This window comes from Streptomyces fildesensis (genome assembly GCF_016107395.1).
GTDB lineage: Bacteria > Actinomycetota > Actinomycetes > Streptomycetales > Streptomycetaceae > Actinacidiphila > Actinacidiphila fildesensis.
This window is the reverse complement of sequence record NZ_JAAIKO010000003.1, coordinates 171,760-399,254: the sequence shown is the minus strand read 5'-3', so window position 1 is coordinate 399,254 and position 227,495 is coordinate 171,760. Positions and strand designations below refer to the sequence as shown.

Sequence of the window (227,495 nt, the reverse complement as noted above, 5' to 3'; positions counted from 1 at the left end):
GGCCGCCTCGGCCTCGGTGGCCTCGGCCAGCTCGGCCTCCAGCCGCGGCTTCTCGCCGTAGAGCAGCTTGGACGCGGCCTCGAAGTCACCGTCGCGCTGGGCGCGCTCGATGTCCGTGTTCACCTCGTCCAGGCTCTCCTTGATGGCGCCGACGCGGTTCAGGCCCTCCTTCTCCTTCTCCCAGCGGGCGGTCAGGCCGCGCAGCTCCTCCTCCTTGTCGGCGAGGTCCTTGCGCAGCTTCTCCAGCCGCTGGACGGAGGCGGGGTCCGTCTCGTTCTTGAGCGCCATCTCCTCCATGCGCAGCCGGTCGACGGCGCGCTGCAGCTCGTCGATCGCGACGGGTGAGGAGTCGATCTCCATCCGGAGCCGGGAGGCGGCCTCGTCCACCAGGTCGATGGCCTTGTCCGGCAGGAACCGGGAGGTGATGTAGCGGTTCGACAGGGTCGCGGCGGCCACCAGCGCCGAGTCCGCGATCTGCACCTTGTGGTGCGCCTCGTACCGGCCCTTGAGCCCGCGCAGGATCGCGATGGTGTCCTCGACGGACGGCTCGGCCACCATCACCTGCTGGAAGCGGCGCTCCAGCGCCGGGTCCTTCTCGATGCGCTCGCGGTACTCGTCGAGCGTGGTGGCGCCGACCATCCGCAGCTCACCGCGGGCCAGCATCGGCTTGAGCATGTTGCCCGCGTCCATGGCGGAGTCGCCGCCGGCGCCCGCGCCGACGACCGTGTGCAGCTCGTCGATGAAGGTGATGACCCGGCCGTCGCTCTCCTTGATCTCGGAGAGCACCGCCTTGAGCCGCTCCTCGAACTCACCGCGGTACTTGGCGCCCGCGACCATCGCGCCGAGGTCCAGCGAGACCAGCCGCTTGTTGCGCAGCGACTCGGGCACGTCACCCTTGACGATGCGCTGCGCGAGGCCCTCGACGACGGCGGTCTTGCCGACGCCGGGCTCGCCGATCAGCACCGGGTTGTTCTTGGTGCGGCGGGACAGCACCTGGACGACCCGGCGGATCTCCTGGTCCCGGCCGATCACCGGGTCGAGCTTGCCCTCGCGGGCGGCGGCGGTGAAGTCCGTGCCGTACTTCTCGAGCGCCTTGTAGGTGCCCTCGGGATCCTGGCTCGTCACGCGCTGCCCTCCCCGGGCGGACTCGAAGGCGTCCAGCAGCTTCTTGGCCGTGGCCCCCCGCTGGACGAGCAGCTCGCCGGCCTGGCCGCCCTTGACGGCGATACCGATGAGCAGGTGCTCGGTCGAGATGTAGTCGTCCCCGAGGTCCTTCGCGCGCTGCGACGCGTCCGCGACGACGGCCAGCAGGTCACGGTTGGCCTGCGGGGGCGCGACCGTGGCGCCCTGGACGACGGGCAGCGCGGCGATCAGCCGCTCGGTGCCCGCGCGCAGCTCCGCGGCGTCGGCGCCGACCGCTGCCATCAGGTCCACGATGTTCTCGTTGTCGGCTCCGCCCAGCAGGGCGAGCAGCAGATGTGCGGGGGTGAGGTCCGGGTTCCCGGCGGACACCGCGTGTGCGTTGGCGGTGTTCAGCGCTTCCCGGCTCTTGTTGGTCAGCTCCGCTTCCACGGCCACCTGCAATCTCCTGTCGGATCACTCATTCAAGTTGAGTCTATGCCACTCAACCCTGGAACGGTAGCGTGCATTCCCATGGCCCGAGACCTACGCAACCCCGAATCCGCGTACCTGTCCTTCTGGCGCGAATATCACCTGTGCACCCTCACGACACCACGCCCCGACGGCAGCCCGCATGTCGTCGCGGTCGGCGTGACGTACGACCCCGAGGCCGGCCTCGCCCGCGTGATCACCAACAAGGCGAGCCGCAAGGTCGCGAACATCCTGGCCGCGGGACCCGACGGCGCCCGGGTGGCCGCCTGCCAGGTCGACAAGGGCCGCTGGGCCACCCTCGAGGGCGTCGCGACCGTCAGCACCGATCCGGAACGCATCGCCGACGCCGTCCGGCGCTACGGCGAGCGCTACGCGCGGACGCCCGCCTTCAACCCCGACCGCGTCGTCATCGAGATCGCGCTGACCCGCGCGATGGGCAGCGCCTGACCCCACCCGCCCCAGGGCCGTCCGCTCCGATCCCAGCAGCACCACCAGCACCTCCCGTCCCGCGTCGATCTCCCAAGGGCCTGGCGGCACTTGTACGTGACACGGCATCATGTCCCGTGCGGTGGAACGGCCGACAACGGGGAGAGTGCTGTGGCGCGTGTCTTGGGGATCGATCTCGGAACGACCTATTCCGCGATGGCGGTGGCCGACGCGTCGGGTGCGGCCACCATCGTCAGGAACCGTGAGGGGGAGAACATCACCCCGTCCGTGGTGATGTTCCAGGGCGACACGGTCGTCGTCGGATCCCAGGCCAAACGCTCCGCGATGACCGCGCCCGACCACGTCATCCAGTTCGCGAAGCGCTACATGGGCGAGCCGAACGCCATCTACACCTCCGAGTCCGGTGTCGCCTACCGGCCCGAGGAGATCTCCGCCCTCGTCCTGAAGCGGCTGCGCGAAGACGCCGAGATGATGCTCGGCGAAGCCGTCGACCAGGTCGTCATCACCGTCCCCGCCTACTTCGACGACGCCAGGCGGCGCGCCACCCAGGACGCCGGCCAGATCGCCGGCTTCGAGGTGCTGCGCATCGTCAACGAGCCCACCGCCGCCGCGCTCGCCTACGGGCTCGACCGCGTGGACGACGGCGAGGAGATCGGCACCGTCCTGGTCTACGACCTCGGCGGCGGCACCTTCGACGTGACGGTGATGCGCGTCGTGGACGGCGACTACGACGTGATCGCCACCGACGGCGACCGCAACCTGGGCGGCTTCGACTGGGACGGCGTCCTCATGGAGCACCTCAACGGGGCGTTCACCGCCGCCGGCGGGCGCGACCTCACCGACGACGGCGCGCTGCTCGCCGAGCTCCGCGACAAGGCCGAGATCGCCAAGCGCACCCTCTCCAACGCCCCGCAGGCCGTCGTCATGCTCTCCGCCGACGGCCGGCACGAGCAGATCCGCATCACGCGCGAGAAGTACGAGGAGCTCAGCGCCGACCTGCTGGACCGCACCCGCATCATCACCGAGGGCGTCCTCACGGACGCCTCGCTCACCTGGGCCGGTATCGACCGGGTGCTGCTCGTCGGCGGCTCGACGCGGATGCCGATGGTCGCGGACCTGGTAAAGCGGCTGTCCGGCAAGGACCCCGAGCGCGGTATCAACCAGGACGAGGTCGTCGCCCTCGGGGCGGCGCTGGTCGGCCTCGACGCCCAGGTGCGCGGCGAGCAGGCCAAGGAGAAGAAGAAGTACATCGGCAGTGGTGCCGTCGTGGAGACCTCGCCCGGCGACGGGCTCGCCCGGCTCACCAAGGGCAAGATCAAGTCCATCAAGGACGTCACCTCGCAGTCCCTCGGCATGGTGGCCACCCATGACCACGACCACTCGCTGCAGTACAACTCGATCATCGTGCCCCGCAACACCTCGGTCCCCACCCGCCGCAGCGACACCTTCCACACGCTGGCCAACCAGCAGACGAAGCTGCGCGTCGCCGTGACCGAGGGCGACGGCGAGGACCTGGACTACGTCAAGGTCGTCGGCGAGAGCACCCTGCAGATCCCGCCGTACCCGGTGGGCGCCCCGTTCGAGGTCTTCTACTCCTACGACGTCGACGGGATCATCCACGTCGAGGTCAAGGACGGCACCAGCGGCAAGTGGCTCGGCGAGTTCGAGGTCGAGCGGCTGGACAACCTCACCTCCCAGGAACTGGACGCGCTCAGCGACCGGGTCGCGCGGATCTCCGCGCTCTGAACTCCGCACACGCCTGATCCTTCGCGCCGCCCTCTGACCGGAGTCTCAACCCCATGACCAGCACCGGCGAATTCCGGGACTACTACGCCGAGTTCGAGCTCGACCCCGCCGACAGCGCCGAGGAGCTCGGCAAGAAGCTCGACGTCCAGCAGCGCGCCTGGGCGGGCAAGGCCAGCCGCGCGCCCAGCGCGGACAAGCGCCGCGAGGCCGAGGACCGGGTCGCCCAGATCACCGAGGCCCGCAAGGAACTCCTCGACCCGGCCCGCCGCACCGCGTACGACACCCGGCGCACCCAGCGGCTGCGCGCCCCGGAGCCGAAGGCGAAGCCGCAGCAGCGCTCCGGCGGCAAGTCCCTCCCCGGCCAGCAGGGCGGGGACGCCCCGCGGACCCGCGACTGGCTGGAGGCCGCCCGCACAGAGGTCCGGCGCGGCAACCCCACCGCCGCCCTCTACGAGGCCCAGCAGGCCGTCCACTTCGACGACACGAACGCCGACGCCTGGCAGCTGCTCGGGGCGCTGCACCTGGACGCCGGGGACACCGCCGCCGCCATCCAGGAGTTCCGCCGCTCCATCACCCTCGCGCCGCGCAACGCGTACAGCCACTTCCTCATGGGCAGAGCCGGCCGCGCGGTCAACGACCTCCCGACCGCGATCACCTGGCACCTGAAGGCCTGCGCGCTGGAGCAGGACAACACCGAATACCGCATCTACCTCGGTGACGCCCTGTACGCCGCCGGCCAGTACGACGAGGCCCTGCAGCACTACGAGCGCGCACTGACCGACCAGCCGGAGCACGCGGGGCTGCGCAACCAGATCAGCTCCATCTGGTCGCTCCGCGCCGAGGGCGCCAAGACCTACCACCCCTTCACCCAGCAGCGGCTGATCACCTCGGCCGAGGCCGCCCGCCGCATCGACGGCATCGTGGACCAGGCGCTCGCCGTCCAGCCCACCGACCAGGAACTCGTGCAGAAGCTCCACACCGACCAGGCCGCCGCGCGCTACGCGACGGGAAAGACCTGGCGCGGGCGCAAGAGCATGTTCGGCGTCGTGCTGATCTTCGTCATCATCGCCTACGCCCTGCCCGATGGCGGCGTCGCGAACTGGATCAGCAACGTGCTGCTGCTCGCGACGATCGTGCTCCTGGTACGCCTCGGCTGGAAGCCCCGCTGGTGGCACGCCCGCAAATCGCTGCCCCCGAACGCCGTACAGCCGGACTGGAGCCAATCGTGAGCATTCCGCCGCCGCACCCGGAGGCGCCCCCCGGCATCCCGGCGCCCGCCGCACCGCCCGCGCCCGCTTCCCCGGGCCCCGACGTGCTCAACGTCGTCGCCGACGCCGTCGACGGGCTGCGCGACGAAGTCGCCGCGCTCGGCGACCAGTTCCGCCGCCGGCTGCTCAACGACCGCGAGACCCGCCGCTCCGTCGAGGAGCTCCACCAGGAGCTCGACCACACCCGCAAGCTCGCCGAGGGCCGCACGGTCCAGCCGCTCCTGTACGACCTGGTGCTGCTGCTCGACCGCGTCGAGCGCGAGACCGACCCGTTCGCCGACTCCGTCCGCGCCGAGCTCTCCACGGTCCTGGAGAAGTACGGCATGACGCGGATGCCGATCGAAGCGGGCGTCTTCAACCCCGCCACCCAGGAGGCGGTGGGCACCGTACCGGCCCTCAGCCCCGACCTCGTGGGCCACGTGGCACGCATCGTGCGCCACGGCTACGCGATGGGACCCCGCCTGATCCGCGCCCAACAGGTGCTGGTCCACGCGGCCGAGTAGTGGTTCTGTTGCGCGTCAGCGCGCGAGGTGATCGAAGGCGCCGGCCTTCGCGGCGCGGAGTAGCGCGCGGAGGGCGGCGGGGGTGGTGGTTATGACGGCCAGGGGGTCGTCACTCTCCCGGAGGTGGACGAGGCCTGTGTCGCCGGCCGCCACCTCGACGCAGTCGCCGTTGCCGCCACCGCTGAACGAGGACTTCCGCCACGCGAGCTCGGACATCTGACCCCTTTTCACATGCTGTACATGACGTGCTGGATGAGACTCAACGAGTCGCGGGACTCGTGCGACTCCGGCTCGGACTCCGGATCCACCGCGTCGAGCGCCAGCACGGACAGCCTTTCGAACATCTTCGCGTATTCGTCGAGGTGCTGGCCATCCCGCAAGAATACGGAGTTCAGCGGGTGCTCCAGGTGGACGGTGTCCAGTCCCGAGGTCGCCCCGCCGAAGATCCCGAAGGAACGGCTGAAGGCCGAGTATGCACCCGCCTCGTACGGGAAGACCTGCACGAAGACGTTGGGCTGCCTCGCAACCTCGATCAGTCGCAGCAGCTGTCGGCGCATGGTTTTCGCGCCGCCGACGCGGGTGTGCAGCGCGGCCTCGTGGATGATCGCCCGGTAGGTGACCGTCGAGGGCGCCGCCAGAACGCTCTGGCGGGCCATGCGGAAGTCCACATACCGCTCCACGCGCTTCGCGTCGTGTTCCGACTCCGAGATCACCGCCCGTGCGTAGTCGGCGGTCTGCAGCAGGCCGGGCACGATGAGCGACTCGTGGATCCGGATTCCGGCCGACCGTGACTCCAGTTCGGCAAGGTCGGCGGCCACCGGGGCAACCACGTCGCGGAACTCGTCCCACCAGCCTTTGCCCCGTTCCTGCGCCATCTCCATCAAGCCGTCGAAGAGCGGTCCTTCCTCGCAGCCGTAGGCGCGCAGCAGCTTGTACAGACCGTTCCGCGGTACATCGACCCGGCCTGCCTCGATGTGGCTGATGCGCGTCCGCTCCACACCCAGCACAGCACTCGCCGCGTCGCCGGCCAGCCCGGCGTGGCTCCGCAACTTCCGAAGCTCGACTCCCAGTCGACGCTGACGCTCGCTCGGGGTACTCCTCGGCGGCATGTGAACCCTCCTCGTGACCGAGGGCAGTCTGCACGTCCGGCCACCCTCGTTCCACCGATCAACTCGCACACCACTCTTGCGGGTTGAATTTCGCGGACACACTTGTAACTCTACGGAAGCTGTCCCTACCTTCGTAGCGACCCGCCCATCGCGACGGAACCGGAAGTGCATCTGCCCCAACGGTAGTTGGGGCAGGCAGAGCCACCATCCTCGCGTGGGCCCCCGCCCCACGGAAGCGCGAACCCCCATGACGAATGGAACCGACTTCTCGCTCGTCTTCCCGCCCGACCCCGTATGGGTCCGCTCCGCCCGCGAGGGCGTCCGTACGCTGCTCACCGCTACCGGCGGCGGAGCCGAACTCTCCGATGTGGCGTTACTGCTGACGTCCGAGGTCGTCACGAACGCCGTGCTCGCCTGTCGGCGAGCCGGCACTCAGGCGCGCCTGACGCTCTTCGCCGAGTGCGCAACGCCCGGCGCGTTGCGGGTGCTGGTCACCGATGACGCGCCGGGGCTGCCGCAGCCGCACGCACGGCCCGGGGGCGAGGAGGAGCACGGGCGCGGGCTGCCGTTGCTCAGTGCGTGTGCGACGGCGTGGGGGGTGTGCCGGCACGGGCCGGGGCCCGGGAAGGGCGTCTGGTTCGAACTGAGTTGATCGTCAGGCTCATAACCCAAGCCGCCCCGGCCGCGTGGGCTTACCGTGTGCCGTATGGGGGAGCAGAAGTCAGAGGGGACCGGCGTCGTGGTCGTGGACGGCCGGAACCGGGTGTGGGTCGAGAAGGGCGCGGTGCACTGGCAGCGCGGCCGTAGGACCACCGTCGTTCCGGGAGCACGGGTACGAGAGGTCCGCCGCCACGAAAAGGGGTTGAGCCTGCTTCTGGCCGATGACGCGAAGGAGCCGACCCCCCTGACACTGCGGCACAGGAATCCAGAGGTACTGGCCGCCCTCGCCGCGGACATCGACGCCATCATCGAGGACAGCGCCGAACGGCAGCCGGAGGTCCGCGAGGACACCGCACCGTCCCAGCTGCGGCGGGCGGTCCACGCAGCCGGCGGGTGGATCACACACGTTGTGCGGCACGGTCCGCCGTGGCAGCGGTGCGCGCTGGCCTACGTCGTGCTCGGGGCACCGATCATGCTGCTGATACCGGTTGAGCCTCGCACTTCGGGACTTGAGGCATGGGCCATGTCGCTGCCCGGACTCGCACTTCTGGGCTTCTGGGCGGACCTGTCCGAGTTCCGCACCCACCTGATCGTTGGGTGGCGTGGCGTAACGGCCCGTGCGGAGTCCACCCGTAGTGACACCGCCGAGGACGACGCCCCCGACTACACGCATCGCTTTCGGACTCTCGACGGTGACGCACGCGAGCATCAATCGCACACCGCTGCCCGGAGAGGCGAGATCCGCTACGACCCCCGCGATCCCCGTCGCGTGGTCGTTCCGACCCGGATCAAATGGCTGTCGGAAATCGCGCTGGGGTTCTTCCTCGCCGGCGCCTGGGGCGTCCTGCTCGTCACACCACTCATCGTGTGGCTTCTCGCGCTCCCCAGCAGGCTGTAACCGCCGTCACCGCAGCCGTCTCCCGCTGCGGTGACCGCTCTGCTAGGGCGTGGCGTCGGCGCCCGTGTCCGCGGTGACCTTGGCCAGGAAGACGTCGAGGTTCCGGATCGTCCGGGCGATCTGCTCGTCCAGGGTGAGGGTCTCCTCGAACCGCTGGGCCGTCGCGACCTTCTTCTTGCCCCGCACATACAGCGAACAGGCCAGGTCGGCGCAGATGTACGTGCCGATCGTGTTGCCGTTCCGGCCCTCCGGGCCGGCCTTCGGGGCGACGAGGAGGTCGACGCCGCCGCTCGCGTGGTTGGTGACGCACAGCGAGCAGAGGCTGGTGCGCAGCATGTTGCGGCGGGCTCCGCCCGAGCTGCGCAGCGCGATTCCGGTGAGGCCGCCCTCGTGGGCTGCCACCAGGTAGCCGCGGTCCGGGGCTCCGGGGTCGCGCCAGCCGAGGAAGTCGAGATCTGCCCAGGGCAGGTCGGCGAAGTCCCGGGGCAGGTTGAGGCGGCGTGCTTCTCCCTTGGAACAGTTCACGAAGGAGGCACGGATCTGCTGTTCGACGAGCGGTTCCATAGTGCCTCGACGCTAACAGCCGGGTCCGGACATGTCGTCCGGATATTCGGGGGGGGCGGCCCGGTGGCACGGCCTGTGACACGACGAAGCCCGGCACCCCCGAGGGGATGCCGGGCTCGTACACAAGAGCGACTAATCGTTCCGCTTGGGACGCCAGACGACCAGCGCGGTCGTCTGCTTCTCCTGGTACGGGACCAGGTCGCGGCGGTAGGAGGCATGCACGGCGGCCTCACGCTGCTGGATGGCGGCCGACATGCCTTCGGCGGCCGCCGCGAGCTCGGCGATGCGCGCCTGGAGCGCGGTCACCTGGTTCTCCAGCTCGATGATGCGCTTGATGCCGGCGAGGTTGATGCCCTCGTCCTGCGACAGCCGCTGCACCTCGCGGAGCAGCTCGATGTCGCGGGCCGAGTAACGGCGGCCACGGCCGGCGGTGCGGTCCGGGGAGACCAGGCCGAGCCGGTCGTACTGGCGCAACGTCTGCGGGTGCAGCCCGGAAAGCTGGGCCGCCACCGAGATGACGTAGACCGGTGACTCCTCGGTCAGCTGATACGGGTTACGCATCCGACCGCCCCGCATGCCGTCCATGTCATGCTCCCTTCGCGGCCTTGAAGAGTTCCGCCCGCGGGTCGAACTCCGCTGTGGCCTCCCGGTAGGACTCCAGCGCGTCGAGCGCCTTGCCCTCGGTCTTCTCCGGTACCGCGACCTCCACGGTGACCAGCAGGTCACCACGGCTGCCGTCCTTGCGGAGCGCGCCCTTACCGCGGGCCCGCAGAGTACGCCCGTTGGGCGTGCCCGGGGGCAGCTTCAGGGTGACCGGCGGACCGCCGAGGGTCGGTACCTTGATCTCGCCGCCGAGTGTCGCCTCCGGGTAGGAGACCGGCACGGTGACGGTGAGGTTGTCGTCCTTGCGTCCGAACACGGGGTGCTTGGCGACATGGACGACGACGTACAGATCGCCGGCCGGGCCGCCGCGCTCGCCCGGTGCGCCCTTGCCGCGCAGCCGGATCCGCTGGTTGTCGGTGACACCCGCGGGAATCCTGACCTGCATGGTGCGGGAGCTGCGGGCGCGCCCGCTGCCCTTGCAGACGTCGCAGGGGTCCTGGGCGATGAGGCCGCGGCCCTTGCAGTCCACACACGGGTCGGTGAGCGAGAAGCCGCCACCACCGCCGCGCGACACCTGGCCGGTGCCGACGCAGGTCGGGCAGACCCGGGGGGTGCCGTTCTTGTCGCCGGTGCCGGAGCAGACCTTGCAGGGGGCCTGGCTGGACATCCGGAGCGGGACCGTGGCCCCGTCCACCGCCTCGGTGAAGCTGAGCGTCACCTCGGACTCGATGTCCTGGCCGCGACGCGGCTGGACGCGGGTGCCGGTGCCGCCGGCGCCCCGGTTGAACAGACCGCCGAAGACATCGCCGAGACCGCCGCCGAACCCGCCGGCCTGGCCGGTCTGCGTGCCGCCGCCCTGGGCCCCTCCGAAGAGGTCGCCGAGGTCGAAGCCGAAACCGCCCTGGCCGCCGGCACCGCCGGGACCGCTGCGCAGTCCGCCGTTGCCGAACAGCGCGCGGCCGTCGTCGTACTCCTTGCGGCGCTTGGCGTCGGACAGGACGTCGTTGGCCTCGGAGATCTCCTTGAAGCGCTCCTCGGCCTTGGCGTCGCCCTTGTTGGCGTCCGGGTGGAACTCGCGGGCGAGCTTCCGGTACGCCTTCTTGATCTCCGCCTCGGTCGCGTCCTTCGGGACGCCGAGAACCTTGTAGAGGTCCTTCTCGTACAAGTCCCTGCTGATGCTCATCCTCGCCGTCCCTCCTTCCCGTGTGTCGCGTCAGCCCTCGTCCGGGCCACCGCTCTCCTCGTCAGCCTCGTCCTCACCCTTGCCCGCCGCGCCCGGCTGGGGCTCGGCGACGGCGACGCGGGCCGGGCGGATGGTCCGCTCACCGATCCGGTACCCGGGCTGCAGGATCTGCACGCAGGTGGTCTGCGTGACATCCGGCGAGTAGCTGTGCATGAGGGCCTCGTGCACCAGCGGGTCGAAGGGCTCGCCCTCCTTGCCGAACTGCTGCAGACCCAGCTTGGCCACCACGGTCTCCAGCGACTCGCCGACGGACTTGAAACCGCCGACCAGCTCGCCATGATCCCGCGCGCGGCCGATGTCGTCGAGTACCGGGAGCAGTTCGGTCAGCAGGTTCGCGACCGCGACCTCCTTGACCGCGATGCGGTCCCGGTCCACCCGGCGCCGGTAGTTCTGGTACTCGGCCTGGAGCCGCTGGAGGTCCGCGGTGCGCTCGGTGAGCGCGCTGCGGGACTGGTCCAGCTGGGCCTTCAGCGCTGTGATCTGATTCGCGTCCCCGGCCGGGGCCGCCGGCTCCGCCTCATCGGCGGAACCGGCGGCCTTCGCCGCTTCGTTGTCGGGCGTCGCGCTCTCGGACTCCGCGGCATCGGAGGGGACGTCGGGCTCCTTGTCGAAGCCCTTCGACTCCTCCGTCACGCGGCACCGTCCTTCGGCTTGTCCTCGTCCACGATCTCGGCGTCGACGACATCGTCGTCGGCCTGGGCCTGGCCGGCACCCGCGGCGTCCTCGGGACCGGCGGCGCCGGCACCTTCGGCCTGGGCGTTGGCGTAGAGCGCCGTGCCGAGCTTCTGGCTCGTGGCGGCGACCTTCTCGGTGGCCTCGCGGATCGCGGCGACGTCCTCGCCCTTGAGCTTCTCCTTGAGGTCCGCGACGGTCGTCTCGACCTCTTCCTTCACGTCCGCCGGGAGCTTGTCCGTGTTGTCGGCGATGAACTTCTCCGTCTGGTAGACGAGCTGTTCTGCCTGGTTACGGGTCTCGGCGGCCTCGCGGCGCTTGTGGTCCTCTTCGGCGTACTGCTCGGACTCGCGCATCATGCGGTCGATGTCGTCCTTCGGCAGCGCGGAGCCACCGGTGACGGTCATGCGCTGCTCCTTGCCGGTGCCGAGGTCCTTGGCGCCGACGTGCATGATGCCGTTCGCGTCGATGTCGAAGGTGACCTCGATCTGCGGCATCCCGCGCGGGGCCGGCGGCAGACCGGTCAGCTCGAACATCCCGAGCTTCTTGTTGTACGCCGCGATCTCGCGCTCGCCCTGGTAGACCTGGATCTGGACGGACGGCTGGTTGTCCTCGGCCGTCGTGAAGATCTCGGAGCGCTTGGTCGGGATCGTGGTGTTGCGCTCGATGAGCTTCGTCATGATCCCTCCCTTGGTCTCGATACCGAGGGACAGCGGGGTGACGTCGAGCAGCAGGACGTCCTTGACCTCGCCCTTCAGGACACCGGCCTGCAGTGCGGCGCCGATGGCGACGACCTCGTCCGGGTTCACGCCCTTGTTGGCGTCCTGACCGCCGGTCAGCTCCTTGACGAGCTCGGCGACGGCGGGCATACGGGTCGAGCCGCCGACCAGAACCACGTGGTCGATCTCGGACAGCTGGATGCCGGCGTCCTTGATGACGTTGTTGAACGGGTTCTTGCAGCGGTCCAGGAGGTCCGCGGTGAGCTGCTGGAACTGGGCGCGGGTGAGCTTCTCGTCCAGGTGCAGCGGGCCCTCGGCGGAGGCCGTGATGTAGGGCAGGTTGATCGAGGTCTCGGTGGACGAGGACAGCTCGATCTTCGCCTTCTCAGCGGCCTCACGGAGGCGCTGGAGGGCCATCTTGTCCTTGGACAGGTCCACGCCGTGACCGTTGGCGAACTGCTTCACCAGGTAGTCGACGACCCGCTGGTCCCAGTCGTCACCACCGAGGTGGTTGTCACCGTTGGTGGCCTTCACCTCGACGACGCCGTCGCCGATCTCCAGCAGCGAGACGTCGAAGGTGCCGCCACCGAGGTCGAAGACGAGGATGGTCTGGTCGTCCTTGTCGAGGCCGTAGGCCAGAGCGGCGGCCGTCGGCTCGTTGACGATGCGCAGGACGTTGAGGCCCGCGATCTCGCCGGCTTCCTTGGTCGCCTGGCGCTCGGAGTCGTTGAAGTACGCCGGGACGGTGATGACCGCGTCCTGGACCTTCTCGCCCAGGTAGGCCTCGGCGTCACGCTTCAGCTTCTGCAGGATGAAGGCGCTCATCTGCTGCGGGTTGAAGTCCTTGCCGTCGACGTTGATCTTCCAGTCGGTGCCCATGTGGCGCTTGACCGACCGGACGGTCCTGTCGACGTTCGTGACTGCCTGGCGCTTAGCGACCTCTCCGACGAGCACCTCGCCGTTCTTGGCGAAGGCGACGACGGACGGCGTGGTCCTGGCGCCTTCGGCGTTGGTGATGACGGTGGGCTCGCCGCCTTCGAGAACGCTGACGACGGAATTAGTCGTGCCCAGGTCGATGCCGACCGCACGTGCCATGGTAAATCCTCCAGCTGACCGACTTGAGTGGAACTGGCTCAAGGGTGCATCAGAGAGCGAAACCTGTCAACAGAGCTGAGTGGAGGCGACTCAACTCTTCGACTGTTCGATCGCTCACAGCTTCGGTTGCAGGGCTGTGACCTTTGGTTTCTTGCTGGTTTCGGCATCAGAACCGATCTTCACGCAGCGCCCGGAAGAGCGCACCCGCGGCCGGTCCGTGCGGCACCGTCACCGATCTGAGCCGGTGCCCGGGCCGCCCGCGGACCCCGTCCACGAGGGGGGAGAGCGGGTCGAGCGGGTACAGCTCGACGAGCGGATAGAGCTCGGGGATCGAGTCCAGTCCGGCGTCGGCGGTGACGGTCGCGGTCGCGAAGGTCCGCAACTGACCCCCGGTTCCCCTGCCGCCCTTGAGGTCGATCACCACGTGGTGATCGACCCGGATGCCGGTGAGCGCCTCGAAGGCGCGGATCGTGCACCCCGTACAGCCGGGGGTGCGCGCCATCAGGTCGCCGGGCAGGGTGACGGCGGCCGCCGTCCGCCGGGCGTCGGCGGACACATGGAGCAGGGTCACCGACGCCGACCGTTCGCCCATCACCAGGACGTTGCGCGCCTTGGGAACGAGCACCGGGGGACGTTCCTCCGGGTGCTCCGCGAGCACCCGGGCGGCGACCTCGTCGGTGCGGATGTTGCCGTTGAGCCTGCGGTAGGCCATCCAGCCGAGCGCCGCCGACACCCCCAGCAGCAGGGCCATCCCCAGGCCCAGGACCCGCAGCATCCTGCGGGTCCGCGGCGTCGTCACGGCACACTTCATGCCGTACTGCATTGCCGTATTGCTGAGCTTTCGTGCGCCTATAGTCGTATTTCCCACGAACGGATGCGGGCCCGTCGAACCGGACTCGTCGTTCGATCGGTCACACAGCGACACAGATCACCGGCTGGGCGGCTGTATGAGGCCGGGTATCCCGGGTAATCTCAGCGGGAGACCGGATAAGTTACCGCTTAGTAATCACCGCTCGCGCAGGCCCGAGGAGCCCTCCATGCAACTCGCCGCGATCATTGTGTCGCTGGTCCTCACCGCGGTCGGCGTTGCGCTCATCAGCCGCGCCGTCGCGCAGATCTACCGGTTCATCAAGCTCGGCCAGCCCACCCCTGAGGGCTCCCGCACGGGCAACCCGGTGCAGCGCTCCAAGACCCTGGGCGTGGAGTTCGTCGGCCACACCCGTATGAACAAGTGGGGCGTCGTCGGCGTCGCGCACTGGTTCGTGGCCGTCGGCTTCCTGACCCTCGGGCTGACGATCCTCACCGCGTACGGCCAGCTCTTCAAGGCCGACTGGACGCTGCCGGTGCTGGGCGGCTTCCTGCCGTACGAGATGTACACCGAGTTCATCGCGCTCGCGACGACCGTCGGCATCCTGGTCCTGATGGCGATCCGGCTGCTGAACCTGCCCTCGCGGGCCGGCCGCAAGTCGCGCTTCGCCGGCTCGACGTCCTGGCAGGCGTACTTCGTCGAGTACGTCATCCTCGTCATCGGCCTCGCGATCCTGACGCTGCGCGGACTGGAGGGCGCGCTGCACGGCGTGGACCACTACGAGGCCGCGTACTTCGCCTCGTACCCGATCGTCGCGGCCTTCAAGGGGCTCAGCACCGGGGCGCTGCAGAACGCGGTCTACCTCACGGCGATGATCAAGCTCGGCGTGACGATGACCTGGGCGATCACCGTCGGCCTCAACACCGACATGAGCGTCGCCTGGCACCGCTTCCTGGCCTTCCCCAACATCTGGTTCAAGCGCGAGGAGTCCGGCGCGGTCGCGCTCGGCGCGCTGCAGCCGATGGCCTCGGGCGGCGTGCCGATCAACTTCGAGGACCCGGGCGAGGACGACCAGTTCGGCGTCTCCCAGATCGAGCACTTCTCCTGGAAGGGCCTGCTCGACTTCTCCACCTGCACCGAGTGCGGCCGCTGCCAGTCGCAGTGCCCCGCCTGGAACACCGGCAAGCCGCTCTCCCCCAAGCTCCTGATCATGTCGCTGCGCGACCACGCGCACGCCAAGGCGCCGTACCTGCTCGCGGGTGGCGGCAAGGACGCCGAGGGCAACGAGAAGGCCACGCCCGAGCAGCTGGCGAACGTACCCGCCGCCGCCCTGGCCGAGGCCGAGCGTCCGCTCATCGGCACCGCCGAGGAGAACGGCGTCATCGACCCGGACGTCCTGTGGTCCTGCACCACCTGCGGCGCCTGCGTCGAGCAGTGCCCGGTCGACATCGAGCACATCGACCACATCGTCGACATGCGGCGCTACCAGGTGATGATCGAGTCCGCGTTCCCGAGCGAGGCCGGGACGATGCTCAAGAACCTGGAGAAGAAGGGCAACCCCTGGGGCCTGGCGAAGAAGCAGCGCCTGGCCTGGGTCAAGGAGGTCGACTTCGAGGTCCCGGTCGTGGGCCAGGACATCGAGGACCTCTCGGAGACCGAGTACCTGTACTGGGTCGGCTGCGCGGGCTCCCTGGAGGACCGCGCGAAGAAGACCACCAAGGCCTTCGCCGAGCTCCTGCACATCGCCGGGGTCTCCTTCGCCATCATGGGCGGTGAGGAGAACTGCACGGGCGACTCCGCCCGCCGCCTGGGCAACGAGTTCCTCTTCCAGCAGCTCGGCCAGCAGAACGTCGAGATGCTGAACATGGCCTTCGGTGAGGACGCCGAAGAGGGCATCGTCGTCGAGAAGACCAAGAAGAAGATCGTCGCGACCTGCCCGCACTGCTTCAACACCATCGCGAACGAGTACCCGCAGCTCGGCGGCGAGTACGAGGTCATCCACCACACCCAGCTGCTGCAGCACCTGGTGGACGAGGGCAAGCTCGTCCCGGTCACCCCGGTCGAGGGCCTGATCACGTACCACGACCCCTGCTACCTGGGCCGGCACAACAAGGTCTACACACCGCCGCGCGACATCATCAAGGCGGTGCCCGGTCTCCGCAACGAGGAGATGCACCGGCACAAGGAGCGCGGCTTCTGCTGCGGCGCCGGCGGCGCGCGCATGTGGATGGAGGAGCGCATCGGCAAGCGCATCAACAACGAGCGCGTGGACGAGGCGCTGTCCCTCAACCCGGACATCGTCTCCACCGCCTGCCCGTTCTGCCTGGTGATGCTCTCCGACTCGATCAACGGCAAGAAGAACGACGGCAAGGCGAAGGAGAACCTGCAGGTCGTGGACGTCTCGCAGCTGCTGCTGCAGTCGGTCAAGACGCCTGTGGAGCCTGATGTCGAGGGCCCGGACGACGAGGGCTCGGTGGAGGAGCCCGCGGAGGCGGCCAGCAACTCCTGACGTGACACGCAGCGGGGACGGCATGCCTTGAGGGGCGTGCCGTCCCCGCTCTGTTTCCCGTTCCCGTGCCCTAGCTGATGCCGAGCGCCTTGAGCGCTGTGGCGAACGCGGTGGCGTCGTAGACGGCCTTCTCCGGCGTGACCTTCTTGCCGTTCACCAGGACCGTCGGGGTGCCCTGGGAGCCGGAGGCCTCGAAGGCCTTCTCGGACGTCGCCACCCAGTCCTTGTGGGTCTGGTCCTTGACCGCCTTCTGGAAGGCCGTGGTATTCAGGCCCTTCACGGTGTCGGCGATCTTCAGCAGGACGGCGTCGGTGAAGCCGTCGGCGGGCTCCTCGGGCTGGTTCTCGAAGACCGCGGAGTGGAACTCGGGGAACTTCCCCGCGTCGACGGCCGCGCGCATCGCGTTGGCCGCCTTCTTCGAGCTGCTGCCGCCGAAGTTCGCGTCGAGGAAGGACGCGATCGTGTACTCGACCTTGACCTTGCCGTCCTTCACCAGCTTCGCGAGCGCCGAGCCGCCGCCCTGCTCGAAGTGCATGCAGTACGGGCAGCGCGGGTCCTCGTAGACCTTCACCGTGTTGGGCGCCTTCGGGTCGCCGACGACGATCGCCGTACCGTCCGCGGCCATCCGGGCGGGGAGTTGCGAGAGCGTGGCCGGGTCGACGGCGCCCTTGGCACCGCCGTCGTCGTTGGCTCCGGCCTGCGCCCCGGACTTCGCCCCGGACTTCGCGGATGCGGCGGAATCGGAGCCGGGTCCCTTCGCCGACCCGGATCCCGACCCTGATGACCCGCAGCCGGCCGCCGTCATCGCGAGCACCGCGGCGGCGACGGCCGCGATTCCCGCGGTTCCCGCGGTTCTGACGTTACGGGCGGTACGTACGGCCATGGAACGGCTCCTTCTGATGTGACTGCTGCGTCCCGGAAGTCCCGAGATGTCCTACCGTCTAACGAAGCTAAGTTCCCACCAGCCCCACCAGCCCCGACATAAGTCACATGAATCAGGGCCAAAGGTCCCCCAAAGCCCCTGTCGTGACGTGTCACAGGTTGGCAGCAAAGCCCCCCTGAGAACCGGCCTCCCGGCCCGGCGCCCAGCGGGAACCGGTACGTTCGATGACGTGGCTGGATTCAGGAATCGACGCGGACGGGACCACGGCGGGCAGCAGGCGCCCCAGCACGGTGGGCCTCAGAACTACGGACAACCGCAGGGTTATCCGCAGGGCTACGGAGGCGGGCACGCCGGCGCCCCGTCGGGCGAGCCCGAATACTTCGGCGAGCCCGCTCCGGGCCAGGCACCGGCACCGGCACCGGCACCGGCACCGGCGTACAACGACAACCCGGGCCACACCCGCGCCTTCACCCTCCCCGGCTCCCCCGACCAGTTCGCGCCGTACGCCGGCCCGGACCAGGGCGGCCCCGGCAACGACAACATCGCCACGTACCGCGCGGGTCAGACCACCGCACCGCCCTCCGGGCCCCGGCTGCGCTGGAAGCAGCTGATCAGCGGTATCGCGCTGCGCCCCGGCCACACCTTCTGGCAGATGCGGGACTACGCGGTCTGGGGCCCGGCCCTGACCGTCACGTTCCTCTACGGCCTGCTGGCGGTCTTCGGCTTCGACGCGGCCCGCGAGGACGTCCTCAACGCGACCGTGTCGTCCAGCGCCCCGTGGGTGATCAGCACCGCGGTCGCCGTCACGCTCAGCGGCCTGATGCTGGGCACCGTGACGCACGCGCTGGCCCGCCAGCTCGGCGGCGACGGCTCCTGGGCCCCCACCATCGGCCTGGCGATGCTCGTCACCTCGCTCACCGACGCGCCCCGCCTGCTCTTCGCGATGTTCCTCGGCAGCGCCAACGGACTCGTCCAGATCCTCGGCTGGGTCACCTGGCTGGCCTGCGCGGCCCTGCTCACCTCCATGGTGAGCAAGTCCCACGACCTGCCCTGGCCCAAGGCACTCGGCGCGGCCTCGATCCAACTGATCGCGCTGCTGGTCCTCTTCAAGCTCCCGGTGATCTAGCAGTAAGGGGCGGCTCCCCTGGGAGCCGCCCCTTACGTGCATCACATCGGCCAGGCCTCAGGCGTCCCGAACCTGCCCCGCCCGCTTCACCACGGGCTCATCGACGGACCAGGGAAAGTTGATCCAGTCGTCGGTGCGCTTCCACACGTACTCGCACTTCACGAGCGACTGCGTCTTCTCGTAGATCACCGCGCTGCGGACCTCGGCGACATGCCCGACGCAGAAGTCGTGCACCAGCTTCAGCGTCTTGCCGGTGTCGGCGACGTCGTCGGCGATCAGCACGCGCTTGTTGCCGAAGTCGATGGCGTCGGGCACCGGGGCGAGCATCACCGGCATCTCCAGCGTGGTGCCCACACCGGTGTAGAACTCGACGTTCACCAGGTGGATGTTCTTGCAGTCCAGCGCGTAGGCCAGACCGCCCGCCACGAAGACCCCGCCGCGCGCGATCGACAGCACGACGTCGGGCTCGTAGCCGTCGTCCGCGATCGTCTGCGCCAGCTGGCGCACGGCATGCCCGAAGCCCTCGTACGTCAGGTTCTCCCGCACGGCCGCCATGTCAGACCTGCGTCCGGTGGAAGTTCATGAACGACCGCGAGGCCGTCGGCCCCCGCTGCCCCTGGTAGCGCGATCCGTACCGCTCCGAGCCGTACGGGTGCTCGGCCGGTGAGGTCAGCCGGAAGAGGCACAGCTGACCGATCTTCATCCCCGGCCACAGCTTGATCGGCAGCGTCGCCAGATTCGACAGCTCCAGCGTCACGTGCCCGGAGAACCCGGGGTCGATGAAGCCGGCCGTCGAGTGCGTGACCAGCCCCAGCCGGCCCAGCGAGCTCTTCCCCTCCAGCCGCGACGCGAGGTCGTCGGGGAGCGAGATGACCTCGTAGGTCGACGCGAGCACGAACTCACCCGGATGCAGGATGAACGGCTCGTCGCCCTCCGGCTCGACCAGCCGGGTCAGATCGCTCTGCTCCACCGCCGGGTCGATATGCGGGTACCGGTGGTTCTCGAACACGCGGAAGAGCCGGTCCAGCCGCACATCGATACTCGACGGCTGCACCATCGACTCGTCGAAGGGGTCGACCCGCACCCGTCCGCTGTCGATCTCGGCCCTGATGTCCTTGTCTGAGAGAAGCACGTCCCGAAGGTTACGCGGACGACGCGGCCCCGGCCCAATCCTGACCGGAGCCGCGCGGCATCACTTGCGCTACTTTCCGTTCTCCACCGGCACCGCATGCCGCAACCGCGCACAGCGCGGACACCTCAACAACCGCCCGGGACCCAGCCGGCCGACACCCAGATTCTGCATCGGGAACGACGCGGTGCTGAACACGTGCCCCTCGGCACAACGAACGACGGTGCGATCCATCGCTTCCCTTCCCCAACTTCCGTGGACGACAAAAGCCACATTAGGGGATGAGACGGGCCATCTTCCACGCGCCGCTCCGACGCCCACGCTACGCCCCAACCCCCGCCCCCCGCAGCCACATCCCGACCCCCCACCCCGCCCCACGACAACACGAAGGCCCCGGACGAAAACACGCCCAGGGCCGACCATGCGGTACAGTGTGCGACGGTGCTACGCCCCAAACCGGCGTGCCGCGCGAGTGTAGTTTAATGGTAGAACATGAGCTTCCCAAGCTCAGAGCGCGGGTTCGATTCCCGTCACTCGCTCCACACAAAGCCCCAGGCCAACGGCCCGGGGCTTCTTTGTTGTCATCGGGCGCGGCTACGGAATCAGAACGCATAGCCCCGAGCCACCCAGTAACGCCAGTCTGCGACCCCTTGCCGCGTCAGGCCCTCGGCGTCCACGGGCTCCAGTTGGGAGAGCGGGATGCCGAGATCGTGGCCTTGCCATTGGACCCGCACGAAGATCTCACGCTCACACTCCTCCTCCGGCGCCATGCCCATCACCTCAACCTCCTCGTCGACACGCGTTGGCGAAATGATCCGCTTCGTCGTGCAGCGGGCAATGAAGGGGAAAGCAAGAGCCTCTTCCAGGTAGTAGTACCACCCCATGGCCTGCTCCTCAGGGCCATAGGCATCAACGATGACCTCATTCACGATGCGTTGCTCGCGTTCATCATCACGGGGCTGACCCGGCATTCACTGTCTCCGTCCTCTTCAGCTCGACACGCGATGACGTGACAGCATCCGGGTCTCCGGGCCTCGGGCAGAAGGGTTTCCCGCACGCTGCCGGTGTCACCGTGCGCGGGGGCAGGCCCAGCTCTGTGATCATCCGCATCAGATGGCGCATACTGCAGTATGCTTCCCCTATGTCTGCCACCACGCGCATCACGGTCACCCTGCCCACCGAGCAGGTGGCTGAACTCAGAAAGCTGACCGACAACGTCTCCGGCTACGTGGCCGAGGCAGTGGCTCGCCAGATCAGACATGAACTGCTCGGCCATGACCTGCGACGCCATCAAGAGGAACACGGCGCCTTCACAGACGAAGAGCTGGCCGAGGCTCGCGCCAAAATCCTCGGCTCAGACGCGTCCGCCAACCGCACGGACGCCGCGTGAGCACGCACTTCGAGACCGTTGTCCTGGACTCGGAAGGACTGTCAGCGTGGATCGCGCAGGATCGGAAGGTCCTCGCAATGCTGCAGGTGTTTCACGAGATGGGAGCCGACCTGGTCGTCGGCGCCAACACCATCGTGGAAGTCAGCCACTCCCGGGTGAACCTCCCACGTCTGAACTGGGCCCTGTCCCGGGTCAAGGTCGAGCCGGTCACCGAGCAGGCGGCCAAAGCGTCGGCAGAACTGCTCAAAGGAGCGGGATTGCACGGTCACAAGTACGCGATCGACGCCACCGTGGCGGAGGCTGCTCTGCGTCAGCCAAGTCCAGTAGCGGTGCTGACTTCCGACATCGACGACATGACGAAGTTCTGCGGCGGCAGTGTGCGACTCATCCGCCTCTGACACACCCACCGGCTCAGCCGAAGCGACTGCCGCGTATCCGGGGGCATGCCCTATCCGTGCCCCAACGGGCGGTACAACGGGGTCAGCGGCGGGCATAGATATCGACCCACAGCAGTGCTCAGAGGTGGCGTTTTTGCAGGTCAGTAGCCCTGTCGAGCTACCAAGATCCTTTGATTCCCAAGCTCAGAGCGCGGGTTCGATTCCCGTCACTCGCTCCATTCAAAGCCCCAGGCCGGCGGCCCGGGGCTTCTCTATTGTCTAGACCTCTTCACCCCACCTGATGTCGATCTTCCGGCACGAAAAGCGTTCTGGCGCCAGGTGTGGGTTGACCGCGTTGACCTGCAAGGTTCTCGGGGATCGGAGTTCGTGAACTCGCTGCTCGGCCTGTTGCTCACGAACGAGGTTCAGCCGACCCGGCAGGTCAGGTCCTTGCCCGGGAGCCTGCCCGTGGCCAGGTAGGCCATGGCACTCGTGTCCGCGCAGGGATTGCTGCCGTTGACGATGTGCCCCTCCCCGCCGGCGACGGTGACCATCCGGGAGCCGTGCAGTGCCCGGTGCATCGCCCGGCCTCCGGCCAGGGGCGTCAGGGGGTCCCACTCGCTCTGCACGATGAGCGCGGGGACCTTGTTGTTCACCGTCGTTCTGGGCTCGCTGCCCGGCTTCCAGAAGGCACACGGCTTGATGTTGGCGTCGAAATCGCCGGACAGCGGATACCGGGTCCTGTCGCGGATCGCGTCGTGGCGGTATTGCTGCGGATCGCTCGGCCATGACGCCCGGGTGTCGGCGCACAGCACGGCCCAGGCGCTCGCGTCATCGTTGTCCGGGGGAACGTCGCGAGTGGACACCGGAGGGACGGTGCCCGGTGCCTGCCCGGAGGTCCTGGGCTTCTTGCCGTCGGCCGTCTCCTTCAGTCCGGCGACCCAGGCGGCGGCCTGCTGGACGCGGGCGAACACGGCGCGCTGAGCGCGGATGCCGTCACCGGTCAACAGCGCCCCGCGATCCTCGATGGGGGTGCGGTCGGCCCTGTCGACGAGGTCCCAGAAGGTCTTGCGGACCTCGGCCGGTGTGCGGCCCAGGCCGTACGCCGTGTGCCGCCGGGCCGTCCACCGGGTCCACCGTGTGAACGCGGGCTCGGCCCTCTCGGCCATCGCGGTGAACATGCCGCGCCCGTAGCCCGCGGGGTCGGCCGCGCTGTCCAGCACGAACCGGTCGGTCCGCCGGGGGAACAACTGCGTGTAGACGGCGCCGAGATAGGTGCCGTAGGACATCCCCAGGTACGAGATCTTCTTCTCGCCCAGCGCGGCACGGATCGCGTCCATGTCGCGCGCGGTGTTGCGGGTGGTGAGGTGGCGCAGTGTGCCGCCCGCCGCAGCCTGGCACTTGGCGGCTACGGTACGGGCCCGCTCCACATCCCTCGCGAAGGTCCTGGCCTTGTACGGGCGTTCGGTGTCCCGGTCGTCGACGGTCAGCCCGCAGCTGACGGGAGAGCTGTGCCCGACACCCCTGGGGTCGAACCCGATGAGGTCGTACTGCCTCCTCACCTTCCGCGAGAGGCGCAGTGCCGGGTCCACGGGCATGCCCAGGCCGGGTCCGCCGGGTCCGCCGGGGTTGAGGAGCAGAACTCCGCGCCGCTCCTTCCCGCTGCCCGCCTTGATCCGGGATATCGCGATGTCGAGCGTCCTGCCGCCGGGATCGCTGTAATCCAGTGGCACTTGGAGAGTCGCGCACTGAAAGGAGGCGGGGCTGCCCGCATCGCACCACTGCCATCGGGGCTTGTGCTGCGCTGCGGTGGGCTCGGATGCGCTGAAGGCCGTTTCGGGAATCGACAGCGAAAGAAGAGCCGCCGCGGCACCGGAAGCCAGCACAGACGCTATTCGTGAGTTCCGCATCAGGATCAGTTCCCCGTGAGTTGCTGGCTGACGCACTGCTTGTACTGCTGGAAACTGCCGGGCTGGTAGCACTCCTGCGTCTCGTTCGCGTACCAGACCATGAAGAAAGCAACCAGGACGGCTACCACGATCGCGACGGCCGACGCCACCACGCCGGTGATGGCCTTGCCCCGGCCGCTCCGTGTCGGCCCGCTTCTCACCAGGGCGACGATGCCGAGGACCAGGCCGACAACACCGAGCAGGCCGCCGAAGATGAAGACCGAGGTGCCCAGGCCGGTGACGCCCAACACCATGGCGGCTCCGGCCGGCCGGTTCTTGGGGCCCTGAGGGTGGGGGCGGTATGGGACCGTCCCGCCGGTCCTGGCCGGTGCCGTGTCGTACGGCGACATCTGGGTCCCTTGTGTGTTCATCAGCCATCCTCCGGTCGAGTGCTCAGGGGGCCGATTCTGGTTTCGGGGGACGTGACCGCACATCGCGTAAAGGCGGGAGGATTTCCTCCCCCGATCGGGGGAGGGCCCGGGCCCTCCGGCCGGTCATACTGGTCGGATCATGATCTGGGGAATCCGGCCGCTGCTGCGCGGCTCCACGTATACGGGTATGTTCCTCGCCTATTGCGGTGCCCTGGCGAGCATTCCGCTGCTGCCTTTCGCCATGCTGCCGACCCTGGTGTGGCCGTCCGCTCCCTATGGCGTGAAAGCCGTTCTGACTCTCCTGGTCTGGGCGGCGCTGATCGGTACGATCGGTCTGGCCCGCACCACGCGGCGGGCGCTGATCGCGTTCGTCCGCAGGCTGCTGGGGGTGCCGTTGCCGGATCCTGCGGCATCGGGCGGCGACCGCTGGCGGACTCCGCTGTGGCTGCTGCTGCACGTGACGCTGGGGTGGACGGGGGCACTGGTCAGTGGGGTGCTGCTGATCATGGGGGTGAGCCTTCCGTTCGGCTGGCTCCGTGGTGAGGCGGAGCTGAGTCTGTTCGGCTGGTCACTGCGTGCGGAGGGCGGCCGGCAGAACTGGACGCGGGGGCTGTGCTGCCTGCTGCTGGCCGCGGTGGTGTGCGTGGTGGTGACAGGAGCCCTACGCCGGCTGGCGCCCAGGCTGCTGGGGCCCTCGGCGGCCGAGCGGCTCGCGCTGGCAGCCGAGCGGGAACAAGCGCTGGCCGAACGCAACCGGCTGGCTCACGAGTTGCACGACTCGATCGGTCACACACTGACGGCGACCACAATCCAGGCGGCGGTGGCGAGCCAGGTGCTCGCCACCGACCCGGCGACGGCGCGAGCCGCGCTGCGCAGCATCGAGGAGTCGTCCCGGGCCGCGCTGGAGGACCTGGACTACGTACTGGGTGTGCTGCGCGATCAGCGGGCGGAGACGGCACCGACCCGCACCCTGGCCAACCTGCCCGAGCTGGTCGACCGGCTGCGGCACGCGGGCGCGACGGTGGAGCCGGAACTGTCGGGCGACTGGGCGCAGGTGCAGGGGACGCTCTCCCGAGCGGCGTACCGGATCCTGCAGGAGGGCCTGACGAACGCGCTGCGGCACGGAGCGGGCGGTCCGATCGAGCTCCGCGTGGCGGCCACCCCGGACAGTCTTGAGCTGGGCGTGGTCAACAGGACCGGGCCGGGGACGGGCGCGGGCCCCTTCCCGACGTCCGGGCACGGCATGCCCGGTCTCGCCGAACGCGTGCGGCTGCTGCACGGCGAGATCGAGGCGGGCCCGCAGGGGACACGGCACTGGCGCCTGGTGGTCCGCCTGCCGATACCGGCATCGGCATGACCGGCCCCGACACGAGCACGGCCGCTGGTCCCGCCGACAACCCCATCACCCTCCTGATCGCGGACGACGACGAAGTGACCCGCATCGGTCTGCGCATGCTGCTCGCGGCGCAACCGGGAATCGCGGTGGTCGGAGAAGCCGCCGACGGCATCGACGCGGTCGAACAGGCACGGCGACTGCGTCCGGACGTGGTCCTGATGGACGTACGCATGCCGCGCTGCAACGGCATCGAGGCCACCCGGCAACTCCTCGCCGACCCGGCCACCGCACCGCCGAAGGTCGTGGTGATCACCACCTTCGAGAACGACGACTACGTCACCGCGGCACTCAGCGCGGGCGCCGCCGGGTTCGTGCTCAAGCGACTCCCGGTCCGCCAGATCGCGGAGACGGTACGGGTGGTGGCGTCGGGAGAAGCGATCCTCTTCCCCTCAGCACTGCGCCGCATGGTCACCGCCCGCCCCCTGGACTCCGCCGAGGCGCTACCGAAAGCGGCACTGACGGACCGGGAGGAAGAAGTGCTGCGGAGCATGGCCACGGGCCTGTCCAATCCGGAGATCGCGAGGGCGCTCACGGTGAGCCTGGAGACGGTGAAGACCCACGTGGGAAACGTGCTGACCAAGCTCGGCGCACAGAACAGGACACACGCGGTGGTCATCGCCTACGAGTCCGGCCTGGTAGTCCCCGGCCTCACCGACTGACAGCTCGCGGGCCACAGCTCCGCACTACCGATTTTCACTTCGCGACAGCTACGTGAGCGGAGGGGCCGACCCGGAGGCAGCTGCCAGAAGTCCGTCATCCGCTTCCACCAGAGTCGGCGCACACCATCTGACAGCGCGGCTGCCTCCAGCGGCACCACGGACCGGTAGCCGCACACGAAGGCCGCCACCCGAGCGAGGTCGAACACTCCATCCACGCCGAACTGCACCTGGGCGGTCCGAACGCCCTCTTCGGCGTACGGACGGACGCCGACGCGGTCCCAGTCGAGGACGGCGGCCAACTCCCCTTCCTTCCACAGCAGGTTCCGGTACTGGACATCACCGTGTGTCCACCCGTGCCGGCCCACAGGGACCGCGTCCTGAGGCCGACGATCGGCATGCTTGCCGATCAGCACCCGCCGCTGCTCCAGGGCGGCCGAGGCCGCCGCGCCGAACGCGCTGCCAGTGCCTTTGTTCTCTACCGCTGCGGACAGCCGCTCCGACTTCTCCACCGCCTGCTCCGGCGTCGTCACGTCGGCGGTCAGCATGTCGGGCACAGCAGGCCGTCACGACGACCAGCGTGGCAGGGCCGAACCATGCCACGAAGGAAAAGGCCCATTCCCGAGCGCCCTTGCTCCCACAACCTGGCTGTCCCGTCACACGGCGTGCACAGGCCACGGAGCAGATCCGACAGGCCGCCTCGGCCACCGCGTGCCCCAGCCGTGCCCTCCTGAGCGGAAAACCCCGGTCAACAACGGTGCAACCCGGACCGCCCCAGGAGCCATCCGAGCCCCCGTTTTCGCAGGTCAGACAGCACATCAGCCCCGCAGCACTCGTTGATTCCCAAGCTCAGAGCGCGGGTTCGATTCCCGTCACTCGCTCCATTCAAAGCCCCAGGCCTCACGGCCCGGGGCTTCTTTGTTGTCCAGACCATTTTGGGCCTGTTGTGCCCTCCGCGTGCCTCAACTCCGGGAAACGAGCGAATCGGCTGCTGCGGAGCATCCCGCATGGCTGGCGTGAGGTCTCAGGACTGATCCCACGCCCTCCGGACTGTCAGCCACCCCGCGTAAAGTGCTTGTTGAGCATCCAGTGCAGACCGAGCGAGGCAGCGTGGCCGAGTTTTCGAAGCACCCCTTGGTGGTCGATGGCAAGATCACCTCTCTGCCCTTCCATGAACTGACTTCGTGGAGTCAGTTCGAGAAGCTTGTGTGCGAATTCGTCCAAGTTCACGAACGGTTGTCGCCCTGCCACCGATACGGATCGCCTGGTCAAGCGCAGGGCGGTATCGACATCGCAGGGCTGTCGGAGGGCGGCCAATGGTCCGCATTCCAGGTCAAACACGTAGCCCAGTTCACTGAGGCGGATACAAAGAAGGCCCTGGATCTCTTCCTCAGCGGACCGCGGCCCTATGCAGCAACACGGCTCGTCATCGTCACGTCATGCAAGACAACCCGGGCTCAGGTGCGTGATCTGGTTCATCATTACCAAGCCCAACATCCAGATCTGTTGCTCGAGTTCTGGGACGGCGAGCACTTGACATCCCATTTGCGTATCCAGCCACGGATCGTGGCCCGGTACTTCGGGGATCATGTAGCACGACGCTTCTGCGACGCGGATTCCCTGGAGGCGTTCTCCAGAGCTGGGCGCAGGGGCGAGGTTGGCTGTCTTGTGCGCGACGCTGACCCGATCGGTCTGGAGGTTCACGAGGCTATCTCGGTCGATGAGGTCACAGACCCTGATCAGCCTGCTCTGCCTACATACTTTCGAAGGTCGTTCGACGACGAACTCGACGCTCTCGTCAACATGGCTCTCGCCGGGAACAGTGGCATGAAAGTCCTTCTCGCGGATTCCTCCACGGGAAAGACTCGTGCTGCCTGGGAAGCGATTCAGCGCCTCGGCAAGGAGTGGCGGCTGTGGCATCCGGCCGACCAGGAGGACCTACTCGCCTCGCTGGGGGCGGTGAGACCGCGCACGGTCGTGTGGCTCAACGAGATCAATCGCTATCTGCTCTGCGACGGCTCGGACAGAAATGAACACGTGGCTGCTCGACTCACGGAGCTGCTGCGCGATCCCCACCGGGCCCCCGTCCTGGTGCTGGGGACAACCTGGCATGTCCACTGGGCCACCATGACCACCGCGCCGGCAGACGAGCGCGCGAAGACTCGAGCCCTGTTGTTCAGGTGCGCCCTCCCAGTTCCGGAGAGGTTCAGCAACGACGAGGTGGCCGCTCTCCTCGACATGGATCGGCCCACCGATCGGAGAATGCTGAAGGCTGCTCGCGAGGCCGAGGGCGGCCACGTCATCCAGTACCTGGCAGGTGGGCCAGCGCAATTGGAACGGTACGCGAACGGATCCCCGACCTCACAGGCAATCCTGCATGCCGCCATGGACGCCCGGCGGCTTGGTCACGGCATGGATCTGCCTCCCGGTTTCCTCCGGTCTGCGGCTACTAGCTACCTGACCACGCTCCAGCGGGATCTGGCGGAACATGACTGGTTTTCTCGCGCCCTGCAGTACTTGTCAACTCCGTGCCGGGGGGTTCGCGGGCCGCTGGCACCGGTCCGGGGCTTCTCCACGAACGGGGCAGAGAATCCCAGCAGCTACCGCCTAGCCGACTACGTCGAATTGCATGGTCGCCGGAACAGACAATTTCTCTGCCCTGAAAACGATTTCTGGGAGGCAGCGACAGAGCAAGCCGCCAGCGCGCGCGACAAAGTTGCCCTTTCCCGGGCTGCTCTTGAACGAGGCAGGGAGACCCACGCGGAAGCACTGGCGCTAGCGGCAGCGCAAGACGGGGACGGTGCCGCCCTGACCCATCTGGCTGGATGGATCCGCGAAAATCGCAAGGGCGAGGATCCACACGTCTACTACGAGTTGGCAGCCGAACTCGGAGACGTCACCGCGCAGATCGCACTCGCTTCCCGCGCGGAGGAAGAGGGCCAACTTGAGAAATCAGAGCACTGGTATCGCAAAGCTGTGGATCGGGACGGGCGCCGATGGGACGCCGTCGTAGGATTGGCCTCCGTCACATCTCAACTCGGGGATACCGCACGCGCTGTCGAATTGTACAACCAGGCACTTGACGGCGGATTTTTCGGCGCCCGGGCAGTTGAGTACCAGGCACGCTGGCTGGCCGATCAAGGCCAGCACGAACTTGCACTGATCCTGACAAAATATTCCTTCAACGCTGGAAACACTGAGGCATTTGCAGGCTTGGCCTGGACCTACATGTACAAAGATACTTCTCGAGCTATTCAAGTGTTCAGGTTCGCCATGGACGCAGGAGACATAAATGCACCGCGAGAACTCGCCTGGGTTTTGGAGAGAGAAGGAGACTGCGACGGAGCAGATCGTTTCTGTGAGATCGCCGTCCGCCTCGGTGAGACGAACACCCTTCGCGGCCTGGGAATGATCCGTCGCAGTAAAGGTAACTACCAGTCTGCTTCGGCTCTCTTCTGGAGAGCTTACAATCTGGGTCTGACGTACGTGCTGCTCGAGCTGGCTCGCCTACGAGAAGAAGAGGGCAACCTGAGACGAGCCGAGAAGCTCTACTGGCGTGCCATTGAGGAGGGACAGCCCAGCGCAGCCCACGACCTAGTACGGATCTTGGAGATCAGGGGAAAGGTGCGGCTGGCCGAGCAACTGGCAGCCGACTCGAAGGAACTCGTCGAACCCTTGGCGCGGGCTCGGGCAGCCCGAGGCGAATATGAATCTGCCGAACAGTTACTACTCAAAGCCATTGCGCAAGGACGCTCGAACCTGCTTCTGCCCTTGGCGCGAATCCGTGAACAGCGGGGCGACGTTGCAGGAGCCGAAATCATGTTGAGGCGTGCGCAAGACGCCGGAATTCCCGATGCCGCGCAGCGACTAGCGGAACTACAAGGCGACAAACAGGAGTAAAATCAGCAACCGCGTCTTCCAATATCTGTCAGCATGCGACAAGCTACCCATCCCCCATTCTGTGGTCGGCTGGGGGCCGTCGGCAATGGATTCCGAAACGGCGTATTCAGTCGGCTCGGTCGTCAACCTAGCATCCCGAGCCGGAGGGCGAGGGAGCAAGTCCACGCAGATTTCGACGACTCGCTGTGAAGCGCGCCCGCGTCCAAATCGACTTCCCTGAGTCCCAGCACCCCCACCTCGTCGATCGCCACTTCTTCGCCCAACTGGCCTCAACCCGGCAGCGTCTGCGGAAACTGCTCTGAGCCGCATCACCGCCTCGCAGGCGCACCTCACTGTCCTGACCTGCAATACGGATCTGCCCGAGTCGCGATGTCAGAGCCGTGGTGCAAGGTGACGGGTGGCGGCACCGTCTCGGTCCGCCTGGGCACATGAGGAACCCCGGAGAGAGTGGCATGCCGAAGATCCCAAGAGGGCGGCGCGTGGGCCAAGCCGCAGTAAACGCCGTACGCACACTGCTCGAGGAACACGATCACATCGTTCAAGAAATATCCGGACGGAACGACTTCGGCGAGGACTTCTACGTCACCTTCACCGATGGCGGGGACGTCACCAGCGACACGGTTAAGGTCCAAGTCAAAGGTGGGGACAGCTGGCGCCGTGGGAACGGCTACGCGGTGCCCGTCAACCTACACGGCGACACCTGGGCGGACGGCAACATCCCCGTCTACTGTGTGGTGTACGACCCAAATACGAAGGAGCTGTACTGGGCGAACGCCACCCAACAGCTCCGCCGCTTCGGCCCTCACGATCCGCCCCGCTACATCGGCGTCAGCCCCAACGCGGTGCTTGACGACGCCACCATGGACTCCTTCGTCTCTCAGGCGCGGCGCTATGTCGGACGCTATCGAGGCCGCCAGGCCGTCCTCACCCACCTCGGGGAAATGTCCGGGACGGAATTCGACCCGTCAGATCACGTTCTGCACTTCGTCAACGGCGATGACGAGGACCTCATCTTCTGGAAGTCCCCGGGGGCTGCGGTGGCAACACTGCTGCTCAGTACCCAGGGCTGGAATACGGCTTGGGTCACCCTGGAGTCGCTGATGCGCTCCACACCTCCTCTCCTACAGGACGGCGATACCACCAAACCCACCGACCCCGATCTGTGGACCGCCGAGGAACTTGAGCTGAGCCAGTCCGAGATCATGTGGGTGGCCGCATGCTTCATGTCCACCCGGCAGGCTGATGAAGGCCCCGAGAGCGACCTCATCGAACCCGACGAGTGCGAGGGGTGCCCCAGCTGCACGGGTGAGGATTTCGTAGAGCACGGCAGGATCGAAGCAGACGTCATTCATGCCTACGTACTGGCATGCATGCTCAACCGCATCGAAGCCGAGCCGGACCTCGTGCAGCGCTCGATTCTGGCCATGCGCAAGGACATCACGTTGCAACCAGCCGTCATCGCCGAGCTTGGTTCCTTGGAAACCGAGCCACGCTTCGTCCGCCAGGTGAACAAGCTGAGCCGGGCAACAGTGCCCACGGAGGACGATATCGATCCAGGGGCATTCCGGCTTGCCGTCCTCTACCTGATCCACCGCATCTACGTCGGCGGACCCTCGCTACCCCTGGAGGAACAGGTCCGAATCGTTTGGCGCGTCCCGGAGCCGGGACGCGGACCTTCTGCATCCATGTCACAGGCCCGGTAGATGCGAGGCCAGGCGCCCTCGTAGACGTGCCCCAAAGCAAAGGACATGTGTCCAGACCGTCGCGAGGGCAGAACTGCCTGGCTTCGATGCTGTTGGCCGCACCGCTGGGGCCGTGCCAGAACGTCCCAGTAGGGCCGGTAAAGGGCGGTCAAGACAGGTGCCGAAACAGCACTCAGTTCAAGCGCGCACCAGTCTGCTCCCGCAGGTCAGCGAACATACTGATGTCCAAGTGTCGAGTGATTCCCAAGCTCAGAGCGCGGGTTCGATTCCCGTCACTCGCTCCATTCAAAGCCCCAGGCCTCACGGCCCGGGGCTTCTTTGTTGTACGGACACGTTGTCAGCGGACACGTTGTTATTGGATGCCTTGTTATGCGGCCGCGTGCGATCGTGCCCGGTCCTGAATTCCCTGTCATTCCCGACTGCCGTTAACGGGCGGGGCAGGGCGGTGCAGCCGCCAGACCACTTCTATCCCGCTGCCGGCGGGAGCTGCGGGCGGTGTTGCCTGTTCGCGGCGGACTTCGGTGAAGCCCAACCGGCGCGGGATGGCGGCGCTCGAGGTGTTGGCCAGGTCGTGGGTGATCTCCAGGTATTCGACGTCCGGCAGGGTGAACATCTCGGTGACCATGGCGGTGGCCGCTCTGGTGGCGATGCCCTGGCCGGTGGCCGCAGGGTGCAGCCAGTACCCGATGCGCCGGCCCTGGGGGTCGGCTCCGCGGTAGGTCTGGCACATGCCGATGAGGGTGCCGTCCTGGGCGATGGCGTAGTTGTACACGTCACCGCTCGCCCACTTCGACTCGGACTCCGCGAGGAAGTCGCGGGTGCTCTCCTCGCTGTGCCGGGTGACCCACGCCTCCCAGGGGCGCAGGTGGTCCACCGACTCCTCGATCAACGTGAACGCCGCAGCGAAGTCGCGCTGTCCCCGCCAGCTTCGCAGGACGAAGTCTCCGCACTCGATGATCTGCCTCGGTCGCTCCATGACGGCCATGGTTGTTCGCAGAACGGCTCCCTGCAATGGGATGGGGACCGGGATCGGGGTCGGGAACGGGAGCGACCGCCCGGGGCAGGACCTTCCGCAGAGGCGCAGTACTATCCGGCGAGCCTCTGTGCATCAGAGTTCTGGTGGGTCCTGGGTAAGCGGTGGGGGATTTATGCGCGTTATGCGCTATCGGCGTCAAATTGTCATATCCACGGCTGCGCTGCTGAGCAGCGGTGGTCTGTTCCCGCTGTCCGCGCTGGCGGATGAGCCGGTCGCCAATCTGTACGTGAGTCCCACGCATTGCAGCGACACCGGGGTGGGGACGCAGGCACTCCCGTTCTGCACCGTTCAGGCGGCGGCAGATGTCGTGAATCCCGGGCAGACCGTCACTATCGGCGTGGGTAGGTACACCGGCTCGGTCACCATCACCCGCTCGGGCACACCGACGGCGCCCATCACCTTCAAGAGCCCCGCCTTCACCAGTCACACCAGAACCACCAACCCCATTCTTTGGCGGCCTGACAACAGCACCGCGGCCGCGGTGACGGTGTCCGGAGCACACGACATCCGCATTGCCGGGATCATCGTCGAGCACGCACGCGGTGACGGCCTTGCCGTGGTGGGCTCCACCCGCATCGCCCTCGACACGAACGCTGTCGGGCAGGTGTGGGAGACCGCCCCCGAGACCCCGGACGGGATCTCCGTCGACCACACCTCGTCCGACGTGTCGATCACCAGGAACGAAACGCGGGGGAGCCTCGGACACGGCGTGTCCATCGCCTCCGGGGCAGAGCGCGTCACCGTCGCATCCAACCTGCTCAGCACCGACCAAGCCGGTGGGATAGGCGCGACCGATGTCTCCGGGCTCACGGTGACCGGTAACACCATCATCGCCGGCAGTTGCTCCCCCGGCCTGTCTATTACCGGGACGTCGTCCGGGACGGTGGAGAACAACGCGGTGAAGGCGATGGCACCGTCCGGAACACCGCCGTGCACAGCGGCCCCGCTGATCACGGTCGCGACCTCCTCGACGAACACCGTGAAGACGGCCTACAACGCGCTCGCCGCCGCGGCTCCCCGTTTCGACTACACCTGGGGCGGCACCGACTACACCAAGGCGGCGGACCTAGCGGCCGCCGTACCCGGCCAGGCCGGCCAGGACCTCGACGTACCCGCAACCGACATCTCCACCTCTGCGCAGCCGGAGGGGTCCCCGCTGATCGACTCGGGTGACTCCCACGCCCCGGGCGTGACCAGTACGGACTGCTCCGGGCACCCTCGGCCCGTCGACGACCCGAACACGGCGAACACGGGTACCGGGGCCGGGGCCATGGACCGGGGAGCCTTCGAGCGTCAGAGCACTCTGACCCTGGCTCCGTCGTACAGCCCCGCCTCGGCGGCCGGCACCGTACCGTTCACCCTCGCCGTCACCGCCGCCCCGACCGACAGCTGGGGCGAAACGGTCAGCACGGTCGTGGACTTCGGCGACGGCGGCGGCCCCGTGGCGGTCAGCGGCGGCGTGGCCTCGCACGTCTACCCCACCCCCGGCATCTACACGGCGCGCACGACGGCGACCAACACCGACGGCCTGGCCGTGACCAGAACGACGCAGGTGAAGGCAGCGACGGTTGACGCTCCGCAGGTGGTACTCACCGCTGCTCCGCTGATCTCCGCGCCCCCGCAGAATACGGTCACTCCCGGCATGGCCGCCTTCACCACCACCGCCGGAGCCGACACCTGGCAACTCCAGAGCGGGACGCTCACCTTCGGTGACGGCACGTCGGCCGAGCTGTCCACCTCTGCTCCCACGCACCACATCTACCCCCACGCAGGCACCTACACCGCGACGGTCACCGCCAACGACCTGCTCGGGCGGACGTCGACCGCCTCGGCCACGATCACTGTCGGCAACGAGATCCTTCCCCTGACCCCGAAGCGGATCTACGACAGTCGCTACGGGAGCAGGGTCCCGGCCCATGGGACCGTCCAGTTGTCGAGGGCCCAACTGCACGCCGACTCCACCGGTGTGCAAGCCGCCTGTCTCACGGTGACGGTCACCAACACGAAAGCCGGTGGCTTCCTCACCGTCTATCCGGACGGCACAGCCCGGCCGAGCGTCTCCCTGCTCAACTTCGGCCCCGGGCAGACCGTTCCGAACATCATGATGGCCGTCCCCGGCGAGGACGGCCTGGTCGACTTCTACAACGGCAGCAGCGCCCCGGTCGACCTGATCATCGACTCCTTCGGTGTTGAGGTCGGCGGCGACCCGGCCAGCCGGAGCTCCCAGATCGGCGTCACCTACTCCGCCGCCGGCCCCGCCCGGGTCCTGGACACCCGCGACGGCACCGGCGCGCCGAAAGCCCCTGTGGCACCGCACGGTGGGGTGGTCCTGACCGTCGCCGGGCGCAAGGGGGTGCCGTCGGACGCTTCGGCGGTACTGCTCAACGTGGCCACGACCGACACCAAGGCGGGGGGCTTTCTGACCGCCTACGGTCACGGTGACGACAACCCCGGGACCTCGAACTCCAACTGGACCCCGGGGCAGACCGTGTCCAACCTGGTCCTCGTCCCCGTCAAGGACGGCAAGGTCGTGCTCTACAACGGGAGCGGTGGAACCGTGAGTTTCGTCGCCGACGTGGTCGGTTACTACGACTACCCGGGCACCGCCTCGGTCGTCGTGCCGACCTCGCTGACCAGGGTCCTCGACACCCGCACCGGAACCGGTACCGGCGGCGGTGCCGCGAAGCTCGGTCCCCACCAGACCGTCCGACTGCAGATCGCCAATCGCAACGGGGTGCCGGCCACCGGTATGACGGCGGCGGAACTGAACATGACCGTCACGAACAACGTCGGCGGCGGCTTCATCACCGCCTATCCCGCCGGGACGGCTCGGCCCACCGCATCCAACATCAACTTCAGCGCCGGACAGACCGTGGCCAACGCCTCGGTCATGCCCACCGGCACGGACGGCGCGATCGAGTTCTACAACGGCAGCAGTTCCCCGGTCGATCTGGTCGTCGACCTCTCGGGCTACTACTACGGCTACACCCGGTAGCCGGAACCCGCCCGCCCTCGGGCCCGGCGCACCGCAGGAGCGGTGGCCGGGCCCGAGGGCTCGGTCCGTCCCCTGGTGGGGACTCCCTGGGAACGGTCAGCGGCGGCGTGGGGCCGTGGCGGTGGTCGCCACCAGGGCGTCGGTGACGAGGCGGACGCCGCGGGCGAGGCGGCTCAGCTGTTCCAGCTCGACGGCGTAGAGGCGGATCGTGTTCTCGATGACGGCCTCGACCATGCCCATGGTGGGCAGCTCGGCCCGGCTGGTGGTCATCGCCACCTGGACCGCGCGCATCTCGTACTGCAGCTGGAGCTGTGCGTGGCGGGCGAGGAGGGCCGGGTGGCGGGTGAGCGTGGAGTATCCGGCGTAGCGGGCCGGCAGCAGGTCACGCAGCCAGCGGGTGGCGGTGCGTTCCCAGTCGGGGTTCCCGGGGGATTTGACCTGGCAGGGCCAGTCCGGGCTGAGCGTGGTGAGGGTCGTCTGGGACATTCTCGTCGCTTCCGAAGAGTGCCGAACTCTGATCAAGAGGTTTGTTGGCTGCCTCGGCCCAGGGGTTGACCGAGGCTGCCGTGGGCGCTCCGCGGGATGCGAGCGCCCGGTGTGAACACCCCGGGCGCGCCACGAGGAGGGAGCGTCGGCCCGGGTGTTCCGTCGGGAGGGCGGGTCACGCTCTCCAATGGCGTCCGGTGGGCCCAGGCGCCGATTGCAGTAAACATATATACCGTCGAGTACGCAAGGGTATGAAAAAATTCATACATTCCGGGCAAGGCGGAGCCGGGCGGACGGTGAAAACGGTTTCCAGAGGGTTCTCAGAGGAAGAAACCGTGCTGATCGGCGACCTGCTCGTACCCCTCGAGCCGCGCCTGCGTCCGCTCCGGATCGGCGTCGGCCATGGCCTGCAGCAGGGCCGCGGACAGCATGCCCGGGGCCGCGTACGAGTCGAAGACCAGCCGCGAGCCGGTTCCTGCGGTCAGGACGACGTCCGCCTCGTCCACCAGCGGGCCCAGGGTGAGATCCGTGATCAGCGCGATGCGCAGTCCGGCGCTGCGGGCGGCCCGCAGCGCGGCCAGGGTCTCCTTGGCGTGCCGGGGCATGGCGAACGCCAGCACCCACGCCCCGCCGGCCGCCCGGGACTGCAGCAGCGCGTCGAAGGCGACGCTGCCGCCGCGGGTCACCACCCGCACATCGGGGTGGATCCGGCGGGCGGCATAGGCGAAGTACTCCACGAGCGGCGCCGAGATCCGCAGGCCGAGAACCGTCAGGGGCACGGAATGGGCCAGCTCACGGCCGATGTCCAGCACCTGGTCGGTGTCGGCGAGCAGCCGCCGCACGTTCTCCAGGTTCTCGATCTCCGCGTCGACCGCCGCCTGCAGCTCGTTGCGGCGGACCTGCTCCCGGCTCTCCGGCGACCCCGCGACCGCGCTCAGCGCGATCGGCTGCAGCACGTCCCGCAGGGCGGGATAGCCGCTGAAGCCGAGGGAGGCGGCGAAACGGGTCACGGACGGCTGGCTGACGCCCACCCGCTCGGCGAGCTCCGTGATCGAGAGGAAGGCGGCCTCGGTGAGGTGGTCGATCAGGTACTGGGCGATACGGCGCTGCCCGGGGGACAGGCGATGGCCGTTGAACAGGGCGTGGACGCGGTCCGCGGGGGCACGCTCCAGCTCCAGGGGCTGCCCACCCGGGGTGATCGCAGCCGCCTGTGCCCGTGCCTGCTGCCCCGATGGCACCGGTGCGCCTCCTTATTCATGCCGCTCCTGCTCAAGATAGCTCACGCCTTGTGGACGGCCGGGAAATCGCCCCAGGGCGGTGTTCCACTGTTCGGCGATGGCGTCCGAGCGGGCGAAGTGCGCGGTGGCCTCGTCGTCGCGGCCGAGGAGCCGCGCGAGTTCGCCGAGGGTGTACGCGACCGGCCGGATCGCCACGGTGGAGCCCGAGCTGGGCGGCGGTGCGTGGCGGTAGGGGAGCAGCGCCGCGTACAGCTCCTCGGCGCCCTCCTTCTCGCCGAGCGCGACCATGGTCATCGCACGGAAGGTCGCGAAGACCTTGAAGAAGTAGTCAGGGCGGATCGGCAGTGCCTGCGCCAGCACCTGCCGGGCCTCGGCCGGCTGCCCGGCGGCGGCCAGGGCCGCGGAGAGCAGATCGCAGGCGATCGGGCCGTAGGCGTCGAACGCCTGCCGGGCCGGCGGTACGAACTCGCCGAGCCGTCCCTGGCCCGCCCTGATCGTCGCGGTGGCGATCAGCAGATAGCCGGCGGCGTGCGGGGAGCCCTGGCGGCCCATTCGGGCGGCCGCTTCGGCGTAGAGCCGCTCGGCGTCCGCCACCCTGCCCTCGATGTGCGCGAACGTCGCGAGCATGCTCTCGCCGACCGCGGCGGGACCGGGCATCCGGTAGGCGCGGGCGAGCTCCAGGCACTCGGCGGTGAGCCGGTACACGCCGGTGACGTCGCCCTCGACGGCCAGGGCGGTCGACCGGATGAACAGCCCGTACCAGCGGTAGATCGGCAGGTCGTGCGCGCTGCCGAGGCGGTCGATCCGCTCCCCCAGCTCCGCCCGTTCACGCCATTCCAGCTCGGTGTCGAGCTCGCGGGCAAGCGTCGCGAGCGCCAGCGCCCGCAGCACGGGATCCCCCAGGCCTTCCGCGATCACGACGGCCTCCTCGGCCGCGGCCCGCGCCCGCGGGTCCTGACCGTCGGAGAGCTCGGCGGAGTACGCGTCCAACAGCCGGCAGCGCACGGCGGGCTCCAGATCCGGCAGCTCCAGCAGGCGGCCGAGTCCGGCGACGACGGGCTCGTCGACCATGCCGTACGGCCGGGTCTGCCAGGGCGTCGGCTCGGTCCAGGCGGTGAACGCGCGGATCAGCAGATCGTCCCGGGCCGCGGCGGTCGCGAGATCGATCGCCGTCTGCCGTGTCGCCCGCGCTTCCATGACGGCCCCGGCCCGTACCTGGGCCCGCAGCAGCCTCCCGAGCAGCTCGATCCGCTCGTCGTCCCGGTCTCCGGTACCGCCCGCGGGGACTCCGGTGCCGCCCGCGGGAACCCCGACACCGTCCGCGGGGACTCCGACACCGCCCGCGGGGGCGCGCAGGCGGTCGAAGCACTCCAGCGCCTGCGCGAGCAGAGCGGCGGCGACGTCGTGCGCGTAACGGCCCTCGGCGAGTGCGGCCGCTCGCACGCAGTAGTCCACGGCCTTGGCCGCGGTGGCCGAGGACGCAGCTCCGGCGTAGTGATGGGCCAGCGCGGAGACGTCGTACGGGGCGAGCCGCTCCAGGGCCGCCGCGATCCGGCCGTGCATACGGGTGGCGCGCAGCCGGCTCAGGTCGGCCAGCAGGGTGTCCCTGACCAGCGCGTGCACGAACCGGACGCGGCCCGGCGCGGGCTCGGTGAGCAGCCCCGCGACGAGCCCGGTCTCCAGCGCGCCCAGCACGCCGTCCTCGCCGGTGTCCGCGGCACCGACCAGTACCTCGACGTCCGCCTCGCGCCCCGCCACCGCGGCCAGCCGCAGCAGGGCCACGGCCGCGTCGGGAAGACGGCCGAGCCGGCGGCGCAGCACGTCGCGCACCCCTTCCGGCACATCGGACAGCGCCACCAGCGCGCCCTCGCTCCCCAGCAACAGGGCGCTCTCGCGGACGTAGAAGGGATTGCCTCCGGTGCGTTCGGCGAGCGCGGCCACCGTCCCGGCGTCCACCGGCGCCTCGCCCGCCGCACCGGTCACCGCTCCGATCACTTCCGCGACGGCCGACTCGGACAGTCCCCGCAGCGGCACGCGCAGCGGGGACCGCCGCGCCAGACCGGCGAGTCCGTCGGTGAGCGGGCCCCCGATCTCGTCCGGCCGGTACGCGGCCACGAACAGGACGGGGGTGCCCTGCGGCAGATCGACCAGGCCCGCCAGCATCGCGAGCGTCTCGGCGTCGGCCCAGTGCAGGTCGTCCAGCAGAACGGCCACCGGCCGCTCGCCCGCCGCCGCCTCCAGCCACTGCCGGACCGCCCGGTGCAGCCGGAACCGGCCGGCGGCCGCGTCCTCCTGAGGGACGGAGCCGGTGGCGGAGCCGGCGGAGTCCGTGGTCCCGTCGGACAACAGCGGCGCCAGCACGGCGGTCGACCCGGCCGGCGGCGGGAACTCCACGGCGACGGACCGCAGTGCCTCGACCCAGGCCCAGGCGGGCGGCGCGCCCTCGGCGTCGGTGGTGCGGCCCATCGCGACGAGCCAGCCGTCACGGCGCAGCCGGTGGCCGAACCGCTCCAGCAGCGCCGACTTGCCCAGCCCCGCCTCGCCGGTCACGAGCGCGACGCCCGGACCGGTGGCGCGCGCCCGGCCCGCGGCGGCCGCGAGGAGCTCCAGTTCGGCCTCACGGCCGACGAACAGGTCCGCTTCGGCGGGCTGTTGTACGGGAGCGGTCGTACGGAGCGGGCTCGTCGGACCCGTCGGGGCCGTCAGGCCTGTCGGACCCGGTATCGGACCCGGTATCGGACCCGTCGTCGGATCCGCCGGTGCGTCCGTCGCGGCCCGGAGGACCTCCGCGCGCTGGGCGAGGACCGCCTCTTCGAGTTCGGTCAGGGCGGGGCCTGGATCGAGGCCGACCTCGGCGGCGAGGACCGCGCGGGCCCGCCGGAGGGTGGCCAGGGCGTCGGCCTGCCGGCCCACCGCCCAGAGCGCCAGCGCGTGCAGGCGCCAGCCCTCCTCACGCAACGGCTCGTCGCGGGTGAGCAGTTCGGCCTCGGGAACGGTCCCGGAGACGTCGCCGGAGCGCAGCCCCACCGCGACGCGCAGTTCACGGGCGACCCTCCGGAGCTCCTCCAGGCGCGCGGTCTCGGCGCGGGCCCACGGTTCGTCGGCCGTCTCCGCGTACGCCGGGCCCTGCCACAGCGACAGCGCCTCCTCCAGCAGCCGGCCCGCGGCCTGCGGCCGGGTGGTGAGGAGTTCACGGGCGTCGTGCAGCAGCCGCTCGAAGCGCCAGGCGTCGACCGCGTCCTCCGGCAGCCGCAACGCATAGCCGGGCGGCGCGCTGACCAGCAGTTTCGCCGGGGTACGCGGAGCCCGGCCGGGCTCCAGGAGCCGGCGCAGGTTCGACACGTAGGCCTGCAGCGAGGTCACCGCCTGGGCGGGCGCCGCGTCCTGCCAGAGGTCCTCGACCATCCGGTCGACGGGGACGACCTGGCCGCGCGCCGCCACCAGCAGGGCGAGCACCGACCGCTGCCGACGGCCGCCGAGCGGAACGGGCTCCCCGTCCCGCTCGGCTCCGAAGGAACCGAGCACGCGTACGCACACCATGTCGCCGCACATCGTAAGCGGCCAAGGATCTTGTCGGGCCCGAATTTCCCAGCACCGGGCCACAGTTCCCGGGCGACAGTTCCCGGTCCGCATTCCAAGCCCTGATTCCAAGTCCGTTCCAAGTCCCTTCCAGGACCCGCCGACGAGGCTTCACACATGACGACGAAGAACGCAGCACCCCAGGCCGACGCCCGCCCCGACACCCACGAGATGGTGGTCATCCACCGCGGACTCCGCAGGGAGTCCCGGCTCCTCACGGAGCTGATCGCAGCCGTCGCCCCGGGCGACACCGCACGGGCCGGCGTGCTCGCCGCGCACTTCCGCGACTACCTTCTCGGGCTGACCAACCACCACCACGGCGAGGACGACCACCTCTGGCCGCCGCTCCTGGCCCGGGTCGACATCGAAGCCGATCTGGTGCTGCGGATGGAGGCACAGCACGAAGGGATCGCCGCGACGCTGGCCCGGGCCGAAGCGGCGCTGCCCGGCTGGGAGGCCACGGCCGGCGAGGCGGAACGCGACGTGCTGGTGGCCGCGCTCACCGAGCACCGCGCCGTCCTCGTGGAGCACCTGGACGACGAGGAGCAGAATCTGCTCCCGCTCGCCGAACGGCACCTGTCCGTAAAGGAGTGGAACGCGCTCGGCGATCACTTCATGGCGACCACGCCCAAGCCCAAACTGCTGTTCTTCCTCGGCATGGTCCTCGAAGAGGCCGACAGGACCGAGCGCGCGAAGATCCTCGGCGAGCTGCCGCTCCCGGCCCGGCTGCTCTGGTACGTCGTCGGCAGCCCCGCGTACCACCGCAGGGTCCGCCGCATCCGCAACGGGACCCGCTGAATCCCCGCTGAGAACCCCGCACACCTCACCGCCCTCCGAGCCCTACCCCTTCACGCACAGGAGACCTGTCATGACCTGGAAGAACGTCACCACCGCCCTCGCCGTCATCGGCGGCGCGTTCATCATCTACGTCGGCCTCAGCTATCTGTTCGCCCCCCGGACGACCGCGTCCGGATTCGGTCTCCCGAGCTGGCCGCAGCAGGACGGCAAGGCCTTCCTCGCCGTCAAGGGCGTGCGTGACATCGCGACCGGACTGGTCATCTTCGCGCTTCTCCTGACCGGACACCGGAAGGCGCTGGGCTGGGCGATGCTGGCGATCACCTTCGTCCCCGCCGGGGACATGGTGATCGTGCTGAGCAACGACGGTTCCGCCGGCACCGCGTACGGGGTGCACGGCTTCACCGCCGCGGCGGTCGCGGTGACCGCCGGGCTGCTCCTTCGCGAGCGCCCCGCCCCGTCGAGCGCCCCCACGACCGCGGGGCCGGCCACCCGGAAGGCTTCCCGGACGGCCGACCCCGCGCTGAACCGGTGAATTCCGCTCAGCACCCGCTCAGTTGGACGTCACCACGCGGACGGAGCCGGCGGTGCGACGACCGCCGGACGGTCGTCGCAGGTGATGGTGTTCGGCAGCTCCCAGGGCGCGAGCCAGGGACCGGTCGTACCGCCGCCGTCGTTGCCGCCGAGATCGGTCAGGGCGAACTCCGAGCCGGCGGGCGTGAAGTGGAACGAGCCGCAGTTGTTGACCCCGACCGCACCGACGTTGCGGGCGTCCACGTTCTCGAAGGACGAGGATCCCGCGGCCCGGCCGCTGACCACCGAGGTGCCCGTGCCGTCGACCCTGATGTCCTTGAAGTGGACGTTCGTGATCGAGTACAGGTCCTTCACCGGCCAGTCGGAGACCAGCATGATCGCGTTGTAGGTGTTGTCGAGGAAGTGGTCACCGGTCACCCGGATGTCCGCGTCGATGTTCTTCTCCAGCGCGAAGAACCAGATCGCCCCGAGCCCGATGTTCCAGTTCAGCTCGTACGTGCCGGCGCGGACCGTGGTGTTGTCGGTGATCCACAGATGTCCGGTGAACGCCTCCGAGCCGAAGCGGGAGCCGACCTGGATGGCGCTGCCCTCCCGGATCGGGTCCGCGATCAGGTTGTTCGAGACCGTGTTGTCGGTGCCGCCGTAGATCGCGATGCCGTTGGCGAGCACCGGCGTCTGCACGGTGTTGTGGTCGAAGGTGTTGCCCGCGTTCCCGGTCTTCTCCGACCACATGGCGAGACCGTCGTCACCCGAGTTGCGGACGAAGTTGTTCGACACGAGCGAGTGCGTGACACCCGTGTGGAAGTTGAGGCCGTCGGCGATCTGGTCGGTGATGACGTTGTTCGTGATCCGCAGGTTGGTCATCGGCCCGTCGAACCACAGGCCCACCTTGGTGTGGTGGAGGTAGAGGCCGTCGATCGTCGAGTTGTTGAGTGCCCCGCCGATCCCGTTCACCTGGTCGGTGTCGACCCGGTCGCGCACATCGCCCTCGACGGCGAACCCGGACAGGTGGACGTTGTTGCTGCCGCCGGCCGCCGCGTCCTTGCCGTAGAAGCCGACGCCCGTGTGCACCGAGCCGTCAGGCAGTGGAGTGGCGAGGGTGACCTGGTGACCCTTGATGATCGTGTACCAGCTGCCGGCGCCCTCCATCGTCACGTTGTCGACGACGATGTGCCGGTTGACCTGGTACGTGCCCGGCGGGATGTAGACCTTGAGGTGCGTCCGCTGCGCGAAGGCGATCGCCCGGTCGATCGCGTCGGCCGAGTCGCGCCGGCCCGACGGGTCGGCGCCGAACGCCAGGACGTTCGCCGCGACGACGGCGACGTGCGGCGCGCCCACGAGCTGGGAGTCGAGCAGGTCGATGGTGGTGGCCGAGGCCTTGCTCCCGGCGGGAACGGTGAGCCGCACCTTGTCGCCCGCGCGGTACTTCCTGCCGAGCGTCAGGCGCTGCTCGTCGTAGAAGTGGTTGGGGCGGAACGGCGTCGCGAACTGCGGGGCGGGCGTCGTGGCGGCGGGCACGCAGGCGCACTCGGTGACCCAGTAATCGGGGTGCAGCAACCCGGCGTTCGGGTCGTTCGAGAACGGATACTGGTTGTACAGCCAGGAGTACCGCGACGTCAGGGTCGCGGTGGTCCGGTTCTTTCCGTTCACGGTGACGTCGAGCGGTGCGGTGATCCCGCCGCCGCCAGGTGCGTCCGGAATGCTGTAGCGCACGGTGATCGCGTCGGCCGCGGCCGGCAGCGTGAACTCGACGTACTGACCCGGCGCCAGTGAGACCGCCCGGCGCCCGGACGCCTCCGCCGGCAGCGTGTACGCGGTGCGGCCCGGGCCGATGACCGTGCCGTTCGTCGCGGCGTTCTCCGCCTCCTGCTCGGCGAATCCCACGCTCGCGCCCCGGCCCGCTACGAGCGCCGGATCGAGCGCGGCGCGTGTCACCACCGGACCGGCACCGCCGACCGCGGCAGGTCCCGCCGACGCCGTCCCACCGGCCAGAACGCTGAGCCCGACGGCCGCCGCCGTCAGCGACGCGACAGCCATCGCGGCTCTTCGCCGCGGTCCGTCCGGCCATTTCGCCACAGCACCTGTGATGCTCCGTGACATCGCCTGCTCGTTTCTCTCGGGAGGACGAACGCCTGGGACCCGCACGGCGAAGCGGCCGCCATGGGGGTGAGGTGACAGTAGGACCCCACTCCCGGTTCCACAAGGTTCCTACCGAAGAATTCCGCCGACTTGCCTTCTAAATACGGCAGTCCATCAAAGTCTTGCGTCAACTTCCTTGATTCATTGCATCGGTGCCGTTCGGGCGGTGGCCCGTGGTGATGTGCAGGCCGTAGCGGTTCCACAGGAAGCGCTGGAGGAAGAGGGTGACGGTGCCGGCCAGGAGCATCCCGGCGAGGTTCACGCCGAGTTGCTGGAACGAGGCGGCGACCTCGTGCCAGTGGGCGAGGGCGACCGCCACGGCGATGTTGCCCGCCGCCGGGACGGTGGTGACCGAGATGAAGACGCCCACCAGGGCAGCGGACTTGCCCGCGGTCATCGACAGGATTCCCGCGACCCCGGCCAGCAGCGCCACGATGAACGACCACTTGTCCGGATGGATGATGAAGTCGGTGGTCGGCCTGTTGTCCAGCATCGATGGAGTGATCCAGCCCAGCAGCCGGCTGATGACCGCGCAGGCCGTCGTGATCGCGATCGCCACGGCGAAGCCGATGACGAGCGTGCGCACGGCCGCGCCGATCAGCCGCAGATCGCCCCGCAGCACCCCGAAGCAGGCCGCCGCCACCGGACCGAACTCGGGGCCCAGCACCATCGCGCCGACGATCAGGATCGGCTGGTCCAGCAGCGCGCCGATCGCCGCGATCTGTGTCGCGAGCGCGAGAAAGGCCAGGAACGCCCAGGTGAGGCGGGTCTCGGCGGCGGTGCGCGCGGCCAGTTCCTCCCAGACGACGGCGTCGTCCGGCTCCCCCGGTGCCAGCTCCTCGGCCTTCTCGGCGGCGGTGGAGATCGACAGGTACAGCTCCTCGACGGTGATCCCGCCGCTGTCCTTCAACCCCAGCGCGCGCAACTGCGCGAGCACGCCGTTGGCCGCTTCCCTGGCCACGTCGAACTCGACGAAGTCGCCCGGCGGCGCGTACGCGGCGCCGGGCAGTCTGATCACGTTGACCACCGCGGGGCAGTCGGTGGCGATCCTCAGCACCTCGTCGGTGCGTTCCACGGGACTGATCACTCGCACATGCAGCACAGTGTCATTGTGCCCGTGCCCGGGTTCGTCCCCGGACGGGCGCCGCTGTCACGCGGAGGCGTACCGGTCCGCCAGCGTCCGGGCGGTCCCGGCCAGCCGGGAGCGCAGTTCCGGGGGGCCGAGGACTTCGATGTCCGTGCCGAGGGCGAGGAACGCGCCGTGGGCGTGGTCGAGGGACTCGATGGGGAGCGTCGCGCGGGTCCAGCCGTCCGGTTCCGGGGTTCCGGTGGCGGCCAGGGCGCGGGCGGCGGCTCCGGTGAGCCGGGACGCGGCGCCCGGCGCGAGCCGGACCAGAGCCTCGCCCTGGTGGAGACGGGCGTGGAAGTCCGCCTGGTAGCGCTGCCAGTAGCCGACCAGGCCGAAGTCCTCGGGTGGCTGGAACTCCTCGTCGAGCACGGTGAGTTCGAGGATCTGGTCGACGCGGTAGGTGTACGGTCCCGGCCCGGCGACGAGGTACCAGCGGCCCGCCTTGAGGACCAGCCCGTACGGCTCCAGGCGCCGGTCGACATCGGTCGGCGCCTTCCAGCGGCGGTAGCGGACGTCGAGCACCCGGCTGTGCCACACCGCGTCCGCGACCTTCGGCAGATGCGGGACGTCATCGTCCTCCGCGTACCAGCCGGGCGCGTCGAGATGGAATCTGGACTGCATGCGTTCGGCCTGGGCGCGCAGTTCGGGCGGGAGCGCCGCGCGCAGTTTGAGCTGGGCGTTCGCGAGGGCGGAGCCGAGTCCCAGCTCGGCGGCGGGGCCCGGGATGCCGGACAGGAAGAGCGCCTCCGCCTCGCCCGCGCTCAGTCCGGTCAGCCGGGTGCGGTAGCCGGCGAGGAGCTGGTAGCCGCCGGAGTGCCCGGCGTCGCCGTACAGCGGGACGCCCGCCGCGTGCAGCGCGTCGACGTCCCGGTAGACGGTCCGCACCGACACCTCCAGCTCCTGCGCGAGCTGGGCGGCGGTCATCCGGCCCCGGGTCTGGAGCAGCAGCAGAACGGAGAGCAGACGGCTGGACTTCACTGACACAAGATGTCAGTGAAGGGCCTCTACGGTCCAGCCATGGCTTTCACGGAGAAACTGCTGCGGGTGCTGCCACCGGTCGAGGTGGGGGGCCGTTCCATCAAGCGCTACCACGTCACCGCCGACCCGGCGGGGATCGAGCCCGAGGTCGAGAAGGCCGCGTACGCGATCCTCCCGGAGCTGCTGCCCGAGCCGGACGGTACGCCGCAGGCCACCTTCATCGTCCTCCACAGGGGAGGGGACGACGGAGCGTATCTCAACGCGTACAGCTGGGCCTGGGACAACGCCCTGCACTTCGCCGGGGCGGCGGGCGGCCAGCCGGTGCTGGGCTGTCCCGACCAGGACCCCACGCACTTCGTCCGGCTGGAGCCGACGCTGATCGGCTGCGTCTGGGAGCTGCCGCCGATCCTCCATGAACGGGACGCATGGGTACGCCACATGCTCGCGCCCGACCGCCCCGACCTTGCCGCCTATCTCGCCGACTCGCTCGCCGAGGGCACTACAGGAGACCGCTCATGAACGACTTCGACTTCCTCACCGGCAGCTGGGACGTCGCCAACCGGTGGCGCACCGACTTCCTCGACGAGACCAGCGAGTGGGAGGAGTTCCCGGCCGTCAGCCACGCGTCGGGGCACTTCGAGGGGGGCGCGAACTTCGACGAGATCGTCTTCCCGACCAAGGAGTTCGCCGGGCTGACCCTGCGGCTGTTCGACACCGAGCGCAAGGAGTGGTCGCTGTACTGGGCCAGCAGGCGCACCGGGACGCTGTTCCCACCGGTCACCGGAACCTTCACCGACGGCGTCGGCGAGTTCTACGGGGACGACACGCATGCGGGGCAGCAGATCAGGGCCCGCTTCATCTGGTCGGGGATCACGGAGGACTCCGCGCGCTGGGAGCAGGCGTTCTCGGTGGACGGGGAGCAGACCTGGGTGACCAACTGGATCATGGAGTTCACCCGCCGCTGACCACTCACCGCTGAGCACTCACCGGCAGCCCGCCGCTGACCACGCGCGGGTGAGGGGGCCGGGTCGCCGGAGGAGATGGGCCGGCGACCCGGAGTGGTGCGTGGCGGGCGTCAGCCGTTGTGGGCGCCGTTGCCGGAGAGCACCGGGATCTGGTTCAGGATGTGCGACGCGGCCTCGTCGCCCTTGCCCTGGGTGGAGTTCTCGGCGCACTGCTGGTTCTGCGGCGACGCCAGGACGTTGATGTCCTGGGCCGTGACCGGCACCAGGATGCCGACGAGCGAGCCGACGTTGGCCTTGACCGGGACGCCCGCGCAGAGCTTGTTGAGCGAGCCCTGCACGAGGCCGATCTGCGGGCTCTGCATGCCGTCGGTGTGGGTGTTGCCGTAGGACTGCTCCGCCCCGTTGCCGTTCACGGTGTTGAGACCCGACTCATCACCGATGGCCATCGCGGGCGCGGCCGAGGCGGCACCGACGGCGACGACGGAGGCCGCCAGGGCAGCGCCGGCCAGGAACTTCTTGATCATGATCAGTCCTTTGTCTGCGGGGGGATGCCCTACGTCGGGGCGAAGAGATCAACCGTTCAGAACGGGTTTGGTTCCGGAGCTTCATTCCATTGGCGGAAATTGCCCCGCACAGTGAAGTCAGCCGCCGAGGGGCAGGCCGCCGAGCAGCGACGTGGCCTTCGCGGCGCCGGCCAGCGCCGGCGTCAGGTTCTTGGCGGCGTCGGTCGTCTGGCCCAGGAGCGAGTCCGTGGAGGTGTCCGACCGCAGCTTGTCGGTGGTCTTGGAGACCGCGCCCACCACGGGTCCGAGGCTGGCGTCGCCCGCCTGCTGCACCGGCTGCGCCGCGAAGGCCTGGTCGAGGCCGCCGTTGATGCTGGTCGGCATCGGGGCCCCGTCGGCGGCGAACGCCGGCGCGGCGGCACCCACGGCCATCACGGAACCGGCGACGACCACAGCAACCTTGGAGAACTTCACTGTCAACCCTTTCAGTAGCGGCGCCCGGGTCGGCCACAGAGGTGGTGGCCGGGTGAGCGGCTGGTGGCTCACGACGCCGTAGTCCCCCTGGCTAACGACCCCGCCGCGCAACGGAAACCATGAGGAAAGATCCTTCTTGGCAATCACTCGAAAGTGAAGAACTCATGCAATTCTAGTATCAATTGAGTTCTCCGGATTCCGGCCAGGAGTACCGGAAACAGCCGAACGCATGTGAAACAAGCGAAATGACATATTCTCGTTCGCGTGAAGTCGCGGTTCGGCCGGGGGGACCACGGCGTCCGGCCCGTACTATCGAAGACGCACGAGGAGTCCGCAGATTCCTGCGCACGGCCTGCCCGCGGTGGGCCCCCAGCCGCCGGCGAATTCGCCGATTCGGGCACCTCGCGAATCTCTCCTGTCGCGGGACACCGGGGCAGGCCGTTTCCCCATCGCGTCAACAGATCAATTCGATCAGACCCGTGCGGCGCGCGTTCGGCGGTAGAGCATTGCTCCACTCAGCAGCAGCCCCGCACTGACCGCTCCGGCCGTACCGAGATCCCCGGAACCCGTCTGAGCGAGCTGCGCGCGCACCGGAACGACGGGCCGGGTCGCGGCCGCGTGCTTCGGCGGCGTGACCTGCTCGACCGGCGGCGGGGTGACGTGCGTCGGCGGCGGGGTGTGCCGGACCGGCGGCGGCATGGGGTGCGTCGGCGGCGGGGTCCACTCGTCCCCACCGCAGTCCGTACCCATGGCCGGGTTCAGCAGCGCCACGACGTTCACCGAGTCGCCGCACACGGTGACCGGGGCCTGGACCGGCACCCGGATGCTGTTGCCCGAGCCCACACCGGGCGAGCCCGACGTGGTGTTCCCTTCGTCGTGCCGCATGCCGTGGTGGCCGCTGTGCTCCTTGTGGTGCCGGCCGCCGTGCTGGGCGCTCCCGTGCGAGGGTGCCCCGGTGTGCTGCGCGGGTACCGCCGCGTGCCGCTCGTGCGCCGGGGCCGACTCGTTGCCGCAGCCGTTGCCCATCGACGGGTTCAACAGCGCCACGACGTCCACCGAGTTGCCGCACAGGTTCACCGGCGCGTCCACCGGGACCTGGACGCTGTCGCCGGACAGCACGCCCGGCGAGTTCGAGGTGGTCGCCTGCGCCTCCGTATCGGCGTGTGCGTAGCCGCCGGTCATGGCGAGCACTCCGCTCGCCGCGGCGACGGTGATCAGACTCCTGCTCAAGGCCTGTCGCATCGACTCTCTTCCCTGCCATGGGTGTTTCACGAAGCGCGCGGGAAGGTCTCCCGCACGCCGCAACCGAAGCGGCCCCGGAGCACAGGCGAGCGCTCCGGGGCCGCAACGGGTCGCCCTCACGGGCTGGGGACCAACGTCACTTGTTGGTGCAGGCGTTGCCGAACGCCGGGTTGAGCAGGGCGATGACGTTGACCGTGTTGCCGCACACGTTGACCGGGATGTGGATCGGGACCTGAAGGCTGTTGCCCGACAGCACACCCGGGGAGTGCGAGACCTCGGCCTGGGCGCCGGCGTCGGCGAATGCGGGGGCAGCGCCACCCATGACCATCAGCGTTCCTGCGGCGATTGCGGCAACCTTCGAGTATTTCACGTTGAGCTCCCTTTCCGTAGGGGCGTCGATCACAGTCACGACCGTCGTGCTGCCCGGGGGAATTTCTTGCCGCCCGTGACGCCGCTACCATCCGGGGTAACGACTGCCGATGGCTGGAGAAACCCTTCACGTGCCGCTGCCGTGATCATCCACCCGAATGCCGTAACTTCGGCTTCCGCAATTCACGAATTGCCGTGCTGAATACGATTCCAGGTACGAATTGCGGTCAACGCAGAACAGCCCTGGCCGCCGGTGGTGATCACCGGCGGCCAGGGCCTTCAGGCAATGCGGATCAGTGGTTGCCCGCGCCGTTGCCGGAGAGGACCGGGATCTGGTCCAGGATGTGCGACAGCGGCTCGTCGCCCTTGATCTGCGAGGAGTTCTCGGTGCACTGCTGGTTCTGCGGCGACGACAGGACGTTGATGTCCTGGACCGTGATCGGAACCAGGCCGACCAGCGAACCGACGTTGGCCTTCGCCGGGAGGGCGATGCACGGCTTGTTCAGGGAACCCTGGACGAGCGCGAACGAGGGGCTCATGTAGCCGCTGGTGTAAGTGTTGCCGTACGACTGCTCGGAACCGTTGCCGTTGGTGGTGCTGGCACCGCTGTCGTCGCCGATCGCCATCGCGGGCGCGGCCATCGCGGCGGTGGCGCCGACGACGGAGACAGCCACCGCAGCCGTGGCGAGGAACTTCTTGATCACGATTATTCCTTCTTGTGCGAGATTGCCCCGGTACCGGGTCGGACTGATCAACTGTCCATCCCAGGTTTAGTTATGGCCCTTCACCCGAATGGTGACGACCCCGGCCCGGACAACGAGCCGTGCGGTCAGCGGTTCACGCAGACGTTGCCGAATACCGGGTTGAGCAGGCCGATCACGCTGACGGAGTTGCCGCACAGGTTGACGGGCACGTGCACCGGAACCTGGATCTGGTTGCCGGAACCGACACCGGGCGACTCCACAGCGGCACCCTGGGCACCGGAGTCCGCGAAAGCGATACCGGACGCACCGGCGACAGCGGCACCGGCGAAAGCGGTCAGAACGGTTGCCTTGGCGAAGCGTGACAAGGGAGCACCTTTTTCTACTGGAGAGCTGGAAAGCGGCGTTGGCCCGGATGGGCCAACGGAACTATCAACGCACCGGCACGCCCGGGGGTACCTCCCCCGGAAGGTGAAATCCCGCGCATGTGTACGGGTTACCGAATAGCCGCATCGTTTCTTTCGCGACCCCGTTCGACAAACGCCGGTACGTCAACACACCGCGCTGATTGATCAGTTGGTCGTAAGAATGTGCTAGGAGCCGTGGTCAGCGCGTCCTGCGTGATTTTCAATCCGCGCTCTGTCACGGTGCATTCCTGTTCTGATGGTTGACTGTGGAGAGCAACCAGCATTCCGCCGGCATTTGCGAGCGGACGAACAGGAGTTCGCCGATCGACCTGCGGGCGCCGGTCGGTGAACCAGGTTCCGCCGTCGGCCGGCGGCGGCACTGAGCTCCGATTTCGCGCCGGCGCGCCGAACAAGGATTACCTGCCCGGCAGACCCCTCGTTGTTAGCGGGACAGACCACTGATGTGGCGGGACAGGGCAGGCAGCACACATCCGATTCTTCATGTCGCGGAGAGAGAGAACGGCGCGCGATGCCGCAACACCAGCAGGACCCGGGCCGGCTGACGGTGCTCCACCTCGTTCAGCCGGTCGACGGCGGGGTCGCCCGCGTCGTCACCGACCTGGTGCGGGCCCAGGTCGGTGACGGGGTCCGCGCGGTCGTGGCCTGCCCTCCCGGCGGCGTCCTGGCCGCCGACGCGGCCGAGGCGGGCGCCGAGGTCGTGCCCTGGGCGGCCGGCCGTTCCCCCGGCCCAGGCCTTCCCGGCGAGACCGCCCGCGCCCGCCGGGTGGTCCGCGAGGTGCGTCCCGACCTGCTGCACGCCCACAGCGCCAAGGCCGGACTGGCCGGACGGCTGGCGGTACGCGGCCGGGTCCCGACGGTGTTCCAGCCGCACGCCTGGTCCTTCGAAGCGGTCGGCGGGGCGACCGCGTACGCCGCTCTGCGCTGGGAGCGGTGGGCCGCGCGCTGGGCCACCCGGGTGCTCTGTGTCAGCGAGAGCGAACGGCTGACAGGGGAACGTGCCGGGATCGACGCCCGCTGGGCGGTCGTTCCCAACGGCGTCGACCTCGAGCGATTCACTCCCGACGGCGGGCCGCCGGACGCGGCCCGCGGACTGCGCGCCTCGATGCCCGCCCTCACCGACCTGGGTCCCGCCGACCGCCTCGTGGTCTGCGTGGGCCGGCTGTGTCCGCAGAAGGGCCAGGACCTGCTCCTGCGGGCCTGGCCCGAGGTCACCGCCCGGCTGCCCGACGCCCGGCTGGTCCTGGTGGGCGAAGGACCCGACCGCGACCGGCTGCTCCGGGACGCCCCCGAAGGGGTGCTGTTCGCCGGGGCCACCCGCGACGCCGTCCCCTGGTACCGGGCCGCCGACGTGGTCGTCCAGCCGTCCCGGTGGGAGGGGATGGCGCTGGCCCCGCTGGAGGCGATGGCCTGCGGCCGCCCCGTGGTGATGACCGACGTCGACGGCGCGCGGGAGAGCCTGCCACCCGGCCAGGAGCGCTTCTGCCTGGTGCCGCCGGAGGATCCCGACGCCCTCGCCCAGGCGCTGCTCGGCCTGCTGACCAACCCCGGCGTGTGCGCAACCGCGGCCCGCCGGGCCCTCAACCACGTGCGCACGACATACGACGTGCGGCGGACGACGGCATCGGTCGCGGACCTCTACCGCGACATGCTCGATCCGTCGCGACCCGAGTGCAGGGAACGCATCACGCGATGACGACGGAGAGCGCAAGCGCGCCCCACCCAGCCCGGCACGTGCGGCAGACCAAGGTCGCGCCCGCCACCACCGCCCCGATCTCGCCACCCCGGGGACCGTCCGACGCCGCCGTGCAGCGGCGCCCCCACGCACGGGTCGCCGTCCGCCACCGCGCGGTCGTCCCGCTCGTCGCCACCGACTGCCTGGCCGCCGCCGGCGTGCTGGCCGTCCGCCCGGGTTCCCCGGTGCTGCTGCTCGGACCGCTCCTGGTGTGCCTGACGCTCCTGCACACCTACGCCGGGCTGTACCGAACCGGCCTCGACCCGGCGGCACTCGACGAGTTGCCCGCGCTGCTCGGCTGCTCGGCCCTCGCCTGGTGCGCGTCCGCCACCACCCTCGCCGCCGTCCGCCCGGCGCACTCCCCCGGCTGGCCGGTGCTGCTCACCACGATCGCCGCGACCAGCCTGCTGGCCTGCGCCGCACGCGCGGTCGTCTACCGGTTCCAGCGCTGGTCGGCGCGGCGCCATCCGCGCTCGACGCTGCTCGTCGGGGCCGGTCCCGTCGTCCAGCAGGTGGCCGACGTGCTGTACGCGCACCCCGAGTACGGCATGCGGCCGGTCGGCGTGGTGCACCCGTACAACACGCCGGGCACGGACTCACCGCTGCCCGTGCTCGGCTCCGTCGGCGACATCCACCGGGCGATCATCCAGAACTCGGTGCGCTACGCCGTGTTCGCCGGCCCCCCGGCGGGCAATCCGGCGGCCGCGAACCTGGTCCGGCTGCTCGCCGCCCGGGGCTGCTGTCTGTGGCAGGTCACGTCGGGGCCCGGCTCCAGGACCGCCGGCCGGCCGGCGGCCGGCCATCTGTGGGGCTTCGCCTGCGCCCGCCTCGACCCTTACCCGCGCCCCGGCGCCGGCCTGATCGCCAAGCGGGTGCTGGACGCCCTGCTCGCCTTCCTGGCGCTGCTGCCCGCGGCCCCGATCCTGGCACTCAGCGCGCTGGCCGTCCGGCTCTCCGACGGCCCCGGGGTGCTCTTCCGGCAGGAGCGCGTCGGCCTGGACGGCCGGCCGTTCGTCCTGCTGAAGTTCCGCACCCTGCGGCCGAGCGACGAGCGGGAGTCGGCCACCCGGTGGAACGTCTCCCACGACCGGCGGATGAGCGCCGTCGGCCACTTCCTGCGCCGTACCTCGCTGGACGAGCTGCCGCAGCTGTGGAACGTGCTGCGCGGTGACATGAGCCTGGTCGGCCCCCGGCCGGAACGGCCCTACTTCGTCCGCCAGTTCAGCCAGACGTACCCCGGATACCAGGAGCGGCACCGGATGCCCGTCGGCATCACGGGCCTCGCGCAGATCCACGGGCTGCGCGGCGACACCTCCATCGAGGACCGGGCCCGCTTCGACAACCACTACATCGAGAGCTGGTCGCTGTGGCAGGACATCCGCATCCTGCTGCGCACCGCGACGGCGCTCTTCCGGTTCGGGGGGAGCTGAGCGTGGCCGTCCTCCCGGACACCGCCCCCCGCCCCGTACGGCACGCGCCGGCCGCCCGTCCCCCGGCCCGCCACGCAGTCGACCGATGGGCCTGGCTGGGGCCGCTGCTGCCCGCGGTCGCGACCGTGCTGCTGCTCGCGGCCCCGGTCGGCGCCGGGGATGTGAGCGCCTCCGGGAAGATGACCCCCGCCGACGCGGCCTCGGGAGTGCTGGTCGCCTTCTGCGCCGTCCGGGCGCTGCGGGCGCGGACGCGTCCGCTGACCGCGGCGGCCGCCCTCGTCCTGGGCGCGCCCGTCGTCGCGATCGCGGTGGCCACCCTCGCCGCCGCCGATCCGGCCGCCGGTGTCGCCGGATTCGTGCGGTACCTACAGGTCTTCGTCCTCGTGCCGACCGCGCTGGTGCTGCTGCTGCGCACCACCCGCGACTTCCTGGTGGTGGCCGGCTCCGTCGTACTGCTCGCCCTGGTGCAGGGCGCGTTCGGGGTCTACCAGTACGCGACGGGAACCGGCGCCTCGTACGTCGGCGAGAACATCCGCGCCGTCGGCACGTTCGGGCCGTCGGACGTGATGGGCATGGCCACCGTGGTCGCCTACGGGCTGATGATCTCCGTCGGGCTGGCCCTCGCGCCGGCCGCGCCCGGCTCCCCCCGCCGGCTGCGGCCGGTCGCGCTGGGCTGCGCCGCGGCGCTCGTGGTCCCGCTGGTGCTGTCCTTCAGCCGCGGCACCTGGATCGCCACCGTGCTGGCGTGCTCGGTGATGACCGTGCTGGCCGGCTGGCGCCAGGCGGTACGGATCCTCGCGGTGACGGCCGCGGCGGGCGTGGTGCTGGTCGGCGGCGCCGGGGTGGGCTCCCAGCTGATCAGCGACCGGCTCGCCAGCATCACGCAGGTGACGGACGCGCCCGACTCGTCGGTCACCGACCGGTACAGCCTGTGGGCCGCCGCCACCGACATGTGGCGCGAGCGGCCGGCCACCGGCGTCGGCCTCAAGGGCTTCCCCGCCCACCGCGACGGGCACGCCGCGCTCGACCTGTCGTCCGGCAGCGACACCGACGGCGCGGGCCAGGGGTTCGCGCGCGAACCCCTGTTGTCCCCGCACAACATGTATCTGCTCATCCTCAGCGAGCAGGGGCTAATCGGGATCACCCTGATCGTCGGCAGCTGGGCGGCGCTGCTGGCCGTCGGGCTGAGCCGGCTGGCGGGAGCCCGGCGCGCGGGCCGCGGCACCGAGTGCGGGCTGATCGCGACCGGGCTGCTGCTCTGGCAGTGCGTCGACTTCCTGTACGCGGACATCGGCGGGCCCTCGACCGTGCTGACCGCCATGCTCTTCGGACTGGCCGCCGCCTGGGCACTGCGCCCGGAGGCCGTCCGATGACGGACACCACGGCGCCACCCGAACCTCCCGCGCAGCCACCGCGATCCGGCGTCCTCGAAGGCGTAGCCCCGGCTGTCGTCCCCGCTCCTTCCCCCGCGCCGGACGGCGGGGGAGCGGCGAGGGAACAGCCCCAACCGTCCGGCCTGGGACGGGTACTGGCGCGGGCCGCGGCCCTCACCGCCGCGCTCACCGCGCTCGGCTCGCTGCTGGGCCTGCTCCGCGACCAGACGATCGCCCACCTCTTCGGCGCGGGACCCGCCACCGACGCGTTCCTGGTCGCCTGGACCGTGCCGGAACTCTCCTCCACCGTCCTCATCGAGGACGCGATGGCCCTGCTGCTGATCCCGGCCTTCAGCCTCGCCCTGGCCCGGCGCCGCGGAGCGGGGCAAGGGCCGGACCCCGTACGGACGCTGCTGGCGGCCACGCTGCCCCGGCTGCTGCTCGCCCTGGGCGCGGCGATGGTGCTGCTCGAACTGGGCGCGCCCGTGCTCGTGGGGATCCTGGCGCCCGGTCTGAAGGACCCCGCCCTCGCGGTCGACTGCACCCGGCTCACCGCCGCCACCGTCCTGACGTTCGGCCTCACCGGCTACTTCAGCGCCGCGCTGCGCGCGCACCGCCGGTTCGTCCCGCCGGCGGCCATCTACGTCGTCTACAACGTCGGCATCATCGCCACCCTGCTGCTGCTCCACGCCCGCTGGGGAGTGCGCGCCGCCGCGGCCGGTGTCGCGGTCGGCGGCCTGCTGATGGTGCTCGTCCAACTCCCGTCGTTCCTGCGCCGGCTGCCGCCGCGCGGCCCGCGCCCGCGGCGCTCGGTGCGGGCCGCCGCACGGGCCGCCGGGGACGCGGGCGCCGCGCCCCTCGGGATCGCGCTGCTGGCTCCCGTCATCATCTTCAGCCTCTGCCGCCAGGCGCAGGTGCTGATCGAACGGTTCCTCGCCGCCTCGCTCCCCGCGGGCGCCATCTCGCATCTGAACTACGCGCAGAAGGTCGCCCAACTGCCGATGGTGCTCTCGTTGATGATCGTCACGGTCACCTTCCCGGTGGTCGCGCAGGCGCTGGCCGACGGTGAGCCGGACAAGGCGCGGCGCCGGGTGGAACGCGATCTCACGCTGGCCGGCATCGTGGTGCTGCTCGGCACCGCCTTCGTCATCGCCTGTGCGCCGCAGATCGTCCAACTGCTCTTCCAGCGCGGCGCCTTCGACGCGGCCGACACCGCCGCGACGGCGTCCGTCATGCGGGTCTACGCGCTGGGCCTGCTGGGCCAGAGCATGGTGGGAGCCCTGGTCCGGCCGTTCTTCTCGGCCGCCCGGCCCACCTGGTACCCGGCCGCCGCCATGGGTGCCGGACTGCTGATCACCATCACCGCGGGAGCCGTCACCGTCGGGTACTGGGGCATCTACGGCATCGCCGGCGCCAACGCCGCGGGCATCACGGCCACCGCCGTGCTGCTGCTGCGCGGCCTCGGCGCGCAGGTGATCGCCATCAGGGCCCGCACGGTCGCGGCGGGTCTCGGCCGGCTCGTGGTGGCCGCCGCGGCCGCCACTACGGCCGGCTGGGCGACCGCCCGCCTGCTGCCGGGACCACTCCTGTCCACCACCGTCTGCTGTCTCGTGGTACCGGCCATTTTCACCGCGGCCGCCGCCGCCGTACGGGTGCCGGAAGTCCCGCACCTGCTCGCCACCGTGAAACGGAAGCTGCCCCATGTCCGCTGAGATCTCCCCCGTCCACGTCCCTCCGCGCCGCTCCGCCGCCTCCGACACGCTGTCCGGACGAGGCCGCCGGACAGCGCCGTGGGTGCTGATGTACCACTCCGTCGGGGAGTGCGCCGACGATCCGTACCTGGTCACCGTCAGCCCCGACCGGCTGGAACGGCAGCTGCGGTGGCTGAACGGCCGCGGCCTGACCGGGGTGGGCGTGGCGGAGCTGCTGCGCGCCCGCGCGGACGGGCGCGGGAAGCGGCTCGTCGGGCTGACCTTCGACGACGGCTACGCCGACTTCGTGGAACACGCGGTACCGCTGCTGCGCCGGTACGAGCACTCCGCCACGGTCTTCGTCCTGCCCGGCAGGCTCGGCGGGAGCAACGACTGGGACGAACTGGGGCCGCGCAAACCACTGCTGACCGAGGACGGCATCCGCGCCGCGGCCGCCGCCGGTATGGAGGTCGGCTCCCACGGCCTCGTCCATCTGGACCTGACGGCCACCGCCGACGACGTGCTGGCCGCAGAGGTGCGCGGCAGCCGCGACCGGCTCCAGGAGATCACCGGGAAGGCCCCCGAGGGCTTCTGTTATCCGTACGGCAAGCTGGACGCCCGCGTCGTCAACGCCGTACGCGCGGCCGGCTACGCGTACGGCTGCGCCGTCGGAGCGGGGCCGCTGACCGGGACGCACGCGCTGCCCCGCGCCTATGTAGGGGAGCGGGACACCGCCGGGCACCTCCACCTCAAGCGGCTGCAACACCTGCTGCGCCGCCGCCCGCTGCCGTTCGAGGGCGGTTACGCCGCGCTGCCGTACGCCCGCACCGCCGGCCCTCGGGATTCCGCGGACGCCCCTGACGTGCCGGACGCCCCTGAAGTGCCGGACGCGCGTGTCGCCGAGGGCTCGCCGGTCCCCTCGGAACCCCGGGTCGAGCAGGACGGCCGATGAAGGTCCTGCACATCATCACCGGGCTCGGCATCGGCGGGGCCGAACAGCAGTTGCGGCTGCTGCTGCGGCATCTGCCGCTGTCCTGCGAGGTCATCACCCTCACCCACCCGGGTCCGGTCGCCGAGGGCATCCGCGCCGACGGCACACCCGTCACCCATCTGGGGATGACCGGGAACCGGGACCTCACCGCGCTGCCCCGGCTCACCCGGCTGATCCGCGCCGGGCGCTACGACCTCGTCCACACCCACCTCTACCGGGCCTGCGTCTACGGCCGGATCGCCGCCCGGCTGGCCGGGGTGCGCACCGTGGTCGCCACCGAGCACTCCCTGGGGACCACCACGATCGAGGGCCGCCCCCTCACCCGCGGCACCCGCGCCCTGTACCGGGGCACCGAGAAACTCGGCAGCGCGACCGTCGCGGTCTCGGACACCGTCGCCGAACGGCTGCGCGCCTGGGGCATCCCGGGGCCGCGGATCCATACGGTGCCCAACGGCATCGACGCCGGGGCGTTCCGCTTCGACGCCGCGGTCCGGGCGGCCACCAGGACCCGCCTCGGGCTCCCGCAGGACGCCTTCGTGGTGGGCGGCGTGGGGCGGCTGGTGGCCGGCAAGCGGTTCGACCTGCTGGTGCGCGCGGTCGCCGGCCGCCCCGGCGCCCAGCTGCTGCTGGCCGGCGCGGGACCCGAGCGCGACGCCCTGCTGAGGCTGGCCGCCGGGCTGGGCGCGGCCGACCGGATCCATCTGCTGGGCGAAACCGGCGGCGGGGACGGCCGCGACCCGGCGCCGGCCCTCCCCGCGCTGCTCGCCACCGTCGACCTCTTCGTCTCCGCCTCGCGCGAGGAGACCTTCGGGCTCGCCGTGCTGGAGGCCCTCGCGGCCGGGCTGCCCGTCCTGTACGTCACCTGCCCGGCCATCGACGACCTGCCCGCCGCGGACGCACCCGGCGCACGGCGTATCGGCGCCGGTGCCGACGCGCTCGCCGCCGCCCTGCGGCAGCACCAGGAGGCCGGACAACACCGCTTCCCGGTGCCGTCCGCCGTCGGCCACTACGACATCGCCGGCACCGCCGGCCGGCTGGCCGAGCTGTACGCGCTCGCCGCCGCCCGGCCCGCCCGGCCCTGACCAGAGCCCACAGAAAGAGCGATCCCATGGACGAGACCCCCACCCACGCCCCCGGCGCGCCGACCCGGCTGCGGGACGCGTCGCGGCGGCTGCCGCGCTGGTGGCCGCTGCCGCTGTGCATCGGCATCGGGCTGGCCGGCGGCCTGGGCTACGGCCTGGCCACCCCGCCGCAGTACTCCGCGACCAGCTACGTCATCGTCGTGCCGCAGCACTCCGACCCGGCCACCGCCCTCGGGTTCGCACAGGCCTACGGCCGCGTCATCACCGGTTCCACGGTGCTGGCCGACGCGCAGGAGGACGCGGGCGTACCTCTCGCGCGGCTGCGCGAGAACGTGCAGGTGGCCACCTCGCCCGACGCGCCGATGATCGCGATCACCGGCACCGGGTCCCGCGCCCGCGACGCCTCGGACATCGCGAACGCCGTGGCGAACTCCCTGACGGCCACCGGCAACCGGAACGCCGCCAACACCGGGGTGCGGTTGCTGATGTTCTCCCCGGCCGCCGTCCCCGCCGCGGCCGCGTCGCCCTCGACGGCGCTGTCCGGCGCCGTCGGCGCCAGCGCCGGCGGCCTGGTCGGCGCGCTGGTCCTACTGGTCCGGCCCGGCAACCGCGGCCGCCGGGCGGCCGCGCACGCCGCTGTTCCCGCCCCGGCCCACGGCAGCCGTCCGCCGGTCAAGGAAATGGCGTGATGACCGGGGGCGACACCGCAGCCGTCCGCTCGGTGACGATGTGCCGCGACCCGCTGCAGTTCGCCGCGCTGCGCGAGGAGTGGGGACGCCTGCACCGGCACTGCCGGACCGCCACCCCGTTCCAGAGCCACTCCTGGCTGCACTCCTGGTGGACGTCGTACGGGCGGCCCCGCCGGTTGCGGGTGCTGCTCGTCCGGCAGGACGGGGAGCTCATCGGCGCCGCCCCGCTGATGCTCACCCACCGGCCGCTGCCCGTCCTGGTGCCGCTGGGCGGCAGCATCACCGACTTCTCCGACGTGCTGCTCGACGACAACGCCACCGACGCCGCCGTCACCGCGATGGCCACCGGACTGCGCCGCGCGGCCCGCGGCGCGCTGATCGACCTGCGCGAGGTACGGCCGGGCGCCGCCGCCGAACGGCTCCACGAGTGCTGGCAGGGACCGAAGCGGCGGCTGGCGGACTCCGTCTGCATGGAGCTGCCCGGTGTCCCGCTGGCCGAGCTGATCACCCGGATGTCCACCTCCCGCGGCCAGCGCACCCGGGCCTACGTACGCAAACTCGACGCCCTGGGCATCGAGGAGCGCGTCGTCCCCGAGCACGAGGTGCCCACGGCCGTCGAGAACCTGCTGCGCCTCCACATCCTGCAGTGGGAGGGACGCGGGGTGACCCCGGAGCACGCCAGGCCGCGCTTCGCCGCGCACCTCAAGCGGGCCGGGCAGCACATGGTGGCCGGCGGCGACGCCGTCATCACCGAGTACCGGCTGGACGGCGAAGTGCTGGCGGCGGACCTCAAGATGCTCTCCCCGCAACTGGTCGGCGGCTATCTCTTCGGCGCCGACCCCCGGCTGCGCGCCACCAAGGCCGATCTCACCACCATGCTGATCAGGAACGGCGCCGGTCACGCCACCGCATCGGGCGGCGGCGGAGCGCTGAGCCTGCTGCGCGGCAACGAGGCGAACAAGCTGCCCTGGTGCCCCGACCTCGTGGCCAACCAGCGGCTGCTGATGACGTCGCCGCTGTTCGCGCCCGCCCTCCGGCTCCAGGTCGCACGGGCCGCACTCCGGGACCGGGCGGCCGCGGCGGTGCGCCGCTATCTGCCGGTGGTGCGCAGCTGGCGGTCGCGGCTGAACACCTGGCGGGCGAAGCGGGTCTGAGGCAACCTTCCGCCGGCACCCGCCCCGGAAAAGACCACGACCTGCGGCGCGCGTCCATCCGCGTGCCGCAGGTCGTCGGGGTCCTGAACGCGTCAGCCGGGGAGGTCGTTGAGCGGCAGCGGCGGGAGCGGGACCGGGAGGGTCGGCAGCGCCGGGAGCTTCGGCAGGCCGGGCAGGTCCGGCGCCGGCAGCGCACCGCCGAGGACCGTGGCGACCAGGAAGTTGACCAGGCCGGTGACGGTCGCGAGCGCGCTGGTCAGGACACCCGCCACGTCACCCGACGTGGCCGCCTTCAGCAGGTTGTCGACGGCCGTCTGCAGACCGGCCAGCGCGTCACCCGCGACGTCGGCCGCACGCGGTGCGGAGCGGTCCGCAGCACTGACGCCGTGCATCGACACACCGGGCAGCGCCGGAACTCCGGGCAGCGCGGGGGTGGCCGGCAGCGCGGGGGTGGCTGGCAGCGCGGGGGTGGCCGGCACGGCCGGCACGGCCGGCGCGGCGGGAACCGCAGGAACGGCCGGGGCGGCCGGAGCGGCGGGGACGGCGGGCGCTGCGGGCACGGCCGGGACAGCCGGCGCCGCGGGGACCTTGGCCGCGGCGATCGCGGCCTTGACCGCGTCGGCGTGCTTCGTGGCGTCCTCCGCCGACAGCTTGTTGCCGGGGGCCGCGAGCACGGCCTTGACCAGGTCCGTCACCGGCGTCAGGACGGCGCCGACATTGCCGAGGGCTGTGACCTGGGCGAGTAGTGCGGCGGGATCAGGAGCCGCCGGGGCGGTGCGACCGGTGAAGGTACCGGTGGGAGCGACGTCGGGGGACGCGAATGCCGTTCCGGCAGTGCCGAATGCGAGTGCGCCGACGAGGGCGGTGGAGACGATCACGCCGGTCGTCCGGTGGGTGCGCATGAAGATGTTTTCCCTTCGCTGAACAGACGGGTGTACTCCACAACCGTCGAAAGCGAACGGCGGCCCCGCAACCTGTCAACTACCGGCACCCGGCGTGTCGCGCTCCCCCTCCGGCCGGGACCGGCCGTGAACAGCCCCTGGACACAGTGCATTCGGCGTCCGGGGCCGCCGCGAAGGGATTGTCGGCGGCCACGTGAGCCAACCGGGTGCCCCGGGAAAATCGGAAGCGCCGGAGAACGCGACGGTGGCCGCGTACGGAGTACGCGGCCACCGCCATGCGATGAGGTGTCAGCTGTCAGCCGTTGCCGACGCCGTTGCCCGAGAGCACCGGGATCTGGCTCAGGATGTGCGACAGCGGCTCGTCGCCCTTGATCTGCGAGGAGTTCTCCGTGCACTGCTGGTTCTGCGGCGACGACAGAACGTTGATGTCCTGGGCCGTGATCGGCACGAGGCCGACGAGCGAGCCGATGTTCGCCTTGAGCGGCAGGCCGACACACGGCTTGTTGAGCGTGCCCTGGACGAGGCCGACCTGGGGGCTCATCACACCGTCGGTGTGGGTGTTGCCGTAGCTCTGCTCCGCCCCGTTACCGTTCGTGGTGGAGGCTCCCTCGTCGTTACCGATGGCCAGCGCCTGCGGGGCAGCCATGGCGGAGAGACCGACGATGGAAACGGCAACTGCTGCACTGGCCATGAACTTCTTCAGCACGGTTCGCCCTTCTTGAAACTATGTTCCTGTCATTGAAGCGAACTGATCAACTGCCCATCTCCGGTTTGGTTCCGCGATTTCACTCCACCAGCCCAACCGATTTTCCATGCGTGCGCCCGGCGGCAGGCCGCCGGGCGCGTCGCGTTACGGTCAGCTCTTCTTGGGGGTCTGCCATTCGACGCGGAAGCACAGCTTTCCGGTGCCGAACTGGCGCTTGAATTCGTCTCCCATGTCGAGTGGCAGGCACACCTCGGCGGGCGCCGGGGGTGAACTGAGCGTCGGAGCGGGCTTGAAGGGCCCCACCGGAACCGCCGTGCACACGGGTCCGGCCACCTGGACGACCGGCCCCGGCGTCGCGGGCGACGTCGGCGACGCAGTCGGCGCAGGAGCGGGAGACGTCGGAACAGGAGACGTCGGAACCGGTGCGGGCGACAGGCTGGGGGCGGGGCTGAAGCCGGGATCCGGCGTCGGTGTGCAGGGCGCACCGATCGTCGGGAGGGTCACCGGCACCGGAACCATGACGGTCGGAGCAGGCGCGGGTGCCGTGGCGCCGGTGGCGGCCGGATCGGGACCCGGAGCCGGCAGGGGGGTGAGCGTCGCGGCGGGACTCGGCGCGGGCGCCGGGCTCAGCCCGGGCGCGGGCTCCGGCGCCACCACCGGATCGGCGGTCGGCGGGGCCGCCGGAGCGACCACCGGCGCCGTCGCGTCGGCCGGAACCGGTGCGGCGGACGGGGTCTCCGCCACGGCCGGATCCGGAGTCGCGGCCGGGGTGACGGTCGGGGTCACGGTCGCGGGCGGCGTCACCGTCGCGGGTGGCGTCGTGGCGTCACCCGGCGCGGGGCTCACCGGAACGGTCGGGGACTCCGCCGGGGTCGCGCCGTCCGTCGGCGACGGCGACGGCACGTCCGCGGGCGTGGACGTCAGCGGCACACTCGTTGTCCCGCCCGGCGTCGTTGTCCCGCCCGGCGTCGGCGTCCCGCTCGGCGTAGGCGTGGTCGACGGCGTGGTCGACGGCGTGGGTGCAGGCGTTGTCGTCGGCGTCGGAACAGGGGTCGGTACCGGCGTCGGCGTCGGCTCGACGCGGGCGAAGTTCGTCGACCGGAAGACCTTCGACGACTTGGGGTTGTCCGTGCACTGCCACACGCCGTGCGGACAGTAGTCGGTGAGCGTCTGGTAGACCGGCCGGTGATCGTTGATCCACTGCAGCATCATCCGCATGTAGTCCGCGTTGTCGCCGTTGCGGAAGAGTCCCCACTCCGGATAGGAGATCGCCTTGTTGTGCGCGGCCGCGAAGTCCACCTGCGCCTGGAGACCGAACGGCTCCTCGACCTGGTCGTAGAAGGAGTCGCCCGGCGGCTGGTCGTAGGAGTCCATGCCGATGATGTCCACGGTGGAGTCACCCGGGTAGCACGACGTCCAGCCGATGGCGTCCTGGCCGCGGTTCGGCGTGAAGTCGAACCGGAACCGCTGGCCGGGAACGGCGCGCATCGCCGTCACGATGCGGTTCCAGTACGTCTTCCAGGACTCCGGATCCGGACCGCAGCGGTGGGTGTACGTGGTGCCGTTCATCTCCCAGCCCAGCACGACGACCGTGTCGGGCACACCCAGCGCGACCAGTCGCCGCGCCAGCTCCGTGAAGTGGCTGTCGAACCGGCCCGCCGCGCCGGAGCGCAGCAGCGACCGCACCTGGCTGTCGGAGATGTGCTGCTCGTTGCGCTCCTGCATCGGCACGTTGAGGACGAAGAGCCGGTCCGGCTCCGCCTTCCTCCACTGCGCCCACGGCTGCAGCAGCTCGGGCTCGCCCTCGATGTTGTCCCAGCTCTCGCCGGGGAGATAGGTGTGACCCACCGTGAGATGGGTACCGCCCAGCCACTGCTGCAGATCGGCGATCCGCTGCACACCGTCGGCACCGGAGGACGTGAACGCCCCCATCGGCGTGTATCCGGCGGTCGACGCGGGGCGCAGGGCCCCGGCCGGCCCGGGACCCGGCGGTCCGGCGGCCGGTGACGGCGGTGCCGGATCCGTGGCGTCCGCCGCGACGCGCATGTCGTCGACGGCGGTGTGGGTCATCCCGAGCATGAGCAGGCCGGCGGTGGCCGCTCCGACACATGCACCAGTCAGCCTCTGGCGTCGGTGGGCCATGTTTGCTCCTCCTGCGACGTTACCGACACGGAGCACTTTCTCCGGACGGTAATTCAGAAAGTATGAGCAGCCGGGCGAGCGGGCCTCTTCTGATAGTCCATTAGGAAACGTGCGCCGGTCAGAACCGCCGGTGAATCCGTCGGATCGTCAGATCGGGTGAATACCGGGTCCCTGGTTGACTTCCGCCGCCGTATATCGGATTTACGTTCGTCACGGGTCGGAGGCAAACGCCACCCGCACGAATGGAGTTCTGTACTCCGGCTGCCGGGATGAGCGAGCGCCTCACGCCGGGAGCAGGATGATGGTGCATAGCTGACGGACAGTCGGCGCCGCCCGTCCGGGCGAATGCGGCGCGATACCGCCGCTCCTCACAGGTCCGGCCCTGTCGGCCGATATCGAGGAGAGCTGAGCATGAGCGAAGCCAAGGAAAACGGCGGCGGGAAAGCGTCACCGTCCGCCCACACGCGCCGCCGGGTGCTCCGGGCGGCGTTCACCGCAGCCGTCGCCGTCACCGGCACGACGGCGGTACTGCACCCGATCATCACGGCCGGGGAGTCCGACGCGGGGAAGACCGGGTCCGGCCGGTCCGACGCCGGCAGCGACCGGGCGGGGTCCGCCCCGGCTGCGGCCGCCGGAGCCTTCGACGAGGTCTACCGGGGCCGCCGCATCCAGGGTGTGCCCACCGGCACGGCCGACGCCGCCACGACCGAGGGGTCCCCTGTCGTCATCCTCATCGACGGCCGGCAGCTCCATGTCATGCGGCGCGCGGACGGCACCTACCTGAGTGTGGCCAACCACTACCAGCCGTACGCCACCCCGCTCGACACGGCCCGCGGCGCGGTCGACGTGATCGGCGGAGCCAAGCTGTCGCTCGCCGGCGGCGCCTACCACCACTGACCGCAGAAGGGCCGACACGGTGTACACCCGCCAGAACCAGAAGAACATGACCAGCGCCCAGCGGGCGAAGTTCGTCCGCGCGGTCCTGAAACTCAAGAGCAAGGGCATCTACGACGACTTCGTCCGCATACACGGTCAGTACTACGTCTCCGACGGCGACACCGGGCTCCGGGTCGGCCACATGACGCCCTCGTTCTTCCCGTGGCACCGCCGGCTGATCCTGGAGTTCGAGCGCAAGCTGCAGTCCGTGGACTCCAGCGTCACCCTGCCCTACTGGGACTGGACGCGGGACAACGCGAAGACCTCCTCGATCTGGGCGTCCGACTTCCTGGGCGGTGACGGCCGGCGGTCCGACGGCCAGGTCATGACCGGCCCCTTCGCCTACGTCAACGGCAACTGGCCGATCACCGTCGCCGTCACGGACGAGAAGTATCTGACCCGGCAGTTCGGCCGCCCGGACCGTCCGATCGGGCTGCCCACCAAGGCGGACCTCGACAAGGCGATCGCGGAATCGGTCTACGACACCTCCCCGTGGAACTCCACCGCCACCACCAAGGGCTTCCGCAACAGGATCGAGGGGTGGACGGTCAGCGAGACGCAGGGCGGACTCCTCCACAACCGGGTCCACCAGTGGGTCGGCGGCCATATGACGGGCGCCACCTCGCCCAACGACCCGGTCTTCTGGCTGCACCACGCCTTCATCGACCTCATCTGGCTGCGCTGGCAGCGCAAGTACCCGAAGTCGGGCTATCTGCCGGCCCGGCCGCTGGCCGCCTCCGACCCGCAGCACGGCCGCGTCGTCAGTCTGAACGAGCCCATGCCGCCGTGGAACACGAAGCCGTCCGAGGTCATGAACCTGCAGAACATCTACCGGTACGAGGAGAACTGACCCGCACCCGGACCGGCGGGCGAACGCACGAGTGCGGCCCCCCGCGAAGGCATCGCGGGGGGCCGCACCAGTGGGATGGGGGTGTTCGCCCCGGGCCGCCGGACGGACAGGTGACGGGACGGTCGGTCTGCGTCCCGCCGGCCCGCTGTGCCGGGCCGGTCGTCGTCCGGTCCAGTGGCCCTACAACTGTTGAGAACCGGGACTACCAGCCGCCCGAGACGTTCTCGCAGTGGTTGCCGAACGCCGGGTTCAGGAGACCGATCACGTTGACGGAGTTACCGCAGACGTTGACGGGCACGTGAACGGGGATCTGGGCCTGGTTGCCGGACAGAACGCCGGGGGAACCGACCGCAGCACCCTGGGCACCGGCGTCGGCGGCAGCCATGCCGGCGCCCGCAGCCAGAACGGCACCGGCCGCGGCGGTGATGGCGGCTGCCTTGGCAATACGCGACATCGAAATCTCCTTGATGGTGAAACCCAAACCGCAGGACCTGCGGCATTGACGCCCTGCGCAACGCGTATGTATGCCGCATAGTCACGCAGGTTGAGCCGAACTGGTGAACGTCACCGCCGGTGAGGACGGCCCCGACACCAAAGGCTCCGAAGCTTGGACGCTCCGGAGCCTTCGCGCGGGGGTGATGCGCCCTGTCCAACGACCACGGGCCCCACCGGTCACGGCCGGGGGCGGTGCATCGCACCCCTTCCACGGACATACCGTCGTATCGCATGTGCGATCGACACGACCTCGTTCGGTGGGTTTAGCGGTCAGGACTCGCTCTCTCAGGTGACATGCGGGCCCGGTCGGGCGCGGCCCGCCGTTACAGTCCGTTGCCATGAGTCAGACCAGCACCGCTCCGGACATCACCCGGCAGAGCCAGATGGGCACCCTCGCGGTGATCCCCTGGGCCGGCGAGCACATCGAGGACGAACGGGACATCGCGTTCCTCCTGGCCTACTCCCTCGGCGATGTCGAGGGCGGCCCCGAGGCCGCGGAGGCGGCCATCACCGCGGCGATCGAGGAGGTCGGCCTGCCGATCGGCGGGACCATCCTGGACATCGCCCAGGTGCCCAAGGCCCCCGTGAAGCTCCTCGTCGAGGGCGGCCAGGCCGTCCTGACCATGCCGTACCTGCACGCTGCCTGCCCCGTTCCCGAGCAGTGGGTGGACGCGGCCCGCGACCGCGGCATGGTGTATTTCATGTTCGCCACCCGGCCGTGGCCGGAGGCGGCACCGGGGAAGCCGGTCAGCGAAGAGGTGCTCAAGTCCTTCGTGGGCGACGAGACCATGCTGGCCGGGTCCGCGCACTGCTTCGTCCCGATCGGCTCCCTCCAGGGCTGACCGCCCCGGCCGTCACAGCGCGAAGGTCCCCGCCGGACAGTGCCGGCGGGGACCTTCGTGCTGACGTTCCGACGTGTTACGCCTGGGTGAGCAGCCCGGTACGCAGCCGGGTGAGCGTCCGGGTCAGCAGCCGGGACACATGCATCTGGGAGACCCCGAGCTCGGCGCCGATCTCGGACTGCGTCATCTCCTGGCCGAAGCGCATCCGCAGGATCGCGCGGTCCCGCTCGCCGAGTTCCGCCATCAGCGGCTTGAGAGCCTGCAGGTTCTCCACCGCCTCCATGCCCGGGTCGTCCTCGCCGAGCCGGTCGACGAACGAACTGCCCGCGGCCTCCTCGTTGTTCTCCCCCGCGGGGAGGTCCAGGGAGCCGGCGGTGTAGCCGTTGCTGGCCACCAGCCCCTCGTTCACCTCGGCCGGGGTCAGGTCCAGGTATTCGGCCAGCTCCGCGGTGGTCGGGGAGCGGTCCATCCGCTGGGAGAGCGCGTCCTTGGCCTGCGCCAGCGCGATCCGGCGCTCCTGGAGGCTGCGCGGTACATGGACGGCCCAGCTGGTGTCCCGGAAGAAGCGCTTGATCTCGCCGGTGATGTACGGAATGGCGAACGTGGTGAACTCGACCTCGCGCGACAGGTCGAACCGGTCGATCGCCTTGATCAGGCCGATCGTCCCGACCTGGACGATGTCCTCCATGTCCTCCGACCGGTTGCGGAACCGGCCGGCGGCGAACCGGACCAGGGACAGGTTCAGCTCGATGAGGGTGTTCCGCGCGTACTGGTGGTCGCGCGTCCCCTCCTCCAGGCTCTGCAGGCGGTCGAAGAAGAGCTTCGACAGGGCCCGCGCATCCTTCGGCGCGACCTTGCCCGCCTCCTCGATCCACGGCAGTTCCGTCATCGACGAGGCACAGCCGCCCGTGGCCTGGACATCGACCACAGCTGTGTCGTCCGAGTTCACTAGCGCTGTCATGTTCCTCATCCTCCCAGGAGCAACCGGCAATGGCACCCGCCTACCCGGGTCCATCGGTCCCACACCCATGAATCCCGGAATCGCTGTTGCACGTCCGTGACACCGGTCACACACGTCACGGACGTTGAATCGCCACTCTTCTCCTATCAACGTCCCTGGGGGGAACCGCTCATGTCCGCTCGTACCCGTGGCAGCACCGCCGTCGCCGTCGCTCTCACCGCCACCCTCACCGCCGCCACCGCGGCACTGCTCACCGGCTGCGGCCCGACGTCGGGCGCGCGGGCGGTCACCACTCCGCCGGCCGCCACCAACACCCCGAGCAGTGGCAGTTCCGCCGCTCCGGCCGGCGGTGCGACCCCGTCGGCCGGCACCGCTCCGAGCGCCAGTGCCTCCACCACTCCGGCCGGCGGCTCCACCCCCACGGGCACGCCCACCACGGCGGGCAGCACGCGCGCGCCGGTCCTGAACGGCACGGCGAACAGCAAACTGACCATCAGCGACGGCACCCGGTACGTGGTCATGAACGGCACCAGGGTGGACTTCGGCACCGCCGTCAGGGACCTGGCCTGGTCGCCGGACGGCCGCAAGGCCGCGTTCATCGACGGCGCCGGCAACCTCGCCCTCGCCAACCCGAACGGCACCGGACGCGTCACCGTCGCCCGGAACCCGGGCGGGCAGAACTGGTCGCACCCGACGTGGCAGGTGACGGCGTACGACTCGATTCCGGAGCTGTCCGGGCGGAGCAACATCCTCTTCGCGGTCCGGAAGAGCGGCGTCTCCGAGCTGGACAGCGTCCCCTCCAGCGCCGTCAACGGGACGCCGAAGAAGCTCGGTCTGGGCTGGGAGGCCGGCGACGGGGTGAAGCCCGTCCCGCAGACCGGCAACGTCTGGCCGAGCGCGGGCGGCACCCACGGCAGCGCCGTGTACGCGAACTCCGGCACCGGCGAGGTCTTCATCCGTGACGACTACGTCCGCCAGCAGGGATCCGCGCTCACGCACGGCTCGCAGCCGGCGATGTCGCACTCCGAGCACGAGGAGGTCGTCTTCGTCCGCTCGGTCGGCGGTCACGACCACCTGTTCCTGGAGAACCCGACGGACGCCGGCCCGGTCTTCAAGGACCTGACGCCGTACGCCACCACGGACTACACCGAGCCCGCCTGGGCCCCGGACGGCAGCACCATCGCCGCCAGGACGCCGGCCGGCATCGTCACGCTCTCCACGAAGAGCTCCGCCGCGCCGAAGCTGGTGTCCACCTACACCGGGCTGCCGTCCTACCGCGGCTGATCCCCGGGTGCTCCGGGCCGGTCCCGGGCGGCGAGTTCGGCGCGCAGCTCTTCGAGGTGCGCGTCGGACGTGTCGTGCGGCAGGAACTCGACGATGTCGAGGAAGCGGAACAGCACCTGGGTGCCGGTGACGGCGAACTCGTAGTCGCCGAAGCCCACCACCGCGCCCGTCGCACCCCGTACCGCGCCCCGGACGACATGTCCGGTCAGCTCGTCCGGCCGCTGTGCCGACAACCCGCGGCGCGCGTTCGGACGGGCCAGGTAGGGGCAGACCATCGAGGCGTAGAGCATGCAGGCGCGGTGCCCCGGGCCCTCCAGGGTGGGGGCGAGATTGCGGTACGGGCGCCCGGCGGCCAGCGCGTCGGCGATCGCGGCGCTCTCCGCGGCACCCACCACACGCCACACCGGTCCTGGTGGCATCAGCGTGTCGCAGACCGAACACCGCCGCATGCGGGCGCAGTCGGCGCTGCGGCCGTAGTCCGTCAGCGCGAACTGCGGCTCGTCCCCGTCCCACGGGGTGATGGCCGGAACGGGATAGCCGCGGAGGTCACGCGGCCTGGCCCGGACGGTCGACGGCATCGGCACTGTCTCGAATCGCACGGGCCATGCCTACCAGGCACGCACCCTCGTCCGGAAGGCCGGGTGGGGCTGGGCTCGGAATATCAAGGTCCTGGGTTCTCCGTCGTGGAGATTCCCGCGCTCCGGAGAGGCGGTCTCGACACGACAAGTGGTGCGGTGGCTCAGGAGGGTCGGTTCGGACGTACGGGTGGAGACGGTCGAACGGTGTCGGTCCTGCGGTGGATCAGGCCGCGCAGGGGAGGCGGTCGAAGCGGTCGTCGTCCGCCGGGACCAGGGCGGGGGCGTCCGCGGCGGGCGTGAGGTGCGTGTCGCCGAGGCCCGCGGTGCGCGTCCGGGAGACGGGTGAGGCGCCGTGGGCCTCGGCACGGATGCGCTGCTTGATGGTGGGCGGCAGGGACCGTTCGCCGCGGGGCGCGCTCCCGGCGAAGGCCGCGAGGGGCGACAGCGGGACGGCCGGCGCGGTCCGCTCGGACGCCACGACCTCGCGACGGGCGGCACGGGCCGGGGCGGTGAGCCGCAGCGCGGTGAGGATCCCGGCGAGAACGCCGAGGAGGACGGTCCAGAACTGCGCGACCCTGGTGGTTGTGGCAGTTGCGGCGGTTGCGGTGCTTGCTGTGGTGGCCACGGCCCCTCGCTTTCGATCGGTTGGTCTGCGTATGTCCCTCATCATGTGGACGGGGCACGGCGATCTCGGGATCCGCGCCGCTTTTCGTATGAACACCACTCGGACGGGCCAACGGCCCCGCTCCGGGGCCCGCGCCCCGGGCTACCGTGGATCCGCGACGGACCGCCGTAGCGTGATGCCCGTCCGAGCAGATCCGCTCCGCCAGGAAAGAGCCCGCCATGTCGGACCGGCGTCCCCGGGCACTGCGCCCGCACAAGCGAGACCAGCGCAACCAGGCCGCGGACGCGGCCCCCGAGCGCTCCATGGAGCCCCGGCACCCGGCGGACGAGACGGCGGAGGCCGGTCCCGTGGAGAACAGCGTGATCGACGCGGCGCTCTACCGCGACGGCCACCGGATCGACACCCCTGCCACCCTCACCGAGGCCTACCGGAAGCTGCCCGACACCCCGGACGCCATGGCCTGGATCGGCCTCTACCGGCCGGCGGAGGACCAGCTGCTGGCCGCGGCGGCCGCGTTCGGACTGCACGAGCTGGCGGTCGAGGACGCCGTCGTCGCCCATCAGCGGCCGAAGCTGGAGCGCTACGGCGACACCCTCTTCGTCGTGCTGCGCGCCGCCCGCTACCTCGACGACGCCGAGGAGGTCGACTTCGGCGAGCTGCACCTCTTCGTCGGCCCGGACTTCGTCCTCACCGTCCGGCACAGCCAGTCGCCCGACCTGTCGACCGTGCGCGCCCGGCTGGAGGCCGATCCCGAGCTGCTGCGGCTGGGGCCCGAGGCGGTGCTCTACGCCGTGCTCGACTCCGTCGTCGACGGGTACGCGCCGGTCATCGCGGGCCTGCAGAACGACATCGACGAGATCGAGACCGAGGTCTTCGGCGGCGACCCGAAGGTCTCCCGCCGTATCTACGAGCTGTCCCGCGAGGTCGTCGAGTTCCAGCGCGCCACCCGCCCGCTGCTCAACATCCTCTCGGCGCTGACCGCCGGATTCGAGAAGTACGGCACCGACGAGGAGCTGCGGCGCTATCTGCGGGACGTCGACGACCACGCCACCACCGTCGTCGAGCGGGTGGACGGCTTCCGGCAGATGATCGCGGACATCCTCGCCGTCAACGCCACCCTGGTCACCCAGGCGCAGAACGAGGAGATGAAGCAGCTCGCCGAAGCCAGCAACGCCCAGAACGACGAGATCAAGAAGATCTCGTCCTGGGCGGCCATCCTCTTCGCCCCGACCCTGATCGGCACGGTCTACGGCATGAACTTCGAGACCATGCCCGAGCTGAAGTGGGTCTTCGGCTACCCGTTCGCCATCGGGCTGATGGGCGTGGTCTGCGTCGGGCTGTACATGGTCTTCAAGCGGCGCAACTGGCTGTGAGGGACGACGCCGCGCTTCATGCCCAGAGCGTCTGGGCGACGGCCACACCGGTGTAGACGGCGCCCAGCCCGGCGGTGATGCTCACCACCACGTTCGCGGCGGCGAAGAACCGGGCCCCGTCCTCGGCCAGCCGCAGCGTCTCGAAGGAGAACGTCGAGTACGTCGTCAGCGCCCCGCACAAGCCGGTGCCCAGCAGCAGCTGCACGGAGGACGAGGCGGCCCCGGCGGTCACCGCGCCGGCGACGATGCCGAGCACCAGGCAGCCGGCCACATTGACGGTGAACGTTCCCCAGGGAAAGGCCGTCTCGTGCCGGGCCTGGACGCAACGGTCGGTCAGATAGCGCAGCGGGGCGCCGACGGCGGCGCCGGCGATGACGAGCAGCCAGTTCACCGCGCCTCACCCCGGACCGCCAGGCGGCGGGTCAGCACGGCGGCGGTCCACACGGCCGCCAGGGCGGCGAGCGCCGTCCCCGCCAGATAGGCCAGACCGGTCCCGGCCTCGCCCTGCTCCAGCAGGTTTCGGATGTCCACGGCGTAGCTGGAGAAGGTGGTGAAGCCGCCCAGCACCCCGGTCCCGAAGAACGGCCGCACCAGCCGGTGCGCGGTCCACACCTCGCTGATCAGCACCATGAACACCCCGATCACGGCGCAGCCGACGGTGTTGACCAGCAGCGTCGTCCAGGGGAAGCCGCCGACGGGCGTGGGCCAGAGCAGCGCGGCGCCGTACCGGGCGCAGGCGCCAGCCGCACCGCCCAGCGAGATCACGCCGAGTACCGACACCTGGTGGCGCACCAGCTCGTCGCGCTGCGCCGGCACGCGCAGATCGACATCGGGGTCGATGGGCTCGTTCACCACTTCGCGACGGGACATCGCGCTCAACGATACCGGCCGGGCCCCGACGGCCTGCCGGTCAGCGGTTGAAGGTGTCGATGTTGCCGATCTTCCAGACACCGTCCTGGTGGACGGCGTCCACGGCGAACATGGCCGCCGCGTAGGTCGTCTCCTCCTTCGGCGCGGTACGGGTGTTCCGCTGGTCCGCGAAGATCAGCACCCGGGCCCGGTCGCCGTCGATCAGCTCCACCCCGCTGTCGGTGACCGTCGTCGTCAGGACGAGCTTCTGCACCGGCGCCTGCTTGCGCACCTGGGCGAGCATGTCCGCGTACTGCTGCACCGCCTTGCCGGTCAGCAGCTTCTTCGCCGCCTGGTCCGTCCGTGCGGTGTCGGCGTAGTTGTAGGAGAAGACCGAGTTCACCGCCTGCGTCACCATGCCCTTGACCTCGCTGGTGCGGGCGGTGTCGGTGAGGGCGGTGTTACGGGTGGCCGCGGTGTCGTGGAGCGTGGCCGCCTCCATAGCGGCCCAGCCGGCGAACCCGCCGAGCAGCACCGTCAGCAGGCCCAGGGCCGCCACGACCCGGTGGAGCACGCTGCCGCCGCGGCCCCGGCCGGGCTTCTTGACCGACGGTTTCTGCGCGGGCTTCCGATCCCGTTTCTGCTTCTGTTCCGGCTTCTGTCCGGGCTTGTCCTGCTCGGGCGCGGGCGGCGGTCCCGGGCGCGTCCGGTTCGCGGGCGGTGCGGCGGCCAGGCGGCGCTGCCGGTTGATGAGGTGGCGGGTCGTCGACATGTACGCGGGTCCTCTCGGGTCCTCTAACCGGCGGCGGACGGCTGCGAAGTGGGGGCGGTCTCCCCGACCGGCGCCTGGCCGAGGGCACTGAGCTTCCAGCCATCAGGCGTACGGGTCAGCTCGCCGAGCAGCCGGCTCTCCTTGGCCGACGGCTGGCTCTTGGGCGCGGTGACCGTGATCCGCAGCGCCACCATCACGCTCGCCTTTCCGGCCCGGACGTCCAGCTCGGTCACCGAGCCGGACAGCACCTTCGCCGTGGTCACCGTCTGCGCCTGCCGCACCTGCTTCTCGAACTCCGCCCTGCCCTGCACCAGTTGGGTGCGCAGGTCCCCGGTGGTCGAGTTCTGCCAGGTGTCGAGGCCCTGGGTCAGGTTCTTGTGGTCGAGGGTGTTCATGTTCTGCACGCCCTGTTGACCGGCGGCCAGCACCTGCTCACGGGTCTGCGCGTACCCGGCGGAGTCGTCGTGCGCCGCCCCGTACCAGGCCCAACCGCCCCAGCCGGCGGCGGCCGCCGCGAGGACGGCCAGCGCGACGGCTGCCACCAGCAGCGGGTTCCACGTCTTCGTACCTGCCATCTGCCTCTCCCCTACCGGGACGTGATGTCGGTGATCTGCCAGTGCCCGTCGTGGAACCGGGCGGTCACCGACAGCTGGGCCGCCGCGGTGGTGGCCTTCTTTCCCTTGCGCTCCGCCGTCTGGTCCAGGAAGACGAGGAGCTGCGCGCTGTCGCCGTCGAGCCGGGTGACCCCGGCCCGCACCACATGGGTGGTGAGTGTCAGCTTCTGCGCGGCCACCTGCTGCTTGACCTGCCCGAACAGCGCCTCGTACTGTCCGGCCGCCGTTCCGGCGAGCAGTTCCCTCGCCGCCAGCTCGGTGGCCTGGGTGTCCTCGGGCGTGTACGAGAAGACCTTGCCGAGGGTGTTGCTGACATCGCCGATGACCCGGCTGGTGGCTCCCGTGTCGGTGAGCGCCGTGTTGGACGTGGCCTCCGGGTCCGTCAGCTGGGAGGTCCGGATCAGCAGTCCGACACCCGTCAGCAGCAGTACGGCGAGCAGCCCGGCGACGATCGCGGCCGCCGGGGTGACGCGACGCCGCAGGCCCGGTGTGGGCGCGTCCTCGGGCTCCTCGACCGCATCCGCCCTCCCGACCGTCTCTTCCGCCTCGTCGGCGGGCTCGGTCCTGGTGTCTTCTGTGGTGCTCACGTTCGCCGCCCTCTCTCCGGATCAGCCCGCACCGACGGGTACCGCGTTGATCGCCGTGAGCCGCCAGCCCCCGGAGGTACGGGCGAGCCCGGCCTCGAAGCGCTTGCGGTCGGTGGTGGGCGCGCCGCCGCGTGGGGTCACCGCCACCTGCACCGTCGCGATGAGCCTGGCCGTGCCCGACCGGGTGTCGAGTTCGGTGACGGCGGCGTCGGTGACGGTGCAGCGGGCGCTGGTGCCGGCCTGTTGCAGCGAGGTGTCGCTCTTGGCGTTGGTGCGGGCCATCTCGTCGTGCAGCGGCCCTGTGGTGGCGTCGAGCCATTGCCGCAGACCGGCCTGGACGTGCTGGGCATCGGTGCCGTCGATGCTGTTGAGACGGACGATGTTCTGCCGCCCGTCGGCGAGGACGGCGTCGCGGGCCTTGGCGTAGGCGAGCGACTCGTCCGTCCGCGCCTGCCGGTACGACCAGCCGGCGAAGGCGCAGAACACCACGATCGCCGCCGCCACCGCCCAGGCGACGGCTCCTCTGACCGCCGCAGGAACCGTCGGCGGAGTGGGGAGGGTCATCCGTCGGCCGGTCATGGGCGCGGCTCCAGTCCGAGCAGTCCGCTCATGCCGGAGGGGCCGGCGGCCGGCAGGGACGGCAGGCCGAGGGCCGCGGGGAGGGTGCCGCCCGCGTCGGTGCCCAGCAGCAGCGCACCGGGCCGGGTCGCGGCCGGTACGCCGCCCTTCTGGGCGTTGGCGGAACCGCGGACGTTGATGCCGCTGCCCGGTGAAGCGGTGCAGCGCGCCCCGGTGTTGAGGGCCGGCGCGGTGCTGAGGTCGAGGCCGTTGCGGTACGTGGTCCCCCCGTATCCGGCGGTGCAGGGCAGCGGGGAGAAGAACGTCACCGACATCCCGAGGTTGGCGCCCTTGCCGTTGATGGCCGTGGCACCGGCCGCGGCCACCGCCGGGAGCCGGACCAGCAGCTCCTCGATGCCGTGCTGGCGGGTGACGGCCACGTCCGACGTGGTCAGCAGGTTCGCGAGCACCACGCTGAGGCTGGGGTCGAGGTCCCGCAGCAGCGCGCTGATCTGCGTCGCGGCTTCAGGCGCGGCCGTGATCAGCCGCCGCAGATCGGCGTCGGAGCCACTCAGCTGGGCGGCGAGGTCCTTGGCGCTGATGGCGAACGACCGGATCGCGTCGCCCTCCTGCGCCTGGGTGCCCAGCACGGTCGCCCCGTCGATCATGAGTTTGGTGGTGGTGGGCTCGGCCCGGTTCGCGGCCTGGATGAAGTCGGTGCTGTTGTCGACGAGGGACTGCAGGTTGTCCCCCTGGCCCTGGAACGCCTTGCCGAACTCGTCGACCACGGTCTTCAGCGATGTCAGCGGCACGGAGGAGGCGAGGGTGTCGACGCTGGTGAGCAGGTTCGTCACCGGCGCGGGGGTACGGGTGTCGGACACCGGGACGCGCGAGCCGTCCGCCAGATACGGCCCGCCGTCCGCCGTCGGGCGCAGGTCGATGTACTGCTCGCCGACCGCGGACAGATTGGCGACCACGGCCTGCAGCCGGGAGGGGATGGGCGGCGCCGAGTCGTTGATCCGCAGCTCGGCCTCCACACCGTCGTCGGTGAGCGTGATCGGTCCGACCCGGCCGACGGAGACTCCGCGGTAGGTGACGTTGGAGTGGGTGAACAGGCCGCCGGCCTCCGGAAGTTGGACCTTGACGACGTAGTAGCCGCGCATGCCGAAGTAGTGGCCGAGGTCGGCGTACCGGGCGCCGATGAAGCCGAGGACGAGGACGGCGATCACGAGGAAGGCGACGTTCTTCAGCCGGGTGCCGAGGGTGATCATGAGTGCCCCCCCGCCGAGGGCGACGGCACGGTCCTGACCGGTCCGACGGACGGCAGCGGGAAGAGCGACGACCTGGCGCCGTCCGTCCCGCCGACGTCGGCACCCGCGTCCGTACCGCCGGTATCGGTACCGGCGTCGGTGCCTGCGTCGGTGCCCGCATCCGTGCCCGCATCCGTTCCGGCGTCCGTTCCCGCATCCGTTCCGGCGTCCGTGCCCGCATCCGTTCCGGCGTCGGTCCCGGCGTCCGTACCCGCGTCCGTCCCCGCGTCCGTTCCCGCATCGGTCCCGGCGTCCGTACCCGCGTCCGTCCCCGCGTCCGTGCCTCCCACGTCCTCGCCCGGGTCGCTGGTCGGCGGCGGGTAGACATTGTCGGCGAAGTCGAGTTCCGGGACGATCTGCGTGCCCGGCGCGGCCGTCATGTCCAGGTAGACGTTGAGGTAGTCGCCCTTGACACCGCTGAGCACCTCGTCCGTGAACGGGTACGTGAGCAGCACCTGGAGCGAGTCCGGCAGCGCCTTCCCCGAGTCGGCGAGCCGCTGCAGGGTGGGCGCGAGCGCCTTGAGGTCGGCGACCATGTCGTCCTTGCTCCTGTTCACGGTGGTGACCGCGACATCGGACAGGGTGCCGAGCGAGCGGAGCATCGTCACGAGCGAACCGCGCTGCTCCTCCAGCACCTTCAGGCCGGGGCTGAGCCCGGTGAGCACCGTGCCGATCTGCCGATCGCGGGTGGCGAGGGTCGCGGAGAGGTGGTTGACGCCGTCGAGCGCCGCGGTGATGTCCTGCTTGTGGCCGTCCAGGTCCGTGACGAGGGCGTTGACGCGGGTCAGCATGGAACGCACCTGCGGTTCGTTGCCCTGCAGGGCCTTGTTGAGCTCCACGGTGATCGTCTTCAGCTGGTTGACGCCGCCGCCGTTCAGCAGCATCGACAGCGCGCCGAACACCTCCTCGACCTCCGGGTTGCGGTTGGTGTGGTCGAGCGGGATGCGGGCGCCGTCGCCGAGCCGGCCGGTGCCGGTCTCCCCGCCCGTCCGCCGGTCCGGGGCGGCGAGCTGGATGAACTTCTCGCCCAGCAGGCTGGACTGTTCGAGGTGGGCGTACGCGTTGGCCGGCAGCACGACCTTGCCGTTGACGCGCATCGTGACCTTCGCCGTCCAGCCGTTCGGCGCGAGGTCGATGGCGGTGACCCGGCCCACGGCCACGTCGTTGACCTTGACCGCCGACTGCGGGACGAGGCTCAGGACGTCGGCGAACTCGGCGGTGACGGTGTACGGATGGCTGCCCAGGTCGGCGCCGCCCGGCAGCGGCAGGCTGTCGATCCCGCCGAGCCCCGGCGCCGAGCAGCCGGCCAGGACGAGCGTGAGGGCCAGCGCGGCGGCGGCCCGGTCCGTACGTCTCACCGGGTCGCTCCCTGCGTGCCGTAGACGGTGCCGACGGTCGGCAGCGGGAAACTCAGCTCGTTGATGTCGGCCCGGCCGTCGATCGTCCGGTGCGCCGGGTCGTACGCGTTGAGGACGTTGTCGGCCGCGAGCGGCGCGGTGTCGAGCGCCTCCGCGATGGAGGCCCGCTGGTCGACGAGGGACTGGGTGAGCGGCGCGAGCTGGTCGACGACCGACTTGAGCCGGGTCCTGTTGTCGTGGATGAAGCCCTTCACCTCGCCCAGAGCGGTGGCGAGCTGTTTCAGCGCACCGGCGAGGTTCTCCTTGTCCTCGGCGAGGAAGCCGGTGACCTCGGAGAGCTGCTGCGCGGCCCGGTGGACGTTGCCGTCGTTGTTCTTCAGCATCGTCGTGAAGGACTGCAGATAGGTGATCGTGTCGAAGAAGGTGCCGCTGTTCAGCGAGAGCGTCTTGGTGACCTTGCCGAGCTGCTCGATGGTGTCGCCGAGCAGCTTGCCGTTGCCGCCGAGGTTCGCGGCGCCGGTGTCGAGCAGTGCGGAGAGCGAGCCCGTGGAGTTCGCGCCCTTGGGGCCGAGCGCGTCACTGATCCTGGTGATGCTCTCGTAGAGCTGGTCGACCTCCACCGGGCCGGCGGTGCGGCTCGACGGGATCGTCGCCCGGTCGCCGATCTGCGCGCCGCCGGTGTACGCGGGGCTCAGCTGGATGTAACGGTCGGAGACGATGCTGGGGGCCACGACGACGGCGCCCGCGTCGGCCGGCACCTTCACGCCCTTGTCCAGCGTGAGGTTCACCCGCACCTGGCGGCCTTCGGGGGTCACCGAGTCGATGCTGCCGACCTTCACGCCCAGGACCCGCAGATCGGAGCCGGGGTACACGCCGACGGCCTGGTCGAAGTAGGCGGTGATGCGCTTGCCGCCGCTGCCGCCGAACACGTACACGCCACCGGCGACCGCGACCAGGACGAGCAGCAGGACGGTGCCGAGCGCGATCCGGCGCCTTCTGGACAGGTGTGCCGTCATCAGCGACCGCCCTGGGACTTGGGTGGCATGCATCCGGTGGTGGGAGGCGTGCCGGCGGGCAGGTAGTTCCGCGGGACGAGCCCGCAGAGGTAGCTGTCGAACCAACGGCCGTTGCCGACCGTGTTGCCGACCAGCCGGTAGTAGGGCCCGATCGCGGCGAGGGCGGCGTCGAGGCTCTTCTGGTTCTTCAGCAGCACGGTGGTGACGCGGCTCAGCGCGCTGAGGGTGGGCTCCAGCTGCTTGTTGTTGTCCTCGACGAGGCCGGTCAGCTGGGTGCCGAGGTCCTGGGTGCCGGTCAGCAGCCCGTGGATGGCGTCCCGCCGCTTCTGCAACTCGCCCAGCAGCAGGTTCCCGTCCGTGATCAGCTTCTCGAACCTGCTCTGCTGTCCGGCCAGCGTCGCGGTGATCTGCTTGCTGCCCGCCAGCAGCTTGGCCAGCTGGCTGTCGCGGTCGGAGATCGTCTTCGACAGGGCGGAGAGCCCGGTGACGGCGGTGCGCACCTGGGGCGCGGTGTCCTTGAACGTGGCGGAGATGGTGTCGAAGCTCTTGGCGAGCTGCGCGGTGTCGATCTCCCCGAAGGTCTGCCCGAGCCCGTTGAACGCCTGCGTCACGTCGTAGGGGGAGGTGGTGCGGGTGGCCGGGATGCGCCGGCCGGGGTTCTGCGCGGCGGAGCCGAGCGGGTCCAGGGCCAGGTACTTCTCGCCGAGCAGCGTCTTGATGCCGATCGCGGCCCGGCTGGCGTCGCCGATCCAGGTGTCCTTGACCTTGAAGGTCACCTTCACCTTGCCGCCGTCGAGTCCCACGCCGGTGACCTTGCCGACCTTCACCCCGGCGACCCGCACCTCGTTGCCGGGGTCGAGCCCCGCCGCCTCGGTGAAGTCCGCCGTGTACGTGGTGCCGCCGCCGATGAACGGCAGCGCGTCGGCGTTGTAGACGACCACGCCCAGCAGGGCGAGGACGAGCAGCCCGACGATGCCGACGGTGACGGGGTTGCGCTCCGCCATCGGCTTCGGGCGCCGCCCCGCCGCCCGCCGGCGCAGCCGCGCCACCCGCCCGCTCATGACCTGCACCGCGCTTCGGTGATCGCGATACCGGTCGGCGCCTTGCTGCCGTCCGAAGTGGTCACGCCCGACACCTTGGCCTCGCAGAGGTAGAGGTTGAGCCAGGACCCGTACGACGCGAGGCGGGCGATCGTCCGCATCTTGACGGGCGTCTTCTGCAGGAAGTTCTCGATCTGCGGGGTGCTCGCGGCCAGGTTGGACGACAGCCGGCCGAGCTGGTGGATGTCCTCCTTCAACGGCGCCCGGCCGTCGTCCAGCAGCCCCGCCGTGCTGGTGGTGAGCTGGGAGATCGCGGTGATCGCGTCCCCGATCGGCTGCCGGTCGCCCGCGAAGCCGGTGACGAGGGTCTGGAGGGTGCCCACCAGCTCGTTGAAGCCCTGTTCACGGGTGTTGACGCTGGTCAGGACGGTGGTGAGGTTGTCGATCACCTCGCCGATGACCTTGTCCTTGGCGGCGAGGGTGGTGGTCAGCGAACCCACGTTCCTGATCAGGCTGTTGACGGTGCCGCCCTCGCCCTGGAGCACCTGGATGATCTCCCCGGCGAGCTGGTTGACGTCCTTGGGCGACAGCCCCTCGAAGAGCGGCTGGAACCCGTTGAACAACTGGGTGAGGTCGAGGGCGGGCGAGGTGCGGTCCAGCGGGATGGTGGAGCCGGGTGTGAAGGCCCGGTCCATCGGCCCGGTGCCCTGCTGCAGGTCGATGTAGCGCTGGCCGACCATGTTCAGGTACTTGATCGACGCGGTCACCGAGGCGGGCAGCGCCCGGCCCTTCTCGACCGAGAACGTCACCTGGGCGAGCCGCCGGTCCACCACCCGGATGTCCTCGACCTGGCCGACCTTCACCCCGGCGATCCGCACGCTGTCGCCGGTGATCAGCCCGGTGGTGTCGGTGAACCGCGCTTTGTAGCCGACGGTGTCCGCGATCCCGGTGTTGGCGATGCTGAAGGCCAGCACCGTGGTGGCCAGGGCCGTCACGAGGATGAAGACGATCGACTTGATGAGCGGGCCCGCGATGCTCCGGCGCCTCACTTGAGACTCACCTCCGCCCCGCGGAAGACCGGTCCGGCCAGCAGGCTGCTCCAGTCGGGAAGGGACTGCGGCGAGGCGTTCATCGCCGGTGCCAGCAGTTCGTTGACGAGTTCGTTCTCCTGCGGCGAGTTGGGCAGCCCCAGACCGCCGTTCCCGCTCCCCGCACCGGTGACGGTGAGGCCCGTCGTGGCTGTCGGGGGCGCCGTGGCCAACGGGCCCGTGAGCCCCGGCGCCACCGTGTCGTCCGTCCGGGTCGGCCGGCCGAGGTACGGCACCGGGTAGCAGTTGGGCCCGGTGCTCGCCGTGAACGACGGCTTGTCCTTGCCGGGCAGGTACTTGCCCCGGGAGGGCACGGTCCGCACGGTGACATGCAGTCCGGGCTCACTCGTGCCCTTGCCGAGCGCCTTGTCCATCGCCGGCACGAAGTTGGCCAGCGTGCGCAGGGTGCAGGGAAACGAGGGCGCGTACTCGCCGAGCAGCTGGAGCGTTCCCCTGCTGTCCGCCGACAGCCGGATGATGGTGTCCTGGTTCTGCCGCAGGAACGCTGTCAGGTCCTGGGAGGTGCTGGTCGTCGACCCGTACAGGGTGCTGAGGTTGGCGCGCTGCTCGGCGATGGTGCCGCTGGTCGTCGTGAAGTCGGTGAGCGCCTGCAGGATGTCGGGGGCGGCGTCGCCGTAGACGCGGCTGACCTTCACCAACTCCTGGATGTCCCGGTTGAGCGTCGGCAGGTTCGGGTTGAGCTTCGCCAGATAGGCGTCGAGGGTGACGAAGCTGTCGCCCAGCTTGGTACCGCGGCCCTGCAGGGCCTGCGAGACGGCACTGAGGGTGGCGGAGAGCTTCTCCGGCTGCACCGCGGTCAGCAGCGGCAGCACGTTGTCGAGCACCTGCTCCAGCTCGATGGCGTTGCTGGAGCGGTCCTGCGCGATGGTGCTGCCGGCCAGCAGCTTCGGGCCCGAGGTGGTCCGCGCCGGCGGTACGAGGGCCACGAACCGCTCCCCGAACAGCGTCGTCGGCAGCATCTGCACGGTGACGTCGGCCGGTATGCCCTTCAGCTTGTCCCGCTGGATGGCCAGCGTGACGCGGGCGCCGTCGCCGTCGGCGGTGATGCCGCGCACCTGGCCGACGACCACCCCGCGCAGCTTCACGTCCGCGTACAGGTGCATCGCGTTGCCGACGCTGCCGGTCCTGACGGTCACCGTCGCGTCGTCGGAGAACTCCTTGTCGTAGACCGCCACCGAGAGCCAGATGAGCAGCGCGGGGACCAGCAGGAAGACCACTCCCGCGAAGCGGCGTCGCACGGTGAGGGCGTTCATCCGGCCACCCGCACCGTCGTCGTGGTGCCCCAGATGGCCAGGCTCAGGAAGAAGTCGGTCACGCTGATCACCACGATCGCGTTCCGCACCGACCGGCCGACCGCCACCCCGACCCCGGCGGGGCCGCCCTCGGCGTGGAAGCCGTAGTAGCAGTGCGCGAGGATCACCGTCACGCTGAAGACGATCACCTTGAGGAACGACAGCAGGACGTCGTCGGGCGACAGGAACGTGTGGAAGTAGTGGTCGTAGGTGCCCGACGACTGGCCGCTCACGAAGACCGTGACCAGCCGTGAGGCGAGGTACGAGCTGACCAGGCCGATGCCGTAGAGCGGGATGATCGCGACGACGCCCGCGATGATCCGGGTCGTCACCAGGTACGGCATGCTGCGGATGCCCATCCCCTCCAGGGCGTCGACCTCCTCATTGATGCGCATCGCGCCGAGCTGCGCGGTGAAGCCGGCGCCCACGGTGGCCGAGAGGGCGAGGCCCGCCACCAGGGGTGCGATCTCCCGGGTGTTGAAGTACGCCGAGACGAAGCCGGTGAACGCGGCGGCGCCGACCTGGTTGAGCGCCGCGTGGCCCTGGAGTCCGACGACCGTGCCGGTGAAGAGCGTCATCGCGATCATCACGCCGACGGTGCCGCCGATGACCCCGAGCCCGCCGCTGCCGAACGCCACTTCGGCCAGCAGCCGCTGGATCTCCTTGAGGTAGCGGCGCAGGGTCTTGGGGATCCACAGCAGCGCGGTGATGTGGAAGATCAGATGGTCGCCGAGCCGGTCCAGCCAGCCGAACCAGCGGTCGGACCGGGCGCCGGGGCGGTACGCGGCCGGTCCGCTCCGGTCCGGCGGGACGGGGGCGTCCTGCGGCGCGTCCTTGTCGAGAAGGGCCATCGGTCAGGATCCCTTCGCGGGGACGATCTGCAGATAGATCCCCGTGAGCACCATGTTCACGAAGAACAGCAGCAGGAAGGTGATGACCACCGACTGGTTCACCGCGTCGCCGACGCCCTTCGGACCGCCGCGCGGATTGAGGCCCCGGTAGGCGGCGACGATGCCCGCGATGAAGCCGAAGATCAGCGCCTTCAGCTCGCTGATGTAGAGGTCGGGGAGCTGGGCGAGGGCCGAGAAGCTGGCGAGATACGCGCCCGGCGTGCCGTGCTGCATGATCACGTTGAAGAAGTAGCCGCCGAGCGTGCCGACGACCGAGACCAGTCCGTTGAGCAGCACCGCCACGAACATCGCGGCCAGCACCCGGGGGACGACGAGGCGCTGCACCGGCGAGACGCCCATGACCTCCATCGCGTCCAGTTCCTCGCGGATCTTGCGCGACCCGAGGTCCGCGCAGATCGCGGAACCGCCCGCGCCCGCGATCAGCAGGGCGACGATCAGCGGGCTCGCCTGCTGGATGATGGCCAGCACGCTGGCGCCGCCGGTGAACGACTGGGCGCCGAGCTGCTGGGTCAGCGATCCGACCTGGAGCGCGATCACCGCGCCGAACGGGATCGACACGAGGGCGGCGGGCAGGATCGTCACGCTCGCGATGAACCAGAACTGCTCGATCAGCTCCCGGACCTGGAACGGTCTGCGGAACATCGCGCCGACCGTCGTCACGGCGAGCGAGAAGAGCCGGCCGGTCTCGCGCAGCGCGCCCAGCCCCGGGACCGGCCGCCGCACGGGAGGCGCCGCCGGCTGCGGCGCGGGTGCGGGATCCAGGGGCGGATCCAGCGGGGGAGCCGTCATGACGGCCCTCCGCCCGCGCGGCCGGCGGGTGCGGCCTGCCCGGCGACGACGTGCCCGGTGCGGTCGAAGCTGGACTCGATCGCGTGCCGCGCGGCCGGCGGCAGCGTGTCCAGCAGACCGAGCACCCGCTCCCTGCGGCGCAGTACCGCCCGCCGGACCGGCAGCCCGGGGGTCGGCTCCAGCTGTGGCTCGATGGCGCGGGGCACCGAACTGCTCCCGGTGACGCCGTGCCGCTCCTCCAAAGCCATCGTGGCCTCGTCCTTCTCCTCCGACATCCCGATCGGACCGGCCCGGTGCCCGCCGAGGAACTGCGCCACCACCGGTTCCTGGCTGGTCAGCAGCACCTCGCGCGGGCCGAAGGCGACGAGCCGGCGGCGGAAGAGCATGCCCATGTTGTCCGGCACGGTGGAGGCGATGTCGATGTTGTGCGTGACGATCAGCATCGTCGCGTCGAGCTGCGCGTTCAGATCGATGAGCAGCTGCGAGATGTACGCGGTGCGGACCGGATCGAGCCCGGAGTCCGGCTCGTCGCAGAGAATGATCTGCGGATCGAGCACCAGCGCGCGGGCCAGTCCGGCGCGCTTGCGCATGCCGCCGGATATCTCGCCGGGTAACTTCCCCTCGGCGCCCAGGAGTCCGACCATGTCCATCCGCTCCATCACGACGCGGCGGATCTCGGATTCCTTCTTCTTGGTGTGTTCGCGGAGCGGAAAGGCGATGTTGTCGAAGAGGGACATCGACCCGAACAGCGCGCCGTCCTGGAACATCAGGCCGAAGAGCTTGCGCGCCTCGTACACATCGCGTTCCGGGCTGTTCACCATGTCGACGCCGTTGACCATGACCCGCCCGCGCTCGGGCTTGAGCAGCCCGATCACCGACTTCAGGAACACGGTCTTTCCGGTACCCGAGGGGCCCAGCATCACGCTGACCTCACCGGGCGGCAGAGTGAGCGTCACGTCCTGCCAGACGGTCTGACTGCCGAACGACTTGGTGAGGCCTTCGACGACCACTTCGATTCCCATTGCACCTCCCGGGATGGTTGGCCGGCGCCGTCCGCGGCGCCGGTGGCGGACTGGTCAGCGGTGCGGCAGCGGCGGGATCTGGATCTCGGTACCGGTCGAGGCGTCGCAGCCGAGTCCGGCCCAGGGCGCGCAGAGCGTGCCCTGGTTGAGGTTGAGCGAGTTCCCCGGCCCGGACACCGCCGCGGTGAAGAGCGCGTCGAGGTTCTCGCCGTGGGTCCCGCAGCCGGTGAAGGCGGGGATCGTCAGGTTCTCCTGGTGCAGCGGCCCGCCGTCGAGGATGGTGTAGTCCGGCTTGCCGTCACCGCCGCCGGGCATGTGCGCGTCCTGCAGCCCGACGAGCGCCAGCTGGATCGGCGCTCTGGTGCGGCAGTTGGGTCCCACATCGAGCGGTGTGCCGTTGATCCTGACGTCGTAGAGCCGGAGCCACTGATATCCGTGGATCGTGGTGATGACGTTCTGCTCGACGAAGTTGGTACCCGTCGTGACGATGGTCAGCAGCGGTTTCACCGGGTCGGGCGTGAGCGCCATCTTCGCCGTCGTGGGCACGAATCCGTAGGTCAGGAACGTGGAATCGGCGACCGGCAGCGTCATCGAACCGAGCGAGTCGAACTCGTAGTACTGCGGGGGATTCGGCTGTACCGCCATCCGCACGTTCATGTTGATGTAGGTCAGGGACGGGCCCTTGGCGCTGTGCGCGTCATTGATGACGGCGGCGCCGCTGAGCTTGTGGACGTTGGAGAATCCGGTCGCGTAGGCGCACGAGCCGAGATCGAACGTGGTCTCGGTGACCGTCGCGCCGGCATCCTGCTCGTCCTTCAGCGGAATGTGATCGAAGTCCAGCTTCCCCTTGGGCAGTACGTCGCAGTCGTACGTGCCGGAATGCACCGGCGGTTCGACCTTGATGGTGCTGTTGTGCGGCGCGCCCGGCTTGGGCGACGCACCCGGTGACGTACCCGCCGACGTACCCGGTGACGTACCGGGGGCGGAAGGCGTCGTGGGGGAGGACGGTGAGGCCGGTGCCGATGAAGAGGGTGAGGATGAAGGGGAGCCTGACGGGGTGGGGTCCGGAACGGGCACCGGCACCGCGCCCAGCAGCGTGTTCTGCCCGGCCTCCGGAGTGCACGCCACCTTCACGGGGGCGGCGGTGGCCGGTACGGGCGACGGCGTCGCGTCCGTCGCGGCGGCCTTGCCCGGTGTGAGCTCCAGGGCCAGCGCACCCGCGCCGAAGCTCACCTCGCCCGCCGCGGTGACGGTCACCGGCGGCACCTCGCCCTTGAACGTCAGCACCAGGTCGTCCTTGCCGGCCACCGCAACGGCGGGGGCCCGCAGTCCCGGCCAGGGGGCGTCGGCGGCCGAAGTGCCCTGGGTGACACGGGCGGTGAGACTTCCGGTGCCGGCCAGCGTTCCGGTGGTGTCCGGCACGAGCCCGTCGACGGCGGCGCGGGGCACCGTCACCGCCATGGTCGGATCACCGGGCTGGATCGGCCTGTTGACCGCCCCGGTGTCCGGGAAGAGCTGGGTCAGGACGACGTGCACCGGCTGATCGCCGCCGGGGAAGGCGCACCGGTAGGCCATCGTCAGCGGTCCGTCCCGTCCGGCCGCCGCGGAGCCGGATCCGGACAACAGCCCCGCCACGAGCGCCGCCGCCGCGAGGCCCGCCAGCCGCACCGTACGGCGTGGAACACCTGCACCCCTCATTGCGGCACTCCTCGGACTGGCTCGGCGCATACCTGCGGGGAATCACGAACTCGGTCGGGACGCAGGACACTACGTGCGGGTAATAACGAGGACAAGTGATCGAACACAGGAATGTTCCGCGATCTCGCGGCCATCGGATTTTTTGTCACTGAGTGATAAATGCGGAGCGGAGCTTTGTATTCCATTGAGTACCGGTGAGCAGCCGGGCGCCGCTGGGCGCGCGCTCCGCTGTGCGGACCCCGGCCCGTGGCTCCGGGCCGGGGTCCGCACAGCGGGTTGGCTCACGGGGAGGTGATCTGCAGGGTGGCGGGGCTCAGGACGTAGTTGGCGCTGTAGACGGCGCTGTCGCCGTTGTTGATCAGACCGAGGCAGATGCCCGAGACGTTGTACGCCTTCAGGTTCCCGCCGCTGACCGTCAGCACATGGGTGGAGTTGGTGTACTTGCCGGTGAGGGTGGCGGTGCTGCCGGCCGTCGGGCCGTTGAAGTCCGCGTTGCACAGACCGCTGATGTGGGCCTTGACGCCGGTGATGGTGCCGGTGGTGACGCCCGCGGAGTACGTCGCGGCGTTGAGCTTCCAGGGCAGGCCCTGGGCGGTGACGGTGAAGGAGATGCCGGCGGGACCCGAGCAACTGGTCCAGGTGACGGAGGAGATGCTCGCGATGGCGGTACCGGAGAGCCCGGTGCCGTTCGCGGCGCTGCCGGCGGCGTTGGACTTGGTGCACTTGAGCTGGGTGCCGGTGTTGGTGTCCGTCAGGATCGGGCTGGTCGCCACCGCTGTGAACGAGCCACCGCCGGTCACGGTCCAGGTGCCGGCCGCGGAGGCGGGAGAGGTGGAGAATCCGACGGCGGCGGCGAGGGCCGCACCGACGACGATGGTGCTCTTGGTCAGCTTGCGCACGGGCTGATCCTTTCAAGGAGTTGGCGTACCTGATTAACCGCGATCCACGCTGTTCAGGCGGGGATTGCGACTGCGGCTCAATACCTGGAACGCGGCACCGAATAAATTCGGCTGCCCTTGCGAATGGGCACGTTACGCATCGGTAACAGGGTGGCGCAATACTCCAGTCAGAGATTGGGAGAACGACCTTACTCCCGAGTATTTTCTTATCTCTGGAGCAATAGATTCCGGCTGAGAACTGTCCGGAAGTGAGCACGCACGCACCCCGGGGACCGGCCGCCGGTCACATGCCCCGTGCACGTTTACGGCCCCTGGGTGCTGCGCTCCGGCCGCCGTTGGTCTATGTTTCGACGAGCTACGACGTGTCGTACGTCACTCCCGGCATGTCCGATGCCCCACCCTGCGCCGCCTAGTTGAGGGGGGACGAGCGTGTCCGGAGCGAGACGGGCCGCGGGACCGGCCGAGCCGCTGCGACCGATCCCGCAGGAGCTCGCGGCGATCATGTGGCCCGAACTGCCCAGCCTCTTCCAGGAGATGTCCGCCGAGATCATCGGGGCGTTACCGGAGTACTCCCACATTCTGGACGGGCCCTACGGGCAGGCGATACGCATCGGGATCGAGCAGAACATCGCCACCTTCGTCGACCAGATCGCCGCCCCCTCCACGACCTCCACGCTCCGCGACGACATGTGCCGCAGGTTCGGCCGCTTCGAGGCGTACGAGGGCCGCAGCCTGGACAGCCTGCAGGCCGCGTACCGGATCGGCGCCCGGGTCGGGCTGCGCCGGGCGATGAAGGTCTCCGAGCGCTACAAGCTCCCGCCCTCCGTCATGATGACCTTCGCCGACTCGCTGTTCGCCTATGTCGGCGAGCTCGCGTCGCTCTCCCGCGAGGGCTATCTGGAAGCCATGGCCGAGCTGGGTGAGAAACCGGACAACCGCCGCCGCCGGGTGCTGCGGCTGATTCTGGCCACCCCGTCCGTCTCGCTCGCCGCGATCGCCGAACTCGCCGAGCACGCCGCGTGGCCGCTGCCGGACGAGGTGACGCTCGTCGCCCTGGGCCCGGAGTCCAAGCTGACGCGGGCGGCCCTGGACCGCGACATCCTCGTCGACCTGTCGGGACCCGAACCCCATCTGCTGGTCCCCGGCCCGCTCGACGACGTCCGGCGCGCGGCCCTCGACACCGCGCTGACCGGCAGCCGGGCGGCGGTCGGGCTGACCACCCCGCTCGGGGACGCGGCGGACTCGCTGCGCTGGGCGCGGCAGACCCTCGCACTGGCCGACGCCGGGATCATCGACGACCGGCCGGTGGTGCTGTGCGAGGACCACTTATTGCCGTTATGGCTCCTCGGAGACCCCGCCCTGATCAACCAGCTCAGCAAGAAGCACCTCGGCCCGCTCGTCGGCCTCACCCCCACCCAGCGCACCCGGCTCGTCGACACCCTGCGCACGTGGCTCACCACCCGCGGCACCGCCGCCCAGATGGCCGAACTCCTCGAAGTGCACCCGCAGACCGTGCGCTACCGCATGCGGATCCTCGACCGTGCCTTCGGCGACCAACTCTCCGATCCCGACGCCCGGTTCGCGACCGAGATCGTGCTCCGCGCCCTGTACCTCCAGGAGCGGGCGGGCCCGTCGGGACTGCCGGGCCTGCCGCCCGGCGTGCACGAACCCTTCTGACGCCGACGGCCTTCTGACGCCGACAGCCGGGAACCACCGCGCCGGGGTCAGGGTGCCGGGGAACCCGTCTCCCCCCGGTCCTCCGCCGGGAGCCACCGGAACTCGGCCCACACCGACTTGCCCTCCCCGCGCGGCTCCACGCCCCAGCGGGTGGCGAGGGAGTCGATGAGCAGCAGACCGCGGCCCGAGGTCGCGGCCTCGCCCGGGGTCCTGCGGCGCGGCCAGACGCTGGAACGGTCCTGGACGGCCAGCCGCACCCGGTGGGGCCCCTTGATCCGTACCGAGGGGACGATCTCCAGCGTCATCACGGCACCGCCCTCGGTGTGCAGCAGGACGTTGGTGAGGAGTTCGCCGGCCACCAGCTCGACATCGTCGACCAGTTCGCCCGCACCCCAGTCCAACAGCGCCTGGCGCAGCACCGCGCGGGCTTCGGCCAACCCCTCCGGGTCGGCCTGGTGGACGTACTGGTGGATGCGCGGGGCCTTGGCGGTGCCCGGGTCGGGCGCCCGGCGCAGCAGGAGCAGCGCCATGTCGTCCTCCGCGCCCGGCCGGGCCCACAGGCCGTCCGAGAGATGGTCGGCGAGCGCGGCCGCGCCGTGCGGTCCGTGCCGTACGGCGTCGGCGAGCTCGTCCATGCCCTCGCCGATGTCCTTGCCCGGCTGCTCGACGAGCCCGTCGGTGCACAGCAGCAGGGTCTCCCCCGGCACCAGGTCCAGCCGGGTCTCCGGGTACTCGTGGTCCTCGAAGTGGGTGGCCAGGCCGAGCGGCAGTCCGCCGCGGACGTTGGGCCAGCCGGTCCGCCCGTCGGTGTGCCGGATCAGCGGCCCGAGGTGGCCGGCCCGCACCACGCGTACGTCGCCGGTGGCCAGGTCGACCTGGGCGTAGGTGCAGGTGGCGAAGCGTTCGGTGTCGAGCTCGGCGAGGAACTGCGAGGCACGCGCGAGCACCGTGGAAGGGGCGTGGCCCTCGGCGGCGTAGGCGCGCAGCACGATCCGGAGCTGGCCCATCATGGCCGCGGCGTGGGTGTCGTGGCCCTCGACGTCGCCGACGACGACACCGATGCGGCCCTGCGGCAGCGGGATGACGTCGTACCAGTCGCCGCCGACCTCCCGGCCGCTCCAGGCCGCGTGGTAGCGCACGGCGATCTCCCCACCGGTGACCTCGGGGATCCGCCGCGGCAGCATCGAGGCCTGCAGCCCGGTGGCGAACTCGCGCTCCTGGTCGAAGAGCATGGCGCGCTGCAGCGACTGGGCGACGATGCCCGCGAGGGCGAGGCAGAGGTTGCGGTCCTCGGCGGTGAAGTGGGTGCGGTCCCGGTAGAACAGGCAGAGGCCGCCGATGGAGCGCGCCTGGGCCACCAGCGGCAGGTAGGCCGCCGCCTCGATCTCCATCTCCCCTGTGTAGGGCCGCAGCCGGGGGTAGCGGTCGGCGAGTTCCGACAGCGAGCTGACGAACCGCGGGCGCTGTTTCAGGATCGCTTCGGACAGCGGGAGGTCGTCGTCGATCCGGGTGAGCCGCAGGTCGGACAGGACCTCCATCGACCGGCCGGTGAGCGCGATGATCTTGAGCATGCTGCCGTCGACCAGCCCCAGCGCGAGGCCGTCGGCCCCGAACCGCTCCAGCCCGCCGCTGCCGGTCAGCGCGGCGGTGACGTCGTCGACGGTGACGGCGCGCGACAGAGCCTGCGTGGTCCGTTCCACCATGGACGTCTGGCGTTTGCGGTCCTCCTCCAGGGTCCGCAGCAAGGTGGAGTGCGTGAGTTCGGCGGTGGCGTCACGGACGATGCCGATGACGCGCACGGCCTTGCCGTCCTCGTCGCGCAGGATGCGGCCCTGGGTGTGCGTCCAGCGCGGTGTGCCGTCCCGGAGGAACGCCTGGAAGTACATGCCGTACGACGACGCCCGCTCGTGCAGGGCCCGGTTGAGTACCGCGTCGAGCCGGGCGCCGTCCTCGGGCGTCACCCGGCTGTACAGGGAGTTGGGCCGGCCGTTGAACTCCTCCGGCCGCAGGTCGAAGACCTCCAGGGCGGCCGGGTCCAGCTCCAGGGTGCCGATCCTGAGGTCCCAGTCGAAGCTGCCCATGTGGTTCAGGGCGAGGCGTTCGGCCAGACCGGTACGGGGCGTGCCGGTGCCCGGGAGCTCGCCGCCGTCGGGCGGCCGGTCCTGTTCGGGCATATCCGTACTCCGGGGTGTCGCGTTTCCCGCCGGTCAACCCGACAGGATCTTCGCCTTCTCGGCGGCGAACTCCTCTTCCGTGAGGATTCCCTGGGTCTTCAGTCCCGCCAGCCGCTCCAGACGGCTGATGGTGTCGTCGCCGGGCGCCGCCGGCGCGGCGGGCTGCTGCTGCGCCGCCTGGGCCTGCGCGGCCTGCTCGGCCTCCTGCCCGGCGAACTTCTCCTGCTGGTGCTGCCGCACCCGGCCGCTGACGGCGGATGCGGTGCCGGCCACCACGGCGGTGCGCGCGACGGCACCCAGCAGCCCGGGCCCCCTGCGGTTCATGGCTCCTCTGCGAAACGGCATGTCAGGACGTCCTTTCCGAGTCGTCGGACCGGCGGGCGGACGGTCAGCGGGCCTCCGCGAGAGCCCGCTCCGCGATCTCCGCCGGGATCTGCTCGTGGGCCACGGTGATCCCGCCGGCACCGCGGACGGCATCGGTGAGCGGTACCGCCCACAGGTCCTCCCAGACGATGAGCGCCGCCGAGCTGCCCGGCGGCACGCTCCGGGCGAGCGCCTGGATGTCCGCGTCGTTGAAGAGCCCGGCGATGGTGCCCTCCACCGGGTCGTAGGCGACCAGGTCGTCGGGGTCGAGGTCCTGGAGCTCCACACACTCGATCGTCCCGTCCTCCTCCCGCCGGACGAAGGTGATGTCGAGGATCCGTACGGTGCGGGACGCGACGATGTCGGCGAGCGCGGGTGCGATGCGGCCGGTGAACCGGCTGCCGGGAAATGCGACGACAAGGTATTCGACGGGTCCGATTCCCACGGTCCGTCCTCTCCTGGGTGCGGTGTCCGAGTCCGCTACCGGAATCGGATCGCCAGCATAACTTTGGGAGTATTTGTCTGCATTCAGACTATGACATTCCGGTCCCCCAACGGCCCAACGTGACGGCTCCCGACAGGACAGCGGAGGCCGGGCCCCGCAGGCTGGGCGGAGAGCCGGTGACGACCGACGCCGTCCATGCCCCGGAAGGGACCTCGACATGACCGCAGCCGGTGGGCTCGCCCTCATCATCATCGGGGCGATCCTGAGATACGCGATCACCTGGCAGACCCGGTGGATCGACATCGGCGTCCTGGGCACCATCTGCATGCTCGGCGGAGCCGCGAGCCTTCTCATCGGCATGCTGCTGGCCTTCGGCCGCCGCCGGCGTACCGACCGCCGCTACGAATCCGAGCGCGTCTACGAGCAGCGGTACTACGAGGACCCCCCTCGCCCGTGACCGTGCTCGACCGGGTACTGCGCAGGGCCCCCTTCATCGGGCGGCTCGTCCACGAGTTCACCGCGGTGAACGTCCTGGACTGCGCCACCCGGCTGGCCGCCCAGGCCTTCCTGGGGGCCCTGCCCGCTCTCTTCGTGATCGCCGCGTTCGCGCCCCAGGGCGTCCGCGACCAGCTCGTCTCCTCGCTGCACTCCGTCCTCGGGCTGCACCACGACGCGCTGGACCAGGTCCGGCAGGTCTACGCGGCCGACGACACCACCGAGACCAACTCCATCGGCATCGTCGGCATCATCGTCACCCTCCTCTCGGCGACGGCCTGCAGCGGACCTGCGAACGGGCCTGGCGGATGCCCAGGGCCGGCGCCCGGCTGGTCGCGTGGCGGTGGGTGGTCTGGCTCGTCGACCTGCTGCTCCAGGGCCCGCTGCACGACGGCTTCGGCGTGGGCACGGCCCTCGGCGTCCCGCTGCAGCTCCTCTCCGGGACGCTCCTGTGGTGGTGGACCCAGCGTTTCCTGCTGGGCTCCCGGATCCCCTGGCTGCCGCTGCTGCCGGGGGCGATGCTGGTGTCGGCGGGCGTCCTGGGGGTCGTCGCGTGGTCGGCGATCTACATGCCGGGGGCCGTCGACCGCAGCCTGCGGCAGTTCGGCCCGTTCGGGTCGCTCTTCGTCCTGCTGTCCTGGCTGATCGTGCTCTTCACCGTCATCACGATCGGTATCTGCGTCGGCCATGTGATCGCGCAGGAGGAGCCGGTGGCCCGGCGGCTGGGTACCCCGGCCCCACCGGTAGCGCCGACCGTGGCCGGCTCCGCGGCGTGATCCGTTCCCGCCGCGGCTACTTCTTCTTCCCGAAGCTCCGCAGGAACAGCGCCTCGGACAGCGCCATGTTCGCGATCTCGGTCGGGTCGACGCTCTCGTTCGGCGCGTGGATGAGGCACAGCGGTTCCTCGACGCCCATCAGGATGATCTCGGCATCGGGGTAGGTGTCCGCGAAGACGTTGCACAGCGGGATCGAGCCGCCCTGCCCGAGGGTCGTCATGGGCTTGCCGTACGCCTCCTCCATGGCCGCGCCCAGCGCGGCGTAGGCCGGCCCCGTGGTGACGGCCTCGAAGGGGGCACCGGACGACTCCCGCTCGATCTCCACCCGCACCCCCCAGGGCGCGGCCTTCTCCAGGTGCGCGGCGAGCGCGTCCTGCGCCGTTCGCGGGTCGGTGCCCGGCGGCACCCGCAGATTGAGGCGGGCGGCGGCGGTGGCCTGGATCGCGGCGGAGGAGCCGACGACGGGCGGGCAGTCGATACCGAGGACGGTGAGGGCCGGGCGGGCCCACAGCATGTCGGAGACGGTGCCGTCACCGAGCAGCTCGGTGCCCTCCACCATGTGCGCGTCGGTGCGGAACTGCTCCGGGTCGTACCCCTCGCCGGTCCACGTCCTGGTGTTGTCCAGGCCGTCGACGGTGGTGTTGCCCCGGCTGTCGCGCAGCGACGCCAGCATGTGGATGAGCGCGGCGAGCGCGTCGGGGGCGGGACCGCCGAACATCCCGGAGTGCATCTCGGAGTCCAGCGCGGTGACGGTGACCACGACGTTCGCGAGCCCGCGCAGCGTGACGGTCGCGGCGGGGACGCCGACGGCCGCGTTGCCCGTGTCGCAGACCAGGATCGCGTCGGCGCGCAGCTCCTCGGCGTTCTTGGGGACGAAGTCCTCCAGGCCGCCGGTGCCCTGCTCCTCCGACCCCTCGGCGATGAACTTCAGGGTGACGGGGATGTCGTCGCCGAGCGCCCGCAGCGCCGTGAGGTGCATGGCGATGTTGCCCTTGCAGTCCGCGGTGCCTCGCCCGTACCAGCGCCCGTCGCGCTCGGTGAGCCGGAAGGGCGGGCTGGTCCAGGCGGCGTCGTCGAGCGGCGGCTGCACGTCGTAGTGGCAGTAGAGCAGCACGGTCGGCGCGCCGGGCGGGCCCGGCCGGTGGCCGAGCACGGCCTTGCTGCCGTCGATGGTGTCGGCCAGCCGCATGTCGGTGAAGCCCAGCTCGGTGAAGGCGTCCGCTACCCACTGCGCGGTGCGGTGGCACTCCTCCACCGGGTACTGGCGGGGGTCGGCCACCGAGGTCATGGCGACCAGCTCCGTCAGATCGGCCTTGGCGCGGGGCATCAGGCCGCTGATGCGCTGTTTGAGGTCGTCGGACATCACACGGCTCCTGGAGGGTGCGGGGTTGCGGCGGCGGTCACTTCTTGACGGTGTCGTCGTACTTGAGGCCGCCGTACGCCTTCTCGAACTCACCGAGCTTGTCCGGGCAGTAGACGGAGACGGCCAGCGAGGCCGCGCTGATCGCCTCGCTGTCGGCGATGACCGGGCGCGTACCGGGACCGCTCGCGCCGTTGACGAGGGCCGCCTTCGCCTGGGCCTTGACCAGGGCGTTGCCCGGGTCCCTGCACAGCGACGCGCCGTCGTCGCCCAGGGTCCGGACGATCAGGTCGTGGTCGGGCACCGGATAGCCGGCGTCGGCGAGCTGCTTGGAGAGCTGGTCGGCCTTGTCGTTGGCCTTGGCCGTCTCGCGCAGGGTCGTGTACTGGATGATCCCGATGACGGCGAACACCACCAGCAGCACGATCGAGCCGATGTAGATCCACCGGTGCTCGGACGCCATCAGGGTGCGCTTCATGTTCCCCGCGGTGCGCTTCATGCGTCGACTCCCGCCTCTGCCGGGTTCTCGTCCACGTGCTGGCGCCAACTGGGCTTGCGCAGTGTGTAGAACAGGTACGGCACCAGCAGCCCCAGCAGGAGGAGCCCGGACGTGACGATGCCCACGTAGGCGAGGACGCTGCCGCCGCCGAACTGCGAGGAGGGCACGAAGCCGATGACGAGCGCCGCGAGCGACGACAGCAGGCCGACGACGCACAGCACGTGCAGCGCGGGCGCCCGGTAGCCGCGTGGATGGTCCGGCTGGGTCTTCCGCAAGCGGATCGCCGCCGCGAACATCAGCAGATAGACGATCAGGTAGATCTGCGTGGTGATGACGGAGAAGATCCAGTACGCGCTGGACACGTTGGGGATGAACGCGTAGAGCAGCGCGATGACGGTGGTGATCAGGCCCTGCGCGACGAGGATGTTCTGCTGGACGCCGAACCTGTTGAGCTGCTGCAGGAACGGCGGCAGATAGCCCTCCTGCCGGGAGATCAGCAGCAGCCCCTTGGACGGTCCGGCGAGCCAGGTCAGCATGCCGCCGAGCGCCGCCGCGACGAGCATCACGCCGAACACCGGCGTGAGCCAGCCGACGTTGAAGTAGGAGAAGAAGGCGTCGAAGGCCTGGATGACCCCCGCTGTCAGGCTCAGGTCATGGGCCGGGACGACCCAGCTGACCGCCAGGGCCGGCAGGATGAAGATCAGCAGGACCAGGCCCATCGCGGTGAACATCGACTTCGGGAACTCCTTGTCCGGGTTCCGCAGCGAGGAGACGTGCACCGCGTTCATCTCCATGCCGGAGTACGACAGGAAGTTGTTGACGATCAGCACGAGGCTCGCCAGTCCGGTCCACTGCGGCAGGATGTGCGAGGCGTCCATCGGCGCGGCCGAGGGGTTGCCCTGGCCGAGGAAGACGAAGCCGAGGATCACCAGTACCGCACCCGGGATGAGGGTGCCGATGATCAGGCCGCCGCTCGCCAGGCCCGCCACGGCTTTCGTGCCGCGCGAGGAGACCCAGACACCGGTCCAGAACAGCACCACGATCACGATGGCCACATAGAGGCCGTCGCTCGCCAGCCGCGGATCGATGATGTACGCGAAGGTGCTCGCCACATAGGCCAGCAGGCTCGGGTAGTAGAAGATCGTCATCGCGAACTGGCACCACACCGCCAGGAAGCCCATCGGCTTCGACAGCCCCTCGCTCACCCAGCGGTACACACCGCCGTTCCAGCCCGACGCCAGCTCGGCCGAGACCAGCGCCGTCGGGATCAGGAAGACGATCGCGGGCACGACGTAGAGGAAGACCGCGGCGAGGCCGTAGACGGCCATGGACGGCGCCGCGCGCAGGCTCGCCACCGAACTGGTGGTCATGAACGCCAGCGTCAGCCACGACATGTACTGCTTGCCGGGCACCCGCGCCGCGCTGGTGGCCGGCGAAGCGGCTTTCGCCGCGTCTCTCCCGCCGGCCGGAACATCCATCGACGCCATGCTGATGACCCTCCGATCGCCCGCTGAGCTGTCCGGCACAGGATCACCCGGTTTGTCCGCTCCCGCACTCGGATGTCCGCCGACCGGATGAGGGGCGGGCCCTGTCGCGGGCCCGCCCCTCACGCACCGGCCGCTACTCCTGGGGCTCGTGCGCGTGCTGCCGTTCCGCCTCGGGGCTCTCGGTGTACTCGAAAGCGTCCAGGTTCTCCCGCACCTCGTTGGCGCGGTGCTTCGCCTGCGCGGCATCCACTTGCTCGGTATGCCTCATGCCCTTGGAGTGGGCGCTGCGGGCTGTGTGCTTGGACATGGCCATTTCCTCCTGAAAGGTGTCCAATTCGGACCATCTCAGGCAAACACCATTCCTCAGGACCCGCTACCGGGGCGAGCTGCGCTCAACCCCCCATGGCGCGCGCGAGGTTCGGCACCGGGTGGAAGGCCTCGGCCAGTCCGGTCAACCGCAGCAGCCGCAGCGTCGACGGGCGGTCGCAGACCGTTCTCAGCTCCCCGCCCCGGACCTGGACACGGCGGCGGGCACGGCAGAGCAGGGACAGGCCGTAGCAGTCGACGAACTCCAGCGGGCACAGATCGACGACGACCCGGAGCGGGGGCGGACCGCCGGAGACGAGATCCAGATGCGGAGCCACGAACCGCGCGGTGTCGATGTCCAGTTCACCGCGCAGCTCCACGACGGTGAACGCGTCGATCCGGTAGGTGCGCGCATACCGATTGGCCGGGGGGACCAGATTCGGCGGGCCGATCGGCGGATCACTGCGGGCATCATCCTGCACCGGTGTCCCCTCCCGCGGTCGACCGTGCGAGCGACCACCGGGGCCTGGGTGACCTACGGTCACCGTATCCGGCGGGAATTCGCACACGGGAGGCGGTAGCCCGGAACAGATACGTATCTTCACCCGTTGGAGTGAAGATCGATCTGACGACCGTGATGAGCCGGGCTACCGGACGTCGGAGTGCTGGTCAGAAAGCGATCGGAGCGCGGGTCAGAACGGGAACCGGCTGCGTCCGTGCTGGATGGAGATCCACTTCACGGTCGTGAACGCGTCCACGGTGGCATCGCCGTTGAGCCGCCCCACACCGGACGCCTTCTCACCGCCGAAGGGCACGATCGGCTCGTCCGCGATGGTGCCGTCGTTGACGTGCATCATGCCGGTGTCGATGCGCTGGGCGAAGCGCACACCACGCTCGATGTCCCGGGTGTGGACGGCGCCGCTGAGCCCGAACGGGGTGTCGTTGGCGATCCGGACCGCCTCCTCCTCACCATCGAAGGGCACCACCAGGACCACGGGGCCGAACAGCTCACGGCGCAGGATCGCGGCGTCCGCGGGGATGTCGCCGAGCACGGTCGGTGACACGACGGCGCCGTCGGCCTCACCGAGCAGCAGCGCCGTGGCGCCCGCCTCGACGGCCTGTGCGACCTCGGCCGTGATGCGCTCGGCCTGGAGGGTGTTGATCAGCGGGCCGATCTGGGTGGCCGGGTCGGCCGGGTCGCCGACGATCAGCGAGGCGGTCTTCGCGACGAACTTCCGGGTGAACTCCTGCTCCACCGAGCGGTCCACCAGCACCCGGTTGGCCGCCATGCACACCTGGCCCTGGTGGGCGAAGCGGCTGAAGACCGCGGCGTCGACCGCGTAGTCCAGGTCGGCGTCGTCCAGGACGACGAGCGCGCTGTTGCCGCCCATCTCCAGCACCGTCCGCTTGAAGTGCGAGGCGGCGACCGTGGCCACGTGCCGGCCCACGTGGTCGGAACCGGTGAAGGAGATGACCTTGGGCACCGGGTGCTCGATGAAGCTGTCGCCGATCTCGGCGATGTCCGTGATGACGACGTTGAAGAGACCGGCCGGCAGGCCCGCCTCCTCGAATATCTTCGCGATCAGCGTGCCGCCGACCACCGGGGTGTTCTGGTGCGGCTTGAGCACCACGGCGTTGCCGAGCGCCAGCGCCGGGGCTATGGACTTCAGACCGAGGAAGAGCGGGAAGTTGAACGGGCTGATCACCCCGACGACGCCGACCGGCTTCCGGTAGAGGCGGTTCTCCTTGCCGTCCACCGGGGACGCCAGGATCCGCCCCTCGGGGTGCAGCGCGAGCTGCATCGACTGCCGCAGCATGTCCTTGGTGAGGGCGAGCTCGAAGCCGGCCTTGAGGTACGTGCCGCCCAGCTCGGCGATGATCGCCTCGGTGATCTCCGCCTCGCGCTCCTCGATGACCTTCAGCGCGCGCTCGAAGACCAGCCGGCGGGCGTACGGGTTGGTCTCGGCCCAGGCGGTCTGAGCGCGTTCCGCAGCCCGGTACGCCTGGTCCACCTCGGCCTTCGTCGCCACCGTGATCGAGGCGAGTTTGTCCCCGTTGTAGGGATTGAAATCGACGATGTCCCAGGAGCCGGAGCCGGAGCGCCACTCACCGTCGATGTACTGAAGAGCCAACTCGGAGAAGTACGACACTTTATCCCTTTCGCGGTGGCCGATGCGGCACGCGTTAGTGATGCGGCGTCATATTACCTTCGTATCAAGCCTGTTGATGGATCTTGCGGAGTCGCTCGAGCGAACGCTCGGCGGAAAGACTGTCCACGCAGAGCCTTTCCATGGTCTTGTCGTAGAAGTCCACTTCCTCACGCTTGTCGATGTACAGCGCGCTGGTGAGCTGTTCCAGATAGACGAGGTCCGACAGGTCGGACTCCGGGAATCGCAGCAGGGTGAACGCACCGCCGCCCGCCGCATGGCCCCCGATTTCGAACGGCAGGACGTGGACCGTCACATTCGGCTGCTGCGCGACTTCCATCAGATGGCTCAACTGCCCGCGCATGACGTCCCGTCCGCCGAACGGCCGGTACAGCGCGCCCTCGTCCATGACGGCGACGAAGTGCGGTGCCCGCTCCGAGACCAGCAGCTTCTGCCGCTCCATCCGCAGGCCGACCCGGCGTTCGATCTCGGACGCGGCCGCGCCGGGGTGGCCGAGCTCGACGACCGCACGGGAGTAGTCCTCGGTCTGCAACAGGCCGTGGATGAACTGCACTTCGAAGGTCCGGATCAGTGAGGCGGACTCCTCGAGACCCACATACGTCTGGAACCAGGCCGGGAGGACGTCCCCGTACCCGTGCCACCAGCCGGCCACGTTCGCCTCGCGTACGAGCCCGAGGAGGGCCGCGCGGTCCTCGTCGTCGACCACGTTGTAGAGGGTCAGGAGGTCGGCAACATCCCGTTCCTTGAAGCTCACGCGTCCCAACTCCATGCGGCTGATCTTCGATTCGGACGCGCGGATCGAATAACCGGCGGCCTCACGGGTGATTCCTCCCGCTTCGCGAAGCCGCCGCAGCTGAGCTCCCAGCAGAATACGTCGCACGATGGACCCGCCTCCCGGCTGCCCTGTGGTCATTTACGTCACGCTCCGCCCCTAGGTCGTCAGCAGTCTGCCACGGTTGCGCTGCGTTGAGTACTCACCCGGTCACACAGCAACATCACGTGCATCATTCCTTGCATCTGCACGTGCATTCGCCCTTGCATACCGTGTGGGCGTTGGGGACCATGGGGTTCGTGCAGATACCCAGTGGGCGCGCATGAGGACTGAGGCCGCAACTGTGCTTGAGCCGTTATGGGATGGAGTGCTCGCCCCCGGGGGCCTGGCCGCGTCCAGCGGCGCCACGTGCGAGCTGCCGGGACGCTTCGAAGCCGTCCGCGACGCCCGGAGATTCACCCGGGCGACACTTCAGCGCTGGGATCTGGCACCACTCTTCGAGAGCATCGAGCTGGTCGCCTCGGAACTCGTCACCAACGCGCTGCGTTACGGCGTGCCCCCCGGCACCGGCGGTGCCCCGGTCCATCTCAGTCTGGTGCGCTGGACCTCACGGGTGGTCTGCGCCGTACGCGACCCCAGCGCCATCGGTCCGGTGGCAAGGACGCCCGACTTCGTCGCGGAGTCCGGACGGGGGCTGCACCTGGTGGAGTCCTACAGCGAGACCTGGGGCTGGCATCCGCTCACCGGGGCGGGAAAAGTCGTCTGGGCCCTCTTCCATTCACCGATCGGAATGGCCGAAGACCCGTCGCTATAGGTTCATATACGGTCACATGAGGTGGTCGAACTCGCCATCCTTGACCCCGAGAATCAGTGATTCGATCTCGGCCCGCGTATATATCAACGCGGGTCCGTCCGGAAAGCGTGAATTGCGTACTGCCACCTCACCGCCGGGCAGCTGCGCCAGCTCAACGCACGTACCGTTCGCGTTGCTGTGCAAACTCTTCTGCCAGACGACTCCCTGGAGATCTGTCGAGGCCATGCCATTGTGTGTCCGGCTCATAAGACGCTCCCCAAATTCCCCGTAACTGCCCTACTGGGTAAGCCAGATGATAACCGGTTGCACCAGCACGTGCATGTGCACGTGCATGCGCACGTGCAGTCACCCACCGTGATCAACAACGGGGCGCCGGCCCCGCATGTTCCGGGCCGTCCCCCCGCGCGGTGCTCCCGGGCTGCGCCTGCCGCCTGCCCGCCCGATGCCGCCCCCAGAGGAAAACAAGAAGGGGTGCCCGGGGGGTCGGATACGATATTGACGGTCCGTAGATCAATCAGTCACCCCGCGTAACGAATTGGGAGCAGCCTGCAATGGCTCGACACCTCATCACCAGCGCCCTGCCCTATATCAACGGGATCAAGCACCTGGGCAACATGGTGGGGTCGATGCTCCCGGCCGACGTCTACGCCCGCTACCTGCGCCAGACCGGGCACGACGTCCTCTACATCTGCGCCACCGACGAGCACGGCACCCCCGCCGAACTCGCCGCCAAGGAAGCCGGGCTGCCGGTCGACACCTTCTGCTCCGAGCAGCATCTGGCGCAGAAGGCGATCTACGACGGCTTCGCGCTGCGCTTCGACTACTTCGGCCGCAGCTCCTCCCCGGAGAACCGCGACCTGACCCAGCACTTCGCGCGCCGCCTCCAGGCCAACGGCTTCATCGAGGAACGCGCGATCCGCCAGGTCTACTCGCTCGCCGACGAGCGCTTCCTGCCCGACCGCTACATCGTCGGCACGTGCCCGCACTGCGGTTACGACAAGGCCCGCGGCGACCAGTGCGAGAACTGCACCCGGGTGCTGGACCCCACGGACCTGATCGACCCGCGCTCCGCGATCAGCGGCAGCAGCGCGCTGGAGGTCCGCGAGACCAAGCACCTGTTCCTCCTGCAGTCGAAGCTGGCCGGCGAGGTCGAGGCGTGGATCGACGAGGTGGGCGGCGAATGGCCCACCCTCGCCTCCTCCATCGCCCGCAAGTGGCTCACCGAGGGCCTCCAGGACCGCGCGATCACCCGCGACCTGGAGTGGGGCGTTCCGGTCCCGGCCGACACCTGGCCGGAGCTGGCCGCGGACGGCAAGGTCTTCTACGTCTGGTTCGACGCCCCGATCGAGTACATCGGTTCCACCAAGGAATGGGCGGACGCCGCTCCCGACGGGGAGACCCGGGACTGGAAGTCCTGGTGGTACGAGGCGGACGACGTCCGGTACACCGAGTTCATGGCCAAGGACAACGTCCCGTTCCACACGGTGATGTTCCCGGCCACCCAGCTGGGCACCCGCGAGCCGTGGAAGAAGGTCGACTACGTCAAGGCCTTCAACTGGCTGACGTACTACGGCGGGAAGTTCTCCACCAGCCAGCGCCGCGGCATCTTCACCGATGCCGCGCTGGACCTGCTGCCGGCCGACTACTGGCGCTACTTCCTGATCGCCAACGCCCCGGAGTCCGACGACACCTCGTTCACCTGGGAGGTCTTCTCCTCCTCCGTGAACAAGGACCTCGCCGACACCCTGGGCAACTTCGTCAACCGCGTCCTGTCCTTCTCCCGCAAGCGCTTCGGTGACGACGTGCCGGCGGGCAGCGCGGCCGGCGAGGCCGAGGCGAAGCTCGGTGAGCAGATCGCCGGACTGCTGGCCGAGTACGAGGGCCACCTGGACACCCTCCAGTTCCGCAAGGCTGCGGCCGCGCTGCGCGCCCTGTGGAGCGCGGGCAACTCCTACCTGGAGGAGAAGGCCCCCTGGATGGAGATCAAGACGGACCCGGACGGCGCGGCGCTCACCCTGCGCACCGCGATGAACCTCATCCACCTGTACGCGGTGGTCTCCGAGCCGTTCATCCCGTCCTCGTCCGCCGCGATGCGCAGCGCCTTCGCCCTTCCGGACGACAACCGGACCTGGGTCAGCCAGGACGAGGCCAAGTCCCTGTCCTTCCTGGCACCCGGCATCCCGTTCACCGTCCCGCCGGTGCTCTTCGCCAAGATCACCGATGAGGACCTCGACACCTACCGCGAGCGCTTCGGCGGCAACCCGGACACCGCCGAGTAGTACCGATGGTCATGAAGATCAGTGTCAGCCTGCCCGAGGCAGATGTGGCGTTCGTCGATGCGTATGCGTCGGCGACCGCCGCCGAATCGCGGTCCGCTGTGATACACGCAGCGATCGAGATGCTGCGCACGGCACGCCTCGAAGACGAATAGGCCGCCGCCTGGGACGAGTGGGACGGCTCGGAGGACGCCGGACTCTGGGAGGCGGCCACGGCCGACGGGGTGGTCCATGAGGCGCGGTGACATCTACCTCGTGGACCTGGATCCGGTCCGCGGCAGCGAGGCGATCAAGGCTCGGCCCGCTGTGATCGTCTCCCACGACGCCGCGAACCGGTCCGTGGAGACCCAGGGCCGCGGCGTGATCACGGTGGTCCCGGTCACCTCCAACACCGACCGGGTCTACGCCTTCCAAGTCTTCCTGGATGCCGGGCGGTCCGGACTCGTCAAGGACGCCAAGGCCCAGTGCGAGCAGGTACGGACCGTGGCCGTGGAGCGGCTGGTACGACGTCTCGGAGCGGTGCCGTCCGTGACGTTGAAATCGCTGGACGACGCCCTCCGCCGTCAGCTGGCGCTGTAGTCCCGCCCGGCCGCCCGGTCGGGGAGTTCGCAGGTCTTCCGCGAGATGGGCGTCGCCGGTCAGCAGCCAGGCGACGCGCAGCAGCCTCGGGCCGCGCGCCGCCACGAACTCCTCGAATTCCGGGGGCGTCAGCATCGTCTGCTCGCCATCGTGTCCCTTCCACATCAGTGGAACGCGATGGCACTCCTTCCGGGTTGCCTCCGGTCCCGGACGGAACGCGTCCGGGACCGGGGGCCGCCGGTCAGACCTTCGGCTGCGGCTTGCGGAGCTGGATGTGCAGCTCGCGCAGCCGGCTCTCCTCGACCTCGCTCGGCGCGCCCATGAGCAGGTCCTGGGCGTGCTGGTTGAGCGGGAAGGCGATCGTCTCGCGGATGTTCGGCTCGTCCGCGAGCAGCATGACCATGCGGTCCACGCCCGGGGCGATGCCGCCGTGCGGCGGGGCGCCGAAGTGGAAGGCGCGGAGCATGCCGCCGAATTCCTTCTCCACGGTCGCCTGGTCGTAGCCGGCGATCTCGAACGCCTTGTACATGACCGCGGGCTCGTGGTTCCGGATCGCGCCGGACGACAGCTCGATGCCGTTGCAGACGATGTCGTACTGCCAGGCGAGGATGTCGAGCGGGTCCTTGGTCTCCAGCGCCTCCAGGCCGCCCTGCGGCATGGAGAACGGGTTGTGGGAGAACTCGATCGCGCCGGTGTCCTCGTTCTTCTCGAACATCGGGAAGTCGACGACCCAGCAGAACCGGAAGACGTTCTCCTCGAAGTGGCCGGCGCGCTTGGCGGCCTCGACGCGGACGGCCGCCATGATCTTGGAAACCTCGGCGAACTCGCCGGCGCCGAAGAAGATCGCGTGGCCGGGCTTGGCGTCGACGGCGGCCAGCAGCGCCTTGACGTCGTCCTCGGTCAGGAACTTGGCGATCGGGCCGGTGAGGGCGTTGTCCTCGCCGACGCGGACCCAGGCCAGGCCCTTGGCGCCCTGCTCGACCGCGTACTCGCCCATCTGGTCGAAGAACTTGCGCGGCTGGGCCGCGGTGTCCGGCACGGCCAGCGCGCGGACGTGCTTGTCGGCGAAGGCCTTGAAGCCGGAGCCGGCGAAGACGTCCGAGACGTCGACGAGTTCGAGCTTGGCGCGCAGGTCCGGCTTGTCGTTTCCGTACTTGAGCATCGACTCGCGCAGCGGGATGCGCGGGAACGGCGAGGTGACCTCACGGCCGCCGCCGTACTGGGTGAAGAGGTCGGTCATGACCTTCTCGATGACGCCGAAGACGTCCTCCTGCTCGACGAAGCTCATCTCGATGTCGAGCTGGTAGAACTCGCCGGGCGAGCGGTCGGCCCGGGAGTCCTCGTCGCGGAAGCACGGCGCGATCTGGAAGTAGCGGTCGAAGCCGGCGATCATCAGCAGCTGCTTGAACTGCTGCGGGGCCTGCGGGAGCGCGTAGAACTTGCCGGCGTGCACGCGCGAGGGCACCAGGAAGTCGCGGGCGCCCTCGGGGGAGGTCGCCGACAGGATCGGGGTGGCCAGCTCGTTGAAGCCGAGCGCGGTCATCTCCTTGCGGAGGAAGGAGATGACGTCCGAGCGCAGCATGATGTTCTTGTGCATGCGCTGCCGGCGCAGGTCCAGGAAGCGGTTGGTGAGCCGCGCCTCCTCGTTGGCGTTGTCCTCCGGGAAGACCGGGAAGGGCAGCGGGTCCGCGGCGCCGAGCACCTCGAAGGAGGTGACGTCGATCTCGATCCCGCCGGTCGGCAGGTCCGGGTTCACGTTCTCCGCGCTGCGCGCGAGCACCCGGCCGTCGACGCGGACGACGGATTCCTTGGACTGGCTGCTGAGCTGCTCGTACGCGGGCGAACCCGGCCGGACGACCAGCTGGACGAAGCCGTAGTGGTCCCGGAGGTCGACGAAGAGTACGCCGCCCAGATCGCGGCGATTGTGCAGCCACCCGGACAGGCGGACGTCGGTGTCGACGTCGGTGGCGCGCAGCTCGCCGCAGGTGTGGGACCGGTACCGATGCATCGTTCATCCAAGTCGTCGGATTTCGGTGAAGGAGCCCGGAAGGGGCCCGTCACAGCCTACCGGCGCCAGGACGTCCACCCCCATTCGTATGAGTCGGCCAAACCCTCATAAAATGTCCGAATGCGCACCGAGGACGTTCTGGCAGCCGTCGGCACGGGGCTGTGGCACTGGGACGAGACCGCCGGCACCGTGGCGATGAACGCGACGGCGGCGGCGCTGCTGGGGCTTCCCGCGGACCCGGCCACGTCCCGGTCGTCCGCCGTGCGCGCGTGCCTGCACGCCGAGGACTTCGTGGCGCTGAACGGCGGGCTCGCCCTCGCCCGCGCCGAGGGCACCGTGGTGGAGTCCCTGATGCGGGTGATCGGCGACGACGGCAGCATCCTGCGGACCGTACGCATCCGGATGCGGCCGACCGGCCGGCTCACGATGGCCGGGACGCTGCACGAGGCGCGCGCCGCGACCTCGGGCGGTGCGGTGCACTCCGGGGACTGGCGGCGGGCCCGGGAGGCCTTCCTGCTGGACGCCGGACGGGCGCTGGCGGAGGCGGACAGCACGGCCGAGGTGCTGCGGGTCGCCGCGACGCTGTCGATGCCGGGGTTCTCACCCGACGGACTGGCCGTCTTCGGCGTCCGGGGCGACCGGCTGGCGATCATCGGGCACCACGGCCACTCCGTCGGCACCGACGGCCCGTTCACGGACATGCCGATGGCCACCGACTACCCGGCCACGCTGGTGGTCCGCACCGGCCGGGCCGTCTATCTGCCGACCCCCGAGGCGTACGAACAGCGCTTCCCGGCGACCTGGCCGCTCGCCAAGCCCTTCGGCCGCTCCTCCTGGGCCTTTCTGCCGCTGGTGGTCGCGGGCAACACGATCGGCGCATGGATGGCGGCCTTCCGTGAACCGGTCGCCTTCACCCCCGACGAGCGCTCCGTCCTCACCACCGTCGCCCGGATGCTCGCCCAGGCGCTCTCCCGCGCCCACCTGCACGAATCCGAGCGGGAGCTCTCCGACGGCCTGCAGCGCACCATGCTCCCCACCCGGGGTCCCGGCATCGAGGGCATGACGGTCGCCGCCCGCTACGTGCCCACCGGCGGCGGGCTGCAGGTCGGCGGCGACTGGTACGACGCGATCGATCTGCCGTCCGGCCGCACCGCGCTGGTCATCGGCGATGTGCAGGGTCATGACGTACGCGCCGCAGGCCTCATGGGCCAGCTGCGGATCGCGCTGCGCGCCTACGCCGCCGAGGGCCACCACCCGGACGCGGTGCTGTCGCGCACCTCACGGTTCCTCGCCGGGCTCAGCGACCCCGACCACGGCGACGACGACCGGTTCGCGACCTGCCTGTACCTGGAGGCGGACCCGGCGACCGGCACCCTGGACGTGGTCAGGGCCGGGCACCCGGAGCCCGCCATCCGGATGGGCGACGGCACCACGATCATCCGCCGCACCGCGGGCGGCCTGCCGCTGGGCATCGCCCCCGACAGCGACTACCCCACGACCCGGCTGGTGCTGGAACCCGGCGAAGTACTGCTGATCTGCACCGACGGGCTGATCGAGACCGGCGGCCACGACCTGGACACCGGCTGGCAGCGGCTGCGCGCCGCCCTGGAGACCGGGCCGTCGGACGATCTGGAGGCGCTCGCCGACCATCTGGTGCGGGCGGTGCACGGGCCGGCGTCGCACCACACCACCGGGCCGCTCGCCGACCGCCGCGAGGACGACATCGCGCTGATGCTGCTGCGCCGCGACCTGGACGGGCCGAGCTGCGACGTTCCGGTGCGCCGGACGGTGCTGACCATCTCGCAGAGCGCGCCGCGGCAGATCCGCGAGGCCCGCCACGAGATCCGCGCGCTGCTGCACGACTGGACCGTCCCGGACCAGGTGGACGCGGCGGTGCTGCTGGTCTCGGAGCTGATCACCAATGTGCTGGTGCACACCGACGAGGACGCGGTGCTGACCGCGCGCCTGATGGGGGTGCCCGCCAAGCGCCGGCTGCGGATCGACGTGGGCGACCGCAGCGACGACATGCCGCATCGCCGCAGCCCCGGCGAGATGGCCTCGTCGGGGCGCGGTCTGCTGCTGATCGAGGAGCTGGCGGACGCCTGGGGTGTCGATCCCCGGGGCGACGGCAAGGCGATCTGGTTCGAGATCCACGAGGCCGCGGCGTCCGGCGGCCGCCGGCCGTAGTCGGCCGGCCGCCGTCACCGGTTCGCGGTCACCGGTCCGGGGTCAGGCCCCCGCAGGGATCCGGCCGAGGCGGCCGGCCTGGAAGTCGTCGAAGGCCTGCGCCAGTTCGGCGTGGGTGTTCATCACGAACGGCCCGTACTGCATCATCGGCTCGCGGATCGGCTGTCCGCCGAGCAGCACGAACTCGAAGTTCGGGCTGCGCGACTCCTGCTTCTCATCCGCCTTGATCGTGAGCGAGTCGCCCTTGCCGAACACGACCGTCTGCCCGGTGCTGAACGGGCGGCCCGACGGGCCGGCGGTGCCACGCCCGGCGAGGGCGTAGGCGAGAGCGTTGAAGTCCGGCCGCCAGGGCAGCGTCACCTCGGCGCCCGGGTTCAGCGAGACGTGCATCATCGTGATCGGGGTGTGGGTCGCCCCGGGACCGACGTGGCCGTCGAGGTCGCCCGCGATCAGCCGGATGAGCGCGCCGCCGTCGGCGGACGTCAGCAGCCGGACCTGGCCGCCGCCGATGTCCTGGTACTTGGGCGGCATCATCTTGTCGCTCTTCGGCAGGTTGACCCACAGCTGCAGCCCGTGGAAGAGCCCGCCGGTGACGACCAGCTCCTCCGGCGGCGCCTCGATGTGCAGCAGGCCGCTGCCCGCCGTCATCCACTGGGTGTCGCCGCCGTTGATCACGCCGCCGCCACCGTGCGAGTCCTGGTGCACGAAGGTGCCGTCGATCAGGTAGGTGACGGTTTCGAAGCCGCGGTGCGGGTGCCAGGGGGTGCCCTTCGCCTCGCCCGGCGCGTACTCCACCTCACCCATCTGGTCCATCATGATGAACGGGTCGAGGTTCTTGTAGTCGATGCCCGCGAACGCGCGGCGGACGGGGAAGCCCTCGCCCTCGAAACCGCTCGGCGCGGTGGACACGGCCAGCGCCGGACGCGGCACCGCACCGGCGGGCGCGGAGACGCGCGGCAGGGTCAACGGGTTCTCGACGGTCACGGCGGGCATGGCGGTCCTCCTCGTGTTCTGGATCCAACTTAGTTGAATACTGAACATTCGGCAAGGCGTGCGATATTCCCCCAGCTCAGCGGGGTGGAATCAGCTCGCGTCAGCCATACATCCGGCGCATCGTGAATTCGACCATCTGTTCGACGGCCTTGGCGTCGAAGACCATCCGGTGCTGGCCGTCGATGTCGAGCACGAAGCCGTAGCCGGTCGGCAGCAGGTCGAGCACCTCGGCGCCGGTGATGACGAAGTACTTGGACTCCTTGCCCGCGTACCGCCGCAGCTCCTTGAGCGAGGTGAACATCGGGATCACCGGCTGCTGTGTGTCGTGCAGCGCGAGGAATCCGGGGTTCTCGCCGCGCGGGCAGTAGACCTTCGACGTCGAGAAGATCGCCTGGAAGTCCTCGGCGGAGAGCGAACCCGTGGTGAAGGCCCGTACGGCGTCCGCGAGCGAGGGTGGGGACGGCTCGGGGTACACCCCCGGCATCGGGGCAGCGCCGGGCGGTGGGCCGGGATGCGAGGTCTGGTCGTAGCCGTACACGTACCCAAGACTAGCGAGTGTCCCGTCACATCCGGGCGGGAAGGGGTTGCTTCTTATTACCGGCGGGTAGCATCATTCTGTATTACTGCTTGCTGTAGTACTGCCACGTAACTGATCGAGTGCGATACGGAGCCGTCGTCATGGGCCACTACAAGTCCAACCTCCGCGACATCGAGTTCAACCTCTTCGAGGTGCTCGGCCGCGACAAGCTCTACGGCACCGGCCCGTTCGCCGAGATGGACGTGGAGACCGCAAGGACCATCCTCAGCGAGGTCTCGCGCCTCGCGGAGAACGAGCTGGCCGCGTCCTTCACCGACGCCGACCGCAACCCGCCGGTCTTCGACCCGTCGGACAACACCGCGCCGGTGCCGGACACCTTCAAGAAGAGCTACCAGGCGTACATGGACTCCGAGTACTGGCGTCTGGGCATCCCCGAGGAGATCGGCGGCACCAAGACCCCCGCCTCCCTCATCTGGTCGTACGCGGAGCTGATTCTCGGCTCCAACCCGGCCATCTGGATGTACTCCTCCGGCCCGGCGTTCGCCGGCGTCGTCTTCGAGGAAGGCACCGAGGAGCAGGCCAAGGTCGCCAAGCTCATGGTGGACCGCCAGTGGGGCGCCACGATGGTGCTGACCGAGCCCGACGCGGGTTCCGACGTCGGCGCGGGCCGCACGAAGGCCGTCGAGCAGGAGGACGGCTCCTGGCACATCGAGGGCGTCAAGCGCTTCATCACCTCGGGCGAGCACGACATGTCCGAGAACATCATCCACCTGGTGCTGGCCCGCCCCGAGGGCGCCGGCCCCGGCACCAAGGGCCTGTCGCTCTTCATCGTGCCGAAGTACGACTTCGACTGGGAGACCGGCGAGCTGGGCGAGCGCAACGGCGCCTACGCCACGAACGTCGAGCACAAGATGGGCCTCAAGGCCTCCAACACCTGCGAGATGACCTTCGGCGACCAGCACCCCGCCAAGGGCTGGCTGCTCGGTGACAAGCACGACGGCATCCGCCAGATGTTCCGCATCATCGAGTTCGCCCGCATGATGGTCGGCACGAAGGCCATCGCGACCCTCTCCACCGGCTACCTGAACGCGCTGGAGTACGCCAAGGAGCGCGTGCAGGGCCCGGACCTCGCGCAGTTCATGGACAAGACCGCGCCGAAGGTCACCATCACGCACCACCCGGACGTGCGCCGCTCCCTCATGACGCAGAAGGCGTACGCCGAGGGCATGCGCGCCCTGGTGCTCTACACCGCCTCCGTCCAGGACCAGATCGCGGTCCAGGAGGCGGCGGGCGAGGACGCCAAGGCGCTCATCGGCCTCAATGACCTGCTGCTGCCGATCGTCAAGGGCTACGGCTCCGAGAAGTCCTACGAGCAGCTCGCCCAGTCCCTGCAGACCTTCGGTGGCTCCGGCTACCTGCAGGAGTACCCGATCGAGCAGTACATCCGGGACGCCAAGATCGACACCCTCTACGAGGGCACCACCGCGATCCAGGGCCAGGACTACTTCTTCCGCAAGATCGTCCGCGACCAGGGCCAGGCGCTGACCACCCTGTCCGAGGAGATCAAGAAGTTCCTCGCCGAGGCCGTCGGCGGCGAGGAGCTGGCCGCCGCCCGCGAGCAGCTCGCCACGTCCGCCGTGGACCTCGAGGCCATCGTCGGCACCATGCTGACCGACCTGGCCGGCACCGAGAAGGACGTCCGGTCCATCTACAAGGTCGGACTGAACTCCACCCGCCTGCTGCTCGCCTCCGGCGACGTCGTCATCGGCTACCTGCTGCTGCGCGGTGCCGCCGTGGCCGCCGAGAAGCTGCCGTCCGCCGGCGCGAAGGACACCGCCTTCTACACCGGCAAGATCGCGGCCGCGAAGTTCTTCGCCGCCAACATCCTGCCGAACGTCGGCGTCCAGCGGTCGCTGGCCGAGACCGTCACGCTCGACGTGATGGACCTGCCGGAAGAGGCGTTCTGACGCCAGGGACCCGCCCTGGGTCCCGTTCTGCCCGCACCCTGTGACAGGCCGCGCCGTCCGTTCCCGATTCCCCGGACGGGCGGCGCGGCCTTTCGCGTTCTCCTCGCGTTCTCCGCCGTCGCGGACGACCGCCCGCCGCACAGCGAAGCCGACCCGGGTCACCAAGCGCGGAGGCTTCGTGACCTGGGCCGGCGAATGGGCCTCAAGGGCCGTTCACACCGTGATCCGGCGTTACGGAGCGCACTCCGCGACGGCCGTGATCGTGTCGCCGAGAGCGCCGAAGGCGGTGACGTTCCACTGGTTGGTGTTGGTCGCGTCGCGGCTGTTGTCGAGGACCTGCAGCGTGACCAGGCCGCCGATGCGGTACCCGCCGCCCAGCAGCACCGTGCCCGCCGGGCAGGTCGCGGTCGCGGTGACCGAGCCCAGCAGGGTGTTCACCGGCGTGCCGACGACCTGGTGACTGGTGACCGGCCCGGCGGGGCCGGCCGGGCCCGGAGCACCCGGGGCACCAGCGGCACCCGGGGCGCCCGGAGCACCAGCGGCACCCGGAGCGCCATCGGCACCGGCCGGGCCCGGAGCGCCCGCGGCACCCGGCGCACCCGCCGGACCCGGAGCGCCGTCAGCACCCGCGGCACCCGGCGCACCCGCGGTACCCGGAGCGCCGTCAGCGCCCGCGGCACCCGTGGCACCCGGAGCACCGGGGGCGCCAGGAGCACCCGCAGCGCCCGCAGCGCCGTCAGCACCGGGCGGGCCGGCGGGGCCGGGCTGACCGGGGTCACCCTGCGGTCCCTGCGGGCCGGGGGGTCCCTGCGGTCCGGGGGGACCCGTCTCAGGGCCGCCCTCGTGGTCGCAGCCGTAGCTGTTGTCGCACGCTGCGACAGCCCCCTTGGTCCCGGCGGAAGACAGACCGTGTCCCGTCGCCGCGCTGGCCGACCCGACGGACGCGGTGCCCGCGAAGAGGACGGTCACGATGCTCACTCCGCCGGCCAGACCCCACAGCCGTTGACGACGTGCGCGACTGGATATGGCGTGCCTCGATCGTTCGCTCATCAGCTCACCTTTGTGAGAGAAGGGAAGGGAGTCGCCCACGGGTTCCGGAGCGACCGAGGCCCATCCTTACCTTCCGTCATCGATACCGCACTTTGAGTAACCCGCCGGAGTCAAAACCGATCGCTTCCGCCGGCGTCGCCGCGTTAGCGTCGCACCATGCCTGAACTGCGTACCGACCGCCTCCTGCTCCGCCGCTGGCGGGAATCCGACCTCGCGCCGTGGGCGGAGATGAACGCCGATCCCGAGGTCCGGGAGCACCTGGGCGAGTTGCTCACCCCCGAACAGAGCGCGGCCTCGGTGGCCCGCTTCGAGAAGGGGTTCGAGGAGCGGGGCTACGGCTGGTTCGCGGTCGAGGTGGCGGACACCGGCCGGTTCATCGGTTTCGCCGGGCTGGACCCGGTCGACGAGGGCTTCGCCTTCACCGGGGTGGAGATCGGCTGGCGGCTGTCCCGGCAGGCCTGGGGCCACGGCTACGCCACCGAAGCCGCCCTGGCCGTCCTGGACTTCGGCTTCAGGACCCTCGCCCTGCCGGAGATCCTCGCGGTGACCACCGCCACCAACGTGCGCTCCCAGGCGGTGATGCGCCGGATCGGCATGACCAGCGACCCGGCCGACGACTTCGACGATCCGGACTTCCCCGAAGGCCCGCTGCGCCGGAATGTACTGTTCCGGATCCATCCGTAGCGCCATGGTCCGGTCCGATTCGGCCGGATCCGGTCGGGACCGGGCCGGATCCGGACGTCCCGGTAGGTAGGGGCCCCTGAAAGTGCCCCGGGCACCCCGCCGACGGCATCCCGCGACGGCGGACTTCTATGCTGGCCCCATGAGCGTCCACCCTCACTTCACCCGTGCCCACACCGATGACCTGGTGGCCTTTGTGCAGGCCAGCCCGTCGCCCTACCACGCCGTGGCGAGCGCTGCGGAACGGCTGGAGAAGGCCGGGTTCCGGCAGGTCCAGGAGACCGAGTCCTGGGACGGTGCGAAGGGCGGCAAGTACGTGCTGCGCGGCGGCGCGATCATCGCCTGGTACGTCCCCGAGGGTGCACGTCCCGAGACACCGTTCCGGATCATGGGTGCGCACACCGACTCACCGAACCTGCGGGTGAAGCCGCGCCCGGACATGGGCTCGGCCGGCTGGCGGCAGATCGCCGTGGAGCTCTACGGCGGCCCGCTGCTGAACAGCTGGCTCGACCGGGACCTCGGGCTCTCCGGCCGGCTGACGCTGCGCGACGGCACCTCCCGGCTGGTCAACGTCGACCGGCCGCTGCTGCGCGTCCCCCAGCTCGCCATCCACCTGGACCGGGGCGTCAACGACAACGGCCTCACGCTGGACAAGCAGCGGCACATGCAGCCCGTCTGGGGCCTCGGCAAGGTGACCGACGGCGATCTGATCGACTTCCTCGCGGAGGAGGCCGGGGTGACCGGGTCCGAGGTCACCGGCTGGGACGTGATGGCGCACGACGTGCAGCCGCCCGCCTACCTGGGCCGCGACCGCGAGCTGCTGGCGTCGCCCCGGATGGACAACCTGCTGTCCGTGCACGCCGCGACGTCCGCTCTGGCGGCCGTCGCCGGCCAGGACCTCGCGTACATCCCCGTCCTCGCCGCCTTCGACCACGAGGAGAACGGCAGCGAGTCCGACACCGGCGCGCAGGGCCCCCTGCTCGGCAACGTCCTGGAGCGGTCCGTGCACGCGCGCGGCGGCGACTACGAGCACCGGCAGCGCGCGCTGGCCGGCACGGTCTGCGTCTCGTCCGACTCCGGTCACGCGGTGCACCCCAACTACGTCGAGCGCCACGACCCCACGCACCACCCGCGGGCCAACGGCGGTCCGATCCTCAAGACCAACGTCAACCAGCGGTACGCCACCGACGGTTCGGGGCGCGGCATCTTCACCGCCGCCTGCGAGCGGGTCGGGGTGCCGTTCCAGCACTTCGTGTCCAACAACTCGATGCCGTGCGGCACGACGATCGGTCCGATCACCGCGGCCCGGCACGGCATCACGACGGTCGACGTCGGTGTGGCGATCCTGTCGATGCACTCCGCCCGCGAGCTGAGCGGCGCGGACGACCCGCACCTGCTGGCGAGCGCGCTGAAGTCCTTCATCGAGAGCTGACGGCGGGTCCGGCGGTGCCCCGCCAACTCCGCTGCCGCGCATGGCCGTTCCGGTCGGGGGTAGACGCCCCCTCGGAACCAACCGGATCGGAACCGACCGGAACGGCCAACGCACGACGGAGGCGGACATCATGGGCATCGGCGGCTGCATCGCACTGATCGCGATCGGCGCGATCCTCACTTTCGCGACCGACTGGCACATGTCGGGCGTCAATGTCGACCTGGTGGGCCTGATCATGATGGCCGTCGGGGCGATCGGCGTCGCGGCCTACGTGAGCATCTTCAAGCGGCGCCGGCTGCAGACCGTACGGGGCGGCGTGGAGCCGATGGTCGAGGAGCGCCGCTACTACGAGTGACGACCGGCGGGGCCGTGCTCCGGCCCCGCCGACGCCACTCCCTCACTCGCCCGGCTCGTCCATCCCTGCCAGCACCAGCGCCAGCCGGCCCGCGCCGGCGGCGGCCAGCCGGACCGGGACGCCCCAGTCCTGCTGGTGCATATGGCAGGCCGGGTACTCTCCCCCAGTCTCCGACTGGGAGGTGCCCCCATCGGGGTCGTCGCACGAGGCGGCCATCGCCGACACATGCAGGACGCCCTCCGCGACCTCGGGATTCAGCACCAGGTCCCGGCCCAGGTCGGTGCCCTTCCCCTCGCCCTCCAGCAGGAGTTCCGGCGGGGTCGAGCTGACCAGCAGCCGCGTCGAGGGGCCGTAGCGCTCGTCGCGCTTCTGTCCGGCGGGCGCGGTGAAGACCACGTCGAGACGGAACGGCCCCGCGGCCACCTCCGCCGGCCGCTGCGTGCGGTGCGCGGCCGACTCCACCCGCACCGCCTCCTCGGGCAGCCTCAGCCGGGTGAGCCGGTGCCGGGCCGACTCGACCACGATGACGTCCCCGCCCACCAGCACCGCGTCGGACGGCTCCCGCAGATCGGTCGCGAGCGTCGTCACCTCGCCGGTCTCCGGGTCGAAGCGGCGCAGCGCGTTGTTGTACGTGTCGCTGATCGCGACCGATCCGTCGGGCAGTGCGGTGACGCCCAACGGGTGCTGCAGCAGCGCCTGTTCCGCGGCGCCGTCCCGGTGCCCGAAGTCGAACAGCCCGGTACCGACGGCGGTCCGCACCACGAAGCCGGCACCGTCGCTCTCGACCCAGCGCACGGCCGACGTCTCCGAGTCCGCGACCCACAAACGGTCCCCCGCGGCCGCCAGCCCCGAAGGCTGCGCGAACCACGCCTCGTCGGCGGGCCCGTCGACCAGCCCCTCGTTGGTCGTACCGGCCGCCACCTCGACGGTCCCGGTCGCCGGGTCGTACGCCCACAGCTGGTGCACACCCGCCATCGCGATCCACACCCGGCCGGCGAACCACGCGACGTCCCACGGCGACGACAGCGCCACCTCATGGGCCGGCCCCGCCGTCGGGAACCCCTGCCACCACTGGCCGCCGGTCCCGGCGAGCGTCGTCACGCCGCCGGTCGCCGGATCCAGCCGCCGCAGCGCGTGGTTCACAGTGTCCGCGACGACGACGGAACCGTCCGGCAGCAGCGCCAGCCCCTGCGGCTCACTGAACCGCGCCACCTCAGGACCGCCGTCCACCAGCCCGCGCTCCCCGTCGCCGAACCGCCGCACGACGGTCTCGCCGTCCGCGCCCAGTTCGACGAGCTGGTGCCGGGTCGTGTCCGAGACGAGAAAACCGCCGTCGGCGAGCGCCAGCGCCTTCCCCGGGAACCGCAGATGCGTCGCCACCGGCTCCGGCGCCACATAGGGCCCGTCGCCCCGCCGCAGCGTCCCCTTGGCGCCGTGCTCCGCCTCCAGCTCCGTGACCAGCGCCTCCAGCGCGTGCGCATGCCCCTCACCCGCGTGCTGTGCGACCACGTACCCCTCGGGGTCGACCACCACCAGCGTCGGCCACGCCCGTACCGCGTACTGCTTCCACGTCCCGAGCTCCGGATCGTCGAGCACCGGATGATGCACCTCGTACCGCTCCACCGCGTCCACGACCGCCTGGTGCTCCGCCTCGTGCACGAACTTCGGCGAGTGCACCCCGATGATCACGACGGTGTCCCGGTGCTTCTCCTCGAGCTCCCGCAGCTCATCGAGCACATGCAGGCAGTTCACACAGCAGAACGTCCAGAAGTCCAGAATGACGATGCGTCCTCGCAGGTCAGCGAGGGTCAGCTGGTGATCACCGGTGTTGAGCCAGCCGCCCTTGCCGATGAGTTCTGGGGCCCGGACGCGCGCACGTGCAGTCATACCCCCATCCAACAGCACGCCCGGGGTAGACATTCCTCCATGAAATACCTCGTGCGGGAGAAGCTGTTCGCGATCGGTGACGACTACTGGATCGAGGACGAACGCGGCGATCGGGCGTTCTACGTCGACGGGAAGGTCCTGCGGATCCGGGAGACGCTGGAGCTGCGGGACGCCCGGGGGGACGAGGTCGCGGTGATCCGGAAGAAGCTGGTGAGCCTGCGGGACACCATGACGGTGGAGCGCGGCGGGGACGTGCTGGTCACCATCCGGAAGAAGCGGCTGACGCTGCTGCGGGACGTGTTCCGGGCGGAGCTGGCCTCGGGGGAGGAGCTGGAGGTCCGCGGGGACATCGTCGACAAGGAGTTCGACATCGAGTACGAGGGGGAGCGGCTCGCGCGGATCTCCCGGAAGTGGTTCCGGATGCGGGACACGTACGCGATCGATGTGGAGCGCGAGGACGCGGACGCGGGGATGCTCATCGCCATCGCGGTGTGCGTGGACCGGATGGTCGACAAGGAGCACGGGGACGACTGAGCCGGCTGAGGGGGAGGGCCTGAGCCCTCCCCCGACCGGGCTACCGCGCGGCGGCCGCCAGCACCGCGTCGGCCATCGCCTGCTCGCCCCGGGCGTTGGGGTGGAACGGGATCGACCGGTTGGTCGGGATGAGGCCCTCGGTCCAGCGGGTGGCGTCGTCGCGGCAGATGTCACGGTCCGCGCTGGCCGGGTGGTTGTCGACGAAATCGGCGCCCCCGGCGTCGGCGACACGGGCCAGCATCGCGTTGAGGCTGTTCTCGAAATCGTTCAGGAAGGCCATGTCACCGCCGGTGAACAGCACGCGCGGGCGGCAGGTCCTGGCGTCGTCCGGGATGAGGTTGAGGTAGCCGACGAGCAGCACCCGGGCGCCCGGGGAGCGCTGATGGATCGTCCGGAGCGCGGCGGCGACCTTCGGCTCGGCCGCCCTGATCCGGTCGTCGAGCCCGCTGCCGTAGCTGTTGGCGCAGGGCTTGCCCGACGGGTCGAGCAGGCCCAGGGCGCTGCACTTGACGATGATCCCGGTGAACCCGACGTCGTTGCCGCCGATGGTGAGCGTCACCAGGCCGGTGTCCTTGGTGAGCGCGTCGAACTGGCCCTCGGAGGCGAGGGTGCCGGTGTCCGCTCCCGCGCAGGTGACGTCCGTGAGGACGGCCGACGTGAGGCGCGCGGCCACCAGGTGCGGGTAGTTGTGCGTGGAGCGCATACAGCTCGCGTCCGCCTCGTCCGGCACGCCGGGCGCGGAGGCGGCGGAGTCGCCGAGAGCGGCGTAGCGGACGGACGGCGGGGGAGCCGACGCCCCGGCGGCGGGTACGCCGATCAGGGCGGCCGCCGCGAGGGCGGTGAGGAGGGCGGCGGCTCGGGACAGGGTCTGGGACACGGAGAGCTTCCTGACGCTGGACAACACGATCACTACTGTGCGTGATCGTGTTGTCGCGCCGCGTGCGAGTCAAGCACCGCCCCGGCCGCCGCGCGGCGGCCCCGCCCCCACGACGAGCGCGCAGCGACCCCGCTCAGCCGAGGCGGCGGTCCCGCAGTACCGGGAAGTCGTGGCGGGTCTTCGTGACGAGGGCGGGGTCGAGGTCGACGGTGAGGATCTCCTCGCCGGTGCCGGCCTCGGCGACGATGTCGCCCCACGGGTCGACGACCATGCTGTGACCCGCGAGCTCGACACCCGCGTGAGTGCCCGCCGTCCCGCAGGCCAGAACGTAGGTCTGGGACTCGACCGCGCGGGCCCGCGCGAGCAGCCGCCAGTGCTCCCGCCGCTTCGCCGGCCAGCCGGCCGGGATGACCAGCATCTGGGCGCCGGCGTCGACGAGCAGCCGGAACTGCTCGGGGAAGCGCAGGTCGTAACAGGTCGCCAGGCCCAGCACGGTGTCCGGGAGCGCGACCGTGACGATCTCCTCGCCGGGCGCCATCAGCGCCGCCTCGCCCTGGTCGAAGCCGAACCGGTGGATCTTGCGGTAGGTGTGCCGCAGCTCCCCGTCGGGCCCGAAGACGAGCGAGGTGTTGTAGAGCGGCCCGTCAGGGTCGCGCTCGACGATGGAACCGGCGTGCAGCCAGACTCCCGCGTCCCGCGCCGCCGCTGACATCGCGTCGGCCGTCGGCCCGTCGAGCGGCTCCGCCTCCGCCGCGAAGGTGTCCGACGCGAAGGCCCCGACCGGCCACAGTTCCGGCAGTACGACCAGATCCGTCCCGCCCTGGGCGCGCACCAGCGCGGCCACCCGGTCCCGCCGGTCGGCGACCGTTTCGTTCAAGTCGACGTCGATCTGCAGCAAAGAAGCGCGCATACACCCACCGCCCATACGTTTGGTCGTCAAGTCGGGCCTACCATCGTCACTCGAAAGCACTGCGTGGGTACCCGCGCGGAGCGTAACTTAGGCGCACACCACCACGACCGCGCATCGATCCGTCGAGGGGTCCCGTGACCGTCCACAGTAAGATCCAGCCGTACATCGACGCCTGGACCCACTCCATAGAATCCATCAACGAATTGGTCGCCCCCCTCGTCGAGGGTGAATGGAACCGGCCGACCGAGTGCCCGTACTGGTCGGTGCGCGACGTCGTGTCACACGTCATCGGCTACGAGTGCGAGATGCTCGGGGATCCGCGCCCGATCCACACCCTGCCGAGTGATCTGCGGCACATCACCAGCGAGTTCGCCCGCTACATCGAGGTGCCGGTGGACACCCGGCGCCATCACACGGCCCCGGAGATGACCTCCGAGCTCGAGTACACGATCATCCGGCGCTCCCGCCAGCTGCGGAACGAGTCGCGCGGGCCCGAGCAGAGCATGCGCGGTCCGATGGGCCAGGAGATGACCCTCGAACACCTGCTGTGGATGCGGACCTTCGACGTCTGGGTCCACGAGCAGGATCTGCGGCGCGCGCTGGCCACCCCGGGGAACCTGGCGTCGCCCGCGGCCGTGTACGCGCGGGACTTCCTGCTCCGCGGGCTGCCGAAGATGATCGCCAAGGACGCCGGGGCGCAGCCGGGTTCCGCGGTGGTCTTCGACATCCACGGCCCGCTGGAGTTCATGCGGACGGTCCGGATCGACCAGGAGGGGCGCGGCACGATCGACTCCGCGGTCTCCCTGGGCCCCGCCGTGACCTTCAGCACCGACTGGGAGACGTTCCTGCGGCTGGTCTGCGGGCGGGTGCGCCCGGCGGCCGTCGCGGACCGGGTGAAGGTGGAGGGCGACCAGGGGCTGGCGAACGCGATCCTGGCGCACATCGCCCTCACCCCGTAGAGCGTCCCGCTCCCACCCGCTACACCGGCACGTGCACGCTCTCGACGCGGCTGACCGCGATCCGGTCCTTCTCCAGCCGGGTCGCGCGGCCGCGCAGCCGCAGGATCTGGAAGGTGCCGATCGCCTGGAGCACGAAGACACTGCACCAGGCGATCCGGTAGTTGTCGCCCGTCGCGTCCAGCAGCACGCCGATCGCCAGCAGCGTGATCATCGAGGCGGTGAAGCCGCCGACGTTGACGATGCCGGAGGCGGTGCCGAAGCGCTCCGGCGGGTTGGCCGGGCGGGCGAAGTCGAAGCCGATCATCGACGCGGGGCCGCAGGCGCCCAGCGCGACACACAGGCAGATCAGCATCCACAGCGGGACGTGGCCGCCGGGCCAGGACAGCACGGCCGCCCAGGCGACGGTGCTGGCCCCGATCGCGGTCAGCGTGATCGGCATCCGCGCGCCGTGGTGACGGGCGATCAGCTGGCCGAAGAGCGTGCCGAAGACCATGTTGGCGAGCACCACGAGGGTGAGCATCGACCCCGCCGCCCCGCGTGACATGCCCTGGTCCTCCACCAGGTACGGCAGCCCCCACAGCAGCAGGAAGACCATCCCGGAGAACTGCGTCGTGAAGTGCACCCACATCCCGAGCCGGGTGCCGGGCTCGCGCCAGGCGGAGACGATCTGGTGGCGCACATAGCCGAAGCCCGCGTGCTCGGCGGGGGCCGGCTCGTAGCCGTCGGGGTGGTCCTTGAGGAACAGCAGCACCAGGACGAGGACGAACGCGCCGCCGATCGCGGTGCCGGTGAACGTGGCGGTCCAGCCCGCCGAGTGCAGGATCCGGGAGAGCGCGACCGTACTGATCAGATTGCCCGCGACGCCGAAGAGCGCGGCGGCCTGCGCGATCATCGGGCCCCGGCGGGCCGGGAACCAGCGGGAGCCGAGCCGCAGCACGCTGACGAACGTCATCGCGTCACCGCAGCCGAGCACCGCGCGGGCGGCGAGGGCCATTCCGTACGAGTGCGACAGCGCGAACGCGAGCTGGCCGGCGGTGAACAGCACGATGCCGATGGTCAGCACCTTCTTGGTGCCGAGCCGGTCGACCATCAGCCCGACGGGTATCTGCAGCCCCGCGTAGACCAGCACCTGGAGGATCGAGAAGGTGGAGAGCGCGGACGCCCCGATGTGGAAACGCTCCGCGGCGTCGATCCCGGCCACGCCGAGGCTGGTGCGGTGCACCACGGCGACCATGTAGACGAGCGTGCCGATGCCCCACACCGTGGCGGCACGCCGCCCGCCGGGCGGTTCGCCGTTCATGCTCATGCGTCCCCCCGGGCCATGACCTTCACCCACGAGACATGGCGGTGCACCAGGGCGGCGGCGCGGACGCCGTCACCGTCCCTGAGCGCCGCGAGGATCTCGCCGTGCTCCACCAGGTTCTTCGCGACGCGGCTGGGCTCGGCGTGCATCGTGGCCACACCCATCCGCAACTGCCGGTCGCGCAGCTGGTCGTAGAGGTGGGCGAGGATGCGGTTGCCCGCCGCCCGGACAATCTCGGCGTGGAAGCAGCGGTCGGCGACCGCGAACGCCGCGAGGTCACCCGCGTCGGCGTGCCCCTGCTGCTCGGCGAGCAGCTCCTCCAGCCGGGCCAGCAGCGCGGGCGGCGCGGCGGGCACCAGCCGGGCGACCGCGTGCTGCTCGACGAGCAGCCGGGTCTCCACGACATCGGCGATCTCCTGCAGGGAGACCGGCAGGACGAGCGCGCCCTTCTTCGGATAGAGCTTGATCAGCCCCTCCGCCTCCAGGCGGAGCAGCGCCTCGCGCACCGGCGTACGGGACACCCCGACGGCCTCGGCGAGATCACCTTCGGTGAGCAGCGTGCCGCCCTCGTAACTGCGGTCGAGGACGCCCTGTTTGATGTGGACATAGACCCGCTCGGCGGCGGGCGGCGGCTTGGCGGCGGGGGCCACCACGGGGGCGGGAAGCATGATGGACGCATCATAGATACATCACGTATCCACGAGAAACCCGCGTCCGCGATACGGACCGGCCGGCCCGTGCGGACCCGTCAGGGGTGCAGGCTGCTCACCACGTTGGCCGTCGCCGTGAGCCCGTTCTGGATGCTCGGGGCGACGCTCGAGCCCGCGAGGTAGAAGCCGAGGAAGACGCAGACCAGTGCGTGCGAGACCTTCAGTGATCCGCTGCGCAGGAAGACGACCGTCATGATCAGGAGCAGCAGGATCGCGGATACGGATACGGCCACGGTGTCCCTCCGGGCGGAAGCTGGGTTTCCCCCTAATATCGCCACAGATCCGGCTTTTCATGACGGATGGACACGGCAAAGAGGCCCGGACGTTTGTACGTCCGGGCCTCTTTCGCGTGATGCTCGGCTGCCCCGGTGAACTACGCCCAGGTCAGCAGGCGCTTCGGCTGCTCCAGGAGCGCCGCGACATCCGCGAGCACCTTCGAGCCCAGCTCGCCGTCGACCACCCGGTGGTCGAACGACAGGGCCAGCGTGGTGACCTTGCGGACCTTCACCTTGCCCTTGTGTACCCAGGGCATGTCCTTGACCGCGCCGAAGGCGAGGATCGCGGACTCCCCCGGGTTCAGGATCGGCGTTCCGGTGTCGACGCCGAAGACGCCGACGTTGGTGATGGTCACCGTGCCGCCCTGCATCTGCGCGGGAGAGGTCTTGCCCTCGCGTGCGGTCGCCACCAGCTCACCGAGCGCGGTGGCCAGTTCGGGCAGCGTCTTCGCGCCGGCGTCCTTGATGTTCGGCACGATCAGCCCGCGCGGGGTCGCCGCGGCGATGCCCAGGTTCACATAGTCCTTGCGGACGATCTCCTGGCCGGCCTCGTCCCAGGTCGCGTTCACCTCGGGGTTCCGCCGGATCGCCACCAGCAGCGCCTTCGCCACCAGCAGCAGCGGGCTGACCTTGCGGCCCTCGAACGCCGGGTCCAGCTTGAGCTCCTGGACCAGCTTCATCGTCCGCGTGATGTCGAAGGTCACGAACTCCGTGACGTGCGGCGCGGTGAAGGCGCTCGCGACCATCGCCTGCGCGGTGGCCTTGCGGACGCCCTTGATCGGCGTACGGATCTCCCGGGCACCCGGCTCCGCGACGACCGCGGGGCTCGCGGCGGCAGCGGCGGGCGCCGCCACCACGGCGGGCTCGGCCGGCGCGGGCGCGAGCGCCGCGTGCACGTCCTCACGGGTGATGGTCCCGTCCCGGCCGCTCGGGACGACGGAGCTCAGATCGATGCCGAGGTCCTTCGCGAGCTTGCGCACCGGGGGCTTGGCCAGCGGCCGGTCCCCGGCGGGAGCGGCGAGGCCGGTGGCCCCGGTCGCGCCGTGGCCGTTCAGCTCCGCCGCCGGCCGGCCCTTGGGCTGGGCCGGCACCGGGCCGGGCGTCCTGCGGGCCCGGCGGACGGTCGACGCCTCGGAGACGCCGTAGCCCACCAGCACCGCCTGCCGCTTCGCCGGCTCGGCGGGTGCGGCGGGTGCCGCTTCGGCCGGCACGGCCGCGGCCGGGGCCGCGGCGGCGGCCGGAGCCTCGTCCGGGGCGCCCGGGGTGGTGTCCACCGAGATGATGGCGGTGCCCACGTCGACCGTCTCCCCCTCGGGGAAACGGATCTCGTGCACGACGCCGTCGAACGGGATCGGCAGCTCGACAGCCGCCTTCGCCGTCTCGACCTCGCACACGACCTGCCCGTCGGTGACGGTGTCACCCGGCTTGACGTACCACTTGAGGATCTCGGCCTCGGTGAGTCCCTCGCCCACATCGGGCATCTTGAACTCGCGGAAGCGCTGCGCAATGTCGGTCACAGTCACGCTCTCCTCGCCTCTCAGTACGCCAGCGCGCGGTCGACGGCGTCGAGTACGCGGTCCAGGCCGGGCAGGTACTCCTCCTCGAGCCGGGCCGGCGGGTACGGGGCGTGGAAGCCGCCGACCCTCAGCACGGGAGCCTCGAGGTGGTAGAAGCACCGCTCGGTGATCCGGGCGGCGATCTCCGCGCCGGTCCCCAGGAAGACGGGAGCCTCGTGCACGATCACCAGCCGGCGGGTCTTCTCGACCGACGCCTGGATCGTGTCGAAGTCCATCGGCGACAAGGACCGCAGGTCCACCACTTCCAGGCTACGACCCTCCTTGGCGGCAGCCGCGGCGGCCTCCATGCAGACCTTCACCATGGGACCGTACGCCGCCAGGGTGAGATCCGTGCCGGTGCGGGTCACCCGGGCCTTGTGCAGCGGGCCCGGAATGGCCTCGGTGTCGACCTCGCCCTTGTCCCAGTAACGGCGCTTCGGCTCGAAGAAGATCACCGGGTCGTCGCAGTCGATGGACTGCCGCAGCATCCAGTAGGCGTCCTGCGGGTTGGACGGCGAGACCACCTTCAGGCCCGGGATGTGCGCGAAGAGCGTCTCCGGGGACTCGCTGTGGTGCTCGACCGCGCCGATGCCGCCCGCGTACGGGATGCGGATGACGACGGGCATCTTGACCTTGCCCAGCGCCCGCGCGTGCATCTTGGCGAGCTGCGTGACGATCTGGTCGTACGCGGGGAAGACGAAGCCGTCGAACTGGATCTCGACGACCGGCCGGTAGCCGCGCAGCGCCAGGCCGATCGCGGTACCGACGATGCCGGACTCGGCCAGCGGGGTGTCGATGACCCGCTCCTCGCCGAAGTCCTTCTGCAGGCCGTCGGTGATGCGGAAGACGCCGCCGAGCTTCCCGATGTCCTCGCCCATGAGCAGGACCTTGGGATCGGTGTCCAGCGACTGGCGCAGCGCCTCGTTGAGGGCCTTGGCCATGGTCAACGTGGTCATGGTCATGGTCAGTGCCCCTCAGTCTCGTCGGCGAACGACGCGAGGTACTCGGCGAACTGCGCGCGCTCCTCGTCGACGAGCGCGTGCCCGTCCGCGTAGACGTTCTCGAAGATCGCCATGGTGTCGGGGTTCGGCATGGTGCGCACACCGTCCCGCACCCGCTTGGCGAGCGCGTCGCTCTCCTTGTCGATCGAGGCGTAGTACGCCTCGTCGGCGAAGCCCTCGGCCTCCAGGTACGTCTTCAGCCGCAGGATCGGGTCCTTCAGCTCCCACTGCTCGCGCTCCTCGTCGGCGCGGTAGCGGGTGGGGTCGTCGGTCGTGGTGTGCGCGCCCATCCGGTAGGTGAACGCCTCCACGAGCATCGGCCCCTGGCCGGTGCGGGCCCGCTCCAGGGCGGCCTTGGTGACGGCCAGCACGGCCAGCACGTCATTGCCGTCGACCCGGACGCCCGGGAAGCCGAAACCGGCCGAGCGCTGGTAGATCGGCACCCGGCTCTGCTTCTCGGTCGGCTCGGAGATCGCCCACTGGTTGTTCTGGCAGAAGAACACCACGGGGGCGTTGTAGACGGCCGCGAAGGTGAAGGCCTCCGCGACATCGCCCTGGCTGGAGGCGCCGTCGCCGAAATAGGCGATGACGGCGGAGTCCGCGCCGTCCTTGGCGACACCCATCGCGTAACCGGTCGCGTGCAGCGTCTGCGAGCCGATGACGATCGTGTACAGGTGGAAATTGTTCTCGTTGGGGTCCCATCCACCGTGATTGACCCCGCGGAACATGCCCAGCAGGTTCAGCGGGTCCACATCGCGGGTCCAGGCCACACCGTGTTCACGGTAGGTCGGGAAGACGTAGTCGTCCGGACGGGTGGCCCGTCCCGATCCGATCTGTGCCGCCTCCTGGCCGAGGAGCGAGGCCCACAGGCCCAGCTCGCCCTGCCGCTGCAGTGTGATCGCCTCGGCATCGAAACGGCGGGTCAGCACCATGTCGCGGTACAGGCCACGCAGCTCGTCCGGGGTCAGGTCGATGGAGTACTCGCTGTGCTCGACGCGCTTGCCCTCGGGGGTCAACAGCTGTACGAGCTCGGGCTCGCCCCCACGGCGCTTCGCGCCGCCGCGGGTAGTCCTCCGCGCGGCAGTGCTCTTCACGCTCACGTTCGCTCCTCCGTCTGTCCGGCCCCCGGGATCCGCCGGGAGGCCAGTTGCGGCTCACCTGGTGTCGACGCGGCGCACGGGGTATGTGCGGCATGGCCGAGCCAGGCGTGACAGTGCCCCGGCAAGTGGCCTGCAAGAAAGACGTTACCTACTACATCCGCAATCGCGCGAAGGCGTCCTACCTGCGGTTTTGCTTGGATTACCTAGTAAATAGGCGTTGTCGCAGGCCACCGGGACAGAGGAACGGTATCTCGCGGATCGAAATGGCGTAAGAGGTCTGGAGATCGAATCGTGTGCGATGCTCGATTCGTGATCGAAGACGGAAAAATCCGCGTTTTCCTCCTCGATGACCACGAAGTGGTCCGTCGGGGCGTCCATGAGCTGCTCTCCATAGAGACCGATATCCAGATCGTCGGTGAGGCCGGCACGGCCGCCGAGGCCCTCACCCGGATCCCCGCCACCCGCCCCGACGTCGCGGTCCTGGACGTCCGGCTGCCCGACGGCAGCGGCGTCGAGGTCTGCCGGGAGGTCCGGTCCGGCGATCCGCACATCACGTGCCTGATGCTGACCTCGTTCGCCGACGACGAGGCGCTGTTCGACGCGATCATGGCCGGCGCGGCGGGTTACGTCCTCAAGGCCATCCGGGGGACGGACCTGGTCAGCGCCGTCCGTGACGTCGCCGCCGGGAAGTCGCTGCTGGACCCCGTCGCGACCGCCCGGGTGCTGGAGCGGCTGCGGCACGGCGCGGACAAGGGCGACGACCGGCTCGCCGGCCTGACCGAGCAGGAGAAGAAGATCCTCGACCTGATCGGCGAGGGCCACACCAACCGGCAGATCGGCGAGAAGCTGCACCTCGCGGAGAAGACGGTCAAGAACTACGTCTCCTCGCTGCTCTCCAAGCTCGGCATGGAGCGCAGGACCCAGGCGGCCGCCTACGTCGCCAGGATGCACGCGGAGGAGAACCAGCAGCGCTGAGGCCGCCCGGGGCGCCCGGCCGGCGCTCCAGGACCCGCGCAGCCGCCCCCCGCGGCGCCAGGGACCAAGGACCCTGCCGATCGGGGGCCGCCGCCCCTGTCCCGTCCCGCCCGCCGAACGCCACAGTGGAGAGATGTCCCCCCAAGAACGACGCACGCTCGAGCTCGTGGCCGCCGTCCGCTACGGACGCCTGGCCCTCTCGCGCCACGCCATGCCGTACATCGCCGTCGCCCGGCACGTCGTGGTGGACGACCACGTGCTGATCCGCGTACACCGCGGCTGGGACATACACGGCGCCTGCGACGGCTCCGTCGTCGGCTACCAGGCCGACAACCTGAACACGGCCACGGACTCCATCTGGGCCGTGCACCTCACCGGCACCGCCCGCGTCATCCCGGCACCCGACAGCGCGGACGAGATCTTCGGACCGCTTCCCTCGTTCGTGGACGAGCAGGCCTTCGATCCGGTCCATCTGCGGATCGACCCGCAGTTCGTGGACGTCCAGTTCGTGAAGGGTGTCGCAGGGTGGCCGGAGCTGCACGCCGCGTGATCTACGATTTCCCGGGTGACGGGCACGGCGACGGAGCTGCTCGCTGAGCGCACGCTCGGCACACTGCTGCGCCGTTACGAGGGCGCCGGCACCCCACTGGCCTGCCATCCGGTCCCCCAGGGACTGCTGAACCGCGGCTACCGGCTGGCGACCACCCGCGGCCGGTTCTTCCTCAAGCACTACGTCGCGCCGGACACCGCGGACGCCGCCGTCATCGCCCGCCAGCACCGCGCGACCCTGCTCCTGGACGGCCTCGGGCTGCCCGTCGCCGCCCCGGTCGCCGACACCGAGGGCCGGACCGTCGCCGTCGTCGGCGGGCGCTGCTACGCGCTCTACCCGTGGGTCGAGGGCCGGCACCGGGAGGGCACCGAGCTGACCGCCGCCCAGTCCCGGCGCCTCGGCGCTCTCCTCGGCCATGTGCACGCCGGCCTGGCCCGCGTACAGCCCCCGCCGGAGGCGGACCGGGTCGCGCATCCCAGCGCCGACCCCGGGCGGACGTACGCGCTCATCGACGAGCTGCTGGACCTCGCCCACGCGCACGAGCCGCGCGAGACCTTCGACGAGCTGGCCGAGCACCGGCTGCTGGAGCGCCGCACCCTGCTGGAACGGCACGCCCATCGCCGCCCGCCCGCCCCGGACGGGCCCGCCACCGGCTGGGTGCACGGCGACTTCCACCCGCTGAACCTGCTCTACCGCGGGGACGAACCCGTCGCCATCGTCGACTGGGACCGGCTCGGCGTGCAGCCGCGCGCGGAGGAGGCGGTACGGGCCGCCGCGATCTTCTTCGTCCGGCCGGGTGACGGGAAGCTCGACCTGGCGAAGGTGCGGCCCTACGCGCGCGCCTACCGGCTCGCGGCCGGGACGGCCGCCCAGGAGATGGCCGCGGCGGTGCACCGGGTCTGGTGGGAGCGCCTGAACGACTTCTGGATGCTGCGCTGGCGCTACCAGGAGCGCGACCGGCGCTCCGACCCGCTCTTCCCGGCGTCCTCCGCGCTCGCGGTGTGGTGGACCCGCGAGTACGAGGCGGTCAGCGACGCGTTCACCGGCTGACCGGCCGCGGGGCCGGGGCCGGTGAACGCGGCCCGGTCAGCCGGTGCCGGGCTTGCCGTTGTTGTTGCCGCCGGGGGCGGTCGACGGGGTGCCCTGAGGCGTCGTCGGGTCCTTCGTCGGCGGGTCGGACGACGCCGAGGGGGACTCGGACGGGGACTCGGACGGAGACTCCGTCTGCGTCTCGGTCTGCGTCTCCGTGGGCGTCGGTGAGGTGGTGCGCGTCGGCCGGTGGGACGGCGTCGTCGTTGGCGGCTGCGTGATGCCCCCGTCGCCCTGGTTCGGATCCGTGGAGGTGTCCTGGCTCGGCGCGGAGCTCTGGTCCTGCGAGCTCTGTGAGCTCGGCGGCGCCACGTCCTGGCCCGGGTCCTTCTTGTTCCCCGCCTGCCCGACGGCGAAGTACACGCCCATCGAGACGGCCAGCACCGCGGCCAGCACGAAGAGCACCGGCTTGAGCCACTTGTTGCCCCGGCCGCCGCCACCGTGCTGCGGCTCGTGGTAGCCGCGCGTCTCGTCCGCTCCGCCACCGGACGCGCCCAGCATCACCGGCCGGCTGAACTCCGCCGTGGTGCTGTTGCCCTGCCGCCCGATCGTCGGGCCGGAGCCCATGCCGGTGCCCGCCGGCGGGGTGACCGGGGCCGAGTGCGGCACGACGCCGGTGTCCCAGACGTTGTTCCAGCCGCCCTGCTCCTGGAGCATGTGCAGCGCGTACTGCACGACGCCGCGCATCTCCTCGGCGCTCTGGAACCGGTCGTCCGGGTGCTTGGCGAGCGCGCGCAGCACCATACCGTCGAGCTCCGGCGGCACCCGGTCGCTGACCGTGGACGGCACCTGCGGTTCGTCCTGCACGTGCTGGTAGACCACGGACAGCGGCGTCTCACCGGTGAAGGGCGGCCGCAGCGCCAGCAGCTCGTAGAGCATGCAGCCGGTCGCGTACAGGTCGGAGCGGTAGTCGACCGCCTTGCCGAGCGCCTGCTCGGGGGAGAGGTACTGCGGGGTGCCCATGACCATGCCGGTCTGCGTCATGGTGCTGGCCGCGCCGTGCAGCGCGCGGGCGATGCCGAAGTCCATGACCTTGACGGCGCCGGCGTTGGTGATGATGACGTTGGCCGGCTTGATGTCACGGTGCACGATGCCGTGCTGGTGGCTGTAGGCGAGCGCCTCCAGCACACCGGAGATGATGATCAGCGCCTGGTCGATGGGCGGCGCCTCGGCGCCGGTCAGCAGGTCGCGGATGGTGTGCCCGTCGACCAGCTCCATGACGATGTAGGGGACCGTGCCGGTGGGGGTGCGGTCCTCGCCCGAGTCGTACACCGCGACCACGGCATGGTGGTTCAGCCCGGCGACCGACTGTGCCTCGCGGGTGAAGCGCGCCTTGGAGACCGGGTCCTCCGCCAGATCGGAGCGCAGCAGCTTGATCGCCACGATCCGGCCCAGCCGTACGTCCTCGGCCGCGAAGACCTCGGCCATTCCGCCGCGTCCCAGCCGGTAGGTCAGCCGGTAACGGCCGTCACCGACCATCCCTTGCGCGCCCCACAATTCGGGCGAATCGGACGCTCCGGTTCCTGCGGTCGTCTCATGGGGGTCGACCATCAGTCCTCGCCGTCGCTTGGTGCCTCGCCTTACAGGTTTTCTGGTCGGCCACGCTACCGTCTCCGGGGACGGTGCCGGGCCGCTCATGTATGGGCCCGATGCGCATCAGGTGACGAGATGGTCAACGAACTTGACGTGCCCGCGCGATAAGCCAGACTTGGCGGGCAAGCCGGCGGGCCGATGGGCCCTCTCTAGGGGGAAGCGGTACAGATGAGCAGCGGGGACGGCGCGCAGACCGATTACGCGGGTCGCTCGGTCGGAGGCGGTCGCTATGTGCTGCGCGATCTCCTCGGCGAGGGCGGCATGGCATCGGTGCACCTGGGACACGACACGGTGCTGGACCGCCCGGTCGCCGTCAAGACACTGCACACGAGCCTGGGGAACGAACAGTCCTTCCGTGAGCGGTTCCGCCGCGAGGCGCAAGCTGTGGCCAAACTGAACCACACCAACATCGTCTCGGTCTTCGACTCCGGCGAGGACACCCTCGACGGCGCGATGGTCCCGTACATCGTCATGGAGTACGTCGAGGGCAAGCCGCTCAACGTGGTGCTGGCCGAGGACATCGCGCAGTACGGCGCGATGCCGGCCGAGAAGGCACTGAAGATCACCGGCGATGTGCTGGCGGCCCTCGCGGTCAGTCACGAGATGGGCCTGGTGCACCGCGACATCAAGCCCGGCAACGTGATGGTGACCAAGCGTGGCGTGGTCAAGGTCATGGACTTCGGCATCGCCCGGGCCATGCAGTCCGGCGTGACGTCGATGACGCAGACCGGCATGGTCGTCGGCACCCCGCAGTACCTGTCGCCCGAGCAGGCGCTGGGCCGCGGCGTCGACGAGCGGTCCGACCTGTACTCCGTCGGCTGCATGCTCTTCGAGCTGACGACCGGCCGGATCCCCTTCGAGTCGGACTCGCCGCTGGGCATGGCGTACCAGCACGTGCAGGAGATCCCGCCCGCACCGTCCCAGTTCAACCGGGCGATCACCCCCGGCATCGACGCGCTGATCGCGCGGGCCCTGAAGAAGAACCCGGCGGAGCGCTTCCCGACCGCGGACGCGATGCACGACGAGCTGGAGCGGGTCGGCGCCTCGACGCAGGCCGGCGCCACCCCGCTGATCATCGGCGAGGGCCCGCACGCCCGCGGCCGCGGCGAGGGCGTCTCCGCGACGGTCTTCCCGCCCGCCCAGGGCGCGCTGCACACCCCGCCGCCGAACGTCCACAGCCCGTACCAGACGCCTTCGCCGCAGCACAGCGCCTACGGCCCGAGCACCCCGGCGCCCGCGACCCCGGCCGCTTACGGCTACCCGCAGCAGGTCCAGCAGCAGGCGCCGCAGTACCGGACGCCTGCTCCGACGGCCGGGTACCCGATGCAGCCCGGCACGGTCTCCGGCGGACCCGGTGGCGGGGGCAACGGCGGCGGCCGGTCGAGCCGGACCGTCCTGATCGGCGCCGCGGTGGCGGTGGTCGCCATCTGCCTGATCGTCGGCCTGATCGTCAAGATGAAGGGGGGCGGCTCGGACGACACCGCCGGCAAGGGCAACGACACCGCCTCCCCGTCCACGTCCTCCAGCCAGTACGCGCCGGGTGCCTCCAGCGGCGGGACCTCGCCGTCGACCGCGAACCCCGGCGGAGTCGTCGAGGGCGACAAGACCCGGACGCTGGAGTCGTCGGCGTGCACCGGGGCCACCCAGGGCTTCACCAACACGGACCCGAACATGGTCCTGTTCCCGCAGTTCAACACCAAGTACCGGGACTCCGTCGAGGCCTGCCTGAAGGCCGCCGGTTGGAAGTACACGGTGAAGTACACGAACGAGCAGCAGTGGGGCAAGGGCGCCGTCGTCGACCAGACGCCCAAGGCGCTGGCCGACTACAACGTCACGTGGAAGAACGACGCCAGCAAGATCACCATCTGGGTCTCCACCGGCAAGGGCGCCAGCTGATCCGGCCGTAGCGGCAGTACGCGGAGGGCCCGGCACACATGATGTGTGCCGGGCCCTCCGCGGTTACCTGTCGGTGATTCCCGGGTTCCTAGAGGTACGGGTTCCCGGAGGCACGGGTTCCTCGAGGTACGGGTTCCTAGAGGTACGGGCCGGAGCGGGCGCCCGGGTGGCCGCCCTCGTCCTCCTCGTGCCCGCCCACGCCCGGCGGGAGGGCGCGGCGCATCTGCTCCAGCTGAGCCCTGGCTGCCATCTGCTGGGCGAACAGCGCCGTCTGGATGCCGTGGAAGAGGCCCTCCAGCCAGCCCACCAGCTGCGCCTGGGCGATGCGCAGCTCGGCCTCGGTCGGGATCGAGTCGTCGTTGAAAGGCAGCGAGAGCCGTTCCAGCTCCTCCACCAGCTCGGGCGCGAGACCGTCCTCCAGTTCCTTGACGGAACTGGCGTGGATCTCCTTGAGACGAACGCGGCTCGCCTCGTCGAGCGGCGCCTGCCGCACTTCTTCCAGAAGCTGCTTGATCATGCTGCCGATACGCATGACCTTCGCCGGCTGTTCCACCATGTCTGTCACCGGGACCTCGCGCGATTCCTCGCCGCCGCCAGGGGTGCCGCCGAGCGCCATTCCGTCCGGTCCCACGATCAGGACCTGCGGGCTCTCCTGCGACCGTTCGTTCATCGGCATCTCCATGCCGCCATTCTCTCGCACACTGCGTTCTCCTGAAGGTGTGCCCCCTGATGCGGCTGATCCACCACGTCAGAGGGCACACGTTCGGCTGGTCAGGCGGTGTTCCCCGCTACGACGCCTCGCGGCGGGACAGCGAGGTGCGGGACCGGGTGACCAGGGCCGCCAGCAGCGCCGCGCCCAGCGGGACGGCGACGATCAGGGCCGCCAGGGTCGACCAGGGAATGACGATCGGGACGTGCGGAACACCGCCCATGCCGCCCCAGCCCCGGTCCATCGCCTCCTGGTAGAACTTCAGCTGCTGACGTTCCTCGGCCTTGCGCAGCCCGATCGCGGGCAGGACGCCCGCGGCCGAGCCGAGGATCACGCCCATCACGGCCACCACCCCGCACTGGAAGCCGGACAGGGTCCGCCGCACCCGGGGATCGGCGCCGATCGCCGCCAGGGTCTTCAGGTCGGGCTCGGCGTCCGCCTGGGCCAGACCGGTGGCGATGCCCGCGGCGCCGATGGTGACCAGGCCGGCGAAGACGGTCAGCGCCAGCAGGATGACGTTGTTGTCGCTGACATAGCCCTCCTCGACATACAGGTTCGGATCGGCACCCAGCTTGGAGAGATCGTCCTCCAGCGCCTGCTGCTCCTTGCTGCTGGGCGCGTTCTCGTTCACGAAGTACGAACCGAAGGGAAGGGTCTGCAGTCCGGCGGCCTTGGCCGTGGCGGGCGTCATGATGGCGCGGACGCCGTAGGACTCCGTGCCGTCCTGGGCGACGTACGTGGGGAACGACTTCAGCGGTCCGGTGGCCTCCTGGCCTTCGGCGATCGGCTTCGAGGAGTCCTCGATGATCCGGAAGGTGAGCCGGTTCTTCTCGACGTAGTGCTTGTCGAAGAGCACCGTGTGGCCGGCCGCGAGCGCCTGCTCGGCGCCCGGGTCCTTGATGCCGAGCGCGTGGAGCAGCCCGGCGTCACCTATCAGCACCTCGGAATCCGTGCTGATGGCACTGCTGTGGTAGGTACGTTCGCAGCGCCAGTCCTTCGACAGCTTGCGGCGCTCGGCCACGCTGAACTTCTTGTCGGTGTCCGGCCCGTCCGTGGGGCAGGCGTTCGCCGGGGGCAGGACCATCTCCGCCCGGCCGCAGCCGGGGCTGCTGCTGTACATCGAGCAGGTCTTCTTGCCGACGACCACCCGTGAGACATCCGCGCGGGACGAGACCGGGAAGCGCTTCTCGACGGCCGCCCGGACCGCGTCCAGGTCACGGCCCTGCTCCCGTTCGATGCTGATCGACGCGACACCGTAGGGCGCCCGCGCCTCGTACCCGTTGCGACTCTCCAGGTCGCTGCTGGCGGTGTACGTCGCCACCGCGACCGTGCCCGCGACGGCCGCGAGGACGGCGGCGACGGCCGGGGCCGTACGACCCCGGTTGCGCACCGCGTCCCGCAGGGCGAGCCGCGGGGAGAGCGGCAGCCAGCCGCCGAGCCGTCCGAAGAGCCCGACCAGGGTTGGGGTCAGCGCGACGATGCCGAGTTCGGCGATGGCGGAGCCGCCGCCGACCGCGAGCACGTTGTCGGTCTTCATCGAGCCGAAGACCGCGATACCGACGCCGAGACAGACGGCGGCGAGGCCGAGCACCGGCAGCACCCGGTTGGCGTGCCGGACGCCGCGCCGACCGGTCAGCGCCGCCAGCACGCTCTGCCGGGACGCGACGACCGCCGGGACGATGGCGGCCAGCAGTCCGGTGAGAATCGCGAGCAGCCCGATGCCGAGGAGTTCGAGCGGATGCACCGAGATACCGCCGAAGCGCGCACCGGTGTACTCCTCCAGCGGCTCACGGAGGGCGAAGGTCAGCGCGAGACCGAGCACCGTGCCGACGACGGCGGCGACCACACCGATCACCAGGCCGCCGGACAGCACGATCGCGCGGATGTGGCGGCGGTCGCCGCCGTTGGCCCCGACCAGCCCGAGCTGGCGGCGCGAGCGGCGGGCGCCGACCGCGAAGGCCGGTCCTGCGAGCAGGCAGATCTCCAGCATCGCCAGGCCGACGATCGTCGCGCCCACGGCGAGCAGCGCGGCCTTCTCAGCGGTGCTGCCGCCGTAGTTCTGGTTCCAGTCCGGGTACTTGACGAACAGCGGCACCTCGGAATCGGCCGGCGGGTCGAGCGACACCGCGCGGGAGTGGGCGACAACGCTCTTGGCGTTGACCTCCTTCACCATGTTCCACGTGAAACCACCGTCCACGGCCACGAAGTACTTGGATGTGATGCCCGGCCCATCGCGTCCGGCCGCCTTGAGGGCCTTGGCCAGCGGCGCCAGGAAGGCGTCCGGCAGGGCGTTGATCTGCGCCGTCTTCAGCTCTCCTGGCAGGTCGTAGGCGCCGACGATCTTGTACTTGGTGGCCAGGTCGCGGGCGGAGACCGACGAGCCGACGTGGAGGCCGCTCGTCTTGAGGAACGCGTTGGTCGCCATGACCTCGTCCGGCGCGTCCGGGAAGTGACCGCGGTCCAGCTCCATGATCCCGGCGGCCATCGGGTCGGAGGCCTTCAGTTCACGGATGTCGACGTCCAGCAGGCCGTACTTCGTGTGGACCTTGCCCGTGCCGACGGAGTCCTTCAGCGTCTTCGCCCCGGCGGGGATGACGGCCGGGATGTTGACGCCGGGACCGTTGCCGCCCGGGATCATCTGCCCCGAGGCGTTGTCGTTGACCAGCGACTTGTTCCTGCCGTCCGGGGACTGGTAGATCGGCAGACCGTCGTACGCGGCGTCGGAGAGCACGGCGTCGGCTGCACCGAGGTCGCGGGTCAGCGACTGTTCTGCGGTCAACTGCGAGCTGCGGATGGTGATGTCAGCGGCGCTCACGCCCAGGATCGGCAACGCGATCATGGCCAGGACGAGGATGCTGCGTCCCTTGAAGCGCCAGGCGTCACGCCGCGCGATCCGCACCGCGGCACGCCAGGAATTGAGCCAGCCGTTCACTGAGCCACACCGCCGGTGAGCAGCGACTCGGCGTTCGAGCGCAGCGTCGTGTCGACGACGGAACCGTCCCGCAGGAAGACCACCCGGTCCGCCCAGGCCGCGAACCGCGGCTCATGGGTGACCAGGACGCCGGCCGCACCCGCGTCACAGCGGGCCCGCAGCAGCGCGAGTACCGACTCGCCGGTCTCGGAGTCCAGCGCACCCGTCGGCTCGTCGGCCAGCACCAGCCGGCGGTCGCCGACCAGCGCGCGGGCGATGGCCACCCGCTGCTGCTGACCGCCGGACATCTCGTCCGGGAAGCGGTCGGCGAGGTGGTCGAGGTCCATCTCCTGCAGCGAAGCCAGCGCCTCACGGCGGGCCTTGCGGGCGGAGGTGCCGTCGAGCTCACGGGGCAGGGCGACGTTCTCGACGGCGGTCAGCGCCGGTATGAGGTTGTAGTCCTGGAAGACGTAGCCGATGCTGCGGCGGCGCAGCGCGGCCATCTGCTTACGGTTCGCGGTGGTGAGATCGGTACCCTCGACGAGCACCCGGCCCGAGGTGGGGAGGTCGAGTCCGCCCGCGATGGTCAGCAGTGTGGACTTGCCGGAGCCGGACGGGCCCATGACGGCGACGAGTTCACCGGGGAAGACGGACAGGTCGATGCCGCGCAGCGCGTGCACTTCCGTGGTGCCGCTGCCATGAACTCGGGTCAGCTCCTGCAACTGCAGGACGGGCTGATGCTCTTGGGCAGACATGGGTTGATCCCCCTGTGATCAGGTCTGTGGTCAGGTCGGAACGGTTATCGCGACGTACGGGTCAGCGCCGGCCGGGCCTCGAACGCGCCAGGGCGGCACGCAGTCCCTTGTCGTGCGCGGCTTCCTGCTTCGGAGCCTGGTTCGGGTTCGGAGCCTGGTTCGGGTTCGGGTTCGGGGTCGGCTTCGCGTCGTTCACGCCGCCTTTGTCGGCGGCGACCGCGTCGGCCAGCCGTACGAGCCGGGTCTCCGCGTGGTCCAGCCAGCGGGCCTCGGCCTCCGCCTGGAAGATCAGCTGCTCGATGACGAGCAGCCACGCGACGTCGTCACGGTTCTGGTCCTGCTCCAGCGCGACGAGCGCCTGGGCCTTCAGCCGGGTGTAGTCCTGCAGGGCCTGGAGGGTGTGGTGCCGCTGCGCCTGGATGACGGCACGGATGTCTATGTCGGACGAGCCCACGGCCATCGCCAGCTTGATCGCCAGCTCGTTGCGGGGTGGATTCGCCCGGTCCACAGGTGTGGAGAACCAGGTGCGCAGTTCGCTGCGTCCCTCATCGGTGATGGCATACAGCGCGTGGCCGCCGTCGTCCTCCCCCGCCGGCACGACCAGGCCGTCGCGCTCCAGCCGTCCAAGGGTCGTGTAGACCTGGCCGACGTTCAGCGGCCAGGTGGAACCGGTACGGGACTCGAACTCGGTACGCAGCTGGAACCCGTAGCGGGGACCGCGATCGAGGAGGGCCAGGAGGCCATGACGGATCGACATACTGAGTATGTATACCGAGTATGGTCACAGAGAGCAAGGTCGGGCGGAGGAGGGTGAGCCGGGGACGGAGGCGCGAACGGAGGCGTGAACAGGGGCGCGAACAGGGGTCAGGTGGCCGCGAACCGGGACCGAGGCCGCTGACGGATCAGCTTCTGCGGAGGCGCAGACCCAGGAAGCCGAGGCCCAGTCCGACCAGGGCCATCCCCGCGCCGAGCGGCAGCACGCTCACCGCGCGGCCGACGGGACCCCCGGCATCGTCGCTGACGGTGGGAGCAACGCTCGGACCTGCCGGAGCGGGCGCCTTCGGCAGCGCCGGAACCGGGACGACGACCGCGGCGGACGGCTGCTGCATCGGGAGCTCGTACGCCTCGGCGCCATCAGAACCCTCCGGCTGAACCGAATCCGGAGCACCGTATTCCGCTGCGCTCAGGTCCTCGTCGGACGCGGCGTCCTCCGCGCTGTCCTGGGCCGACATCCCGTGCGCCCATCCCTTGTGCCACGAGCCCTTCTTCTTGCCGGCGTGCTTCGTCGGCGAGGGCTTCGCCGTGGGCGGTTTCGTCGTGGCCGGCTTGGGCGTGACGGGCTTCGGTGTACTGGGCTTCGGCGTCGCCGGTCCGGGTGTTGTCGGCTTCGGCGGCGCCGGGGGCTTGCCCGGTCGCGGCGGCTGCTCCGGTGTCACGGGAGGCGCGGGCATCCCGGGGAGGGGCGGCATGGGCGGCACGGGAGGCTTGGGCAGTGCCGGCAGCTTCGGTAGTTCGGGCAGCTTCGGCAGCTCCGGCATCCGGGGCGTTGCGGGCGGCGGCACCGCGAACACGACCCCTGCCGACGCCGTCGCGCGGCCCTGCGCCGCCCACCCGGGCGCCACCGGCAGGAGCAGAAGCGCTCCGGTCAGTACGGCCGCCGCCGCCACTCGCCCACCGGATGCCGAACGCAAGACGCCCGCCCCTCTCAGCCGCCGACTTCATATGTGGGACAAGCCTCACATAAAGTGCCAATTGCGGCATCTTGGGCGGGCGTCGAGGATTCTCACGACGACTACGGGGGCTACGCAGCCACGCAGCCGGACCGTCAGGACCGTCAGGACCCCAGGACCGTCAGGGACCCCAGGACCGTCAGGCCAGGACGATCTCAGAGCGTCAGGACGACCTTGCCGATGTGCGCGCTGGCTTCCACCACTCGGTGGGCCTCGGCGGCGTCGGTGATCGGGATCGTACGGTCGACGACCGGCCGCACCGTACCGGCCTCCAGCAGCGGCCAGACGTGTTCGCGCACCGCCGCCACGATCGCGGCCTTCTCACCCAGCGGGCGGCCGCGCAGCGAGGTCGCCACGACCGCCACCCGCTTGACCAGCATCGTGGCGAGGTTCAGCTCGCCCTTGACGCCGCCCTGCAGACCGATGATGACGAGCCGGCCGTTGACCGCCAGCGCGTCGACGTTCCGCTCGAGGTACTTCGCGCCCATGATGTCGAGGATCACGTCCGCCCTGACCAGCTCCGTGAAGTCCTGCTCGCGGTAGTTGACCAGGATGTCCGCGCCCAGCTTCCGGCAGGCCTCCAGCTTCTCCGCGCTGCCGGCCGTCACCGCGACCTTGGCGCCGACCGCCTTCGCGAGCTGGATCGCCATGGTGCCGATACCGCTCGAACCGCCGTGGACCAGCAGCGTTTCGCCGGGGCGCAGGTGCCCGACCATGAACACGTTGGACCAGACCGTGCAGACGACCTCGGGCAGTGCGGCGGCCGACACCAGATCGACCCCCTTGGGCACCGGCAGCAGCTGACCGACCGGCACGACGACCTTCTGCGCGTAGCCGCCGCCCGTCACCAGCGCGCACACCTCGTCGCCGACCGCCCAGCCTGACACACCGGGGCCGAGCGCGGAGATCCGGCCGGAACACTCCAGGCCCGGGTAGGGGGACGAGCCGGGCGGCGGATCGTAGAAACCCTGGCGTTGCAGCAGATCGGCACGGTTGACGGCGCTGGCCACGACCTCGACCAGGACCTCACCCGCGGCGGGTTCGGGGTCCGCGACCTCGGCCCAGACGAGCGCCTCGGGTCCGCCGGCTTCGGGGATGGTGATCGCATACATGAGCGCGAGGCTACCCTCCGGACGGCAGATCGGGACCCGCTCGGTGAATGGCGATAAGGCGGTCGGCGAACTGCAGCGTGGCCGCTTCCGGATCGTCGAAGCCCAGCAGCCGGTGGCCGCGCTTGACGGAGACGACCAGATCGGACACGTCCCGCGGCGCCTTGCCCACCTCGGCCTTGGTGACCGGACGCTCGATGAGATCGAGACCGCTGCCGTACGTGATCAGGTCGTCCATCACCTGTCCGACGCTCGGGCTGAGCATCGACAGGCCCAGCAGCCGGCCGGCGGCACTGGAGCTCGTGATCACCGCGTTGGCACCCGACTGGCGCAGCAGCGGCGCGTTCTCCTCCTCGCGCACCGAAGCGACGATGTTCGCCCGCTTGTTGAGCTGCCGCGCGGTCAGGGTGACCAGCACGGCGGTGTCGTCGCGCTGCGCCGCGATCACGATCTCCTTGGCGCGCTCGGCCTCGGCGCGCAGCAGCACGTCATTGCGCGTCGCGTCGCCCACCACCCCGACGAAGCCCTCGGCGGTGGCCGCCTGGATCACCTTGGGGCTGGGGTCGACGATCACGATCTTCTCGACCGGGATCCCGCGGCCGAGCAGCGTCTGCGCGGCGGACCGGCCCTTGGTGCCGTATCCGACGATGACGATGTGGTCGCGCAAGGTGGACCTCCAGCGTTTGAGCCGCCATTGCTCGCGGGTGCGCTCGGTGAGCACTTCGAGGGTGGTGCCGACCAGGATGATCAGGAAGAGGACGCGCAGCGGCGTCACCAGGAAGACATTGCACAGCCGCGCGCTGACGCTGTACGGGACGATGTCGCCGTAGCCGGTCGTCGAGAGCGTGACCGTCGCGTAGTAGAGCGAGTCGAGGAACGAGACGGCGTCGTCGGAGTTGTCGTGGTACCCGCCGCGGTCCAGATAGACGATGAGGACCGTGGCGAGCAGCACGAGCAGCGCCATCGCCAGCCGGCGGGACACCTGGAGCAGCGGGCCGATGGCCTGCCGGGGGAACATCACCTTGTAGGCGAGGCTGCCCGGGCTGTCGTGGTCGGCGGGATGGCTGCCGCGGTGGCCGCTCCCGGCATGGTCATTGGGGTGGTCGTTGCTGTGGTCATTGCTGTGGTGGTCGTTGCTGTGGTGGTCGTCGGCGCCGCTGTCCGCCCGGCCCGCGGCAGCGTCGTGGCGCGGCAGTTTCAACGGACTTCACCTCGTCGCTCTCGTGGTTCTCGTGGTTCTCGGCTCCGGTGGCTCGCATCGGTCGCGTTGCCCTCCCGGCTTCGGAACCGGCATCAGCAACCGGCGGTCCCCCATGCCAGGTCGAGCACGGCCGTCTCCTGACCGGCCGCCGCGCCGCCGGGCGGAATGACCGCCAGCCCGTCGGCGGTGGCCAGGCCGCGCAGCATGGCGGGGCCGTGGAAGTGCAGCGGGACGACGGCCGATTCGTCGTCGAAGACCACCGGCACCAGGCGGGTGTCGGTCGGATGGCCGGGCACAGCCGCGGTGAGCTCCGCGGTGTACGGGGCCGGGACCGGACGGCCCGCGAGCGTGCGCAGCAGGGGAGCGACGAGGGTGATGACGCCGGAGACCGCGGCCAGCGGATTGCCCGGCAGCCCCACGAGGTGTCCGCCCCCGGGGAGTTCGGCCAGCAGCATGGGGTGGCCGGGGCGCACGGCGACCCCGTCGACGAGCAGTTTCGCGCCCAGCGTGTGCAGGACGGGGTGGACGTGGTCGACCGGACCGGCCGCCGTTCCGCCTGTGGTGATCAGCAGGTCGGCGGTGGTCTCGCCGATCGCGCTCATGAGGGCGTCGACCTCGTCGACGACGCGCCGGGTACCGGTCACCTCGGCGCCGAGCGCCTCCAGCCACGGCGCCAGCATCGGGCCGAGGGCGTCCCGGACGAATCCGGCGTGGGGGAGTCCGTGGTCGAGCAGTTCATCGCCGAGGACCAGCACCTCCACCCGGGGGCGGGTGATGACGCGCAGCTCGTCATACCCGGCGGCCGCCGCGAGACCGAGCACCGCAGGGGTGACGACGACGCCGGGGGAGAGCAGTTCCTCTCCCCCTCGGCACTCCTGGGCGCGCGGGCGTACGTCCTGGCCGGGGGTGGGCGCGCCATGGGTGGCGTGCAGCAGCCCGCCGTCGGTGCGCCTTTCGGTGCGGCCGTGCTCGTGCCGGATGATCGCGGTGGCACCGGGCGGGAGGGCCGCGCCGGTCGCGATCGCGATGGCGTGGCCGTCGAGCAGCGCCACTCCGGGCCGCTGGCCGGCGAGGAGCTGCCGGGTCTCCAGCATCCACGGGCCGGGGCCCGCTACGGCCCAGCCGTCCATTGCCGACGTGTCGAAGGACGGCAGATCCGTCAGCGCGGTGAGCGGGGCGGCGAGCGCGTGACCGAGCGCTCCGGCGAGCGGCCGGCTGACGGCGGGCAGCCGCCGGCCCGCGGCGCGCGCGGCCCTGCGGGCCTCGGGCCAGGTGAGGTCGTGCTGCCGGTGTCGGGACGGAGGCTCGGTTTCGTGTGCCGGTTCAGGTTCGCCTGCGGGTTCGGGTTCGTGTGCCGGTTCGGGTTCGGAGGCTTGCGCGCTGCCGGTGTCGAGCCCCGCGATGGCGAGCGGATCGAGGCTGGGTCCGGGATGGGGGTCCGGGTTGGGGGTGGCGCTTCGGCCCGTCCCGCCGTCGGCGCTGCCGCCCAGGCCGAGGGAGCCAGGCCCGGCCGGTCCACCGGTCGCGTACGCGTTGGCGGTCCGGCCCTCGTTGGCGAGCAGCAGTGCCTCGCCCATCGCGTTGAGGGCGGCCGCCTCCTGGTCCGCGGGCCCTGTCGTCCGGCCGGTCATCCGGCCGGCTTCCCTGCCTCGGAAGGCCCGGGATCGCTGTTCCCGGCGGCCTCGCCGGCCCTGGCGGCCTCCGCGGACCAGCGTTCGGCAAGTTCGGCCGCCTTGCGGGCAGCGTTGCGCACTTCCTCGGGGCCGCCGCCGGACTGGGCGGCGGCGTAGCCGACCAGAAAGGTGGTCAGCGGTGCGGCGGGGCGGGCGACACCATGCGCGGCATCACGGGCGAGGTCGAGGAGGACTTCGGTGTCGACCTCGAGCTCGATCCCCAGTTCGGCCTTGGCTGCGGCGATCCATTCATCCAACACAGGCCCATCGTCCCCGATGCGGGGCACATCGCCGCGCAGGCTCACCCCTGTTCCAGTCGCGCCCGTGCGGCGGCGACATCGTCCCAGGTGTCGCAGTCGAAGGAATCCGAGCCCGAGGGGTCCGGCAGCCGGTGCAGCCGCAGCTCCTCGGTGAGCAGGCGCAGCGGCAGCCCGGCGAGCGTGCCGTGCTCGGTGGCGATCAGCGCCAGCCCCCGGCGCAGCGCCTCCGTACGGTAGGCCGCGGCCAGCGGCTGGTCCCGGCCGGACGGATCGGTCAGCACGACGCCGTCCGCGTCCGCCTCCCGCCCCAGCGACTCCCGCAGGGCGTCCGCCGCCGTCCGCGTCAGGAACGGCATGTCGGCGGCGAACACCAGCACCGTGTCGGAACCGGCCCGCGCCAGACCGGCGGCGAGGGCGGGCAGCGGTCCGCCGCCCGGCGGATCCTCCCGGGCCCACAGCACCGGCCGCCGGGTGGGCCTGCGCGGACCGACGACCACCGTGTCGACGGCGCCCTCGCAGGCCTCCAGCACCCGGTCGAGCAGCGGCCGCCCCGCGACCTCCAGTCCCGGCTTGTCCGCCCCGCCCAGGCGCCTGGCGGCGCCGCCCGCCAGCACCACGGCGTCATGTGCACTCATACCGCGCAGTATGCCGTGAGGCCGGGTCCTGCGGTCCCGCACGGCGCTGCCCGGCCCGCCGGACCCTGGCGCTGCCGGGGCCCTGGCCCGCTCAGACCGCGGCGAGCAGCACGGCCGGCTGCTCCACGCAGTCGGCGACGAACCGCAGGAAGCCGCCCGCCGTACCGCCGTCGCACACCCGGTGGTCGAAGGTGAACGACAGCTGGACGACCTGCCGTACCGCCAGTTCCCCCTGGTGGACCCAGGGTTTGGCGGCTATGCGGCCGACTCCGAGCATCGCGGCCTCGGGATGGTTGATGATCGGCGTCGAACCGTCGACACCGAACACTCCGTAGTTGTTGAGGGTGAACGTGCCGCCGGTGAGATCCGCGGGCGTGAGCCGCCCGGTGCGGGCCGCCTCGGTGAGCCGGCCGATCTCCGCCGACAGGCCTGAGGTGGTGCGTGCCTGAGCGTCCTTGACGACCGGGACCATCAGCCCGCGTTCCGTCTGCGCGGCGAAGCCGATGTGCACGGCGGGCAGCCGCACGATCTCGTTCCGCTCGGTGTCGACGGTGGCGTTGAGCTCCGGGTACCGCGCCAGTGCCGCGGTGCAGATCCGCGCGAGCAGCGCGAGCACGGAGACCTTCGGCCCGCCACCCGCGTTCATGGCCGCCCTGGCCGCGAGCAGTTCGGTGGCATCGGCGTCGACCCAGCAGGTGGCGTCGGGTATCTCCCGGCGGCTGCGGCTGAGCTTCTCGGCCACCGCTCCCCGGATCCCGCGCAACGGCACCCGCTCCCCCACCACGTCGGCAGCCGGGCCGGCCGTAGCCGCCGGTGCTGTCGCGACCGGTGCCGCTGCCGTGCCGGCACCCGCCGCGGCGACCGCCCGTTCCACGTCCGCGCGCAGAATCAGCCCGTCCGGCCCCGAGCCGGTCAGCGACCGCAGGTCGAGCCGGTTCTCCCGCGCGATCCGCCGCACCAGCGGCGAGATGACCGCCACCGGACCGACCGGCACGGTCTCAACAACAGCTGCCGGTGCCGGTGCCGGAGCCGGAGCCGGAGCCGGAGCCGGGCTGGCAGCCGCGACCGGCCGGACCCGGCGGCGGCGTGCGCCCGGCGCGGTCGTGCCGTAGCCGACCAGGACGTTGCCGGATCCCTCACCTGCGCCGGCGTCACCGGACGCGGGAGCGCCGGAGGCGTCGGAGCTCACCGCGGTTCCGACCGCCACCGTGATCAGGGGACGGCCCACCGCCAGCGATTCGCCCTCCGCGCCGTACCGGGCCGTGACGACGCCGCCGTAGGGGCACGGGACCTCGACCACGGCCTTGGCCGTCTCGACCTCGACGACCGGCTGGTCGATGGCGACGACCTCGCCGACCTGCACCAGCCAGCGGACGATCTCCGCCTCGGTCAGCCCTTCTCCCAGGTCCGGGAGGGTGAACTCCTTCACGACGGCCATCAGCGCGCCTCCCACTGGAGCCGGCCGACCGCGTCCAGGATCCGGTCGACGCTGGGCAGATGGTGCCGCTCCAGCATCGGCGGCGGATACGGGATGTCGAAGCCGGCGACCCGCAGGACCGGTGCTTCGAGGTGGTGGAAGCAGCGCTCGGTGACCCGGGCCGCGATCTCCGCACCGGCGCCGCCGAATCCGGCGGACTCGTGCACGACGACGGCCCGGCCCGTCCTGCGCACCGCTGCAGCGACCGTCTCGTCGTCGAAGGGCACCAGGCTGCGCAGGTCGAGGACTTCGAGGTCCCAGCCCTCCTCCTTCGCGGCTTCCGCGGCTTCGAGGCAGACCGGCAGGGAGGGGCCGTAGGTGATGAGGGTGGCGCTGCGCCCCGGGCGCCGCACGACGGCGCGCCCTATGGGCTCCACCGCCGCCGGCTCGTCGGCGTTCCAGTCGTCCTTGGACCAGTAGAGCCGCTTCGGCTCCAGGAAGACCACCGGGTCGTCCGAGGCGATGGCGGCCCGCAGCAGCCCGTACGCGTCGCCGACCGTCGCCGGGGTGACCACGTGCAGGCCGGGTGTGTGCAGGTAGTACGCCTCCGAGGAGTCGCTGTGGTGCTCCACACCGCCGATACCGCCGCCGTAGGGCACCCGGATCGTGATCGGCAGCGGCAGCGCGCCGCGCGTGCGGTTGCGCATCTTGGCCACGTGGCTGATCAGCTGCTCGAAGGAGGGGTAGGCGAAGGCGTCGAACTGCATCTCGACGACCGGCCGCAGCCCGTACATCGCCATGCCGACCGCCGCGCCGAGGATTCCGGCCTCGGCGAGCGGGGTGTCCGTACAGCGGGTCTCGCCGAACTCCTTGGTGAGGCCGTCCGTGATCCGGAAGACGCCGCCGAGAGCGCCGACGTCCTCACCGAGTACATGGACGGCCGGATCCTCGGCCATGGCGTCCCGCAGTGCCCGGTTGAGCGCCTGCGCCATGGTGGCGGGCTTGCGCGCGGTGGTGGGGGCGGGGGCGGTCGCGGTGCTCATGAACCGGCTCCGGCGTGCTCGGTGTGGTCGGTCTGCCCGCCGTCGTGTTCGGCATCGAGCTCGGCGCGCAGCATGGCCGCCTGCTCACGCAGTTGGGGGGTCTGTTCGGCGTAGACGTGGGCGAAGAGGTCCATCGGGTCCAGCAGCGGTTCGGCGTTCATCCGCTCGCGCAGGTCCGCGGCCATCTTCTCGGCGGCTTCCTCCGCGGCTTGCCGCGTGGTGTCGTCGAGCAGCCCGCGCCCGTTCAGCTCCCGCTCCAGCAGGGTGATCGGGTCGTGTTCGCGCCAGGCCTCGACCTCGGCGTCCTCCCGGTAGCGGGTGGCGTCGTCGGCGTTGGTGTGCGCCTCCATGCGGTACGTGACCGCCTCGACGAGGGTCGGTCCGCCGCCCGAACGGGCCCGCTCGACGGCTTCGGTGAGCACCTGGTGCACGGCGGGCGCGTCGTTCCCGTCCACGAGCCGGCCGGGCATGCCGTAGCCGACCGCCTTGTGGGCGAGCGAGGGGGCGGCGCTCTGCTTGTCGAGCGGTACGGAGATGGCGAAGCCGTTGTTCTGCACGAGGAAGACCACCGGCGCGTTCCAGACAGCCGCGAAGTTCAGCGCCTCGTGGAAATCGCCCTCGCTGGTGCCGCCGTCGCCGACCATGGCGAGCGCGACCACGTCGTCGCCCTGGAGGCGGGCGGCGTGCGCGAGGCCGACCGCGTGCGGCAGCTGGGTGGCCAGCGGGGTGCTGAGCGGTGCCACATGGTGTTCGCGCGGGTCGTAGCCCGTGTGCCAGTCGCCGCGCAGCAGGGTGAGCGCCTCGACCGGGTCCACACCGCGGGCGATCACGGCGAGCGTGTCGCGGTAGCTCGGGAAGAGCCAGTCCTGGGGGCGCAGCGCCATGGCGGCGGCGACCTCACAGGCCTCCTGACCGGTGCTGGAGGGGTAGACCGCCAGCCGGCCCTGCCGGGTCAGCGCGGTGGCCTGCCGGTTGTACCGGCGGCCGCGCACGAGCTGGCCGTAGAGCTCGGTGAGCAGCGCCGGGTCGATCTTGGCGGCGTCGGGGGTGCCCAGCAGCCGGAACGGTTCCGTCTCGGGCAGCAGCGGCGTGGCGTCGATGGGGGGGCGCTGGGGTCCCCCATGCCTGTGGCCAGGGGCGGGTTTCTGGTCCATGACGGTCATCGCGAGCACCTCCTCGTAGGTTGGAGGACGGATCGCGTCCTCCCAACCGATTGTTCGGTTGTTGGAGGCATTTTGGCCACAGGTACGTTCAGCCTGTGGACAAACGGTTCTGCACAGCCTGGAATGGAGCCAGTCCGTCCATGGTAGGGAGGTCCGGGGGCATGCCGCGAGAACAGATGGCCGAGCCCGATCCGCAGAACCGTCCCCTCGATCCCATCGACCGGACGATTCTGCGACTGCTGCAGGAGGACGGACGTGCCTCGATCCGCTCTGTGGCCGAGCGCGTGCACGTTTCGCGGGCGAACGCCTACGCCCGGATCAACCGCCTCATCGAGGACGGCGTCATCCGCGGGTTCACCGCCCGGGTGGACCATGAACGCGCCGGGCAGGGCGCGTCGGCGTACATCACCCTCAAGATCGTTCAGAACTCCTGGCGGACGGTCCGGGAAACACTTCTCACTCTTCCGGGTGTAGCCCACATTGCCCTGGTAAGCGGAGATTTCGATGTGTTGATGCTGGTGCACACGGCGGACAACCGCAGCCTCCGCGAGCTCGTGCTGACCCGCATCCAGGCCATACCGGAGGTCCTCGGCAGCCGGACCCTCCTGGTCTTCGAGGAGACGGACCTCGTGGTCGACGACTGAGCCGGCCGGGGATCTCCCCGGCCGGCTCGTCCATCGGCGCGCTGCACACAGCCACTGCGCGTGGCCGCCGTGCGTCTCTCAGCCGCCGTACTTCTTCAGGAAAGCGGTGACCTTCGCCCAGTTCTCGGCGTCGTCCAGCATCGAGACGCCGTGGTGGATCCCGGTCACGATGTACAGCGAGTTCTCCTTGGCCTTCACCGAGGCCTTGCTGAGCGCCTTGGTGGAATCCGCGAACGCGGTGTCCCCGTCCGCCGCCATGTAGAAGACCGGCGCGGTCAGCCCCGGGACCGCGGCCGCCGCGTCCATCTGCCCGTACTGCTCGGGCGCGGAGAGCGAGACGACGGCGTCCGCCGGCGGCTGGACCTTCGCGGCGGCGGTCAGCACCGAGGTGCCGCCCTTGGAGGCGCCCATGAGCACCAGTTTCGTCGCCCCCTTGCCGCGCAGCAGCTGGGCACCCGCGACGACCTCGGGCACCTCGTCACCGTTGGAGTCGATCGCCAGCACCCGGTAGCCGCTCTTGACCAGTTCGAGCGCCTTGGGGACCCACTGGCAGACGTTTCCGTCCGACTGGTGTGCGAGCACGATCCCGGTGGTGCCCGTGCCCGCCAGATAGCCGTCCAGCGCGTTGCCGCCGGTGTCCTTGAAGGTGATCGAGCCGGCCTTGGCCTGGGCCTCGGTCAGACAGTCGAACGTCTTCACCGTGACCGTCGGGGACGGCTCCGCCGTCGCCTTGCCACCGCTGCCGCCGTCGTCGCCACAGGCCGTCAGGAACAGGGGAAGCGCGGTGGCCAGAGCCGTGGCGGCGATCGCGCGGAAGGTCCGGGTGCGTCCAGCTGAATACATGGCTGGACGGTGTCGGCGCCCCCGTTCGGAGGTCAATGGTCTGGACCTCACGGTTCGGCTACGTGCGCAGCCCCTCGAAGGCCAGGCGTACCGCGGCGTCCGCGACGTGTTCCCCGTCGATCGCACCCTTGGCGTCCGGCCGGTACCACTCCACGATGGAGTTGATCATGCCGAAGAGCAGTCGCGTCGCCAGCCGGATGTCCATGTCGGAGCGGAGATCACCCTCGCTCGCGGCGGCCTTCAGCAGGTCGGACACCCGCTGGTCGAACTCCCGGCGCCGCTCCATCGCCCAGCGTTCGGTGCTGGTGTTCCCGCGCACCCGCAGCAGCAGGGTGACGTAGGGCAGCTCCTCCATGAGCACCTCGGCGGTGCGCCGGGTGACGTACTCCAGCCGCTCGATCGCCCGCCCCTGGCGTGCCCGCGGCTCCTCCAGAATGCCGAACAGGCCGTCCAGGGCCCGCCCGACGGCGCGGTGGAGCAGTTCCTCCTTGCCGCGCACATGGTGGTAGATCGAGGACTTGGAGATTCCGGCGGCGCGGGAGAGGTCCTCCATGGAGGTGCCGTCGTAGCCGCGCTCGTTGAACACCTCGACGGCGACGGCAAGCAGCGTGTCGGGGGTGTACGTGTCCCGTTTGACGCGGGGACTAGGGGGCTCGGCCATGGTCACGATTAGAACAGCTTCCCCTCGGCCGCCGTACGGCGGCGCAGCAGCGCCGACGGGGCGTAGCGGCCACCGGGGCACGAATCGTGCAGCTCGGACAGGACCTCGCACACCCAGTGCGCGCCGAGGCGGTCGCCCCACTCCAGCGGACCGAGCGGATAGTTCACGCCGAGCCGCATCGCGGTGTCGATGTCGGCGGGCGAGGCGACCGCCTTGGCGACCGCGTCGGCGGCGAGGTCCACGAGCATCGCCACCGTCCGGGCGACGATCATGCCGGGGACGTCCTCGATCACGCTGACCTGCTTGCCCAGCGCCTGGAACAGCCCGACGGCCGCCAGGACCGCTTCGGGCCGTGCGGTGTCGCCGGGTGCCAGCGCGATCCGGGTGGCGGCCCGGTAGTCCAGCGCGAGGTCGAAGTGGATGACGCTGTCGCCGCGCTCGGTGGCGTAGGAGCCGTCGGCGAGGAAGAGCCAGTCGTCGTCACCCAGGAGGATCGCCCCGGGGCCGCCCTCCTCGTGGTCGACGTGGATACCCGCCTCCTCCATGAGGGCGACGAGTTCCGCCGCCGGCCCCAGGTCGCCGAGGACCGTCACCTGCTCGGGCGCGGGCGCCGGAGCCGCCGTCGCCGCGAGCGGCCGGTCCTCGTCCCCGTACCGGAACCAGCCGCGCCCCGACTTGCGGCCGAGCAGTCCGGATTCGACGAGGCGGCGCTGGGCGAGGGACGGCGTGAACTTGGGGTCGTGGAAGAACGACTCCCAGACGGACCGGGTGACGGCCTCGTTCACGTCCTGGCCGATCAGGTCGGTCAGCTCGAAGGGGCCCATCGCGAATCCGCCGCACTCGCGCAGGACCGCGTCGATGGTGGCGGGATCGGCGGCCCCCTCCTCGTGGAGGCGGAACGCCTCGGCGTAGAAGGGTCGGGCGATCCGGTTGACGATGAAGCCGGGGGTGTCGGTGCAGCGCACCGGGGACTTTCCCCAGGCGGCGGCGGTCGCGTACACGGTGGCCGCCGCGTCCTCGTCGGTGGTGGCGGCGGAGACCACCTCCACGAGGGGGAGGAGCGGCGCCGGGTTGAAGAAGTGCAGGCCGACGAAGCGTCCGGGACGGCGCAGAGCGCCGGCGACGGCGGTCACGGAGAGCGAGGAGGTGTTGGTGGCGAGCAGGCACGCGTCGTCGACGACGTCCTCCAGCTCGCTGAAGAGCCGCTGCTTGGCCGGCAGGTCCTCGATGATCGCCTCGATGACGAGAGCGGCGTCGGCGAGCTCGCCGAGGGTGGCGGCGGGAGCGAGCCGGGCCAGCGCGGCATCACGTTCGGCCGCGTCCATCCGGCCCCTTTCAGCCAGCCGGGCGATCCGTGCTGCCACCGCCGACGCACCGCGCTCGGCGCTGCCGGGAGCGGCGTCGTAGAGCCGCACGCGATGGCCCGCGACCAGTGCGACCTGGGCGATTCCCTGGCCCATCGTGCCGGCGCCGATGACAGCAACGGTGCGGGTTCGATCAAGCGCGATCATGATGCCGACTGCTCCTCGCCAAGTTGTCCACAGATCCGGCCGCCTCTTGAACCGACCGAACATTCGGTTAATCTAGCGGTGTTCCCATATCCAGCCCAGCTCGACGAGGAGTTGGTCCCCATGGCCGCCGATCTCACCGCTGTCCCGTTGATCGAACGGCATCGCGGCACTCTCGACAAGGCACTCGAAGCGATCAGGACCCGCGAGTTCTGGTCGCCGTACCCCGAACATCCGAAGGCTTACGGAGACGGAGCCGACGGCAAGGCCGCGTTCGACGCCCTCCTGGGGCAGCGCTTCGCGCTCGACCAGCCCGGCACCGACGACTGGACCGGACGCGAGACCTCGCCCTACGGGATCGAGCTCGGGGTCGACTACCCGCACCCGGACATCGAGGTGCTGCTGCCGGCGATGCGGGCGGGCATCCCCGCGTGGCGGGACGCGGGCCCCGAGCTGCGGGCGATGGTGTGCCTGGAGATCCTGGCGCGGATCAATGCCAGGACCAACGAATTCGCCCATGCGGTGATGCACACCTCGGGCCAGGCCTTCACGATGGCGTTCCAGGCCGGTGGGCCCCATGCGCAGGACCGCGGCCTGGAGGCCGTGACCTACGCGTACGCCGAGCAGGTCCGCACCCCGGATTCGGCGGAGTGGGTCAAACCGCAGGGCAAGCGGGACCCGCTGCGGCTGCAGAAGGCCTTCACGGCCGTCCCGCGCGGCGTCGCCCTGGTGGTCGGCTGCAACACCTTCCCGACGTGGAACGGCTACCCGGGCATCTTCGCCTCCCTGGCGACCGGTAACCCCGTGCTGGTCAAGCCGCACCCCCGTGCCGTTCTGCCGCTCGCGCTGACCGTCACGGTCGCCCGCGAGGTGCTGGCCGAGGCGGGCTTCGACCCGAACCTGGTCGCGCTGGCCGCCGAGCGGCCCGGTGAAGGGCTGGCCAAGACCCTCGCCGTGCGGCCCGAGATCCGCATCATCGACTACACCGGCTCCACCGCCTTCGGCGACTGGCTGGAGACCAACGCCCGCCAGGCGCAGGTCTACACCGAGAAGGCCGGCGTCAACACCGTCGTCATCGACTCGACGGACAACTACAAGGGGATGCTCAGCAACCTGGCCTTCTCGCTGTCCCTGTACAGCGGCCAGATGTGCACCACCCCGCAGAACCTGCTCATCCCCCGCGACGGCATCACCACCGACGCGGGCCACCGGAGCTACGACGAGGTGGTGGCCGATCTGGCCGCGTCCGTCGAAGGGCTGCTCGGTGACGACGCGCGGGCCAACGCCCTGCTGGGCGCGCTGGTCAACCCGGATGTGAAGACACGCCTGGAGGCGGCACCCTCGATCGGTGAGGTGGCACTCGCCTCCCGGGCGGTCACCCACCCGGACTTCCCGGACGCGACGGTCCGTACACCGGTGCTGGTGAAGCTGGACGGGGCCAAGCCCGACGACCAGGCCGCGTATCTGACGGAGTGCTTCGGACCGGTGTCGTTCGCCGTCGCGGTCGACTCCACGGCCGACGCGGTGGAGCTGCTGCGCCGTACGGTCCGGGAGAAGGGCGCCATGACGGTCGGCGGCTACACCACCTCGGCCGACGTCGAGCGGCTGCTGGAGGAGGCGTGCTGGGAGGAATGCGCCCAGCTCTCCCTGAACCTGACCGGCGGGGTGTACGTCAACCAGACGTCGGCCTTCTCCGACTTCCATGGTTCCGGCGGCAACCCGGCGGCCAACGCGGCGCTGTGTGACGGGGCATTCGTGGCCGGGCGCTTCCGGGTCATCGAGGTGCGCAGGCCCGCATAGCGCGAGCCTCTCCCCATCCGGCCCCGTCCCGAGTTGCCCTGTCACTCCGGACGGGGCTCCCCCGCCCGTTCAGCACCGGTTCCGGCCCAGCTCAGCGCCCTGGCGGGGCAGCCCTCCCGGAGCCGTACGCTGAGGCCATGACGGAAGCGGAAGACGAGGCCGGGCGCGCGGCGCGACAGTGGCGCGAGGCGGCCCCCGGTGCCGTTCTGCTCGACGGCTTCCACGCCCTCAAGCACGCGCTGCGCTTCGGCGCCGAGGTACGGCTGGCACTGACCAGTGACCGGGCCGCCGCCCTGGCGCTCGCCGAGGAGCTCGCGGACGATGTGACCGACCGGCTCCGCGCGATCCTCGTCGAGGTTCCCGGCCAGGTGCTGCGCGAGCTGCTGCCGAGGATCCATCCGACCGGTGTGGCCGCGCTCGCCGTCAGGCCCAGCGCCGGCTCCAACCTCGCCGCGCTGAACGCGGCTCCCCGGCAGTCACCCGTCGTCGTCCTGGACAATCCGCGGAACCTCGGCAACATCGGGGCCGTGATCCGGCTGGCCGCCGGGTTCGGTGCGACCGGGGTGGTCACCACCGGGGACATCGACCCCTGGCACCCGAACGTCGTGCGCGCGAGCGCCGGCCTGCACTTCGCCACCGCCGTCGAACGGCTGGACCTCCCCGACCTGCCGGCCGGGCCGCTCTATGTCCTGGATCCGGAGGGGAAGGACATCCGGTCGACGGTGATCCCGGACGACGCGCTGCTCGCGTTCGGCTCGGAGCGGCACGGGATCTCGCCGGAGATGCGCGGGCGGGCGACCGAACTGATCGCGGTACCCATGCGCCCGCACGTCTCCAGCTTCAACCTGGCCACCACGGTGGCGATGGCGCTCTACCACTGGCTGCCCGCCCCGGGCACCGGCCGTATCCAGGGCTTGTCCCAGGACGTATCCAGGACGTATCCAGGGCCTGTCCGGCCCTAGACGCGGTAGCCGTCTCCCGCACCACCGGGTTCGCCATGAGCCAGCTGCGGCTCGGTGGCGGGCCGCCCGATCGTCGTACCCAACTCCCGTACCTGGTCCTGATCCTGGTCACGCGGGTCACCGGTGCGGGGGCCGGCCTGGCCGCGCAGACCGCTCGGCACCAGACCGGCGATCCGGCTGCCCGCCCAGCGCAGGAAGTTCGTCGGCAGGAAGACCGCGTCGGCGGCGATCATCGCGAGGGAGAAGAACGGCAGGCCGAGCACGATCGCGATCGAGGCGTGCTCGATGATCATCGCGACGAGCAGCACGTTCTTCACCCGGCGGTTGAAGAGCGTGAAGGGGAAGGCGACCTGCACGATCACCGTGCCGTAGGTGATCGCCATGACGATGAGACCGGCACCGGCGAGGGCGTGCGAGAGCTCGGGCCAGGGGGTGAAGTCGTCCAGGTGCAGCGGGTAGTACAGCGCGGTACCGTCTTGCCAGCGGGAGCCCTGGATCTTGTACCAGCCGGCCGTCGCGTAGATCAGGCAGACCTCGACGACGATCACGAGCATGCCGCCGTTGTGGACGATGTTGGCGAGGATGTCCAGCACCTTGCGGGGCTCGCCGGCCGCGTAGCGCCGCACCGCCCACCAGGCCGCCTGCGCCAGCCAGAAGCCCCAGAAGGCCGGCCCCCAGAACTGGCCGAGCTTCCCCAGCAGGGTGATGACGACGAGCGCGGCGCCGAGCAGCGACCACAGGACCACGCCGGTCAGGTCCGGGTCCGGCTTCTCGGCGCGTTCCGGGATCAGGTCCCGCGTCCGGTCCTTCGTCCGCTCCAGCAGCCGGTCGGCCCGTCGCTTGTCGAGGGACCAGACCTGGCCGCAGCGGGTCAGCACGAGGTAGATCGCCATCAGGTGGATGACGTTGTCGCCGCCGTCGCCCATGAAGATGCTGCGGTTCTGCAGCGACAGCACCCCGACCATGAACAGCAGCGAGGCCGTACGGGTCCGCCAGCCGAGCAGCAGCAGCAGGCTCGCGATGATCGAGCCCGCGTAGACCACCTCGAACCAGAGCTGGCTGTCGGTCCACATCAGCACGCTGAACGCGCCGGTGCCGTTGTCGGCCATCAGCCGCTGGGCCATGCCCCAGGTCCACACGCCGTCGGGGCCGTACAGCTCCGCCCGGTGCGGCCACTCACGCAGCAGGAAGAGCAGCCAGGTCAGCGAGAAGCCGATCCGGACGACCGCGCTCTGGTACGGCCCCACAGCGGTATTGGTGATCCGGGCCAGCCCACGGGTCAGCCCGGTGTCGAGCGTGCCGCCGAGCCCCGCGAAGGGGGAGGGCGGCAGATCCTTGCGAGCGCTCACGAGGCCTTCTCCTGTCCGGAGGTGGCCACCGACCACCAGAGCGTCTCCTGGTACTGCGTCTCGTTGTTGGGCTTCGCGTCGGTCCACGACGGCGGAGCGACCCACACGGTCGCGGAGCGGGCCTGCACGCGGACGACGTCACCGCCGTTCAGCTGGGGACCGAACCGGTTCTCCACGATCCGCTGCACGTACTCCTGGCTGAGCTGGCCGCGCACACCGGTGGGTGTGTTGTTGGCGCCGTGCGAGGAGGTGTAGAAGCTCCAGGCGCGGCGCAGCTCGTTCTGCCGGGTGTGGCTGGGGGCGACGGTGTGCCGGATGCCGGTCAGATCGACCGCGGTGAGGTCGACCCAGCCGGTCGTCTGCAGCCGGCCGCCGGGGCTGCGCACCTCGGCGCGCGCCTGCACGTGGATGTTCTGCTGCAGCGGGTCGGGCGCGAAGAGCTTCCAGTTCTGCTCGAACTCGGGGTAGATGTACGAGTCGACCGTGGACTGGTACTCCTTGCTGGCCGTGTTCGACGGCGCGACGTGCAGGAACACCATGGCGAGGTGGAAGACGACGCCGACCGCGACAGCCGCGACGGCGAGCGAGACCACGACCCAGGATCCGGTGGACAAGGACGGCAGCTGCCCCGTTTCGGCAGCCTCGTCGGAGGCCTCTTCCGCGTCCGTACCCGCGTCCGCTCCGGCCTCGCCGTCCGTCCGGGTCCCGGCCGCGTCTCCGGAGCTGTCGACGGCCCTGTCGCCGGCCCCGGCCGCCGCCACCGGACCGGCGCCCGCTCCCGGATCCGTGCCCGGTCCCGTCCCCGGTTCCGGCCTCTCAGGTGGCTCCATGGTCTCCCCGTTCCTCACCGCGCTCCGCTTCCGCACGGAACGCTACTCATGCCCTCGCGCCACCGGTGACCGTACTGGGTTATCCACAGCCGCCGGGATGGCCTTGACACCCTAAGGCGCTCGACCGACCATTGAACCGAACGATCGGTCGGTCGGTTGAGCCGGAGCGGGACAACGTAGGGGGCACACATGACCACGGCAGCCACGGTCGAGGAGGCGGCACCGCAGGCCGGTCTTCTCGCCGCTTTCGAGTCGGCACTCGCCGAAGACTCGCGGATCGAGCCGCGTGACTGGATGCCCGACGCGTACCGCGCCACGCTTATCCGCCAAATGGCGCAGCACGCCCATTCCGAGATCATCGGAATGCAGCCCGAGGCGAACTGGATAAGCCGCGCGCCCTCGCTGCGCCGCAAGGCGATCCTGATGGCCAAGGTGCAGGACGAGGCCGGGCACGGGCTGTATCTCTACAGCGCCGCGGAAACCCTCGGCGTCGGCCGTGACGAGCTGCTCGACAAACTGCACGCCGGCCGCCAGCGGTACTCGTCGATCTTCAACTACCCCACCTTGACCTGGGCCGATGTCGGAGCGGTCGGCTGGCTCGTGGACGGCGCCGCGATCACCAACCAGGTGCCGCTGTGCCGCTGCTCGTACGGGCCCTACGCACGGGCCATGGTGCGGATCTGCAAGGAGGAGTCCTTCCACCAGCGGCAGGGGTACGAGCTGCTGCTGGCGCTCAGCCGGGGCACCGAAGCGCAGCACGCCATGGCGCAGGACGCGGTGGACCGCTGGTGGTGGCCGTCGCTGATGATGTTCGGCCCGCCGGACACCGAGTCCGGGCACTCCGAGCAGTCCATGGCCTGGAAGATCAAGCGGCACTCCAACGATGAGCTGCGGCAGCGCTTCGTCGACATCTGCGTCCCGCAGGCCGAGGTGCTCGGGCTCACCCTCCCCGACCCCGACCTGCGGTGGAACGAGGAGCGCGGCGCCCATGACTTCGGGGACATCGACTGGACCGAGTTCCACGAGGTGCTGCGCGGCAACGGGCCGTGCAACGAACAGCGGATAACCCAGCGCCGCACCGCCCATGAGCAGGGCGCCTGGGTCAGGGAAGCGGCCACGGCATACGCGGCCAAGCAGGGAACCGAGCACGGAGAGGTGCGCTGATGACTGCCAACGACTGGCCGCTGTGGGAGGTCTTCGTCCGCAGCCGGCGCGGGCTCAGCCACAGCCACGCGGGCAGCCTCCACGCGCCCGACGCGGAGATGGCGCTGCGCAACGCACGAGACCTCTACACCCGGCGTGCCGAAGGCGTGTCGATCTGGGTGGTCCCGTCCACGCAGATCACCGCCTCGTCGCCGGACGAGAAGGACTCGTTCTTCGAGCCGGCGGGGGACAAGCCGTACCGGCACCCGACCTTCTACAAGATCCCGGAAGGGGTGCGGCACCTGTGAACCCGGTACTCGTCAGCACGGCGCTGCCTCTCGGTGACGACGCCCTGGTGCTCGCCCAGCGACTGGGGGAGTGGGCCGGACACGCACCGGTCCTCGAGGAGGACGTCGCGCTCGCCAACATCGCGCTGGACCTGCTGGGCCAGGCCCGGGTGCTGCTCTCCCTCGTCGGCGACGAGGACGAGCTGGCCTTCGGCCGGGAGGAACGCGCCTTCCGCAACGTCCAGCTCGTCGAGCAGCCGAACGGCGACTTCGCGCACACCATCGCCCGCCAGCTGTACTTCTCGACGTACCAGGAGCTGCTCTACACGGAGCTGGCCCAGGGCGACAGCGAGCTGGCGCCGCTGGCCGCGAAGGCGGTGAAGGAGGTCGCCTACCACCATGATCACGCCCGGCAGTGGACGCTGCGGCTCGGCGACGGCACGGCCGAGAGCCATGAGCGCATGCAGCGCGGGCTGGACGCCCTGTGGCGGTTCACCGGCGAACTGTTCCAGCCCGTGGAGGGGCTGGGCACCGACCTCGGCGCGCTGCGCGAGCCCTGGCTGGAGCGGGTATCGGCCGTCGTCCGGCAGGCCACGCTGACGATGCCGGAAGGACCGGACGTGACGTCCTGGTCGGCGGGCGCCGGCAGACAGGGCATCCACACCGAGTCGTTCGGCCGGATGCTCGCCGAGATGCAGCACCTGCACCGTGCCCACCCGGGTGCGACATGGTGACCGGCGGCGGCACAGTGACCGACGGCGCTCCGGGCGGCGCTCCGGCCGACGAGATAGCCGCGGGCACGCCGGACGGCGTGCTGGAGGCGGAGCTGCTGCGGCTCGCGGGCTCGGTCCCGGACCCGGAGCTGCCGGTGCTCTCCCTCGCCGAGCTGGGAGTGCTGCGCGGTCTGCAGCTGGTCGGCCCCGGCCGCGTCGAGGTGCAGCTGACGCCGACCTACACCGGCTGCCCGGCCATCGACACGATGGTCACCGACATCACCCAGGTCCTGCGCGAGCACGGTATGGCCGAGGTGTCCGTCCGTACGGTGCTGTCGCCTGCCTGGTCGACCGACGCGATCAGCGCCGAGGGGCGCCGCAAGCTCGCCGAGCACGGCATAGCGCCGCCGCGCCCGGTCGGCAGCGGCGGCCCGGTGCCGCTCGAGCTGTCGGTGCGCTGCCCGCACTGCGGCTCGGTGGACACCACCGTGCTGAGCCGGTTCTCCTCCACCGCGTGCAAGTCCCTGCGCCGTTGCGAGAGCTGCCGCGAACCGTTCGACCACTTCAAGGAGTTGTGAATGTTCCATCCGCTCCGGGTCACCGGGATCGAGCGGCTCACGGACGATTCGGTGACCGTGACCTTCGACGTGCCGGCCCCCCTGCGCGAGACGTACCGCTTCGCGGCAGGCCAGCACCTCGCGGTGCGCCGGTTCGTGGACGGCTCCGAGATCCGGCGGACGTACTCGGTCTGCGACCCGGCTCCCGGGCCCGGGGGGCCGGAGAGCCTGCGGGTCGGCGTGCGGCTGGTCGAGGACGGTGAGTTCTCGGTGTACGCCCACAAGGAGCTGGCGGTGGGCGACCTGGTGGACGTCATGCCGCCGATGGGCCGGTTCATCCTCGATCCGCGCCCCGGCTACTTCGCGGCCGTGGTCGGCGGCAGCGGCATCACGCCGGTGCTCTCCCACATCGCCACCGTGCTCGGGCGGGAGCCGTCGGCCCGCTTCTGTCTGGTGCGCAGCGACCGGACGGCCGCTTCGACGATGTTCCTGGAGGAGATCGCCGACCTCAAGGACCGCTATCCGGACCGGCTCCAGCTGGTGAACGTGCTGTCCCGCGAGGACCAGCAGGCCGGGCTGCCGTCCGGCCGGCTGGACCAGGAGCGGCTGACCGCCCTGCTGCCCGCGCTGCTGTCGGTGGAGACGGTGGACGGGTGGTACCTGTGCGGCCCCTTCGGGCTGGTGCGGGGAGCCGAGCAGGCGCTGCGCGGACTCGGGGTGGACCGGTCCCGGATCCACCAGGAGATCTTCCATGTGGACGACGGCCCGGTGACCGGCCCCGCCCGGACCCCGGCCGCGGTCGGCAGTGTGGTCGCCGCGACGCTCGACGGGCGCGGCGGGAGCTGGCCGTCCGAGGGCGGCGAGTCCGTCCTGGAGACGGTGCTGCGCAACCGCTCGGACGCCCCGTACGCCTGCAAGGGCGGGGTGTGCGGGACCTGCCGGGCCCGGCTGGTGTCGGGCGAGGTGCGGATGGACCGGAACTTCGCGCTGGAGCCCGACGAGACCGAGGCCGGCTATGTGCTGGCCTGTCAGTCGCATCCGCTCACCGACCGGGTGGAGCTGGACTTCGACGCGTAACGGTGGTCCCCCGCTATTCCCTCTCACTAGAACGTGTTCTAACCTGACGCACTGTCAGGGACCGTAGCGGTGGGAGGGGCTAGCAGTGGACTTCAGCTTCACCGAGGAGCAACTGGCGGCGGTCGAGGCGGCGCGGGCCGTGTTCTCGGGAGTCGCGCCGGACTCGGTCCCCAGCCCCGCGCTGACCCAGGGGGCCGTCGCCGAGGACTTCGACCGCGCCCTCTGGCGCAAGCTCGCGGACAGCGATCTGCTGAGCCTCGCCCTGGCCGGCACCTACGGCGGCGCCGGTCTCGACCCGATGGCGCTGTGCCTCGTGCTGCGTGAGGCCGGCAAGGTGCTCGCCCGGGTGCCGCTGCTGGAGACCTACGCCGCCGGGCTCGCCGTACAGACCTACGGCTCCGCGGCGCTGCGCGCCCGGCTGCTTCCGGCGGCGGGCAGCGGCGGGGTCGTCCTCACCGTCGCCGCCAACGGCCGCACCGGCCATGACGGGGCCGAGCTCTCCGTTCAGGCGCGGCAGCACCAGGACGACGGGACCGAGGAGCCGGGCCAGTGGCTGCTCGACGGGGTGCAGACGGCCGTCCCATGGGCGCAGCAGGCCGATCACATCCTGGTGCCGGCCCACACCACCGAGGGCCGGCCGGTCATCGCGGTGGTCCCCCGGCTCCACGAGGGCGTCACGCTCGCCGAGCAGGTCTCCACCAGCGGTGAGCGGTTCGCCGAGATCACGTTCGACGGGGTACGGATCCCGGCCGATGACGTCATCACCGCGGACGGCAGCTGGGAGTGGCTGCGCAATGTGCTCGCCACCGGCACCTGCGCCCTGGCTCTGGGCCTCGGCGAGGCGGTCCTCGGCATGACCAGCTCCTACGCCGGCAAGCGTGAGCAGTTCGGGTACCCCATCGCGACCTTCCAGGCGGTCGCGGTGCAGGCCGCCGACCGCTACATCGACCTGCGGGCGATGGAGGCCACCCTCTGGCAGGCCGCCTGGCGGCTGAGCATCGACACCCCCGGCGCGCTGCCCTTCACCGGCGATGTCGCGGTCGCGAAGATCTGGGCGTCGGAGGGCGTACGGCGGGTCGTGCAGACCGCGCAGCACCTGCACGGCGGCTTCGGCGCGGACACCGACTACGCGCTGCACCGCTACCACGCCTGGGCCAAGCAGCTGGAGCTGTCGCTCGGTCCCGCCGCCGCCCACGAGGAGGTCCTGGGCGACCTGATCGCCGCCCACCCGCTCGGCTGAGGCCTGGGGGCCTGCTACAGGACGAAGGCCGGGCCGCCGCCGTCCGACACCAGCGGCCGCCCGGCCGCTTCCCAGCCGAGCATCCCGCCGTCCACGTTCACCGCGTCGACGCCCTGGGCGATCAGGTACTGGGCGACCTGCGCCGACCGTCCGCCGACCCGGCAGACCACATGCACCGTGCCGCCGTCCGGCACCTCGGCGATCCGGCTCACGACCTCGCCCATGGGGATGTGGAGGGCGTGCTGCGCGTGCCCGGCCGCCCACTCGTCGTTCTCCCGGACGTCCAGCAGGATGCCATCGGCCGGAACACCGGCGGCGTCGACGGCGGGCAGCTGGGAGTTGAACATGGGAAGGGCCTCCTCGGCACAACGAGCTCAGCACGGGCTCGGCGCGGGCTCAGCTCGCGTTCAGCGGGCTCAGCGCGCACGACACACACAGCGGACCTGAGAAAACTACCTCAGCCCTCAGCGGGCCGGACCAGCTCGGCGAGCCGTGCCTCCCGCGCCCCGACCTGTTCCAGCAGCTGCTCGGCGATCTCGTTGAGCAGCCCGTCAGGATCGTCGGGGGACAGCTTCATCATCTGCCCGATCGCGCTGCCGTCCAGATCCGTGGCGATCACGGACAGCGCCTCCTTGCGTTCGGCCAGCCACTCCAGCCGGGCGTAGAGCACCTCCGCCTCGGTCGGCAGCTCCTCCTCGAGCACCGGCCCGGCCTCCCACTCCGCCCCCAGCTCGCGCAGCCGGTCCTCGTCGGCGTCCGCGTAGGCCTCGTTGACCCGTGCGATGAAGACGCTGCGCCGCTCCTTCTCCGCCTCGTCCTGCGCCAGGTCCGGGTGCGCCTTGCGGGCGAGCTCGCGGTAGAGCCGCTGCGCCTCCTTGCCCGGCCGCACCCGGCGCGGCGGATTGGGGTCCTCGACCGGCCGCACACCGTCCTGGCCGAGCATCCCCTCGAAGAGCTCCTCTATGCCCGGCATGGGCATGACGAGGGCGCGGGCCTCCCAGGCCCGCTCGATGTCCTCACGGTCGCCGCTGTTCGCCGCCACCGCCTCCGCGATCAGGGCGTCCAGCTCGTCCAGCCGGGCATACATCGGGCCGAGCCGCTGGTGATGCAGCCGGGAGAAGTTGTCCACCTCGACCCGGAAGGTCTCCACCGCGATCTCGAACTCGATGAGCGCCTGCTCAGCGGCGCGCACCGCCTTCGCCAACCGCTGGGAGGCCGCTTGATCCACCTGTTCCGCTTCCGGGTTCGTCACCCGCACAGCGTACGGATTCCGGCGGCCCCCCGTCCCGGGGCCCGGCACCGAAGCCATGCCCCGGAGCCGTACCGCCGGGCCCCACACCCCTTCCGCGCCCCCGAAAGATTCCGTTTCGCACCGGATCAAGACCGGATCAAGACCGGCTCGGACCGGATCGGACCGCAACCGAGGCAGGTCCGAGCCAGGACCGAGCCAGGACCGACGCCCTAGATTCCGAGTTCCGCCGCGACCTTCCCCGTCCTGATCGCGCCGAGCAGCTCCGCGTGATCGGCCTCCGTGCGGTCCGCGTACGCCACCGCGAAGGACGTGATCGCCGTGTCCAGCTCCTCGTTCTTGCCGCAGTACCCGGCGATCAGCCGCGGATCCGCGCTGTGCGAGTGCGCCCGCGCGAGCAGCGCCCCGGTCATGCGCGCGTAGTCGTCGATCAGCCCCGCCTCCAGCGACGCCGGATCCACGCTCCCCTTCCGGTTCCGGAACTGGCGCACCTGGTAGGGCAGCCCGTCCACGGACGTCCACCCCAGCAGGATGTCGCTGACCACCTGCATCCGCTTCTGCCCGAGCACCACCCGCCGGCCCTCGTGCGCACCGTGCGAGCCGTGCGCATCGTGCGAGCCGCGCGCGGAGCTGGAGGCGGCATCCGCCTCCGCGGTGTCGAATCCGGCCTTCGCCACGTACGGCCGCAGCGCGGACGCCCGCGCCTCCTTCACCTGGAGCACCAGCGGCTCCCCGAGGTGGTCGAGCAGCAGCACCACGTACGACCTGGTCCCCACGCTGCCGGTCCCCACCACCCGGAACGCCACATCGTGCACCGCGTAGCGCGCGAGCAGCGGCAGCCGGTCCTCCGACACCGTCCGCAGATAGCCGTCCAGCGCTCCGGCGACCGCCGCGGCCTCCGCGTCCGGCACCCGCCGCAGCACGGGCAGCGCGTCGACGAAGCGCCGTCCGCCGTCTTCCAGCAGCTCGGTCGACCGCGCGACGAACTTCGCGCTGGTGTTCTTCCGCGCCTTGGCCGACACCTGTTCCAGCGTGCCCAGCAGATCGCGCGCGTCCGCGTGCGCGACCAGCTCCTCGTGCGCGATGGCGTTCCACGCGTCCAGCACCGGCAGCTTGGCCAGCAGCCGCATGGTGCGCCGGTACGCGCCGACCGCGTCGTACGCCGCCGACCGGCAGATGTCCTCGGACGCGCCCGCCTCCCGCCCGGCGAGCACCAGCGAGGCCGCGAGCCGCTTCACATCCCATTCCCACGGGCCGAGCAGCGTCTCGTCGAAATCGTTGATGTCCATGACCAGCCGGCCGCGGGCGTCGCCGTAGAGGCCGAAGTTCGCGGCGTGCGCGTCACCGCAGATCTGGGCGCCGACACCGGTCACCGGGGTGTCGACGAGATCGGCCGCCATCAGCCCCGCGGAACCGCGCAGGAAGGAGAACGGGCTCGCCGCCATCCGTCCGACGCGGAGCGGTATCAGCGCTTCGATCCGGCCGGAATTCGACGCCTCCAGCGCCCCCAGCGGGCCCGGCCGGTCACCGCCGGCCGGCAGCTGGTCGTGTGCCGACCGGGGCACCCGGCCCCGCAGCGCCTTGCCCGCGGTCCTCGCCGTGGCCTCGTGCGGCCAGCGCGCGAACCCCGTGGTCCGCGGCACCCTCAACTCGCTCATGCGCTCTCCCCGTCAGCGAGCGGACGCCCCGATGCCACTTACCCCACCACTGGGGGCAATCTGGCCATTTGGTCGACCCCGCCCGAAGTTTCGTGCTTGCCTTGAGCCAGGACCCTACTCAGCGCCGAACCGCAGGTGCACGACGTTGAACGAGATGACCCGGCTTTCCCAGTCCGCCGATACGGCCAAAAGCCCGTCCAAGGGTTCGGCCGCCGGCGCGGAAGCGAAGACGGAGATGGACGTGTCCGTCGACTCTGCCTCCGGAAACGGCAGCGGCAGCACAGCCGGCACCGCGGCCGGCAACGGCTCCGCCGCGGCGCCGCTGGCCACCACCGGGGTGGCCGCGCTCCTGCGGCTCGCCGTCATCTGCGTGGATCCCGACGGCCGCGTCTCCTACTGGAACCGCGGCTCCGAGGAGCTCTTCGGCCACCGCTGGGAAGGCGTTTTCGGCCATCGTGCCTCCGGGCTGCTGACCGCCTCCGGCGCTCCGCACGAGGACACCCTCGATCTGCTGGACGACCTCACCCACCCCGCCTGGGCCGGTTCGCTCGCCACCACCGACCGGGACGGCACCGTTCGCGACGTGCTGTGGTGGACGTACCGGATCATGGAACCCGCCGGCCGCAGCCTGCTGGCCATCGCCGCCAACGCCAAGCCACTGCGCGCTGGTTCGCTGCGGATCGCCCTCGGCGACCGCCTGCTGCCGTACGCCGCGGAGGAGCCGGCGCGCGAGGCCCGCGAGGGCATCTCGGTCTCCGCCCAGCTCGCGCCCGTCCCCGACCTGGCGCACGCCCGGCAGCTGACCAACCGGCTCGGCATCGTGCTGCCCCGGGTGAGCGCCGGCCGCCTCGAACGGATCATGCGGCAGGTCGTCCCGCTCGGCTACCCCGTCCTGCGGGTGGACGGCAGCACGGAACTCCCGGTCCTGCCCAGGGAGTACGAGGCCGATGGCGGAACGTTGCGCCCGGCCCGCACCAACCGCCGGGAGCTGCTCCCCGCACCCCGTTCGGGCTCCGGAACGTCCGTCGAGACGACAGTCGCACCGGCCGCCGGGAACTCGGCCGGCAACTCCGCCATGGGCCGGACCACCGGGGTACGCACCGGCGCCGACGGCCTGACCGCCGTCCCCGCCGTACCGGTCTTCGCGACGCCCGCTCCCGGCCATGTGCTGGACGAACAGCTCGCGTTACTCCGTGAGACCGGCACCAAGGTCGGCAGCACCCTCGATCTCGACACCACCGCACGCGAGCTGTGCGCCGTGACCGTCCCGCGCTTCGCGGACTTCGCGGCGATCCTCATCGTCGACCAGCTGTTCTCCGACACCGAGCTGCCGAAGGACGACCGGCCGTCCGACACCGTCCTGCTCCGCCGGGTCGCCGTCGCCCTGCACGGGCCGCCCGGCGCCTGGGACAGCGCCGTCCCGGAGGGCGAGTTGATCACCCTCTCCGCCGACGACATCACCCCCCGCCTGAGCGAGCCGCTGCTCGTCCCCGTCATCGAACCGGGGCTCGCCCAGGACCTCGCGCTCGACCTGGGCGTGCCGGCCCTCGGCCCGCTGCTGCCCGGCCGTTCCATGGTCGTGGTCCCGCTCACCGCGCGCGGTACGGTCCTCGGCCGGATGTGCTTCCTGCGCCAGCCGAACCGGCGCCCGTTCGACGCCAAGGACGCCGCGACCGCCGGCGAGATCGTCACCCGCGGCGCCGTCCACCTCGACAACGCCCGGCTGCACCGCTTCGAGTCCCGGGCCGCCGCGACGCTGCAGCGCAGCATGATGCCGACCCGGCCGCCCAAGATCCCCGGCGTGCGCATCGCGCACCACTACATGCCGGGCGACCGCCAGGCGCAGGTCGGCGGCGACTGGTTCGACGCGATCCAGCTCCCGGGCGGCCGTGTCGCGCTCATCGTCGGCGATGTGATGGGGCACGGCCTGATCAGCGCCGCCGTCATGGGCCAGTTCCGCACGTCCGTCATCACCATGGCCGCCCTCGACCTGCCGCCGGCGCAGCTGCTGCGGCACCTCGACAACCTCGCGCACCGGCTGGGCCCCGAACACCTCGCCACCTGCGTCTACGCGGTCTACGACCCGATCCACCGCAATCTGACCCTCGCCAACGCCGGTCACATCCCGCCCGTCCTGGCCCGCCACGACGGGGTCAGCGAGCTGCTGCAGATCCCCAAGGGAGCGCCGATCGGCGTCGGGGGCGTGCCGTTCGAGACGGTCGAGATCCCGGTGCCGGACGGCAGTTGGCTGGTGCTGTGCACGGACGGCCTGGTCGAGGTCCGCGGCCAGGGGATAGACGCGGGTCTTGCCGCCCTGTGTGCCAATGTCATCGAGCCGCAGCAGACCCCCGAGGACGTGTGCGCGCAGATCCTCAGCCGGCTGCACTCCGAGGACCGGCGGGACGATGTCGCCCTGCTCGTCGCCCGGTTCGAGGGCATCGCCTCCAAGGACGTCGCCCAGTGGACGCTGCGCATGGACGACGCGGAGGTCCGCACCGCGCGTGAGCTCACCCGGCAGCAGCTCGGCATCTGGGGTCTCGACCGGCTCATGGACGTCACGGAACTGCTGGTCAGCGAGCTGGTCACCAATGCGCTGCGGGTGGCGTCGCACGACGTCCAGCTGCGGCTGATGAACGTCGGCAAGCTGCTGGTCGAGGTCAGCGACGACGATCACAACCTGCCGCAGTTGCGGCGGGCCGACGCGGACGACGAGGAGGGGCGCGGCCTCGCGCTCGTCTCGCATCTGTCGCGGCGCTGGGGTACGAGCCGCAAGGCGGTCGGCAAGGTCGTCTGGTTCGAACTCCCGCTGCCGGGCTAGAACTTCGGCTTCGGGACGGGACTTCGACTCCCGGACCGGTGCGACCGCGCCGGGTCGTTCAGCAGATCTCGGGCTGCTGGGGCCGGGAGGGGCTGGCGTGCGCGCCCGCGCACGGCCCGGCCGGGTCGCCCGCTGCGTCGATGCCGCCCAGCAGATACGTCTCGGCCCACTGGCCCAGCTCGTGCAGGGCCGGGCCGAGACCGAGGCCGGCCTCGGTGAGCCGGTAGGTCACGCGCAGCGGCGGGCCTTCGTCGACCTCACGGACGACCAGTCCGGCGTCGACCAGCTCGCTCAACCGGTCCGACAGCATGCGCTCGCTGATCTTGGGGAGGGCTCTCCGCAGGTCGGCGTAGTACGCCGCCCGCTGGGTGAGGACGGCCACGATCAGCCCGGTCCACCGTTTTCCCAGCAGCTCGAAGACGCGCGTGAGCGCGATGTCGACGCCCGTACACACCTCGGCCCCGAGCTCTGCCTGCGCCTGCTGTCCCCGTTGCATGGGTACAGCGTACTGCCGTCCCACTTGCTACTGCAGAAAAGTAAGCTACTGTGATATCAATAGCTACATACGAAAGAACGCAGACGCCCACGGTGGCGCGACGTTCGCCCCGTCTTCCGAGAGTGGAGGCATTCCCATGCCCACCTTGCTGCACATCGACTCCTCCGCCTTCCACGAGGGCTCCGTCTCCCGCGAGGTCGCCGCGACCTTCCGCAAGGAATGGGAGGCGCAGCACCCGGACGGCACCGTGATCTACCGCGACCTCGCGGCCGATCCGCTCCCCCATCTGACCGCCGACGCCATCACGGCGTCCTTCGTCCCGGCGGCCGACCACACCCCCGAGCAGCGGGCCGCCCACGCTCTGCGGGAGACCCTCGCCGAGGAGCTGGAGCGGGCCGACGCGGTGCTGATCGGCACCCCGATGTACAACTTCACGATCCCCTCCAGCCTCAAGGCATGGCTGGACCAGGTGATCATCATCGGCCGCACCGGCGGCGAGGGGTCCACGGTGGCCGGCACCCCGGTCACGGTCGTGACCGCCCGCGGCGGTTCGTACGCCGCCGGCACCCCGCGGGAGAGCTTCGAGTTCGCCTCGAACTACCTGGAGAAGGTCCTCACCGGCATGCTCGGCCTCGAAGTCGACTTCATCGTCCCTGAGCTGACGCTCGCTCATGTGAAGCCGGAGATGGCCGACCTCCGGGACCTGGCCGACGCGTCGCGCACCCGCGCCCACGAGGAAGCGGTCTCCAAGGCCAAGGCACTCGCCGTCCGCCTGGCAGCCTGAGGCCCCTCGCCCTGCCGTCTGCGTTACGTGTCACCCGTTACGCGCCGCTGGCCCCGCCCGATTCCGGGCGGGGCCATTCGCGTCCCTCCAGCGCCTCGATGCTGCGGTTGAACCGGGTGAGTACGTCCTCGAACTGCCCGATCTCCCGCGGCGTCCAGTCCGCGAGCACCCAGCCCAGGCCTTCCAGATGGACCGCCCGGTCGGCTGTCAGCCGGTCCTTGCCGGCACTGGTGATCCGCAGCTTCCGCGCCATTCCGCCGTCCGGATCCGCGACGCGCTCCGCCAGCCCGGCCCGCAGCAGCGCCGCCGTCTGCCGGTTGACCGTCGAGGTGTCGAGGCCGAAGGCCTCCGCGAGCTGTCCGATGGACATCGCGCCGTCCGCTTCGATCCTGGTCAGCAGCAGATAGGCGGACTTCTCCAGCCGCCCGCCCGCCGGGTCCCGGCGGGCCATCACCTGGTGCCGGGCGACAAGCATCAACTCCCGTTCGAGTCGCTCCAGCACACTGCCTCCTATGTCACCGCGTCCTGCGCGCCGCGCGTACCCACGAGGGACGCAATGTGCACGATACACAGCCTGTGTATCGTGCACATCAACAACTTCACCCGGAGGCGGTACACGTGCCCCAGATATCCGATCCAGTGGCCCGCGACCGGGGCAGCTCCATCGTCGTGGTGCTCGCGTTCGCGGGCATCGTCGTGGCGGTCATGCAGACCCTCGTGGTCCCGCTGATCCCCGAACTCCCCAAGCTGCTGCACGCCTCCGCCTCCGACGCCTCATGGGTGATCACCGCCACCCTGCTGGCCGGCGCGGTCGCCACCCCCGTCATGGGCCGGCTCGGCGACATGTACGGCAAGCGGCGGATCCTGCTCTTCAGCCTCGGCCTGCTGATCATCGGCTCGCTGATCTGCGCCTTCACCACCTCGCTGCTCCCGATGGTGGTCGGCCGGGCCTTCCAGGGCGGCGCGATGGGCGTCATCCCGCTCGGCATCAGCATCATGCGTGACGAGCTGCCCAAGGAGCGGATGGGCTCCGCGATGGCCCTGATGAGCTCCTCGCTCGGCATCGGCGGGGCGCTCGGCATGCCGGGTGCCGCGGCGATCGCCCAGCACTTCGACTGGCACTCGCTGTTCCTGTGCTCGGCCGGGCTCGGGGCGGCGGCCGCCGCGCTCATCTTCTTCCTGGTCCCCGAGTCGACGGTGCGCACCCCCGCACGGTTCGACTTCCCCGGTGCGGTCGGGCTCTCGGCGGGGCTGGTCTGCCTGCTGCTGGCGGTGTCCAAGGGCGGCGACTGGGGCTGGGGCAGCGGCACCACCCTCGGACTGCTCGGCGCCGCCGTGCTGATCCTGCTCGGCTGGGGCACCTTCGAGCTGCGGACCACCGCGCCGCTGGTGGATCTGCGGACCACCGCCCGCCCCCAGGTGCTGCTCACCAACCTCGCGTCGGTCCTGGTCGGGTTCGCCCTCTTCGCGATGTCGATCGTGCTTCCGCAGCTCCTGCAGTTGCCCAAGGCGACCGGTTACGGTCTCGGCCAGTCGATGGTCGCGGCCGGGCTGTGCCTGGCGCCCGCCGGGCTGGTGATGATCGTGATCTCCCCGCTGTCGGCGCGGATCTCGGCCGCCCGCGGCCCGAAGACCTCGCTGATGCTGGGCGTGACGGTGGTCGCCGCCGGTTACGCCATGGGGCTGTTCCTGATGGACACCGTCTGGGAGGTCATCCTGGTATCGGCGGTGATCGGCACCGGCATCGCGCTCGCCTACGCCGCCATGCCCGCACTGATCATGGGCGCCGTGCCGCTGTCGGAGACCGCGGCCGCCAACGGCCTCAACACCCTGATGCGGTCGATCGGCACCTCGGTCTCCAGCGCGGTCGTCGGTGTGGTGCTCGCCCATATGACGCATCCGTTCGGCGGCATGCCGCTGCCCACGCTGAACGGTTTCCGCGTCGCGTTCGCGATCGCCTGCGGGGCCGGCCTCGCCGCCCTGCTGATCGCGGCCTTCATCCCGGCCCGCCACACCCGGCCGCAGCTCGCGGCTTCCGGCCCGGCCACGGTCAACGCGCCCGCCGACCAGCCCGCCTAGGAGTCCACCGGCGAACACCGCGGACACGGCGAACGCTGCAGACGGAGCAGACGCCGAAGACACGGCAGACACAGAAGGGCCGCGCGACAGTCGTCGCGCGGCCCTTCCGCAGGTGACGCCGAGGTCAGAGGTTGACGCCGAAGTCCTGCGCGATACCGCGCAGCCCCGAGGCGTAGCCCTGGCCGACGGCCCGGAACTTCCACTCCGCGCCGTTGCGGTACAGCTCGCCGAAGACCATCGCGGTCTCGGTGGAGGCGTCCTCGGTGAGGTCGTAACGAGCCAGTTCGTTGTTGTCCGCCTGGTTCACCACACGGATGAACGCGTTGCGGACCTGGCCGAAGCTCTGCTGACGGCTCTCGCCCTCATAGATCGAGACCGGGAACACGATCTTGTCGACCTCGGGCGGAACGGTCGCGAGGCTGACCTTGACGGCCTCGTCGTCGCCCTCGCCCTCACCCGTGAGGTTGTCGCCGGTGTGCTCGACAGAACCGTCCGGGCTCTTGAGGTTGTTGAAGAAGATGAAGTGCTTGTCCGAGACAACCTTGCCGGTCGTATCGACCAGCAGCGCACTCGCGTCCAGGTCGAAGTCGGTGCCGGTCGTCGTGCGCACGTCCCAGCCCAGGCCGACGGTGACCGCCGTCAGTCCGGGGGCCTCCTTCGTCAGCGAGACATTGCCGCCTTTGGAGAGGCTGACACCCATGATGGACTCCCTGCTCAATCCGGCGCGGGCCGCGCCGCTTGACGATTCCTTTGCCCAATAGCTCCAACGGACACCACCCTGCCCCGGTTCCCGCCGGCCTGCCACCCTTGCGCGGCCGGTCCGCACCGGCCGCTCCGCCACTCGGCCGATCGGTGCCGATCCAGCGGCTCCGCGTGCCGGCGCCGGGCACCCGGCACCGGCACGCGGTTCAGCGCGCGCGGCCCGCGACCTGGTCGGCGGCCCAGCGGGCCCATTCCTCCTGCATGGCGGTGAAGCGCAGCCCGTACTCCAGGGCCAGCCGGCCGTAGACGGACGGCTGGTCGTCGCCCCAGTCCACCGCCGCCTCCAGCTCCTTCAGCGAGGCCCGGTGATCGGCCGCGCGGGAGGCCTCGTTCCCGAGGTACGCGCACGCCTCCACCGGAGTGAGCACGCCCAGGAAGAAGACCCGCAGCAACGTTTCGCTGCGGCGCACCCGGTCGGGTTCCGTCTCGGTGAGCCAGTGCCGCAGCTCGGCGAGGCCTTCGTCGGTGAGGGCGTACTCCTTGCGGCCGCGCGGTCCTTCCGCGGCCACTTCCAGCAGGCCCGTATCGGCGAGACGCCCCAGCTCGCCGTAGACCTGGCTCTGGGTCGCGGGCCAGACATTGGCGAGGGAGGTCTCGAACAGTTTCATCAGGTCGTAGCCGCTGGCCGGACGTTCGACCAAGAGGCCCAGCAGTGCGTGGCGGAGGCTCATGTGGTCCATCCTACCTTCCACTCTTGACACGTCAATGCTGGACGTTCTACTTTTGACACGTCGGAAATGGAATACCGGAAACCCGGACACCAGACCGGACCACTGGAAGGCTTGTCATGAACTACCTGCGCGGCTTCATCCCCTGGATCGCCTTCGCCGCCGTCTCCTCGGCCGGCTGGCAGTGGGGAGCCCTCACCGGTCTTGTCCTCGGCATCTGGCTGCTGATCCAGGACCGCAAGGCGGGCATCGCCGCCGAGTCCCAGATCCTGGAGTTCAGCACGATCGCGTTCTTCGCGGTCCTCAGCGTGGTCGCCTTCTCCCGTCCGGACTCCGGCCTGGAGGACTACAGCGGGGCGCTCTCGCTCGGCTGGCTGGCCGTCACCGCCTGGGCCACCCTCGCCGTCCGCCGCCCCTTCACCACCGGCATCGCCAAGCGCCAGGCGCCGCCCGAGGTGTGGAACACCCCGGTCTTCCGCCGGATCAACGTGGTGATCACCGCCGCCTGGGCCGCCGCCTTCACCGTGACCGCCGCCGTACTGATCCCCATCTACGCCGCGGACCTGGGCAGCGGTGTCTCGATCCCGGTCCAGGTCGCCGGCTTCGTGGTCCCCGCGCTCTTCACCGCCCGTTACCCGGACCGCGTCCGGGCCCGCCTCTCCGAGCCCGGCACGCAGGAAGGCTGACCCCGCATGACCCAGCAGCCCGCCGTCGCCCCGCACCTGTCCGGCAACTTCGCCCCCGTCGCGGAGGAACTGACCGCCTACGACCTGCCGGTCACCGGATCGATCCCACCCGAGCTGACCGGCTGGTACTTGCGCAACGGCCCCAACCCGCAGGACGCCGCCTCCCCGCACTGGTTCTTCGGCGCCGGGATGGTGCACGGCGTCCGTCTGGAAGGCGGCCGCGCCACCTCGTACCGCAACCGCTGGGTCCGTACCTCGACCTTCACCCACGGCGCCCGGATCTATGACGACCAGGGCAATCTGGATCTCACGGCCGGCCCCGCCAACACCCACATCGTCCGGCACGCGGGCCGCACCCTCGCCCTGGTCGAGGCCTCGTTCCCGTACGAGATCGACTGCCGCCCGGGGCATGAGCTGGAGACCGTCGGACCGCACGACTTCGGCGGCCGGCTCGAGACCCCGATGACCGCCCACCCCAAGACCTGCCCGACCACCGGGGAGCTGCACTTCTTCGGTTACGGCGGGCTCACCGCGCCGTACCTCACGTACCACCGGGCCGACGCCTCCGGCGAGTTGGTCGTCAGCCGCCCCGTGGACGTCCCGGCGCACACGATGATGCACGACTTCCATCTCACCGCCTCCCACGTGGTGTTCATGGATCTGCCCGTGGTCTTCAACCTCCAGGAGGCCATGCGCCCCGGCGGCGGCATGCCGTACCAGTGGGACCCGGCCTACGGCGCCCGGCTCGGCGTGCTGCGCAGGGACGATCCGTACGGCGTCGTCCGCTGGTTCCCGATCGACCCCTGCTACGTCTTCCACGGGCTCAACGCGTACGACGAGGGCGACGGTGACCGGATCGTCCTGCACGTCACGCGCTATCCGCACCACTACGCGCCGGATCTGGTCCACCGGCCCGCCACCTTGTGGCGCTGGACGCTGGACCTCGTGACGGGCACCGTCGCCGAGGAGCAGATCGACGACCGGCCGTGCGAGTTCCCCCGGGTCGACGACCGGCTCGCCGGACAGCCGGCCCGGTTCGGCCATGTCACCACGGCCGAGGGTCTGGGACGCGGGCCGGTGGCCGGCGCCCTGGTCCGCTACGACCTGCGGACCGGCGGCGTCACCAGCCATGAGTTCGCGCCCGGCCGCACCCCCGGCGAAGCCGCCTTCGCCCCGGTGGACGACCTCGCGGGCGGCCCCGGCTGGCTGCTCACCTATGTGTACGACGCCGGCACCGGTACCAGTGACCTGGTGATTCTGGACGCCGAGCACCTCGCCGCCCCGCCGGTCGCGACCATCCACCTGCCCCAGCGGGTGCCCTACGGATTCCATGGCAACTGGCTTCCCGACCAGTGAGCGGCCCTCTGGAACCGGCCGATGGCGATACCGAACCTGTCTCATTTCCAAGATACGGAAACAATATTCCGAAATAGGCCGCAGAATCTGGGTATGCAGACACAGGCCGTGCCGGCGCGGGAAGCCACCCCGCCAGCTGTCCCGCCGCTCAGGAAAGCCGCCGCCGAACTGGTCGGCACCGCCGCCCTGGTGGCCGTCGTGGTCGGCTCCGGCATCCAGGCCACCCGCCTCAGCCACGACGTCGGGGTGCAGCTGCTGGCCAATGTGCTGGCCACCGCCCTGGGACTCTGGGTGCTGATCACCCTCCTCGCCCCGGTCTCCGGCGCGCATCTCAACCCCGTGGTCACCCTCGCCGACTGGTGGACCGCACGCGGCGGCCCGACCGCGTACGGCGCCCGGACCGTGGCCCTCTACGTCCTCGCGCAGACCACCGGCGCCATCGCCGGATCGGTGCTCGCGGACGCCATGTTCGACCGCCCGCTGATCAGCTGGTCCACCCACGACCTGTCGGCCGGGCATCTGCTGCTGGGCGAAGTCGTCGCCACCACCGGACTCGTCCTGCTCGTCACCGGCCTGGTCCGCAGCGGCCGTACGCAGCTGGCACCCGTCGCCGTCGCGACCTATATCGGCGCCGCCTGCTGGTTCACCTCCTCCAGCTCGTTCGCCAACCCCGCCGCCACCGTCGGCCGCTCCTTCAGCGACACATTCACCGGCATCGCCCCCGGATCACTGCCCGGCTTCATCGCCGCCCAGCTGACCGGAGCCGTCCTCGGACTGGCCCTGGCCACCGCGCTCTTCACCCCGAAGAAGCCCTGAGGGAGCCCCCGTGGCAGCCAGGACCGGGTCTTGATGAAGAACTGAATCACTGCTTCACTTCTACGCATGCCCTACCGCAGGACCCCCACCATCCAGGCGCGCCTCGACGCCCAGCGCGACGCCGTACTCCACGGAGCGGTCGAGCTGCTCGCCGAACGCGGATACGCCGCCTGCTCGGTGGCCGCGGTCGCCGAACGGGCGGGTATCGCGGCCGGCAGCGTGTACCGCTCGTTCCCCAGCAAGGCCGAGCTCGTCGCGGAGCTGTTCCGGGTGGTCTGCAGCCGGGAGGTCGAGGCCGTCCGGGCCGCCGCCAACCGGCCCGCCGACCTGCCCGACCGGGTCGCCGCGATCATCGAGACCTTCGCCGGACGGGCCCTGAAGTCACCGCGGCTGGCCTACGCCCTGCTCGCCGAGCCGGTCGACGCCGCCGTCGACGCCGAACGGCTCGTCTTCCGCCGCGCGTTCCGCGATGTGATCGCGGAACAGATCGCCGCCGGCGTCGCCTCCGGACGACTGCCGGCCCAGGACCCCCAGCTCACCGCCGCCGCCCTGGTGGGGGCCGTCGGAGAAGCCCTCGTGGGGCCGCTCGCCGACGGCGGCGCACCCGACGACCTGATCCCCGCCCTCGTCTCCTTCGCCCTACGCGCTCTGGGAGGACGCAATGCCGCAGACTCATGAGGTCACCAACCAAGCACCGCCCCTGACCGGCCACGATGTCGCCGCCGACGCCACCCTCATCGAGGGCCTGCACCGCCAGGGCGCCGGCTGGTCCGAGGACTCGCTGCACACCCTGGGAACGCTCGCCGGCACCGAACACGCCCAGGAATTGGGCCGGTTGGCCAACGAGAACGAACCGGTGCTGCGCACCCACGACCGGTACGGCAACCGCATCGACGAGGTCGAGTTCCACCCCGCGTGGCACGAACTGATGGACACCGCCGTCAGCCACGGCCTGCACGCGGCCCCCTGGCGCGACGACCGGCCCGGCGCCCATGTCGCCCGCGCCGCCAAGCTCTACGTCTGGGGCCAGGTCGAAGCCGGCCACATCTGCCCGGTCTCCATGACGTACGCCGTCGTCCCCGCCCTGCGCGCCAACCCCGCGCTCGCCGCCGCGTACGAGCCGCTGCTCGCCGCCCGCGAGTACGACTTCGGGCTCCGCGCCCCGGCCGGCAAGCGCGGTCTCATCGCCGGTATGTCGATGACCGAGAAGCAGGGCGGCTCGGACGTCCGCAGCAACACCACCCGGGCCGTTCCGGCCGGTGGCGAGGCCGGCACGTACACGCTGACCGGCCACAAGTGGTTCACGTCCGCGCCCATGTCGGACCTGTTCCTGACCCTCGCGCAGGCCCCCGGCGGCCTCTCCTGCTTCCTGCTGCCGCGCGTCCTCCCCGACGGCACCCGCAACCGCATCCAGCTGCAGCGCCTCAAGGACAAGCTCGGCAACCGCTCCAACGCCTCCGCCGAGATCGAGTACGACGGCGCCCTCGGGTATCTCGTCGGCGAGGAGGGCCGCGGGGTCCGCACCATCATCGACATGGTCAACCTGACCCGTCTGGACTGCGTCCTGGGCACCGCCACCGCCATGCGTGCCGGGCTGATCCGGGCCGTCCACCACACCGCGCACCGCTCGGCGTTCGGTGCCCCGCTCATCGACCAGCCGCTGATGCGCAACGTCCTGTCGGACCTCGCCGTCGAGTCCGAGGCCGCCACCACCGTGGCGTTCCGGCTGGCCGGCGCCACCGACCGCGCGGCGCGCGGCGACGCCGCCGAGGAGTCCTTCCGCCGGCTGGCGCTCGCCGTCACCAAGTACTGGGTGTGCAAACGCGGCCCTGTGCACGCCGCGGAAGCCCTCGAATGCCTCGGCGGCAACGGCTACATCGAGGAATCGGGCATGCCCCGCCTCTACCGCGAGGCACCGCTGCTGTCGGTCTGGGAGGGCTCGGGCAACGTCTCCGCGCTCGACGCACTGCGCGCGATGGCCCGTCAGCCCGACTCCGTCGAGGCGTTCTTCGCCGAGATCGACCTGGCGGCGGGCGCCGACCGGCGGCTGGACGCGTCCGTGGCGGAGCTCAAGAAGGAGCTCGGCGACCTCACCGACCTCGAATTCCGCACCCGCCGCATCGTGGAGTCGATGGCGCTGGTCCTGCAGGGCTCGCTGCTCGTCCGGTACGGCAGCCCCGCGGCCGACGCCTTCTGCGCCTCCCGGCTCGGCGGCGACCACGGCCGCGCCTTCGGCACCCTCCCCGCCGGCACCGACACCGCACCCCTCATCGACCGCGCCCGCCACCTCCTGTGACCGCCCCCGACGACGCGCCGGAAGACCCCGCCGACGCCCCGGTCCAGGTCGAGCGCGACGGCCCCGTCACCACCGTCGTCCTGAACCGCCCCGGGGCGCGCAACGCCGTCGACGGCCCCACCGCCGCCGCCCTCGCCGCAGCCTTCCGGGACTTCGACGCCGACCCCGACGCCGCCGTCGCCGTCCTGTGGGGCCGGGGCGGCACGTTCTGCGCCGGCGCGGACCTCAAGGCCGTCGGCACCGCCCGCGGCAACCGGGTCGCCGAGGACGGCGACGGCCCGATGGGACCCACCCGGCTGCGGCTCTCCAAACCCGTCATCGCCGCGATCAGCGGCCACGCCGTCGCGGGCGGACTGGAACTCGCCCTGTGGTGCGATCTGCGGGTCGCCGAGGAGGACGCCATCCTCGGCGTCTTCTGCCGCCGCTGGGGCGTTCCGCTGATCGACGGCGGCACCGTCCGGCTGCCCCGCCTCATCGGCGAGAGCCGGGCGACGGACCTGATCCTCACCGGCCGCCCGGTACCCGCCCCCGAGGCCCACGCCATCGGCCTCGTCAACCGCCTGGTACCCCCCGGCGAAGCCCTGCGGGCCGCCCGCGAACTCGCCGCCGACATCGCCCGCTACCCCGCCGCCTGCATGCGCGCCGACCGAGAGTCCACCCGCACCCAAGCCGGCCTCCCCGAACCCGAAGCCCTCCGCCAAGAACTCCACAACGCCTCCGCCGCCCTCGCCGGAATCACCGAAGGCGCCCACCGCTTCACCTCCGGCCTCGGCCGCCACGGCGACTTCGACACCATCTGACGACCCGCCGACGGTGATGTGCGGCACGAACAAGTGCCGCACATCACACCGACCCGCCGCACACCGGCCGGAGCACAGGACACCGAACCACCCGGACAACGAAAAACGGCCCCTCCGAGCGACTTTCGTCACTCCGGAGAGACCGTTCAACGGTTCTACTCTGTGCGCGAGGGGGGATTTGAACCCCCACGTCCCGAAGGACACTGGCACCTGAAGCCAGCGCGTCTGCCGTTCCGCCACTCGCGCAATAAGTGGCGCCGGTCGATGCTCCTTCACTCTCCGGACCGTGGTCCGGGCAGTGCGGGAGCGCCTTCCGACTCGAGAAGATTAGCACGGCGGCAGGGGTGGAATCACACCCGTTTCCGCCCGCCCACCGGGGCGGACACGGCCCGGGGCCGGAGCCCGTCCGGGTGTCGGGCTCCGAAGGCGTCCGCGCCGTGTACCCCGGCTCCCACCGGGCAGGGTTGTCCGGAGAGCACCGCGCTGTACGGCCGCGCCCCCGGTTGCGGGACACTGGACAGGAGCCGCATCTACCATCCGAGTGGACCGTGTGAGGGTTGACACTGCTCCGTCCCACGGGATCGGGGAACCAGCCGTTTTCCCGGCGCGTGGATACGATCAGTAAGCAGTATCGGAAGAGCCCGAGGAGGGAGGTGCCCCATGGGAGTAATGAAGCGCTTCGAGCAGCGTCTCGAGGGCTTTGTGAACGGCACCTTCGCCAAGGTGTTCAAGAGCGAGGTCCAACCGGTCGAGATCGCGGGCGCGCTCCAGCGTGAGTGCGACAACAACGCCACGATCTGGAACCGCGACCGCACTGTGGTGCCCAACGACTTCATCGTCGAGCTGAGCACGCCCGACTTCGAGCGACTCAGTCCGTACTCCGTGCAGCTCGGCGAGGAACTCGCCGGCATGGTGAAGGACTACGCCAAGCAGCAGCGCTACACCTTCATGGGCGGCATCAAGGTCCACCTGGAGAAGGCCGACGACCTCGACACCGGCCTGTACCGGGTGCGCAGCCGCACGCTCGCGTCCAGCGAGTCCCAGCAACCGCAGCCCCACCAGCAACAGCAGCCGCAGCCGATGCAGCGGCACGAGCCGCCGCGCACCGCGGCGCCGTATCGTCCCTCGGGACCGCCCCCGATGCCGGCGGGACCGCCTCCGGGCGGACGTGCCGGCGGACCGGCACCCGTGACGCGGCTGCCCGGCGCCGGATCGCCCTCGGGCGGTCCCGGCGGCGGCGCGGTGCGGCGCTGGATCGAGATCAACGGCAACCGGCACCAGATTTCCCGGCCGACGCTCGTTCTCGGCCGCAGCACCGAGGCTGATGTCAGGGTCGACGACCCCGGCGTCTCGCGCCGGCACTGCGAAATCAGGGTCGGATCGCCTTCCGTGGTCCAAGACCTCGGATCAACAAACGGCATTGTGGTGGACGGGCAGCACACCCAGCGCGCTACGCTCCGCGACGGCTCTCGCATCGTCGTCGGGAGCACCACCATCGTGTACCGGCAAGCCGAAGGGTGAAGCGGGGGCAATGTCAGAGCTGACCCTGACGGTCATGCGGTTGGGTTTCCTCGCCGTACTGTGGCTGTTCGTCATCGTCGCGGTACAGGTCATCAGAAGTGACCTGTTCGGGACCCGGGTGACCCAGCGCGCGGCACGGCGCGGGGCCGACCAGTCCCGCCCGCCGCAGCAGCGCCAACAACAGGCGCAGAACCAGCGGCAACAGCCGCAGAACAACCGACAGCGCCGTGGCGCCCCGACCAAGCTGGTCGTCGCCGAGGGCTCGCTGACGGGTACCACGGTCGCGTTGCAGGGCCAGACCATCACGCTCGGCCGGGCGCACGACTCAACAATCGTGCTCGACGACGACTACGCGTCCAGTCGGCATGCCAGGATCTACCCGGACCGGGACGGCCAGTGGATCGTCGAGGACCTCGGATCCACCAACGGCACTTATCTGGACCGGAATCGGCTGACCACGCCGACCCCGGTGCCGATCGGCGCGCCGATCCGCATCGGGAAGACCGTCATCGAGCTGCGGAAGTAGTCGCACAATGGGCGAGCGGAGCCAGCGAGCGAGAGGGTGGGCAGCGTGCGGATGTACCCGGAGCCGACGGGCGAGGTGCGCATGACTCTGAGCCTGCGTTTCGCCGCCGGTTCGCACAAGGGCATGATCCGGGAGGGCAACGAGGACTCCGGCTATGCCGGTCCGCGCCTGCTCGCGATCGCCGACGGCATGGGCGGCCAGGCGGCCGGTGAGGTCGCCTCGTCCGAGGTGATCTCCACCATCGTCACGCTCGACGACGACATTCCCGGTTCCGACATCCTGACGTCGCTCGGCACCGCCGTGCGGCGCGCCAACGACCAGCTGCGCGTCATGGTCGAGGAGGACCCACAGCTGGAGGGCATGGGCACCACGCTCACCGCTCTGCTGTGGACCGGGCAGCGGCTCGGTCTCGTCCACGTCGGCGACTCCCGCGCGTACCTGCTCCGCGACGGTCTGCTCACGCAGATCACGCAGGACCACACCTGGGTGCAGCGGCTCGTCGACGAGGGCCGGATCACCGAGGAGGAGGCCACCACCCACCCGCAGCGCTCCCTGCTGATGCGCGCGCTGGGCAGTGGCGAGCACGTGGAGCCGGACCTGTCGATCCGCGAGGTGCGGGTCGGCGACCGGTATCTGATCTGCTCCGACGGGCTCTCGGGTGTCGTCAGCCACCAGACGCTCGAGGACACCCTCGCGGGGTACCAGGCACCCAACGAGACCGTGCAGGAGCTGATCCAGCTCGCGCTGCGCGGTGGCGGCCCCGACAACATCACCTGCATCGTCGCCGACGTCCTGGACGTGGACGACAGCGACACGCTGGCCGGACAACTGAACGACACCCCGGTGGTCGTGGGCGCCGTCGCCGACAGCCAGCTGCCGCTCTCCGACCCGCGGCATCTGCAGACCCCGGCCGGCCGCGCCTCGGAGCTGGGCCGCACGCCCCCGCCGCAGCAGACGGGCCCCGCGGGCTCCTTCGGCCCGCCCGGCAGCGGCGATCCGACGATGGCCGGCGCGGCGCCGATGGGCTCCTTCGGCTCGTTCGACGACGCGGACCTCGACAAGCCGGTCAAGAAGCGCAAGTGGCTGAAGCGCTCGGTGATCCTGGTCGTCATCCTCGGCGTCATCGGCGGCGGCCTGTACGCCGGCTACCGCTGGACGCAGACCCAGTACTACGTCGGCGCCAAGGACCAGCACGTCGCCGTCTACCAGGGCATCGACCAGAAGCTGGCGTGGATCAGCCTGTCGAAGGTCCATCAGGACCGCCCCGAGATCGAACTCAAGTACCTGCCGGCCTACCAGCGCGACCAGGTCGAGGCCACGATCGCGCTGAGCAGCCTCGGCCAGGCCACCGACAAGGCCGACGAGCTGGCCAAGCAGGCCGACGTCTGCAAGAAGGTCGAAACGAGCAAGACCAACGCCGCGAAGGCCAAGGCCGCCGCGAAGGCGGCTCAGGACAAGCTGAACAAGCCGACCGGCACCGTCCCGACACCTGGCCCCACTGGCCCCACCCTCTCGCCCGACGAACAGAAGCTGGCCCCGCAGTGCGGCACCCAGCAGTAGTACGAGGAGGGGGCAGCTCTTCATGAGTGCCAGCAACACCAGCACCATCTCTTCCGTCGGCGCACCCAGCCGGCGCAACACCGAGCTCGCACTGCTCGTCTTCGCCGTTCTGATCCCGGTCTTCGCGTACGCCAACGTCGGCCTGGCCAAGGACGGCTCGCTGCCCGCCGGCCTGCTCGCCTACGGCCTCGGCCTCGGCCTGCTCGCGGGCATCGCGCACCTCATCGTGCGGAAGTTCGCGCCGTACGCGGACCCGCTGATGCTGCCGATCGCGACGCTGCTCAACGGCATGGGTCTGGTGTTCATCTGGCGGCTGGACCTGGAGCCCTCGCTGGGCAAGGCGATGGCGCCGACCCAGCTGATGTGGTCCACGCTCGGCGTCGCGCTCTTCGTCGCCGTGCTGGTCGTGCTCAAGGACCACCGGATCCTGCAGCGCTACACCTACATCTCCATGGTGGTGGCGCTGGTCCTGCTGATCATGCCGGTGTTCTTCCCCGGCATCAACGGCGCCAAGATCTGGGTCACCATCCCGGGTGTGGGTTCGCTGCAGCCCGGTGAGTTCGCGAAGATCATCATCACCGTCTTCTTCGCCGGCTACCTGATGGTCAAGCGGGACGCGCTGGCGCTCGCCAGCCGCCGCTTCATGGGCCTGTACCTGCCGCGCGGCCGCGACCTCGGCCCGATCCTGGTGCTGTGGGTGCTCAGCCTGCTGATCCTGGTCTTCGAGACCGACCTCGGCACCTCGCTGCTCTTCTTCGGCCTGTTCGTGATCATGCTGTACGTCGCCACCGAGCGCACCAGCTGGATCGTCTTCGGCCTGGTGCTGTCGGCCGCCGGCGCGGTCTTCGTCTCCACCTTCGAGCACCACGTCAAGGACCGCGTCGACAACTGGCTGAACCCGCTCGCGCTGGTCAACGGCGGGGTCACCGAGACCGCCCAGACGATGTACGCGTTCGGCTCCGGCGGCATGTTCGGCTCAGGACTGGGCCAGGGGTACTCCCGGCTCATCGGCGGTATCGCCCCGAAGAGCGACTACATCCTCGCCACCGTCGGCGAGGAGCTCGGCCTGGCCGGCCTGATGGGCGTCCTGCTGCTCTACGGGCTGCTCATCGAGCGCGGTGTCCGCACCGCCCTCGCGGCCCGCGACCCGTTCGGCAAGCTGCTCGCGATCGGCCTGTCGGGCGCCTTCGCGCTGCAGGTCTTCGTGGTCGCCGGCGGCGTCACCGGCCTCATCCCGCTGACCGGTATGACCATGCCGTTCCTCGCCCAGGGCGGTTCGTCCGTCATCGCGAACTGGGCCCTCGTGGCCATCCTGCTGCGCATCAGCGACACCGCGCGACGCCCGGCACCCAGCCCCGCCCCGTCAACCGATGCCGAACCGACCCAGGTGGTGCGCACCCAGTGAACAAGCCCCTGCGACGGGTCGCAGTCTTCTGCGGCCTGCTCGTCCTCGCCCTGCTGATCCGCGTCAACTATGTGCAGTTCGTCACGGGTGACGAACTGGCGAACGACAAGCACAACCGGCGCGTGAGCATCAACCAGTTCGCCCAGCCGCGCGGCGACATCGTCGTCGGCGACAAGTCGCTCACCGGCAGCGTCGAGACGCCCGGCAGCGACTTCAAGTACAAGGCGACCTTCAAGGACGGCCCCATGTGGGCCCCCGTCACCGGCTACGCCTCGCAGGCCTACCAGACGTCGTTCCTCGAAGGCGTCTACGACAAGTTCCTCACCGGCAACGACGACCGGCTCTTCTTCAACCGCACCATCGACATGCTGACCGGCAAGGAGAAGCAGGGCGGCAAGGTCATCACGACCCTGAACGCCAAGGCCCAGCTCGCCGCGTTCACCGGCCTCGGCAACAAGAAGGGCGCGGTCGCCGCGCTCGACCCCCGTACCGGCGCGATCCTGGCGCTGGCCAGCACGCCCTCGTACGACCCGTCGTCCATCGCCGGCACCTCCAAGAAGACCGACGAGAAGAACTGGCTGGCCCTGCAGAAGGCCAACAACCCCGACGACCCGATGCTCAACCGGGCGCTGCGCCAGGTCTACCCGCCCGGCTCGACGTTCAAGGTCGTCACCGCCGCCGCGGCGCTGGAGAACGGCCTCTACACCGACGTCGACGCCGAGACCAGGTCGCCACTGCCCTACAAGCTGCCGCAGAGCTCGCGGAACCTGGAGAACGAGGGCGACCTGCCGTGCAAGAACGCCTCGCTGCGGGTGGCCCTGAAGGTGTCCTGCAACACCGTCTTCGGCCGCATCGGTCAGGACCTCGGTAAGGACAAGATGCGCGAGGAGGCCGAGAAGTTCGGCTTCAACAAGGAGATCCTGACCCCGGTCCGCGCCGACGCCAGCGTCTACTCCAAGAACATGGACGAGCCGTCCAACGTGCTCTCCGCGATCGGCCAGTACAACACCGCGGCCACCCCGCTGCAGATGGCCATGGTCGCCGCCGCCATCGCCAACGACGGCAAGCTCATGCAGCCGTACATGGTGGACAAGCTGCAGGCGCCGAACCTGAACGTGATCGAGCAGACGAAGCCCGAGACGTACTCGCAGCCGGTGTCGGCCGCCAACGCCCAGAAGCTCCAGCAGATGATGGAGACCGTGGTCAAGGAGGGCACCGGCACGAACGCCCAGATCGACGGCGTCACCGTCGGCGGCAAGACCGGCACCGCGCAGAACGGTGTCGGCAACAGCAAGAACCCGTACGCCTGGTTCATCTCGTACGCCAAGACCGCCGACGGCTCCCCGGTCGCCGTCGCCGTCGTCGTTGAGGACTCCGACGCCTCCCGTGGCGACATCTCCGGTGGCGGCCTGGCCGCGCCGATCGCCAAGAAGGTCATGGAGGCCGTACTGAACAAGTGACGCGGGGAACGTGACGCACGTCACCCACCGGGCAGTTTCCACCCCATAACCACCCCATCGCCGCACGTGGCGATACCGGTCGGATATCGGGACCCGGTCACGTCCCGGATCCATCGAGCGTGCCGGGTACCGTATGCCCGAGCATCCACAGGGCACGGTTAGGGAAGGGCAAGAGCTATGGAAGAGCCGCGTCGCCTCGGCGGCCGGTACGAGCTGGGTTCGGTGCTCGGCCGCGGTGGTATGGCCGAGGTGTACCTCGCCCACGACACCCGGCTCGGCCGCTCCGTCGCTGTGAAGACGCTCCGGGTGGATCTCGCCCGCGACCCGTCCTTCCAGGCCCGGTTCCGCCGTGAGGCCCAGTCGGCCGCCTCCCTGAACCATCCGTCGATCGTCGCCGTGTACGACACCGGCGAGGACTACGTCGACGGTATCTCGATCCCTTACATCGTCATGGAGTACGTCGACGGCTCCACCCTCCGCGAACTGCTGCACTCCGGGCGCAAGCTGCTGCCCGAGCGCTCGCTGGAGATGACCGTCGGCATCCTGCAGGCCCTGGAGTACTCGCACCGCGCCGGCATCGTGCACCGTGACATCAAGCCCGCGAACGTGATGCTCACCCGCAACGGCCAGGTCAAGGTCATGGACTTCGGCATCGCCCGCGCCATGGGCGACTCCGGCATGACGATGACGCAGACCTCCGCCGTCATCGGCACCGCCCAGTACCTCTCTCCCGAGCAGGCCAAGGGCGAGCAGGTCGACGCCCGCTCCGACCTCTACTCGGCCGGCTGCCTGCTGTACGAGCTGCTGACCGTGCGCCCGCCGTTCGTCGGCGACTCCCCGGTGGCCGTGGCGTACCAGCACGTGCGCGAGGACCCGCAGCCCCCGTCGGTCTGGGATCCCGAGATCACCCCCGAGATGGACGCCATCGTCCTCAAGGCGCTGGCGAAGGACCCGGACTACCGGTACCAGTCCGCCGACGAGATGCGCGCGGACATCGAGTCGTACCTCGACGGCCAGCCCGTGGGGGCGACCGCCGCCATGGGATCCGTCGGCTACGGCGGGTACGGGGACGGCGCGGCGACCACGGCGCTGCCCTCGCAGAACCCCGCGACCTCCATGCTTCCCCCGGTCCGCGACGACGACGGGGGCTACGGCTACGACGACCGTCCCGACCGCCGCCGGCAGAAGAAGAACCACACCTCGACCGTGCTGCTGGTGCTGGCCGGCATCCTCGTCCTGGTCGGCGCGATCTTCCTGGGCCAGGCGCTGTTCAACAAGAAGGGCGCGCCGGATTCCCTGACGGCCCCGAACCTCGTCGGCAAGTCCTTCGCCGACGCCCAGAGCGCGGCCGCCAACCTCGACCCGGCCATCAAGGTCGTCAAGGGCGAGACCAAGTTCTGCGACGCCCAGCCGGCGAACTCGGTCTGCGACCAGCTGCCGAAGGCCAACGACCCGCTCGCGGCCGACAAGACGATCACGGTCTCCATCTCCAAGGGCGTCGCCCCGACCTCCGTCCCGGACGTCGTCAACGACAAGTTCGAGGACGCCAAGAAGACCCTTGAGGACAAGGGATTCCAGGTCAAGGAGGTGACCGAGACGTCCAACACCAAGGACGACGGCACGGTCACCAAGCAGGACCCCGCGGGCGGCACCCTCAAGCCGAAGGACACGGTCGTCACGCTGACCGTCGCCAAGAAGCCCGAGGAGATCACGGTCAAGGACGTCACGCAGATGCCCCTCGCCCAGGCGAAGCAGACGCTCATCGACCAGGGTCTGAAGGTGCGGACCCAGGACGAGGAGTCGGCCGACAAGCCGGTGGGCTCCATCATCCGGCAGGACCCGGCGGGCGGCAGCACGGCCCAACCGGACCAGACGGTCACCCTGTTCATCGCCAAGGCGCCGCAGCAGCAGAACCTCACCGTCCCCGGTGACCTGGTCGGCAAGACGCTGAAGGACGCCAAGAACCAGCTGGAGGGCATGGGCCTGAAGGTCCAGGTCCTCGGCCCCAAGAAGGACGACGCGGTCGTCGCCCAGTCCTTCCCGCAGGCGAACCAGCCCGTCCAGCAGGGCGGCACGGTCCAGCTCTTCACCACCGGTGGAACCGGCGGCGGGGACAACGGCGGCCTGTTCGGCAACTGACAGCGCCGGACCGGGCAGCAACCGGAGCACGAGCACAACGAGGGGGCCACGGACACCGCGTCCGTGGCCCCTTCGTGCTGCTGCTCCGTCTGTCAGCCCAGTTCGGCGGGCGGGGTGCGGTTCGCGTCGACCTTGTCGGTGCGGACCAGTTCGGCCCAGACCACGTAGCGGTACCGGGAGGTGTAGACGGGGGTGCAGGTGGTCAGGGTGATGTAGCGGCCCGGCTTCTTCCTGCCGGAGTCCGCCGGGATCTGGTCGATGACGCCGACGTTGTACTTCGAGGTCTCGTCGAGGACCGAGTAGACCTTGTAGACGTACCAGGTGTCCTTGTCCTCGAAGACGACCGGATCGCCGTTCCTGAGCTTGTCGATGTTGTGGAACTTGGCGCCGTGGCCGTCCCGGTGGGCGGCGAGGGTGAAGTTGCCCTGCTTGTCCCACGGCATGGCCGACTTGACGGGCTGGTCGTAGTAGCCGGCGACGCCCTCGTTGAGGATGTCGGTGTCGGTGCCCTTCTTGACCAGGACCTCGAAGTTCCTGCCCATCGCGGGGACATGGAGGAACCCGATGCCGTCCTTGGTGTCGAGGCCGCGGGGGCCGGGGGCGGCCCAGCCCTGCCGGACCTTGTCGCCGTCCCGCTTCGCGTGGCGATCGGCTATCACGTTCGTCCACCACAGCGAGTAGACGACGAACAGGGCGAGCACCAGCCCTGCGGTGATCAGCAGTTCACCGATCACACTGATGATGGCCGCGACCGGGCCCCGCCCGCCGCGATTGGTCGTCGTCACCGCTGTTCCGTTCTGTGGCAGTCCGTTGTCCGGCCGGGGCCGGTCAGTCGGGCAGCGCGGCAGGCTTGCCCTGACTGCGCGGCCGTTCCTCGACCATCTTGCCCCAGACGATCATCCGGTAGGTGCTGGTGAACTCCGGGGTGCAGGTGGTCAGGGTGATGTAGCGGCCCGGCTTGGTGAATCCGGAGCCCTGCGGGACCGGCTGGATCACCTTGACGTTCGAGGGGGAGGTGCTCGGCAGCACACTCGTCATCTCGTACGTGTAGTACGTGCTCTCGGTCTCGACCACGATCTTGTCGCCCGGCACCAGCTTGTTGATGTAACGGAACGGTTCTCCATGGGTGTTGCGGTGGGCCGCGAGCGCGAAGTTGCCCTGCTTGTCCCACGGCATCGCCGTCTTCAGCGCACCCGTGTAGTGGCCGATCATGCCCTTGTCCAGGACGCTGTGCTTGGAGACGCCCTCGGCGATCGGGGCCTTCACATCCAGTTTGGGTATGTACATGATCGCGAAGCCCTGGCCGGGGGAGAAGGCGTCGGCCTTGCGGTCGTCGTTCTTCTTCGCGCTCTTGTCGTTGTTCCACTGGTTCTGCAGCGCGCTGGTCGCACCGCTGGCCTGCTGATGGGCGCGGATGTTGGTCCACCAGAGCTGGTACGTCACGAAGAGCAGCATCAGCACGCCGACCGAGATGAACACCTCGCCGATCACCCGGCTGAGGATCACCGCGGCGCTGTCCTTGGCCGCCCGCTCCGCCCGTCGGGCCTCCAGGCGGGTCATGGGGACCGCCGGAGCCGCCTGGGCGCTCTCGGAGGCCGTGGAGGCGGTGGAGGCCCCGGAAGCCGCCCGGCCCCTGGCGCGGTGCCCAGCGCCCTGCTTGGCCGCCTTACGGCGCTCGGCACGGCCGCCGGGCGCCGGAGCACCCGTCGTGGGAGTGCCCGTCGGCGTGGCCGCGGTTTCGTCCGCGGCGCCGGTCGCGCCGGGTGCTCCGGTCCCGGCCGGCTCGTCCGGCGTTCCGTCCGGGCGCACGGCCGGGAACTGCTCCGTCTCGCCGGGCACGCCCCTGCGCCGGACCCTGGGGGGCGCGGGCGCGGGGGTGGGCGCCGGTACCGGCGCGGGCGCCGGAGTGGATACGGCGGGCCCCGCGTCGTAACCGCTGGCGTACCCGCCCTCGTACGTCCTGCCGTATCCCTCGTCGTACGCGGCGGGCGCCTCGTCGTACGCGGGCGGCGGCGCGGGCGCCTGCTGCTCCGGCGATACGGACGTCTGCTGCGGCGCCTGCTGGGACGCCTGGTGGGACGCCTGGTGCGGCATCTCGTGCGGGCGGAACCAGGGGGAGCCGATGACCTCCTGGCCCGCGTCGGAGGCGTCGGCAGGTGCCGGTGGTGCGGGTGTTGACGGTGCTGCGGGTGTGGGAGGGGGTTCCGCCGCTTCGGCCGGCGCCCGAAGCGGCCCGCGGCCCGGAAGGGGGTCGCTGAGCGGGTCCGCGAGCTGTCCGACCGCCACCGCGAACTGCCCCGTGTCCTCGTAGGACGGGGGCTCGTCCGGGCGGAGCCCGGTCACGCCCCGGCCCTGCCGACCACGGGCGCCAGTCCCGTCGAACGGTCGGGGGCGCCTTCGTCTCCGCACGCCACCAGCCAGTTGGCGAGCATCAGATGGCCCCATTCGGTGAGCACCGACTCGGGGTGGAACTGGACGCCCTCGACAGCCGCGTCACGGTGCCGCAGCCCCATGATGATGCCGCTGTCGGTCCAGGCCGTGACCTCGAACTCCGGCGGCACGGTGTCCCGTTCGACCGCCAGTGAGTGGTAGCGCGTCGCGGTGAAGGGCGACGGCAGCCCGGCGAACACCCCGGTCCCGGTGTGCGTCACGGCCGAGGTCTTGCCGTGCAGCAGCTCGGGCGCCCGGTCGACCACGCCGCCGTAGGCGACGGCCATGGACTGCAGGCCCAGGCAGACGCCGAAGACCGGTACCCCGGTCTCCGCGCAGTGCCGGACCATGTCGATACAGACCCCGGCCTGCTCCGGCGCGCCGGGGCCGGGGGAGAGCAGCACCCCGTCGAAGCCGTCCTGCGCGTGCGCGAGCTCGACCTCGTCGTTGCGCAGCACCTCGCACTCGGCACCGAGCTGGTAGAGGTACTGGACCAGGTTGAAGACGAAGCTGTCGTAGTTGTCCACGACGAGGATGCGAGCGGTCATCGGACGGCGGCCATCCCGTTCGTCGCGTTCATACCGTTGTCCACGGTCACATCGTTGAACGGCAGCAGCGGTTCGGCCCACGGGAAGACGTACTGGAACAGGACGTACACGACAGCCAGGGCCAGCACGAGCGAGATCAGCGCTCTGAGCCACACGTTGCCCGGCAGATGCCGCCAGATCCAGCCGTACATGCGCTGCCTTCCTTCCCGGTTCCCCGGAACAGAGTAAGGGGAGATCGGCGGGACCGGTGGCCTACCCGGACAAACCCTTCGGCCGGCCCTGCTCGGCGGGGCTCACCGTCTCCAGGTGCGCCCAGGCGATGAGCCGGTGGCTGTGGCCCCACTCGGGGTCGCAGGTCGTCAGCGTCAGATAGCGGCCCGGCGCGGTCCAGCCGGACTCCCTCGGCACCGGGTCGATGACGCCGACGTCGGTGGGGACGGTACGGAAGGGGTCGCGGTCCAGGACGTACGTGTACCAGGACGTGCCGTCGAAGAGGTAGACGCGGTCGCCCTTGCGCAGCTTGGGGAAGTCCTTGAAGGGATCGCCGTAGGTGCGCCGGTGGCCGGCCACCGAGAAGTTGCCGGTCTCCCCGAGCCGCGCGGTGTCCGTGTAGTGCCCCAGCCCCTTCTTCAGCACGCCGGAGCCGGTGCCCTGCAGGACGGGCTTGTGCCAGCCGGAGCCGAGCCGGGGTATGTACATGACGGCGAACGACGTGCCGTTCCGGTACGGCGCCGGGGCCGCCGCAGGCGGGGCGGCGGACGGTGTGCCGCCCGTCGCGGTCGGGGCGGGGGTGGGTTCCGCGGGGGCCAGGGATCCGGTGGCCCAGGTGTTCTGCAGCCGGTCGAGCTCGCCGTTCATCGCGCTGTCCGCGCGCACGCCGGTCCAGAACAGGATGTAGACGACGAAGAGGACGATCAACGCACCCGCGGTGACGCACAGTTCGCTCAGCGTCCGCACCACCAGCCGGATCGCCATCGGCGCCCCCGCCCCCTCGCCCCGCCGCCGGTCGCGAATCCGGTCAGGAGACGGGCTTCGCGTAGTGGAGATCCACTGTGCCGGAGTAGCCGGGAAGAGTCACCCGGTTGTCCGCCCCCACTTTCCAGCCGAGCCCGTAGGCGTTGACGTACTGGAGGTAGTTCTGGATGGTCGCGTTCCGGTCGATGGCGGCGCGCAGCTTCTTCTGGTCACCCACAGCGGTGATTCTGTACGGCGGGGAGTAGACGCGGCCCTGGAGGATCAGGGTGTTGCCGACGCAGCGGACCGCGCTGGTGGAGATCAGCCGCTGGTCCATGACCCGGATGCCCACCGCTCCGCCCTCCCACAGCGCGTTGACCACGGCCTGCAGGTCCTGCTGGTGGATGACCAGGTCGTTGGGCTCCGGGTCGGGCACGCCGGGGACGAGCGCGGTGGCGTTCGGCGGGGCGTCGTTGAGGGTGACGTTCAGCGCCGGGCCGGTCAGCGCCTTCGTGCCGGCTTCCTCTTCGAGCGCATCGAGCTGCTTGCGGTTCGCGTCGGTGGCGCCGATGCCCTGGCGGGTGAGGGTGTCGACATCGTTCCGGACCGCGGTGAGCTGCTTCTCCAGCTCCTGGTTCCGGCTGCTCTGCTTGCGCACGTTGTCCGAGAGCTTGGGCAGCGGGTCGTCGCTGCGGATGTTGACGCCCTTGGCCGTGTCGAAGCTCATCCAGAAGATCAGTCCGGCGAGCGCGAAGACTCCCGCACTGAGCGTCCGCAGTACTACGGTGCGGGTGGAAGGACGAGCGGGAGAAGGACGGGAGGAGGGCGCGTCGCCGGAATCGGTCACCGTACCCTTGTCTCCTTCACACCCGAGGAAGCACTACGCTAACGGACGCCCGTCCGCGGTGGTGCCCCCACCCGCCCGGCCAGCCTCACATCCCCGACATCCCCGCGCGGTTACGCAGCGCATCGACAGGAGAGTCCCTCGTGCCGAAGTCACGGATCCGCAAGAAGGCCGACTTCACTCCGCCGCCGGAGAAGACGCAGTCGATAAAGCTCAAGTCCGGCTTCAACTGGGTCGCGCCCCTGATGCTGGCGCTCTTCGTCATCGGCCTGGCCTGGATCGTCCTCTTCTACGTCACGCAGGGCAGCCTGCCGGTCGACGCGCTGGGGAACTGGAACATCGTGGTGGGCTTCGGCTTCATCGCGGGCGGATTCGTGGTCTCCACGCAGTGGAAGTAGCCGGCTCCCGAGCTGGCCCGGACGGTTCTCCCCAGAGTTGTCCACACGGTTATCCACAGTGGGGAAAAGGTCGGAAGATCTGTGGATAACCTCTACGAGGTTGACGCCGGTGTGACCGGTGGCCGATGTGTCGGCCACCGGTCTTTCGTTGATCTTGCAGGGAAAACACGATGCGGTGACCGCACGCACACACGTTCCCCACAGGGTGCACAGGATCGGGTACTCGTTGTGGATAACGTCTGATCAACGCCAGTGGTAACGCCCTTCAGGCGGTGATCTGAGCCACGGCGATCCAGCTGGCCACGAGGGTGGCCGCCAGCACCGCCGCACAGGTCCCCCACTGCACCAGATCGCGCCGCTCGCGCGGTGCGTACGCCATCCCGATCGCGATCACCGTGCCGGCCGCGAGGCCGCCGAGGTGGCCCTGCCAGCTGACGTTCGACCAGGTGAAACTGAAGAACAGGTTCAGCCCGAGCAGGATCAGGATCGGCCGCATGTCCATCCGGCTGCGCCGCATGAAGACGGCGGTGGCCCCGAAGAGGCCGAAGATCGCCCCGGAGGCCCCCAGCGCGCCCGGGTACGGGGCGAGCAGCAGGACCAGAGCGCTGCCGCCGAGCCCCGAGATCAGATACAGCGCCAGATAGCGGGCCCGGCCGAGCGTGGCCTCCAGCGGCGCACCGATCCACCACAGCGTCAGCATGTTGAAGCCGATGTGCCAGTACTCCTGGTGCGCGAAGACCGAGCTGATCAGGCGGTACCACTGGTCGGGGCCCTCGGACACGCCGATGCAGTACTGCCGCACCACGGGGTCGCAGTACGCGTACAGCGACAGGTCACCGGCGAGCCGGTCGCCGAGCGCCTGCACCAGCACGAAGACCGCCAGGTTCAGCCCGATGAGGATCTTCGTGACCAGGTGCGGGTCGGCGGCCACCGTGCCGCCCACGACCGTACGCGGCGCGGGTGTCGTCCGCCGGGCCTCGCCCAGGCACTCCGGGCACTGGAAGCCCACCGAGGCGCTGACCATGCACTCCGGGCAGATCGGCCGCTCGCAACGGGTGCAGCGGATGCCGGTCTCGCGATCGGGGTGCCGGTAGCAGCAGACCGCCTGGTCCATGAGGTCCTCTTCCTGGGGACGCGCGTCGCCCTGCCCCTCCATACGGACGGGCAGGGCGCAGTGTTCCCGAAGAGTACGGCGCGATCAGCCCTCGCGGGTCTCGATCACGACCGACTCGATCACGACGTCCTGCACCGGGCGGTCGGTGCGCGGGTTGGTCGGGGTGGCGATGATCGCGTCCACGACCTTCTGGCTGGCCACGTCGGCGACCTCGCCGAAGATGCTGTGCTTGCGGGTCAGCCACGTGGTCGGGGAGACCGTGATGAAGAACTGGGAGCCGTTGGTGCCCGGGCCGGCGTTGGCCATCGCCAGCAGGTAGGGCTTGTCGAACCCGAGGTCGGGGTGGAACTCGTCCGCGAACTCGTAGCCCGGACCGCCGGTGCCGTTGCCCAGCGGGTCGCCGCCCTGGATCATGAAGCCGGTGATCACACGGTGGAACACCGTGCCGTCGTACAGCTTCGCGTTGGTCGGCTTGCCGGTCTTCGGGTCGGTCCACTCACGCGTGCCCTCGGCGAGCTCGACGAAGTTCTTCACCGTCTTCGGTGCGTGGTTCGGCAGGAGCCGGACCTCGATGTCCCCGTGGTTGGTCTTCAGGGTCGCATAGAGCTGCTCGGCCACGATCTACCTTCCATAGTCTTCGCTGACAGGGACAAATCCTCGCACGGACGGGGAGTGGCCGTCGGCTTCCCCGGCTCTATCGCGTACCGGCGCGCATCGTGGCATCGTCTGTGGGAGCTCTCCGTGTGCCCCGCCTTGACCCATATGCCCGGTCGCACATGCCGGACCGGCCCTAAACAGGCATGATTTCAAATCGGGTGGATAGGCGAAAACCGTACGCCACCGAGGAGGAGGTTCCTGTGACCCGCATCGACAGCGTGCGCAACGCAGCCGGGCAGACCAAGGACAGCATGCAGCACGCCGCTGAGGTGGTCGCTCCATACGCCGTCACCGCCAAGGACAACGCCGCGCACTACGCGGACGAGGCGAAGATCTGGCTGACGCCCCGAGTGGCGACCGCCGCGCAGAAGGCACACGCCGCACTACCGCCCAAGGTCGCTTCGGCTGTGGACACCGCGGCCGTGAAGGCCGCGCTGACCGCACGCCAGGCCAATGAGTACGCGGCCCCCCGGGTCGGACACGCGGTGGAGGTCACCCGTGCCGCCGCGGGCCCCGCCCGTGACGAGGCCCTGGCACGTGGCGCGGCCGCCCTGGCCGCACTGCAGGGCAGGGTGTCCGTCGCCGAGATCGACAAGCTGGGCCGGCAGCACCGTCGTCGTGCCAAGGCGGGCAAGGCCTTCAAGCGCCTTGTGGTGCTCGGCATGATCAGCGGGGCCGGTTACGCCGCGTGGAAGTGGTGGAGCAAGCAGACCAACCCGGACTGGCTGGTCGAGCCCGCCCCGCCGACCGAGGTCGCGGACCGGGCCACGCTCAACGGCAGCGGCCCGACCCTCGTCGGCATGGACCGTACGGACAAGGCCGACCCGCTCGACAAGGTCGACGGCTCGCCCGTGGAGCCCCTCGACCCCGAGGTACAGGCGAAGCAGGCCGAGGCGGACCGGGTCGATCGCCCGGATCACGGCGACGAATCCTGACCTCGCACCGCCCCTGACCCACGGTCCGGCCCTGAGCTCGGTCCGACTCGGCAACCAGTGGCGCCGGGGTCCTGGACCTCCTATCGATACAGCGCGTACGCACCACATGCCGGAGGGCGGGGGACCAGTACGGTCTCCCGCCCTCCGGCATGCGCGGGGATACGGGTCAGCGTCCGACCAGTTCCCTGATGCCGTCGGTGCCGTCGGTGCCGTCGGTGCCGTCGGTCCCGTCGGCCACGTCGGCCACGTCGTCGGCCGTCCCGCCGTCCTTCCCGCCGTCCTTCTCGTCGGTCGGTTCGTCGATCACCGCCGGGACGCCCCGCAGGGTGTGGAACGCGATCACCGCCGCGACGGCGATCAGGACGGCGCCCGCCAGGGTGGTGACGTGCATGCTGTGGGTGAAGGCCTGGCTCGCCGTCTCGGCGACCTGCCGCCCCATCGGGCCTGACAGCTGCGCGCCGGGCCCGACCGCCCCGCCGACCGATTCCCTGGCGGCCTGGGCCGCACCGGCCGGAACGCCCGCCGGCAGGTCGAGACCGTTGCGGTAGACGCCGGTCAGTACCGAGCCGAGGACCGCGATGCCCAGCGCCCCGCCGAGCTCCATCGCCGTCTCGGAGATCGCCGCCGCGGCGCCCGCCCGCTCCTTCGGCACGCTCGCCATCGCCGTGTCGAAGGTGACGGTGAACGTCAGCGTGATGCCCGCACCGTTGACGATCAGAGCGGGCAGCAGCAGCCAGTAGCTGGAGTCCGGGGTGACCAGGCCGAGACCGACCATGCTGACCGACATCAGGACCAGGCCCAGGGCCACCACCTTGGCCCGGCCGATCCTGGGCACCAGGGCGGAGGACAGCGGCGCGGCGAAGGCGGCCGACAGCGGGCCGGGGAGCAGCGCCAGGCCCGCCATCAGCGGGGACCAGCCGCGGACGACCTGGAAGTAGAGCGAGAAGGCCAGCGAGAGCGAGGCCGAGGCGAAGATCGCGACCAGGTTGGCGCTGATGGAGCCGGTGAAGGCCGGGTTGCGGAAGAGCCTGATGTCCAGCAGCGGTGAGGCGATGCGGGTCTGGCGCCGGACGAAGACGATCAGGCAGCCGACACCGATCGCGGCGGCCATCCACACCGACGGCTCGTGCACACCGTCACGGGTGGCCGTCTTGATGGCGAAGATGACACCCAGCAGACCGGCGATCGAGAGCGGGACGCTGATCCAGTCCAGCCGTCCCGGGTCGGGGTTACGGGACTCAGGGAGCACGATCGCACCGGCGATCACGACCGCCAGCAGGACCGGGACGTTGATCAGGAAGACCGAACCCCACCAGAAGTGGTCCAGCAGCGCGCCGCCGACGACCGGGCCGAGCGCGAAGCTGCCCGCCCCGACGCCGCCGGAGATGCCCACGGCCGTGGTGCGCTCGCGGGGGTCGGTGAACACGTTGCGGACGATCGACAACGTCGACGGCATGATCGTCGCGCCGGCCACACCCAGCAGCGCGCGGGCACCGATGAGCATCTCCGGGCTGGTGGCGTACGCGGTGAGGACCGAGGCCACCCCGAAGGCGCCGGCGCCCAGCAGCAGCAGCTTCTTGCGGCCTATCCGGTCACCGAGGTTGCCCATCACCACCAGCAGGCCGCCGAGGGCGAACCCGTAGATGTCCGCGATCCACAGGATCTCGGTGCCCGACGGCTTCAGGTCGGTGACGAGCGAGGGGATCGCGTAGTTGAGCACGCTGGTGTCGATACCGAGCAGCGCCGCCGCCACGCAGCAGATCGCCAGTACGGCCCAACGCCGGGGGTCCGAGGGGGTCGTGGAGGTCTGCGCACTCGGCGCCACCTGCTGATTCTTCGTCATGCCGGTGACTGTGTCAGAGCGTTCTGACCGGTCACTGACCGTTCGCTTACCGCGCAGCGTCGAAGTCCGTCAGCGCCACGACCGTCTGTTCACGGGAGAGCGCGACACCGCGGGCGTGCGCCGCGGCGAAGGCCGCTTCGCCGAGCGCGGCGCGGGCGGCGGCGCCGACCCGGGCGGTGTCCCGGTCGGGCGGCACCTCGGCGCCGCGCAGCGTCCGGGCGACGCCGAGCAGCAGCGCGGCCCGCTCCGGGCCGCCCTCCAGCAGCGCCAGGCCGGCCAGCGCCTCGGCGAAGCTCGCGGCGACCGGGCCGTTGCGGCTCACCAACTCGGCCTCGGGAACCTGGCGGTAGTAGCCGCGGGCCCGCTCCGGGTCCCCCTCGGCCTCGGCGATCCTGGCCAGCCCGATCAGGATCAGCGATCGGTTCATGTCGAGACCGGCCCACCCGGTACCGCTCTCGCCGAGGGCCAGCTCGCAGAGGGCGCGGGCCCCGGCCAGCTCACCACGCGCCCGGGCGACCTCGCCCAGGCCGAGGTGGGCCATCGCCATGCAGTCGGGCGCACCGGCCCGGCCGGACAGCTCGACCACCCGCTCGTAGTCGGCGCGGGCCGCCTCGGTGTCTCCGTCCCGCGCGCTGCGTTCGGCCCGTCGGCACAGCAGTTGCGCCATGTCCTCGATCGCGCCGAGCGGTTCGACATAGCCGAGCGCCTCGTCGGCCAGCGCCGCGGCCCGCTCGTTGTCGCCCTGCCAGTCGGCGAGCTGCGCCAGTACGTCGAGCGCGTTGGCCATCGCCCAGCGGTCGCCGAGCACCCGGAAGCCGGCCAGCCCGGCGCTGAACTCCCGCTCCGCGAGGGCGGTGTCGCCCCGCACCATCCAGTGCGCGTAGCCCTGGCCCAGATGCAGCAGCGCCACGGCCCAGGGGTCACGGCCCGGATCGTCCAGGGTGAGCGAGATCAGCTCGGCGGCGTCAGCGGTGGGCGCGCCCATGGCCATCGCCCAGATGACGGTGAGGCTGGGGAAGCGCTGCGGAATGTAGCCGAGGGAGGCCATGACCGCGTCGGCGGCCGCGGTATGCGCGCCCAGTTCCCGGTTGTCGGAGACGCCGTTGGCCGCCGCGAGCACGCACAGCACGTACTCCTCGTCGAGCCCCTCGGGCGCCTGCGGCCCGATGAGGTCCAGCAGCTCGCGGGCCGGGCCCGCGCCCTCCAGCCGCACGCCGCGCAGCAGCCAGTACGTGGACAGCGGGGCCAGCAGCCGCAACGCCGTCCCGGTGTCGCCGTCCTCCACCCGCCGGCGGAGCGCGGTGTGCAGGTTGTCCTGGTCGACGGAGAGCCGCCGCAGCCAGTCGAGCTGCTCCGCGCGCCGCAGACGGGGCTCCGCCTCGCCGACCAAAGCGAGGAAGTACCGGGCGTGGGCGCGGCGCAGGGCCGCCGTCTCACCGGCTTCCGCGAGCCGCTCGGCGCCATAGGCGCGGATCGTCTCCAGCATCCGGTAGCGGACGCCGTCGGCGCCCTCGGGACGATGGGCGACGACCAGGGACTTGTCGACGAGCGAGTCGATCAGATCGAGCACGTCGAACGCGTCGACCCCGGCCTCCCGCGTCCCGCCGCCGTCCGTACCGCCGCCGTCCGCCACGTCGTCGTCCGTCGTGCGGTCCGCGCAGACGGCCTCGGCCGCCTCCAGCGTCCAGCCACCGGCGAAGACCGAGACCCGGCGCAGGACGGCGCGTTCGGGCTCCGTGAGCAGGTCCCAGCTCCAGTCGACGACCCCGCGCAGCGTCTTCTGACGGGGCTGGGCGGTCCGGCTGCCGCGGGACAGCAGCCGGAACCGTTCGTCGGGCCGGATCCCGGGCCCGTACTCACTCTGCTCCGGCGCCGCGGAGACCACGCCGAGCCGGGAGGCGATCTCGGACGCGGACATCGAGCGCAGCCGGGCGGCGGCCAGTTCGATGGCCAGCGGCAGTCCGTCGAGCGCCGTGCACACCCGCAGGACGGCATCGAGATCGGCGGCCAGCTCGAAATCGGGCTGCACGGCGACGGCCCGCTCGGTGAACAGTCGCACCGCCGGGAACGCGAGCGCGCGGACATGGTCCGTGCCGGGCGGCGGCAGCCGCAGCGGGGGGATCGGGCAGAGCGTCTCGCCGGGGATCCCCAGCGGTTCGCGGGTGGTGGCCAGCACCCGCAGCTCTCCGCAGTCCCCGAGCAGCCGGCCGACGATCTTGGCGATCTCGCCGACGACATGTTCGCAGTTGTCCAGCACGAGCAGCAGCGGGCGGTCGGCCAGGGCCGCGGTGACCCGGTCGACCGGATCGGGCGCCGGACCGGCACCAGGCATCACCCCGGCCTCGCGCAGTCCGAGCGCGCCCTGGATCGCGTGCGGCACCTCGGCGGCATCGGCGAGGCCGGCGAGCTCGACGAAACAGGCCTCACCGCCGTACCGCCCGGCCGCCTCGATCGCGATCCGGGTCTTACCCGCACCACCCGGGCCGATGAGGGTGACGAGCCGGCCTTCGGACAGCTGGGCACCGATCCGGTCCAGCTCCTCGTCACGGCCGACGAAACTGGTGAGCTGCGTGGGCAGCACGAAGCGCGGTCGGGCCGGCTCGGAGACCGTCGGCGATGCGGAAGCCGTGGGCGTCGTGGGCGATGTTCCACGTGGAACATGCGCGTGCGCGGCGGGCGTCAGCTCCGGATCCCCGCGCAGCACCGCCAGGTGAACGGCGGCCAGCTCCGGTCCCGGGTCCGCCCCCAGCGTGTCGGCGAGCTCGCTGCGAGCCGCCTCGTACGCCTCCAGCGCCTCGCTCTGCCGCCCGCTGCCGTACAGCGCCCGCATCAGCTGGCCACGCAGCCGCTCACGCAACGGATGCGCGTCGACGAGCTCCCGCAGCCCGGCGACCAGCTCCCGGTGCCCGCCGAGCGCCAGTTCGGCCTCCATCCGGTCCTCGGCGGCCGAGATCCGCAGCTCCTCCAGCCGCGTCACCTGCACCTGCGCGAACGGGGCGCCGTCCACATCGGCCAGCGCGGGCCCGCGCCACAGCTCCAGCGCCTCCCGCAGCAGAACAGCGGCACGCGCGGGATCGCCCGCCGCCAGCGCCTCCCGGCCCTCCGCGCTGAGCCGCTGGAAACGGTGCGAGTCGACGTCGTCGGGGTCGATCGCGAGCCGGTAGCCCGCCGGATGGAACTCGATCTTCTGCGGCAGCACCTGGCGCAGCCGGGACACCTGCGACTGGAGGGCGTTCGCGACCCCGGCCGGCGGATCCTCCCCGTACAGGCCGTCGATCAGCCGTTCGGGCGTCACCACCCGGCCCGCGTCGAGCAACAGCAGCGCCAGCAGCGCCCGGCGCCGCGGCCCACCCAGCGCGACCGCGCTGCCGTCCGCGTTCCAGACCTGCGTCGCGCCAAGGATGCCGAACATCACGCCCCCGATTGTGCAGCACCGGCTGATGATCCGATACGCAAATCAGCGCGGGACCGCTGACGGTCCCGCGCTGATCAACACTGTGGAGCCTAGGAGATTCGAACTCCTGACATCTGCCTTGCAAATGTCCTCCGGGCAGGCCCCTGACCAGGAGACGAACCTTACACAACAGCCTTGACCTGCAGAAATACCCCTCACCAGTTTCCAGTGGTGAGGGGTATTTCTGACCCCCATATGTGCTGGATCCGTGCCGCTGACCAGGTTGCGGGAGGAGGTCAAAGAGGAGCAGCCCCACAGCCGCAAGGACAGCGAGCCGCTCTGCGGCTTGCCGGACTCGCAGGGATGGACTCACGCTCAGCGCGGGCGGCGAAGGTTCTCCTGCGGCGTCAGCAGCCCTAACACCGCGTGCTCCTTGTGGTGGTCGTGCCACCGCTTGGCCAGCGCGCGATCCGTGAACATCCCAAATCCGGCAGCCGTTGACGGAGTCAGTTCAACCGCGTCCCACCCGCCGACCTCGTCGGCGAATCCGGTGGCGATGTCGACGAACGCAGCTCCCTGGAAGTAGCTGACGTGGGCGTTGGCGGGATCCAGCGGCGCACCGGACTGGTCGGACTCCAGGGAGCCAGCCGCCACCCGCGAGTTGAAGTAGGCGTTGACGGTATCGGCGACCTCGGCGCGCATTGCGCTGAGGACCTGCTGGCGATAGTTCGGCGGCTTCAGGCAGGCATGGAAAGAGAAGTCGATCTCGGACCCGTCGGTACGGATGATTTTGAAGCCCGAGTGCTTGCCGCGCAGGGGCCGGTCGATGACGAATGCCTCGACACCACAACCGATCTTGGCCTCCGCCTCCGTATGCATGGCGAGGAGATCCAGCAGCAGCTCCTGATCCTCCAACCGGTCGACCTTGTCCCCCTCCGAGTAGCGGTCGCGCACTTCGCGTACTGCGTCCTCCGCATCCCCCTTCGTGCGGTACCAGCGCTGTCCAATCCAGAATTCAGCCACGTTGTCCACTCTTCCCCTCGGTCGTCCCACAGCGATACCGGGCCGCCTTGCCGCACGGTCCAGCCTGACCCGGTGTCGCTGAACAGCACCGAGTGCCGGGACACCCCGAGGTGCGCGGGGTTACGCCAGGGAGCGTTCCGCGACGCGCTCCAGGTGGCACTGGAAGACCTTGGAAGCGTCGGGAGTGAGCGTGCTCAGGGCGACCATGGCGGTGAGGATCACATCGGACAGCTCGGCGTGGACGTCTTCCCAGGTGTGAGTGACGCCCTTGCGCGGGTTATGGCCCAGGACTCCGATCACTGCCTGGTTGGCCTCCCCGACCTCTTCGCTGATCTTCATGATCCGCAGCAGCCGGTCGGCGTCGGGGGTCAGAGGGCTCTTCTCGTCTAGCCACGTGACGAGGCTCTCGATGGTGTGCCAGGCGTTCTGATCCATGTGCGCGCTACTCCGGGTGGGTCTGGCGGGTTGCTTGCCTAGAACAAGGTCTCAGGCTCGGGCAGGACGGTGGGGTCGGACACTACCAACGGCTCCTCCCCGGCCAGGGCCAAGCGCAGGGTGAGCCCGGAATGATCGCTCAACCGGGTCACCGTGCGTGGCTCATGGACGTACGCGCAGTCCTCGACCGCACCAATGAGCGGGTGGGAGACGAACGCGTGGTCGTACCGGTAGCCGTCATTGGTCCGGCCCACCCACGAGTACTCCCGATCGGCGGGGTGCAGGTGGCGGAAGGCGTCCTGGTACCCATTGTCGCCGAACCAGCGGTAGAACTCGTACTCGAAGGGCCGGAACGTCGGGTAGCGCGGTTCGTGGTCGGGCTCCAGGATGTTGAAGTCGCCGAGCACTACGCGGCCCGAGGACGCCCCGCTGCGGATGCTGGTCTGGCAGTCGGCGATGAAGCGCTGCTTGCGTTCGGTCTTGGCCGGGCTGGCGTCCCTGGAGGGCACGTACAGTCCGATGATGTCGAGTGGCCCCCGCTCGGTCTTGATGCCCATGGAGACCGCCCTGTAGGGCAGGTATGCGGTGCTGAGGGGGGATGCCTCAGCCACCGGCAGACGGCTGACGATCATCACCCCCCGCTCGCCCTTGTCCGGCACCGGATAAGCCACCGCGTACCCGGCTGAGGTGAACCGGTCGGCGAGGAACGCGCACCCGCCGCTGGGCGTCGTCTCGGTCAGCACCAGGACCTGCTCGGGGCGCTGAGCGAGCCAGGCGAGCTGGCGTTCGGCCCGCTCCAGGGAGGGGCCGCCGATGTTGAAGGTCAGCAGCGACAGTGTTTGGGTCGGCGGGTCAGTCGGCACGGGTACTCCCGGTCAGCAGCGCGGCGATCTCAGCTGAGATGAGCTCGGCCGTGCGCTCTGGGTTACGACTGGTGCAGTCGATGGCCAAGGTACGGAAGCCGACCTCGTCCATGAAGGTAGCGGCTTCCGTGAACAGGCCGGGCTCTTTCGCCACACTCTCCGGGGCCTTCTCGAAGCGGCTGTGCGTCCCGCGCGCCGTCAAGCGCTCCCGGATCACGTCCGGGTCGGCGTTGAGGATCACCGACAGGTCCGGGCGCAAGGCGTCCCGGTTCAGCGCCCAAATCGTCTCCACGCTCAAGCCGTCCAAGCGTTGCAGCACCAAGGAGGAGCCGATGTAGCGGTCACACAGGACCACCGCCCCGCCTTCCACGGCCGGGGTGATCTCCGTCTCCACGTGGTGGTAGCGGTCAGCCGCCACCAGGCAGGCCAGGGACATGCCCCGGAAGGTCTCCGTGCCGTGCCGGGCCAGGTCGCCCAGACGGGTATGGGAGGGCTCCGCCGTGGCGTGAACGTGGACGCCGTCGGCGACCAGACGGTGGCGGAGACGCTCCAGGACCGTGGACTTTCCCACGCCACCGGGGCCGTCGATCGTCACGAACAGCCCTCGCCCGGGGCCAGTCATGACGTCGCCACGACGGGCAGCAGGGCGCGGTGGTTGGGGGCGACGGGGCAGACCTCGGCGTCCAGTGCGCCGATGCGCTCACCGGCCGCGATCACCGCCGCCGGGCAGCCCTTGCCGCAGCCGTCCGCCATCGCGCAGGACCCGCAGGTCGGGTTCGCGCCCACGTCGTAGCGCTCATGGAACTTGTAGGCGTCCAGCCGGGCGGCGATGTCCGGGTCGGTGAAGATGTTGCCGACAATGAACTCGGTGTCGGCGTGCTGGGACTGCGGGGTGCGGGCCGCGAACACCAGGTAGGGGCAGACAGTGACCTCGCCCGGGGTGAAGACGTAGATGATCGTCCCGGCCTCGCAGTTGGCCAGGGGCTTGGAATCGTTGGGGAACCGGATGTGGACCATGTCCAGCTGGTCGCTGGCGAACGGCGCGGTCAGGTCGTGGATGTGCCGCATGTGGTCGTCGGACTGGGCCAGCTTGCCCTTGCTCTTCACCCCGCGACCCATGCTGGACAGCGGGTTCATCAGCACGTACGACGCGCCCTGCTCAGTGGCGAAGGCGCACAGCTGTGCGTACTCCTCGTCCTCGGCCAGGCTGTTCGGGGTGCACAGCAGCCCCTGGAGCAGGCTAGCGGCGGCGAACTTCCGCACCGTGTCGACGGTGACCTGGAACGAGGCCCGGTCACCCCGGAACTTGCCGTGGGAGTCGGCGGCGAAACCGTCCAGGCTGACGTTGACGTGCACGTCGCCGATCTCCACCAGGGCGGCTATGTCCTCGTCCGTGGCCAGGGTGGCGTTGGTGCACAGGCCCACCCCGATGCCCGCGTCGCGGAAGGCCCTCACCACGTCCAGGAAGTCCTCGTGCAGGAACGGCTCGCCCCCGGTCAGGGTCACCCGGTTCACGCGGCTCTCCAGAAGCTGGGGGATGACCTTGGACCGGATGTCCGCCAGGGACATCGTGCCGCCGTGCTTCAACGCGGACACGAAGCAGTGGGCGCAACCGAGGTTGCAGCGTTCGTCAATCTGTACCAGCGCCTTGCGGTACGGGTGATCGACCGAGGTCCGGAAGTAGCAGGAGGATGCCTGGGCTGCGCTGACGATGCTGCGTGCGGTCATGGACGACTACCTCGATCTAATCGAAGGTGGCTCACCCTCCCAGCATCGCCCCGGGGGGAGCGATCGGTGAGTGCATGGGTGAGATGCATCCGCCCGGGTCGCCGGGTGGGGTATTGCTGGGATGCACCCGGCTCCGGCCGCCACGGTCGGGGGGAGCCGTGGACCTGGGTGGCCGGAGCCGGGCGCTGGTACCGGTCGCCGCAGTGCAGGGCAACGGCGGCGACCGGGGCTCAGAGGCCGGGCAGCGGAATGTCCGGTACGGACGCGGCGAGGTTCGGCGCGGGGGGCGCAGGGGGCTGCCCGTAGACCAGCAGGGCGGCGACAGCGGGCGCGCCCAGGGCATTGATGAGTAGGAGGAGTGCTCCGGCGGTGCGGCCGTCGCCCGACGGTAAGCGCGGGCGCCGGTGGCGCGGGCGGTCGGGCTCGGACCGTGCTGCGGCGCTCACTGGTCGCCGTCCACGGGCTCCAGGGCGGCCAGGGGGACGCTCCATTCGACGCCGCCGTGTTCGGGCCGCAGCCACGCGAACTCGCCGGGCTCTGCCGCGCTCGGGAAGGCGGACCCGATCTGCCGGACCTCGCCCACACGGTTCGTGCTGGTGTCCCGGGCGAGAACGCCTTCCTTGATCCACTCCCGCCCACGGCCGGTCATGCGGCATCACCGCCGTCACGCTGGCCGCCGTTCGCATTGGCGCTGCGATGCAGGAACGCCTCCCATCCGGACGCGGCGCGCAACAGGTTGCGACGGCTGAGGGTGTGGCCGGGCGCCCTTGCCGGGAGCGGCTGCGCGGCGCCTGGAGCGGTTTCGGCCACGGGGCTGGAGGGGGTGTGGTCCATGGATCCTTGTCCTCCGTATGAGCGGATGCGGGCCGCAGCAATGCCCTGACAGGGGCTCCCAGGGGTCTACGGCGGCGGTTCGCGGTCGCCCCAGAGGGGAAGCGGGTGGGTAGACACGCGGGGCGACCTGACGGCTACTCAACCGCCGTCGATCCCCAGCGGTAACCCCGCGATGGGGGCCACACTCTGTGTACACACCATGACGGCCTAGCTACCGACCGTCGCGACCCTTGGGGATGAAGTGGACTACCCGCTCTCGCCGGCCGCGCTGCCCGCCTTCCTGTTGGCGGACCCCCGCGTTGCTGACGCCCTCGCTCAGCGGGATGTCGGCACCGTCTTCGCTTTGGCGCACGAGTTGGCGGGTATCAGCTTCAACAAGTTGGCCGAAGCCTGCGGCATCCGAGCCGAGCGCGTCAGCAAGATGGCCCGAGGCACTGGAGCCCACACCTCATTACCGGTGTTGGAGCGCGTATGTGACGGTCTGAGAATTCCAGGGGCACACTTCGGGCTGGCTGAGCGACCCTGGGAGAACAACCCCTCAAGCACCAACGCCCGACCGGAGATACCCCATGGAGACGATCCGATGAAGCGCCGCGAGGTCTTGCGTGGCGCCCTGGCCGCCGGCCTTGCCGGTGCCGGACTCGCCGCCCTCACCGACACCCGCCACACCCTCGACGCGGCCCTCGCAGACCACACCACCGCGGACCTTGGCTACTGGGAAGGCACCGCCGAACGCTTCGGCTACGGCTACCACGGCCAAGCACCCACCGCCGTCCTGGCCGACTTAGTGGTCGACTTCGCCGAGATGAAGCCACTGTTCAGTGCCCCGCAGACCGTCACGTCCCGAGCACGGCTCTGCCATGTCGCCGGGCAGATGGCGGGCATGACGGCCATCATCTTGCACGACCTCGGTGACCGCCGAGAAGCGCACGCCTGGTTCCACACCGCAGGGCGCGCAGCCGAGGAGTCCGGCGATAACCACCTCAACTCCTGGGTCCTGGCCCGGGAGGCGATGGTGCCGCTGAACTTCGGCGCCCCGCAGGGCGCCGCCGACCTGGCCGAACGCGCCCGCCATCTGGCCGGCGACCAGCCCAGCTCATCCGCTGCCCTCGCCTCTGCCGTCGGTGCCCGCGCCTACGCCCTCCAAGGCAATCGGCAAGCGGCCTTGGCCGCCCTCGACGATGTAGAGCACCTGATGGACCGCCTCGACCCGGGCCAGCAGGCCGATACCTGGTTCGGCTACCCGGAGCAGAAGCATCACGTCCATCTGTCGCAGGCCCTCACGCTGCTGGGCGAGACGGACCGGGCCTACGCAACGCAGGCTCGCGCGCTGGAGCTGTCCCGGTCCCCGTCGCTGATGACCCGCGCCCTGATCGCGATTGACCGGGCCACCTGCCTCCTCCACGACGGGCACGCCGACGAAGCCGCGCGCACCGCCGCTCAGGCGTACGGGGAACTGCCGGCCGCGTACCGGACCGGCCTCACCCGTACCCGCACCGCAGCCCTCTACCGAGCGCTGCCCCAACAGGCTCCAGGTGCGGAAGACCTGAGAGAGGCACTGGCGCTACACGCCTGACGCCCGGGAATGGGATCGGAAGTCAATTTGTCTTCGAGTTCGTCGTCGATCAGGTTCAGCTACCCGCGATCGCCTAGAACTAGAACATCTGGTCCGTGTCGGTCCAGCTCGTGGTCCGCTGGTCCCCGCAGGACTGGCAACGGTAGAAGGCGGTCAGTTGGTTACCCTCGATCTCCATCTTGTGCGGGCGCGCCGACTTGTCGTCGGCGATAGCCGTTGAGGCCAGCTTTTCCCGAGTCGGGCGTGATCCACTGAGCGTGGCGCGGTGGTGCTTCCGCCTCCAGGCAACTGATGAGGATCTGTGATTTTCCCAGGGGTGCTCTTCCCTCCGTTTTGTTGGATCTTGAAGGGTGTGGGGAGGATGGGGAGCGAAGAGCGGGATCTGGTAGGTGGTCCAGAGGCTGTGTCGCTTACGATCGCCGGCGATCGGGGGCGGGCTCCGGTGGGTGGGGGCGTTATGAGTTTTGCCTGCGCCGCTACTTCAAGCCATCGCCGAACTCACCAGCCTGCTCGCACCCGGCGACACACGACGAGGCGGCGGCACGTGAGCAAGCCGGCCGACCCGTCGATCCTGATCATCCTGACCCGACCCGAAACCACCGAGCCCTGGAGTTGACATGGCTGACATGATCGTGCCCGACCCCGTCACGCGGGACATTCTCGCGATCTTCGAACGCGCGCGATCCCGGCTGTTCGAGCGCCTTGAGGACCTGACCGACGCCGAGTACCACTGGGAGCCGGTCAGCGACTGCATCAGCATCCGCCCTGGCGACGACGGCGTCTTCCGCGTCGCCACGCTATTTCCGGAATCGATTCCGGAGGCGCCGGACCCCCTCACGACGATCGCCTGGCGCATCTGGCACATCGGCAGCCTCTGCCTGCGCGGCTACGTGATCCACTTCTTCGAGGACGCCCCCGAGTTTGGCGACCGCCACGAGTGGCCGGGCACCGCGAAAGAGGGCGTCCAGGCGCTCGCCGAGGACTGGGAGCACTTCATCTCCCGTATCGCAGCCCTCGGCGACAAGCGCCTGTTGGCGCCGATAGGCCTGGGCCCCGGCGGTTGGGCCGATGAGACCTATCTGAAGCTCGCGCTGCACGCTCTGGTCGAGATCGCGCATCACGGCGGCGAGATCGGCCTGCTGCGCGACCTGTACCTGCGCGAAGGCGTCTGATTTCGGCGGTGGGCGACCGGCGGCCGTGTGCCGTCAGACAACGGCCGGGGTCGGCAGCTATCTCCTTCCTCCCGCTCTACTCATCGGCCGCGTCTGGGTCACGCAGGAGCCTCATACCGCGTGAGCAATCAGGCCCCCGAACAGGCCGAACAGTGCGCACGCAGGCTCTCCCGGACAAGATCACGTCATCCCGACACACCGAGCAAGATCACACGATGGGTGGGGAGATCCACAGAGCAGGTTTGCCCCCACCCCGAGTACCGGGTGGCCGCTTTCAGGGAGCGTCATCACCGCTGACAGCAAACGGTCTGAGGGGCACTTCCGGATTCGGTGGGTGCCCATCAGACCGTGGGCCGTCAGCGGCCGTGACGCGAGTTGCGGATTGCTGGCAACTGGCGGGGTGTCAGTGGGGGCAGGGGGGCTTTGGCGGGGTTGGGGGTGGTGATGTGGGCGCTGCGGGCTGTAGCGGCCTGGTGGCGCCTGTTGGGAGCACCGGTAATGCGCCAGTTGAGGACCTCGGCGGGGGAAGCGGCGGTGTCGAGTTCGCGCCGGGCGGCGGCTTGGGTGAGCAGGTGGCGGGGGGTGTGGCCGGCGCTTTCGGCGCGGGCGAGGGTGGTGGTCAGGGCGGGCCAGGCGGGGTCGGCCAGGATGCGCTCCGCGTGGTCGGGCAGGGCCCGGCGCAGGTCGGCCTCGAAGCGGCGGGTCGCCTCGGAGCGCGGCGCGCGTTGGGTGAGGTCGGCGAGGAGCGGTCCGGACATCTGCTGGTAGCCGGCCGTCAGATGGGTGATGGCCTGCTGGGCGGCGGCTGCCTGCTGCTGCTGGCCTCGTTTGTCGTGCCATTGGGCGGCGGCTATGGCGATCAGGACTGCCGTGGACAGCAGGGCGGCCAAGGCCGCACCACCATCGCCGGGGCTGGCGGGGGCCAGGATCGCTTTGGCTGCAGAGCGCAGGGCTGTCGCCTGCTGGTGGTCGGCTCGCAGCGCGGTGCGGTTGGCCCGGTTGAAGGCTGTTGCGGCGGCTCGCAGTTGCTCCCGGTGGGCTGCGGGTGCGGTCTGGGCGGTGGTGTGGAGGAGCTCGCCGAAGGCGGCGAGATGGGCCTGGGCTCCGGCGTCGTCGTCGCTGTCCAGGACCGTGTGGCTGCGGCGCAGGATCGTCTCGGCTTCGAGCCACGGACTGGCCGGGCGGGTGCCGTCGGTGGGGCGGTCGGCGGGTTCCTGGGCGGCGAGGCGTTCGCGCAGGCGAGTGATCGACAGGTCGGGGGCGACCTTCGATCCGCCGTACCAAATGGGTTCGCCTTGGCCGTTGACGTCGCCGGGGGCGGCCAGGCTGTAGCCGATCACCTCCCCGGTCTGCGGGCCGATGCGGGGCTTGACCTCGATGCCCAGCGATTCCAGCACGGTGAAGTACTCGGCTTCGTCGCGGGAGGCGGCCAGCACCGCGTACGCCTGCTCGCGCAGCCACTCGCGGGTGGTGACGCTCTGCCCCTGGCGCTGGGCCTTGGCCTGCTCGGCGCTCGTGGGGGTGCGCGGTGCGGTGTAGTCGCCCTGCTTCAGCTGCCGCAGGCCGAGCTGCTTCTCCAGGCTGCGGCAGGCTGCCTGCGCCTTGACGCCGTCCTGGTTGTTGCGGGGCCGGCGCCCGTCCTCGCGGACGGTGGTGGCCACGATGTGGATGTGGTCCTCCGCGTGGCGGACCGCGATCCATCGGCACGCATGGTCATCGCCGTCGGGGGCGATGCCCGTGGCGTGGACGATACGGCGGGCCACCTCGCCCCATTCGGCGTCGGTCAGGTAGCGGTCACCGGGCGCGGTACGGACAGGGCAATGCCACACGTGCTTCGGCGGGGTCCGGCCGATCTCGCGGGCGCGGAGCTTGACCGGTTGGTCGAGGTAGGCGGCCAGTTCGGGCAACGTGGCCTCACGGTCGCGGCCGGGGTCGGGGATTCCGGTCATGGCCCAGGCGCCGACGATGTGCGCGTCGGTGTGCTCGTCCCTGCGCCCGGGACCGTACAGGTAGTTGAGGAGCCCGCGGGTGCAGCCGCCGGTGGAGACATCGGGAACCATCGGGTCTACTCCTTGATCCATGCGGTGGCGGTCGTCCGGAGCTGTGCCACGGCAGCGGCGACCTCGTCCACGACGGCCTCGGCTCGGTCGGGGAAGGACCCGGCGTTACAGGCGTGGGCGATCTGGTTGAGGTTGACGCCGATCCGGTTCAGCTCCCGGGTCAGCCGGGCGATGGCTTCCGCCACAGCACGGGTGGCCCGGTCATCAGCGGCGATCATGCCGGTGTCGTCGGCGGCGGCCTGGACGGCGGCCTCGGCAATGAAACCCGCGGGCTTCAGGCTCCACTCCCGCGCCCTGGCCTGGATGGCGGCGAACTCAACGGCGGTGTAGCGGGAGCTCTTGACCTGGTCGCGGGGTGCCGTTCCCCGCTGCCGGTATCCCGAGGGCAGCAGGGGCTTGCTGGCGTCCTCCACGACGGGCAAAGGAGCGCGGTCAAGGACCGGGCCGGTGGGCACGAACGGGTCGGGCTCGACGTCGACGCGCTCGCAGGCTGCGACGACGGACTCGGCGTCCGGGGCGTCGGGCTGAGGCTCCTCCTGGTTCGGCGCCCCCTGGCGCCGGACCTCCTCCGCCACCCCCGGGGCGGAGGCATGCGCGGACGAAACACCAACGGTGTTTCGATCGCTCCAGCTTGCTCCTCCACCCCTCCTCCGTCGGATGCCGTCGAACCATCCGGACTTGGGGCTCTGCGCAGTGGTGTTGCGGTTACTCATCGTGGTTCTCCTGGAGGCATGGGGTGCCGGGCGACCTGGCCATCCACTCGTCCCACCCGTCGCATGCCTGGTCAGCGCGGTACGAGTCGTCCGCTGGTACGGGTTGTCCCTTCTTGGCGCGCTTCCGACGTGCTCCTCGGCCGGAGCATGGCGGCGACGTCGGCAGCTGGCGCGGTACGGGTTGACCCTCTTCGGCGAAGAGACTCGTCCCCGCGCTGACCTGCGCGGGGACGAGTGGTACGAGTGGCTACGGGTTACGGGCCGGTGGGGGCGGGCGCGTCGGGTCGGGGGCAGTAGCGGGTCCAGGCATCGATGAAGTCGGCGCGGCGGAAGCCTTTGCGCTGGCCATCGGTGAAGCGGACGGTGATGGAGTTGATGGCGTAGTCCTTGAGCAGGATCTGCAGCCCTCGTGGGCTCAGACCACCGTTTCCGTACTCGGACCAGGGGGCCTCGGCGTCGGCGCACAGGCCTGAGATCAGGTCCACGGTGCGCAGGACGTCGGGGTTGCCGCATCGGGCGAACACGGCGCGGATGTCGGCGAGGATGCGGGTCTTGAGGCCGTTCTCGGCGTCCTGTCCGGCCTCGTAGGCGGTCATGGTCCGGCAGGCGGAGCGGGCTGTCGCGGGCCAGTGGCCTCCGGCGAGGTCGGCCACAATCACCAGGGGCTCCCAGGTGTCCGCCGCTCGGTCCTCCACCGGCAGGGACGGTTCCATCTCAGCGGCGGTCGCGACCACCGTGCTGGTCCAGGCGGCGATCCGGTCGCGGAGTTCGTGCAGCGCCGGGACGTCCCGGCGGGAGCGGAAGGGCTGGATCTTCTCGTCGTCGGCCCGACGGCGCATCCGGATGACGATGGCGCGGTCCATGATCGTGTCAGGCAGATCGCCGATCCCGGCCAGCGCCGCCATGGCGAACGTCAGGAACTTCGTCGGCTTGTGCTCCGGCCCGGAGACCCGGGTGGTGGGGCGGTTGCGCTGGTGCCCGGCGTTGAGCAGTCCGCGCATCTCCTCGTTCTTCTCCGCCACCTTCACGCTGCCGAACAGGGTGTCCGCCTCGTCGACCAGCAGGGTCGGCGGTTGCTCGGTGATGGAGCGGAAGATCGCCGCCGGGGTGGAGTTGATCGTGATAAACGGGGCGTGGACGGATTCGTACAGGAGGTCCAGGAGACGTGACTTGCCGCACTGCTTGAGCGGAGCGACCACCGCCAGGCGCGGGGCGTGCTGCCACGCGCATTGCAGGTGGGTGGCCGCCACCCACAAGGTCGTCGCGTTCAGTGCCTCCGGGCTCGGCATCACCACGTACCGGGTGATGGCTTTGCAGAGTTCGTCCAGCAGTCCCGCGCCCTCGGTGACCGGAGTATCCAGCACTTCGGTCGGTCCGGTCGGCTGACCGGGGTCACTGACCGGCGGCCGGTCACTCCTTCCGGTCACCCGGTCAGAGATTCCGGTCACCCGGTCAACTACCGCTGCGTCGTCGTCGATGACCGGGTCACTGACCCGGTACATGCCGGGCTGACCAGGTATCGCCGCCGGTGGCCAGACGGTATTCGGGGATGCGCTCCCGGTGGGTGGGGTCGTACGCTGCATGGGTATCTCCTCGATCGGAGGCGCCGGGCCTGCCAGCCCGACACCTCCGTGGTTGATCGTTCAGCTCGGTTCTGGGGAGTTCGCTCGGCCCTCGGCGTTGGTAGCGCTGGGGGCCGCATTGCGTTCGTGGGGTGGGTTCAGGCCGCGAGGTCTATGGCCTGGGTGTCCAGCCATACCTCCACCTCCTGCCAGCGGTAGCGCAGGTGGCGGCCGACCTTGTGGACCTTGGGTCCGGTGCCGCGATGCCTCCACTGATAGAGCGTGGCCACCGGGATCCCCAGGTAGGTGGACACCTCCAGGGGCGTGGCAAGCGAACGGCGGTCCTGCCCGGGGGCGATGCGGGGCGAAACGGGCGACATGGTGCTCCCTTTTCAACTGCCTTAACCAGTGGGCGTGGCAAACATAGCCACACGATGGCCGCGCCATCCAGCGGAATTATGGCGGAGAAGTCCGGCCGCCCTTTTTGCGGGGAAAAACAGCGCTGGACCGAACCGTCGAAACGAATCATCCGACACCCGAAGAGCTCGCCCTGCTTCTACTCGGAGGCGTCCCCGGGAGACCCGAACCCCTGTCCCGCCGAGCTGCCTCACCGTCCGGGTGCCGGCCGAGCGACAAGACCCTGACCAGCCTCGACTCCGAAAAGCCCCAGGCATCCGTGGACCGGGCAGCATCATTCATCACACGCCGGAAGGCCGCCAGAACCATTTTGATGGGCGAGCGGAGCGGGAACATATCACATTCCTCCGGCACCATCTCCGCGATCCTTCGAACCCCCGGGCCTGGCAGCTATATCGTGGAATCCCAGTTCACCCAAACCGGAATTCCACGGTATAGATACCCCTCATGGAAACCACCAGGACCACTAACCGCATGAGGCTCGCATAATGGCGCGGGTATGGATCGAAGACCGTTCAGGCCACGCCGAGTTCGGCCAGGCCGTGGCGAAGGCCAAACTGGCGGGCCGCACCCCGCCGGGCCGCTGGCGCGTCCGCTGGTACGACCCCGACGGCCGGCCGAAGATGAAGGTGTTCGCCCTCAAGACCAAGGCGGATGATCACCGCGCCCAGGTCGAGGCTCGGCTGGGCGACGGAACCTACCGCGACCCTGCCGCCGGACGCGCTTCCTTCGGCTCGGTCGCCGAGGCGTGGTTCGAGGCGCAGGTCCATCTCAAGCGCTCCAGCCGCGCCCGCTACCGGATCGCGCTGGACACCCACGTCCTCCCCAAGTGGGGCTCCACCCCTGTGGACCGCATCCAGTTCGACGACATAGCCGCCTGGCTGGCGGACCTCACCGCCGGAAAAACGTCCAATGGCCGACGGCAGGGGGCACGCTCGGTCAGGAAGACCTACGTGGTGCTGAGCCGGGTGCTCGGCTTCGCCGTCAAGTCCCGCAGGATGGCCTTCAACCCGGCAGCCGGGGTGCCGCTCCCCACGATTCTCCCCGCCGACCACGTCTACCTGAACGAGCTGCAGGTCGAAGCCCTCGCCGATGCCACCGGCGAGTACCGGGTCTTTATCCTGCTGCTGGCCTATACCGGTCTGCGGTGGGGCGAAGCGTCAGCGCTGAAGGTCGGCCGGATCGACTTGGACTCGCGCCGGGCGCACATCGCGGAGGCGTACGGCGAGGACAAGGGCAAGCTGTACCTGGACACCCCCAAGAGCCATGAGAAGCGCTCGGTGCCGCTGGCGCGCTTCCTCGTCGACGAGCTGAAGCCCTACGTCGAGAACCGCGACCCCGAGGAGTTGCTCTTCACCGCCCCGCAGGGCGGCCCGCTGCGCGGCAACAACTTCCGCCGACGGATCTTCGGGCCATCCGTCAAGGAAGCCGGGTTGGGCCTCCTCGGCGTCACCCCGCACAAGCTGCGGCACACGGCGGCCTCGCTGGCCATCGCCAGCGGTGCGGACGTCAACGTCGTGCAGACCATGCTCGGGCACAAGTCCGCGAGCATGACACTCGATGTGTACGGACATCTCTTCCCCGACCGTCTCGACGAGGTCTCCAAGAAGATGCACAAGCGCCGGAGCCGGGTGCTCGCCAAGGCAAAGGCCAAAGCGGCAAAGGCGGAGCGGAAGGCCAGGGAGGCAGCGGCCGACGTGGTCGTCCTGGAGCAAACTGCGGCCTAACCGGGTCCACAACAGGTCACCAGAGGCCCTTCACCTATAGGTGAAGGGCCTCTGAAAAGCGGGAGGTTACGACAGACGGGCCTCTATCAGCCGCATGACGACAGGCCGGGCCCCGTGAGCTCTACAGCTATCCAGAGCCCGAGCCTGTCGTCATGCGGCTGACAGCATCGCGATGTGCTGAGAAAGGTCCTCAGCGCTCATCGGGCAGATCCCCGCAACTGCAGACCACCAGCGACTTTCCTTAGTTCGATACGGGTTACCGGCTTTAGAAACAAGGGAGTTCGCACTGGTAACAACGACCCCGTGCCTAGCCCTGGAGATCATGACGAGGACGACACGCATTTCCTCCTCCAGCTGTTCTCTGGTGACGGCCCGGTCTCCCGGGATATGGAAGTCTTCGAATCCGGGGATGAAGACCCAGTCGAATTGCTGTCCCTTCCCTGTATGGGCGTTCAGCAGGTGGACCCCCGGCTCAATAGCGTTCTCGCGATCAACTACGCGAAGTTGCTCTGCAGCGTCGGCTGGCGATCCCGTCGGCTTGATGAGACCCTCGAACTCTGCGAGTGCGTTCAACGCCTGCTCCATGGTCTCGATGTCACTCGCGTTGATGTCTGCAAGAACGACCCGCCGCACCGTGTCCATGTCAGTTTTTCGTGGCAACCGAGCAATGGCATTGACCAGGCGTTGCACCATCCCGCTGTCCTCAATCGCGAGGTCCCAACGCTGATGTGCCAGATGCACAGCGTCTGCGAAGGCCGAGTCGACCGGCCCTCGCCGCCAACCGGCCCTAGTAATAACGCCAATGGTCGCCTCAGGATTCGATGCCACAATGGCCGTTGCCATGTTCACGATCCACTGAGCCTCCTCCACCCCAGTGCTGAAGACAGCAGAGGCCGCAGCCCCACCCAGTGGCCAGGCATCCGGCTGAGCAGCACCCAGCGACTCGCCGTTCAAGGTCGCCGCCACCTTGTTCACGACTGCAAGCACGGCTGGCGATGACCTGTAGGAGATCGCGAGTCGATGCGGTTCACCACAAACCTCCCGAAGTTTCTTCTCTACTTCCAGAGGTCGGGCGCCAGCCCAGCTGTAGATCCCCTGCAAGGGGTCGCCTACAAACGTTCGGTTGTCCGAGCTGCTCGCAAGAGCGATATCCAATTGCTGGGGCGAAAGATCTTGGAACTCATCGACGAGCATGGCGCCGTAGTGCAGTTGATAGAGGCGGGCTACTTCCTTGATATTGAGCAGGCGCTGTGCGTGCCTGAGCAGGTCGTCGAAGTGGAGGACGCCCTGACTACGGCGTTCGGCTTCGATCTCCTGGGCGAAGACATTGCCACTCGCAGCGAGTGCTTCGCGCACCTGATCGTCATCGTAAGTGCTCCGCTTCGCCTCGGACAGAGCTGTCTCGATAGCGCTCTTGCACTCGATAGCCGGTCCGATGGGTAGGCCATCTGTATAGGCGGAGATAGCTGCAGTCAGTGTGGAGCGACCAGGCATCGGAACGTTGGGATCGAGGCCGATGGTGCGGCCGTGCGCGCGGATTACTTCGGCAGCATGACCATGGAAATTGGTGACCCGAACGTATCGTCGGAATCGTTGGGGGCCGAGCGCGCTGAGCAGCCGCTCACGCAAGTTCCGCGTCGCCCGGTTGGAGAATGTGAGAGCGAGGATCTGCTGGTGCGGTTGCAGTTGGCCAATCTGGTGGACAGCACGCCGGGCAAGCAGTTCGGTCTTCCCGCATCCCGGCGGTGCTATGGCAAGGAGGTTGGCGGCGGGGCTCTGGGCCGGGTCGGTGTAGATCTCAGGGATCATCCTCGCGCCAGTTCTTTGGCCATAGTGAGGATGCCAGCAACACTTGTGATCGCTGCTGCCATTTCGTGTGTCATCGATGCCGCCACGGCCGTTGCAGCATCGGTCTTGTTCCTGCGGCAGAATTCCGCGACTGCCGTGGCGGTCAGGTCTTTCTCGTCGCTGACACCACACGCCTGAAGAAGACCCTCACGTCGGCATACACCAGCATCAATGAGGATTTGGCCGGCGACGGGACCAGTCAGCGCCTTACAATACTCATCCTCCAGATCCCGATCGCTGGACCAGACATGCGTTCCAATCACGTGCTTCGAGTTGCCTCCAATAGCGGAGGTGAAGATGCCTTCCTCCGCCTTGTCCACAAGACCAAGGATGTGAACGCCGAAGCCGTCCTTGCCGAGCATCTTATAGACGTGTCGGAACTTGTCGGCCCCGTCCAGCTCGAAGACGACGGCGCCGATCCGGTCGAGCCCAACGTCGAGTGCCTTGGCTGCAGCCTCAACGATGATGCGATCGGCGACTCCCTCAACCGCGATGACGTAGCGGGCCGTCAGTGCTTCGAGGAGGCGAGAAGACCACCATTGGGAGCGCAGTTTTTCCACTGCGCTGCGCTTGCTCTCCGGGATCTGGTGGACATCGCCGCCGGGCGCGATAACCAGGACCTGGGACGGCTCGAACCGTTGCAATATGTAGGGCGAGTGAGTACAGATGATCTTCTGATTTCCTGCCTCGGAGAATAGCTCAGCGACAGTCCGCTGGCTGGCAGGGTGGAGATGGAGTTCGGGCTCATCAACGGCAATAATGTTCGCGTTGTTCTCGGCAAGGTCGAACAAAGTGAGCGCCATCAGTTGGCGGAGGCCGTCCGACTGCTCGGCAATCGGCACGTACTGGCCGTCTCTCTGGAAGAACATCGAGACGCTATCCAGTACTGAGGCTGCCGGATCCGCTGCGGTGCGGACGGCCAGGTCCGTGCTGGCAATTGGGCGCGGCATGGACTTGGCGAGATGCTCAGCGATCTTCTCGCGAAGCTCAGTCAGATGCTGGCTTGTGTGGAGTTTGTCGTTGAAGTCGCCAAGGATCCCTGCTAGGTCTGTCCTTTCGGCGCCCATATCAATGCCGTCCAGCAGCAGTCGCAGGGCACTGTTCGGGCCTCCGAGTTGAGCGTTGCCAGCACCGCGGGTGGCCGGCAGGTAACGCCAGCCAAGCGCGCTGAGCTGGTCACGGGTTGGAGCTCGGCGGTCGGCAGTCCCGGTCAAGACTCTCTGGATGACGACGGCTTCTGCGTCGTCTTCTGATGACGAGACCTCCAGACGCATGGTCAGAGACTCTTTGGCAGTGACCGAATCGATGTCGATCTCACGGTAGAAGAGTGAGCGCTCGGAATCCGAGAAGTCGATCAGTACGGCCTCAACGATGAGCGGCTGCCCCTGGTCCCGGAGGTCGGTGCGGGAGAGGTTCTGGTACAGCTGCCCAAACGTGGCGCTGAGGGTGAGATTGAGCAGACGAAGGAGCGACGTCTTGCCAACGTCGTTCGCGCCGACAACCACGAGGTGCTTGCGGACCTCGATATCCAGATCCTGCAGGCGAGCGTAGTTAGCGATCTTGAGGCGCCTGAGTCTCACAGTCCCCGCCCCGTCCATATCCGCAATGACGTTCCGTGGTCGGCCGCGCCGGCTTCAGGATGGACTGACTGGGCTACGACTGTGCCGTTGATCACATGGACAGACTATCCCTCATACGATATTCCGGGTGTCGAATTTTGGGGTTCGCCGATCCGACAGCTCATCCGACGCTTGAACCGCAGCGTCCCTTGATACCCCGGGGCCGCTCTTCACTCGTCAGAGAACCCAAGCGACAGTCGTTGCAGTGAGGTCGGTGGCCCAACTGACCACCTTCGAGCAAGCCGCAGTCCACGACGTGTGCCATATACGTGCCAGACGTCAGCGTCCCCCTCGCCCGGTCGGGCGAGGGGGACGCTGACGTGCACAAACGCTGTGGAGCCTAGGAGATTCGAACTCCTGACATCTGCCTTGCAAAGGCAGCGCTCTACCAACTGAGCTAAGGCCCCTCTTCGCAGAACAGCGTACCTGTTCCGGGACGCGACCCCGACCCAGTATCCCGGTCCGTAGGATGCTTTGCAGGATTCACGGCCGCAAACAGGAGTGCGTATGGACCCCTCTCCGCACGACGCCGCCAGCCGCGCGCAGGAGCTGCAGCGCAATTGGTACGGCGAACCGCTGGGCGACCTCTTCCGCCGCCTCATCGGCGATCTCGGGCTGAACCAGGCGCGGCTGGCGGGCGTGCTGGGGCTCTCAGCACCGATGCTCTCGCAGCTGATGAGCGGTCAGCGCGCGAAGATCGGCAACCCGGCCGTCGTCCAGCGGCTGCAGGCACTCCAGGATCTCGCCGGGCATGTCGCGGACGGCAGCGTCACGTCCTCCGAGGCGACCTCGCGGATGGACGACATCCGGCAGTCGTCCGGCTCCTCCGTCCTCACCGGCACCACCCACAGCTCCTCCTCGGGCTCCGCCGCCGGCGCCGCCCGGCATGTCGTACGGGACATCCAGTCGCTGCTGCGGGCCGTCGCGTCCGCCGAGGAGATTGCGGAAGCGGCGAACACCCTCGCCTCCAGCCATCCACAACTGGCAGAGTTCCTCCATGTGTACGGCGCCGGGCGGACCGCGGAAGCGATCGCCCACTACGAGGCGCACCAGGGCTGACCGGAATAGCAGGGGGCGGGTCGCAGACCATGGGTGAGGTCTTCGCAGGCCGGTACGAGCTGGTCGACCCGATCGGACGCGGCGGCTCGGGCGCGGTCTGGCGCTCCTGGGACCACCGGCGGGGACGCTATGTGGCGGCGAAGGTGCTCCAGCAGAGCGACGCGCACGCCCTGCTGCGCTTCGTCCGCGAGCAGGCGATGCGGATCGACCATCCGCACGTCCTGGCACCCGCCAGTTGGGCCGCCGACGACGACAAGGTCCTGTTCACCATGGACCTGGTCCGGGGCGGATCGCTCTCGCACCTGATCGGCGACTACGGGCCGCTGCCCCCGCACTTCGTGTGCGCCCTGCTCGACCAGCTGCTCTCCGGGCTGACGGCCGTCCACGCCGAAGGCGTCGTGCACCGGGACATCAAGCCCGCCAACATCCTGCTGGAGGCCACCGGCACCGGACAGCCGCACCTGCGGCTGTCGGACTTCGGCATCGCCATGCGCAAGGGCGAGCCGCGGCTGACCGAGGTCAACTACGTCGTCGGCACCCCGGGATACTTCGCGCCCGAGCAGATGATGGGCGCGGAACCGGACTTCCCGGCCGATCTGTACGCGGTCGGCCTGGTCGCTCTCTACCTGCTCAGCGGGCAGAAGCCGGACGCCCAGGCGATCTACGAGCGCTACCTGAACGAGGGCGTCCCGCGCGCCCCGCAGGGTGTGCCCGAGCCGATGTGGCAGGTCATCGGCAATCTGCTGCAACCCGACCCGGACGCCCGCTTCCGCACCGCCACCGGCGCCCGCAAGGCGCTCTCCGCCGCGGTCGAACTCCTGTCGGTACCCGGCCTGGACGACGAGCCGGTCGAGGTCTTCGACCAGATCGGCCCGCTGCCCGAGGGCTTCGACGCCCAGGGCCCGCACCGGAAGCGGCGTCGGGCACGCCCCGAGGAAACCAGCAGCTTCCACCTCCCGGCCCCCCAGACCCCACCGGCCCCGTCCCCGGAGTACGCACCGCAGCAACCGTCCGCGTACGGCTACCCGCAAACCGGAACCCAGACCCCGCCGCCCCCCGTCCACAACCCGTACACGACGGCAGTAGCACCCCAGACCCAGCCCCACACAGACGGCCTGTCCCAGCCCCCAGCAGAGGCCCCCACAGGCGCACCCCAGCTACCGGAGCCCACCCGCCCGTACACAGCGGCAGCACACCCCACCCCGCCCGCCGCTTTGCACCCGGTTCCGCAGACACGCCGACCGGGACCACCGGCAAAGCTGGTGATCCCGATCCTCATCGTCGCCGCGCTCTGCTTCGCGGTCGGCATCTGGGCGCTGACAGCGGCCTGAGTTCAGCTACCAAGCAGGCGGCGGCCCGTACCCCGACTGCGGCGGCTGCGGCGACTGAGCCGCAGCCGCAACGCGCGGCCGCCGCCGCGCCGCCACCACCCACACCGCCAGACTCAGCAGAAGCACCGTGCCCGCCCCGAGCGCCGCGAACGCCACCAGCCGCATCGTGGAGGAGCTCGAACCGCCACCCGTCGCCGTCCCGTCGGCCTTCGCCAGGTCGTCCCCGCCGATGCCGAACCCGGCCTTGGCCGCGTCCCCGTCGTACCCCGGCGAAGGGGCCACCGCGCCCTTGACGTCCAGCCGCAGGGTGACGCCGATCGGCCCGTTCACGGCGTCCTTGACGCCCGGGTGCACGCTGACCGCGAAGTAGTACCAGCCGGCGAACCGGGTGGCCGAGACCTTGCTGCCGCTCTCGAACCGGTTGGCGTACGAGACCGGTACGGTCTGGCCGGTGATCGACGTCTGCTTGCCGGCGTAGGACTCCGTGTCGTCGTCGATGTGGCCGCGGGCGGGGTTGTACGCGTCGACCCGCACTCCGGCGCTCTGGAAGCCGTTCTCCTTGGCCGCGGGCGCGTTCGCGAAGTCGGCGAAGAGCACCGCGTGCTGGCCCCAGTCCACCGGCACCTTGTAGAAGCGGGTCTCGCCGGGCAGCACCTTGTCGTTCCAGATGCCGCTCTTGATGGCCGCCGCATTGTCGAAGCTCGTGCCGCCCTGCGCCGGCTTGGGGGTACCGGTCACCGGCGTCGGAGACGCCTCCGTGGCGCTGGAGGCGGGCGCGGGCTTGGCGTCGGCCTTGAGGGCCGGCTCCGACATGAAACGGATCTCGACGGGCCACTCGGCCGGGTCCGACGTCCCGGCGCTCTCCCGCTTGATCTCCAGGGTGTAGCGGTTGGCCTCCTGGCACCGCCCGTCCTTCTCGATGGTCCGCGCCGTGTAGCCGCCGACCGGCCGCGCAGCCCCGTCGTTGTCGAAGTGCGCGTCGAAACTGTCGCAGTCGGTGCCGTCGGCGCTCTGCAGCTTGAGGTCGATGCCGTCGCCGTAGGCGACCTTGGCGCCCGGCTTCGGAATGGCGAACGCCGACAGGTACGCCGAGGACTTCGCGTCCAGGTCCACGCCGTAGTACTTGGTGTCACCCACCTTGAGGGTGTCCTTGTAGGTGCCGCCCGGGGTGAGCGCCTGGGCCTCGGCCGTCGTGGCCGCGCCCTTCACCGCCGTGCCCTGCGGCTGCCACACGGGCACGGCGGCGTCCGCCAGTGCCGTGCCCTGCAGCCCGGCGAGCGTCACGCCGGCCACCGCCACCGCCACCCACAGTCCGCGTCCGCGCATTACGCTCCGCCCCTCTTCGTCCGGCGCACCAGCGCCACCCCGCCGACGGCCGCGAGCGCGACCGCCCCGCCCGCTGCTGCCGCGATCATGTCCTTGCCGGTCATGAATCCGGTCATGAATCCTCCCCCGTCCGAGCCGCCGCTGTCGCGGCCCGCGGCCGAATCGCCGCCCTTGTCGGAAGCTGCGGCATCGTCCTTGGCCTGGCCCTTGGCCAGCGCCGGTGCCTGGTACTGCGGCCCGGCCAGTTCGTCGCCCGTCACATTGACCCGCAGGACGACGCCGACCGCCGCGTTCCTCGCCAGCCGCGCGGCCTTCGGGCCGAGCGACACGGCGATGTAGTAGTCCCCGGCGCTGTGCACCGCGGCGGCCGAGCCGCCGACGACCCAGCGGTTGGTCCAGGTCACCGGCACCGTCCCGAGCCCCACGGACAGGGGTTTGCCGGTGTAGCTGCGGTGGTCGTCGCCGCCGGAGGCGTCGCGCACCGGCTGCCGGCCCGGCCCGTACGTCCCCGTCTCGACGTAGCTCCAGACGGAGGCCGCGGACGCGTCGTCCAGCACCGGTTCGTTGGCGAACTCGGCCGCATAGCTGAGCTGTTGTCCCCAGCCCAGCCGCACCTTGTAGAAGCGCGTCTGCGCGGGCAGCAGCTTGTCGCGCCAGACGCCCTTGGTGAGCGCGGCCGCGTCGTTGAAGCCGGTGCCGCCCGTGATGTCCTTCGGGTCGCCGGCGAGCGGCGCGGGCTTGTCGCCGTACTCGGTCTCGGCGGCCGCGGGCGTGGTCCCGGCCTTGAGCGGTGCCTCGCTCCCGTACCGGATCTCGATCGGCCACCGGCCCTGGTCGGAGGCCGGGGCGCTCGTCCGGTGCACCGAGAGCAGGTACTGGCCGGCCTTGTCGCAGCTGCCGTCGCCCTTGGCGGTGGGCACCCGGCTCACCGCCGCCGTGACGATCATCGCGCCCTCGTCCTGCCCGAAGTGCGCGGATCCGGTGTCGCAGGTGAACGCGTACTGGCCGGCCGACGCCGCCTTCAGCTCGATGCCGTCGCCGTAGCCGACCTTCACGCCCGGTTGCGGAACCGCGGTCACCGCGAGGTCCGCGGTGGCGGTGGCGTCCAGGCCTGCCGCGTACCAGCGGGTCTCTCCCGGCCCGATGGTGTCCAGGTACTGCCCCGGCGCGATGGCGGCCGCCCGCGCCGCCGTCGCGCCGCCCGTGATGCGGGTGCCGTCGAAGCGGTACGCGTCGGCGCTGAGCTGGGACGCGCGCACCAGCTGCCGGGCGAGCGCCGCGGCGTCGGGGGCGTCGTAGTAGGCGCCATGTCCGGCCCGGGCGACGCACTCCAGCTCCTCGCGGGCGGCGCCCTTCACCTGGAAGCCGATGGTGTCGATCCGCAGACCGATCCCGTCCCCGGCCAGCTGGGCCGCCACCTCGCAGGGCTTGGGCGCCCCGCAGTTGGACTCGCCGTCGGAGATCAGCAGGATCGTGCGCCGGCCGTCCTTGGGCAGGTCGCCCGCGGCCCGGGTCAGCGCCAGGGCGGTCGGGGTGTCCCCCTTGGGCTGGACGGCCGCCACGGCCCGCTTCATCGCGTCCCGGTCCAGCGGGACGACGGGCTCGGCGAGCTGGGTGTCGTCGCAGCCGTGCGGCTTTCCGGCGCCGTAGACCCGCAGCCCGGTCCTGTGACCGTCCGGCAGGGTGTCCACGACGGTGTTGACGGCCTTGCGGGCCGACTCGATCCGGGTGCCGCCCGAGCCGTCGGGCCCCGCCATCGATCCGGACGAGTCCAACACCATGATCAGGCTGTCGTCCGCGGCCGGTACGGCGGCCTGCGCGGCCGCCGGCCCGCCGAGCACCGCGAGGACGGAGATCAGCAGTCCGCCGCTCACCGCCCCGGCAGCCACGCGCCACTGTGGTCGTTGCATGCTGTGCTCCCCCTCGACCGGACCCGGCTTTGTTTGCTACCGCGAAGGTATTGATTTGCGTGAGCAAACTCAAGATGTTTCCCGTCACGGTCCCGCAACAGCGGGCGACCCCTCACGGAGCGGGCGGCCGGCACAGCAAGAGGCCCCGACCGCTGTGCGGTCGGGGCCTCGGAGCACTTCGGCGTCTCAGACGCTCGCGCCGGAACCTGCCGGTACGGAGTCGGTCGCTTCCGTCCACAGATCCTGCTCGGCGCGGTCCGCCTGGATCTGGCGGTACACGAGGAGCCCGCCGATGGCGGCCAGTGCCACCAGGAGAAACTTCTTCACCGCGCGACCTCGTCCTTCTTGGATTGGGAGAGCCCTGACGCGCCCGACTATACACACCGGCCGATACCGAACGGTGACCTGCACCCGCTCCAACTGCCGTACCGGACAGCAGCCGGACAGCCCGCCGGAGACAGCAAACGGCCCGTACGGATCAGGATCCGTACGGGCCGTTCAACGCGGTGGGCCTAACAGGACTTGAACCTGTGGCCTCTTCCTTATCAGGGAAGCGCTCTAACCGTCTGAGCTATAGGCCCGCGCTGCAACGAAAGATTAGCGCACCACAGGCCATGTCCCAAAATCGGAATCCGGCGCCCGGCTACTCGTCCTCGGCGAGGGTCAGCTCGACGCCCCCGACGAAGCCCGCGGACATGTTGTAGATGAAGGCACCGAGGGTGGCCAGCGCCGTCGCGAGGACCACATCGATCACCGCGATGACCGTGGTGATGACCAGGACGCGGGACAGCGACAGGAAGGACACCAGGTCGAAACCACCGCTGCCACTGCCACCGCCCTCCGCCGTCGTCGCGTCGCTGATCGTGCTGCCGACGGTGCTGAAGACGCCGATCGCGTCCAGCACCATCCACAGCACCGCCACGGCCACGATCGTGCAGATGCCCAGCGCGATGGAGAGCAGGAAACTGACCTTCATCACCGACCAGGGGTCGGCCCTGGCGACCCGCAGCCGCGCCTTGCGCGTCCGCGGGACGGTACGGGCGGCGGGACGCGGCCTGCGGACGCCCGCGGCGGCCGGCGCCCCCACGCCGGCCCCCTGAGCGGCCGGCGGCGCGTACGCCTGCGCGGGCTGGTGCGGAGGCTGCTCCGGCGCACCGGGCACCCCCGCGCCATACGTTTGAAGCGGGCCCGCATGGTGCGGCGGACGTGTGTCGGTCACGGTGGATCCCCCCTGATGCGGGCCGCTGTCCGTGGAGGAGCCAGGGGCACCGCCGGCACCGGCCTGGGCGGCCGCCTGCGGCCGGTCCGGGCCTGTCGTCCCACCAGCAGCGGCGCCCGTGGCTCCACTCACGGCCTACTCCTCGATTTCAGCGGCCACGGGCTGGTCGCCCTCGGCCTCTTCGGCGTCGACCTCATCGGCCTCTGCCCCAGCCTCGGCATTGCGGGCGATACCGACGACGGCATCCCGCTTGCCAAGGTTGATCAGTTGGACGCCCATGGTGTCACGGCCCGTCTCCCTGACCTCGTTGACCCGCGTACGAATCACTCCACCGCTGAGGCTGATGGCGAGGATCTCATCCGTCTCCTCGACCACCAGCGCCCCGACGAGGGAACCGCGGTCCTCGACGATCTTCGCCGCCTTGATACCGAGTCCGCCACGCCCCTGGACGCGGTATTCGTCCACCTTGGTGCGCTTGGCGTACCCGCCGTCCGTGGCGGTGAAGACGAACGTACCCGGCCGGACCACATTCATCGAGAGCAGTTCGTCGCCCTCTCGGAAACTCATGCCCTTCACGCCCGACGTGGCACGGCCCATCGGGCGCAGCGCGTCGTCCGTCGCGGTGAACCGGATGCACTGGGCCTTGCGGCTCACCAGCAGCAGATCGTCCTCCGCCGACACCAGCTCGGCACCGATCAGCTCGTCGTCCGAACCGTCCGCGGCCTCGCGCAGGTTGATGGCGATGACGCCGCCGGCCCGCGGGGAGTCGTAGTCCTTGAGCGCGGTCTTCTTGACCAGGCCCGCCTTGGTGGCGAGCACCAGGTACGGCACGGCCGCGTAGTCCCGGATCGCGAGGATCTGGGCGATCTTCTCGTCCGGCTGGAACGCCAGCAGGTTCGCGACGTGCTGGCCGCGGGCGTCCCGCCCGGCGTCCGGCAGCTCGTACGCCTTCGCCCGGTAGACGCGGCCCTTGTTGGTGAAGAACAGCAGCCAGTGGTGCGTGGTGGAGACGAAGAAGTGGTCGACGATGTCGTCCTGCTTCAGCTTCGCGCCGCGTACGCCCTTGCCGCCGCGCTTCTGCGACCGGTAGTCCTCGGTCTTGGTGCGCTTGACGTAACCGCCGTGCGTGATCGTGACGACGATGTCCTCTTCGGCGATCAGGTCCTCGATGGACATGTCACCGTCGAAGGGGATCAGCTTGCTGCGCCGGTCGTCGCCGAACTTGTCGACGATGACCGCCAGCTCCTCGCTGATGATCTGCCGCTGCCGCTCGGGCGAGGCCAGGATCGCGTTGTACTCGTTGATCTTGGCCTGCAGCTCGTCGTGCTCCGCGACGATCTTCTGCCGCTCCAGGGCCGCGAGGCGCCGCAGCTGCATCTCCAGGATCGCGTTGGCCTGGATCTCGTCGATCGACAGCAGGCCCATCAGGCCCTCACGGGCGATCTCGACCGTGTTGCTGCGCCGGATCAGCGCGATGACCTCGTCGATCGCGTCCAGCGCCTTGAGCAGACCGCGCAGGATGTGCGCCCGCTCCTCGGCCTTCCGCAGCCGGAAACGCGTACGGCGGACGATGACCTCGACCTGGTGCGTCACCCAGTGCCGGATGAACGCGTCGATCGACAGGGTGCGCGGCACGCCGTCGACCAGCGCCAGCATGTTCGCGCCGAAGTTGGTCTGCAGGTCGGTGTGCTTGTACAGGTTGTTCAGCACGACCTTGGCGACCGCGTCGCGCTTGAGCACCACGACCAGGCGCTGCCCGGTGCGCGAGCTCGTCTCGTCGCGGACGTCGGCGATGCCGGCGACCTTGCCGTCCTTCACCAGGTCGGCGATCTTCTGCGCGAGGTTGTCCGGGTTGACCTGGTACGGAAGCTCCGTGACCACCAGGCACTGGCGGCCCTGGATCTCCTCGACATTGACGATGGCGCGCATCGTGATCGAGCCGCGGCCCGTGCGGTACGCGTCCTCGATGCCGCTGCGGCCCACGACCAGCGCGCCGGTCGGGAAGTCCGGGCCCTTGATCCGCTCCAGGAGCGCGTCCAGCAGCTCCTCGTGCGAGGCCTCGGGGTTCTCCAGGTACCACTGCGCACCGGCCGCGACCTCGCGGAGGTTGTGCGGCGGGATGTTGGTGGCCATGCCGACCGCGATGCCCGCGGAGCCGTTGACCAGCAGGTTCGGGAAGCGCGCCGGGAGGACGGTCGGCTCCTGGTTACGGCCGTCGTAGTTGTCCTGGAAATTGACGGTGTCCTCGTCAATGTCGCGGACCATCTCCATCGACAGCGGCATCATCTTGCACTCGGTGTACCGCATGGCGGCGGCCGGGTCGTTGCCCGGGGAACCGAAGTTGCCGTTGGAGTCCACGAGCGGCATGCGCATCGACCAGTGCTGGGCGAGGCGGACCAGGGCGTCGTAGATCGAGGAGTCGCCGTGCGGGTGGTACGTACCCATGACGTCACCGACGACACGGGCGCACTTGTAGAAGCCCTTCTCGGGCCGGTAGCCGCCGTCGTACATCGCGTACAGCACCCGGCGGTGCACCGGCTTGAGGCCGTCACGGACGTCGGGCAGCGCACGCGACACGATGACGGACATCGCGTAGTCGAGGTAGCTGCGCTGCATCTCCGTTTCGAGGCCCACCGGCTCGATGCGCACGGTGGAGATCTCGGCATCGGCGGGCACGGCCGCCTCGTCGTCGGGCGTCACAGGGGGATTCTCGTCGGCCATTGCTGGTCAAAGTCCTTTCGGGCGGCGGCGGTGGGGCCGACTCAGATGTCGAGGAAGCGGACGTCCTTGGCGTTGCGCTGGATGAACGAGCGCCGCGCCTCGACGTCCTCACCCATCAGCACCGAGAACAGGTCGTCGGCCTGCGCGGCGTCGTCCAGGGTGACCTGGCCGAGCACACGGTGGTCGATGTCCATGGTGGTGATCCGCAGCTCCTCGGCGTTCATCTCGCCGAGGCCCTTGAAGCGCTGGATCGCGTCTTCCCGGACCCGCTTGCCCTGCTGGCGGCCGATCTCCATCATCGCGTCGCGCTCGCGGTCCGAGTACGCGTACCCGAAGTCGTCCCGGCTCCACTTGATCTTGTAGAGCGGCGGGCGCGACAGGTACACATGGCCGGCCTCGACCAGCGGGCGCATGAAGCGGAAGAGGAACGTCAGCAGCAGGGTGTTGATGTGCTGACCGTCGACGTCGGCGTCCGCCATCAGGATGATCTTGTGATAGCGGAGCTTCGAGATGTCGAAGTCCTCGTGCACACCGGTGCCGAACGCCGAGATCAGCGCCTGGACCTCGGTGTTCTGCAGGATCTTGTCGATCCGCGCCTTCTCGACGTTGAGGATCTTTCCGCGGATCGGGAGGATCGCCTGGTACTGCGGGTTACGGCCCGACTTCGCGGAACCACCGGCCGAGTCACCCTCGACGATGAAGATCTCGCACTTCGTCGGGTCGTTCGACTGGC

Annotated in this window: 213 protein-coding genes, 5 tRNA genes and 2 pseudogenes (2 of these 220 only partly in view); 82 read left to right on the top strand and 138 right to left on the bottom strand. The window is 70.1% G+C overall.

Going from position 1 to position 227,495, the window contains the following annotated elements:
• On the bottom strand, positions 1–1,572 hold the 5' portion of the coding sequence (gene clpB, locus C6N31_RS07730) for an ATP-dependent chaperone ClpB (protein WP_138358868.1). It extends 1,032 nt beyond the left edge of the window; only the first 1,572 of its 2,604 coding nucleotides appear in the window; its start codon is at positions 1,570–1,572; its stop codon lies off the left edge, out of view.
• A gap of 81 nt (positions 1,573–1,653) precedes the next feature.
• Here clpB and C6N31_RS07725 point away from each other — a divergent pair, with 81 nt between their 5' ends.
• The 4 genes from C6N31_RS07725 (at position 1,654) to grpE (C6N31_RS45515) (ending at position 5,575) form a co-directional block, all read left to right on the top strand.
• On the top strand, positions 1,654–2,058 hold the full coding sequence (locus tag C6N31_RS07725) for a pyridoxamine 5'-phosphate oxidase family protein (protein ID WP_187144960.1): 405 nt from the start codon (positions 1,654–1,656) through the stop codon (positions 2,056–2,058).
• Between the two features lie 150 nt (positions 2,059–2,208).
• Positions 2,209–3,804, top strand: coding sequence for an Hsp70 family protein (locus C6N31_RS07720; RefSeq protein ID WP_244809318.1), 1,596 nt, complete (start codon positions 2,209–2,211; stop codon positions 3,802–3,804).
• A 53-nt stretch (positions 3,805–3,857) separates the two neighbouring features.
• On the top strand, positions 3,858–5,033 hold the full coding sequence (locus tag C6N31_RS07715; RefSeq protein WP_138358842.1) for a tetratricopeptide repeat protein: 1,176 nt from the start codon (positions 3,858–3,860) through the stop codon (positions 5,031–5,033).
• On the top strand, positions 5,030–5,575 hold the full coding sequence (gene grpE, locus C6N31_RS45515) for a nucleotide exchange factor GrpE (protein WP_164294596.1): 546 nt from the start codon (positions 5,030–5,032) through the stop codon (positions 5,573–5,575). The genes C6N31_RS07715 and grpE (C6N31_RS45515) overlap by 4 nt, the downstream gene beginning before the upstream one ends.
• Before the next feature lie 15 nt (positions 5,576–5,590).
• Here grpE (C6N31_RS45515) and C6N31_RS07705 read toward each other — a convergent pair whose 3' ends face one another.
• Entirely contained in the window at positions 5,591–5,791 is a 201-nt protein-coding gene (locus C6N31_RS07705; RefSeq protein WP_138358846.1) for a DUF397 domain-containing protein, read from the bottom strand.
• An 11-nt stretch (positions 5,792–5,802) separates the two neighbouring features.
• Positions 5,803–6,684 carry a helix-turn-helix domain-containing protein gene (locus C6N31_RS07700; RefSeq protein ID WP_138358848.1) on the bottom strand — a complete coding sequence of 294 codons (882 nt, stop codon included), beginning with the start codon at positions 6,682–6,684 and terminating at the stop codon, positions 5,803–5,805.
• Between the two features lie 247 nt (positions 6,685–6,931).
• Between C6N31_RS07700 and C6N31_RS07695 the strand changes: the two genes are divergently transcribed.
• Both C6N31_RS07695 and C6N31_RS07690 read left to right on the top strand, forming a co-directional pair.
• The gene (locus tag C6N31_RS07695) at positions 6,932–7,336 is read left to right on the top strand and encodes an ATP-binding protein (protein ID WP_138358850.1); all 405 of its coding nucleotides are present in this window, start codon (positions 6,932–6,934) and stop codon (positions 7,334–7,336) included.
• 54 nt (positions 7,337–7,390) lie between these two features.
• Positions 7,391–8,242 (top strand): hypothetical protein, encoded by an 852-nt coding sequence (locus tag C6N31_RS07690; RefSeq protein ID WP_198357293.1) that lies wholly within the window; start codon positions 7,391–7,393, stop codon positions 8,240–8,242.
• 42 nt (positions 8,243–8,284) lie between these two features.
• Here C6N31_RS07690 and C6N31_RS07685 read toward each other — a convergent pair whose 3' ends face one another.
• The 6 genes from C6N31_RS07685 to C6N31_RS07660 form a co-directional block, all read right to left on the bottom strand.
• Positions 8,285–8,806: an FBP domain-containing protein gene (locus tag C6N31_RS07685; protein ID WP_138358854.1), complete on the bottom strand. Its 522-nt coding sequence runs from the start codon at positions 8,804–8,806 to the stop codon at positions 8,285–8,287.
• Positions 8,807–8,938: 132 nt separating this feature from the next.
• Complete coding sequence (locus C6N31_RS07680) at positions 8,939–9,391, bottom strand: heat shock protein transcriptional repressor HspR (protein ID WP_138358856.1); 453 nt, start codon at positions 9,389–9,391, stop codon at positions 8,939–8,941.
• Position 9,392: 1 nt separating this feature from the next.
• Positions 9,393–10,592, bottom strand: coding sequence for a molecular chaperone DnaJ (gene dnaJ / locus C6N31_RS07675; protein WP_138358858.1), 1,200 nt, complete (start codon positions 10,590–10,592; stop codon positions 9,393–9,395).
• Positions 10,593–10,622: 30 nt separating this feature from the next.
• Positions 10,623–11,285, bottom strand: a complete 663-nt coding sequence (gene grpE, locus C6N31_RS07670) for a nucleotide exchange factor GrpE (RefSeq protein WP_138358860.1) — start codon at positions 11,283–11,285, stop codon at positions 10,623–10,625.
• The gene (dnaK, locus tag C6N31_RS07665) at positions 11,282–13,138 is read right to left on the bottom strand and encodes a molecular chaperone DnaK (RefSeq protein WP_138358862.1); all 1,857 of its coding nucleotides are present in this window, start codon (positions 13,136–13,138) and stop codon (positions 11,282–11,284) included. The genes grpE (C6N31_RS07670) and dnaK overlap by 4 nt, the downstream gene beginning before the upstream one ends.
• A 166-nt stretch (positions 13,139–13,304) precedes the next feature.
• Positions 13,305–13,937, bottom strand: coding sequence for an LCP family protein (locus C6N31_RS07660; protein ID WP_138358864.1), 633 nt, complete (start codon positions 13,935–13,937; stop codon positions 13,305–13,307).
• 238 nt (positions 13,938–14,175) lie between these two features.
• Between C6N31_RS07660 and C6N31_RS07655 the strand changes: the two genes are divergently transcribed.
• Positions 14,176–16,455 carry a (Fe-S)-binding protein gene (locus C6N31_RS07655; protein ID WP_138358866.1) on the top strand — a complete coding sequence of 760 codons (2,280 nt, stop codon included), beginning with the start codon at positions 14,176–14,178 and terminating at the stop codon, positions 16,453–16,455.
• A gap of 70 nt (positions 16,456–16,525) precedes the next feature.
• Here the strand turns inward: C6N31_RS07655 and C6N31_RS07650 are convergent, their stop codons facing one another.
• Positions 16,526–17,338, bottom strand: coding sequence for a DsbA family protein (locus tag C6N31_RS07650; protein WP_198357292.1), 813 nt, complete (start codon positions 17,336–17,338; stop codon positions 16,526–16,528).
• 148 nt (positions 17,339–17,486) lie between these two features.
• Here C6N31_RS07650 and C6N31_RS07645 point away from each other — a divergent pair, with 148 nt between their 5' ends.
• Positions 17,487–18,464, top strand: a complete 978-nt coding sequence (locus tag C6N31_RS07645; RefSeq protein ID WP_307811277.1) for a Yip1 family protein — start codon at positions 17,487–17,489, stop codon at positions 18,462–18,464.
• Between the two features lie 57 nt (positions 18,465–18,521).
• On the opposite strand, the gene C6N31_RS07640 is transcribed toward C6N31_RS07645, so the two are convergent.
• Both C6N31_RS07640 and dcd read right to left on the bottom strand, forming a co-directional pair.
• A complete protein-coding gene (locus tag C6N31_RS07640) occupies positions 18,522–19,019 on the bottom strand; it encodes a phosphoribosyltransferase (protein ID WP_198357290.1) in 498 nt (165 codons plus the stop codon).
• 1 nt (position 19,020) lies between these two features.
• Positions 19,021–19,596 (bottom strand): dCTP deaminase, encoded by a 576-nt coding sequence (gene dcd, locus C6N31_RS07635; protein ID WP_138351324.1) that lies wholly within the window; start codon positions 19,594–19,596, stop codon positions 19,021–19,023.
• 465 nt (positions 19,597–20,061) lie between these two features.
• Between dcd and C6N31_RS07630 the strand changes: the two genes are divergently transcribed.
• Positions 20,062–20,135, top strand: a tRNA-Gly gene (locus C6N31_RS07630).
• A 60-nt stretch (positions 20,136–20,195) separates the two neighbouring features.
• Here the strand turns inward: C6N31_RS07630 and C6N31_RS07625 are convergent.
• Complete coding sequence (locus C6N31_RS07625) at positions 20,196–20,564, bottom strand: calcium-binding protein (protein ID WP_138351323.1); 369 nt, start codon at positions 20,562–20,564, stop codon at positions 20,196–20,198.
• 170 nt (positions 20,565–20,734) lie between these two features.
• Between C6N31_RS07625 and C6N31_RS07620 the strand changes: the two genes are divergently transcribed.
• Both C6N31_RS07620 and C6N31_RS07615 read left to right on the top strand, forming a co-directional pair.
• Positions 20,735–20,983 (top strand): type II toxin-antitoxin system CcdA family antitoxin, encoded by a 249-nt coding sequence (locus C6N31_RS07620; protein WP_138351322.1) that lies wholly within the window; start codon positions 20,735–20,737, stop codon positions 20,981–20,983.
• Positions 20,980–21,381 carry a DNA-binding protein gene (locus C6N31_RS07615; protein ID WP_138351321.1) on the top strand — a complete coding sequence of 134 codons (402 nt, stop codon included), beginning with the start codon at positions 20,980–20,982 and terminating at the stop codon, positions 21,379–21,381. The genes C6N31_RS07620 and C6N31_RS07615 overlap by 4 nt, the downstream gene beginning before the upstream one ends.
• A gap of 404 nt (positions 21,382–21,785) precedes the next feature.
• Here C6N31_RS07615 and C6N31_RS07610 read toward each other — a convergent pair whose 3' ends face one another.
• Both C6N31_RS07610 and C6N31_RS07605 read right to left on the bottom strand, forming a co-directional pair.
• A complete protein-coding gene (locus tag C6N31_RS07610; RefSeq protein ID WP_138351320.1) occupies positions 21,786–23,270 on the bottom strand; it encodes an alpha/beta hydrolase in 1,485 nt (494 codons plus the stop codon).
• Positions 23,271–23,275: 5 nt separating this feature from the next.
• Positions 23,276–23,680 carry a DUF4190 domain-containing protein gene (locus C6N31_RS07605; protein WP_232484894.1) on the bottom strand — a complete coding sequence of 135 codons (405 nt, stop codon included), beginning with the start codon at positions 23,678–23,680 and terminating at the stop codon, positions 23,276–23,278.
• A 139-nt stretch (positions 23,681–23,819) separates the two neighbouring features.
• Here C6N31_RS07605 and C6N31_RS07600 point away from each other — a divergent pair, with 139 nt between their 5' ends.
• A complete protein-coding gene (locus C6N31_RS07600) occupies positions 23,820–25,037 on the top strand; it encodes a sensor histidine kinase (RefSeq protein WP_138351319.1) in 1,218 nt (405 codons plus the stop codon).
• Positions 25,034–25,735: a response regulator transcription factor gene (locus tag C6N31_RS07595; protein WP_138351318.1), complete on the top strand. Its 702-nt coding sequence runs from the start codon at positions 25,034–25,036 to the stop codon at positions 25,733–25,735. The genes C6N31_RS07600 and C6N31_RS07595 overlap by 4 nt, the downstream gene beginning before the upstream one ends.
• On the opposite strand, the gene C6N31_RS07590 is transcribed toward C6N31_RS07595, so the two are convergent.
• The gene (locus tag C6N31_RS07590) at positions 25,696–26,280 is read right to left on the bottom strand and encodes a phosphotransferase (RefSeq protein ID WP_138351317.1); all 585 of its coding nucleotides are present in this window, start codon (positions 26,278–26,280) and stop codon (positions 25,696–25,698) included. The two genes, C6N31_RS07595 and C6N31_RS07590, sit on opposite strands and share 40 nt — an antisense overlap.
• Before the next feature lie 541 nt (positions 26,281–26,821).
• On the opposite strand from C6N31_RS07590, the gene C6N31_RS07585 reads away from it, so the two are divergent.
• On the top strand, positions 26,822–29,632 hold the full coding sequence (locus C6N31_RS07585) for a tetratricopeptide repeat protein (RefSeq protein ID WP_244809312.1): 2,811 nt from the start codon (positions 26,822–26,824) through the stop codon (positions 29,630–29,632).
• A 452-nt stretch (positions 29,633–30,084) separates the two neighbouring features.
• Positions 30,085–31,335: a DUF4365 domain-containing protein gene (locus C6N31_RS07580; protein ID WP_198357289.1), complete on the top strand. Its 1,251-nt coding sequence runs from the start codon at positions 30,085–30,087 to the stop codon at positions 31,333–31,335.
• Positions 31,336–31,744: 409 nt separating this feature from the next.
• Here the strand turns inward: C6N31_RS07580 and C6N31_RS07575 are convergent, their stop codons facing one another.
• Positions 31,745–32,311 carry a GNAT family N-acetyltransferase gene (locus C6N31_RS07575; RefSeq protein WP_232484893.1) on the bottom strand — a complete coding sequence of 189 codons (567 nt, stop codon included), beginning with the start codon at positions 32,309–32,311 and terminating at the stop codon, positions 31,745–31,747.
• Positions 32,312–32,708: 397 nt separating this feature from the next.
• On the opposite strand from C6N31_RS07575, the gene C6N31_RS43645 reads away from it, so the two are divergent.
• Positions 32,709–35,366 (top strand): PKD domain-containing protein, encoded by a 2,658-nt coding sequence (locus tag C6N31_RS43645; protein ID WP_307811274.1) that lies wholly within the window; start codon positions 32,709–32,711, stop codon positions 35,364–35,366.
• A 96-nt stretch (positions 35,367–35,462) separates the two neighbouring features.
• On the opposite strand, the gene C6N31_RS07550 is transcribed toward C6N31_RS43645, so the two are convergent.
• The 3 genes from C6N31_RS07550 to C6N31_RS07540 form a co-directional block, all read right to left on the bottom strand.
• Positions 35,463–35,852, bottom strand: coding sequence for a hypothetical protein (locus C6N31_RS07550; RefSeq protein WP_164294626.1), 390 nt, complete (start codon positions 35,850–35,852; stop codon positions 35,463–35,465).
• 320 nt (positions 35,853–36,172) lie between these two features.
• Positions 36,173–37,090 carry a MurR/RpiR family transcriptional regulator gene (locus C6N31_RS07545; RefSeq protein WP_138351312.1) on the bottom strand — a complete coding sequence of 306 codons (918 nt, stop codon included), beginning with the start codon at positions 37,088–37,090 and terminating at the stop codon, positions 36,173–36,175.
• 12 nt (positions 37,091–37,102) lie between these two features.
• Positions 37,103–40,630 carry an ATP-binding protein gene (locus C6N31_RS07540; RefSeq protein WP_198357287.1) on the bottom strand — a complete coding sequence of 1,176 codons (3,528 nt, stop codon included), beginning with the start codon at positions 40,628–40,630 and terminating at the stop codon, positions 37,103–37,105.
• Between the two features lie 156 nt (positions 40,631–40,786).
• Between C6N31_RS07540 and C6N31_RS07535 the strand changes: the two genes are divergently transcribed.
• Both C6N31_RS07535 and C6N31_RS07530 read left to right on the top strand, forming a co-directional pair.
• The gene (locus C6N31_RS07535; protein ID WP_198357286.1) at positions 40,787–41,467 is read left to right on the top strand and encodes a hemerythrin domain-containing protein; all 681 of its coding nucleotides are present in this window, start codon (positions 40,787–40,789) and stop codon (positions 41,465–41,467) included.
• Positions 41,468–41,537: 70 nt separating this feature from the next.
• Positions 41,538–41,999, top strand: a complete 462-nt coding sequence (locus tag C6N31_RS07530; RefSeq protein WP_198357285.1) for a DUF4267 domain-containing protein — start codon at positions 41,538–41,540, stop codon at positions 41,997–41,999.
• A gap of 29 nt (positions 42,000–42,028) precedes the next feature.
• Here the strand turns inward: C6N31_RS07530 and C6N31_RS07525 are convergent, their stop codons facing one another.
• The 3 genes from C6N31_RS07525 to C6N31_RS07515 form a co-directional block, all read right to left on the bottom strand.
• Positions 42,029–44,098 carry a glycosyl hydrolase family 28-related protein gene (locus C6N31_RS07525; protein WP_198357284.1) on the bottom strand — a complete coding sequence of 690 codons (2,070 nt, stop codon included), beginning with the start codon at positions 44,096–44,098 and terminating at the stop codon, positions 42,029–42,031.
• A 166-nt stretch (positions 44,099–44,264) separates the two neighbouring features.
• A complete protein-coding gene (locus C6N31_RS07520; protein ID WP_198357283.1) occupies positions 44,265–45,239 on the bottom strand; it encodes a DUF389 domain-containing protein in 975 nt (324 codons plus the stop codon).
• Between the two features lie 48 nt (positions 45,240–45,287).
• A complete protein-coding gene (locus C6N31_RS07515) occupies positions 45,288–46,244 on the bottom strand; it encodes a helix-turn-helix transcriptional regulator (RefSeq protein ID WP_198357282.1) in 957 nt (318 codons plus the stop codon).
• Between the two features lie 39 nt (positions 46,245–46,283).
• On the opposite strand from C6N31_RS07515, the gene C6N31_RS07510 reads away from it, so the two are divergent.
• Together C6N31_RS07510 and C6N31_RS07505 are read left to right on the top strand one after the other, a co-directional pair.
• Positions 46,284–46,763, top strand: coding sequence for a hypothetical protein (locus C6N31_RS07510; RefSeq protein ID WP_138351306.1), 480 nt, complete (start codon positions 46,284–46,286; stop codon positions 46,761–46,763).
• Complete coding sequence (locus C6N31_RS07505) at positions 46,760–47,209, top strand: hypothetical protein (protein ID WP_138351305.1); 450 nt, start codon at positions 46,760–46,762, stop codon at positions 47,207–47,209. Before C6N31_RS07510 ends, C6N31_RS07505 begins: the two co-directional genes overlap by 4 nt.
• 110 nt (positions 47,210–47,319) lie before the next feature.
• Here the strand turns inward: C6N31_RS07505 and C6N31_RS07500 are convergent, their stop codons facing one another.
• The 6 genes from C6N31_RS07500 to C6N31_RS07475 form a co-directional block, all read right to left on the bottom strand.
• On the bottom strand, positions 47,320–47,733 hold the full coding sequence (locus C6N31_RS07500; protein WP_138351304.1) for a rodlin: 414 nt from the start codon (positions 47,731–47,733) through the stop codon (positions 47,320–47,322).
• A gap of 117 nt (positions 47,734–47,850) precedes the next feature.
• On the bottom strand, positions 47,851–48,186 hold the full coding sequence (locus C6N31_RS07495; protein WP_138351303.1) for a hypothetical protein: 336 nt from the start codon (positions 48,184–48,186) through the stop codon (positions 47,851–47,853).
• A 471-nt stretch (positions 48,187–48,657) separates the two neighbouring features.
• The gene (locus tag C6N31_RS07490; protein WP_138351302.1) at positions 48,658–49,428 is read right to left on the bottom strand and encodes a chaplin; all 771 of its coding nucleotides are present in this window, start codon (positions 49,426–49,428) and stop codon (positions 48,658–48,660) included.
• A 136-nt stretch (positions 49,429–49,564) separates the two neighbouring features.
• Positions 49,565–49,798 carry a chaplin gene (locus C6N31_RS07485; protein WP_138351301.1) on the bottom strand — a complete coding sequence of 78 codons (234 nt, stop codon included), beginning with the start codon at positions 49,796–49,798 and terminating at the stop codon, positions 49,565–49,567.
• A gap of 292 nt (positions 49,799–50,090) precedes the next feature.
• Positions 50,091–50,501, bottom strand: coding sequence for a rodlin (locus C6N31_RS07480; protein ID WP_138351300.1), 411 nt, complete (start codon positions 50,499–50,501; stop codon positions 50,091–50,093).
• A gap of 125 nt (positions 50,502–50,626) precedes the next feature.
• On the bottom strand, positions 50,627–50,866 hold the full coding sequence (locus tag C6N31_RS07475; protein ID WP_138351299.1) for a chaplin: 240 nt from the start codon (positions 50,864–50,866) through the stop codon (positions 50,627–50,629).
• A 568-nt stretch (positions 50,867–51,434) separates the two neighbouring features.
• Between C6N31_RS07475 and C6N31_RS07470 the strand changes: the two genes are divergently transcribed.
• From C6N31_RS07470 to C6N31_RS07435, 8 genes are read left to right on the top strand one after another with little or no spacing between them, the layout of a single operon-like run.
• On the top strand, positions 51,435–52,619 hold the full coding sequence (locus C6N31_RS07470; protein ID WP_138351298.1) for a glycosyltransferase family 4 protein: 1,185 nt from the start codon (positions 51,435–51,437) through the stop codon (positions 52,617–52,619).
• Positions 52,616–54,088, top strand: a complete 1,473-nt coding sequence (locus C6N31_RS07465; protein WP_138351297.1) for a sugar transferase — start codon at positions 52,616–52,618, stop codon at positions 54,086–54,088. The genes C6N31_RS07470 and C6N31_RS07465 overlap by 4 nt, the downstream gene beginning before the upstream one ends.
• Before the next feature lie 2 nt (positions 54,089–54,090).
• Positions 54,091–55,461 (top strand): O-antigen ligase family protein, encoded by a 1,371-nt coding sequence (locus C6N31_RS07460; RefSeq protein WP_381584656.1) that lies wholly within the window; start codon positions 54,091–54,093, stop codon positions 55,459–55,461.
• Positions 55,458–57,173 (top strand): lipid II flippase MurJ, encoded by a 1,716-nt coding sequence (locus C6N31_RS07455; RefSeq protein WP_138351296.1) that lies wholly within the window; start codon positions 55,458–55,460, stop codon positions 57,171–57,173. Before C6N31_RS07460 ends, C6N31_RS07455 begins: the two co-directional genes overlap by 4 nt.
• Positions 57,163–58,104, top strand: coding sequence for a polysaccharide deacetylase family protein (locus C6N31_RS07450; RefSeq protein WP_187144957.1), 942 nt, complete (start codon positions 57,163–57,165; stop codon positions 58,102–58,104). The genes C6N31_RS07455 and C6N31_RS07450 overlap by 11 nt, the downstream gene beginning before the upstream one ends.
• Complete coding sequence (locus C6N31_RS07445) at positions 58,101–59,225, top strand: glycosyltransferase (RefSeq protein WP_138351295.1); 1,125 nt, start codon at positions 58,101–58,103, stop codon at positions 59,223–59,225. Before C6N31_RS07450 ends, C6N31_RS07445 begins: the two co-directional genes overlap by 4 nt.
• Before the next feature lie 26 nt (positions 59,226–59,251).
• Entirely contained in the window at positions 59,252–59,914 is a 663-nt protein-coding gene (locus C6N31_RS07440; protein WP_138351294.1) for a YveK family protein, read from the top strand.
• Entirely contained in the window at positions 59,914–61,068 is a 1,155-nt protein-coding gene (locus C6N31_RS07435) for a GNAT family N-acetyltransferase (RefSeq protein WP_138351293.1), read from the top strand. The genes C6N31_RS07440 and C6N31_RS07435 overlap by 1 nt, the downstream gene beginning before the upstream one ends.
• A gap of 92 nt (positions 61,069–61,160) precedes the next feature.
• Here the strand turns inward: C6N31_RS07435 and C6N31_RS43640 are convergent, their stop codons facing one another.
• The 3 genes from C6N31_RS43640 to C6N31_RS46885 form a co-directional block, all read right to left on the bottom strand.
• Entirely contained in the window at positions 61,161–61,970 is an 810-nt protein-coding gene (locus tag C6N31_RS43640) for a hypothetical protein (protein ID WP_232484890.1), read from the bottom strand.
• A 295-nt stretch (positions 61,971–62,265) separates the two neighbouring features.
• Positions 62,266–62,676: a rodlin gene (locus C6N31_RS07420; protein WP_138351292.1), complete on the bottom strand. Its 411-nt coding sequence runs from the start codon at positions 62,674–62,676 to the stop codon at positions 62,266–62,268.
• Between the two features lie 150 nt (positions 62,677–62,826).
• Complete coding sequence (locus C6N31_RS46885) at positions 62,827–64,746, bottom strand: glycoside hydrolase family 26 protein (RefSeq protein WP_381584648.1); 1,920 nt, start codon at positions 64,744–64,746, stop codon at positions 62,827–62,829.
• Between the two features lie 483 nt (positions 64,747–65,229).
• On the opposite strand from C6N31_RS46885, the gene C6N31_RS07410 reads away from it, so the two are divergent.
• Positions 65,230–65,715 carry a tyrosinase family oxidase copper chaperone gene (locus C6N31_RS07410; protein WP_138351290.1) on the top strand — a complete coding sequence of 162 codons (486 nt, stop codon included), beginning with the start codon at positions 65,230–65,232 and terminating at the stop codon, positions 65,713–65,715.
• Between the two features lie 19 nt (positions 65,716–65,734).
• Complete coding sequence (locus tag C6N31_RS07405; protein ID WP_138351289.1) at positions 65,735–66,604, top strand: tyrosinase family protein; 870 nt, start codon at positions 65,735–65,737, stop codon at positions 66,602–66,604.
• 202 nt (positions 66,605–66,806) lie between these two features.
• Here C6N31_RS07405 and C6N31_RS07400 read toward each other — a convergent pair whose 3' ends face one another.
• Positions 66,807–67,058, bottom strand: coding sequence for a chaplin (locus tag C6N31_RS07400; RefSeq protein WP_138351288.1), 252 nt, complete (start codon positions 67,056–67,058; stop codon positions 66,807–66,809).
• Between the two features lie 379 nt (positions 67,059–67,437).
• Here C6N31_RS07400 and C6N31_RS07395 point away from each other — a divergent pair, with 379 nt between their 5' ends.
• A complete protein-coding gene (locus C6N31_RS07395) occupies positions 67,438–67,941 on the top strand; it encodes a DUF5949 family protein (protein WP_138351287.1) in 504 nt (167 codons plus the stop codon).
• A gap of 76 nt (positions 67,942–68,017) precedes the next feature.
• On the opposite strand, the gene C6N31_RS07390 is transcribed toward C6N31_RS07395, so the two are convergent.
• Positions 68,018–68,911, bottom strand: coding sequence for a SigB/SigF/SigG family RNA polymerase sigma factor (locus C6N31_RS07390; RefSeq protein WP_381584643.1), 894 nt, complete (start codon positions 68,909–68,911; stop codon positions 68,018–68,020).
• A gap of 162 nt (positions 68,912–69,073) precedes the next feature.
• Here C6N31_RS07390 and C6N31_RS07385 point away from each other — a divergent pair, with 162 nt between their 5' ends.
• A complete protein-coding gene (locus C6N31_RS07385; protein WP_198357278.1) occupies positions 69,074–70,186 on the top strand; it encodes a PD40 domain-containing protein in 1,113 nt (370 codons plus the stop codon).
• On the opposite strand, the gene C6N31_RS07380 is transcribed toward C6N31_RS07385, so the two are convergent.
• Together C6N31_RS07380 and C6N31_RS07375 are read right to left on the bottom strand one after the other, a co-directional pair.
• Positions 70,174–70,785 (bottom strand): hypothetical protein, encoded by a 612-nt coding sequence (locus C6N31_RS07380; protein ID WP_244809302.1) that lies wholly within the window; start codon positions 70,783–70,785, stop codon positions 70,174–70,176. The two genes, C6N31_RS07385 and C6N31_RS07380, sit on opposite strands and share 13 nt — an antisense overlap.
• A 202-nt stretch (positions 70,786–70,987) precedes the next feature.
• Positions 70,988–71,389, bottom strand: coding sequence for a DUF6344 domain-containing protein (locus C6N31_RS07375; RefSeq protein WP_138351284.1), 402 nt, complete (start codon positions 71,387–71,389; stop codon positions 70,988–70,990).
• A 218-nt stretch (positions 71,390–71,607) separates the two neighbouring features.
• Between C6N31_RS07375 and C6N31_RS07370 the strand changes: the two genes are divergently transcribed.
• Positions 71,608–72,762: a magnesium and cobalt transport protein CorA gene (locus C6N31_RS07370; protein ID WP_138351283.1), complete on the top strand. Its 1,155-nt coding sequence runs from the start codon at positions 71,608–71,610 to the stop codon at positions 72,760–72,762.
• Between the two features lie 16 nt (positions 72,763–72,778).
• Here the strand turns inward: C6N31_RS07370 and crcB are convergent, their stop codons facing one another.
• From crcB to C6N31_RS07285, 17 genes are all read right to left on the bottom strand, one after another.
• Positions 72,779–73,153 (bottom strand): fluoride efflux transporter CrcB, encoded by a 375-nt coding sequence (gene crcB, locus C6N31_RS07365; protein WP_138351282.1) that lies wholly within the window; start codon positions 73,151–73,153, stop codon positions 72,779–72,781.
• Positions 73,150–73,632 carry a fluoride efflux transporter FluC gene (locus C6N31_RS07360; protein ID WP_138351281.1) on the bottom strand — a complete coding sequence of 161 codons (483 nt, stop codon included), beginning with the start codon at positions 73,630–73,632 and terminating at the stop codon, positions 73,150–73,152. Before C6N31_RS07360 ends, crcB begins: the two co-directional genes overlap by 4 nt.
• Positions 73,633–73,672: 40 nt before the next feature.
• Positions 73,673–74,383 carry a hypothetical protein gene (locus C6N31_RS07355; protein WP_138351280.1) on the bottom strand — a complete coding sequence of 237 codons (711 nt, stop codon included), beginning with the start codon at positions 74,381–74,383 and terminating at the stop codon, positions 73,673–73,675.
• A gap of 23 nt (positions 74,384–74,406) precedes the next feature.
• Positions 74,407–74,958, bottom strand: coding sequence for an Rv1363c family protein (locus C6N31_RS07350; protein ID WP_138351279.1), 552 nt, complete (start codon positions 74,956–74,958; stop codon positions 74,407–74,409).
• Positions 74,959–74,969: 11 nt separating this feature from the next.
• Positions 74,970–75,584 carry a hypothetical protein gene (locus C6N31_RS07345; protein ID WP_138351278.1) on the bottom strand — a complete coding sequence of 205 codons (615 nt, stop codon included), beginning with the start codon at positions 75,582–75,584 and terminating at the stop codon, positions 74,970–74,972.
• A gap of 21 nt (positions 75,585–75,605) precedes the next feature.
• A complete protein-coding gene (locus tag C6N31_RS07340) occupies positions 75,606–76,148 on the bottom strand; it encodes an Rv1363c family protein (RefSeq protein ID WP_138351353.1) in 543 nt (180 codons plus the stop codon).
• An 11-nt stretch (positions 76,149–76,159) separates the two neighbouring features.
• Positions 76,160–77,413 carry an MCE family protein gene (locus tag C6N31_RS07335; protein ID WP_198357277.1) on the bottom strand — a complete coding sequence of 418 codons (1,254 nt, stop codon included), beginning with the start codon at positions 77,411–77,413 and terminating at the stop codon, positions 76,160–76,162.
• Positions 77,410–78,810 carry an MCE family protein gene (locus C6N31_RS07330; RefSeq protein WP_138351276.1) on the bottom strand — a complete coding sequence of 467 codons (1,401 nt, stop codon included), beginning with the start codon at positions 78,808–78,810 and terminating at the stop codon, positions 77,410–77,412. The genes C6N31_RS07335 and C6N31_RS07330 overlap by 4 nt, the downstream gene beginning before the upstream one ends.
• Entirely contained in the window at positions 78,807–79,814 is a 1,008-nt protein-coding gene (locus C6N31_RS07325) for an MCE family protein (protein ID WP_138351352.1), read from the bottom strand. The genes C6N31_RS07330 and C6N31_RS07325 overlap by 4 nt, the downstream gene beginning before the upstream one ends.
• An 11-nt stretch (positions 79,815–79,825) precedes the next feature.
• Positions 79,826–80,887, bottom strand: coding sequence for an MCE family protein (locus tag C6N31_RS07320; protein ID WP_138351275.1), 1,062 nt, complete (start codon positions 80,885–80,887; stop codon positions 79,826–79,828).
• Complete coding sequence (locus C6N31_RS07315; RefSeq protein WP_138351274.1) at positions 80,884–81,915, bottom strand: MCE family protein; 1,032 nt, start codon at positions 81,913–81,915, stop codon at positions 80,884–80,886. Before C6N31_RS07315 ends, C6N31_RS07320 begins: the two co-directional genes overlap by 4 nt.
• Positions 81,912–83,228 (bottom strand): MCE family protein, encoded by a 1,317-nt coding sequence (locus tag C6N31_RS07310; RefSeq protein ID WP_138351273.1) that lies wholly within the window; start codon positions 83,226–83,228, stop codon positions 81,912–81,914. Before C6N31_RS07310 ends, C6N31_RS07315 begins: the two co-directional genes overlap by 4 nt.
• Positions 83,225–84,118 (bottom strand): MlaE family ABC transporter permease, encoded by an 894-nt coding sequence (locus tag C6N31_RS07305; protein ID WP_138351272.1) that lies wholly within the window; start codon positions 84,116–84,118, stop codon positions 83,225–83,227. The genes C6N31_RS07310 and C6N31_RS07305 overlap by 4 nt, the downstream gene beginning before the upstream one ends.
• A 3-nt stretch (positions 84,119–84,121) precedes the next feature.
• Positions 84,122–84,967: an MlaE family ABC transporter permease gene (locus C6N31_RS07300; RefSeq protein ID WP_138351271.1), complete on the bottom strand. Its 846-nt coding sequence runs from the start codon at positions 84,965–84,967 to the stop codon at positions 84,122–84,124.
• Positions 84,964–85,989: an ABC transporter ATP-binding protein gene (locus C6N31_RS07295; RefSeq protein WP_138351270.1), complete on the bottom strand. Its 1,026-nt coding sequence runs from the start codon at positions 85,987–85,989 to the stop codon at positions 84,964–84,966. Before C6N31_RS07295 ends, C6N31_RS07300 begins: the two co-directional genes overlap by 4 nt.
• 54 nt (positions 85,990–86,043) lie before the next feature.
• Positions 86,044–87,687: a DUF6801 domain-containing protein gene (locus tag C6N31_RS07290; RefSeq protein WP_198357276.1), complete on the bottom strand. Its 1,644-nt coding sequence runs from the start codon at positions 87,685–87,687 to the stop codon at positions 86,044–86,046.
• A gap of 281 nt (positions 87,688–87,968) precedes the next feature.
• Positions 87,969–88,586: a hypothetical protein gene (locus C6N31_RS07285; RefSeq protein WP_138351269.1), complete on the bottom strand. Its 618-nt coding sequence runs from the start codon at positions 88,584–88,586 to the stop codon at positions 87,969–87,971.
• A gap of 429 nt (positions 88,587–89,015) precedes the next feature.
• On the opposite strand from C6N31_RS07285, the gene C6N31_RS07280 reads away from it, so the two are divergent.
• Positions 89,016–90,263 carry a PucR family transcriptional regulator gene (locus tag C6N31_RS07280; protein WP_244809300.1) on the top strand — a complete coding sequence of 416 codons (1,248 nt, stop codon included), beginning with the start codon at positions 89,016–89,018 and terminating at the stop codon, positions 90,261–90,263.
• Between the two features lie 47 nt (positions 90,264–90,310).
• On the opposite strand, the gene C6N31_RS07275 is transcribed toward C6N31_RS07280, so the two are convergent.
• From C6N31_RS07275 to C6N31_RS07265, 3 genes are all read right to left on the bottom strand, one after another.
• Positions 90,311–92,437, bottom strand: coding sequence for a SpoIIE family protein phosphatase (locus C6N31_RS07275; protein WP_198357275.1), 2,127 nt, complete (start codon positions 92,435–92,437; stop codon positions 90,311–90,313).
• 33 nt (positions 92,438–92,470) lie between these two features.
• Positions 92,471–92,761, bottom strand: coding sequence for an SHOCT domain-containing protein (locus C6N31_RS07270; protein WP_138351267.1), 291 nt, complete (start codon positions 92,759–92,761; stop codon positions 92,471–92,473).
• Positions 92,762–92,825: 64 nt separating this feature from the next.
• Positions 92,826–93,245, bottom strand: a complete 420-nt coding sequence (locus tag C6N31_RS07265) for a DUF6325 family protein (protein ID WP_187144953.1) — start codon at positions 93,243–93,245, stop codon at positions 92,826–92,828.
• Between the two features lie 217 nt (positions 93,246–93,462).
• On the opposite strand from C6N31_RS07265, the gene C6N31_RS07260 reads away from it, so the two are divergent.
• Both C6N31_RS07260 and C6N31_RS43630 read left to right on the top strand, forming a co-directional pair.
• Positions 93,463–93,702: a hypothetical protein gene (locus C6N31_RS07260; protein ID WP_138351266.1), complete on the top strand. Its 240-nt coding sequence runs from the start codon at positions 93,463–93,465 to the stop codon at positions 93,700–93,702.
• Between the two features lie 346 nt (positions 93,703–94,048).
• Positions 94,049–94,516, top strand: coding sequence for a hypothetical protein (locus C6N31_RS43630; protein WP_232484886.1), 468 nt, complete (start codon positions 94,049–94,051; stop codon positions 94,514–94,516).
• 16 nt (positions 94,517–94,532) lie between these two features.
• Here C6N31_RS43630 and C6N31_RS07250 read toward each other — a convergent pair whose 3' ends face one another.
• The 7 genes from C6N31_RS07250 to C6N31_RS07220 form a co-directional block, all read right to left on the bottom strand.
• A complete protein-coding gene (locus tag C6N31_RS07250) occupies positions 94,533–95,879 on the bottom strand; it encodes a dipeptidase (RefSeq protein WP_187144952.1) in 1,347 nt (448 codons plus the stop codon).
• 37 nt (positions 95,880–95,916) lie between these two features.
• On the bottom strand, positions 95,917–96,375 hold the full coding sequence (locus C6N31_RS07245) for a hypothetical protein (protein ID WP_232484885.1): 459 nt from the start codon (positions 96,373–96,375) through the stop codon (positions 95,917–95,919).
• A complete protein-coding gene (gadC, locus tag C6N31_RS07240) occupies positions 96,372–97,862 on the bottom strand; it encodes a glutamate/gamma-aminobutyrate antiporter GadC (RefSeq protein WP_138351264.1) in 1,491 nt (496 codons plus the stop codon). Before gadC ends, C6N31_RS07245 begins: the two co-directional genes overlap by 4 nt.
• Positions 97,863–97,995: 133 nt before the next feature.
• The gene (locus C6N31_RS07235) at positions 97,996–98,169 is read right to left on the bottom strand and encodes a hypothetical protein (protein WP_164294656.1); all 174 of its coding nucleotides are present in this window, start codon (positions 98,167–98,169) and stop codon (positions 97,996–97,998) included.
• Between the two features lie 85 nt (positions 98,170–98,254).
• The gene (locus C6N31_RS07230) at positions 98,255–98,650 is read right to left on the bottom strand and encodes an anti-sigma factor antagonist (protein WP_244809299.1); all 396 of its coding nucleotides are present in this window, start codon (positions 98,648–98,650) and stop codon (positions 98,255–98,257) included.
• A 210-nt stretch (positions 98,651–98,860) separates the two neighbouring features.
• Entirely contained in the window at positions 98,861–100,318 is a 1,458-nt protein-coding gene (locus tag C6N31_RS07225; protein WP_138351263.1) for an aldehyde dehydrogenase family protein, read from the bottom strand.
• 64 nt (positions 100,319–100,382) lie between these two features.
• Positions 100,383–101,249, bottom strand: a complete 867-nt coding sequence (locus tag C6N31_RS07220; protein ID WP_138351262.1) for a Sco1979 family transcriptional regulator — start codon at positions 101,247–101,249, stop codon at positions 100,383–100,385.
• Between the two features lie 181 nt (positions 101,250–101,430).
• Here C6N31_RS07220 and C6N31_RS07215 point away from each other — a divergent pair, with 181 nt between their 5' ends.
• Positions 101,431–101,922, top strand: a complete 492-nt coding sequence (locus tag C6N31_RS07215) for an ATP-binding protein (RefSeq protein WP_138351261.1) — start codon at positions 101,431–101,433, stop codon at positions 101,920–101,922.
• 12 nt (positions 101,923–101,934) lie between these two features.
• Here C6N31_RS07215 and C6N31_RS07210 read toward each other — a convergent pair whose 3' ends face one another.
• On the bottom strand, positions 101,935–102,168 hold the full coding sequence (locus C6N31_RS07210; RefSeq protein WP_138351260.1) for a DUF397 domain-containing protein: 234 nt from the start codon (positions 102,166–102,168) through the stop codon (positions 101,935–101,937).
• Positions 102,169–102,473: 305 nt separating this feature from the next.
• On the opposite strand from C6N31_RS07210, the gene metG reads away from it, so the two are divergent.
• From metG to C6N31_RS07195, 3 genes are all read left to right on the top strand, one after another.
• Complete coding sequence (gene metG / locus C6N31_RS07205; RefSeq protein WP_138351259.1) at positions 102,474–104,201, top strand: methionine--tRNA ligase; 1,728 nt, start codon at positions 102,474–102,476, stop codon at positions 104,199–104,201.
• 5 nt (positions 104,202–104,206) lie between these two features.
• Positions 104,207–104,353 (top strand): ribbon-helix-helix domain-containing protein, encoded by a 147-nt coding sequence (locus C6N31_RS45510; RefSeq protein WP_306664952.1) that lies wholly within the window; start codon positions 104,207–104,209, stop codon positions 104,351–104,353.
• Between the two features lie 76 nt (positions 104,354–104,429).
• Complete coding sequence (locus C6N31_RS07195) at positions 104,430–104,777, top strand: type II toxin-antitoxin system PemK/MazF family toxin (protein WP_198357274.1); 348 nt, start codon at positions 104,430–104,432, stop codon at positions 104,775–104,777.
• Between the two features lie 30 nt (positions 104,778–104,807).
• Here the strand turns inward: C6N31_RS07195 and C6N31_RS43625 are convergent.
• A pseudogene (locus tag C6N31_RS43625) lies at positions 104,808–104,912 on the bottom strand (SigE family RNA polymerase sigma factor); the annotation flags it as partial.
• Between the two features lie 106 nt (positions 104,913–105,018).
• Positions 105,019–106,785: an aspartate--tRNA ligase gene (gene aspS / locus C6N31_RS07190; RefSeq protein ID WP_138351257.1), complete on the bottom strand. Its 1,767-nt coding sequence runs from the start codon at positions 106,783–106,785 to the stop codon at positions 105,019–105,021.
• A gap of 120 nt (positions 106,786–106,905) precedes the next feature.
• Between aspS and C6N31_RS07185 the strand changes: the two genes are divergently transcribed.
• Complete coding sequence (locus C6N31_RS07185; RefSeq protein WP_198357273.1) at positions 106,906–108,972, top strand: ATP-binding SpoIIE family protein phosphatase; 2,067 nt, start codon at positions 106,906–106,908, stop codon at positions 108,970–108,972.
• Positions 108,973–109,014: 42 nt separating this feature from the next.
• Here the strand turns inward: C6N31_RS07185 and C6N31_RS07180 are convergent, their stop codons facing one another.
• A complete protein-coding gene (locus tag C6N31_RS07180) occupies positions 109,015–109,965 on the bottom strand; it encodes a pirin family protein (RefSeq protein ID WP_198357272.1) in 951 nt (316 codons plus the stop codon).
• Between the two features lie 100 nt (positions 109,966–110,065).
• Complete coding sequence (locus tag C6N31_RS07175) at positions 110,066–110,503, bottom strand: SseB family protein (RefSeq protein ID WP_138351254.1); 438 nt, start codon at positions 110,501–110,503, stop codon at positions 110,066–110,068.
• Between the two features lie 140 nt (positions 110,504–110,643).
• Between C6N31_RS07175 and C6N31_RS07170 the strand changes: the two genes are divergently transcribed.
• Complete coding sequence (locus tag C6N31_RS07170) at positions 110,644–112,470, top strand: acyl-CoA dehydrogenase (protein ID WP_138351253.1); 1,827 nt, start codon at positions 110,644–110,646, stop codon at positions 112,468–112,470.
• 231 nt (positions 112,471–112,701) lie between these two features.
• On the opposite strand, the gene C6N31_RS43620 is transcribed toward C6N31_RS07170, so the two are convergent.
• Both C6N31_RS43620 and C6N31_RS43615 read right to left on the bottom strand, forming a co-directional pair.
• Entirely contained in the window at positions 112,702–112,908 is a 207-nt protein-coding gene (locus C6N31_RS43620; RefSeq protein ID WP_164608034.1) for a hypothetical protein, read from the bottom strand.
• Entirely contained in the window at positions 112,905–113,249 is a 345-nt protein-coding gene (locus tag C6N31_RS43615) for a hypothetical protein (protein ID WP_232484884.1), read from the bottom strand. Before C6N31_RS43615 ends, C6N31_RS43620 begins: the two co-directional genes overlap by 4 nt.
• 427 nt (positions 113,250–113,676) lie before the next feature.
• Between C6N31_RS43615 and C6N31_RS07160 the strand changes: the two genes are divergently transcribed.
• From C6N31_RS07160 to C6N31_RS07150, 3 genes are all read left to right on the top strand, one after another.
• Entirely contained in the window at positions 113,677–114,204 is a 528-nt protein-coding gene (locus tag C6N31_RS07160; RefSeq protein WP_138351251.1) for a GNAT family N-acetyltransferase, read from the top strand.
• 139 nt (positions 114,205–114,343) lie between these two features.
• Entirely contained in the window at positions 114,344–115,633 is a 1,290-nt protein-coding gene (locus C6N31_RS07155; protein WP_138351250.1) for a M18 family aminopeptidase, read from the top strand.
• Positions 115,634–115,763: 130 nt separating this feature from the next.
• The gene (locus C6N31_RS07150; protein WP_138351249.1) at positions 115,764–115,988 is read left to right on the top strand and encodes a DUF6458 family protein; all 225 of its coding nucleotides are present in this window, start codon (positions 115,764–115,766) and stop codon (positions 115,986–115,988) included.
• 42 nt (positions 115,989–116,030) lie between these two features.
• On the opposite strand, the gene C6N31_RS07145 is transcribed toward C6N31_RS07150, so the two are convergent.
• Positions 116,031–117,875, bottom strand: coding sequence for an NHL domain-containing thioredoxin family protein (locus C6N31_RS07145; protein WP_198357270.1), 1,845 nt, complete (start codon positions 117,873–117,875; stop codon positions 116,031–116,033).
• Between the two features lie 39 nt (positions 117,876–117,914).
• Here C6N31_RS07145 and C6N31_RS07140 point away from each other — a divergent pair, with 39 nt between their 5' ends.
• The gene (locus tag C6N31_RS07140; RefSeq protein ID WP_138351247.1) at positions 117,915–118,409 is read left to right on the top strand and encodes an LURP-one-related/scramblase family protein; all 495 of its coding nucleotides are present in this window, start codon (positions 117,915–117,917) and stop codon (positions 118,407–118,409) included.
• Positions 118,410–118,449: 40 nt separating this feature from the next.
• On the opposite strand, the gene C6N31_RS07135 is transcribed toward C6N31_RS07140, so the two are convergent.
• The gene (locus C6N31_RS07135) at positions 118,450–119,286 is read right to left on the bottom strand and encodes an SGNH/GDSL hydrolase family protein (RefSeq protein ID WP_138351246.1); all 837 of its coding nucleotides are present in this window, start codon (positions 119,284–119,286) and stop codon (positions 118,450–118,452) included.
• 133 nt (positions 119,287–119,419) lie between these two features.
• A complete protein-coding gene (locus tag C6N31_RS07130) occupies positions 119,420–120,196 on the bottom strand; it encodes a carbon-nitrogen family hydrolase (protein ID WP_138351245.1) in 777 nt (258 codons plus the stop codon).
• Between the two features lie 134 nt (positions 120,197–120,330).
• Here C6N31_RS07130 and C6N31_RS07125 point away from each other — a divergent pair, with 134 nt between their 5' ends.
• Positions 120,331–121,155: a maleylpyruvate isomerase family mycothiol-dependent enzyme gene (locus C6N31_RS07125; protein ID WP_138351244.1), complete on the top strand. Its 825-nt coding sequence runs from the start codon at positions 120,331–120,333 to the stop codon at positions 121,153–121,155.
• A 19-nt stretch (positions 121,156–121,174) separates the two neighbouring features.
• Here C6N31_RS07125 and C6N31_RS07120 read toward each other — a convergent pair whose 3' ends face one another.
• The 6 genes from C6N31_RS07120 to pdhA (C6N31_RS07095) all read right to left on the bottom strand — a co-directional run bounded on the left by C6N31_RS07120 (position 121,175) and on the right by pdhA (C6N31_RS07095) (position 127,100).
• Complete coding sequence (locus C6N31_RS07120) at positions 121,175–122,455, bottom strand: MFS transporter (protein WP_381584611.1); 1,281 nt, start codon at positions 122,453–122,455, stop codon at positions 121,175–121,177.
• A 2-nt stretch (positions 122,456–122,457) separates the two neighbouring features.
• Complete coding sequence (locus C6N31_RS07115; protein WP_138351242.1) at positions 122,458–123,126, bottom strand: GntR family transcriptional regulator; 669 nt, start codon at positions 123,124–123,126, stop codon at positions 122,458–122,460.
• An 80-nt stretch (positions 123,127–123,206) separates the two neighbouring features.
• A complete protein-coding gene (locus C6N31_RS07110; RefSeq protein WP_138351241.1) occupies positions 123,207–123,401 on the bottom strand; it encodes a hypothetical protein in 195 nt (64 codons plus the stop codon).
• Between the two features lie 140 nt (positions 123,402–123,541).
• A complete protein-coding gene (locus tag C6N31_RS07105) occupies positions 123,542–124,924 on the bottom strand; it encodes a dihydrolipoamide acetyltransferase family protein (protein WP_138351347.1) in 1,383 nt (460 codons plus the stop codon).
• A 56-nt stretch (positions 124,925–124,980) separates the two neighbouring features.
• Entirely contained in the window at positions 124,981–125,955 is a 975-nt protein-coding gene (locus C6N31_RS07100; RefSeq protein WP_138351346.1) for an alpha-ketoacid dehydrogenase subunit beta, read from the bottom strand.
• A gap of 8 nt (positions 125,956–125,963) precedes the next feature.
• Positions 125,964–127,100, bottom strand: a complete 1,137-nt coding sequence (gene pdhA / locus C6N31_RS07095) for a pyruvate dehydrogenase (acetyl-transferring) E1 component subunit alpha (protein WP_138351240.1) — start codon at positions 127,098–127,100, stop codon at positions 125,964–125,966.
• A gap of 309 nt (positions 127,101–127,409) precedes the next feature.
• Between pdhA (C6N31_RS07095) and C6N31_RS07090 the strand changes: the two genes are divergently transcribed.
• The 3 genes from C6N31_RS07090 (at position 127,410) to C6N31_RS07080 (ending at position 129,675) form a co-directional block, all read left to right on the top strand.
• Positions 127,410–128,075, top strand: coding sequence for a response regulator (locus tag C6N31_RS07090; protein WP_138351239.1), 666 nt, complete (start codon positions 127,410–127,412; stop codon positions 128,073–128,075).
• 133 nt (positions 128,076–128,208) lie between these two features.
• Positions 128,209–128,625, top strand: coding sequence for a pyridoxamine 5'-phosphate oxidase family protein (locus tag C6N31_RS07085; protein ID WP_198357269.1), 417 nt, complete (start codon positions 128,209–128,211; stop codon positions 128,623–128,625).
• 6 nt (positions 128,626–128,631) lie between these two features.
• Positions 128,632–129,675 carry a phosphotransferase gene (locus tag C6N31_RS07080; protein ID WP_381584736.1) on the top strand — a complete coding sequence of 348 codons (1,044 nt, stop codon included), beginning with the start codon at positions 128,632–128,634 and terminating at the stop codon, positions 129,673–129,675.
• Between the two features lie 36 nt (positions 129,676–129,711).
• On the opposite strand, the gene C6N31_RS07075 is transcribed toward C6N31_RS07080, so the two are convergent.
• The gene (locus tag C6N31_RS07075; RefSeq protein ID WP_138351237.1) at positions 129,712–131,265 is read right to left on the bottom strand and encodes a protein kinase domain-containing protein; all 1,554 of its coding nucleotides are present in this window, start codon (positions 131,263–131,265) and stop codon (positions 129,712–129,714) included.
• 210 nt (positions 131,266–131,475) lie between these two features.
• On the opposite strand from C6N31_RS07075, the gene C6N31_RS07070 reads away from it, so the two are divergent.
• Complete coding sequence (locus tag C6N31_RS07070) at positions 131,476–133,203, top strand: protein kinase domain-containing protein (RefSeq protein WP_198357268.1); 1,728 nt, start codon at positions 131,476–131,478, stop codon at positions 133,201–133,203.
• A 136-nt stretch (positions 133,204–133,339) separates the two neighbouring features.
• On the opposite strand, the gene C6N31_RS07065 is transcribed toward C6N31_RS07070, so the two are convergent.
• From C6N31_RS07065 to pdhA (C6N31_RS07010), 12 genes and pseudogenes are all read right to left on the bottom strand, one after another.
• The gene (locus C6N31_RS07065; RefSeq protein WP_138351235.1) at positions 133,340–133,885 is read right to left on the bottom strand and encodes a bacterial proteasome activator family protein; all 546 of its coding nucleotides are present in this window, start codon (positions 133,883–133,885) and stop codon (positions 133,340–133,342) included.
• Between the two features lie 106 nt (positions 133,886–133,991).
• Positions 133,992–136,844: an FtsX-like permease family protein gene (locus tag C6N31_RS07060; protein WP_198357267.1), complete on the bottom strand. Its 2,853-nt coding sequence runs from the start codon at positions 136,842–136,844 to the stop codon at positions 133,992–133,994.
• Positions 136,841–137,578 carry an ABC transporter ATP-binding protein gene (locus tag C6N31_RS07055; protein WP_138351233.1) on the bottom strand — a complete coding sequence of 246 codons (738 nt, stop codon included), beginning with the start codon at positions 137,576–137,578 and terminating at the stop codon, positions 136,841–136,843. The genes C6N31_RS07060 and C6N31_RS07055 overlap by 4 nt, the downstream gene beginning before the upstream one ends.
• Before the next feature lie 61 nt (positions 137,579–137,639).
• On the bottom strand, positions 137,640–138,335 hold the full coding sequence (locus tag C6N31_RS07050; RefSeq protein WP_138351232.1) for a PadR family transcriptional regulator: 696 nt from the start codon (positions 138,333–138,335) through the stop codon (positions 137,640–137,642).
• A 145-nt stretch (positions 138,336–138,480) separates the two neighbouring features.
• On the bottom strand, positions 138,481–139,269 hold the full coding sequence (locus tag C6N31_RS07045) for a hypothetical protein (RefSeq protein ID WP_198357266.1): 789 nt from the start codon (positions 139,267–139,269) through the stop codon (positions 138,481–138,483).
• Positions 139,270–139,463: 194 nt separating this feature from the next.
• Positions 139,464–140,420: an NAD(P)H-quinone oxidoreductase gene (locus tag C6N31_RS07040; protein WP_138351231.1), complete on the bottom strand. Its 957-nt coding sequence runs from the start codon at positions 140,418–140,420 to the stop codon at positions 139,464–139,466.
• Positions 140,421–140,430: 10 nt separating this feature from the next.
• Positions 140,431–141,435: a potassium channel family protein gene (locus C6N31_RS07035; protein ID WP_138351344.1), complete on the bottom strand. Its 1,005-nt coding sequence runs from the start codon at positions 141,433–141,435 to the stop codon at positions 140,431–140,433.
• 275 nt (positions 141,436–141,710) lie between these two features.
• Complete coding sequence (locus C6N31_RS07030; protein WP_232484883.1) at positions 141,711–143,249, bottom strand: molybdopterin molybdotransferase MoeA; 1,539 nt, start codon at positions 143,247–143,249, stop codon at positions 141,711–141,713.
• A pseudogene (locus C6N31_RS07025) lies at positions 143,246–144,186 on the bottom strand (NTP transferase domain-containing protein). Before C6N31_RS07025 ends, C6N31_RS07030 begins: the two are co-directional and overlap by 4 nt.
• A gap of 91 nt (positions 144,187–144,277) precedes the next feature.
• The gene (locus C6N31_RS07020; RefSeq protein WP_198357265.1) at positions 144,278–145,624 is read right to left on the bottom strand and encodes a dihydrolipoamide acetyltransferase family protein; all 1,347 of its coding nucleotides are present in this window, start codon (positions 145,622–145,624) and stop codon (positions 144,278–144,280) included.
• A complete protein-coding gene (locus C6N31_RS07015) occupies positions 145,624–146,646 on the bottom strand; it encodes an alpha-ketoacid dehydrogenase subunit beta (RefSeq protein WP_138351229.1) in 1,023 nt (340 codons plus the stop codon). The genes C6N31_RS07020 and C6N31_RS07015 overlap by 1 nt, the downstream gene beginning before the upstream one ends.
• Complete coding sequence (gene pdhA, locus C6N31_RS07010; protein WP_198357264.1) at positions 146,643–147,809, bottom strand: pyruvate dehydrogenase (acetyl-transferring) E1 component subunit alpha; 1,167 nt, start codon at positions 147,807–147,809, stop codon at positions 146,643–146,645. Before pdhA (C6N31_RS07010) ends, C6N31_RS07015 begins: the two co-directional genes overlap by 4 nt.
• A gap of 161 nt (positions 147,810–147,970) precedes the next feature.
• Between pdhA (C6N31_RS07010) and C6N31_RS07005 the strand changes: the two genes are divergently transcribed.
• Positions 147,971–148,453 carry an Lrp/AsnC family transcriptional regulator gene (locus C6N31_RS07005; RefSeq protein WP_138351227.1) on the top strand — a complete coding sequence of 161 codons (483 nt, stop codon included), beginning with the start codon at positions 147,971–147,973 and terminating at the stop codon, positions 148,451–148,453.
• 78 nt (positions 148,454–148,531) lie between these two features.
• On the opposite strand, the gene C6N31_RS07000 is transcribed toward C6N31_RS07005, so the two are convergent.
• From C6N31_RS07000 to C6N31_RS06990, 3 genes are read right to left on the bottom strand one after another with little or no spacing between them, the layout of a single operon-like run.
• Positions 148,532–149,296 carry an alpha/beta hydrolase family protein gene (locus tag C6N31_RS07000; RefSeq protein ID WP_138351226.1) on the bottom strand — a complete coding sequence of 255 codons (765 nt, stop codon included), beginning with the start codon at positions 149,294–149,296 and terminating at the stop codon, positions 148,532–148,534.
• Between the two features lie 58 nt (positions 149,297–149,354).
• Complete coding sequence (locus C6N31_RS06995) at positions 149,355–149,957, bottom strand: TetR/AcrR family transcriptional regulator (RefSeq protein WP_138351225.1); 603 nt, start codon at positions 149,955–149,957, stop codon at positions 149,355–149,357.
• Between the two features lie 8 nt (positions 149,958–149,965).
• The gene (locus tag C6N31_RS06990) at positions 149,966–151,468 is read right to left on the bottom strand and encodes a 3-hydroxyacyl-CoA dehydrogenase (RefSeq protein WP_198357263.1); all 1,503 of its coding nucleotides are present in this window, start codon (positions 151,466–151,468) and stop codon (positions 149,966–149,968) included.
• A 120-nt stretch (positions 151,469–151,588) separates the two neighbouring features.
• On the opposite strand from C6N31_RS06990, the gene paaN reads away from it, so the two are divergent.
• On the top strand, positions 151,589–153,265 hold the full coding sequence (paaN, locus tag C6N31_RS06985; protein WP_138351223.1) for a phenylacetic acid degradation protein PaaN: 1,677 nt from the start codon (positions 151,589–151,591) through the stop codon (positions 153,263–153,265).
• 137 nt (positions 153,266–153,402) lie between these two features.
• A complete protein-coding gene (locus tag C6N31_RS06980; protein ID WP_138351222.1) occupies positions 153,403–154,227 on the top strand; it encodes a TrmH family RNA methyltransferase in 825 nt (274 codons plus the stop codon).
• Here the strand turns inward: C6N31_RS06980 and C6N31_RS06975 are convergent.
• Positions 154,224–155,558, bottom strand: a complete 1,335-nt coding sequence (locus C6N31_RS06975; protein ID WP_381584733.1) for an HTTM domain-containing protein — start codon at positions 155,556–155,558, stop codon at positions 154,224–154,226. The two genes, C6N31_RS06980 and C6N31_RS06975, sit on opposite strands and share 4 nt — an antisense overlap.
• 14 nt (positions 155,559–155,572) lie before the next feature.
• The gene (locus C6N31_RS06970; RefSeq protein WP_232484882.1) at positions 155,573–156,406 is read right to left on the bottom strand and encodes a DUF5819 family protein; all 834 of its coding nucleotides are present in this window, start codon (positions 156,404–156,406) and stop codon (positions 155,573–155,575) included.
• A gap of 189 nt (positions 156,407–156,595) precedes the next feature.
• Here C6N31_RS06970 and paaA point away from each other — a divergent pair, with 189 nt between their 5' ends.
• The 6 genes from paaA (at position 156,596) to C6N31_RS06940 (ending at position 161,423) form a co-directional block, all read left to right on the top strand.
• Positions 156,596–157,570: a 1,2-phenylacetyl-CoA epoxidase subunit PaaA gene (gene paaA / locus C6N31_RS06965; RefSeq protein WP_138351221.1), complete on the top strand. Its 975-nt coding sequence runs from the start codon at positions 156,596–156,598 to the stop codon at positions 157,568–157,570.
• Positions 157,570–157,857, top strand: a complete 288-nt coding sequence (gene paaB / locus C6N31_RS06960; RefSeq protein WP_374117299.1) for a 1,2-phenylacetyl-CoA epoxidase subunit PaaB — start codon at positions 157,570–157,572, stop codon at positions 157,855–157,857. The genes paaA and paaB overlap by 1 nt, the downstream gene beginning before the upstream one ends.
• Entirely contained in the window at positions 157,854–158,570 is a 717-nt protein-coding gene (gene paaC / locus C6N31_RS06955; protein WP_138351219.1) for a 1,2-phenylacetyl-CoA epoxidase subunit PaaC, read from the top strand. Before paaB ends, paaC begins: the two co-directional genes overlap by 4 nt.
• Positions 158,564–159,127, top strand: coding sequence for a 1,2-phenylacetyl-CoA epoxidase subunit PaaD (gene paaD, locus C6N31_RS06950; protein ID WP_187144950.1), 564 nt, complete (start codon positions 158,564–158,566; stop codon positions 159,125–159,127). Before paaC ends, paaD begins: the two co-directional genes overlap by 7 nt.
• Positions 159,128–160,183, top strand: coding sequence for a 2Fe-2S iron-sulfur cluster-binding protein (locus tag C6N31_RS06945; protein ID WP_164295651.1), 1,056 nt, complete (start codon positions 159,128–159,130; stop codon positions 160,181–160,183).
• Between the two features lie 85 nt (positions 160,184–160,268).
• Positions 160,269–161,423, top strand: coding sequence for an acyl-CoA dehydrogenase family protein (locus C6N31_RS06940; RefSeq protein ID WP_138351218.1), 1,155 nt, complete (start codon positions 160,269–160,271; stop codon positions 161,421–161,423).
• A 14-nt stretch (positions 161,424–161,437) separates the two neighbouring features.
• On the opposite strand, the gene C6N31_RS06935 is transcribed toward C6N31_RS06940, so the two are convergent.
• The 3 genes from C6N31_RS06935 to C6N31_RS06925 form a co-directional block, all read right to left on the bottom strand.
• Positions 161,438–161,770, bottom strand: coding sequence for a rhodanese-like domain-containing protein (locus C6N31_RS06935; RefSeq protein ID WP_138351217.1), 333 nt, complete (start codon positions 161,768–161,770; stop codon positions 161,438–161,440).
• A gap of 110 nt (positions 161,771–161,880) precedes the next feature.
• Positions 161,881–162,732, bottom strand: coding sequence for a hypothetical protein (locus C6N31_RS06930; protein ID WP_374117298.1), 852 nt, complete (start codon positions 162,730–162,732; stop codon positions 161,881–161,883).
• Between the two features lie 152 nt (positions 162,733–162,884).
• The gene (locus C6N31_RS06925; protein ID WP_138351215.1) at positions 162,885–164,330 is read right to left on the bottom strand and encodes a DUF2252 domain-containing protein; all 1,446 of its coding nucleotides are present in this window, start codon (positions 164,328–164,330) and stop codon (positions 162,885–162,887) included.
• Positions 164,331–164,565: 235 nt separating this feature from the next.
• On the opposite strand from C6N31_RS06925, the gene C6N31_RS06920 reads away from it, so the two are divergent.
• Positions 164,566–167,148 (top strand): ATP-binding SpoIIE family protein phosphatase, encoded by a 2,583-nt coding sequence (locus C6N31_RS06920; RefSeq protein ID WP_198357308.1) that lies wholly within the window; start codon positions 164,566–164,568, stop codon positions 167,146–167,148.
• A gap of 58 nt (positions 167,149–167,206) precedes the next feature.
• On the opposite strand, the gene C6N31_RS06915 is transcribed toward C6N31_RS06920, so the two are convergent.
• Complete coding sequence (locus tag C6N31_RS06915) at positions 167,207–167,644, bottom strand: winged helix-turn-helix transcriptional regulator (protein ID WP_138351214.1); 438 nt, start codon at positions 167,642–167,644, stop codon at positions 167,207–167,209.
• Between the two features lie 136 nt (positions 167,645–167,780).
• On the opposite strand from C6N31_RS06915, the gene C6N31_RS06910 reads away from it, so the two are divergent.
• Positions 167,781–168,428 carry an FMN-dependent NADH-azoreductase gene (locus C6N31_RS06910; protein ID WP_138351213.1) on the top strand — a complete coding sequence of 216 codons (648 nt, stop codon included), beginning with the start codon at positions 167,781–167,783 and terminating at the stop codon, positions 168,426–168,428.
• 37 nt (positions 168,429–168,465) lie between these two features.
• On the opposite strand, the gene C6N31_RS06905 is transcribed toward C6N31_RS06910, so the two are convergent.
• Complete coding sequence (locus tag C6N31_RS06905; RefSeq protein ID WP_138351339.1) at positions 168,466–168,903, bottom strand: MarR family winged helix-turn-helix transcriptional regulator; 438 nt, start codon at positions 168,901–168,903, stop codon at positions 168,466–168,468.
• 143 nt (positions 168,904–169,046) lie between these two features.
• On the opposite strand from C6N31_RS06905, the gene C6N31_RS06900 reads away from it, so the two are divergent.
• Positions 169,047–170,507 (top strand): MFS transporter, encoded by a 1,461-nt coding sequence (locus C6N31_RS06900; RefSeq protein WP_244809294.1) that lies wholly within the window; start codon positions 169,047–169,049, stop codon positions 170,505–170,507.
• A gap of 124 nt (positions 170,508–170,631) precedes the next feature.
• Here the strand turns inward: C6N31_RS06900 and C6N31_RS06895 are convergent, their stop codons facing one another.
• Positions 170,632–171,207: a TerD family protein gene (locus tag C6N31_RS06895; RefSeq protein ID WP_138351212.1), complete on the bottom strand. Its 576-nt coding sequence runs from the start codon at positions 171,205–171,207 to the stop codon at positions 170,632–170,634.
• 208 nt (positions 171,208–171,415) lie between these two features.
• Positions 171,416–171,940 (bottom strand): PadR family transcriptional regulator, encoded by a 525-nt coding sequence (locus C6N31_RS06890; RefSeq protein WP_138351211.1) that lies wholly within the window; start codon positions 171,938–171,940, stop codon positions 171,416–171,418.
• 116 nt (positions 171,941–172,056) lie between these two features.
• Between C6N31_RS06890 and C6N31_RS06885 the strand changes: the two genes are divergently transcribed.
• The 6 genes from C6N31_RS06885 to C6N31_RS06860 all read left to right on the top strand — a co-directional run bounded on the left by C6N31_RS06885 (position 172,057) and on the right by C6N31_RS06860 (position 177,891).
• Positions 172,057–172,623: a hypothetical protein gene (locus tag C6N31_RS06885; protein WP_138351210.1), complete on the top strand. Its 567-nt coding sequence runs from the start codon at positions 172,057–172,059 to the stop codon at positions 172,621–172,623.
• A gap of 6 nt (positions 172,624–172,629) precedes the next feature.
• Positions 172,630–173,979: a carotenoid oxygenase family protein gene (locus tag C6N31_RS06880; protein ID WP_198357262.1), complete on the top strand. Its 1,350-nt coding sequence runs from the start codon at positions 172,630–172,632 to the stop codon at positions 173,977–173,979.
• A gap of 93 nt (positions 173,980–174,072) precedes the next feature.
• Positions 174,073–174,795, top strand: coding sequence for an aquaporin (locus C6N31_RS06875; protein WP_187144949.1), 723 nt, complete (start codon positions 174,073–174,075; stop codon positions 174,793–174,795).
• Positions 174,796–174,861: 66 nt separating this feature from the next.
• A complete protein-coding gene (locus tag C6N31_RS06870; RefSeq protein ID WP_138351207.1) occupies positions 174,862–175,473 on the top strand; it encodes a TetR/AcrR family transcriptional regulator in 612 nt (203 codons plus the stop codon).
• Entirely contained in the window at positions 175,457–177,091 is a 1,635-nt protein-coding gene (locus C6N31_RS06865) for an acyl-CoA dehydrogenase family protein (protein ID WP_198357261.1), read from the top strand. The genes C6N31_RS06870 and C6N31_RS06865 overlap by 17 nt, the downstream gene beginning before the upstream one ends.
• The gene (locus tag C6N31_RS06860) at positions 177,088–177,891 is read left to right on the top strand and encodes a crotonase/enoyl-CoA hydratase family protein (protein WP_198357260.1); all 804 of its coding nucleotides are present in this window, start codon (positions 177,088–177,090) and stop codon (positions 177,889–177,891) included. The genes C6N31_RS06865 and C6N31_RS06860 overlap by 4 nt, the downstream gene beginning before the upstream one ends.
• A gap of 163 nt (positions 177,892–178,054) precedes the next feature.
• Here the strand turns inward: C6N31_RS06860 and C6N31_RS06855 are convergent.
• Positions 178,055–178,137 (bottom strand) — tRNA-Leu (locus tag C6N31_RS06855).
• A gap of 414 nt (positions 178,138–178,551) precedes the next feature.
• Here C6N31_RS06855 and C6N31_RS06850 point away from each other — a divergent pair.
• The 6 genes from C6N31_RS06850 (at position 178,552) to pknB (ending at position 186,502) form a co-directional block, all read left to right on the top strand.
• Positions 178,552–179,412, top strand: coding sequence for an FHA domain-containing protein (locus tag C6N31_RS06850; protein ID WP_138351204.1), 861 nt, complete (start codon positions 178,552–178,554; stop codon positions 179,410–179,412).
• Positions 179,413–179,422: 10 nt separating this feature from the next.
• Positions 179,423–179,938: an FHA domain-containing protein FhaB/FipA gene (locus tag C6N31_RS06845; protein ID WP_138351203.1), complete on the top strand. Its 516-nt coding sequence runs from the start codon at positions 179,423–179,425 to the stop codon at positions 179,936–179,938.
• Positions 179,939–179,989: 51 nt separating this feature from the next.
• Positions 179,990–181,498 carry a PP2C family protein-serine/threonine phosphatase gene (locus tag C6N31_RS06840; RefSeq protein ID WP_269283049.1) on the top strand — a complete coding sequence of 503 codons (1,509 nt, stop codon included), beginning with the start codon at positions 179,990–179,992 and terminating at the stop codon, positions 181,496–181,498.
• 22 nt (positions 181,499–181,520) lie between these two features.
• Positions 181,521–182,903, top strand: coding sequence for an FtsW/RodA/SpoVE family cell cycle protein (locus C6N31_RS06835; RefSeq protein ID WP_138351201.1), 1,383 nt, complete (start codon positions 181,521–181,523; stop codon positions 182,901–182,903).
• The gene (locus tag C6N31_RS06830) at positions 182,900–184,363 is read left to right on the top strand and encodes a peptidoglycan D,D-transpeptidase FtsI family protein (RefSeq protein WP_138351200.1); all 1,464 of its coding nucleotides are present in this window, start codon (positions 182,900–182,902) and stop codon (positions 184,361–184,363) included. Before C6N31_RS06835 ends, C6N31_RS06830 begins: the two co-directional genes overlap by 4 nt.
• Positions 184,364–184,540: 177 nt before the next feature.
• Positions 184,541–186,502 carry a Stk1 family PASTA domain-containing Ser/Thr kinase gene (gene pknB / locus C6N31_RS06825; RefSeq protein WP_138351199.1) on the top strand — a complete coding sequence of 654 codons (1,962 nt, stop codon included), beginning with the start codon at positions 184,541–184,543 and terminating at the stop codon, positions 186,500–186,502.
• Between the two features lie 92 nt (positions 186,503–186,594).
• Here the strand turns inward: pknB and C6N31_RS06820 are convergent, their stop codons facing one another.
• The 6 genes from C6N31_RS06820 to C6N31_RS06795 form a co-directional block, all read right to left on the bottom strand.
• On the bottom strand, positions 186,595–187,287 hold the full coding sequence (locus C6N31_RS06820; RefSeq protein WP_244809293.1) for a class E sortase: 693 nt from the start codon (positions 187,285–187,287) through the stop codon (positions 186,595–186,597).
• A gap of 43 nt (positions 187,288–187,330) precedes the next feature.
• Entirely contained in the window at positions 187,331–188,845 is a 1,515-nt protein-coding gene (locus tag C6N31_RS06815; protein WP_269282808.1) for a class E sortase, read from the bottom strand.
• The gene (locus C6N31_RS06810; protein WP_138351196.1) at positions 188,842–189,480 is read right to left on the bottom strand and encodes an aminodeoxychorismate/anthranilate synthase component II; all 639 of its coding nucleotides are present in this window, start codon (positions 189,478–189,480) and stop codon (positions 188,842–188,844) included. The genes C6N31_RS06815 and C6N31_RS06810 overlap by 4 nt, the downstream gene beginning before the upstream one ends.
• Positions 189,477–189,671 carry a hypothetical protein gene (locus C6N31_RS06805; RefSeq protein ID WP_138351195.1) on the bottom strand — a complete coding sequence of 65 codons (195 nt, stop codon included), beginning with the start codon at positions 189,669–189,671 and terminating at the stop codon, positions 189,477–189,479. Before C6N31_RS06805 ends, C6N31_RS06810 begins: the two co-directional genes overlap by 4 nt.
• Positions 189,672–189,732: 61 nt before the next feature.
• Entirely contained in the window at positions 189,733–190,455 is a 723-nt protein-coding gene (locus tag C6N31_RS06800; RefSeq protein ID WP_138351194.1) for a class E sortase, read from the bottom strand.
• A 43-nt stretch (positions 190,456–190,498) separates the two neighbouring features.
• On the bottom strand, positions 190,499–191,281 hold the full coding sequence (locus C6N31_RS06795) for a DUF881 domain-containing protein (protein WP_244809289.1): 783 nt from the start codon (positions 191,279–191,281) through the stop codon (positions 190,499–190,501).
• Positions 191,282–191,421: 140 nt separating this feature from the next.
• On the opposite strand from C6N31_RS06795, the gene crgA reads away from it, so the two are divergent.
• Complete coding sequence (gene crgA, locus C6N31_RS06790; protein WP_138351193.1) at positions 191,422–191,676, top strand: cell division protein CrgA; 255 nt, start codon at positions 191,422–191,424, stop codon at positions 191,674–191,676.
• A gap of 265 nt (positions 191,677–191,941) precedes the next feature.
• Here the strand turns inward: crgA and C6N31_RS06785 are convergent, their stop codons facing one another.
• Entirely contained in the window at positions 191,942–192,790 is an 849-nt protein-coding gene (locus C6N31_RS06785) for a rhomboid family intramembrane serine protease (RefSeq protein ID WP_138351192.1), read from the bottom strand.
• An 84-nt stretch (positions 192,791–192,874) separates the two neighbouring features.
• A complete protein-coding gene (locus C6N31_RS06780; RefSeq protein WP_138351191.1) occupies positions 192,875–193,408 on the bottom strand; it encodes a peptidylprolyl isomerase in 534 nt (177 codons plus the stop codon).
• A 239-nt stretch (positions 193,409–193,647) separates the two neighbouring features.
• On the opposite strand from C6N31_RS06780, the gene C6N31_RS06775 reads away from it, so the two are divergent.
• Positions 193,648–194,382 (top strand): DUF5324 family protein, encoded by a 735-nt coding sequence (locus C6N31_RS06775; RefSeq protein WP_138351190.1) that lies wholly within the window; start codon positions 193,648–193,650, stop codon positions 194,380–194,382.
• 166 nt (positions 194,383–194,548) lie between these two features.
• Here C6N31_RS06775 and C6N31_RS06770 read toward each other — a convergent pair whose 3' ends face one another.
• From C6N31_RS06770 to C6N31_RS06720, 11 genes are all read right to left on the bottom strand, one after another.
• Complete coding sequence (locus C6N31_RS06770) at positions 194,549–196,225, bottom strand: MFS transporter (protein ID WP_198357258.1); 1,677 nt, start codon at positions 196,223–196,225, stop codon at positions 194,549–194,551.
• A gap of 46 nt (positions 196,226–196,271) precedes the next feature.
• Complete coding sequence (locus C6N31_RS06765) at positions 196,272–199,637, bottom strand: AfsR/SARP family transcriptional regulator (protein WP_138351336.1); 3,366 nt, start codon at positions 199,635–199,637, stop codon at positions 196,272–196,274.
• Between the two features lie 86 nt (positions 199,638–199,723).
• A tRNA-OTHER gene (locus tag C6N31_RS06760) sits at positions 199,724–199,798 on the bottom strand.
• Between the two features lie 196 nt (positions 199,799–199,994).
• Positions 199,995–200,642, bottom strand: coding sequence for a DCL family protein (locus C6N31_RS06755; protein WP_198357257.1), 648 nt, complete (start codon positions 200,640–200,642; stop codon positions 199,995–199,997).
• Positions 200,643–200,762: 120 nt separating this feature from the next.
• Positions 200,763–201,077 carry a MazG-like family protein gene (locus C6N31_RS06750; RefSeq protein WP_198357256.1) on the bottom strand — a complete coding sequence of 105 codons (315 nt, stop codon included), beginning with the start codon at positions 201,075–201,077 and terminating at the stop codon, positions 200,763–200,765.
• A 38-nt stretch (positions 201,078–201,115) separates the two neighbouring features.
• Complete coding sequence (locus C6N31_RS06745; protein ID WP_198357255.1) at positions 201,116–201,940, bottom strand: endonuclease/exonuclease/phosphatase family protein; 825 nt, start codon at positions 201,938–201,940, stop codon at positions 201,116–201,118.
• Positions 201,930–202,562: a dTMP kinase gene (tmk, locus tag C6N31_RS06740; RefSeq protein WP_198357254.1), complete on the bottom strand. Its 633-nt coding sequence runs from the start codon at positions 202,560–202,562 to the stop codon at positions 201,930–201,932. The genes C6N31_RS06745 and tmk overlap by 11 nt, the downstream gene beginning before the upstream one ends.
• Positions 202,559–203,668, bottom strand: coding sequence for a radical SAM/SPASM domain-containing protein (locus tag C6N31_RS06735; protein ID WP_198357253.1), 1,110 nt, complete (start codon positions 203,666–203,668; stop codon positions 202,559–202,561). The genes tmk and C6N31_RS06735 overlap by 4 nt, the downstream gene beginning before the upstream one ends.
• 230 nt (positions 203,669–203,898) lie before the next feature.
• Positions 203,899–204,114 carry a hypothetical protein gene (locus tag C6N31_RS06730; protein WP_198357252.1) on the bottom strand — a complete coding sequence of 72 codons (216 nt, stop codon included), beginning with the start codon at positions 204,112–204,114 and terminating at the stop codon, positions 203,899–203,901.
• Positions 204,111–204,317: a hypothetical protein gene (locus tag C6N31_RS06725; RefSeq protein WP_198357251.1), complete on the bottom strand. Its 207-nt coding sequence runs from the start codon at positions 204,315–204,317 to the stop codon at positions 204,111–204,113. The genes C6N31_RS06730 and C6N31_RS06725 overlap by 4 nt, the downstream gene beginning before the upstream one ends.
• Positions 204,314–204,502, bottom strand: a complete 189-nt coding sequence (locus C6N31_RS06720) for a hypothetical protein (protein WP_198357250.1) — start codon at positions 204,500–204,502, stop codon at positions 204,314–204,316. Before C6N31_RS06720 ends, C6N31_RS06725 begins: the two co-directional genes overlap by 4 nt.
• 241 nt (positions 204,503–204,743) lie before the next feature.
• On the opposite strand from C6N31_RS06720, the gene C6N31_RS06715 reads away from it, so the two are divergent.
• Both C6N31_RS06715 and C6N31_RS06710 read left to right on the top strand, forming a co-directional pair.
• Positions 204,744–206,078: a helix-turn-helix domain-containing protein gene (locus C6N31_RS06715; protein ID WP_498063713.1), complete on the top strand. Its 1,335-nt coding sequence runs from the start codon at positions 204,744–204,746 to the stop codon at positions 206,076–206,078.
• Positions 206,079–206,695: 617 nt separating this feature from the next.
• Positions 206,696–207,250 (top strand): DinB family protein, encoded by a 555-nt coding sequence (locus C6N31_RS06710; RefSeq protein WP_198357248.1) that lies wholly within the window; start codon positions 206,696–206,698, stop codon positions 207,248–207,250.
• 356 nt (positions 207,251–207,606) lie between these two features.
• Here C6N31_RS06710 and C6N31_RS06705 read toward each other — a convergent pair whose 3' ends face one another.
• The 4 genes from C6N31_RS06705 to C6N31_RS06690 all read right to left on the bottom strand — a co-directional run bounded on the left by C6N31_RS06705 (position 207,607) and on the right by C6N31_RS06690 (position 211,965).
• Positions 207,607–209,310, bottom strand: a complete 1,704-nt coding sequence (locus C6N31_RS06705) for a relaxase/mobilization nuclease domain-containing protein (RefSeq protein ID WP_198357247.1) — start codon at positions 209,308–209,310, stop codon at positions 207,607–207,609.
• A gap of 5 nt (positions 209,311–209,315) precedes the next feature.
• Positions 209,316–209,885, bottom strand: coding sequence for a MobC family plasmid mobilization relaxosome protein (locus tag C6N31_RS45875; RefSeq protein WP_198357246.1), 570 nt, complete (start codon positions 209,883–209,885; stop codon positions 209,316–209,318).
• 392 nt (positions 209,886–210,277) lie between these two features.
• Positions 210,278–211,606 (bottom strand): DUF3631 domain-containing protein, encoded by a 1,329-nt coding sequence (locus C6N31_RS06695; protein ID WP_438817410.1) that lies wholly within the window; start codon positions 211,604–211,606, stop codon positions 210,278–210,280.
• A 137-nt stretch (positions 211,607–211,743) separates the two neighbouring features.
• The gene (locus tag C6N31_RS06690) at positions 211,744–211,965 is read right to left on the bottom strand and encodes a helix-turn-helix transcriptional regulator (RefSeq protein ID WP_198357245.1); all 222 of its coding nucleotides are present in this window, start codon (positions 211,963–211,965) and stop codon (positions 211,744–211,746) included.
• A 525-nt stretch (positions 211,966–212,490) separates the two neighbouring features.
• Between C6N31_RS06690 and C6N31_RS06685 the strand changes: the two genes are divergently transcribed.
• On the top strand, positions 212,491–213,729 hold the full coding sequence (locus C6N31_RS06685; RefSeq protein ID WP_198357244.1) for a tyrosine-type recombinase/integrase: 1,239 nt from the start codon (positions 212,491–212,493) through the stop codon (positions 213,727–213,729).
• 150 nt (positions 213,730–213,879) lie between these two features.
• Here C6N31_RS06685 and C6N31_RS06680 read toward each other — a convergent pair whose 3' ends face one another.
• From C6N31_RS06680 to C6N31_RS06670, 3 genes are all read right to left on the bottom strand, one after another.
• On the bottom strand, positions 213,880–215,538 hold the full coding sequence (locus C6N31_RS06680; protein ID WP_198357243.1) for a UvrD-helicase domain-containing protein: 1,659 nt from the start codon (positions 215,536–215,538) through the stop codon (positions 213,880–213,882).
• On the bottom strand, positions 215,535–217,157 hold the full coding sequence (locus C6N31_RS06675) for an ATP-dependent nuclease (protein ID WP_198357242.1): 1,623 nt from the start codon (positions 217,155–217,157) through the stop codon (positions 215,535–215,537). Before C6N31_RS06675 ends, C6N31_RS06680 begins: the two co-directional genes overlap by 4 nt.
• A gap of 373 nt (positions 217,158–217,530) precedes the next feature.
• Positions 217,531–217,603 (bottom strand) — tRNA-Ala (locus tag C6N31_RS06670).
• A 100-nt stretch (positions 217,604–217,703) separates the two neighbouring features.
• Here C6N31_RS06670 and C6N31_RS06665 point away from each other — a divergent pair.
• Together C6N31_RS06665 and C6N31_RS06660 are read left to right on the top strand one after the other, a co-directional pair.
• The gene (locus tag C6N31_RS06665) at positions 217,704–218,255 is read left to right on the top strand and encodes a helix-turn-helix domain-containing protein (protein WP_138351188.1); all 552 of its coding nucleotides are present in this window, start codon (positions 217,704–217,706) and stop codon (positions 218,253–218,255) included.
• Positions 218,256–218,284: 29 nt separating this feature from the next.
• Positions 218,285–219,586 carry a serine/threonine protein kinase gene (locus C6N31_RS06660; protein ID WP_198357241.1) on the top strand — a complete coding sequence of 434 codons (1,302 nt, stop codon included), beginning with the start codon at positions 218,285–218,287 and terminating at the stop codon, positions 219,584–219,586.
• Between the two features lie 6 nt (positions 219,587–219,592).
• Here C6N31_RS06660 and C6N31_RS06655 read toward each other — a convergent pair whose 3' ends face one another.
• The 7 genes from C6N31_RS06655 to gyrB all read right to left on the bottom strand — a co-directional run.
• A complete protein-coding gene (locus tag C6N31_RS06655; protein ID WP_138351186.1) occupies positions 219,593–220,912 on the bottom strand; it encodes a hypothetical protein in 1,320 nt (439 codons plus the stop codon).
• Positions 220,912–222,822: a vWA domain-containing protein gene (locus tag C6N31_RS06650; protein ID WP_198357240.1), complete on the bottom strand. Its 1,911-nt coding sequence runs from the start codon at positions 222,820–222,822 to the stop codon at positions 220,912–220,914. Before C6N31_RS06650 ends, C6N31_RS06655 begins: the two co-directional genes overlap by 1 nt.
• A 186-nt stretch (positions 222,823–223,008) precedes the next feature.
• Positions 223,009–223,149 carry a DLW-39 family protein gene (locus tag C6N31_RS43605; RefSeq protein WP_018559211.1) on the bottom strand — a complete coding sequence of 47 codons (141 nt, stop codon included), beginning with the start codon at positions 223,147–223,149 and terminating at the stop codon, positions 223,009–223,011.
• A 180-nt stretch (positions 223,150–223,329) separates the two neighbouring features.
• Positions 223,330–223,403 (bottom strand) — tRNA-Ile (locus tag C6N31_RS06640).
• 62 nt (positions 223,404–223,465) lie between these two features.
• The gene (locus tag C6N31_RS06635) at positions 223,466–224,173 is read right to left on the bottom strand and encodes a DUF3566 domain-containing protein (RefSeq protein ID WP_138351184.1); all 708 of its coding nucleotides are present in this window, start codon (positions 224,171–224,173) and stop codon (positions 223,466–223,468) included.
• A gap of 3 nt (positions 224,174–224,176) precedes the next feature.
• Positions 224,177–226,762, bottom strand: coding sequence for a DNA gyrase subunit A (gene gyrA, locus C6N31_RS06630; protein WP_138351183.1), 2,586 nt, complete (start codon positions 226,760–226,762; stop codon positions 224,177–224,179).
• Positions 226,763–226,803: 41 nt separating this feature from the next.
• Positions 226,804–227,495 carry the final stretch of a DNA topoisomerase (ATP-hydrolyzing) subunit B gene (gyrB, locus tag C6N31_RS06625; protein WP_138351182.1) on the bottom strand. The gene runs 1,342 nt beyond the window's last position, so only the last 692 of its 2,034 coding nucleotides appear in the window; its start codon lies off the right edge, out of view; the stop codon is at positions 226,804–226,806.

Coding starts and splice junctions, on each gene's coding strand:
- C6N31_RS07725 (WP_187144960.1), top strand. CDS start 1,654: ATGGCCCGAGACCTACGCAACCCCGAATCCGCGTACCTGTCCTTCTGG.
- C6N31_RS07715 (WP_138358842.1), top strand. CDS start 3,858: ATGACCAGCACCGGCGAATTCCGGGACTACTACGCCGAGTTCGAGCTC.
- C6N31_RS07705 (WP_138358846.1), bottom strand. CDS start 5,791: ATGTCCGAGCTCGCGTGGCGGAAGTCCTCGTTCAGCGGTGGCGGCAAC.
- C6N31_RS07700 (WP_138358848.1), bottom strand. CDS start 6,684: ATGCCGCCGAGGAGTACCCCGAGCGAGCGTCAGCGTCGACTGGGAGTC.
- C6N31_RS07695 (WP_138358850.1), top strand. CDS start 6,932: ATGACGAATGGAACCGACTTCTCGCTCGTCTTCCCGCCCGACCCCGTA.
- C6N31_RS07690 (WP_198357293.1), top strand. CDS start 7,391: ATGGGGGAGCAGAAGTCAGAGGGGACCGGCGTCGTGGTCGTGGACGGC.
- C6N31_RS07685 (WP_138358854.1), bottom strand. CDS start 8,806: ATGGAACCGCTCGTCGAACAGCAGATCCGTGCCTCCTTCGTGAACTGT.
- C6N31_RS07680 (WP_138358856.1), bottom strand. CDS start 9,391: ATGGACGGCATGCGGGGCGGTCGGATGCGTAACCCGTATCAGCTGACC.
- dnaJ (WP_138358858.1), bottom strand. CDS start 10,592: ATGAGCATCAGCAGGGACTTGTACGAGAAGGACCTCTACAAGGTTCTC.
- dnaK (WP_138358862.1), bottom strand. CDS start 13,138: ATGGCACGTGCGGTCGGCATCGACCTGGGCACGACTAATTCCGTCGTC.
- C6N31_RS07655 (WP_138358866.1), top strand. CDS start 14,176: ATGCAACTCGCCGCGATCATTGTGTCGCTGGTCCTCACCGCGGTCGGC.
- C6N31_RS07650 (WP_198357292.1), bottom strand. CDS start 17,338: ATGGCCGTACGTACCGCCCGTAACGTCAGAACCGCGGGAACCGCGGGA.
- C6N31_RS07640 (WP_198357290.1), bottom strand. CDS start 19,019: ATGGCGGCCGTGCGGGAGAACCTGACGTACGAGGGCTTCGGGCATGCC.
- C6N31_RS07625 (WP_138351323.1), bottom strand. CDS start 20,564: ATGCCGGGTCAGCCCCGTGATGATGAACGCGAGCAACGCATCGTGAAT.
- C6N31_RS07620 (WP_138351322.1), top strand. CDS start 20,735: ATGTCTGCCACCACGCGCATCACGGTCACCCTGCCCACCGAGCAGGTG.
- C6N31_RS07610 (WP_138351320.1), bottom strand. CDS start 23,270: ATGCGGAACTCACGAATAGCGTCTGTGCTGGCTTCCGGTGCCGCGGCG.
- C6N31_RS07605 (WP_232484894.1), bottom strand. CDS start 23,680: ATGAACACACAAGGGACCCAGATGTCGCCGTACGACACGGCACCGGCC.
- C6N31_RS07600 (WP_138351319.1), top strand. CDS start 23,820: ATGATCTGGGGAATCCGGCCGCTGCTGCGCGGCTCCACGTATACGGGT.
- C6N31_RS07595 (WP_138351318.1), top strand. CDS start 25,034: ATGACCGGCCCCGACACGAGCACGGCCGCTGGTCCCGCCGACAACCCC.
- C6N31_RS07590 (WP_138351317.1), bottom strand. CDS start 26,280: ATGCTGACCGCCGACGTGACGACGCCGGAGCAGGCGGTGGAGAAGTCG.
- C6N31_RS07580 (WP_198357289.1), top strand. CDS start 30,085: ATGCCGAAGATCCCAAGAGGGCGGCGCGTGGGCCAAGCCGCAGTAAAC.
- C6N31_RS07575 (WP_232484893.1), bottom strand. CDS start 32,311: ATGGAGCGACCGAGGCAGATCATCGAGTGCGGAGACTTCGTCCTGCGA.
- C6N31_RS07550 (WP_164294626.1), bottom strand. CDS start 35,852: ATGTCCCAGACGACCCTCACCACGCTCAGCCCGGACTGGCCCTGCCAG.
- C6N31_RS07540 (WP_198357287.1), bottom strand. CDS start 40,630: ATGGTGTGCGTACGCGTGCTCGGTTCCTTCGGAGCCGAGCGGGACGGG.
- C6N31_RS07535 (WP_198357286.1), top strand. CDS start 40,787: ATGACGACGAAGAACGCAGCACCCCAGGCCGACGCCCGCCCCGACACC.
- C6N31_RS07530 (WP_198357285.1), top strand. CDS start 41,538: ATGACCTGGAAGAACGTCACCACCGCCCTCGCCGTCATCGGCGGCGCG.
- C6N31_RS07525 (WP_198357284.1), bottom strand. CDS start 44,098: ATGTCACGGAGCATCACAGGTGCTGTGGCGAAATGGCCGGACGGACCG.
- C6N31_RS07510 (WP_138351306.1), top strand. CDS start 46,284: ATGGCTTTCACGGAGAAACTGCTGCGGGTGCTGCCACCGGTCGAGGTG.
- C6N31_RS07505 (WP_138351305.1), top strand. CDS start 46,760: ATGAACGACTTCGACTTCCTCACCGGCAGCTGGGACGTCGCCAACCGG.
- C6N31_RS07500 (WP_138351304.1), bottom strand. CDS start 47,733: ATGATCAAGAAGTTCCTGGCCGGCGCTGCCCTGGCGGCCTCCGTCGTC.
- C6N31_RS07490 (WP_138351302.1), bottom strand. CDS start 49,428: ATGCGACAGGCCTTGAGCAGGAGTCTGATCACCGTCGCCGCGGCGAGC.
- C6N31_RS07470 (WP_138351298.1), top strand. CDS start 51,435: ATGCCGCAACACCAGCAGGACCCGGGCCGGCTGACGGTGCTCCACCTC.
- C6N31_RS07465 (WP_138351297.1), top strand. CDS start 52,616: ATGACGACGGAGAGCGCAAGCGCGCCCCACCCAGCCCGGCACGTGCGG.
- C6N31_RS07455 (WP_138351296.1), top strand. CDS start 55,458: ATGACGGACACCACGGCGCCACCCGAACCTCCCGCGCAGCCACCGCGA.
- C6N31_RS07450 (WP_187144957.1), top strand. CDS start 57,163: ATGTCCGCTGAGATCTCCCCCGTCCACGTCCCTCCGCGCCGCTCCGCC.
- C6N31_RS07445 (WP_138351295.1), top strand. CDS start 58,101: ATGAAGGTCCTGCACATCATCACCGGGCTCGGCATCGGCGGGGCCGAA.
- C6N31_RS07440 (WP_138351294.1), top strand. CDS start 59,252: ATGGACGAGACCCCCACCCACGCCCCCGGCGCGCCGACCCGGCTGCGG.
- C6N31_RS07435 (WP_138351293.1), top strand. CDS start 59,914: ATGACCGGGGGCGACACCGCAGCCGTCCGCTCGGTGACGATGTGCCGC.
- C6N31_RS43640 (WP_232484890.1), bottom strand. CDS start 61,970: ATGCGCACCCACCGGACGACCGGCGTGATCGTCTCCACCGCCCTCGTC.
- C6N31_RS46885 (WP_381584648.1), bottom strand. CDS start 64,746: ATGACCCACACCGCCGTCGACGACATGCGCGTCGCGGCGGACGCCACG.
- C6N31_RS07410 (WP_138351290.1), top strand. CDS start 65,230: ATGAGCGAAGCCAAGGAAAACGGCGGCGGGAAAGCGTCACCGTCCGCC.
- C6N31_RS07400 (WP_138351288.1), bottom strand. CDS start 67,058: ATGTCGCGTATTGCCAAGGCAGCCGCCATCACCGCCGCGGCCGGTGCC.
- C6N31_RS07395 (WP_138351287.1), top strand. CDS start 67,438: ATGAGTCAGACCAGCACCGCTCCGGACATCACCCGGCAGAGCCAGATG.
- C6N31_RS07390 (WP_381584643.1), bottom strand. CDS start 68,911: ATGAGGAACATGACAGCGCTAGTGAACTCGGACGACACAGCTGTGGTC.
- C6N31_RS07385 (WP_198357278.1), top strand. CDS start 69,074: ATGTCCGCTCGTACCCGTGGCAGCACCGCCGTCGCCGTCGCTCTCACC.
- C6N31_RS07370 (WP_138351283.1), top strand. CDS start 71,608: ATGTCGGACCGGCGTCCCCGGGCACTGCGCCCGCACAAGCGAGACCAG.
- C6N31_RS07360 (WP_138351281.1), bottom strand. CDS start 73,632: ATGTCCCGTCGCGAAGTGGTGAACGAGCCCATCGACCCCGATGTCGAT.
- C6N31_RS07355 (WP_138351280.1), bottom strand. CDS start 74,383: ATGTCGACGACCCGCCACCTCATCAACCGGCAGCGCCGCCTGGCCGCC.
- C6N31_RS07350 (WP_138351279.1), bottom strand. CDS start 74,958: ATGGCAGGTACGAAGACGTGGAACCCGCTGCTGGTGGCAGCCGTCGCG.
- C6N31_RS07340 (WP_138351353.1), bottom strand. CDS start 76,148: ATGACCCTCCCCACTCCGCCGACGGTTCCTGCGGCGGTCAGAGGAGCC.
- C6N31_RS07335 (WP_198357277.1), bottom strand. CDS start 77,413: ATGATCACCCTCGGCACCCGGCTGAAGAACGTCGCCTTCCTCGTGATC.
- C6N31_RS07320 (WP_138351275.1), bottom strand. CDS start 80,887: ATGAGCGGGCGGGTGGCGCGGCTGCGCCGGCGGGCGGCGGGGCGGCGC.
- C6N31_RS07310 (WP_138351273.1), bottom strand. CDS start 83,228: ATGAACGCCCTCACCGTGCGACGCCGCTTCGCGGGAGTGGTCTTCCTG.
- C6N31_RS07305 (WP_138351272.1), bottom strand. CDS start 84,118: ATGGCCCTTCTCGACAAGGACGCGCCGCAGGACGCCCCCGTCCCGCCG.
- C6N31_RS07300 (WP_138351271.1), bottom strand. CDS start 84,967: ATGACGGCTCCCCCGCTGGATCCGCCCCTGGATCCCGCACCCGCGCCG.
- C6N31_RS07295 (WP_138351270.1), bottom strand. CDS start 85,989: ATGGGAATCGAAGTGGTCGTCGAAGGCCTCACCAAGTCGTTCGGCAGT.
- C6N31_RS07290 (WP_198357276.1), bottom strand. CDS start 87,687: ATGAGGGGTGCAGGTGTTCCACGCCGTACGGTGCGGCTGGCGGGCCTC.
- C6N31_RS07275 (WP_198357275.1), bottom strand. CDS start 92,437: ATGCCCGAACAGGACCGGCCGCCCGACGGCGGCGAGCTCCCGGGCACC.
- C6N31_RS07270 (WP_138351267.1), bottom strand. CDS start 92,761: ATGAACCGCAGGGGGCCCGGGCTGCTGGGTGCCGTCGCGCGCACCGCC.
- C6N31_RS07260 (WP_138351266.1), top strand. CDS start 93,463: ATGACCGCAGCCGGTGGGCTCGCCCTCATCATCATCGGGGCGATCCTG.
- C6N31_RS43630 (WP_232484886.1), top strand. CDS start 94,049: ATGCCCAGGGCCGGCGCCCGGCTGGTCGCGTGGCGGTGGGTGGTCTGG.
- C6N31_RS07250 (WP_187144952.1), bottom strand. CDS start 95,879: ATGTCCGACGACCTCAAACAGCGCATCAGCGGCCTGATGCCCCGCGCC.
- C6N31_RS07245 (WP_232484885.1), bottom strand. CDS start 96,375: ATGAAGCGCACCGCGGGGAACATGAAGCGCACCCTGATGGCGTCCGAG.
- gadC (WP_138351264.1), bottom strand. CDS start 97,862: ATGGCGTCGATGGATGTTCCGGCCGGCGGGAGAGACGCGGCGAAAGCC.
- C6N31_RS07235 (WP_164294656.1), bottom strand. CDS start 98,169: ATGTCCAAGCACACAGCCCGCAGCGCCCACTCCAAGGGCATGAGGCAT.
- C6N31_RS07220 (WP_138351262.1), bottom strand. CDS start 101,249: ATGACCACAGGGCAGCCGGGAGGCGGGTCCATCGTGCGACGTATTCTG.
- C6N31_RS07215 (WP_138351261.1), top strand. CDS start 101,431: ATGAGGACTGAGGCCGCAACTGTGCTTGAGCCGTTATGGGATGGAGTG.
- C6N31_RS07210 (WP_138351260.1), bottom strand. CDS start 102,168: ATGAGCCGGACACACAATGGCATGGCCTCGACAGATCTCCAGGGAGTC.
- metG (WP_138351259.1), top strand. CDS start 102,474: ATGGCTCGACACCTCATCACCAGCGCCCTGCCCTATATCAACGGGATC.
- C6N31_RS45510 (WP_306664952.1), top strand. CDS start 104,207: ATGGTCATGAAGATCAGTGTCAGCCTGCCCGAGGCAGATGTGGCGTTC.
- C6N31_RS07195 (WP_198357274.1), top strand. CDS start 104,430: ATGAGGCGCGGTGACATCTACCTCGTGGACCTGGATCCGGTCCGCGGC.
- aspS (WP_138351257.1), bottom strand. CDS start 106,785: ATGCATCGGTACCGGTCCCACACCTGCGGCGAGCTGCGCGCCACCGAC.
- C6N31_RS07185 (WP_198357273.1), top strand. CDS start 106,906: ATGCGCACCGAGGACGTTCTGGCAGCCGTCGGCACGGGGCTGTGGCAC.
- C6N31_RS07180 (WP_198357272.1), bottom strand. CDS start 109,965: ATGCCCGCCGTGACCGTCGAGAACCCGTTGACCCTGCCGCGCGTCTCC.
- C6N31_RS07170 (WP_138351253.1), top strand. CDS start 110,644: ATGGGCCACTACAAGTCCAACCTCCGCGACATCGAGTTCAACCTCTTC.
- C6N31_RS07160 (WP_138351251.1), top strand. CDS start 113,677: ATGCCTGAACTGCGTACCGACCGCCTCCTGCTCCGCCGCTGGCGGGAA.
- C6N31_RS07155 (WP_138351250.1), top strand. CDS start 114,344: ATGAGCGTCCACCCTCACTTCACCCGTGCCCACACCGATGACCTGGTG.
- C6N31_RS07150 (WP_138351249.1), top strand. CDS start 115,764: ATGGGCATCGGCGGCTGCATCGCACTGATCGCGATCGGCGCGATCCTC.
- C6N31_RS07145 (WP_198357270.1), bottom strand. CDS start 117,875: ATGACTGCACGTGCGCGCGTCCGGGCCCCAGAACTCATCGGCAAGGGC.
- C6N31_RS07140 (WP_138351247.1), top strand. CDS start 117,915: ATGAAATACCTCGTGCGGGAGAAGCTGTTCGCGATCGGTGACGACTAC.
- C6N31_RS07130 (WP_138351245.1), bottom strand. CDS start 120,196: ATGCGCGCTTCTTTGCTGCAGATCGACGTCGACTTGAACGAAACGGTC.
- C6N31_RS07120 (WP_381584611.1), bottom strand. CDS start 122,455: ATGAACGGCGAACCGCCCGGCGGGCGGCGTGCCGCCACGGTGTGGGGC.
- C6N31_RS07115 (WP_138351242.1), bottom strand. CDS start 123,126: ATGCTTCCCGCCCCCGTGGTGGCCCCCGCCGCCAAGCCGCCGCCCGCC.
- C6N31_RS07105 (WP_138351347.1), bottom strand. CDS start 124,924: ATGCCCGATGTGGGCGAGGGACTCACCGAGGCCGAGATCCTCAAGTGG.
- C6N31_RS07100 (WP_138351346.1), bottom strand. CDS start 125,955: ATGACCACGTTGACCATGGCCAAGGCCCTCAACGAGGCGCTGCGCCAG.
- C6N31_RS07085 (WP_198357269.1), top strand. CDS start 128,209: ATGTCCCCCCAAGAACGACGCACGCTCGAGCTCGTGGCCGCCGTCCGC.
- C6N31_RS07075 (WP_138351237.1), bottom strand. CDS start 131,265: ATGGTCGACCCCCATGAGACGACCGCAGGAACCGGAGCGTCCGATTCG.
- C6N31_RS07070 (WP_198357268.1), top strand. CDS start 131,476: ATGAGCAGCGGGGACGGCGCGCAGACCGATTACGCGGGTCGCTCGGTC.
- C6N31_RS07065 (WP_138351235.1), bottom strand. CDS start 133,885: ATGGAGATGCCGATGAACGAACGGTCGCAGGAGAGCCCGCAGGTCCTG.
- C6N31_RS07055 (WP_138351233.1), bottom strand. CDS start 137,578: ATGTCTGCCCAAGAGCATCAGCCCGTCCTGCAGTTGCAGGAGCTGACC.
- C6N31_RS07050 (WP_138351232.1), bottom strand. CDS start 138,335: ATGTCGATCCGTCATGGCCTCCTGGCCCTCCTCGATCGCGGTCCCCGC.
- C6N31_RS07040 (WP_138351231.1), bottom strand. CDS start 140,420: ATGTATGCGATCACCATCCCCGAAGCCGGCGGACCCGAGGCGCTCGTC.
- C6N31_RS07035 (WP_138351344.1), bottom strand. CDS start 141,435: ATGTTCCCCCGGCAGGCCATCGGCCCGCTGCTCCAGGTGTCCCGCCGG.
- C6N31_RS07030 (WP_232484883.1), bottom strand. CDS start 143,249: ATGACCGGCCGGACGACAGGGCCCGCGGACCAGGAGGCGGCCGCCCTC.
- C6N31_RS07020 (WP_198357265.1), bottom strand. CDS start 145,624: ATGGCCGTCGTGAAGGAGTTCACCCTCCCGGACCTGGGAGAAGGGCTG.
- C6N31_RS07015 (WP_138351229.1), bottom strand. CDS start 146,646: ATGAGCACCGCGACCGCCCCCGCCCCCACCACCGCGCGCAAGCCCGCC.
- pdhA (WP_198357264.1), bottom strand. CDS start 147,809: ATGACCGTCATGGACCAGAAACCCGCCCCTGGCCACAGGCATGGGGGA.
- C6N31_RS07005 (WP_138351227.1), top strand. CDS start 147,971: ATGCCGCGAGAACAGATGGCCGAGCCCGATCCGCAGAACCGTCCCCTC.
- C6N31_RS07000 (WP_138351226.1), bottom strand. CDS start 149,296: ATGTATTCAGCTGGACGCACCCGGACCTTCCGCGCGATCGCCGCCACG.
- C6N31_RS06995 (WP_138351225.1), bottom strand. CDS start 149,957: ATGGCCGAGCCCCCTAGTCCCCGCGTCAAACGGGACACGTACACCCCC.
- C6N31_RS06990 (WP_198357263.1), bottom strand. CDS start 151,468: ATGATCGCGCTTGATCGAACCCGCACCGTTGCTGTCATCGGCGCCGGC.
- paaN (WP_138351223.1), top strand. CDS start 151,589: ATGGCCGCCGATCTCACCGCTGTCCCGTTGATCGAACGGCATCGCGGC.
- C6N31_RS06980 (WP_138351222.1), top strand. CDS start 153,403: ATGACGGAAGCGGAAGACGAGGCCGGGCGCGCGGCGCGACAGTGGCGC.
- C6N31_RS06970 (WP_232484882.1), bottom strand. CDS start 156,406: ATGGAGCCACCTGAGAGGCCGGAACCGGGGACGGGACCGGGCACGGAT.
- paaA (WP_138351221.1), top strand. CDS start 156,596: ATGACCACGGCAGCCACGGTCGAGGAGGCGGCACCGCAGGCCGGTCTT.
- paaB (WP_374117299.1), top strand. CDS start 157,570: ATGACTGCCAACGACTGGCCGCTGTGGGAGGTCTTCGTCCGCAGCCGG.
- paaD (WP_187144950.1), top strand. CDS start 158,564: ATGGTGACCGGCGGCGGCACAGTGACCGACGGCGCTCCGGGCGGCGCT.
- C6N31_RS06945 (WP_164295651.1), top strand. CDS start 159,128: ATGTTCCATCCGCTCCGGGTCACCGGGATCGAGCGGCTCACGGACGAT.
- C6N31_RS06935 (WP_138351217.1), bottom strand. CDS start 161,770: ATGTTCAACTCCCAGCTGCCCGCCGTCGACGCCGCCGGTGTTCCGGCC.
- C6N31_RS06930 (WP_374117298.1), bottom strand. CDS start 162,732: ATGGCTTCGGTGCCGGGCCCCGGGACGGGGGGCCGCCGGAATCCGTAC.
- C6N31_RS06925 (WP_138351215.1), bottom strand. CDS start 164,330: ATGAGCGAGTTGAGGGTGCCGCGGACCACGGGGTTCGCGCGCTGGCCG.
- C6N31_RS06920 (WP_198357308.1), top strand. CDS start 164,566: ATGGACGTGTCCGTCGACTCTGCCTCCGGAAACGGCAGCGGCAGCACA.
- C6N31_RS06915 (WP_138351214.1), bottom strand. CDS start 167,644: ATGCAACGGGGACAGCAGGCGCAGGCAGAGCTCGGGGCCGAGGTGTGT.
- C6N31_RS06910 (WP_138351213.1), top strand. CDS start 167,781: ATGCCCACCTTGCTGCACATCGACTCCTCCGCCTTCCACGAGGGCTCC.
- C6N31_RS06905 (WP_138351339.1), bottom strand. CDS start 168,903: ATGCTTGTCGCCCGGCACCAGGTGATGGCCCGCCGGGACCCGGCGGGC.
- C6N31_RS06895 (WP_138351212.1), bottom strand. CDS start 171,207: ATGGGTGTCAGCCTCTCCAAAGGCGGCAATGTCTCGCTGACGAAGGAG.
- C6N31_RS06890 (WP_138351211.1), bottom strand. CDS start 171,940: ATGAGCCTCCGCCACGCACTGCTGGGCCTCTTGGTCGAACGTCCGGCC.
- C6N31_RS06885 (WP_138351210.1), top strand. CDS start 172,057: ATGAACTACCTGCGCGGCTTCATCCCCTGGATCGCCTTCGCCGCCGTC.
- C6N31_RS06880 (WP_198357262.1), top strand. CDS start 172,630: ATGACCCAGCAGCCCGCCGTCGCCCCGCACCTGTCCGGCAACTTCGCC.
- C6N31_RS06875 (WP_187144949.1), top strand. CDS start 174,073: ATGCAGACACAGGCCGTGCCGGCGCGGGAAGCCACCCCGCCAGCTGTC.
- C6N31_RS06870 (WP_138351207.1), top strand. CDS start 174,862: ATGCCCTACCGCAGGACCCCCACCATCCAGGCGCGCCTCGACGCCCAG.
- C6N31_RS06865 (WP_198357261.1), top strand. CDS start 175,457: ATGCCGCAGACTCATGAGGTCACCAACCAAGCACCGCCCCTGACCGGC.
- C6N31_RS06850 (WP_138351204.1), top strand. CDS start 178,552: ATGGGAGTAATGAAGCGCTTCGAGCAGCGTCTCGAGGGCTTTGTGAAC.
- C6N31_RS06845 (WP_138351203.1), top strand. CDS start 179,423: ATGTCAGAGCTGACCCTGACGGTCATGCGGTTGGGTTTCCTCGCCGTA.
- C6N31_RS06840 (WP_269283049.1), top strand. CDS start 179,990: ATGTACCCGGAGCCGACGGGCGAGGTGCGCATGACTCTGAGCCTGCGT.
- C6N31_RS06835 (WP_138351201.1), top strand. CDS start 181,521: ATGAGTGCCAGCAACACCAGCACCATCTCTTCCGTCGGCGCACCCAGC.
- pknB (WP_138351199.1), top strand. CDS start 184,541: ATGGAAGAGCCGCGTCGCCTCGGCGGCCGGTACGAGCTGGGTTCGGTG.
- C6N31_RS06810 (WP_138351196.1), bottom strand. CDS start 189,480: ATGACCGCTCGCATCCTCGTCGTGGACAACTACGACAGCTTCGTCTTC.
- C6N31_RS06805 (WP_138351195.1), bottom strand. CDS start 189,671: ATGTACGGCTGGATCTGGCGGCATCTGCCGGGCAACGTGTGGCTCAGA.
- C6N31_RS06800 (WP_138351194.1), bottom strand. CDS start 190,455: ATGGCGATCCGGCTGGTGGTGCGGACGCTGAGCGAACTGTGCGTCACC.
- C6N31_RS06785 (WP_138351192.1), bottom strand. CDS start 192,790: ATGGACCAGGCGGTCTGCTGCTACCGGCACCCCGATCGCGAGACCGGC.
- C6N31_RS06770 (WP_198357258.1), bottom strand. CDS start 196,225: ATGACGAAGAATCAGCAGGTGGCGCCGAGTGCGCAGACCTCCACGACC.
- C6N31_RS06765 (WP_138351336.1), bottom strand. CDS start 199,637: ATGTTCGGCATCCTTGGCGCGACGCAGGTCTGGAACGCGGACGGCAGC.
- C6N31_RS06750 (WP_198357256.1), bottom strand. CDS start 201,077: ATGGATCAGAACGCCTGGCACACCATCGAGAGCCTCGTCACGTGGCTA.
- tmk (WP_198357254.1), bottom strand. CDS start 202,562: ATGACTGGCCCCGGGCGAGGGCTGTTCGTGACGATCGACGGCCCCGGT.
- C6N31_RS06735 (WP_198357253.1), bottom strand. CDS start 203,668: ATGACCGCACGCAGCATCGTCAGCGCAGCCCAGGCATCCTCCTGCTAC.
- C6N31_RS06725 (WP_198357251.1), bottom strand. CDS start 204,317: ATGACCGGCCGTGGGCGGGAGTGGATCAAGGAAGGCGTTCTCGCCCGG.
- C6N31_RS06720 (WP_198357250.1), bottom strand. CDS start 204,502: ATGGACCACACCCCCTCCAGCCCCGTGGCCGAAACCGCTCCAGGCGCC.
- C6N31_RS06710 (WP_198357248.1), top strand. CDS start 206,696: ATGGCTGACATGATCGTGCCCGACCCCGTCACGCGGGACATTCTCGCG.
- C6N31_RS06705 (WP_198357247.1), bottom strand. CDS start 209,310: ATGGTTCCCGATGTCTCCACCGGCGGCTGCACCCGCGGGCTCCTCAAC.
- C6N31_RS06695 (WP_438817410.1), bottom strand. CDS start 211,606: ATGCAGCGTACGACCCCACCCACCGGGAGCGCATCCCCGAATACCGTC.
- C6N31_RS06690 (WP_198357245.1), bottom strand. CDS start 211,965: ATGTCGCCCGTTTCGCCCCGCATCGCCCCCGGGCAGGACCGCCGTTCG.
- C6N31_RS06685 (WP_198357244.1), top strand. CDS start 212,491: ATGGCGCGGGTATGGATCGAAGACCGTTCAGGCCACGCCGAGTTCGGC.
- C6N31_RS06680 (WP_198357243.1), bottom strand. CDS start 215,538: ATGATCCCTGAGATCTACACCGACCCGGCCCAGAGCCCCGCCGCCAAC.
- C6N31_RS06665 (WP_138351188.1), top strand. CDS start 217,704: ATGGACCCCTCTCCGCACGACGCCGCCAGCCGCGCGCAGGAGCTGCAG.
- C6N31_RS06660 (WP_198357241.1), top strand. CDS start 218,285: ATGGGTGAGGTCTTCGCAGGCCGGTACGAGCTGGTCGACCCGATCGGA.
- C6N31_RS06655 (WP_138351186.1), bottom strand. CDS start 220,912: ATGCGCGGACGCGGACTGTGGGTGGCGGTGGCGGTGGCCGGCGTGACG.
- C6N31_RS06650 (WP_198357240.1), bottom strand. CDS start 222,822: ATGCAACGACCACAGTGGCGCGTGGCTGCCGGGGCGGTGAGCGGCGGA.
- gyrA (WP_138351183.1), bottom strand. CDS start 226,762: ATGGCCGACGAGAATCCCCCTGTGACGCCCGACGACGAGGCGGCCGTG.